The sequence below is a fragment of the Aliiroseovarius marinus genome (assembly GCF_004360145.1).
Classification (GTDB): domain Bacteria; phylum Pseudomonadota; class Alphaproteobacteria; order Rhodobacterales; family Rhodobacteraceae; genus Aliiroseovarius; species Aliiroseovarius marinus.
In genome coordinates this window covers 229,521-451,586 of the sequence record NZ_SAIT01000003.1, presented here as the reverse complement: position 1 = coordinate 451,586, position 222,066 = coordinate 229,521, and the positions used below count along the sequence as shown (strand labels likewise).

225 protein-coding genes and 4 tRNA genes (2 of these 229 running past the window's edge) are annotated in these 222,066 nt (G+C 59.6%); 129 read left to right on the top strand and 100 right to left on the bottom strand.

Features of this window, described 5'->3' with window-relative positions:
* Positions 1-718 carry the 5' portion of a 3-dehydrocarnitine:acetyl-CoA trimethylamine transferase BcoG gene (bcoG, locus tag EOL43_RS11920; RefSeq protein ID WP_133488814.1) on the bottom strand. It extends 194 nt beyond the left edge of the window, so only the first 718 of its 912 coding nucleotides appear in the window; the start codon lies at positions 716-718; the stop codon falls past the left edge of the window.
* Positions 719-851: 133 nt separating this feature from the next.
* On the opposite strand from bcoG, the gene EOL43_RS11915 reads away from it, so the two are divergent.
* Positions 852-1,775, top strand: a complete 924-nt coding sequence (locus EOL43_RS11915; protein ID WP_166636243.1) for a helix-turn-helix domain-containing protein — start codon at positions 852-854, stop codon at positions 1,773-1,775.
* Here EOL43_RS11915 and EOL43_RS11910 read toward each other — a convergent pair.
* Genes EOL43_RS11910 through EOL43_RS11895 form a run of 4 tightly spaced genes read right to left on the bottom strand, consistent with a single transcriptional unit; the run spans position 1,750 to position 5,799 of the window.
* Positions 1,750-2,406 carry an NnrU family protein gene (locus EOL43_RS11910; protein ID WP_133488810.1) on the bottom strand — a complete coding sequence of 219 codons (657 nt, stop codon included), beginning with the start codon at positions 2,404-2,406 and terminating at the stop codon, positions 1,750-1,752. The genes EOL43_RS11915 and EOL43_RS11910 overlap by 26 nt on opposite strands.
* Positions 2,407-2,450: 44 nt before the next feature.
* On the bottom strand, positions 2,451-3,413 hold the full coding sequence (locus EOL43_RS11905) for a glucokinase (protein ID WP_133488808.1): 963 nt from the start codon (positions 3,411-3,413) through the stop codon (positions 2,451-2,453).
* Positions 3,413-4,741 carry a GH1 family beta-glucosidase gene (locus EOL43_RS11900; RefSeq protein WP_133488806.1) on the bottom strand — a complete coding sequence of 443 codons (1,329 nt, stop codon included), beginning with the start codon at positions 4,739-4,741 and terminating at the stop codon, positions 3,413-3,415. Before EOL43_RS11900 ends, EOL43_RS11905 begins: the two co-directional genes overlap by 1 nt.
* Before the next feature lie 32 nt (positions 4,742-4,773).
* Complete coding sequence (locus EOL43_RS11895; RefSeq protein ID WP_133488804.1) at positions 4,774-5,799, bottom strand: substrate-binding domain-containing protein; 1,026 nt, start codon at positions 5,797-5,799, stop codon at positions 4,774-4,776.
* 262 nt (positions 5,800-6,061) lie between these two features.
* Here EOL43_RS11895 and EOL43_RS11890 point away from each other — a divergent pair, with 262 nt between their 5' ends.
* From EOL43_RS11890 to prfB, 6 genes are all read left to right on the top strand, one after another.
* Positions 6,062-7,414, top strand: coding sequence for an ABC transporter substrate-binding protein (locus tag EOL43_RS11890; protein WP_133488802.1), 1,353 nt, complete (start codon positions 6,062-6,064; stop codon positions 7,412-7,414).
* Between the two features lie 92 nt (positions 7,415-7,506).
* Positions 7,507-8,502, top strand: a complete 996-nt coding sequence (locus EOL43_RS11885) for a carbohydrate ABC transporter permease (protein ID WP_133488800.1) — start codon at positions 7,507-7,509, stop codon at positions 8,500-8,502.
* Positions 8,499-9,635 carry a carbohydrate ABC transporter permease gene (locus tag EOL43_RS11880; protein WP_205669548.1) on the top strand — a complete coding sequence of 379 codons (1,137 nt, stop codon included), beginning with the start codon at positions 8,499-8,501 and terminating at the stop codon, positions 9,633-9,635. Before EOL43_RS11885 ends, EOL43_RS11880 begins: the two co-directional genes overlap by 4 nt.
* Before the next feature lie 3 nt (positions 9,636-9,638).
* Positions 9,639-11,273, top strand: coding sequence for an alpha-amylase family glycosyl hydrolase (locus tag EOL43_RS11875; RefSeq protein ID WP_240686543.1), 1,635 nt, complete (start codon positions 9,639-9,641; stop codon positions 11,271-11,273).
* Positions 11,274-11,275: 2 nt separating this feature from the next.
* Entirely contained in the window at positions 11,276-12,385 is a 1,110-nt protein-coding gene (locus tag EOL43_RS11870; protein WP_133488795.1) for an ABC transporter ATP-binding protein, read from the top strand.
* A 160-nt stretch (positions 12,386-12,545) separates the two neighbouring features.
* A complete protein-coding gene (gene prfB / locus EOL43_RS11865) occupies positions 12,546-13,673 on the top strand; it encodes a peptide chain release factor 2 (protein WP_133488794.1) in 1,128 nt (375 codons plus the stop codon).
* 64 nt (positions 13,674-13,737) lie between these two features.
* On the opposite strand, the gene EOL43_RS11860 is transcribed toward prfB, so the two are convergent.
* A complete protein-coding gene (locus EOL43_RS11860) occupies positions 13,738-14,541 on the bottom strand; it encodes a lytic murein transglycosylase (RefSeq protein WP_133488792.1) in 804 nt (267 codons plus the stop codon).
* Between the two features lie 264 nt (positions 14,542-14,805).
* On the opposite strand from EOL43_RS11860, the gene EOL43_RS11855 reads away from it, so the two are divergent.
* A complete protein-coding gene (locus tag EOL43_RS11855) occupies positions 14,806-15,594 on the top strand; it encodes a DUF2189 domain-containing protein (RefSeq protein WP_133488790.1) in 789 nt (262 codons plus the stop codon).
* Positions 15,595-15,669: 75 nt separating this feature from the next.
* On the opposite strand, the gene EOL43_RS11850 is transcribed toward EOL43_RS11855, so the two are convergent.
* The 4 genes from EOL43_RS11850 to bcp all read right to left on the bottom strand — a co-directional run bounded on the left by EOL43_RS11850 (position 15,670) and on the right by bcp (position 19,133).
* Positions 15,670-16,200, bottom strand: coding sequence for a bactofilin family protein (locus EOL43_RS11850; RefSeq protein ID WP_133488788.1), 531 nt, complete (start codon positions 16,198-16,200; stop codon positions 15,670-15,672).
* Positions 16,190-17,509: a M23 family metallopeptidase gene (locus tag EOL43_RS11845; protein ID WP_133488885.1), complete on the bottom strand. Its 1,320-nt coding sequence runs from the start codon at positions 17,507-17,509 to the stop codon at positions 16,190-16,192. Before EOL43_RS11845 ends, EOL43_RS11850 begins: the two co-directional genes overlap by 11 nt.
* A 269-nt stretch (positions 17,510-17,778) precedes the next feature.
* A complete protein-coding gene (locus tag EOL43_RS11840) occupies positions 17,779-18,651 on the bottom strand; it encodes a ferritin-like domain-containing protein (protein WP_240686542.1) in 873 nt (290 codons plus the stop codon).
* 2 nt (positions 18,652-18,653) lie between these two features.
* Complete coding sequence (gene bcp / locus EOL43_RS11835) at positions 18,654-19,133, bottom strand: thioredoxin-dependent thiol peroxidase (protein WP_240686541.1); 480 nt, start codon at positions 19,131-19,133, stop codon at positions 18,654-18,656.
* 195 nt (positions 19,134-19,328) lie between these two features.
* Here bcp and EOL43_RS11830 point away from each other — a divergent pair, with 195 nt between their 5' ends.
* From EOL43_RS11830 to lpdA, 5 genes are all read left to right on the top strand, one after another.
* Entirely contained in the window at positions 19,329-23,030 is a 3,702-nt protein-coding gene (locus EOL43_RS11830; RefSeq protein WP_133488786.1) for an AsmA-like C-terminal region-containing protein, read from the top strand.
* A 36-nt stretch (positions 23,031-23,066) separates the two neighbouring features.
* Positions 23,067-24,128: a tRNA preQ1(34) S-adenosylmethionine ribosyltransferase-isomerase QueA gene (queA, locus tag EOL43_RS11825; RefSeq protein ID WP_133488784.1), complete on the top strand. Its 1,062-nt coding sequence runs from the start codon at positions 23,067-23,069 to the stop codon at positions 24,126-24,128.
* Positions 24,129-24,220: 92 nt separating this feature from the next.
* Positions 24,221-25,480, top strand: a complete 1,260-nt coding sequence (locus EOL43_RS11820; RefSeq protein WP_133488783.1) for an MFS transporter — start codon at positions 24,221-24,223, stop codon at positions 25,478-25,480.
* A 57-nt stretch (positions 25,481-25,537) separates the two neighbouring features.
* Complete coding sequence (locus EOL43_RS11815; protein ID WP_133488781.1) at positions 25,538-26,122, top strand: DUF924 family protein; 585 nt, start codon at positions 25,538-25,540, stop codon at positions 26,120-26,122.
* 111 nt (positions 26,123-26,233) lie between these two features.
* Complete coding sequence (gene lpdA / locus EOL43_RS11810) at positions 26,234-27,628, top strand: dihydrolipoyl dehydrogenase (RefSeq protein ID WP_133488779.1); 1,395 nt, start codon at positions 26,234-26,236, stop codon at positions 27,626-27,628.
* A 66-nt stretch (positions 27,629-27,694) separates the two neighbouring features.
* Here lpdA and EOL43_RS11805 read toward each other — a convergent pair whose 3' ends face one another.
* From EOL43_RS11805 to EOL43_RS11795, 3 genes are all read right to left on the bottom strand, one after another.
* Positions 27,695-28,126, bottom strand: coding sequence for an SRPBCC family protein (locus EOL43_RS11805; RefSeq protein WP_133488777.1), 432 nt, complete (start codon positions 28,124-28,126; stop codon positions 27,695-27,697).
* Positions 28,119-28,460 carry an ArsR/SmtB family transcription factor gene (locus EOL43_RS11800; RefSeq protein ID WP_133488775.1) on the bottom strand — a complete coding sequence of 114 codons (342 nt, stop codon included), beginning with the start codon at positions 28,458-28,460 and terminating at the stop codon, positions 28,119-28,121. The genes EOL43_RS11805 and EOL43_RS11800 overlap by 8 nt, the downstream gene beginning before the upstream one ends.
* Positions 28,461-28,580: 120 nt before the next feature.
* A complete protein-coding gene (locus EOL43_RS11795) occupies positions 28,581-28,934 on the bottom strand; it encodes a rhodanese-like domain-containing protein (protein WP_133488773.1) in 354 nt (117 codons plus the stop codon).
* A gap of 212 nt (positions 28,935-29,146) precedes the next feature.
* Here EOL43_RS11795 and uvrA point away from each other — a divergent pair, with 212 nt between their 5' ends.
* Both uvrA and EOL43_RS11785 read left to right on the top strand, forming a co-directional pair.
* Complete coding sequence (gene uvrA, locus EOL43_RS11790) at positions 29,147-31,993, top strand: excinuclease ABC subunit UvrA (RefSeq protein ID WP_133488771.1); 2,847 nt, start codon at positions 29,147-29,149, stop codon at positions 31,991-31,993.
* A gap of 114 nt (positions 31,994-32,107) precedes the next feature.
* Positions 32,108-32,944 carry a hypothetical protein gene (locus EOL43_RS11785; protein WP_133488769.1) on the top strand — a complete coding sequence of 279 codons (837 nt, stop codon included), beginning with the start codon at positions 32,108-32,110 and terminating at the stop codon, positions 32,942-32,944.
* 126 nt (positions 32,945-33,070) lie between these two features.
* Here EOL43_RS11785 and EOL43_RS11780 read toward each other — a convergent pair whose 3' ends face one another.
* Positions 33,071-34,087 (bottom strand): Fe(3+) ABC transporter substrate-binding protein, encoded by a 1,017-nt coding sequence (locus tag EOL43_RS11780; RefSeq protein WP_133488767.1) that lies wholly within the window; start codon positions 34,085-34,087, stop codon positions 33,071-33,073.
* Between the two features lie 95 nt (positions 34,088-34,182).
* Entirely contained in the window at positions 34,183-35,010 is an 828-nt protein-coding gene (mazG, locus tag EOL43_RS11775; protein WP_133488765.1) for a nucleoside triphosphate pyrophosphohydrolase, read from the bottom strand.
* Positions 35,011-35,060: 50 nt separating this feature from the next.
* On the opposite strand from mazG, the gene EOL43_RS11770 reads away from it, so the two are divergent.
* The 3 genes from EOL43_RS11770 (at position 35,061) to EOL43_RS11760 (ending at position 37,830) form a co-directional block, all read left to right on the top strand.
* Positions 35,061-36,224, top strand: coding sequence for a M20 aminoacylase family protein (locus tag EOL43_RS11770; protein ID WP_133488764.1), 1,164 nt, complete (start codon positions 35,061-35,063; stop codon positions 36,222-36,224).
* Between the two features lie 67 nt (positions 36,225-36,291).
* The gene (speB, locus tag EOL43_RS11765) at positions 36,292-37,254 is read left to right on the top strand and encodes an agmatinase (RefSeq protein ID WP_133488762.1); all 963 of its coding nucleotides are present in this window, start codon (positions 36,292-36,294) and stop codon (positions 37,252-37,254) included.
* Between the two features lie 147 nt (positions 37,255-37,401).
* Positions 37,402-37,830, top strand: coding sequence for a DUF1499 domain-containing protein (locus tag EOL43_RS11760; RefSeq protein WP_133488760.1), 429 nt, complete (start codon positions 37,402-37,404; stop codon positions 37,828-37,830).
* Here EOL43_RS11760 and EOL43_RS11755 read toward each other — a convergent pair.
* On the bottom strand, positions 37,762-38,058 hold the full coding sequence (locus EOL43_RS11755; RefSeq protein ID WP_133488758.1) for a hypothetical protein: 297 nt from the start codon (positions 38,056-38,058) through the stop codon (positions 37,762-37,764). The two genes, EOL43_RS11760 and EOL43_RS11755, sit on opposite strands and share 69 nt — an antisense overlap.
* 62 nt (positions 38,059-38,120) lie before the next feature.
* Between EOL43_RS11755 and prfA the strand changes: the two genes are divergently transcribed.
* From prfA to EOL43_RS11740, 3 genes are all read left to right on the top strand, one after another.
* Positions 38,121-39,176, top strand: a complete 1,056-nt coding sequence (gene prfA, locus EOL43_RS11750) for a peptide chain release factor 1 (RefSeq protein ID WP_133488757.1) — start codon at positions 38,121-38,123, stop codon at positions 39,174-39,176.
* Positions 39,173-40,021: a peptide chain release factor N(5)-glutamine methyltransferase gene (gene prmC / locus EOL43_RS11745; RefSeq protein ID WP_133488755.1), complete on the top strand. Its 849-nt coding sequence runs from the start codon at positions 39,173-39,175 to the stop codon at positions 40,019-40,021. The genes prfA and prmC overlap by 4 nt, the downstream gene beginning before the upstream one ends.
* A 244-nt stretch (positions 40,022-40,265) precedes the next feature.
* Complete coding sequence (locus tag EOL43_RS11740) at positions 40,266-40,850, top strand: DUF4167 domain-containing protein (RefSeq protein ID WP_133488753.1); 585 nt, start codon at positions 40,266-40,268, stop codon at positions 40,848-40,850.
* 66 nt (positions 40,851-40,916) lie between these two features.
* On the opposite strand, the gene gpt is transcribed toward EOL43_RS11740, so the two are convergent.
* Together gpt and fabI are read right to left on the bottom strand one after the other, a co-directional pair.
* Positions 40,917-41,438: a xanthine phosphoribosyltransferase gene (gpt, locus tag EOL43_RS11735; RefSeq protein WP_133488751.1), complete on the bottom strand. Its 522-nt coding sequence runs from the start codon at positions 41,436-41,438 to the stop codon at positions 40,917-40,919.
* Between the two features lie 11 nt (positions 41,439-41,449).
* Complete coding sequence (gene fabI, locus EOL43_RS11730) at positions 41,450-42,268, bottom strand: enoyl-ACP reductase FabI (protein WP_133488749.1); 819 nt, start codon at positions 42,266-42,268, stop codon at positions 41,450-41,452.
* A gap of 158 nt (positions 42,269-42,426) precedes the next feature.
* On the opposite strand from fabI, the gene pdxH reads away from it, so the two are divergent.
* The 5 genes from pdxH to EOL43_RS11705 all read left to right on the top strand — a co-directional run bounded on the left by pdxH (position 42,427) and on the right by EOL43_RS11705 (position 48,737).
* Positions 42,427-43,032 (top strand): pyridoxamine 5'-phosphate oxidase, encoded by a 606-nt coding sequence (gene pdxH / locus EOL43_RS11725; RefSeq protein WP_133488747.1) that lies wholly within the window; start codon positions 42,427-42,429, stop codon positions 43,030-43,032.
* A gap of 123 nt (positions 43,033-43,155) precedes the next feature.
* Complete coding sequence (locus tag EOL43_RS11720) at positions 43,156-43,692, top strand: cold-shock protein (protein WP_133488745.1); 537 nt, start codon at positions 43,156-43,158, stop codon at positions 43,690-43,692.
* The gene (locus EOL43_RS11715; RefSeq protein WP_240686540.1) at positions 43,689-44,186 is read left to right on the top strand and encodes a DUF192 domain-containing protein; all 498 of its coding nucleotides are present in this window, start codon (positions 43,689-43,691) and stop codon (positions 44,184-44,186) included. The genes EOL43_RS11720 and EOL43_RS11715 overlap by 4 nt, the downstream gene beginning before the upstream one ends.
* A 72-nt stretch (positions 44,187-44,258) precedes the next feature.
* A tRNA-Pro gene (locus tag EOL43_RS11710) sits at positions 44,259-44,335 on the top strand.
* Between the two features lie 694 nt (positions 44,336-45,029).
* Positions 45,030-48,737 (top strand): vitamin B12-dependent ribonucleotide reductase, encoded by a 3,708-nt coding sequence (locus tag EOL43_RS11705; protein WP_133488742.1) that lies wholly within the window; start codon positions 45,030-45,032, stop codon positions 48,735-48,737.
* A gap of 291 nt (positions 48,738-49,028) precedes the next feature.
* Here EOL43_RS11705 and ilvN read toward each other — a convergent pair whose 3' ends face one another.
* The 6 genes from ilvN to EOL43_RS11675 all read right to left on the bottom strand — a co-directional run bounded on the left by ilvN (position 49,029) and on the right by EOL43_RS11675 (position 54,513).
* Complete coding sequence (gene ilvN, locus EOL43_RS11700) at positions 49,029-49,589, bottom strand: acetolactate synthase small subunit (protein WP_133488740.1); 561 nt, start codon at positions 49,587-49,589, stop codon at positions 49,029-49,031.
* Between the two features lie 13 nt (positions 49,590-49,602).
* Entirely contained in the window at positions 49,603-51,357 is a 1,755-nt protein-coding gene (locus EOL43_RS11695; protein WP_133488738.1) for an acetolactate synthase 3 large subunit, read from the bottom strand.
* Positions 51,358-51,750: 393 nt separating this feature from the next.
* Positions 51,751-52,608, bottom strand: coding sequence for an arginyltransferase (locus tag EOL43_RS11690; RefSeq protein WP_133488736.1), 858 nt, complete (start codon positions 52,606-52,608; stop codon positions 51,751-51,753).
* Positions 52,609-52,708: 100 nt separating this feature from the next.
* Positions 52,709-53,194 (bottom strand): RDD family protein, encoded by a 486-nt coding sequence (locus tag EOL43_RS11685; protein WP_133488734.1) that lies wholly within the window; start codon positions 53,192-53,194, stop codon positions 52,709-52,711.
* A gap of 81 nt (positions 53,195-53,275) precedes the next feature.
* Positions 53,276-53,797, bottom strand: a complete 522-nt coding sequence (locus EOL43_RS11680; RefSeq protein ID WP_133488732.1) for a DUF2852 domain-containing protein — start codon at positions 53,795-53,797, stop codon at positions 53,276-53,278.
* Positions 53,798-53,982: 185 nt separating this feature from the next.
* Positions 53,983-54,513: a cytochrome b gene (locus tag EOL43_RS11675; RefSeq protein WP_205669547.1), complete on the bottom strand. Its 531-nt coding sequence runs from the start codon at positions 54,511-54,513 to the stop codon at positions 53,983-53,985.
* A 133-nt stretch (positions 54,514-54,646) separates the two neighbouring features.
* Here EOL43_RS11675 and EOL43_RS11670 point away from each other — a divergent pair, with 133 nt between their 5' ends.
* Complete coding sequence (locus EOL43_RS11670) at positions 54,647-55,126, top strand: MarR family winged helix-turn-helix transcriptional regulator (protein WP_133488729.1); 480 nt, start codon at positions 54,647-54,649, stop codon at positions 55,124-55,126.
* Positions 55,127-55,129: 3 nt separating this feature from the next.
* Here the strand turns inward: EOL43_RS11670 and EOL43_RS11665 are convergent, their stop codons facing one another.
* A complete protein-coding gene (locus EOL43_RS11665; protein ID WP_133488727.1) occupies positions 55,130-55,597 on the bottom strand; it encodes a YbaK/EbsC family protein in 468 nt (155 codons plus the stop codon).
* 108 nt (positions 55,598-55,705) lie between these two features.
* Between EOL43_RS11665 and EOL43_RS11660 the strand changes: the two genes are divergently transcribed.
* From EOL43_RS11660 to EOL43_RS11650, 3 genes are all read left to right on the top strand, one after another.
* Positions 55,706-58,501 (top strand): [protein-PII] uridylyltransferase family protein, encoded by a 2,796-nt coding sequence (locus EOL43_RS11660; RefSeq protein WP_133488725.1) that lies wholly within the window; start codon positions 55,706-55,708, stop codon positions 58,499-58,501.
* 18 nt (positions 58,502-58,519) lie between these two features.
* A complete protein-coding gene (locus tag EOL43_RS11655; RefSeq protein ID WP_133488723.1) occupies positions 58,520-58,792 on the top strand; it encodes a hypothetical protein in 273 nt (90 codons plus the stop codon).
* A gap of 157 nt (positions 58,793-58,949) precedes the next feature.
* Entirely contained in the window at positions 58,950-59,807 is an 858-nt protein-coding gene (locus EOL43_RS11650; protein WP_133488721.1) for a hypothetical protein, read from the top strand.
* A gap of 79 nt (positions 59,808-59,886) precedes the next feature.
* On the opposite strand, the gene EOL43_RS11645 is transcribed toward EOL43_RS11650, so the two are convergent.
* The 4 genes from EOL43_RS11645 to cobA all read right to left on the bottom strand — a co-directional run bounded on the left by EOL43_RS11645 (position 59,887) and on the right by cobA (position 64,686).
* Positions 59,887-61,161, bottom strand: coding sequence for a uracil-xanthine permease family protein (locus tag EOL43_RS11645; protein WP_240686539.1), 1,275 nt, complete (start codon positions 61,159-61,161; stop codon positions 59,887-59,889).
* A gap of 79 nt (positions 61,162-61,240) precedes the next feature.
* Positions 61,241-62,464 carry an MFS transporter gene (locus EOL43_RS11640; protein ID WP_133488877.1) on the bottom strand — a complete coding sequence of 408 codons (1,224 nt, stop codon included), beginning with the start codon at positions 62,462-62,464 and terminating at the stop codon, positions 61,241-61,243.
* A gap of 75 nt (positions 62,465-62,539) precedes the next feature.
* Positions 62,540-63,817 (bottom strand): cobyrinic acid a,c-diamide synthase CobB, encoded by a 1,278-nt coding sequence (locus EOL43_RS11635; RefSeq protein WP_133488718.1) that lies wholly within the window; start codon positions 63,815-63,817, stop codon positions 62,540-62,542.
* On the bottom strand, positions 63,817-64,686 hold the full coding sequence (gene cobA / locus EOL43_RS11630; RefSeq protein WP_133488716.1) for a uroporphyrinogen-III C-methyltransferase: 870 nt from the start codon (positions 64,684-64,686) through the stop codon (positions 63,817-63,819). Before cobA ends, EOL43_RS11635 begins: the two co-directional genes overlap by 1 nt.
* A gap of 97 nt (positions 64,687-64,783) precedes the next feature.
* On the opposite strand from cobA, the gene EOL43_RS11625 reads away from it, so the two are divergent.
* The 9 genes from EOL43_RS11625 (at position 64,784) to pgi (ending at position 73,533) form a co-directional block, all read left to right on the top strand.
* Positions 64,784-65,836 (top strand): cobalt-precorrin-5B (C(1))-methyltransferase, encoded by a 1,053-nt coding sequence (locus EOL43_RS11625; protein WP_133488714.1) that lies wholly within the window; start codon positions 64,784-64,786, stop codon positions 65,834-65,836.
* Positions 65,833-66,564, top strand: a complete 732-nt coding sequence (locus tag EOL43_RS11620; protein ID WP_133488712.1) for a cobalt-precorrin-6A reductase — start codon at positions 65,833-65,835, stop codon at positions 66,562-66,564. Before EOL43_RS11625 ends, EOL43_RS11620 begins: the two co-directional genes overlap by 4 nt.
* Positions 66,540-67,181 (top strand): DNA-3-methyladenine glycosylase family protein, encoded by a 642-nt coding sequence (locus tag EOL43_RS11615; protein WP_133488710.1) that lies wholly within the window; start codon positions 66,540-66,542, stop codon positions 67,179-67,181. The genes EOL43_RS11620 and EOL43_RS11615 overlap by 25 nt, the downstream gene beginning before the upstream one ends.
* Positions 67,178-67,861, top strand: coding sequence for an alpha/beta hydrolase (locus EOL43_RS11610; protein ID WP_133488708.1), 684 nt, complete (start codon positions 67,178-67,180; stop codon positions 67,859-67,861). The genes EOL43_RS11615 and EOL43_RS11610 overlap by 4 nt, the downstream gene beginning before the upstream one ends.
* 180 nt (positions 67,862-68,041) lie before the next feature.
* On the top strand, positions 68,042-68,626 hold the full coding sequence (locus tag EOL43_RS11605; RefSeq protein ID WP_133488706.1) for an HNH endonuclease: 585 nt from the start codon (positions 68,042-68,044) through the stop codon (positions 68,624-68,626).
* A 69-nt stretch (positions 68,627-68,695) separates the two neighbouring features.
* On the top strand, positions 68,696-69,646 hold the full coding sequence (gene speB, locus EOL43_RS11600) for an agmatinase (RefSeq protein WP_133488704.1): 951 nt from the start codon (positions 68,696-68,698) through the stop codon (positions 69,644-69,646).
* A 117-nt stretch (positions 69,647-69,763) separates the two neighbouring features.
* On the top strand, positions 69,764-71,218 hold the full coding sequence (zwf, locus tag EOL43_RS11595; protein ID WP_133488703.1) for a glucose-6-phosphate dehydrogenase: 1,455 nt from the start codon (positions 69,764-69,766) through the stop codon (positions 71,216-71,218).
* Positions 71,215-71,889, top strand: coding sequence for a 6-phosphogluconolactonase (pgl, locus tag EOL43_RS11590; protein WP_133488701.1), 675 nt, complete (start codon positions 71,215-71,217; stop codon positions 71,887-71,889). Before zwf ends, pgl begins: the two co-directional genes overlap by 4 nt.
* A gap of 33 nt (positions 71,890-71,922) precedes the next feature.
* Positions 71,923-73,533 carry a glucose-6-phosphate isomerase gene (gene pgi / locus EOL43_RS11585; protein WP_133488699.1) on the top strand — a complete coding sequence of 537 codons (1,611 nt, stop codon included), beginning with the start codon at positions 71,923-71,925 and terminating at the stop codon, positions 73,531-73,533.
* A 32-nt stretch (positions 73,534-73,565) separates the two neighbouring features.
* Here the strand turns inward: pgi and EOL43_RS11580 are convergent, their stop codons facing one another.
* On the bottom strand, positions 73,566-74,531 hold the full coding sequence (locus tag EOL43_RS11580; protein WP_133488697.1) for an alpha/beta fold hydrolase: 966 nt from the start codon (positions 74,529-74,531) through the stop codon (positions 73,566-73,568).
* Between the two features lie 29 nt (positions 74,532-74,560).
* On the bottom strand, positions 74,561-74,851 hold the full coding sequence (locus tag EOL43_RS11575) for an SCP2 sterol-binding domain-containing protein (RefSeq protein ID WP_133488695.1): 291 nt from the start codon (positions 74,849-74,851) through the stop codon (positions 74,561-74,563).
* Positions 74,852-75,042: 191 nt separating this feature from the next.
* Between EOL43_RS11575 and EOL43_RS11570 the strand changes: the two genes are divergently transcribed.
* From EOL43_RS11570 to EOL43_RS11550, 5 genes are all read left to right on the top strand, one after another.
* A complete protein-coding gene (locus tag EOL43_RS11570; protein ID WP_133488693.1) occupies positions 75,043-75,591 on the top strand; it encodes a tetratricopeptide repeat protein in 549 nt (182 codons plus the stop codon).
* 36 nt (positions 75,592-75,627) lie between these two features.
* Positions 75,628-78,399 (top strand): helicase-related protein, encoded by a 2,772-nt coding sequence (locus tag EOL43_RS11565; RefSeq protein WP_133488690.1) that lies wholly within the window; start codon positions 75,628-75,630, stop codon positions 78,397-78,399.
* A gap of 6 nt (positions 78,400-78,405) precedes the next feature.
* Positions 78,406-78,834 (top strand): RNA-binding S4 domain-containing protein, encoded by a 429-nt coding sequence (locus tag EOL43_RS11560; RefSeq protein WP_133488688.1) that lies wholly within the window; start codon positions 78,406-78,408, stop codon positions 78,832-78,834.
* A gap of 49 nt (positions 78,835-78,883) precedes the next feature.
* Complete coding sequence (gene fdxA, locus EOL43_RS11555) at positions 78,884-79,219, top strand: ferredoxin FdxA (RefSeq protein WP_133488685.1); 336 nt, start codon at positions 78,884-78,886, stop codon at positions 79,217-79,219.
* Positions 79,220-79,495: 276 nt separating this feature from the next.
* Positions 79,496-80,008, top strand: coding sequence for a CarD family transcriptional regulator (locus tag EOL43_RS11550; protein ID WP_133488683.1), 513 nt, complete (start codon positions 79,496-79,498; stop codon positions 80,006-80,008).
* A 52-nt stretch (positions 80,009-80,060) separates the two neighbouring features.
* Here the strand turns inward: EOL43_RS11550 and cobS are convergent, their stop codons facing one another.
* A complete protein-coding gene (gene cobS / locus EOL43_RS11545; RefSeq protein ID WP_133488681.1) occupies positions 80,061-80,837 on the bottom strand; it encodes an adenosylcobinamide-GDP ribazoletransferase in 777 nt (258 codons plus the stop codon).
* An 81-nt stretch (positions 80,838-80,918) separates the two neighbouring features.
* Between cobS and cobT the strand changes: the two genes are divergently transcribed.
* On the top strand, positions 80,919-81,938 hold the full coding sequence (cobT, locus tag EOL43_RS11540; RefSeq protein ID WP_133488679.1) for a nicotinate-nucleotide--dimethylbenzimidazole phosphoribosyltransferase: 1,020 nt from the start codon (positions 80,919-80,921) through the stop codon (positions 81,936-81,938).
* A 73-nt stretch (positions 81,939-82,011) separates the two neighbouring features.
* Here cobT and EOL43_RS11535 read toward each other — a convergent pair whose 3' ends face one another.
* Positions 82,012-84,789 (bottom strand): hypothetical protein, encoded by a 2,778-nt coding sequence (locus tag EOL43_RS11535; RefSeq protein WP_133488677.1) that lies wholly within the window; start codon positions 84,787-84,789, stop codon positions 82,012-82,014.
* 173 nt (positions 84,790-84,962) lie between these two features.
* On the opposite strand from EOL43_RS11535, the gene EOL43_RS11530 reads away from it, so the two are divergent.
* Positions 84,963-85,655 (top strand): SIMPL domain-containing protein, encoded by a 693-nt coding sequence (locus EOL43_RS11530; protein ID WP_166636242.1) that lies wholly within the window; start codon positions 84,963-84,965, stop codon positions 85,653-85,655.
* Positions 85,656-85,728: 73 nt separating this feature from the next.
* Here EOL43_RS11530 and EOL43_RS11525 read toward each other — a convergent pair whose 3' ends face one another.
* The gene (locus tag EOL43_RS11525; RefSeq protein WP_133488673.1) at positions 85,729-87,021 is read right to left on the bottom strand and encodes an O-acetylhomoserine aminocarboxypropyltransferase/cysteine synthase family protein; all 1,293 of its coding nucleotides are present in this window, start codon (positions 87,019-87,021) and stop codon (positions 85,729-85,731) included.
* Between the two features lie 180 nt (positions 87,022-87,201).
* Between EOL43_RS11525 and EOL43_RS11520 the strand changes: the two genes are divergently transcribed.
* Positions 87,202-87,615, top strand: coding sequence for a VOC family protein (locus EOL43_RS11520; RefSeq protein WP_133488671.1), 414 nt, complete (start codon positions 87,202-87,204; stop codon positions 87,613-87,615).
* A 41-nt stretch (positions 87,616-87,656) separates the two neighbouring features.
* On the opposite strand, the gene EOL43_RS11515 is transcribed toward EOL43_RS11520, so the two are convergent.
* Positions 87,657-88,064 (bottom strand): hypothetical protein, encoded by a 408-nt coding sequence (locus EOL43_RS11515; protein ID WP_133488669.1) that lies wholly within the window; start codon positions 88,062-88,064, stop codon positions 87,657-87,659.
* A 161-nt stretch (positions 88,065-88,225) separates the two neighbouring features.
* On the opposite strand from EOL43_RS11515, the gene EOL43_RS11510 reads away from it, so the two are divergent.
* A complete protein-coding gene (locus EOL43_RS11510) occupies positions 88,226-89,059 on the top strand; it encodes an arsenate reductase/protein-tyrosine-phosphatase family protein (RefSeq protein WP_133488666.1) in 834 nt (277 codons plus the stop codon).
* Here EOL43_RS11510 and EOL43_RS11505 read toward each other — a convergent pair whose 3' ends face one another.
* Complete coding sequence (locus EOL43_RS11505) at positions 89,060-90,076, bottom strand: hypothetical protein (protein WP_240686538.1); 1,017 nt, start codon at positions 90,074-90,076, stop codon at positions 89,060-89,062.
* Between the two features lie 113 nt (positions 90,077-90,189).
* Between EOL43_RS11505 and EOL43_RS11500 the strand changes: the two genes are divergently transcribed.
* A complete protein-coding gene (locus tag EOL43_RS11500; protein WP_240686537.1) occupies positions 90,190-90,603 on the top strand; it encodes a hypothetical protein in 414 nt (137 codons plus the stop codon).
* Positions 90,604-90,606: 3 nt separating this feature from the next.
* Here EOL43_RS11500 and EOL43_RS11495 read toward each other — a convergent pair whose 3' ends face one another.
* The 4 genes from EOL43_RS11495 to EOL43_RS11480 all read right to left on the bottom strand — a co-directional run bounded on the left by EOL43_RS11495 (position 90,607) and on the right by EOL43_RS11480 (position 93,240).
* Complete coding sequence (locus EOL43_RS11495) at positions 90,607-91,101, bottom strand: flavin reductase family protein (protein ID WP_133488664.1); 495 nt, start codon at positions 91,099-91,101, stop codon at positions 90,607-90,609.
* Positions 91,102-91,234: 133 nt separating this feature from the next.
* Positions 91,235-92,293: a YeeE/YedE family protein gene (locus EOL43_RS11490; protein WP_133488663.1), complete on the bottom strand. Its 1,059-nt coding sequence runs from the start codon at positions 92,291-92,293 to the stop codon at positions 91,235-91,237.
* A gap of 51 nt (positions 92,294-92,344) precedes the next feature.
* Complete coding sequence (locus EOL43_RS11485) at positions 92,345-92,716, bottom strand: ArsR/SmtB family transcription factor (protein ID WP_133488661.1); 372 nt, start codon at positions 92,714-92,716, stop codon at positions 92,345-92,347.
* Between the two features lie 140 nt (positions 92,717-92,856).
* Positions 92,857-93,240 (bottom strand): hypothetical protein, encoded by a 384-nt coding sequence (locus EOL43_RS11480; protein WP_338068776.1) that lies wholly within the window; start codon positions 93,238-93,240, stop codon positions 92,857-92,859.
* A gap of 106 nt (positions 93,241-93,346) precedes the next feature.
* On the opposite strand from EOL43_RS11480, the gene EOL43_RS11475 reads away from it, so the two are divergent.
* The 20 genes from EOL43_RS11475 (at position 93,347) to EOL43_RS11380 (ending at position 111,119) form a co-directional block, all read left to right on the top strand.
* Positions 93,347-94,084 (top strand): cytochrome c biogenesis CcdA family protein, encoded by a 738-nt coding sequence (locus EOL43_RS11475; protein WP_133488659.1) that lies wholly within the window; start codon positions 93,347-93,349, stop codon positions 94,082-94,084.
* A gap of 156 nt (positions 94,085-94,240) precedes the next feature.
* Positions 94,241-94,717, top strand: coding sequence for a sulfur oxidation c-type cytochrome SoxX (soxX, locus tag EOL43_RS11470; protein WP_133488657.1), 477 nt, complete (start codon positions 94,241-94,243; stop codon positions 94,715-94,717).
* Positions 94,718-94,757: 40 nt separating this feature from the next.
* Positions 94,758-95,174, top strand: a complete 417-nt coding sequence (gene soxY / locus EOL43_RS11465) for a thiosulfate oxidation carrier protein SoxY (protein ID WP_133488655.1) — start codon at positions 94,758-94,760, stop codon at positions 95,172-95,174.
* A 20-nt stretch (positions 95,175-95,194) separates the two neighbouring features.
* On the top strand, positions 95,195-95,524 hold the full coding sequence (gene soxZ, locus EOL43_RS11460; protein ID WP_133488653.1) for a thiosulfate oxidation carrier complex protein SoxZ: 330 nt from the start codon (positions 95,195-95,197) through the stop codon (positions 95,522-95,524).
* A 24-nt stretch (positions 95,525-95,548) separates the two neighbouring features.
* Positions 95,549-96,397 carry a sulfur oxidation c-type cytochrome SoxA gene (gene soxA / locus EOL43_RS11455; protein WP_133488651.1) on the top strand — a complete coding sequence of 283 codons (849 nt, stop codon included), beginning with the start codon at positions 95,549-95,551 and terminating at the stop codon, positions 96,395-96,397.
* Between the two features lie 110 nt (positions 96,398-96,507).
* Positions 96,508-98,205 carry a thiosulfohydrolase SoxB gene (soxB, locus tag EOL43_RS11450; RefSeq protein WP_133488649.1) on the top strand — a complete coding sequence of 566 codons (1,698 nt, stop codon included), beginning with the start codon at positions 96,508-96,510 and terminating at the stop codon, positions 98,203-98,205.
* An 82-nt stretch (positions 98,206-98,287) separates the two neighbouring features.
* Complete coding sequence (soxC, locus tag EOL43_RS11445) at positions 98,288-99,568, top strand: sulfite dehydrogenase (RefSeq protein WP_133488647.1); 1,281 nt, start codon at positions 98,288-98,290, stop codon at positions 99,566-99,568.
* The gene (locus EOL43_RS11440) at positions 99,552-100,637 is read left to right on the top strand and encodes a c-type cytochrome (protein WP_133488645.1); all 1,086 of its coding nucleotides are present in this window, start codon (positions 99,552-99,554) and stop codon (positions 100,635-100,637) included. The genes soxC and EOL43_RS11440 overlap by 17 nt, the downstream gene beginning before the upstream one ends.
* A 143-nt stretch (positions 100,638-100,780) precedes the next feature.
* The gene (locus tag EOL43_RS11435; protein ID WP_133488643.1) at positions 100,781-101,491 is read left to right on the top strand and encodes a c-type cytochrome; all 711 of its coding nucleotides are present in this window, start codon (positions 100,781-100,783) and stop codon (positions 101,489-101,491) included.
* 76 nt (positions 101,492-101,567) lie between these two features.
* Positions 101,568-102,842: an NAD(P)/FAD-dependent oxidoreductase gene (locus tag EOL43_RS11430; protein ID WP_133488641.1), complete on the top strand. Its 1,275-nt coding sequence runs from the start codon at positions 101,568-101,570 to the stop codon at positions 102,840-102,842.
* A gap of 118 nt (positions 102,843-102,960) precedes the next feature.
* Entirely contained in the window at positions 102,961-103,422 is a 462-nt protein-coding gene (locus EOL43_RS11425) for a DUF302 domain-containing protein (protein ID WP_133488639.1), read from the top strand.
* Between the two features lie 170 nt (positions 103,423-103,592).
* Positions 103,593-104,027 carry a YeeE/YedE family protein gene (locus EOL43_RS11420; RefSeq protein ID WP_133488637.1) on the top strand — a complete coding sequence of 145 codons (435 nt, stop codon included), beginning with the start codon at positions 103,593-103,595 and terminating at the stop codon, positions 104,025-104,027.
* A 12-nt stretch (positions 104,028-104,039) separates the two neighbouring features.
* Positions 104,040-104,483, top strand: a complete 444-nt coding sequence (locus EOL43_RS11415) for a DUF6691 family protein (RefSeq protein ID WP_133488635.1) — start codon at positions 104,040-104,042, stop codon at positions 104,481-104,483.
* A gap of 39 nt (positions 104,484-104,522) precedes the next feature.
* Complete coding sequence (locus EOL43_RS11410) at positions 104,523-105,410, top strand: MBL fold metallo-hydrolase (RefSeq protein WP_133488633.1); 888 nt, start codon at positions 104,523-104,525, stop codon at positions 105,408-105,410.
* Between the two features lie 9 nt (positions 105,411-105,419).
* On the top strand, positions 105,420-105,749 hold the full coding sequence (locus tag EOL43_RS11405) for a protein tyrosine phosphatase family protein (RefSeq protein ID WP_133488631.1): 330 nt from the start codon (positions 105,420-105,422) through the stop codon (positions 105,747-105,749).
* 47 nt (positions 105,750-105,796) lie between these two features.
* The gene (locus EOL43_RS11400) at positions 105,797-107,539 is read left to right on the top strand and encodes a SulP family inorganic anion transporter (protein WP_240686536.1); all 1,743 of its coding nucleotides are present in this window, start codon (positions 105,797-105,799) and stop codon (positions 107,537-107,539) included.
* Positions 107,540-107,647: 108 nt separating this feature from the next.
* The gene (locus EOL43_RS11395) at positions 107,648-108,415 is read left to right on the top strand and encodes an SDR family NAD(P)-dependent oxidoreductase (protein ID WP_133488629.1); all 768 of its coding nucleotides are present in this window, start codon (positions 107,648-107,650) and stop codon (positions 108,413-108,415) included.
* Between the two features lie 68 nt (positions 108,416-108,483).
* Entirely contained in the window at positions 108,484-109,491 is a 1,008-nt protein-coding gene (dusA, locus tag EOL43_RS11390) for a tRNA dihydrouridine(20/20a) synthase DusA (protein WP_133488627.1), read from the top strand.
* A 9-nt stretch (positions 109,492-109,500) separates the two neighbouring features.
* Complete coding sequence (locus EOL43_RS11385; RefSeq protein WP_133488625.1) at positions 109,501-110,325, top strand: sulfite exporter TauE/SafE family protein; 825 nt, start codon at positions 109,501-109,503, stop codon at positions 110,323-110,325.
* Positions 110,319-111,119 (top strand): hypothetical protein, encoded by an 801-nt coding sequence (locus EOL43_RS11380; RefSeq protein WP_133488623.1) that lies wholly within the window; start codon positions 110,319-110,321, stop codon positions 111,117-111,119. The genes EOL43_RS11385 and EOL43_RS11380 overlap by 7 nt, the downstream gene beginning before the upstream one ends.
* On the opposite strand, the gene EOL43_RS11375 is transcribed toward EOL43_RS11380, so the two are convergent.
* From EOL43_RS11375 to EOL43_RS11345, 8 genes are all read right to left on the bottom strand, one after another.
* Positions 111,106-111,594: an acyl-CoA thioesterase gene (locus tag EOL43_RS11375; protein WP_133488621.1), complete on the bottom strand. Its 489-nt coding sequence runs from the start codon at positions 111,592-111,594 to the stop codon at positions 111,106-111,108. The two genes, EOL43_RS11380 and EOL43_RS11375, sit on opposite strands and share 14 nt — an antisense overlap.
* Positions 111,595-111,628: 34 nt before the next feature.
* A tRNA-Gly gene (locus EOL43_RS11370) sits at positions 111,629-111,702 on the bottom strand.
* 52 nt (positions 111,703-111,754) lie between these two features.
* Positions 111,755-113,797 carry an ASKHA domain-containing protein gene (locus tag EOL43_RS11365; RefSeq protein ID WP_133488619.1) on the bottom strand — a complete coding sequence of 681 codons (2,043 nt, stop codon included), beginning with the start codon at positions 113,795-113,797 and terminating at the stop codon, positions 111,755-111,757.
* 114 nt (positions 113,798-113,911) lie between these two features.
* Complete coding sequence (locus EOL43_RS11360) at positions 113,912-115,081, bottom strand: CaiB/BaiF CoA transferase family protein (protein WP_133488617.1); 1,170 nt, start codon at positions 115,079-115,081, stop codon at positions 113,912-113,914.
* Between the two features lie 166 nt (positions 115,082-115,247).
* Positions 115,248-115,373: a hypothetical protein gene (locus EOL43_RS15580; protein ID WP_276320888.1), complete on the bottom strand. Its 126-nt coding sequence runs from the start codon at positions 115,371-115,373 to the stop codon at positions 115,248-115,250.
* A gap of 237 nt (positions 115,374-115,610) precedes the next feature.
* Positions 115,611-116,681 carry a methyltetrahydrofolate cobalamin methyltransferase gene (locus EOL43_RS11355; RefSeq protein WP_133488615.1) on the bottom strand — a complete coding sequence of 357 codons (1,071 nt, stop codon included), beginning with the start codon at positions 116,679-116,681 and terminating at the stop codon, positions 115,611-115,613.
* A gap of 6 nt (positions 116,682-116,687) precedes the next feature.
* The gene (locus EOL43_RS11350) at positions 116,688-117,626 is read right to left on the bottom strand and encodes a methylenetetrahydrofolate reductase (RefSeq protein ID WP_133488613.1); all 939 of its coding nucleotides are present in this window, start codon (positions 117,624-117,626) and stop codon (positions 116,688-116,690) included.
* Between the two features lie 26 nt (positions 117,627-117,652).
* Positions 117,653-117,949, bottom strand: a complete 297-nt coding sequence (locus tag EOL43_RS11345; protein WP_133488611.1) for a virulence factor — start codon at positions 117,947-117,949, stop codon at positions 117,653-117,655.
* Positions 117,950-118,242: 293 nt separating this feature from the next.
* On the opposite strand from EOL43_RS11345, the gene EOL43_RS11340 reads away from it, so the two are divergent.
* The 3 genes from EOL43_RS11340 (at position 118,243) to betB (ending at position 121,740) form a co-directional block, all read left to right on the top strand.
* Positions 118,243-119,355 (top strand): Ppx/GppA phosphatase family protein, encoded by a 1,113-nt coding sequence (locus EOL43_RS11340; protein ID WP_133488609.1) that lies wholly within the window; start codon positions 118,243-118,245, stop codon positions 119,353-119,355.
* Positions 119,355-120,116 (top strand): RlmE family RNA methyltransferase, encoded by a 762-nt coding sequence (locus EOL43_RS11335; protein WP_133488607.1) that lies wholly within the window; start codon positions 119,355-119,357, stop codon positions 120,114-120,116. Before EOL43_RS11340 ends, EOL43_RS11335 begins: the two co-directional genes overlap by 1 nt.
* Positions 120,117-120,285: 169 nt before the next feature.
* Positions 120,286-121,740, top strand: coding sequence for a betaine-aldehyde dehydrogenase (betB, locus tag EOL43_RS11330; RefSeq protein WP_133488605.1), 1,455 nt, complete (start codon positions 120,286-120,288; stop codon positions 121,738-121,740).
* A 60-nt stretch (positions 121,741-121,800) separates the two neighbouring features.
* On the opposite strand, the gene EOL43_RS11325 is transcribed toward betB, so the two are convergent.
* From EOL43_RS11325 to EOL43_RS11315, 3 genes are read right to left on the bottom strand one after another with little or no spacing between them, the layout of a single operon-like run.
* A complete protein-coding gene (locus tag EOL43_RS11325) occupies positions 121,801-123,012 on the bottom strand; it encodes a multidrug effflux MFS transporter (RefSeq protein ID WP_133488603.1) in 1,212 nt (403 codons plus the stop codon).
* 5 nt (positions 123,013-123,017) lie between these two features.
* Positions 123,018-123,686 (bottom strand): DsbA family oxidoreductase, encoded by a 669-nt coding sequence (locus tag EOL43_RS11320; protein WP_133488601.1) that lies wholly within the window; start codon positions 123,684-123,686, stop codon positions 123,018-123,020.
* A gap of 54 nt (positions 123,687-123,740) precedes the next feature.
* Positions 123,741-125,285, bottom strand: coding sequence for a class I adenylate-forming enzyme family protein (locus EOL43_RS11315; RefSeq protein WP_133488599.1), 1,545 nt, complete (start codon positions 125,283-125,285; stop codon positions 123,741-123,743).
* Between the two features lie 78 nt (positions 125,286-125,363).
* Between EOL43_RS11315 and EOL43_RS11310 the strand changes: the two genes are divergently transcribed.
* The gene (locus tag EOL43_RS11310; RefSeq protein ID WP_133488597.1) at positions 125,364-125,990 is read left to right on the top strand and encodes a helix-turn-helix domain-containing protein; all 627 of its coding nucleotides are present in this window, start codon (positions 125,364-125,366) and stop codon (positions 125,988-125,990) included.
* A 3-nt stretch (positions 125,991-125,993) separates the two neighbouring features.
* On the opposite strand, the gene arsB is transcribed toward EOL43_RS11310, so the two are convergent.
* Entirely contained in the window at positions 125,994-127,013 is a 1,020-nt protein-coding gene (gene arsB / locus EOL43_RS11305) for an ACR3 family arsenite efflux transporter (protein ID WP_133488595.1), read from the bottom strand.
* Positions 127,014-127,079: 66 nt separating this feature from the next.
* The gene (locus EOL43_RS11300; protein ID WP_420867515.1) at positions 127,080-128,888 is read right to left on the bottom strand and encodes an extracellular solute-binding protein; all 1,809 of its coding nucleotides are present in this window, start codon (positions 128,886-128,888) and stop codon (positions 127,080-127,082) included.
* A gap of 377 nt (positions 128,889-129,265) precedes the next feature.
* On the opposite strand from EOL43_RS11300, the gene EOL43_RS11295 reads away from it, so the two are divergent.
* On the top strand, positions 129,266-130,039 hold the full coding sequence (locus EOL43_RS11295; RefSeq protein ID WP_133488867.1) for a 3-hydroxybutyrate dehydrogenase: 774 nt from the start codon (positions 129,266-129,268) through the stop codon (positions 130,037-130,039).
* Between the two features lie 2 nt (positions 130,040-130,041).
* Complete coding sequence (locus EOL43_RS11290; RefSeq protein ID WP_133488591.1) at positions 130,042-131,094, top strand: patatin-like phospholipase family protein; 1,053 nt, start codon at positions 130,042-130,044, stop codon at positions 131,092-131,094.
* Here EOL43_RS11290 and EOL43_RS11285 read toward each other — a convergent pair.
* Positions 131,091-131,720: a LysE/ArgO family amino acid transporter gene (locus EOL43_RS11285; protein ID WP_133488589.1), complete on the bottom strand. Its 630-nt coding sequence runs from the start codon at positions 131,718-131,720 to the stop codon at positions 131,091-131,093. The two genes, EOL43_RS11290 and EOL43_RS11285, sit on opposite strands and share 4 nt — an antisense overlap.
* Positions 131,717-132,463, bottom strand: a complete 747-nt coding sequence (locus EOL43_RS11280) for a DUF502 domain-containing protein (RefSeq protein WP_133488588.1) — start codon at positions 132,461-132,463, stop codon at positions 131,717-131,719. The genes EOL43_RS11285 and EOL43_RS11280 overlap by 4 nt, the downstream gene beginning before the upstream one ends.
* Positions 132,464-132,675: 212 nt before the next feature.
* On the opposite strand from EOL43_RS11280, the gene ligA reads away from it, so the two are divergent.
* The 3 genes from ligA to EOL43_RS15575 all read left to right on the top strand — a co-directional run bounded on the left by ligA (position 132,676) and on the right by EOL43_RS15575 (position 137,150).
* Positions 132,676-134,805 (top strand): NAD-dependent DNA ligase LigA, encoded by a 2,130-nt coding sequence (gene ligA / locus EOL43_RS11275; protein WP_133488586.1) that lies wholly within the window; start codon positions 132,676-132,678, stop codon positions 134,803-134,805.
* Positions 134,805-136,895: an ATP-dependent DNA helicase RecG gene (gene recG, locus EOL43_RS11270; RefSeq protein ID WP_133488585.1), complete on the top strand. Its 2,091-nt coding sequence runs from the start codon at positions 134,805-134,807 to the stop codon at positions 136,893-136,895. Before ligA ends, recG begins: the two co-directional genes overlap by 1 nt.
* A gap of 132 nt (positions 136,896-137,027) precedes the next feature.
* Positions 137,028-137,150, top strand: a complete 123-nt coding sequence (locus EOL43_RS15575) for a hypothetical protein (protein WP_255464714.1) — start codon at positions 137,028-137,030, stop codon at positions 137,148-137,150.
* Positions 137,151-137,351: 201 nt separating this feature from the next.
* Here the strand turns inward: EOL43_RS15575 and EOL43_RS11265 are convergent, their stop codons facing one another.
* Positions 137,352-137,795 carry an iron-sulfur cluster assembly scaffold protein gene (locus tag EOL43_RS11265; protein WP_133488584.1) on the bottom strand — a complete coding sequence of 148 codons (444 nt, stop codon included), beginning with the start codon at positions 137,793-137,795 and terminating at the stop codon, positions 137,352-137,354.
* A 70-nt stretch (positions 137,796-137,865) separates the two neighbouring features.
* On the opposite strand from EOL43_RS11265, the gene hisI reads away from it, so the two are divergent.
* A complete protein-coding gene (gene hisI / locus EOL43_RS11260) occupies positions 137,866-138,225 on the top strand; it encodes a phosphoribosyl-AMP cyclohydrolase (protein ID WP_133488581.1) in 360 nt (119 codons plus the stop codon).
* A gap of 64 nt (positions 138,226-138,289) precedes the next feature.
* Here the strand turns inward: hisI and gluQRS are convergent, their stop codons facing one another.
* From gluQRS to gyrA, 5 genes are all read right to left on the bottom strand, one after another.
* Positions 138,290-139,153 (bottom strand): tRNA glutamyl-Q(34) synthetase GluQRS, encoded by an 864-nt coding sequence (gluQRS, locus tag EOL43_RS11255; RefSeq protein ID WP_133488579.1) that lies wholly within the window; start codon positions 139,151-139,153, stop codon positions 138,290-138,292.
* A 13-nt stretch (positions 139,154-139,166) separates the two neighbouring features.
* Positions 139,167-140,513, bottom strand: a complete 1,347-nt coding sequence (gene trmFO, locus EOL43_RS11250) for a methylenetetrahydrofolate--tRNA-(uracil(54)-C(5))-methyltransferase (FADH(2)-oxidizing) TrmFO (RefSeq protein ID WP_133488577.1) — start codon at positions 140,511-140,513, stop codon at positions 139,167-139,169.
* 368 nt (positions 140,514-140,881) lie between these two features.
* Positions 140,882-141,274 carry a VOC family protein gene (locus tag EOL43_RS11245; RefSeq protein WP_133488575.1) on the bottom strand — a complete coding sequence of 131 codons (393 nt, stop codon included), beginning with the start codon at positions 141,272-141,274 and terminating at the stop codon, positions 140,882-140,884.
* Positions 141,264-141,488 (bottom strand): hypothetical protein, encoded by a 225-nt coding sequence (locus EOL43_RS11240; protein WP_133488572.1) that lies wholly within the window; start codon positions 141,486-141,488, stop codon positions 141,264-141,266. Before EOL43_RS11240 ends, EOL43_RS11245 begins: the two co-directional genes overlap by 11 nt.
* Positions 141,485-144,211 carry a DNA gyrase subunit A gene (gene gyrA / locus EOL43_RS11235; RefSeq protein WP_205669546.1) on the bottom strand — a complete coding sequence of 909 codons (2,727 nt, stop codon included), beginning with the start codon at positions 144,209-144,211 and terminating at the stop codon, positions 141,485-141,487. The genes EOL43_RS11240 and gyrA overlap by 4 nt, the downstream gene beginning before the upstream one ends.
* 196 nt (positions 144,212-144,407) lie before the next feature.
* Between gyrA and ctaA the strand changes: the two genes are divergently transcribed.
* The 3 genes from ctaA to EOL43_RS11220 all read left to right on the top strand — a co-directional run bounded on the left by ctaA (position 144,408) and on the right by EOL43_RS11220 (position 147,930).
* Positions 144,408-145,556, top strand: a complete 1,149-nt coding sequence (ctaA, locus tag EOL43_RS11230) for a heme A synthase (RefSeq protein WP_133488571.1) — start codon at positions 144,408-144,410, stop codon at positions 145,554-145,556.
* Between the two features lie 2 nt (positions 145,557-145,558).
* Complete coding sequence (locus EOL43_RS11225) at positions 145,559-147,037, top strand: carboxypeptidase M32 (RefSeq protein WP_133488569.1); 1,479 nt, start codon at positions 145,559-145,561, stop codon at positions 147,035-147,037.
* A 314-nt stretch (positions 147,038-147,351) separates the two neighbouring features.
* Positions 147,352-147,930, top strand: a complete 579-nt coding sequence (locus EOL43_RS11220) for a transglutaminase-like cysteine peptidase (protein WP_166636241.1) — start codon at positions 147,352-147,354, stop codon at positions 147,928-147,930.
* Positions 147,931-148,026: 96 nt separating this feature from the next.
* Here the strand turns inward: EOL43_RS11220 and EOL43_RS11215 are convergent, their stop codons facing one another.
* From EOL43_RS11215 to EOL43_RS11205, 3 genes are all read right to left on the bottom strand, one after another.
* The gene (locus EOL43_RS11215) at positions 148,027-148,647 is read right to left on the bottom strand and encodes a hypothetical protein (RefSeq protein WP_133488565.1); all 621 of its coding nucleotides are present in this window, start codon (positions 148,645-148,647) and stop codon (positions 148,027-148,029) included.
* A gap of 272 nt (positions 148,648-148,919) precedes the next feature.
* A complete protein-coding gene (locus tag EOL43_RS11210) occupies positions 148,920-149,156 on the bottom strand; it encodes a hypothetical protein (RefSeq protein WP_133488563.1) in 237 nt (78 codons plus the stop codon).
* Between the two features lie 7 nt (positions 149,157-149,163).
* Positions 149,164-149,817: an alpha/beta hydrolase gene (locus EOL43_RS11205; protein WP_133488561.1), complete on the bottom strand. Its 654-nt coding sequence runs from the start codon at positions 149,815-149,817 to the stop codon at positions 149,164-149,166.
* 187 nt (positions 149,818-150,004) lie between these two features.
* Here EOL43_RS11205 and iscR point away from each other — a divergent pair, with 187 nt between their 5' ends.
* The 8 genes from iscR (at position 150,005) to EOL43_RS11165 (ending at position 157,587) form a co-directional block, all read left to right on the top strand.
* Positions 150,005-150,466 (top strand): Fe-S cluster assembly transcriptional regulator IscR, encoded by a 462-nt coding sequence (gene iscR / locus EOL43_RS11200; RefSeq protein WP_133488559.1) that lies wholly within the window; start codon positions 150,005-150,007, stop codon positions 150,464-150,466.
* A 69-nt stretch (positions 150,467-150,535) separates the two neighbouring features.
* The gene (locus tag EOL43_RS11195; RefSeq protein ID WP_133488557.1) at positions 150,536-151,579 is read left to right on the top strand and encodes a cysteine desulfurase family protein; all 1,044 of its coding nucleotides are present in this window, start codon (positions 150,536-150,538) and stop codon (positions 151,577-151,579) included.
* A 27-nt stretch (positions 151,580-151,606) separates the two neighbouring features.
* Entirely contained in the window at positions 151,607-153,130 is a 1,524-nt protein-coding gene (gene sufB / locus EOL43_RS11190; protein ID WP_133488555.1) for a Fe-S cluster assembly protein SufB, read from the top strand.
* 60 nt (positions 153,131-153,190) lie between these two features.
* Positions 153,191-153,949 (top strand): Fe-S cluster assembly ATPase SufC, encoded by a 759-nt coding sequence (gene sufC / locus EOL43_RS11185; protein ID WP_133488553.1) that lies wholly within the window; start codon positions 153,191-153,193, stop codon positions 153,947-153,949.
* Entirely contained in the window at positions 153,946-155,235 is a 1,290-nt protein-coding gene (gene sufD / locus EOL43_RS11180) for a Fe-S cluster assembly protein SufD (protein ID WP_133488551.1), read from the top strand. The genes sufC and sufD overlap by 4 nt, the downstream gene beginning before the upstream one ends.
* A gap of 16 nt (positions 155,236-155,251) precedes the next feature.
* The gene (locus tag EOL43_RS11175) at positions 155,252-155,758 is read left to right on the top strand and encodes a YIP1 family protein (RefSeq protein ID WP_133488549.1); all 507 of its coding nucleotides are present in this window, start codon (positions 155,252-155,254) and stop codon (positions 155,756-155,758) included.
* A complete protein-coding gene (locus tag EOL43_RS11170) occupies positions 155,758-156,354 on the top strand; it encodes a YIP1 family protein (RefSeq protein ID WP_133488547.1) in 597 nt (198 codons plus the stop codon). The genes EOL43_RS11175 and EOL43_RS11170 overlap by 1 nt, the downstream gene beginning before the upstream one ends.
* Positions 156,355-156,366: 12 nt before the next feature.
* Complete coding sequence (locus EOL43_RS11165) at positions 156,367-157,587, top strand: cysteine desulfurase (protein WP_133488545.1); 1,221 nt, start codon at positions 156,367-156,369, stop codon at positions 157,585-157,587.
* 102 nt (positions 157,588-157,689) lie between these two features.
* On the opposite strand, the gene EOL43_RS15375 is transcribed toward EOL43_RS11165, so the two are convergent.
* The 9 genes from EOL43_RS15375 to guaA form a co-directional block, all read right to left on the bottom strand.
* Entirely contained in the window at positions 157,690-158,076 is a 387-nt protein-coding gene (locus tag EOL43_RS15375; RefSeq protein ID WP_166636240.1) for a hypothetical protein, read from the bottom strand.
* A 5-nt stretch (positions 158,077-158,081) separates the two neighbouring features.
* Positions 158,082-158,699 carry a TetR/AcrR family transcriptional regulator gene (locus EOL43_RS11160; RefSeq protein WP_133488863.1) on the bottom strand — a complete coding sequence of 206 codons (618 nt, stop codon included), beginning with the start codon at positions 158,697-158,699 and terminating at the stop codon, positions 158,082-158,084.
* Entirely contained in the window at positions 158,692-159,573 is an 882-nt protein-coding gene (ppk2, locus tag EOL43_RS11155) for a polyphosphate kinase 2 (protein WP_133488543.1), read from the bottom strand. Before ppk2 ends, EOL43_RS11160 begins: the two co-directional genes overlap by 8 nt.
* Before the next feature lie 57 nt (positions 159,574-159,630).
* A complete protein-coding gene (metA, locus tag EOL43_RS11150; protein ID WP_133488541.1) occupies positions 159,631-160,569 on the bottom strand; it encodes a homoserine O-acetyltransferase MetA in 939 nt (312 codons plus the stop codon).
* 46 nt (positions 160,570-160,615) lie between these two features.
* Positions 160,616-161,476: an ATPase gene (locus tag EOL43_RS11145; RefSeq protein WP_133488539.1), complete on the bottom strand. Its 861-nt coding sequence runs from the start codon at positions 161,474-161,476 to the stop codon at positions 160,616-160,618.
* Positions 161,477-161,599: 123 nt separating this feature from the next.
* Positions 161,600-162,628: a transporter gene (locus EOL43_RS11140; protein ID WP_133488537.1), complete on the bottom strand. Its 1,029-nt coding sequence runs from the start codon at positions 162,626-162,628 to the stop codon at positions 161,600-161,602.
* A gap of 195 nt (positions 162,629-162,823) precedes the next feature.
* Positions 162,824-163,696, bottom strand: a complete 873-nt coding sequence (locus EOL43_RS11135) for a DMT family transporter (protein ID WP_420867514.1) — start codon at positions 163,694-163,696, stop codon at positions 162,824-162,826.
* Positions 163,693-163,986 (bottom strand): putative quinol monooxygenase, encoded by a 294-nt coding sequence (locus EOL43_RS11130; RefSeq protein ID WP_133488535.1) that lies wholly within the window; start codon positions 163,984-163,986, stop codon positions 163,693-163,695. The genes EOL43_RS11135 and EOL43_RS11130 overlap by 4 nt, the downstream gene beginning before the upstream one ends.
* A 233-nt stretch (positions 163,987-164,219) precedes the next feature.
* Entirely contained in the window at positions 164,220-165,782 is a 1,563-nt protein-coding gene (gene guaA / locus EOL43_RS11125; protein ID WP_133488533.1) for a glutamine-hydrolyzing GMP synthase, read from the bottom strand.
* Between the two features lie 184 nt (positions 165,783-165,966).
* Between guaA and EOL43_RS11120 the strand changes: the two genes are divergently transcribed.
* Positions 165,967-166,668 (top strand): MgtC/SapB family protein, encoded by a 702-nt coding sequence (locus EOL43_RS11120; protein WP_133488531.1) that lies wholly within the window; start codon positions 165,967-165,969, stop codon positions 166,666-166,668.
* Positions 166,669-166,718: 50 nt separating this feature from the next.
* Here the strand turns inward: EOL43_RS11120 and EOL43_RS11115 are convergent, their stop codons facing one another.
* A complete protein-coding gene (locus EOL43_RS11115; RefSeq protein WP_133488529.1) occupies positions 166,719-167,420 on the bottom strand; it encodes an outer membrane protein in 702 nt (233 codons plus the stop codon).
* 319 nt (positions 167,421-167,739) lie between these two features.
* Between EOL43_RS11115 and EOL43_RS11110 the strand changes: the two genes are divergently transcribed.
* Positions 167,740-169,278: a trimethylamine methyltransferase family protein gene (locus EOL43_RS11110; protein WP_133488527.1), complete on the top strand. Its 1,539-nt coding sequence runs from the start codon at positions 167,740-167,742 to the stop codon at positions 169,276-169,278.
* An 83-nt stretch (positions 169,279-169,361) separates the two neighbouring features.
* Here the strand turns inward: EOL43_RS11110 and EOL43_RS11105 are convergent, their stop codons facing one another.
* Complete coding sequence (locus tag EOL43_RS11105) at positions 169,362-169,655, bottom strand: DUF6477 family protein (RefSeq protein WP_133488525.1); 294 nt, start codon at positions 169,653-169,655, stop codon at positions 169,362-169,364.
* A 247-nt stretch (positions 169,656-169,902) separates the two neighbouring features.
* On the opposite strand from EOL43_RS11105, the gene EOL43_RS11100 reads away from it, so the two are divergent.
* Entirely contained in the window at positions 169,903-170,988 is a 1,086-nt protein-coding gene (locus EOL43_RS11100; protein ID WP_133488523.1) for a DUF6456 domain-containing protein, read from the top strand.
* A 7-nt stretch (positions 170,989-170,995) separates the two neighbouring features.
* Here the strand turns inward: EOL43_RS11100 and EOL43_RS11095 are convergent, their stop codons facing one another.
* A complete protein-coding gene (locus tag EOL43_RS11095) occupies positions 170,996-171,250 on the bottom strand; it encodes a hypothetical protein (protein WP_166636239.1) in 255 nt (84 codons plus the stop codon).
* Positions 171,251-171,545: 295 nt separating this feature from the next.
* Here EOL43_RS11095 and EOL43_RS11090 point away from each other — a divergent pair, with 295 nt between their 5' ends.
* From EOL43_RS11090 to EOL43_RS11055, 8 genes are all read left to right on the top strand, one after another.
* On the top strand, positions 171,546-172,589 hold the full coding sequence (locus EOL43_RS11090) for an ATP-binding protein (RefSeq protein WP_133488519.1): 1,044 nt from the start codon (positions 171,546-171,548) through the stop codon (positions 172,587-172,589).
* A gap of 172 nt (positions 172,590-172,761) precedes the next feature.
* The gene (locus tag EOL43_RS11085; protein WP_133488517.1) at positions 172,762-173,814 is read left to right on the top strand and encodes a substrate-binding domain-containing protein; all 1,053 of its coding nucleotides are present in this window, start codon (positions 172,762-172,764) and stop codon (positions 173,812-173,814) included.
* A gap of 94 nt (positions 173,815-173,908) precedes the next feature.
* Entirely contained in the window at positions 173,909-175,375 is a 1,467-nt protein-coding gene (gene pstC, locus EOL43_RS11080) for a phosphate ABC transporter permease subunit PstC (RefSeq protein ID WP_133488515.1), read from the top strand.
* Positions 175,372-176,736 (top strand): phosphate ABC transporter permease PstA, encoded by a 1,365-nt coding sequence (gene pstA / locus EOL43_RS11075; RefSeq protein ID WP_133488513.1) that lies wholly within the window; start codon positions 175,372-175,374, stop codon positions 176,734-176,736. The genes pstC and pstA overlap by 4 nt, the downstream gene beginning before the upstream one ends.
* A 14-nt stretch (positions 176,737-176,750) precedes the next feature.
* Positions 176,751-177,548, top strand: coding sequence for a phosphate ABC transporter ATP-binding protein PstB (gene pstB, locus EOL43_RS11070; protein ID WP_133488511.1), 798 nt, complete (start codon positions 176,751-176,753; stop codon positions 177,546-177,548).
* A gap of 29 nt (positions 177,549-177,577) precedes the next feature.
* Positions 177,578-178,309, top strand: a complete 732-nt coding sequence (gene phoU, locus EOL43_RS11065) for a phosphate signaling complex protein PhoU (RefSeq protein WP_133488509.1) — start codon at positions 177,578-177,580, stop codon at positions 178,307-178,309.
* Positions 178,306-178,995, top strand: coding sequence for a phosphate regulon transcriptional regulator PhoB (gene phoB, locus EOL43_RS11060; protein ID WP_133488507.1), 690 nt, complete (start codon positions 178,306-178,308; stop codon positions 178,993-178,995). The genes phoU and phoB overlap by 4 nt, the downstream gene beginning before the upstream one ends.
* A gap of 350 nt (positions 178,996-179,345) precedes the next feature.
* Positions 179,346-179,969, top strand: coding sequence for a hypothetical protein (locus EOL43_RS11055; RefSeq protein WP_133488505.1), 624 nt, complete (start codon positions 179,346-179,348; stop codon positions 179,967-179,969).
* A gap of 85 nt (positions 179,970-180,054) precedes the next feature.
* Here the strand turns inward: EOL43_RS11055 and EOL43_RS11050 are convergent.
* A tRNA-Ser gene (locus tag EOL43_RS11050) sits at positions 180,055-180,144 on the bottom strand.
* A gap of 167 nt (positions 180,145-180,311) precedes the next feature.
* Between EOL43_RS11050 and EOL43_RS11045 the strand changes: the two genes are divergently transcribed.
* Both EOL43_RS11045 and EOL43_RS11040 read left to right on the top strand, forming a co-directional pair.
* Positions 180,312-181,133: a DUF2059 domain-containing protein gene (locus EOL43_RS11045; RefSeq protein WP_133488503.1), complete on the top strand. Its 822-nt coding sequence runs from the start codon at positions 180,312-180,314 to the stop codon at positions 181,131-181,133.
* Positions 181,130-181,996 carry a hypothetical protein gene (locus EOL43_RS11040; protein WP_133488501.1) on the top strand — a complete coding sequence of 289 codons (867 nt, stop codon included), beginning with the start codon at positions 181,130-181,132 and terminating at the stop codon, positions 181,994-181,996. The genes EOL43_RS11045 and EOL43_RS11040 overlap by 4 nt, the downstream gene beginning before the upstream one ends.
* 3 nt (positions 181,997-181,999) lie before the next feature.
* On the opposite strand, the gene EOL43_RS11035 is transcribed toward EOL43_RS11040, so the two are convergent.
* Positions 182,000-184,159 (bottom strand): tetratricopeptide repeat-containing sulfotransferase family protein, encoded by a 2,160-nt coding sequence (locus EOL43_RS11035; RefSeq protein WP_133488499.1) that lies wholly within the window; start codon positions 184,157-184,159, stop codon positions 182,000-182,002.
* A gap of 301 nt (positions 184,160-184,460) precedes the next feature.
* On the opposite strand from EOL43_RS11035, the gene EOL43_RS11030 reads away from it, so the two are divergent.
* From EOL43_RS11030 to EOL43_RS11000, 7 genes are all read left to right on the top strand, one after another.
* Positions 184,461-185,108, top strand: coding sequence for a 50S ribosomal protein L21 (locus EOL43_RS11030; RefSeq protein ID WP_133488860.1), 648 nt, complete (start codon positions 184,461-184,463; stop codon positions 185,106-185,108).
* Between the two features lie 21 nt (positions 185,109-185,129).
* Positions 185,130-185,399 carry a 50S ribosomal protein L27 gene (gene rpmA / locus EOL43_RS11025; RefSeq protein WP_133488497.1) on the top strand — a complete coding sequence of 90 codons (270 nt, stop codon included), beginning with the start codon at positions 185,130-185,132 and terminating at the stop codon, positions 185,397-185,399.
* Between the two features lie 199 nt (positions 185,400-185,598).
* Entirely contained in the window at positions 185,599-186,138 is a 540-nt protein-coding gene (locus EOL43_RS11020) for a GNAT family N-acetyltransferase (RefSeq protein WP_133488495.1), read from the top strand.
* A 9-nt stretch (positions 186,139-186,147) separates the two neighbouring features.
* A complete protein-coding gene (locus EOL43_RS11015; RefSeq protein ID WP_133488492.1) occupies positions 186,148-186,702 on the top strand; it encodes a GNAT family N-acetyltransferase in 555 nt (184 codons plus the stop codon).
* 85 nt (positions 186,703-186,787) lie between these two features.
* On the top strand, positions 186,788-187,822 hold the full coding sequence (obgE, locus tag EOL43_RS11010) for a GTPase ObgE (protein WP_133488490.1): 1,035 nt from the start codon (positions 186,788-186,790) through the stop codon (positions 187,820-187,822).
* Positions 187,810-188,916, top strand: coding sequence for a glutamate 5-kinase (gene proB / locus EOL43_RS11005; protein WP_133488488.1), 1,107 nt, complete (start codon positions 187,810-187,812; stop codon positions 188,914-188,916). The genes obgE and proB overlap by 13 nt, the downstream gene beginning before the upstream one ends.
* A 40-nt stretch (positions 188,917-188,956) precedes the next feature.
* Complete coding sequence (locus tag EOL43_RS11000) at positions 188,957-190,204, top strand: glutamate-5-semialdehyde dehydrogenase (RefSeq protein ID WP_133488486.1); 1,248 nt, start codon at positions 188,957-188,959, stop codon at positions 190,202-190,204.
* A gap of 33 nt (positions 190,205-190,237) precedes the next feature.
* Here EOL43_RS11000 and EOL43_RS10995 read toward each other — a convergent pair whose 3' ends face one another.
* Positions 190,238-190,837, bottom strand: a complete 600-nt coding sequence (locus EOL43_RS10995) for a histidine phosphotransferase family protein (RefSeq protein ID WP_133488484.1) — start codon at positions 190,835-190,837, stop codon at positions 190,238-190,240.
* Positions 190,838-190,864: 27 nt separating this feature from the next.
* Between EOL43_RS10995 and EOL43_RS10990 the strand changes: the two genes are divergently transcribed.
* From EOL43_RS10990 to olsA, 3 genes are all read left to right on the top strand, one after another.
* The gene (locus EOL43_RS10990) at positions 190,865-191,053 is read left to right on the top strand and encodes a DUF3553 domain-containing protein (protein WP_133488482.1); all 189 of its coding nucleotides are present in this window, start codon (positions 190,865-190,867) and stop codon (positions 191,051-191,053) included.
* A gap of 73 nt (positions 191,054-191,126) precedes the next feature.
* Complete coding sequence (olsB, locus tag EOL43_RS10985) at positions 191,127-191,903, top strand: L-ornithine N(alpha)-acyltransferase (RefSeq protein ID WP_420867513.1); 777 nt, start codon at positions 191,127-191,129, stop codon at positions 191,901-191,903.
* On the top strand, positions 191,900-192,733 hold the full coding sequence (olsA, locus tag EOL43_RS10980; RefSeq protein ID WP_133488478.1) for a lyso-ornithine lipid O-acyltransferase: 834 nt from the start codon (positions 191,900-191,902) through the stop codon (positions 192,731-192,733). The genes olsB and olsA overlap by 4 nt, the downstream gene beginning before the upstream one ends.
* On the opposite strand, the gene EOL43_RS10975 is transcribed toward olsA, so the two are convergent.
* Positions 192,730-193,359, bottom strand: coding sequence for a thiamine phosphate synthase (locus EOL43_RS10975; protein ID WP_133488476.1), 630 nt, complete (start codon positions 193,357-193,359; stop codon positions 192,730-192,732). The two genes, olsA and EOL43_RS10975, sit on opposite strands and share 4 nt — an antisense overlap.
* Positions 193,360-193,428: 69 nt before the next feature.
* On the bottom strand, positions 193,429-193,758 hold the full coding sequence (locus EOL43_RS10970) for a TfoX/Sxy family protein (RefSeq protein ID WP_133488474.1): 330 nt from the start codon (positions 193,756-193,758) through the stop codon (positions 193,429-193,431).
* A gap of 73 nt (positions 193,759-193,831) precedes the next feature.
* Between EOL43_RS10970 and EOL43_RS10965 the strand changes: the two genes are divergently transcribed.
* Positions 193,832-194,581, top strand: a complete 750-nt coding sequence (locus tag EOL43_RS10965; RefSeq protein WP_133488472.1) for an RNA methyltransferase — start codon at positions 193,832-193,834, stop codon at positions 194,579-194,581.
* On the opposite strand, the gene EOL43_RS10960 is transcribed toward EOL43_RS10965, so the two are convergent.
* Together EOL43_RS10960 and EOL43_RS10955 are read right to left on the bottom strand one after the other, a co-directional pair.
* Positions 194,578-195,078: a disulfide bond formation protein B gene (locus EOL43_RS10960; RefSeq protein ID WP_133488470.1), complete on the bottom strand. Its 501-nt coding sequence runs from the start codon at positions 195,076-195,078 to the stop codon at positions 194,578-194,580. The two genes, EOL43_RS10965 and EOL43_RS10960, sit on opposite strands and share 4 nt — an antisense overlap.
* Positions 195,075-195,653, bottom strand: a complete 579-nt coding sequence (locus EOL43_RS10955) for a YqaA family protein (RefSeq protein ID WP_133488468.1) — start codon at positions 195,651-195,653, stop codon at positions 195,075-195,077. The genes EOL43_RS10960 and EOL43_RS10955 overlap by 4 nt, the downstream gene beginning before the upstream one ends.
* A gap of 135 nt (positions 195,654-195,788) precedes the next feature.
* On the opposite strand from EOL43_RS10955, the gene ypfJ reads away from it, so the two are divergent.
* From ypfJ to EOL43_RS10920, 7 genes are all read left to right on the top strand, one after another.
* Positions 195,789-196,631, top strand: a complete 843-nt coding sequence (gene ypfJ / locus EOL43_RS10950; RefSeq protein WP_133488465.1) for a KPN_02809 family neutral zinc metallopeptidase — start codon at positions 195,789-195,791, stop codon at positions 196,629-196,631.
* Between the two features lie 272 nt (positions 196,632-196,903).
* Positions 196,904-197,941 (top strand): TRAP transporter substrate-binding protein, encoded by a 1,038-nt coding sequence (locus EOL43_RS10945; RefSeq protein WP_133488463.1) that lies wholly within the window; start codon positions 196,904-196,906, stop codon positions 197,939-197,941.
* Positions 197,942-198,045: 104 nt separating this feature from the next.
* The gene (locus EOL43_RS10940) at positions 198,046-198,630 is read left to right on the top strand and encodes a TRAP transporter small permease (RefSeq protein ID WP_133488461.1); all 585 of its coding nucleotides are present in this window, start codon (positions 198,046-198,048) and stop codon (positions 198,628-198,630) included.
* Positions 198,627-199,979 (top strand): TRAP transporter large permease, encoded by a 1,353-nt coding sequence (locus EOL43_RS10935; RefSeq protein WP_133488459.1) that lies wholly within the window; start codon positions 198,627-198,629, stop codon positions 199,977-199,979. The genes EOL43_RS10940 and EOL43_RS10935 overlap by 4 nt, the downstream gene beginning before the upstream one ends.
* A 78-nt stretch (positions 199,980-200,057) precedes the next feature.
* A tRNA-Leu gene (locus EOL43_RS10930) sits at positions 200,058-200,143 on the top strand.
* Positions 200,144-200,196: 53 nt separating this feature from the next.
* Positions 200,197-201,327 (top strand): cystathionine gamma-lyase, encoded by a 1,131-nt coding sequence (locus EOL43_RS10925; RefSeq protein ID WP_133488457.1) that lies wholly within the window; start codon positions 200,197-200,199, stop codon positions 201,325-201,327.
* A 440-nt stretch (positions 201,328-201,767) separates the two neighbouring features.
* Positions 201,768-202,427: a Hint domain-containing protein gene (locus EOL43_RS10920; protein WP_166636238.1), complete on the top strand. Its 660-nt coding sequence runs from the start codon at positions 201,768-201,770 to the stop codon at positions 202,425-202,427.
* On the opposite strand, the gene EOL43_RS10915 is transcribed toward EOL43_RS10920, so the two are convergent.
* The 8 genes from EOL43_RS10915 to EOL43_RS10880 form a co-directional block, all read right to left on the bottom strand.
* Entirely contained in the window at positions 202,408-203,010 is a 603-nt protein-coding gene (locus tag EOL43_RS10915) for a nucleotidyltransferase family protein (protein WP_133488453.1), read from the bottom strand. The two genes, EOL43_RS10920 and EOL43_RS10915, sit on opposite strands and share 20 nt — an antisense overlap.
* 3 nt (positions 203,011-203,013) lie before the next feature.
* Complete coding sequence (locus EOL43_RS10910) at positions 203,014-204,369, bottom strand: branched-chain amino acid ABC transporter permease (RefSeq protein ID WP_133488451.1); 1,356 nt, start codon at positions 204,367-204,369, stop codon at positions 203,014-203,016.
* The gene (locus tag EOL43_RS10905; RefSeq protein ID WP_133488449.1) at positions 204,366-205,376 is read right to left on the bottom strand and encodes a branched-chain amino acid ABC transporter permease; all 1,011 of its coding nucleotides are present in this window, start codon (positions 205,374-205,376) and stop codon (positions 204,366-204,368) included. The genes EOL43_RS10910 and EOL43_RS10905 overlap by 4 nt, the downstream gene beginning before the upstream one ends.
* 2 nt (positions 205,377-205,378) lie before the next feature.
* On the bottom strand, positions 205,379-206,206 hold the full coding sequence (locus EOL43_RS10900) for an ABC transporter ATP-binding protein (protein WP_133488447.1): 828 nt from the start codon (positions 206,204-206,206) through the stop codon (positions 205,379-205,381).
* Entirely contained in the window at positions 206,203-206,985 is a 783-nt protein-coding gene (locus tag EOL43_RS10895) for an ABC transporter ATP-binding protein (RefSeq protein ID WP_133488445.1), read from the bottom strand. The genes EOL43_RS10900 and EOL43_RS10895 overlap by 4 nt, the downstream gene beginning before the upstream one ends.
* Before the next feature lie 89 nt (positions 206,986-207,074).
* Positions 207,075-208,265, bottom strand: a complete 1,191-nt coding sequence (locus EOL43_RS10890) for an ABC transporter substrate-binding protein (RefSeq protein WP_133488442.1) — start codon at positions 208,263-208,265, stop codon at positions 207,075-207,077.
* Between the two features lie 101 nt (positions 208,266-208,366).
* Positions 208,367-208,879: a GNAT family N-acetyltransferase gene (locus EOL43_RS10885; RefSeq protein WP_133488440.1), complete on the bottom strand. Its 513-nt coding sequence runs from the start codon at positions 208,877-208,879 to the stop codon at positions 208,367-208,369.
* Positions 208,876-209,862, bottom strand: coding sequence for a GlxA family transcriptional regulator (locus EOL43_RS10880; protein ID WP_133488439.1), 987 nt, complete (start codon positions 209,860-209,862; stop codon positions 208,876-208,878). The genes EOL43_RS10885 and EOL43_RS10880 overlap by 4 nt, the downstream gene beginning before the upstream one ends.
* 237 nt (positions 209,863-210,099) lie before the next feature.
* Between EOL43_RS10880 and EOL43_RS10875 the strand changes: the two genes are divergently transcribed.
* A complete protein-coding gene (locus EOL43_RS10875; protein WP_133488437.1) occupies positions 210,100-211,473 on the top strand; it encodes a class II 3-deoxy-7-phosphoheptulonate synthase in 1,374 nt (457 codons plus the stop codon).
* A 103-nt stretch (positions 211,474-211,576) separates the two neighbouring features.
* Here EOL43_RS10875 and EOL43_RS10870 read toward each other — a convergent pair whose 3' ends face one another.
* Positions 211,577-212,395, bottom strand: coding sequence for a PAS domain-containing protein (locus EOL43_RS10870; RefSeq protein WP_133488434.1), 819 nt, complete (start codon positions 212,393-212,395; stop codon positions 211,577-211,579).
* A 160-nt stretch (positions 212,396-212,555) separates the two neighbouring features.
* Here EOL43_RS10870 and EOL43_RS10865 point away from each other — a divergent pair, with 160 nt between their 5' ends.
* From EOL43_RS10865 to EOL43_RS10855, 3 genes are read left to right on the top strand one after another with little or no spacing between them, the layout of a single operon-like run.
* Positions 212,556-213,449 carry a YicC/YloC family endoribonuclease gene (locus EOL43_RS10865; protein WP_133488432.1) on the top strand — a complete coding sequence of 298 codons (894 nt, stop codon included), beginning with the start codon at positions 212,556-212,558 and terminating at the stop codon, positions 213,447-213,449.
* 4 nt (positions 213,450-213,453) lie between these two features.
* Positions 213,454-214,107 (top strand): guanylate kinase, encoded by a 654-nt coding sequence (gmk, locus tag EOL43_RS10860; protein WP_133488430.1) that lies wholly within the window; start codon positions 213,454-213,456, stop codon positions 214,105-214,107.
* Positions 214,104-214,637, top strand: coding sequence for a gamma carbonic anhydrase family protein (locus EOL43_RS10855; protein WP_133488428.1), 534 nt, complete (start codon positions 214,104-214,106; stop codon positions 214,635-214,637). Before gmk ends, EOL43_RS10855 begins: the two co-directional genes overlap by 4 nt.
* Before the next feature lie 53 nt (positions 214,638-214,690).
* Here the strand turns inward: EOL43_RS10855 and EOL43_RS10850 are convergent, their stop codons facing one another.
* Together EOL43_RS10850 and EOL43_RS10845 are read right to left on the bottom strand one after the other, a co-directional pair.
* Complete coding sequence (locus EOL43_RS10850) at positions 214,691-215,017, bottom strand: DUF6086 family protein (protein WP_133488426.1); 327 nt, start codon at positions 215,015-215,017, stop codon at positions 214,691-214,693.
* Between the two features lie 194 nt (positions 215,018-215,211).
* Complete coding sequence (locus EOL43_RS10845) at positions 215,212-215,757, bottom strand: peroxiredoxin (protein WP_133488424.1); 546 nt, start codon at positions 215,755-215,757, stop codon at positions 215,212-215,214.
* Between the two features lie 231 nt (positions 215,758-215,988).
* On the opposite strand from EOL43_RS10845, the gene lipA reads away from it, so the two are divergent.
* On the top strand, positions 215,989-216,939 hold the full coding sequence (gene lipA, locus EOL43_RS10840; protein WP_133488422.1) for a lipoyl synthase: 951 nt from the start codon (positions 215,989-215,991) through the stop codon (positions 216,937-216,939).
* Positions 216,940-216,944: 5 nt separating this feature from the next.
* Here lipA and EOL43_RS15370 read toward each other — a convergent pair whose 3' ends face one another.
* Both EOL43_RS15370 and hpt read right to left on the bottom strand, forming a co-directional pair.
* The gene (locus tag EOL43_RS15370) at positions 216,945-217,121 is read right to left on the bottom strand and encodes a hypothetical protein (RefSeq protein WP_166636237.1); all 177 of its coding nucleotides are present in this window, start codon (positions 217,119-217,121) and stop codon (positions 216,945-216,947) included.
* A 3-nt stretch (positions 217,122-217,124) separates the two neighbouring features.
* Positions 217,125-217,682 carry a hypoxanthine phosphoribosyltransferase gene (hpt, locus tag EOL43_RS10835; protein ID WP_133488420.1) on the bottom strand — a complete coding sequence of 186 codons (558 nt, stop codon included), beginning with the start codon at positions 217,680-217,682 and terminating at the stop codon, positions 217,125-217,127.
* Positions 217,683-217,751: 69 nt separating this feature from the next.
* Between hpt and EOL43_RS10830 the strand changes: the two genes are divergently transcribed.
* Positions 217,752-218,201 (top strand): type II toxin-antitoxin system RatA family toxin, encoded by a 450-nt coding sequence (locus tag EOL43_RS10830; protein ID WP_133488418.1) that lies wholly within the window; start codon positions 217,752-217,754, stop codon positions 218,199-218,201.
* Here the strand turns inward: EOL43_RS10830 and EOL43_RS10825 are convergent, their stop codons facing one another.
* Genes EOL43_RS10825 through EOL43_RS15365 form a run of 4 tightly spaced genes read right to left on the bottom strand, consistent with a single transcriptional unit; the run spans position 218,202 to position 221,213 of the window.
* The gene (locus tag EOL43_RS10825) at positions 218,202-218,564 is read right to left on the bottom strand and encodes a DUF1304 domain-containing protein (protein WP_133488416.1); all 363 of its coding nucleotides are present in this window, start codon (positions 218,562-218,564) and stop codon (positions 218,202-218,204) included.
* Between the two features lie 3 nt (positions 218,565-218,567).
* The gene (locus tag EOL43_RS10820) at positions 218,568-219,506 is read right to left on the bottom strand and encodes a site-specific tyrosine recombinase XerD (RefSeq protein WP_133488414.1); all 939 of its coding nucleotides are present in this window, start codon (positions 219,504-219,506) and stop codon (positions 218,568-218,570) included.
* Positions 219,503-221,086: a hypothetical protein gene (locus EOL43_RS10815; RefSeq protein WP_133488412.1), complete on the bottom strand. Its 1,584-nt coding sequence runs from the start codon at positions 221,084-221,086 to the stop codon at positions 219,503-219,505. The genes EOL43_RS10820 and EOL43_RS10815 overlap by 4 nt, the downstream gene beginning before the upstream one ends.
* Positions 221,076-221,213, bottom strand: a complete 138-nt coding sequence (locus EOL43_RS15365) for a hypothetical protein (protein ID WP_166636227.1) — start codon at positions 221,211-221,213, stop codon at positions 221,076-221,078. Before EOL43_RS15365 ends, EOL43_RS10815 begins: the two co-directional genes overlap by 11 nt.
* Positions 221,214-221,329: 116 nt before the next feature.
* On the opposite strand from EOL43_RS15365, the gene EOL43_RS10810 reads away from it, so the two are divergent.
* Positions 221,330-221,881, top strand: coding sequence for a shikimate kinase (locus EOL43_RS10810; RefSeq protein WP_240686535.1), 552 nt, complete (start codon positions 221,330-221,332; stop codon positions 221,879-221,881).
* Positions 221,878-222,066 carry the 5' portion of a 3-dehydroquinate synthase gene (aroB, locus tag EOL43_RS10805; RefSeq protein ID WP_133488408.1) on the top strand. Its footprint extends 921 nt past the window's final position, so only the first 189 of its 1,110 coding nucleotides appear in the window; it begins with the start codon at positions 221,878-221,880; the stop codon falls past the right edge of the window. The genes EOL43_RS10810 and aroB overlap by 4 nt, the downstream gene beginning before the upstream one ends.

Here is a 222,066-nt window from a genome sequence, read left to right as displayed (position 1 = left end):
CCGCATAGGCCATCTGGTTGCGCCCCAGCGAAAAGGCCGAGAAGGTCCAATCGTCTGGCACGTTGTTCACCATCGCCATGAAGGTGTTCAGGTCATCCGGTGCGCCCCACGGAACGCCCATGCAGAGCTGCACAAGGGCGTTGGGCTCCAATATGCCTTCCTTCACCAGTTCCTTGGCGAACCAAAGATGGCCGGTGTCGAAGGCTTCGATTTCCGGCTTCACGCCCAGATCGGTCATCATCTGGCCCATTGCGCGCAGCATGCCGGGCGTGTTGGTCATCACGTAATCCGCTTCTGCGAAGTTCATCGTGCCGCAATCCAGCGTGCAGATCTCGGGCAGGCATTCGGCCACATGGGCCACGCGTTCTTCGGCGCCAACCATGTCGGTGGCCGCGGCGTTCACGGGGAAGGGCGCATCAGAGGAACCAAAAACGATGTCCCCCCCCATGCCCGCGGTGAGGTTCAGGACCACGTCGACGTCTGCGTCGCGAATGCGGTCCGTGACCTCCCGATACAATTTCAGATCGCGCGAAGGGGTGCCGGTTTCGGGGTCGCGCACGTGGCAGTGGACAACGGCGGCGCCCGCTTTTGCCGCCTCGATCGCGCTGTCCGCGATCTCTTTCGGGCTGCGCGGTACATGGGGCGAACGATCTTGGGTCGAGCCCGAGCCGGTCACGGCGCAGGTGATGAAAACGTCTCGGTTCATGGCAAGCGGCATCTTGGTCCCTCCTGATGCGGAATTTCACCTGTTCATCACAGGGGGAATTGACGGATGTTTCTGTGCGGAATTAGATACAAGTATGCAGATTTGGTCAAAATCCGACTCCAGGACGCGAGAAATTGTGTTTCTCTTGTTCGACAGGTTCTCGAACCTCGCGCTCGCCAACCTGTTGGAGCCGCTACGCGCAACCAACACGTTGTTGGGGCGCGAGGCGTATCGCTGGCGCATTGTCACACCGGATGACGACGTGGCACATACCTCAAGCGGGTTGCCGATCATGCCCACCGCGCGGCTGGCGGACATTGACAAGGGGGACGTGGTTTATGCCGTGGCCAGTTATGACCATGTTCGCCACGCAACTGCGCAAACACGCAAGGTTCTACGCGGATTGGCGGGGCGATTCTCATCTGTGGCAGGGGTGGATGCCGGGTGCTGGTTGTTAGGGGCAGCAGGGCTGCTGGATGGGTATCGTGCAACCATTCACTTTGATCTGCAGGACGCCTTTGCCGAACAGTTCACCGACATCGAAGTCGAGCGGGCGCGATGGTTGCAGGATCGTGACCGGATCACCTGCAGCGGGGGTATGGCGGCGTATGAGCTAACTTGCGAATTGATCGGGCAGGATCACGGTGCTGCAATTTTGCTAGAGATCAACCAGATGTTCATGTCCGAGAACGCCACCGCGCCGCAGATTGTCGCGCGAGCGCGTTCGGATCGCCGTGTGGATACATGCTTGCGTGCAATGGAAGCCAATATAGAGGTCCCGCTGACCATTCCTGCATTGGCGCGACTGTCGGGCTGTCGGCAGCGAGATCTCGAGGCACGTTTCGAACGCCACTTCGGGGCATCTCCCCGCAAGGTCTATCGTCGCCTGCGTCTGAACGCGGCGCGGCGGATGTTGGAAGCGGGCGGATTGTCGGTCGCGGAAGTATCGCTTCGATCAGGGTACGCGGATGCCAGCGCCTTCGCACGGGCATTCCGTCAAGAGTTCGGTTTGACGCCTTTGGCGGTTGCACGAGGTGAATTGGTCAGGGCAGGGGTATCACGCCGATGATTGCGCTGTGGACATGCAAGAGCAGAAGAAAAATGGCGATGCCAATGCAGACGCGTATCAGGCCGGTTCTTGTGATTGCGATGTCTCGCTGCGTGTGTGAAAGGTGCTGCCAGGTCTCGAGGCCCAGAAGTCTCTGGTTCCGCTTGTCGATGATGCGCTTTCCAAGGAAAGAGAAGCTGGCAAACAGGCCGAACAGGATCACATGTGCCAGGTTGCCATTGGGGATCAGGTGACCCAAGGCCCAAAGTAACAGGGCGACCAACAGCGGGTGGCGTGTCCACCCGACGATTCCGGCGGCGAGCGGGTTAAATGTGTGGTTGTTGCGGCCTCCGAAAGACAGCGGGTTAGGGCGTGCGATGGCAAGTGCCGCGATAGTGACAGACACAGCCATCGCTAATAGCGTCACGTGGTTCTGCCACGGCGCCCATGGCCACAGCTCGACAATCGGGGCGCGATTTGCCGCGTAGATCACGAAGCTGAGCGCCGCAATGGACAGCGCTGAATAGCTCAGCGTGAAGCCAAGCGCGCCCAGCTGCGCGACGACCTTCGCCTTGTTCGCGGGCCGCACGGGGATCGAATGCGTCAGGAAAAACACAAGGATCGCAAGGGTATAGATGACCCAATCCAGCATGATTGCCTCCGCAACCGATCAGAATTTCTGCATTTGCCGTCGGGCTAATGCGTATTGCGGTACTCTTCCAGGAAACTGGCGCATCCGGTCAATGCGGCATAGTCGTCTGTGACCAGACGGATGGGGAACTGATCCAGAAACGGACCAAACCGCCCTTTGTCGTACCACGCGGCCTCGAAGCCCGTCTGAGCCAGCCACGGCGAAATCGCACGGGACATGCCGCCCACCAGATAGATGCCGCCAAAGGGCAGGGTGGTCAGGGCCAGATCGCCCAGAACGGTGCCAAGGATGCAGCTGAACAGGTTGATCGCCTCTTTCGCCATATCGTCACCAGCTTCAGCATCGGCAAAAACCTGTGTGGATGTCGCGCCGACTGGTTGGCCTGCACGATGGCAGAACCAGTCGTGGCAATGCCCAAGCCCGCGCCCGGATAGGGCGTCTTCGATTGCGGCGTGGTCGAAACGGCTGCGCAGATACTCTGCGAAGGCAAATTGATCCGCGGTGCCGACGGGCAAGGTGGCATGGCCACTTTCTGCGGGCGGTACAAGCCGTCCGCCCTTGGTGTGATAGGCCACGGCCGAATTGAACCCGGTGCCAATGCCGACCACCAGATGCGCAGCTTCGGGGCTGGCTCTTTGGCCTGTCCGGATAGCCTCGACATTGGCGGGGTCCAGCGCCCCAACCGCATGGGCCTGAGCCTGAAGATCGTTCAGCACATGCGCATCCGGTGCGCCGGTCGCTTGCGTCAAGGATGCACAATCAATCGCCCAGTCCAAATTGGTCAGGCGTCCCTCTCCGTCACGCACCGGTCCGGCGATGGCGACGGCGGCTTGCTCGACCATCACCATGTCATGACTTTGGCGGTAGGCCGACAGGATGTCTGTTAGGCTCTTGTGGTCTGCATTGGCGAATTTACGAATGCTGTCCGGCAGAACCTGCCCGTCGCGCGCGATGGCAACGCGGGTGTTGGTGCCGCCGACATCCGCGACGATCGAGTGGTGGGGCATCAGCTGTTCAAAGCCTCTTTGATAGCGCTAAACGATGCCTTCGGATAACGGTTTAGCGACGTCCAGTCCACATGTATCAGGCCAAATCGTGGCGCATATCCCAACGCCCATTCGTAATTGTCCAGAAGCGACCATGTGAAATAACCCTTCACTGGCACGCCTTGCGACACGGCGTTCTGGACCTGCTCAAGATGCGCGGCCAAATAGGCGATGCGGTCTGGATCGGATAGGGGATCGCCCGTCAGTTCGGACAGTCCGGCCATGCCGTTCTCGGTCACATAGATCGGCAGATCACCTGTGTAGTCCCGCTGAATCATGGTCAGGAAATGGGACAAACCCTCGGGGTAGATTTCCCAGTTCATGGCGGTCTTGGGCAAGGGGCCTTCGACCTCGACCGTGGCGGGCCACGGGGCACCGGCGGGGGCCGCATCATAAAGCTTGCGGGTGTAGTAGTTCAGGCCAATCCAGTCGATGGGCTGGGTGATCGTGTCGAAATCGTCTTGCCACCCATCCGGCAAATGCGCGCCAAGGCCATCGAGCACCTCGTCCGGGTAGCAGCCCTTGGTGAGGCCCGAGATGAAGAACCGGTTATAGATCGCGTCCTGTACCTGTGCCGCGTGACGTGCCGTTTCCGTTTCCTGCGCCGGGGCGGCGAGCTCCATATTGCAGACCGCGCCGAGGTTGGTCATGCCCAGCCCGCGCATGACCTGCGTCGCGCGCCCGTGGGCCAGCAACACGTGGTGCATGGCGCGGGCCGTGGCGCGGATATCGCGCAGGCCCGGCGCATGCGCCCCTTCGAAATGCGATAGCCATGCCACGCACCACGGTTCGTTAATGGGGGCGGCCGACCAGACTCGATCCCCGATGCGGGACATGATGACCTCGGTATAGTCGGCGAACCAACTGGCGATGTCGCGGTTGCGCCAGCCGCCCAGATCGGACAGGGGCGAGGGAAGTTCCCAGTGATAAAGGGTCGCGGCCGGTTTAATCCCGCGTTCCAGTAGCCCGTCAACAAGGCGGTCATAGAAATCCAAGCCTTGCGCATTCGGCGTTCCGCGCCCTTCGGGCAGGACCCGCGCCCAACTGGTCGAGAAGCGGTAGACGTCAAAGCCCGCGTCTTTCAGCAGGTCCAAGTCCTCGTCCATCCGATTCAGGTGATCGCAGGCGATGGATCCGTTTTCGGCGCCGGCGACATTGCCGGGGGTGGCTGCGAAATCATCCCAGTGGGTGCGCCCGGCCCCCCCTTGGGCGTGGCCTTCGATCTGATAGGCCGAGGTCGCGGCCCCGAACAGAAAATCAGACGGAAAATCAGAGCGATGTGGCAGCATCAATCTTGTTCCTTCAGGTTTGTTTTTTGTTGTTAGTCGCGGCGGGCGGGACCCGTAGACATGCCCAGCGTCAGTTCGGCTTCAAGCAACAGCTCGGTTGGGCTGTCTTTTCCGTTGATGATGTCGATCAGCATCTGAGCGGCACGCCGCCCAGCCTCGCGAACCGACGACCGGGTGGCGGTATAGACGGGGATGTCCGAGCCATTGCGGAAATAGCTAAGGTCATCGTCATAGGTGATCAAAGACACGTCCCGGCCCAGGGTCAGGCCCAATTCCTCGATCCCGCGGCGCACCCCGATGGCCATGATCATCGAGCTGACAAGGATGGCCGTTGGACGATCCGGGCGGGCCAGAAGGGTTCGAGTCAGGTCGTGGCCCTGCGCCTCGGTCATTTCGCCGGAGAACATCAAGGACGGGTCAGGGGTGACGCCGCGTGCTGCCAACGCCGCTTCATATCCGGCGCGACGGCGGGCCGCGAAGTCCATATGCTCGAGCCCGTTCAGAAGCGCGATGCGTCTATGACCCAGATCCAGCAACAGCTCGGTCGCGCGCTGGAAGGCGCGGGTGTTATTCACGTCCACCCACGCATATGGCGCCGTCGCGTTCGAGCTGCGCCCATGCACCACATAAGGCAGGCCAAGGTCGTTCAGGAAGGGGATACGCTGGTCGTTCAGGCTGGGCGCGTGGATGATCAACCCATCCACATTCCGCTTGGTGGCGAAGCTGCGATAGGCCTGTTCCTCGTCATCATCCGACACCACGGACATCAGCATATCATAGCCATTGCGCGAATAGACCTCGCCAGCACCCGCCGTGAAATCCGCGAAAATCGGGTTCACCATCTCGTGCTTCGCGCTGATCGGAATCACATGCCCGATGGCCATGGCGCGGCCCGTGGCGAGCGCACGGGCGCGGGTGTTCGGGGCGTATCCATGGGCGCGGGCAGCGGCGGCGACCTTCTTGCGTGTGGCCTCGGATACCTCGGGATAGCCGTTCAAAGCACGGCTGACCGTGGTCGGCGAAAGTCCGAGCAGATCAGAGAGTTCCTTGAGCGTCATGTGTGTCGAATCCAAAGCGGTTTGAGGGCGAGTTCTGGTCGGTGATGGTAAGTGTTAACGTCTACGCTATGCGCGATAGCCTTGCTATGTAAAGGTTAAAGTGTAAAAAATGATGGCGCTAACATTGCTGTTGACAGGAATCGCTTTAACGGCGACTGTGAGGCATTCAAAGCGCTTTGGGAAGTTCGGAGATCCGCAAGGCGCAGCCGGTTTTTCCGGCCTAATCATCATCGGGCTCGATGAAATGTCGTGGGAGGACATTATGAAGAACGTGTTTTACGCAAGCGCTGCCGCGCTCGCCTTGTCGGCTGGCGCAGGATTTGCCGACGGGCATCTGAAGTTTGCTCCGGGGGACGGAGCGTTTACCTGGGATAGCTTTGAGGCGCTGAAGTCGATGGATCTGTCGGGCGAGACGATCACCATCCTTGGTCCGTGGCTTGGGCCGGACAAAGAGCTGGTGGAAAGCGTGATTGCCTATTTCGAAGCTGCCACCGGGGCGGATGTGCAGTATTCCGGCTCGGACAGCTTTGAGCAGCAAATCGTGATTGATACCGAGGCTGGCAGCGCGCCTAGCATTGCGGTGTTCCCGCAGCCGGGGCTTGCCGCAGATTTGGCCTCGAAAGGCTATTTTTCAGCCTTGCCAGACGGCACGGCGGATTGGGTGCGTGACAACTATGCGGCCGGTCAAAGCTGGGTGGATCTGGGCACCTATGCCGGGAAAGACGGCAATCCCGCCCATTATGGCTTCTTCTACAAAGTCGATCTGAAGTCGCTGGTGTGGTACGTGCCCGAGAACTTCGAGGATGCGGGCTATGACGTGCCGCAGTCGATGGAAGAGCTGAAGGCGCTGACCGATCAGATCGTGGACGATGGAGGTGTGCCATGGTGCATCGGTCTGGGATCTGGCGGCGCGACCGGCTGGCCTGCAACCGACTGGGTCGAGGACATGATGCTACGCACCCAGTCGCCTGCGGATTACGACGCTTGGGTCGCCAACGAACTGAAATTCGACGACCCCAAAGTGGTTGCCGCGATCGAGGAATTTGGCGCGTTTGCCCGCAATGACGCTTACGTATCTGGCGGGGCTGGGGCAGTGGCCACCACCGACTTCCGCGACAGCCCGCAGGGCATGTTCGCCTCGCCGCCGCAGTGCTACATGCACCGTCAGGCCAGCTTCATTCCCAGCTTCTTCCCGGAAGGTACCGAAGTGGGCGTGGACGCTGATTTCTTCTACTTCCCGGCCTACGAGGGCAAGGATCTGGGTAAGCCTGTCTTGGGCGCCGGTACATTGTGGGCGATCACCTCTGACAGCAAAGGCGCGCAGGCCTTCATGGAGTTCCTGAAGTCCCCCATCGCGCACGAAGTCTGGATGGCGCAGACCGGGTTCCTAACCCCGCATAAGGGTGTGAACACCGGCGTTTATACAGACCCGACCGTGGCCAAGATGAACGACATCCTGCTGAATGCTGACACATTCCGCTTCGACGGATCGGATCTGATGCCGGGTGCGGTTGGCGCAGGCGTCTTCTGGACCGGCATGGTAGACTATGCTGGCGGCAAAGACGCGGCAGAAGTTGCGGCCTCTATCCAGTCCACCTGGGACTCGATCAAGTAATCTGGACCTAAGCAACTCACCCCCGGCGACACCGTCGCCGGGGCGTATCATCCACACCGAAGGGCCAGCGCTTCGGTTGGAAAGGGGGAGACATGCAACAAGCACTCTTCGCGCTGTCGACAATCATCATCGGTGTATTTGGCTGCGTCGCCTATTTCTACTTCTCAAATCTTCTCCTTGACCGGATGTGTCCGGCAAAAGGACCCAATGCCGGGCGTAACATCAATCGGGCGAATGCCATCCGCCCTTGGCTGTTCGTGTTCCCAGCGCTTGCCATCCTGTCGATCTACCTGCTGTATCCGGTGTTCTCGACGGCCTATCTGTCACTGCATGACAGTGGAGGAGACTTCATCGGTGTCGGCAACTACACATGGCTGGCTCAGGACGAAAAGTTTCGCGAGAGCCTTGTGAACAACCTGATGTGGCTGCTTGTCGTGCCTGCTGCGTCGACCTTCTTTGGTCTAGTAGCCGCCGGACTGACGGACCGCATCAAATGGGGGCAGCTTGCGCAAAGCCTTGTCTTCATGCCGATGGCCATCAGCTTTGTCGGTGCTGCGGTGATCTGGAAGTTCATCTATGACTATCGCGGCGACAATCAGGGCGAGCAGATCGGTCTTCTGAACGCGCTGGTTCAGGCGTTCGGCGGCGATCCGCAGGCGTGGATCACGCTGCCCTTCTGGAACAATTTCTTCCTGATGGCGATCCTGATCTGGATCCAGACGGGCTTTGCCATGGTGATCCTGTCCGCCGCCCTGAAGGGCATTAGTGAAGAAACGATCGAGGCCGCCTATCTGGACGGCGCAAGCCCGCTTCAGGTCTTCTTCAAGATCAAGATCCCGCAGATCTGGGGCACAATCGCGGTCGTCTGGACGACGATCACCGTGACCGTCCTGAAGGTCTTCGACATTGTTTTCGCCATGACCAACGGCCAATGGGGCACGCAGGTTCTGGCCAATCTCATGTATGACTGGATGTTCCGCGGATCCCCAGATTTCGGGCGCGGCTCGGCCATCGTGGTGGTGATCATGCTTCTGGTCACGCCGGTCATGGTCTGGAACATCTACAACGCACATAAGGAGTCACGCTGATGGATATGGCAGGAGGCAAATCCCGCCTGACATGGGCGGTCAACCTGTCGGCAGCCCTTTTGGTGCTGCTGTGGATCATCCCGACGGTCGGGCTTTTGATCAGCTCGTTCCGGGATCGGGACGCGATTTCGACTTCGGGCTGGTGGACCGCCTTGTCCGCGTCGGAAAAGAACGTGATCGAGCGCGCCTTGGCGCCCGGTGAAGCCAAGCCCGAGGGAGATCTTTGGGTTATCGAAGGGCAGGTACTGGAAGGGCAGGGCGTGACCGTCACGGCCTTCGGCATTACCTCGAAAGAGCCCGTGGCCTTTACCCCCGGCGACACGGCCACCCATGCGCGTGGGCACAAGATTACCGTGCAGTCGGATGGCCGCTATCGCATCGAATACGCAGAAGAACCCAGTGGAAGTCGCGGGCAACGTCTGTTCGTGCGGGCCGAGACGCCTCCGGGCTTTACTTTGGACAACTACCGCGAGGTGCTGTTCGCCGAAGGTATGGGGCGCTCGCTGCTGAACACGCTGACTGTGACCATCCCCGCCACGATCATTCCGGTGCTCGTCGCCGCCTTCGCTGCCTACGCGCTGGCGTGGATGGAGATGCCGGGCCGTGCCCTTCTGGTCGCTGCCGTGGTTGGCCTGCTGGTCGTGCCGCTTCAGGTCGCCTTTATCCCGCTTCTAAAGCTGCATATCGGGATTGGGCTGGGCAAAGGCTATCTGGGGATATGGCTTGCGCATACCGGGTTCGGATTACCTTTGGCGGTCTTCCTTCTGCGTAACTACATGGTCGGCCTGCCCGGCGAGATCATCGAAAGCGCTCGTGTCGACGGCGCCACTGATTTCCAGATCTTCCGCCGCATCATCCTGCCGCTGTCCTTCCCGGCGCTGGCATCCTTCGCGATCTTCCAGTTCCTGTGGGTCTGGAACGACCTGCTGGTCGCCAAAGTGTTCCTTGGCACTGGCGAGGATCAGGTCGTTATGACCGGCCGCATCGTGGACCTTCTGGGCTCGCGCGGTGGCGATTGGGAGATCCTGGCGGCTTCGGCCTTTGTCTCGATCGCGGTGCCGATCTTCGTTTTCTTCTCACTCCAACGCTATCTCGTGCGCGGCCTTCTGGCCGGATCAGTCAAAGGGGGCTGACACATGAACGCAACCGTTTCTCAACAGGATATGAGACACCTGACCAAGGACCCCGATTGGTGGCGTGGCGCGGTGATCTATCAGGTCTATCCGCGTAGCTATCAAGACGATAATGGCGATGGCATTGGCGACCTGGCCGGCATCACCCGCCGCCTGCCGCATATCGCCTCGCTTGGTGTGGATGCGCTTTGGATCTCGCCCTTCTTCACGTCTCCGATGAAGGATTTCGGCTATGACGTGTCAGATTATTGCGACGTGGACCCGATGTTCGGCACGCTGTCCGAGTTTGATCAACTGATCAGCGCGGCACACGGGCTGGGGCTGAAGGTGATGATCGATTTGGTGCTCAGTCACACCTCGGATCAGCACGCGTGGTTTCAAGAAAGCCGTCAGGATCGCGAAAACGAAAAGGCCAACTGGTATGTTTGGGCCGAGCCTAAACCGGATGGCACACCGCCCACCAACTGGTTGTCGATCTTTGGTGGCCCGGCGTGGCAGTGGGATGGAAAGCGCCAGCAGTATTATCTGCACAACTTCCTGACCTCGCAGCCTGATCTGAACTTCCACGAACCTCAGGTGCAAGAGGCGCTGCTGGACGTGGCCCGGTTCTGGCTTGAACGTGGTGTGGATGGTTTCCGACTGGACACGATCAACTTTTACACCCACGACGCCCAGCTGCGTGATAACCCGCCGCTGGCACCCGAAGATCGCAACAGCACCATCGCGCCCGCGGTGAACCCCTATAACCATCAGGAACATCTCTACGACAAGAACCGGCCCGAGACGCTAGACTTCCTGCGCAAACTGCGCGCGGTGATGGAGCCTTATGGGGCCGCTGCGGTTGGCGAAGTCGGTGACGCCCAACGCGGGCTCGAGATCATGGGCGAGTACACACGCGGCGATGGTCTGGTGCAAATGTGCTATGCATTCGAGCTGTTGTCCGGGGATCAACCCGATGCCGCCCGCGTGGCCGAGGTGATGCATAAAGTGGCTGAGGTCGCGCCGGACGGGTGGGCCTGTTGGGCCTATTCGAACCATGACGTCGCCCGCCACGCAACACGTTGGGACTTGTCCGAACAGGCGCAACGCCTGTTCGTGACCCTTCTGATGTCCCTGCGTGGATCAGCCTGCATCTATCAAGGCGAAGAGTTGGGTCTGGCCGAGGCCGATGTCGCCTTCGAAGACCTGCAAGACCCCTACGGCATTGAATTCTGGCCTGAATTCAAAGGCCGCGACGGGTGCCGTACGCCGATGGTGTGGTCAGCCAAGGCCCCGCAAGGTGGCTTCTCGTCCAATGCCGATACATGGCTGCCTGTGGCTGCTGATCACCTGCCTATGGCGGTCGATCAGGCCGAGGCCAGCAATGACGCGCTGATTCATCACTATCGCGATGTCATCGCGCTTCGCCGTGCCCATCCGGCGCTCGCCAAGGGCGAGATGCTGGATCTTGAGGCTGATGGACCGCTTTTGCAGTTCGAACGTCTGCACGGGAATGAACGGATTCTATGCCAGTTCAATCTTGGCAATGCGCCGATCACGACGGACCGTCCCAGTGGGGGTTGGCAGGTGCTGATCGGGGACAACACTGGCGACATCCCGGCATGGGGTGCGCTGATCATGAAGAAAGAAGAGGTGTAGCCATGGCCGATCTGAAGCTGACAGATGTTGTCAAAAGCTATGGCAATGTGAACGTCCTGAACGACATTGATCTGGACATCAAAACCGGCGAGCTGATCGTCTTTGTCGGGCCTTCGGGCTGCGGGAAATCCACGCTTCTGCGCATGATCGCGGGGCTTGAGAAGATCACGGATGGCACGTTGGAGATCGACGGGCAGGTGGTGAACGACGTCCCCCCCAGCCAACGCGGCATCGCGATGGTGTTCCAGTCCTATGCGCTCTATCCGCATATGACGGTGCGCGACAACATGGCCTTTGCGTTGAACATCGCCAAGAAACCCAAGGCCGAGATTGACGCCGCAGTGGATCGTGCCGCCAAGGCGTTGCAGTTGGAGCCCTATCTGGACCGCCTGCCCAAAGCGCTGTCCGGCGGGCAGCGCCAGCGGGTGGCGATTGGCCGCGCGATTGTACGCGACCCCAAGGTTTATCTGTTTGACGAACCGCTCTCGAACCTCGACGCCGCGCTTCGGGTCGCGACCCGGATCGAGATTGCGCAGTTGAAAGAGGCGATGCCCGACAGCACCATGATCTATGTGACCCACGATCAGGTCGAAGCGATGACGCTGGCGGATCGCATCGTGGTTCTGGCCAACAAGGGGATCGCGCAGGTCGGCAGTCCTCTGGAACTGTATGAACGCCCCCGGACCGAGTTCGTGGCGCAATTCATAGGCTCGCCCGCGATGAACCTCTTGCCGGGCAAAATCACCGCAACCGGCGCGAAAACCGAGGTCACGTTGGACGCGGGCGGTGTCGCCACGACCGAAATCGCCACGACCGAGGCCGACATGGGCCGCGTGGTCAATCTGGGCGTCCGTCCCGAAGATTTCGTGATCGCCGATGGTGACGCGATCTTCGAAGGCGAGGTCGAGATTGTCGAAGCACTGGGCGAAGTCTCGCTTCTGTATCTCCCGGCGAAAATGTCCGTGGGCGAGGGGGCGGACAGCGCCAACCAAACCCATCTGATTGCCAAGCTCCCTGGCATCCATGACCAGTTGAAGGGGCAACGCGTGCGCCTGACCGCGGACCCGTCGAAACTGCAGATTTTCGCGGACGGCATCACCATGCGGACCTGAGGGCTGGCCGTCCTCTCCCAAACCACTCACATGGCCAAGGGGCCGTAGGGGTACGACCTCTGCGGCCCTTTCTATTGGGGGCAGGGCATCCATCCGCGCTTGCCCATCCGTGCCCCTGTTGATATTGCGGGGGACGAGATTTCGGACAGGGAACGAACCCATGCGGGCAGAGGCTCAGAACAACGTTGATGCAATCGAAAAATCGCTGGCGCTTTTGCGGCAGCGGATCGGTTGGGACACGGCGGAACATCGGTTGGAGGAATTCAACGCGATGACTGAAGACCCGGACCTGTGGAACGATCCCGACCGCGCGCAGAAACTGATGCGCGAACGTCAGTCGCTGCTGGATAGCGTGAACAGCTATAAATCCATGGCGCAGGACCTTCAGGACAATATTGACCTGATCGAACTGGGCGAAATGGAAGAAGATGACGAGGTTGTCTCGGACGCTGAATCCTCGTTGAAGGCTTTGGTCAAGAAAGCCGCCGCCGCCGAGCTGGAAGCGCTGCTGGACGGCGAGGCTGACAGCAACGACACCTTCCTTGAAATCAACTCGGGCGCGGGCGGCACGGAAAGCTGTGACTGGGCCTCGATGCTGGCACGGATGTATGTCCGCTGGGCCGAAAAGCATGGCTACAAGGTCGAGCTTCAGTCGGAAAGCGCGGGCGAAGAGGCGGGCATTAAATCCGCCGCCTACAAGATTTCTGGCCACAACGCCTATGGCTGGCTGAAGTCGGAAAGCGGCGTGCACCGGCTGGTGCGGATTTCGCCCTATGACTCGGCGGCCAAGCGCCACACCTCGTTCAGCTCGGTCTGGGTCTATCCCGTGGTCGACGACAATATCGAGATCGAGGTGAACCCCTCGGACATTCGCATCGACACGTATCGTTCGTCCGGTGCGGGTGGTCAGCACGTGAACACGACGGACTCGGCTGTGCGGATTACCCACATCCCGACGGGGATCGTCACGACCAGTTCGGAAAAATCGCAGCACCAGAACCGTGACATCGCCATGAAAGCGCTGAAATCGCGCCTCTATCAGATGGAGCTGGATCGCCGGAACGCCGCGATCAACGAGGCGCATGAAAACAAAGGCGACGCGGGCTGGGGCAACCAGATCCGTTCGTACGTGCTGCAGCCCTATCAGATGGTGAAAGACCTGCGCACGGGGCACGAGACGTCGGACACCAAGGGTGTTCTGGACGGCGATCTGGATGCGTTCATGGCGTCAGTTCTGGCACAAGACGTGGCCGGTAAATCTCGGTCCGAGGCGAACGCAGACGACTAAGCCCGCACTGAGCGACACAGCAAGCCCCGGTCAGACCCACTGGCCGGGGCTTTTTCATGGCCGCTTATCTGTCGATATTCGCTGCCATGATCGCGATGGCTTGCTGATAAACCGTCGCCGCGTTCCATTCCTTGATCACGCGGAAATTTGGTTGGCCCTCTTGATAGCCTTTGCCCCGTTTCCAGCCCTTCTTGCGCAGGAAATTTGCCGTGGTCGCCATCGCATCGGCCAGATTGTACAGATCCACGCGCCCGTCGCCCGAGGCATCGACCCCGTATTTATAGGCATTGCCGGGCAGGAATTGGGTATGGCCAAGTTCGCCGTGTTTGGCGCCAAGCGTCGCGCCGGTGATCGTGCCCTGATCCACCAGTTTCAGCGCGCCAATTGCGTGGGGCTTGAAGAAATCAGACCGGCGGCAGTCGTACGCCAATGTGGTAATCGCCGAGACGACTGGCGTGTCGCCCATGAAGCCGCCGAACCCGGTCTCCATCCCATGAATTGCCAGCAATACGCCCGCCGGCACGCCATAGCGTTTCTCGAGCGACTGATAGAATTGCGGGTTCTTCGCCAACCGCTTGCGCCCTTGCGCTTCGATCGTGGCCGCGCCCCTGATCTGCATGAACTTGGCAAGCGTGTAGCGGAAGGACTTCTGGTTGCGGTCGGCATTGATCGTGGTCTGTGAATAGCGTGCCGCCGCCAAGGCCTGCAGCCCACGCTTGCCAACCCCCGACCGCTGCGCCTGCTTGGCAAAGTCGGATTTCCACGCGTCAAACCCCGCGGAGGTGTTGCCGCATTTGGCGGCCATCGCCGCGCCCGAGGTCAGGCAAAGGAGGCCTCCAACAGCGATGAGTTTTTTCAGAAATGGCATGTCATAATCCCTGTCACACACACATCGGACGCGCAGCCATAGGCAAGCCGAGGGCGCCGATTGAACCTATTGCACGAAAGCGCGTTCGCTCTATCCGGGTCAAGCCTTTGTTCTTTCGCTTGGACGATCCCGGGCCTTTTTATCGCTGTCATCAGGGTGTTGGGCGGAAAGATTAACGCATTCAGAAACTTGACGGATGCAAATTCACCCGCAACACTCGGTCTGCGCGCGAAAACAAAAATAAGATACGTGCAGGGAGGAAAAATGTCTGACGCAACCACTTTGGAGGCCTCGTCGCCACCAAGTATTCAATCCATTTCCATTTCGGATGTGCTGTCAGCCTTCAAATCAGGATTTCAGGATTTCAAAGCCGCGCCAGCCTTCGGGCTGTTTTTCGCACTGTTTTTTGTGCTGGGCGGCATTGTTCTGTTTCTCGAATTCAAGGTGATGGATCAAAGCTATTGGATCATTCCAGTCGCCTTTGGCTTCCCGTTTCTAGCCCCGTTTCTGGCCGTCGGCCTGTACGAGGTCAGCCGCCGTCTGGAAACCGGCGCCCCGCTTGATTGGGCGCAAATCCTGGGTGTGGTGTTTAACCAAAAAGACCGGCAGTTCCCGTCCATCGCAATGGTTCTGATCATGGGCTTTCTGTTCTGGATCTTCGTGGCGCATATCGTGTTCATGCTGTTCATGGGGCTGCAGCCTATGACAAATATCACGTCGAACTGGCAGGATGCGCTGCTGAACACCAACGGGATCACCATGCTGGCTGTGGGCACCGTTGTTGGCGGCATCATGGCCTTTGTGGCCTTTGCCCTGACTGTGAGCAGCCTACCGATGCTCTTGGATCGCGAGATGGATTTCATCTCGGCCATGATCTATTCGTTCCAATCCGTGGTGCAGAACTTTGTTCCAATGGTTTTCTGGGGCGCTCTGGTCACGGTGTTGATGGTGCTGGCGATGGTACCACTGTTCTTTGGCCTGTTCATCGTGCTGCCCGTATTGGGTCACGCAACCTGGCATTTGTACAAGAAGGTCATGTCCTTCGAAGACTAACACAACACAGCCCTAGAATAGCAAAGGCCGCCCATCAGGCGGCCTTTTTTTGGAACAGTCCGGGATTTCCCAGGCTTAGGCTTTTTCAGCAGCTGCCGCAGGGGCAGGGGCAGCAGCAGGCTGAATCTTCTTCGCACCACCCGACAGCGGATCGTCCTGACGCTGTACCGAGCCTTCAAAATGCGCACCGCTTTCGATGGCGATGGTTTTGTGAATGATGTCACCCTCGACGCGTGCCGTGGCGGTCAGGCGGACTTTCAGGCCCCGCAGGCGGCCAACGATGCGGCCGTTGATCACAACGTCGTCGCCAACCACTTCGCCGCGTACGGTGGCGCCTTCGCCAACGGTCAGCTGGTGGGCGCGGATGTCACCTTCCACGGTGCCTTCAACGATGATGTCGCCGGTCGACTTGATGTCACCCTTGATGACAATGTCAGACGACAGGGTCGATGCGGGCGGCTTGGCTTTCGGGGCCGAAGACGGCACGGGCGGTGTCGATGCCTTGGGCGGGATCGCCGGCTTGTCAGCGGCAGGAGCCGCTGCGGGTTTGGTGTCCTTGTCGCCAGCCTTGGGGCCGGGCTCGTTGATCTTGCTTTTAGAAAACATCGCGTGCTGCCTTGATATAGATCATGGGGTTGATCGGACGTCCGCCCACGCGCACTTCATAGTGAAGATGCGGCCCGGTCGAGCGTCCGCTGTTTCCAATATCACCAATTCGATCCCCGCGCGAGACCCTTTGTCCTTTCTGCACATTCATGCGCGACAAATGGGCGTAACGGGTTTCGATGCCGAACTCGTGTTGGATCTTGATAAGCCGGCCATAGCCCGAAGACCAACCGGCGTGAATGACGACCCCATCCGCCGGTGCATAGACCGGGGTGCCGATGGGGGCGGCGAAATCTGTGCCATTGTGCATGCGGCCCCAGCGGGTGCCAAAGCCCGAGGTGAAGCGGAAGTTTGACTTCACAGGCATGCCAAAGGGCATTTTCTGGGCAGCGATACGATAGAGGTTCATACGATCCAGTTCACCCAGAATGCGGTTGGCGCGTTCGGTGTCAGGATCGGGGGCCCCGCCGCTGGTGGACAGGATCAGCGGGGTGAGCGGGCCGCCCTGACCGGAATAGCCTCGGCGGATCTGGCCCAGAATGTTGTCGACGGACATGCCGGACTTGGCAAACATTTTGTCCAGCGGTTCGAGCGAAATCGATACTGCATCTTCCAGCTGGCGGAAGATCTGGTCGTTAAGCTCTTCTTTAAGGCGCGCCTCGTACATCATGTCTTGGGCGAATTTCTCGGCCTCGGCGGCGCTGGCGGCGACCTTGTCGCGCTCGGCGGCGGTGCGGGCCAGTTCTTCCGTCATGAAGGTCAGCGTGGCGTTGCTGGCGACGGCGGTCGCGCCCGGGGCGGCATTGTCGGCGTTTTCACGTGCTTCTGCGAGCACCTGTTCCAAGCTACCCTTCGCTTGATCACGTTCGCCGATGGTGCGGCGCAGGGTCGACTGAATGACGCCGATTCCAGTTTCCAACTCGCGGCGGCGTTCTTCGGACGCCAGAAGCTCGCTTTGCATTTCCGAGATTTGCGACAGCGCCAGATTGAAGCGTTCTTGCGCCGCAATCGCTTCCGAGGTGCGGGCGTCGCGTTCTTCGGACAAGGTTTGCACGCGCTGTTCGTAAAGCTGTTTGTCCCGCTGTGCCTGATCGCGCAGGTTGCCCGACCCAATCGAATCCATCAGCAGAACAGCGGTGGCGATGATCGACCAGGCAAAGAAGGCGGCAGACCCGGTCCAACCGAGGGCTTGGGTCAGCGGCGACAGCCGGATGAATCGCGTGCCTTCCTCGGATCGCAGGAACAGGCGCTGCTCGGGAAAAACCCGCTCGAGCAGATGATTGGTCTTCGCGATCAGATGGTTATGCAATGCGCAATCCCCAGTGTCTTCCTTACGTCCCCTGTCCGCGGCGAATGGGTGCTCTTGAAGGCGAGCCGTCAGACCCGTGGTGCTTAGCGTGGTGCCTGCGTTCACGCAAGAAAATTTGGGAAATTCATCGGCTTGCCACGCTGAAACGGGCAATTTTCTGCCGATTTTAAGTAAACAGGGCAGGGAACTCCCGGTCTGGAAATCCTGCCCTGTCAGATTTGGCGCCAAGACGAGGGTTTTGGCTCTACTTACGCGGGATTTTGTGCGGGCTACCGCGGTGTCCCGCGCGGGCGGTCCGGCGTTTCCTCGGCCAGTGGCCAATAGAAGTCCGGTGGTAGGCCAGCTTCTGCCCGTTTCTCTTCATTGAAGGGCGGTTTGAGCGCCCCGTGGAAATAGGTGCGCACCAACTCGTGGAACGTCTCTTTCGGGTCCAGCTCGTGTCGCCCGCAAAGGAAATGGAACCATTTCGAGCCATAGGCCACGTGCCCGACCTCTTCGGCATAAATCACTTCGAGTGCGGCGACCGTGTCGTCCAACCCAGCCTTCTTGAAAATGTCGATCATGCCGGGGGTCACATCCAATCCGCGCGCTTCCAGCACCATGGGAACCACTGCCAAGCGACCCAGAATGTCTGTGGCCGTATCCTCGGCTGCCTTCCACATGCCCGCATGGGCGGCCAGCGCGCCATAGTGGCTGTCCAGCGCCTCAAGGCAATCGCTTACCAGATTGAAATGCTTGGCTTCTTCTTCAGCGGCTTTCACCCAGTCATCATAGAACCCCAAGGGCATCGGAGTATCAGTAAACCGCGCGATGATGTCCCAATGCAGGTCGACCGCGTTCAATTCGATATGCGCGACGGCATGGAGAAGCGCGATTTGACCTTGGCGCGATCCGGGGCGACGTCGCGGCACGTCGCGGGGATCTTTCAGCTCGGGCTTTTCGGGGCGCGCCGGGAAGTCCGGCGGCGTTGCGTCGCCAATCACCGCAGCCCGATCTTGCAGGGGAGAGGTGATCTGCCCGGCCTCGCGCGCGGCGAACCATTCCGCCGCATAGCGTCGCGCCAAGGCGGTCTTTTCGCGGCCATCTGCGGTGCGCAGCACCTCGTCCGCCATTTGCGCCAAGGGTTTGGAAAGACCCGTCATGCTTAACCTACCAGTTCGCGGGCGGCGTCCAGCACAGCTTGGGCGTGCTCTTTCACCTTCACCTTCTCCCACACCTGCGCGATGCGCCCATCTGCGCCGATCAGGAAGGTGGTGCGGGTGATGCCCATATAAGTGCGGCCATAGTTCTTTTTCTCGCCCCACGTGCCGTAGCGTTCGCAGACGTCGCCTTCGGCATCGGACAAAAGCGGAATGCCAAGCGCGTGTTTCGTGCGGAAGTTTTCGTGCTTCTTCAGGCTGTCTTTCGACACACCCAAGACATGCACGCCAAGTGCCTGAAACTCGGGCAGAAGGGCGGTGAAATCCAGCGCTTCGGTGGTGCAGCCGGGGGTGTTGTCCTTGGGATAGAAGAATAGAACCACGGGCGCGCCCGCGAGGTCAGACAGAGAAATGGGCGCGCCGCCATCCTGCGGAAGCGTGAAATCCGGCGCGATGTCGCCAACTGCGGGCATGGTCTGGGTCATGTTTCTAGCGTTCCTTCCGTTGAGCCGTTAGAGCCTTATCAGGTTCTGCGCCAGCACGAGGTGTTTTGCGGTGTTGCACCGGCCGAAGCGAGAAAAATCGGGTACTTACCCCTATTCAAGCCTTTCGCCGCCGCGTTGTTTTGGGCAGAATGATGGAAAATACAGGGGGCTGCAAGAGCCGGTCCGACAGGCAAAATGACCAGTGAAAAAACGCCAGAAGATGACCTGACTGGCGTGCCCCCGGAAGGTGGTGCGCCGAAGGCGGCGTCACAGGGGGCTGATACGCCCGAGGATCTGTCGGTTGAGCAGGCCGAGGCTGCGGTGCTGGCCGCCAGCGCGCGCAGGTTGCCGCTGCGTGGGTTGATTGAGCAGGCATTGTTGCACGTGCGGCGGCCGCTCGGAGCCAGAAACCTCGCCAAGCCTGCGCCCAAAGAGCCTGCCGTCGCCAAGAAAACGCACCAAGGCCTTCAGCCCTCGAAGGGCGACGCGCCAAAGGCGGCGCCGCTTGATGTCGTCCCGTCCCGTGTGGCCCCCGGGGAAAGCGCGGCGGCGCAGGTCTCAGCCCCGTCCGCATCGGACCGCAGGTCATCGCGCAAACTCAAACGCCGTATGGGCGTCTGGACGATCATGATGTTCGTGGCCGTGGCCCTGTTCTTGGCGCTGGTGTCCATGTCGGCCACGGGCCGGGTCATTGCGATGCCGGATTGGGTGGCGCGGACAGTTGAAGAGCGGTTGAACGACCAATCCAGTGCGGTGACCCTGTCGCTTGCGCGGATTGAGTTAGGGGTTTCCGGAAACGGTCGGCCCCGGTTGCGTTTGGTGGATCTGGGCGTGCGCGACGAGACGGGGTTAGAGATTGGGCGCCTGAATGCGGTCGAAGGCTCGGTTTTTGTCCTGCCCGTGCTGTCAGGCCGATTGGAGCCCGCAACGCTTGAGCTATCCGGGGCGCAAATCACGGTGCGGCGGCAAGCGGACGGTGCCTTTGCGCTTAGTTTCGGGCAGGGGGTCGGGGCAAGCGGCGACTTCGCAAGCCTTCTGGATGGCATTGATCAGGTCTTTGCAGACGGCGTGTTGTCCCACACGGATGAAATCCGCGCCGACTCTCTGACCATCACGCTGGAAGACGCACGCACTGGGCGGATCTGGCAGGTGACCGACGGGGCGTTGGTCATCACCCAAGATGCCGAGCATGTCAGCATGTCCGTGTCTTTCGACGTCTTCAATCAGACCGAAACACTGGCCGAGACCGTGCTGGAGTTCCGAAGCGCGAAGACTTCTTCGGCGGCTGAGTTTACCGCGCGGTTCAAGAACGCGCTGTCGGCAGATATCGCCGCGCAAACGCCGCTTCTCACCTTCCTTGGGGTCGTGGACGCACCGATCTCGGGCGAATTGTTGACGGTGGTGGATGACGAGGGGGCGATCTCGGATCTGGCGGGGTTCTTGGAGTTTGGCGCGGGTGCGATTTCCCCGAACGGGGGCGCCAAGCCCGCGCGATTCAACGGTGGCCGGGTCTACATCGACTATGACCCGGAACGCGAGCGCATGGACTTCTCGGAAATGTCGCTGTCGTCGGATTGGGTGCAAGCCAGCGCGGAAGGACACGCCTATCTGCGTGGCTGGACAGGCGGCTGGCCGACCGAGATGATCGGGCAGGTCCAACTGTCCGAGGCCAAGCTAAATCCGTCAGAGCTGTTCGAAGAGGCCGTGCTTGTGGGCCAAGGCGGGGCGGATTTCCGTCTGCGACTTGATCCGTTCGAGGTAGAGATCGGGCAGGCCTATGTCACCCATGAAGATCGCCACATTGCGGGATCAGGGCGGATCGCGGTCGATGGCGGGGCGTGGTCCTTGGGCTTTGATAGCCGGGCCGAGAAAGTCACCCCGGATCAGGTGGTCGCCTTGTGGCCCGAGGCGCGCAGTGCGCGGGTCAGGACATGGATCCGCGACAATGTCTCGGGCGGGCAGTTCCATGATGTCGCCATTGCGTGGCGCAAACGAGGCGACGCGCCCGCGCATCTGAACCTCTCGGCGTCCTATCAGGATATGTCGATCCGGGCGGTGAAAAACATGCAGCCCATCGAGTACGCGGATGGGCGTCTGGTGATCGAGGGCCGCCGCCTGTCCGTTGTGGCGGATCGGGGTGTTGTCCGCCCGCGCAGCCCAGATGGGCGTATTGCTGGGGTTCTGGATGTTAGCGGGACGACGTTTGTCATTCCGAAGATGGGTAAACCGCGCCCGGCAGATGCGGATCCCAACCTTCCCGTGCGCCCCGTTCCGGCCGAGGTCGATCTGTCCGTCTCGGGACCCGTGACGGCGGCGCTTCACCTTTTGAATTCGAAGCCGTTCCAAGTGTTCCGGACAAGCGATGGCAAGATGGGGCCGGACATGGCCACAGGGCGCGCGACGGTGCGCGGGCGGGTCGACGTTCAGATGCAGCCCCAGGCGCCCCGTAGTGCCATAACCTATGATTTGAGCGCTGATCTTCGAAATGTCGAAAGCACCAAGATCGTTCCGGGCCACGCGCTGAAACTGCCCAACGCGACGATGCGCTTTGATGAGGCCGGGTTAAGCCTTAGAGGGCAGGGCACCCTGTCAGGGCTGCCGTTATCTGGCCTTTGGGAGCTGCCGTTCGAGGCTGGTAAAGCTACGGGCCCCTCGACCGTTACGGGGCGTTTCCCTTTGAACACTCAGATGCTTGAGGTCTTCAAGGTCGGCCTGCCCGAGGGCACAGTGCGCGGTGAAGGGCGCGGCGACTACAAGATTGTTTTGAACAAGGATGCTCCGCCCCGGTTGACGCTTGAGGGCGACTTGAAAGGCGTGGCTTTGTCCATTCCGCCCCTAGGCTGGTCCAAGCCCAAAGAGGCAGATGGGCAGATCACACTAACCGCTGACCTTGGCGCGGTACCGCAAATTGATCAGCTGGCGCTTACGACATCAGGGCTTTCTGCTGCAGGGCGGATCAACCTGCATCCGGAAGGTGGGTTTGACACGGCCGTCTTTGACCGGGTCAAGCTGGGCGGATGGCTGGATGCTCAGGTGACGCTGACCGGGCGCGGCGACGGGGTGCCGGTTGCCGTGACCGTCAATGGCGGCACGATTGACCTGCGCGGCGCAACGGTGGGCGCGAACCGGGGAAGCGGCGGATCCCAAGGCGACACCCCTATCAATCTGAAGCTGGACCGACTGACGATCGCGGAAGGTATTGTGCTGACGCCGTTTGAAGCCGAACTAACCAGCGGGGCCACCGGCCTGTCAGGGCGGTTCGAGGGGCGTGTCTCGGGTAAGCCGGTTATTCGGGGTGTTACGGCCCCCCAACCAAACGGCACAGCATTCCGTATCAAGGCGCGCAATGCAGGGCGGGTCATGCGCGAAGCGGGCCTGTTCAAATCCGCAAAAGGCGGCAAGATGGAGCTGATCCTGACGCCCGCTGGTGGGAAGGGCGTTTACGAAGGTAGCCTGACCATCACCGACAATATCGACGTCCACGACGCGCCTGCCATGGCCGAGCTTCTGTCCGCGATCTCGGTGATCGGATTGTTGCAGCAATTGGGGGGGCAGGGCATCCCGTTCACCGATGTAAACGCGCGCTTCCGTCTGGATCCCGAGAAGGTGACGATCTACGAAAGCTCGGCCTCGGGGCATTCGATGGGGATTTCGATGGATGGCTATTATTATCTCGGCTCCGAGCGGATGCAGATGCAAGGGGTGATTTCGCCCTTCTATGCGGTGAACTCGGCCGGGCGTATTTTTGCCCGCAAGGGGGAAGGGCTTGTCGGGTTCAATTATCAACTGGGTGGCACGGCGTCCGCGCCCGACGTCTCGGTCAATCCGCTGTCGGTGTTCACACCGGGCTTTTTCCGTGACATTTTCCGCCGTGACCCGCCACCGCGTCCCGAATGATTGACCTTTGCGCGGATCAGACCTATGTGCGCGGCCATGAAACTGAGTGATTTTGACTTTGAACTGCCGGAAGAGCTGATCGCGACACGCCCCGTGCGTCCGCGCACCGCGAGCCGCCTGTTGGTGGCGACACCGGACAGCCTAACCGACGCCCATGTGGGTGACCTGACCGAGTGGTTGCGCCCGGGGGATCGGTTGATCCTGAACGACACCAAGGTGATCCCGGGCCGTCTGTTCGGCACACGCACCCGTCCGGGGCAAGCGCCCGGCGAAGGCGTTGCCAATATCGAAGTCACGCTTCTGTCGCCGGATGGGCAGGGTCAATGGCACGCCATGGCGAAGCCACTGCGAAAGTTGAAAGAGGGCGACGTGATCGCGTTCTCGGACGCGCTGAGCGCCGAGTTCTTGGGGCGCGACGACGATCAGGCTGTACTGCGATTCAATCTAGAAGGTGACGCGTTTGACGTGGCGATTGCCGAGGCAGGCAAGATGCCCTTGCCGCCCTATATTGCCGCCAAACGCGCGGCGGACGAGCAAGACAATGAAGACTACCAGACCGTCTTTGCCCGCAACACCGGAGCCGTCGCTGCGCCCACGGCGTCGCTGCATTTTGATGAGGATTTGCTGACGAAGATCGAAGCGATGGGCGTGGGGCTTACCCATGTTACGCTTCATGTGGGGGCAGGCACTTTCCTGCCGGTGAAGGTCGATGACGTCTCGAAACACAAGATGCACGCCGAATGGGGCGAGGTCAGCCAAAACGCGGCAGACGAAATCAACGCGACCCTTGTGGCAGGTGGGCGCGTGATTCCGGTTGGCACCACCGCGTTGCGCCTGATCGAAAGCGCAGCGGTGAAGAAGGGGCAGATCGCGCTTTGGACCGGCGAGACCGATATTTTCATTACCCCGGGCTTCGATTTCTCAATCGCCGCCGGGCTGATGACCAACTTCCACCTGCCGAAATCGACGCTGATGATGCTGGTGTCTGCGATGATGGGGACCGAGCGGATGCGCGATGTGTATGCCCATGCGATCGCTGAGAAATACCGCTTCTTTTCTTACGGCGACAGCTCGCTTCTGCTGCCCAAGGGGGCGTAGAGGCCGGAACGCGACCCCGTAAGGTCGCGAAAAAGCGTTTTCCGGACAGCGCCTTCGGCTACACTGAACCTCTCGGACTGGCGGAGGGTTTCATGCTTCAGGTTCTGGCAAGCTCTTGGGCGCTGTTGTTGGGCGTCATGCTTTTGATGGTTGGCAACGGTGTGCAGGGCACGCTGTTGGGTATTCGTGGTGGGCTTGAGGGCTTTTCAACCTTCGAGCTGTCGCTTGTCATGTCCGGTTATTTTGCTGGCTTCCTGTTCGGATCGCGCATGGCGCCGACCATGATCCGCCGTGTCGGCCATGTTCGGGTCTTCGCGGCGCTGGGATCCTTCATCTCGGCCGTTCTGATCCTGTACCCGGCAATGAACGATCCGATTGCCTGGACGCTTCTACGCGTCGTGGTCGGGTTCTGCTTCTCGGGCGTGTATGTCACCGCCGAAAGCTGGCTAAACAACGCGGCTGATAACGCGAACCGCGGCAAAGCCCTGTCGCTTTATATGTTTGTGCAGATGGTCGGGATTATCGCGGCGCAAGGCCTGTTGGTACTTGGGGATCCGCAGGATTTCATCCTGTTCATCATTCCCTCGGTGCTGGTGTCGATTGCCTTCGCGCCGATCCTTTTGTCCGTGAACCCAACGCCGGCCTTTGAAACCACCAAAGGTCTTAGCCTGCGCGAGCTTTACACGATCTCTCCGCTGGGCTGTGTGGGTTTCTTCATTCTTGGCGGCGTGTTCGCGGCGCAGTTCGGCATGGCCTCGGTCTTTGGGCAGCAAGCTGGGCTGAGCGTCGCGCAGATCTCGGGCTTTGTGTCGACCTTCTATATAGGCGGGCTGGTGCTGCAGTATCCAATCGGCTGGATCTCGGATCGGATGGATCGCCGTTTCCTGATCCTCATCGTCACGGCAGTGGCCGCCGGGGCAGGGTTCCTACCGGTGTTTTTGTCGTCAAACTACACCGTACTTCTGGCTGCGGCTTTCCTGATGGGCGGTATGACCAACCCGCTTTACGCGCTGCTTCTGGCTTATGTGAACGACTTCCTAGAGCCCGACGATATGCCGGCCGCCTCGGCCGGTCTGATCTTCATCAACGGGATTGGCGCCATCGCAGGCCCGATCATCTCGGGTTGGGTGATGGGAGTCGTGGGGCCCAGCGGCTTCTGGTCTTATATGGCCGTCCTGCTTCTGGCGCTTCTGGCTTATGGCCTGTGGCGCTCGACCCAGCGGTCGGCACCTGCGCCGGAAGATACCGGTGCATTCGTGACCATGGCGCCTGCTGCCTCCCCCGTGGCAGTCGACATGGCGCAGGAATTCTGGGCGGAAGAGGCAGAAGCAAGCGACGAAGACGAGAGCTGATCGCAGGGCTTGCAGAGTTCTCCCGGCCCGTTAGGGTTAACAGTACGGGAGGACTGCATGGCCACTGCACAGAACATCATTCGTTTCTGGGTCGACGATACCGGGCCCGAGGGCTGGTATAACGGCACGGAAGAACTGGATAACGCCATCCGCGACAGATTCCTGCCCAGTTGGGAGGCTGCGCGCACCGGGGCGCTGGACCACTGGCAAGACACAGCTGAGGGCGCGTTGGGCTTTCTGATCCTGACCGACCAGTTCCCGCGGAATATGTTTCGCGGCGATGCGCGGTCCTTTGCGACGGACGCAGTAGCGCTTTCATGCGCCGAGCGCGCAATCGATAATGGGCTTGATTTGCAGATCGATCTGCCGACCCGACAATTCTTTTATATGCCCTTCATGCACAGCGAAGAGATGGCAATGCAGGAGCGTTGCATCGAATTGATGCAAGACCGCATGTCTGATCCGCGCGGCGAGGGGGATACGCTTCACGCCCGTGTGCATCGCGAGATCATTCACCGTTTTGGCCGTTTTCCCTATCGAAATCAGGCGCTTGGGCGTGTCAGTAGCGCCGAGGAGGATGAATTTATCCGCGATGGCGGCTATGGCCATATCTTGCACGAGCTACAAGATGAACAAGAATAGACGCGCATTTCCCGGGTTTCGCTGAGCGAATAGCAGGGTTTCGCTGAGGTAATTGATCCGTTGAACGAAATAGTTTAATGCCAAACTATCTTGAAAAAGGAGGAGCCACCGATGGCAGGACAGAGTTATGATACGATCGTGATCGGCGCAGGGCCGGGCGGTTATGTTGCAGCCATTCGGGCCGCTCAACTAGGCCAGAAGGTGGCCATCATCGAACGCGAGCATCTGGGCGGTATCTGCCTGAACTGGGGCTGTATCCCCACCAAAGCGCTTCTGCGCTCGGCCGAAGTTTTCCACCTGATGCACCGCGCCAAGGAATTTGGCCTGTCCGCTGGCAACATCGATTATGATCTGCCCGCCATCGTGAAGCGCTCGCGCGGCGTGGCGGCGCAGCTGTCGGGCGGCATTGGCCACCTGATGAAGAAGAATAAAGTCACCGTGGTGATGGGCGAGGCAACGATCCCCGCCAAGGGCAAGGTCTCGGTCAAGACCGAGAAAGGCACCGAAGAGCTGACCGCCAAGAACATCGTTCTGGCTACCGGCGCCCGTGCCCGCGAACTGCCCGGGCTGGAAGCTGACGGCGATCTGGTCTGGACCTACAAGCACGCTTTGAACCCGCCGCGCATGCCGAAGAAGCTTCTGGTCATCGGTTCCGGTGCAATCGGGATCGAATTTGCAAGCTTCTTCAACACCTTGGGCGCAGACACCACCGTGGTCGAAGTGATGGACCGCGTGCTGCCTGTGGAAGACGCCGAGATCTCGGCCTTCGCCAAGAAGTCCTTCGTCAAGCAAGGCATGAAGATCATGGAGAAAGCCATGGTCAAGCAGCTGGACCGCGCCAAAGGCAAAGTCACCGCCCATATCGAAGTTGGCGGCAAGGTCGAGAAGCAAGAGTTCGACACCGTCATTTCCGCCGTTGGCATCGTCGGCAATGTGGAAGGTCTGGGTCTGGAAGCGCTCGGCGTGAAGATCGACCGCACCCACGTTGTGACCGACGCGCATTGCCGGACTGGCGTGGATGGTCTTTATGCGATCGGTGACATCGCCGGTGCGCCGTGGCTTGCCCACAAAGCCAGCCATGAAGGCGTGATGGTGGCCGAGCTGATCGCCGGTCTGCACGCTCACCCGGTGAAACCGGAAAGCATTCCGGGCTGTACCTATTGTCACCCGCAGGTCGCCTCGGTCGGCCTGTCGGAAGCCAAGGCGAAAGAGCAGGGTTATGACATCAAGGTCGGTCGCTTCCCGTTCATCGGCAACGGTAAGGCCATTGCCATGGGCGACCCTGAGGGCATGATCAAAACCGTGTTCGACGCGAAAACCGGCGAGCTGCTGGGCGCCCATATGGTTGGCCCGGAAGTGACCGAGATGATCCAGGGATACGTGGTCGGCAAGACGCTGGAAACCACCGAGGAAGAGTTGATGCATACGGTCTTCCCGCACCCGACAATCTCGGAAAGCATGCACGAGGCTGTGTTGGACGCTTACGACCGTGTCATCCACATGTAAGCTGCTGTGAATTAATAAGAAAAGGCCGGGTCAATCGCCCGGCCTTTTTTTGCATTTTCCGATGGATCACGCCGCGACTTCAAGCCCGGCAAGTGCGTCCAGAATGCGACTCCAGCCTCCGTTATGATCGTCGCGGCTTTGCTCAGTTGGAAAGCGAACATGGCGCAGGGTCAGGTCGGTGCCGCCGTCTTTCGGCGCGAAGTCGAGCGTGACGACCGAATCCTCTTGGCTGTTTTGTGAGACCCACGTGAAAGCCAGTTGGTTGGGGCGGTCGATCACGCGATACGCGCCCGTATGGGGCAGGTCGCCTGCCTCGGGCACACGCATCATGATCAGGAATTGACCGCCCACCTTCGGGTCGACCTTGGCTTCGGGAATGGTCACGCCCGGGCCGGGCACCATGAATTTCGCCAACATATTCGGGTCCAGCCAAGCGTCAAAAACGCGCTCGGGTGGGTGCGGGATGTGGCGGGTGATTTCAAGGGAAAGCTCAGTCATTGTCGTCCTCCTTCAGGGCAGCTTCAAGGGCGTCCAGGCGCAGCGCCCAGATCGACCGGAGTTCGTTAAACCATTGATCGACAAGTGAAAGTGGGCCCATCTGAACCTCGATCAGATGTTCGCGCCATTCGGTGCGGCGCGTCACCAGCCCTGCGGCTTCCAGCACTTTGATGTGCTTCGAGACCGCGTTCAGACTGATGTCAAAACGCGCGGCGATATCCGTAATCCGAAGCGGTCCTTCCTGTGCGAGCAGTGTCAGGATGGATCGGCGTTTAGGGTCTGATGTCGCCTTCAAAACCGTGGACAGATGGTCCGTATCATTTCGTTCAACCATATGGATGAATAACATGGTGCGACTGGTCAGTCAACCATTGGGGTGAATGAGTGCTGGGCAAAGAAAAACCGCGCTTGGCAAAACCAGCGCGGTTCTCATTTCGTTAAAGGGAAGGGTGTCTTAGCGGGTGATTTCTCCACCGGCTTGATGCCAGTGACCCAAGCCCCCGATGTTATATACCTCGTCAAAGCCCAGACGTTTCAACACCTGCGCGCCTTGCGCTGAACGTGCTCCGGATGCGCAGTACAGCGCCACGGGTTTCGAGGTGTCGATGTCTTTGTTGAAGTCCGGCCCTTTCGGGTCGCACTGAAACGGCATCACGGACAGGGGCACCACCACGGCGCCCTTGGCTTTGCCGGTCATCTGCACTTCGCCATGGTCGCGTACGTCGATCAGGTTGATCTCGCCTGCAAGGACTTTCGCGACCGCCTCGCGGGGATCCATTTTCGCCCCGCCCATCATGAAACCAAACATGTCATGCTCCTATTTCGCTTGCGCGTCTTGAGAAGGGATATAGAGGACAGCGCGCGCAGATCAACTCTTTCACGGATTAAATATTCAATAATATGAATGTTAAGTCAATCCCGTCAGTGGCTGTCAGCTTGTTCCTGTAATGTTCTAACTTTTCGATTGTCTCGCCGCGGCCTTTGCCCTAACCGTTAGGGAAGTGTGAATTGGGGGTCAGAATGGCCGAGTTGAAAGAAATCCAGGTCCGCGGCGCGCGCGAGCATAATCTGAAGTCGATTGACGTGGATATCCCGCGCGACAAGCTGGTGGTGATCACCGGTCTTTCGGGCTCGGGCAAGTCGTCCTTGGCGTTTGACACGATCTATGCGGAAGGGCAGCGGCGTTACGTGGAAAGCCTCTCGGCCTATGCGCGCCAGTTCCTTGATATGATGGAGAAACCCGATGTGGATCACATCGCGGGTCTGTCTCCGGCCATTTCGATTGAACAGAAAACCACGTCCAAAAACCCGCGTTCGACCGTTGGTACGGTGACTGAGATCTACGACTATTTGCGCTTGCTGTTTGCGCGCGCAGGGACGCCGTATTCGCCGGCTACTGGTCTGCCCATTGAAGCGCAGCAGGTGCAGGATATGGTGGACCGCGTGATGCAGATGGAAGAGGGCACACGCGCCTATCTGCTCGCCCCTATCGTGCGCGACCGGAAGGGCGAATATCGCAAGGAATTTCAAGAGCTTCAGAAGAAGGGCTTCCAGCGCGTCAAAGTGAATGGCGAGATGTATGAGCTGGACCAGCCGCCGACGCTCGATAAAAAATACCGCCACAATATCGACGTCGTCGTAGACCGTGTGGTGGTGCGCGAAGGGATGGAGCAACGTCTGGCCGATAGTTTCCGCACCGCGCTGGATCTGGCGGATGGGATTGCCCATTTCGAGACCGCTCCGCGTGAAGGCGACCCTGAGGTCATCACCTTCTCGGAAAACTTCGCCTGCCCGGAAAGCGGTTTCACCATTCCCGAGATCGAGCCACGCCTGTTTTCCTTCAACGCCCCCTTCGGGGCCTGTCCGGAGTGCGACGGGCTGGGCAAAGAGTTGTTCTTTGATGAACGGCTCGTGGTGCCGGACGCGACACTGAAAGTCTATGACGGGGCGCTTGCCCCGTGGCGCAAAGGCAAGTCGCCCTATTTCCTGCAAACGATTGAATCGATTGCGAAACATTACGAGTTCGACAAGAACACGCCGTGGAAAGACCTGCCTGCCCATGTGCAGCAGGTGTTCCTCTATGGCTCGGGTGAAGAAGAGATCAAGTTCCGGTTCGACGAGGGTGGTCGCGTTTACGAGGTCACGCGCAGTTTCGAAGGCGTTATCCCCAATATGGAGCGCCGCTATCGCGAGACAGATTCGAACTGGATCCGCGAGGAGTTCGAACGCTATCAGAACAACCGCCCATGTGGCGCCTGTGGTGGCTATCGCCTGCGGGACGAGGCATTGGCGGTGAAAATCGGCTCGGGTGACAAGCTGCTCCATGTGGGGCAGGTGGTCGAGATGTCGATCCGCGAGGCCTTGGCCTGGGTCGAAGACGCCCCGAACCATCTAAGCGCCCAGAAGAACGAGATCGCACGTGCGATCCTGAAGGAAATCCGCGAACGTCTGGGGTTCCTGAACAATGTGGGTCTGGAGTATCTGACGCTCAGCCGCAATTCGGGCACGCTGTCGGGCGGCGAAAGCCAACGGATCCGCTTGGCCAGCCAGATCGGCTCGGGCCTGACGGGCGTGCTTTATGTGTTGGACGAGCCGTCCATTGGATTGCACCAACGCGACAATGACCGACTGCTGACTACGCTGAAAAACCTGCGCGATCAGGGCAATACGGTGATCGTGGTGGAGCATGACGAGGAAGCGATCCGCGAGGCAGATTTTGTTTTGGATATCGGTCCTGGCGCCGGGGTGCATGGGGGCGAAATCATTGCCCAAGGCACGCCCGCGGATATTGCCGAGAATGAGAATTCGATTACGGGTCAGTATCTTACGGGCGTACGCGAGATTGCCGTGCCGAAGACGCGGCGAAAGGGGAATGGCAAGAAGATCACCGTGAAGAAGGCCACGGGGAACAACCTGAAGAACGTGACCGCCGACTTCCCGCTGGGCAAATTTGTCTGCGTGACCGGCGTGTCAGGCGGCGGCAAATCCACGCTAACCATCGAGACGCTGTTCAAAACCGCCTCGATGCGCTTGAACGGGGCGCGCCAGACGCCCGCGCCCTGTGAGACCATCAAGGGGCTGGAGCATCTGGACAAGGTGATCGACATCGACCAGCGCCCCATTGGGCGTACGCCGCGCTCGAACCCCGCGACCTATACCGGTGCCTTCACGCCTATTCGTGAGTGGTTCGCCGGGCTGCCCGAGGCCAAGACCCGCGGCTACAAGCCGGGCCGGTTCAGCTTCAACGTGAAGGGTGGGCGGTGCGAGGCCTGTCAGGGCGACGGTGTCATCAAGATCGAAATGCACTTCCTGCCCGACGTCTATGTCACCTGCGAGACCTGTCAGGGCAAACGCTATAACCGCGAAACGCTTGAAGTTACCTTCAAGGGCAAGTCCATCGCCGATGTTCTGGATATGACTGTCGAGGACGCGCAGGAGTTCTTCCAGGCGGTGCCCTCGATCCGAGACAAGATGGATGCGCTGATGCGTGTGGGGTTGGGCTATATCAAGGTGGGCCAGCAGGCGACGACCTTGTCAGGGGGCGAAGCGCAGCGCGTGAAGCTGTCCAAAGAGCTGTCGAAACGCTCGACCGGACGGACGCTCTATATCCTCGACGAGCCCACCACCGGCCTGCATTTCGAGGACGTGCGCAAACTGCTTGAGGTGCTGCATGAGCTGGTGGATCAGGGCAACACGGTCGTGGTGATCGAACACAATCTGGACGTCGTGAAAACAGCGGACCACATCATCGATATCGGTCCAGAAGGCGGTGATGGCGGGGGTACGGTGGTGGCCAAAGGCACGCCCGAGCAAGTGGCGAAGGTCGCCGAAAGTCACACCGGGCACTATCTGAAGGATATGCTGTAAGGGGCTGAGGGTTTCTGCGAAATCCGTGTCGGAGGTGAAGTCTTGCGGGCAAAGCTGTTTGGAGAGGTCCACCTGCACCTAGGTGCGCACCGGACTGGGTCGACCACATTCCAGATGATGCTGGGTGAGAATAGTGCCGCGATTCTGGCGCAGGGTGTCCGCGTCGGTTTTGCCGGGCGGGGCGACATTCCAAACGGAAACCTCGACTTGCGCGTGCGCCATCAAGCCTTTGCGAAAGGCAAAGCAAGGGTCAAGCAGCACATCGCAGAGATCCGGTCAGAGCTCGCCCCATTTGTGAAAGCAGAGGGCAGCAAGCACGCCATCATTTCTGATGAGAACATGCTGGGGGGGATGGCGCCGTTTGAGCTGGGCGCGTTTTATCCAGATGTGCCTTTGCGGATGGAGATTATACGTAAGGCCTTGTTTCCAAATGCAATTGGAAATTTGCTTCTGATGGTCCGACCTTATGACACTCTATTTGAATCCGCTTTTCGAAAACGGGCCGAAAGATTTGCGCTGCCAGCGTTTCCAGAGGTCGCGCCGGTGCAAACCAGATTTGAAGGGGGCTGGCCAAAGGTTGTTGATCAGATCCTGAACACTTTGAAGCCGAAACGCTTGTTCGTTGTCACCTACGGTCGCGATCGTGATGATCTGGCGTTGTTAAAGCAGCTGTGTCCGACGCTGGACGTCACGGGCATGAAGCGCCCTGAAACTTGGGTAAACAGCAGCTTTACCGACAATGCGTTATTTGAATGCCAACGGCAGATACATGCGGGCGAAGAGCTGACGCAAGAGGCGTCCTGGGCGATCCGAGACGCGTTTGCAGAGGGTCAGGCAGAACAGCCTTTTGCCAAGTTCGCGCCAAAGCAGGCCGCCATGTTGAAGGATCGGTATCAGGCTGATCTTGCTACACTGCGCAATCACGCAGGCATCACGTTCTTAGAATTCTGAAGCAGTGATCCCAGACCTCAGGTCGTCTGGGTCTACGCAGGTTTGTCTGCAAAGGCTGGTCGATGGCTCGACGAAAAAGGCCCGGCGATGGCCGGGCCTGATCTGCTACGTGAAGCGTGTTAGCCGTTAGCCGTCGAAGTCGACCTGTTGCACCAGCTTCAGGGCCTCGGCGCGATTGCCGGCCACGTCCATCAGGTTCACGCCGTCTGCGGTGAACTCACCCCAGCTGGTCACCACCGCATCTGCCTGCGTTCCCGGCGCGATCGGGTATTCATAGTTCTGCGAGGCATAGATTTCCTGCGCTTTCGGCGAGGACAGGAATTCCATCAGTTTGATGGCGTTGTCCTTGTTCGGCGCGTGCTTGGCCAACGCCATGCCCGACAGGTTCACGTGAGTGCCCGAGCCTTCGAAGACCGGGAAGATGACGTTTACGCTGTCGGCCCATTCTTTCTGCTCTTCATCGGCCAGCATCTTGCCCATGTAGTAGGTGTTGCCGATCGAGATGTCGCATTCGCCCGCCCAGATCGCTTTGACCTGCGCACGGTCGTTGCCCTGCGGCTTGCGGGCGAGGTTGGCTTTCACGCCTTCCAGCCATGCAGTGGTCGCGGCCGTGTCATGGTGGGTCAGGTGGGCCGAGACCAGCCCCAGCGTATAGCTGTGGGTGCCCGAACGGGTGCAGATGCGGCCCTTCCATTTCGGGTCGGCAAGGTCCTCATAGGTGGTAACTTCGCCCTCGGCCACGCGGTCTTTCGAGGCATAAACGATCCGTGCGCGCGAGGTCAGGCCGAACCACTGGTCGCCCGGGTCGCGGTACGCCGCGGGGATGTTGGCTTCCAGAACGTCCGACTGCACGGGCTGGGTCAGGTCCGCTTCGACCACGCCTGCCAGACGCGAGATGTCGACCGTCATGATCAGGTCAGCGGGGCTGCGTTTGCCTTCGGCCTGCAGGCGTTCAACAACGCCTTTTTTCAGGAAGGCCACGTTCACCGTGATGCCGGTGTCTTCCTGGAACGCGTCCATCAGGGGTTGGATCAGCTCGGGCTGACGGAAAGAATAAACATTCACCTCGTCAGCGCTTGCGGCGGCGGGGGTAAGGGCTGTGGCGCCAACAAGGGCCATGGCAAGCGTGCGAACAGATTTCATCGCGCGGATCTCCTTCGGTTTCGATGGGGCGCTTAAACCCGAGTCTTTCTTTCGGGTCAATACCTGATTAAAATAATCGGGGAAAATGTCGCAGGTTACTCTGCAGCGCGTTCGGCGGCTTTTTCGGCCTCCCACAACGCGTCCATTTCTTCCAGATTGGATTGCTCAGGTGTCTTTCCCGCGGTGGCCAGCCGGCGCTCGATTCCTTTAAAGCGCCGTTCGAACTTGGCATTGGCGTGGCGCAGCGCTTCCTCAGGCTCGACATCCAGATGCCGGGCAAGGTTGGCGACGACGAACAGCAGATCGCCGATTTCTTCGCGCAGCTCGTCTTGTCCCAACGTATCGCGGGCCTCGGCCACTTCGCGCGCTTCTTCGGTGATCTTGTCCAGAACCATGCTGATCTCGGGCCAATCGAAGCCGACACGCGCGGCGCGTTTTTGCAGCTTTACCGCGCGCAGCAGGGCGGGCAGGCCAATGGCGACCCCATCCAAGACGCCTTGCTGGGCTTTCGCCGCACGTTCGGCGGCCTTGATGGTCTCCCAGTCGCGGGTTTGCTGTTCGGCTGACTTGTCGCGGTTTTCGTCCCCAAACACGTGGGGGTGCCGCGCCACCATCTTGTCAGACATCGTGTCGGCCACGTCGTCAAAGCTGAACAGGCCCTTTTCCTCGGCCATTTGCGCGTGGAAAACGGATTGGAACAGCAGATCGCCCAACTCACCCTTCAATTCGTCCCAAGCCTCGCGCTCGATCGCGTCGGCGACCTCGTAGGCTTCCTCGATCGTGTAGGGTGCGATTGTGCGGAACTCCTGCTCGATATCCCACGGACAGCCCGTTTCGGGATCGCGCAGTCGGCGCATGATCTCGCGCAGGCGGTCCATGCCGCCATTTGGGTCGTGCACAAGCTGGTCGGACGTTTTGGTCATTGCATTTGCCCCGTATTCAGGAAACCTTCGACCCAATTCAGGAGGGCCCGATGGCTGTTATCAACCGTATCGCTGATTTTGACGAAGATATGAAGGGCTGGCGCCGTCATCTGCACCAGAACCCCGAGTTTGGGTTGGAGTGTCACCAGACGGCGGCGTTTGTCTGCGACCGCCTGCGGGAATTCGGCGTGGATGAGATCCACCCGCAAATCGGCGTCTCGGGCGTGGTGGCGATTATCAACGGGCAGGGGGATGGGCCGACCATCGGGCTGCGCGCCGATATGGATGCTTTGCCGATGGAGGAGCTGACAGGGCTCGACTATGCCTCGCAGAATGAGGGGCTGATGCATGCCTGCGGCCATGACGGGCACACCACGATGTTACTGGGGGCGGCCCGCTATCTCTCCGAGACGCGGAATTTCCGGGGGCGGGTCGCTCTGATTTTCCAGCCCGCCGAAGAGAATTTCGGGGGCGCCAAGTATATGTGCGACGAAGGCATGATGACGCGTTTCGACATTGCCGAGGTCTACGCGCTGCACACCATGCCGGGGATCGAGCTGGGTCATTTCGTCACCACGCCCGGCCCGATGATGGCGGCGGTGGACACGCTGCGTGTGACGGTTACCGGGGTGGGCGGCCACGGTGCCTATCCGCATGAATGCGTGGACCCGATCCCGGCGATGGTCGCGATGGTGCAGGCGCTGCAAACCATCGTCAGCCGGAACCTGCGTCCGCTCGATGAGCTTGTGGTCTCGGTCACGGAAATCCACGCGGGCACGGCCGATAACGTCATCCCAGAAAGCGGCTGGTTTGGGGCGACGATCCGTTCGTTCACGCCTGAGGTGCGTAAGATGGTTGAAACCCGGATTCGCGAGATTTTGGAGGGGCACGCCGCCAGTTTCGGTGTCTCGGTCGATATCGACTATGAATTGGGCTACCCGCCGATGATCAACACTGCGCCAGAGGTGGCGAAGGCGGCCGATGCCGCGCGTGAGATTTCGGGGGCAGACCGCGTCGACGATGCCTCGGGGCGCGAAATGGGGGCCGAGGATTTTGCCTACATGCTGGAAGAACGCCCCGGCGCTTATCTGTTCCTGGGGCAGGGCGAGGGGCCGGGGGTGCATCACCCGAAGTTTGACTTCAATGACGAGGTCGCAGCCTATGGATCCAGCTTTTTCGCCCGTCTGGTCGAGCGGTTAAATCCTGTCGCATAAAATATGATCAAATTGCTGGCGTCGTGCGGTAACCTGTGCTAGGGATCCTCCAAACAAGGAGGTCATAATGGCATTGGAAGACGCCGCCGAACAGGTGGATACCGCGATCACACGCGAAGGATTTAAAGGGCTTTCCTTTGAAAACACCTTTGGGGGTGTGCGATCCTTCCTGCGTCGCACCTACACCAAGGACCTGTCGGATGTAGACATCGCCGTTACGGGGATTCCATTTGATCAAGCGGTAACAAACCGCCCCGGAACCCGCCTTGGCCCACGCGCCATTCGCGATGCGTCGAGCCTTCAATCGCCTGATCCGGCCTATGGCTGGGGCTTCGATGTCTTGTCAGAATTTGCGGTCGCGGATTACGGCGATCTGGCCTTTGACTACGCCCGTATCGACCAGTTTCCGGCGGTTCTTGAGGCGCATATCACCTCGATCCTCGACCAAGACGCGGCGTGTCTGACGCTGGGCGGCGATCATTACATCACCTTCCCGATCCTGCGGGCGCATGTGAAGAAGCATGGGCCGCTCAGCCTGTTGCAGTTTGATGCGCACACGGACACGTGGCCGGATGACGACATGAGCCGCGTGGATCACGGCACCATGTTCTATAAGGCGGTGAAAGAGGGTTTGATTGATCCCAGCCGTTCGGTTCAGGTGGGGATCCGCACGACCAACGAAGACACGCTGGGTGTAAACATCATCGACGCGCGCGAGGTGCATGAAACCGGCCCCGCCGCCGTGGTCAAAAAGATCAAGTCCATTCTGGGTGACAACAAGACCTATTTGACCTTCGACATCGACGGTCTAGACCCGGCCTTTGCGCCCGGAACGGGGACGCCCGTGTGGGGCGGTCTGACGTCGGGCCAAGCCTCGATCATCCTGCGCGATCTGGCTGGGATCAACGTGGTGGGCGGCGATGTGGTCGAGGTGTCCCCTCCGTTTGACACGACCGGCGCCACCGCAATTGCCGGCGCGCATATCGCGATGGAGATCTTGAACCTCTGGGCCTACAACAAGCGCAAATAGGTTTTCTTTCAATAGAATAGCATACAGCGCCCGGATCGGTTTACCCCGTTTCGGGCGCGTCCTGCTTGACGCCATGTCATTCTGATCCGGGGGCTGTTTCGGCGCGTATCCGACCTATATCTGGCCGACATCGCCCAAGGAGCTCCCGTGAAACTGATCCTGATCATCGCCGCCGTACCCGTGGCTCTTGCCGCAGCCCTCGCACTCTATGCGCGGCTTTCCCCGATTGATGCAGACAGGTTCGCCTCGACGCCCGGACCAGATCAGGCGGGCATCCACACGCTGCCTGGCGGGGTCAAATACGTGCTGCCCCTGTCCGATCTGCCCAAGGATGCGATGTCCAAGCTGCTAGATGTCGTGCGTCAAACCCCACGCACATCCGAAGTCGCAACGGAATACGGCAACAGCTTTGTCACCCGCTCGCGTGGCTTTGGTTTTCCCGATATCACGCGGATCTGGTTGGAGGATGACAACCTGCACATCCACGCACATCTGGTGATTGGGAAATCAGATCTTGGGGTCAATCGTGACCGGGTCGGGCAATGGAACGAAGCGCTGCGGGGTTCCCTGCGCTGACACGCACCCTTTACCCGTTTCGCGCCACATGGGGACGTTCAGGCTCATCTCGCAGCGGGCCATGAAGGCGCGCCCATCGACGAACAGGCAGATCGACTGGCCCAGTTCGACCCGGCCACCCGTGCTGTCGGTGCAATAGCAATCAATCACCTTGCCGCCGGGCCCGGTCACATCGGCCTGAGCCGGGGTGGCCAGTACCGCAAGAAGAAACACGAAACGATACGTCATGGGCGCAGTCTAGCACGCCCGCGCCCCTTGACCAAACTCCCGTAATCATAGACACCATCCCCATGGTTCCTATGGAAAAACTCAACGCGATCACCGAGCGCTTTCAGTATCTCGAAGCCCGTATGGCCGAGGGCCTATCGGGCGATGAAATAGCAGCGCTTGGACGCGAATATGCCGAGCTGAAGCCGGTGGTGGATGAAATCGCAAGCTATCAGCAGCTTCTCGATGACATCGCCGAGGCCGAGCTGATGATGGACGATCCCGACATGCGGGAATTGGCCGAGGAAGAGCTGCCCGCCCTGCGCGAACGCCTGCCCGAGATGGAGCAATCCATGCGGCTGGCGCTGTTGCCGAAGGACGCAGCCGATGCGCGCCCGGCCATGATCGAAATCCGCCCCGGTACGGGCGGGGACGAGGCGGCCTTGTTCGCAGGCGACCTTCTGCGGATGTACCAACGCTATGCAGAATCGCGCGGCTGGAGCTTTGATATCGTTGAACAAAGCCTATCCGAGCTTGGGGGGATCAAAGAGGTCACCGTCCACGTGAAGGGCGAGGGTGTGTTCGCGCGGTTGAAGTATGAAAGTGGCGTGCACCGCGTGCAGCGCGTACCGGAAACCGAAAGTGGTGGTCGGATCCATACCTCGGCCGCGACGGTCGCCGTGCTGCCGGAAGCCGAGGACGTGGACATTCAGATCGAGCCCGGTGATCTGCGGATCGACACGATGCGGGCGTCTGGGTCGGGCGGTCAGCACGTGAACACGACGGATTCGGCTGTGCGCATTACCCACCTGCCTACAGGCATCATGGTGGTCAGTTCCGAGAAATCACAGCACCGCAACCGCGAGATCGCGATGCAGGTTCTGAAGACGCGGCTTTACGATCTGGAACGCCAGCGGGTCGATAGCGAACGCGCGGCGGATCGGAAGTCTCAGGTCGGATCGGGCGACCGCTCGGAGCGGATCCGGACTTATAACTTCCCGCAGGGCCGCATGACCGACCACCGCATCAACCTGACGCTTTACAAGCTGGATCAGATTATGGGCGGCGATCTGGACGAGATCGTGGACGCGCTGACCGCTGAAGCCCAAGCCGCGCAGCTGGCGGATCTGGACGCGTGACGACCGGGGCTGTGCTGCTGGCTGGGGCCGTCGCGCGGTTGCGCGAGGCCGGGATCGATGATCCGGCGCGGGATGCACGCGTTCTGTTGGGTTTTGCGCTGGGGGTGGAGCGCAGCCGCCTGACCTTGGTGATGCATGATGACGTAACGCCCGATCAGGCAGATGCGTTCGAGCGGGCCATCGAGGCCCGCCTCAAACGCCAGCCCGTCGCGCAAATCGTCGGACAGCGCGCGTTTTACGGGCGGGATTTTATTGTGACCCCCGACGTGCTGGATCCCCGCCCGGATACCGAGCTTTTGGTTGATCTTGCCCTGTCGGCGCCATTTGAAACGGTTTTTGATCTTGGTACAGGTTCGGGCTGTATCCTGTTGTCTTTGCTGGCGGAACGTTCCGCAGCCATAGGGCAGGGGGTGGACCTATCCGAAAAGGCGCTGGACGTTGCCCGACGAAATGCCAGGAAGCTTGGCGTACAGGATCGTGTCACGTTTTATGAAGGCAGCTGGTTCGCCCCTCTTGAGGCCACAACGCGCTTTGACCTGATTGTCTCGAACCCGCCCTATATCACGCAGGATGAAATGGCTGAGCTATCGCCCGAGGTCCGCACGTGGGAGCCGCATATGGCGCTGACCCCCGGTGGAGACGGTCTGGACGCTTATCGGGTCATTACCCAAGCCGCGCCGGACCATCTGGCCATGGATGGGCGGTTGCTGCTTGAAATCGGACATCTGCAAGGTGACGCCGTGTCCGCGCTTTGTCGCTCTGCCGGGTTTTCGGATGTTACGGTCCATCAGGATCTGGCAGGGAAAGATCGCGTCGTGGCGGCCTCGGGGTTTCAATGGGCGTAACCTTCAGTCTGGGTCCTAAACCCCGATAATTGACGCAAAATGCCGCCAAATCGGGCAAATAATCCATATAAGGCTTGTGTTTTTCCGGGGCACATGGTTGTTAGAGGTATCAGCGCCGCAGTCCACTTGGACCGCCGCTGGGAACAAGCCCTAAAAATCGGATCATCCGGCTGCCACGCAGCCCTTGACCGAGACAACAGCGCGGCGATGGCCGCAAGACTGTGCTGAGACCGGATACTTACTTATGAGATCGTCGAAATCACGTTCGCGCAACAAGTCGAACCGCAACCGGAATAACCCGGGGAACATCATCAACCGTGTGTATGATAGCTCGGGCCCGGAAGGTAAGGTGCGCGGGACGCCGCAGCAGATTATCGACAAATACAACCAGCTGACACGCGATGCATTCCTGTCGAACGACCGTGTGGCCGGTGAGAATTTCCAGCAGCACGCCGAACACTACACCCGCCTTCTGGGCGAAGCGCAGCGTGAAATCGAGGCGCGTCGTCAGCAGGCCGACCAGCAGAATCGTGAACGCCAGCAACGCGAAAAAGACGCCCGTGCCGAACGTGCCGAGGCTCAGGCCAATGCAGCCGCCGAACAGCCCGTGCCGGGCGAGGGCGCGCAGCCTGATCTGGCCGACGCACCGCAGCCTGATATTGCCGGCGATGATGACAACGGTCTGGTCGAGACGCCTGAAAGCAAACCGCGCCGCCAGCCGACCCGCGCCCGCAAGCCGCGCAAGCCGGCCCGTAAAGAAGAGGCTTCGGCGGCAGACGCTAAACCTGCGCCTGAGGTAACAGATCCGTCGGGCGAAGCTGCCGAGTAATACGCCATCTAACTGGCCATAAAAAAAACCGGCTTGGCCGGGGTTTTTTGTTTCTATCAGAAGGGCTTAGTCCGTTCCGCGATAGGGCTCTACATACTGCAGCGCCATGTCCCACGGGAAGAAAATCCACGTGTCTTGGCTGACTTCCGTGATGAACGTGTCCACCTGCGGGCGGCCTTTGGGCTTGGCGTAAACGGTTGCGAAATGTGCCTTTGGGTACATCTCGCGCACCAGCTCCAACGTTTTTCCGCTGTCGACCAGATCGTCGATGATCAACACGCCTTCACCGTCGCCCATAAGTTCGGGGTCGGGGGATTTCAGGACCTGCGCATCGCGCTGCTGATCGGCTTTGCCGCCACCCGCGTGATAGGATTTGACGCTGATCGTATCCACGGTGCGGATGTCCAGCTCGCGGCTGACGATCATCGCGGGGGCCATGCCGCCACGGGTGATCGCAACGACAGCGCGCCAAGCACCATCATCCGGACCTTGACCGTCCAGACGCCACGCCAGCGCACGGCTGTCGCGGTGGATCTGATCCCAGCTGATATGAAAACCTTTTTCGTGCGGCAAACGGTGATCGCTCATGGGGTCGCTCCTTACTTGCGGCCGGTGGTCACGTCGATGTCGGGGGCATCGACGGCCTTCATGCCGACCACGTGATAGCCCGCATCGACATGGTGGGTTTCGCCGGTCACACCCGCGCCCAGATCCGACAACAGATACAGGGCCGAGTTGCCCACGTCGTTGATCGATACGTTGCGGCGCAGGGGCGAGTTCAGCTCGTTCCATTTCAGGATATAGCGGAAATCACCGATGCCCGAGGCAGCCAACGTCTTGATCGGACCTGCGGAAATCGAGTTCACGCGGATGCCGTCCTTGCCCAGATCCTCGGCCAGATAGCGTACCGAGGCCTCCAGCGCGGCTTTGGCCACGCCCATGACGTTGTAGTGCGGCATCACCTGCTCGGCACCGTAGTACGTCAGGGTAATCATCGAGCCACCATCGGTCATCAGATCGGCCGCGCGGCGCGCAACAGCGGTGAAGCTGTAAACCGAGATGTCCATGGTCATGCGGAAGTTTTCCGGGCTGGTGTCGACATAGCGACCGCGAAGTTCGTTTTTGTCCGAGAAACCAATGGCATGGACGATGAAGTCCAACTTGCCCCATTTCTCTTCCAAGGCGGCAAATAGCGCGTCAATCGATGCCTGATCTGCCACGTCGCATTCCAGAACAATGTCCGACCCAAGTTGGTCAGCCAGCGGTGCGACCCGCTTTTTCAGGGCCTCACCCTGATAGGAAAAGGCAAGCTCGGCGCCAGCGTCGGAACAGGCCTTCGCAATTCCCCATGCAATGGATTTATCATTCGCGAGACCCATGATCAGGCCGCGCTTCCCCTTCATCAATTCGGTCGACATAAATATTCCTCGTCCCGAGATACTGCGTTAAGACCGTTTAGGCGATTGACGGTACGTCTTCAAGTCCGGCATGGCGCTATGTGCTTGTGAAATGGCGGGATTTGGCCAAGGTATCTTGTGGGTTCGTGCGAAGATGAACCGAGTGAGAGGGAATGCAAATGTCTGAACGTGACGGAATTTTTGCGGGCGATGATCCGTTTGTCATTGCGCGAAACTGGCTGGCTGAAGCTGAGAAGAGCGAGGTGAATGATCCAAATGCAATCGCTCTGTCGACCGTCGATGCGGATGGTTTGCCGAATGCGCGCATGGTGCTGTTGAAAGACATCGAGGATGATGCGTTCGTTTTCTATACGAATTACGGCTCGGTCAAAGCGCAGGAAATCGAACAGAGCGGGAAGGCTGCCTTCGTCATGCATTGGAAAAGCCTGAGGCGCCAAATTCGCGTTCGTGGAACCGTGACGCGGGAAGAAGGGGTGCAGGCGGACAATTACTTTGCGTCGCGTTCCCTGAAAAGCAAACTGGGGGCGTGGGCGTCCAAGCAAAGCCAGCCGTTGTCGTCGCGCGCCAGCTTGATGGCCAAGGTGGCAAAGGTGACGGCGCAGCATGGGCCGACGCCGCAGCGACCAGAGTTCTGGGGGGGATACCGCATCCAGCCGAGTGAAATCGAGTTTTGGGCAGATGGTGCATTCCGTTTGCACGATCGCTTTCGTTGGTCGCTGTCAGGGCAGGATCAAAACTGGAAGGTTGAGCGCCTGAATCCCTGAAAATATTGCTGCTTTTTGGCTCTACCTATCCAAAAATACAGGGCCGGAGGGCTTGCGTCGTCCGTGCAAACGCCCCAATAGTAAACATGGGGACGAAATGTGCTAGAGGTTGATATGTCGCAGATGGGTGACGCCCAAGCGCCTGAGGTGGTGCAAGGGCAGGTCAAATGGTTCGATCCGAACAAGGGGTTCGGGTTTGTGGTTGCGAATGAAGGTGGGGCAGATATTCTGTTACATGCCAATGTGTTACGCAATTTTGGCCAAAGCTCTGTCGCCGACGGATCTAGCATCGAAATCACCGTTCAGGCCACGGATCGTGGCTTTCAAGCCATCAGCGTCTTGTCGATTGCGCCCCCGGAAGGGGACAGCGTTCATCAGCTGGAAGAGATTGTGGAAGGGCTGGTCGATCCCGACAGCATCGGCGATATGGAGCCTGCCCGTGTAAAATGGTTCGACAAGGCCAAAGGTTTTGGGTTTGCCAATGCTTTCGGCAGCTCTGAAGACATTTTTGTGCATATCGAAGTCCTGCGCCGCTCGGGACTTGCGGACCTGCAACCGGGCGAGGCGATCAGCATTCGCGCGGCCGATGGTAAGCGCGGCAAAATGGCGGTGTCCGTGCATGCGTGGGATGCTGCTGTCGACGACGGATCCGCTTCTTGACCCTTTCCTTCTTGCGCGCGGCCGTGATTGCGTGTTGCGCAGGTGTCGGCGCAACAGGGGCTCTGGCTTCGGATTGCCAGCTTGATCGCATCTCGATCCGCGGTGAGTGGGGGCAGGCGTCCTTCACGATCGAGGTCGCCGACGACCCTAATGAACGGGCGCAAGGGTTGATGTTTCGCGAAACCATGCCCACGACCCACGGCATGCTCTTTCTGTTCGAGGCACCGCAGCAGGTCGGTTTCTGGATGAAGAACACGCTCCTCCCGCTCGACATGCTGTTCATTCGCCCCGATGGATCAGTTTCCCGCATTCATGAAAACGCGATCCCTCATGATACAACCCTGATCGACGGTGGGCCGGGCGTTAGCGCTGTGCTGGAAATAAATGGCGGGCTGGCTGCGCGATTTGGCATCGGTGAGGATAGCGAACTGCAGCACCCGGCTTTTGATCAGGACGTGGCAGTCTGGCCATGTGACGCGCCCGTTTCGGATTAATCGACCAACATTGCATTTTGTCGGGATTTCTCTCTTTTCATTGCTGATGCACATCGGTAAGGAGGGGGCGTTCGGGACGTAGCGCAGCCTGGTAGCGCACCTGTTTTGGGTACAGGGGGTCGCAAGTTCGAATCTTGCCGTCCCGACCACTCTTCTTGAAAAGAGTTCGTCGTTTGAGATCTCCGCATGGCGGAGGATGCCACTATATATGGTGGCCTCGCGGCGATTGGATCCCCGCAACACACCCTCAATCCGCTAACCAAGATGCCCTCAACTGAGTCGGATTTCGGCGGTTGCAGGCATCCAGTACGCGCAGATTCGCGGCGCGATTTGCGAAACAGAACAATGCTGTAATGCAGCATCGAAGAGCGCTCATTTTTTACGCTATGGCTTGTGGTGATACATGTCACTTCAAGCAACATATTGTGTTCGGTACGTAAGCGGGCCAATTTGCTAGTAAAATAAGGATACACGCAAAGGTAGTATTAACCGAGAATCAATCAGGTGCCATTCCGGTGGGCGAACGACCACCTGCGTCAACAGAAAAGAGTTGGGGATATCTTTGAATTTGTCGTTGACGGTATAGGGCGGTCTACGCCAGATTGTGGGGGCTAGTCGAAAGGGCCACAATATATAGTGGCTCGCGGTTGGTAGGGTGAAAACAGGGGACCATGCTTCGATTTTGAAGTCTCAAGGGTGCGACACTTTGAAAGTGTGCGGCGCTCGGCGGTATTCTTGTGTCCTATCCGCAGCCACTTCGACTAGCACGAATTTGATGGAAAAGGGCAGATCTCTTGCGCTGACGGGCCGCAGGGGACGACTAAAGGGACTGGACAGGGCACAATGAAGATTGAACGCAAATTCACAAAATCGGGGCAGGGCGCGTATTCCGAGCTGGAGTTTACCACCACGGCATCAGAAATTCGCAACCCGGATGGCACCATCGTCTTCAAACTGGACGAATGCGAAGTCCCCACGAGCTGGAGCCAAGTGGCCTCGGATGTGATTGCGCAGAAATACTTCCGTAAGGCGGGGGTCCCCGCTGTCCTGAAGAAGGTGAAGGAAAAAGGCGTTCCCGAATTCCTGTGGCGCTCGGTCCCCGATGAAAAGGCCATGGCAGATCTGCCCGAAGAGGAACGCTTCGGCGGCGAAACGTCGGCCAAGCAGGTGTTTGACCGTCTGGCAGGCGCGTGGGCCTATTGGGGTTGGAAGGGTGGTTACTTCACCACCGAAGAAGACGCCCGTGCCTATTTCGACGAAATGCGCCACATGCTGGCCAGCCAGCGTGCCGCGCCCAACTCGCCCCAGTGGTTCAATACAGGCTTGCACTGGGCTTATGGCATCGATGGTCCGGCACAGGGCCACTATTATGTCGACCACAAGACCCGCAAACTGACCCGTTCCAAGTCGTCCTATGAGCATCCGCAGCCGCATGCCTGCTTCATCCAGTCGATCGGTGATGATCTGGTGGGCGATGGCGGCATCATGGACCTGTGGGTCCGCGAGGCACGTCTGTTCAAATACGGTTCCGGCACCGGCACCAACTTCTCGTCCCTACGTGCGGCCGATGAACCGCTGTCGGGTGGTGGCAAATCCTCGGGCCTGATGGGCTTTTTGAAAATCGGTGACCGCGCTGCTGGCGCGATCAAGTCGGGTGGCACCACCCGCCGTGCGGCCAAGATGGTGATCGTCGATGCCGACCACCCGGATATCGAGGAATACATCAACTGGAAGGTTAAGGAAGAGCAGAAGGTGGCCTCGCTTGTCGCTGGCTCGAAGATGCACGAACAGCATCTGAACCATATCTTCGCCGCCATCCGCGCATGGGACGGCAAGGAAGAAGATGCTTATGATCCGAAGACCAACGAGACGCTGAAGGACGCGGTGCGCGCAGCGAAAAAGGTTGCAATTCCCGAGGCTTACGTCAAGCGCGTACTGGATTACGCCAAGCAGGGCTTTGGCTCGATCGAGTTCCCGACCTATGACACCGACTGGGATTCAGAGGCTTACGCCACCGTCTCCGGCCAGAACTCGAACAACTCGGTCCGCGTGACCGACAGCTTCCTGAAAGCTGTTGAGGCCGACGCCGATTGGGAGCTTATCCGCCGCACCGATGGCACCGTCGCCAAGACCATCAAGGCGCGTGATCTGTGGGAGCAGATCGGCCACGCCGCATGGTCCTGCGCTGATCCCGGTATCCAGTATCACGACACGGTCAACGCGTGGCACACATGCCCGGAAGACGGCCAGATCCGCGGCTCGAACCCTTGTTCGGAATACATGTTCTTGGACGACACCGCGTGTAACCTGGCCTCGATGAACCTGCTGACCTTCCTGAAGGATGGTCAATTCCAGGCCGAAGATTACATGCACGCCACGCGCCTGTGGACCATCACGCTGGAAATCTCGGTCATGATGGCGCAGTTCCCGTCGAAAGAGATCGCGGAATTGTCTTATGTTTTCCGCACCTTGGGTCTGGGCTATGCCAACATCGGCGGCCTGCTGATGAACATGGGCTATGGCTATGACAGTGACGAGGGCCGTGCGCTCTGTGGCGCGCTGACCGCGATCATGACCGGTGTGGCCTATGCGACCTCGGCGGAAATCGCGGGCGAGCTGGGCGCCTTTGAAGGCTATGAGCGCAACAAGGACCACATGCTGCGCGTCATCCAGAACCACCGCAACGCAGCTTACGGCGCCAGCGAAGGTTATCAGGATTTGGCTGTGAAACCGGTTCCGCTGGACCTGAAAAACTGCCCCGATGCCAAGTTGGTCGATCTGGCCATGGGCGCGTGGGACGAAGCCTATGCGCTGGGTGAAAAGCATGGCTATCGCAACGCGCAGGTGTCCGTGATCGCGCCGACGGGCACCATCGGTCTGGTGATGGATTGTGACACGACCGGGATCGAGCCGGACTTTGCGCTGGTGAAGTTCAAGAAGCTGGCCGGTGGCGGCTACTTCAAGATCATCAACCGTTCGGTGCCTGCCGCGCTTGAAAAGCTGGGTTATGACAGCGCACAGATCGAAGAGATCATCGCCTATGCGGTCGGTCACGGCACCATGGGCAACGCACCTGCGATCAACCATACCACGCTGATCGGCCACGGCTTTGGTCAGAACGAGATCGAGAAGATCGAGGCGGCCTTGCCATCGGCCTTCGACATCCGCTTTGTCTTCAACCAGTGGACGCTGGGCGAAGAGTTCTGCACCAACGTTCTGGGCATCCCGGCGGACAAGCTGAACGATCCCGAGTTCAACCTGCTGCGTCATCTGGGCTTCACCCGAAAGGACATCGAAGCCGCGAACGACCACGTTCTGGGCACGATGACGCTTGAAGGCGCGCCGTTCCTGAAGGAAGAGCATTACAACGTCTTCGATTGCGCCAACCCGTGCGGCAAAAAAGGCAAGCGTTTCCTGAGTGTTGACAGCCACATCCACATGATGGCCGCGGCGCAGTCGTTCATCTCGGGTGCGATCTCGAAAACGATCAACATGCCGAATGACGCCACCATCGAGGACTGCCAGAAGGCGTACGAACTCAGCTGGTCGCTAGGTGTGAAGGCCAATGCGCTGTATCGTGATGGCTCGAAGCTGAGCCAGCCTTTGGCGGCGGCTCTGGTCGAGGATGACGAGGAAGCAGAAGAAATTCTGGCTTCGGGCTCGACCCACGAGAAAGCCGTGACGCTGGCCGAGAAGATCATCGAGAAGGTGGTGATCAAAGAAGTGGCGCGCGGCCGCGAGAAGCTGCCCGAGCGCCGCAAGGGCTATACGCAGAAAGCCATCGTCGGCGGCCACAAGGTCTATCTGCGCACCGGCGAATACGAAGACGGCAATCTGGGCGAGATCTTCATCGACATGCACAAGGAAGGCGCTGGCTTCCGTGCGATGATGAACAACTTCGCCATCGCCGTGTCGGTCGGCCTGCAATACGGCGTGCCGCTGGAAGAGTTCGTGGACGCCTTCACCTTCACCAAGTTCGAACCGGCGGGCATGGTACAGGGCAACGACTCGATCAAGAACGCGACGTCGATCCTGGATTACATCTTCCGCGAACTGGCCGTGTCCTATCTGGACCGCACCGATCTGGCACATGTGAAACCGCAAGGGGCCACGTTCGACGATCTGGGCCGAGGCGAGGAAGAGGGCGTATCCAACGTACAGGAGCCGTCCGAGACCGCCGCCACTAAGTCCTTGGAAGTGCTGAAACAAATCAGCTCGACCGGCTATCTGCGTAAGCGTCTGCCGCAAGAACTGGTGGTGCTGCAGGGCGGAGCCGAAGCGGGCGGGACGGTTCTGACCGGAACTGATCCGGTGGCGACGTTGAACACTCTGGTGCCGGAAACGGCGGGTGGCGACACCGCTGTGGTCGAGATGTCGGTGACCGAGACCTCGGTCTCGACCGGAACCGTGAACACCATTGATGCACGCACCAAGGCCAAGATGCAGGGCTACGAAGGCGATCCCTGTGGCGAGTGCGGAAACTACACGCTGGTGCGCAACGGTACCTGCATGAAGTGCAACACCTGCGGCTCGACCACGGGCTGTAGCTAACGGTTTCGTTCGGGCCGCCGTGTCCCAAGTGGCGGCCCGGGCAAGGTTAGGGTGGGTACGGGGGATGCCCGCCATCCTAACATGGGGCAGGTGCGCTTGCCCCCGACACAGGTAGGGCCGCAGGCAACTAAACCGAGCGGTACAAATGATGAGCCCTATCAGTGAAACTGGGGTGCCCGCCGGGCACCCCGTTTTTCTTTTCGGACGCAGGATTGTGGGCGTAGGCGCAAGGCCAATAAAAAACGCCCAGTTGCAGCGGCAACCGGGCGTCTGTTTTTTCTGAGCGCTGGTTTATACGCCGCGGGGCAGGGCGGCGACACCCGTACGGGCGACTTCGCACAGGCCCAGCGGGCGCATCAGCTCGGCAAAAGCGTCAATCTTCTCGGTCGTGCCGGTGATCTCGAACACGAAGCTGTCCAGCGTGCTGTCCACGACGTTGGCGCGGAAGATGTCAGCCAGACGCAGCGCCTCGACGCGTTTGTCGCCCGCGCCTTCGACTTTCAGCAGCGCCAGTTCACGCTCGACCGCAGGGCCTTCAACCGTCAGGTCATGCACTTCGTGCACGGGAACGATACGGCCCAGCTGTGCCTTGATCTGCTCGATCACGGCGGGGGTGCCGGTGGTCACGATGGTGATGCGCGACAGGTGACCTTCGTGGTCAACCTCGGCCACGGTTAGGCTTTCGATGTTGTATCCACGGCCCGAGAACAGACCGATCACACGTGCCAGAACACCCGCTTCGTTGTCCACCACGCAGGCCAGCGTGTGGCGTTCAATGATGTCCGAGTTCGGGTCGCGAAGGTCATAGGCCGACTTGCGGGAAGAGCCTTTTTTGATTTTTAGTGCAGACATTTAGAGGCCCTCCTTAAACCAGTGTTGCGCCAGCGGCACCGATGACGCCCTGCGTCTCGGCTTCGCCCATCAGCATGTCGTTATGCGGTGCGCCCGACGGGATCATCGGGAAGCAGTTGGCGTGTTTCTCGACCAGAACGTCCAGAATGAACGGGCCGTCATAGTCCAGCATTTCCTGAATGGCGTCGTCCAGCTCGGCCGGGTCAGATACCTGACGGCCTTTACAGCCGAATGCCTCGGCCAGCTTTACGAAGTCCGGCAGGCTTTCCGACCAGCTGTGCGAATAACGCTCGCCGTGCAGCAGCTCTTGCCACTGGCGCACCATGCCCAGACGTTCGTTGTTCAGAATGAACTGCTTGATCGGCGCACGGAACTGAACGGCGGTGCCCATTTCTTGCATGTTCATCAGCCACGAGGCATCGCCCGCCACGTTGATGACGCAGGCGTCCGGATGCGCAATCTGCGCGCCCAGCGAGGCCGGCAGGCCATAACCCATCGTGCCCAGACCACCCGAGGTCAGCCAGCGGTTCGGATCCTCGAAGCCCATGAACTGCGCGGCCCACATCTGGTGTTGGCCCACTTCGGTGGCCACATAGCGGTCTTTGTCCTTGGTCAGCGCCTCAAGACGTTCCAGCGCGTATTGCGGTTGGATCACGTCGTCGGTGTTGCGATAGGACAGGCAGCGACGCTCTTTCCACTCGGCAATCTGCTGGGTCCATTTGTCCAGACCGTCTTTGTTGGTCTTGCGTCCGCGCGCTTTCCAGACCTTCAACAGGTCTTCCAGAACGTGGCCTACATCGCCAACGATCGGCAGGTCCACGTGCACAACCTTGTTGATCGAGCTGGGATCAATGTCGATATGCGCCTTTTTCGAGTTCGGGCTGAATGCGTCAAGGCGGCCAGTGATCCGGTCGTCGAAACGTGCGCCAACGCAGATCATCAGGTCACAGTCATGCATGGCCATGTTGGCTTCATACAGGCCGTGCATACCCAGCATGCCCAGCCACTGTTCGCCCGACGCCGGGTAGGCGCCCAGACCCATCAGGGTCGAGGTGATCGGGAAGCCAGTTGCGTCCACCAGCTCACGCAGAAGCTGGCTGGCCGCGGGGCCCGAGTTGATTACGCCGCCACCGGTATAGAAGATCGGGCGCTCGGCGGTTTCCATCAGCTCGGCCAGCTCGGTGATAGCGTCGATGTCACCACGCATCTGCGGCTGATAGTGGCCGGTTTCGGTCTTGGCGGGCGGCGTGTAGTCGCCGGTGGCGAATTGTACGTCCTTCGGAATGTCGATCAGCGTCGGACCGGGACGGCCCGAGGTCGCCACATGGAACGCCTGATGGATCGTTTCCGACAGCTTGTCAGTCTCTTTCACCAGCCAGTTATGCTTGGTGCAGGGGCGGGTGATGCCCACAGTGTCGGCTTCCTGGAACCCATCGGTGCCGATCATGAAGGTCGGAACCTGGCCGGTCAGAACAACCAGAGGGATCGAATCCAGCAGCGCATCGGTCAAACCAGTAACCGCGTTTGTCGCGCCGGGACCGGAGGTTACCAGAACAACGCCGGGCTTGCCGGTCGCGCGGGCGTAACCCTCGGCGGCGTGCACGGCGCCCTGTTCGTGGCGCACAAGGATGTGACGAATGTCGTTCTGCTGAAAGATCTCGTCATAAATCGGTAGGACAGCGCCCCCGGGATAGCCAAAGACTGTGTCCACACCCTGATCCTTCAGGGCTTGAACTACCATTTTCGCTCCGGTCATCTGACGTGTCATCTTCTTCTCCGTTCCACGTGCGCTTCTCACAAAAAAGCCCCCGATCATCTCGGGGGCGCATGGGGTTCCAATATGGTTCCGTTACCGGCCCATGCGCCAATTTCCAACAAGTACTAGGACGCTGCGCATTGCAGTATTTCCCGTGTTCTTGCCCAAGGGGATCCTTGAAGGCTTCTTCAATATGTGCGCGGGACATTATGAGGGGTGGAGGGGAGCGTCAACAGCGAAAGCGCGTAGAAAATGTCGCGGAGGCGAATTTTTTGTAATATTCGGTCTTTTTGGGGTGGGCTGGGCGCAATTTGTGGAAATTTAGGCCGCGTGAGTTTGAGTTTTGGCCGTTTTTGCCGCGGGAAGCCGTGCAGTTGCAGCAAATCACAGGGCTTTCATACCCAATCAGGCGTCGCGATGCACCTTGCTGGGGGTGTCCGGCAGGGTGATGCTGGCGACCTGTTCCGCGATGGGATCGGTGGACAGGGGGTGCAGCTCGGCCGAGTAATCCTCGTCCGTGATCAGCGGGGTCCAATGGTTGTCGCGGTAGATCTCGATGGACGAGAACGTGGCCTTGTAATCCATCTTCGGGCTGCCCGGCACCCAATAGCCTAGATAGACATAGGGCAGGCCCGCCTCGCGGGCGATCTCGATATGATCGAGGATCATATAGGTGCCAAGGGATTTGCGGTGCCAGTCGGGATCGTAGAAGGAATAGACCATCGACAGTCCGTCTTCCAGAACATCGGTCAGACAGACCGCGCGCAGCGGGCCTGTGGCGTCATCGCCCGGATGCTGATCCGGGCCACGCTCGGCATATTCAATGACGCGGCTTTTGATCGGGGTTTCCTCGATCATCGCGGCAAACTCGAACACATCCATGTCGGCCATGCCGCCCTCGGCGTGGCGCGTATCCAGATAGCGGCGGAACAGCTCGTACTGGTCTTCGCTGGCCCACGGCGCACGGGCGCGGCGTTCAAGGATCGCGTTGCGCTTTGAGGTACGGCGCTGGCTTTTGCTGGGCTTGAAGTCGGCCACGCGGATCCGTGCAGACAAACAGGCCGAGCATTCAGCGCAGGACGGACGGTAGAGGACGTTTTGCGAGCGACGGAACCCTTGCTTGGACAAGGTGTCGTTCAGTGTCTCCGCATGCTCACCCTGAAGGGCCGTGAACAGCTTGCGCTCCATGCGCCCATCCAGATAGGGGCATTCCTGCGGAGCAGTCACATAGAACTGAGGGGCAAGCGGAAGTGTGTGGCGCATGGTCTCTCGTAATCATGTCAAATCGGAACGAGCCTAACGCGACCATGCGGTTGCGGGCAAGCCCCCGTAATCTGTCAGGGTAAACGAGGGCTTTGTTTGCTTAGCGACGCTCGGCGGCGCGGTTGATCGCCGCGGTGCCCAGCACCATGTCGCCAAGACCCTGACCACGTGCTGTGGTGAACATCATTACGATCGAGATCATCTGCAGGACAGCGGTCGACATCGACAGGTAATAGCCCAGCGTGTGCAGGGCTGCTGTCTGGCGATCAAAGCGCTGCCCGTCATGGCGGCGCAGCTCGATCGCAGTCAGGCGCATGCCAAGGGTTGCGGATTTATTGGTCAGGGCGGTGGTGCGATAGACAAAGCCAACCGCCAGATACACCAGACCCCACAGGAAAAAGCCGATACCGAAGGTCAGCAACCCGATGACAAAGCAGATGGCGACGATCAGAGCCACGTCAATGACCCACGCCAGCAGGCGCTTTAGCGTCACGTCCTGATAGAACTCGGCCTGAGTGTCCGGGTCCGGCAATCCCCAAAGGCCTGCGCCGTTGGAGTTGCTGCGAGGATCATAAGAATGGGTCATGTCAGTAGGTGCATCTTTCTTGGGTCATGCAGAACCCGGCCCCTTGGGAAGGGCCGGGGGGAAGGCGAACTCTTGCCTGTTTTACTTCTTTTTGCGCTTGGGTTCATCCAGGATTTCGACATCCTCGGCCACGTCCTCGACGTCTTCGTCGATGTCATGCTCGTCGATATGCGAATTGCGAGCAGCCTCGGCGCGTTCTTCCATGAACTGGTCGAACTCAGACTTGTCCTTCGCGGCGCGCAGACGCTCAAGGAAGGCTTCAAAGGCTTCCTGTTCGCTCATCAGGCGGCGCAGCGTGTCGGCCTTGTAGGCGTCAAACGCGGTGTTGCCCGAGCTTGCGAACCCGTGGCGGTGCGACATGTGACGGTCCTGCCAAGTCTGACTTTCGTGGTGACGGCGGTGGGAACAGGATTTCGAAAACATGCGTTTGCTCCAGATCATATATGCAAGAAGGGCAAGGCCGACCGGCCAGAAAAGGATGAAGCTGACGACCATGGTGGCGATCCAAGCGCCTTTACCACGTGCATCCAGCCACGCCTCGGCGCGAGAGAACCAGCCACGGGGGGTGGTTTCGTAGTGGGTCGTGTGGGCGGCGGTGTTCATTAGGGTCTCCATCGTGCTGACTATGTGTTGAATGTGAATGCCTTTCACATGACTAAGATGTGGGAGTTTCTGGGGTGGGTTCAAGGATAAATGTGAAAGTATTTTACATTATTTTATTAGGGCGCTGAATATAAACGGAAAAAGCCGCCATCTCTGGCGGCTTTTCGTGGGGGTTTTGGGGGTGTTTAGCTGCGCGAACCGAACCACATGCGGCTGATTAGCCCGTCTTTCAGCTTGAATTGGTGATACGCCCAACCCGCGATATGCGCCAAAATGGTCAGGGCCAGAAGCTTCGAGATAACCCCATGCACTGCGCGTGGGGCGAGGTGGTCAAAGCTCTCGGGCAGGGGCGTGTCTGCGCCGAAGAACACGATGTCGGGCAGGCCGGCGCCGATCGAGATGCCGATGCCGCTGGCGACCATTAGGAATATCAGAATGTAGAGCACCCAATGCGCCGCGGTGCCCGCGAGGTTCAGGATCCCGCTTCCGGTATCGGCTTTCGGCGGATGCGTGCTGCGCAGGCGGGTGATAAGCCGCACGATCATCAAAACACCGACGATGATGCCAATCGACATATGGCCGCGCAGGCTGAACATTTTGTCCGGGTGATCATTGGGCAGGGCGGCTAGAACATTCGAGCCCATGACCAGGGCGATGATGATCATCAGGGCAACAAGCCAGTGGATGGCGACAAGGAGGGGGTGATAGCGTTTCATGGCTTTTCTCATTCGCTGGATACTGATGTTACGATACTTGCAATTGCAAATATAGCAAGCGGAAAGTTGCAATTGCAAATGTTGTCACCTATGTTGTGGCCAAATGCCGAGATAAATCTGCCGAGATGTGACCATGAACAAACCAGACTCTGTACACCCAACCCTGTGCGATCAAGCGCATCAGACGCGTACAACCAGCGCTGGGTGGATGTTGCAGCGCTTGGCCTGCATGACCGAAACCCGGATGCAGGCGCGGCTGAAGGCCCACGGGCTGAAGATGGACCACTTCATTGTGCTGATGGCTCTGACCGAAAAGGAAGGTGCCAGCCAGACCGAGATCGGCGAGGGGCTGCGGATCGCGGGTTATACGGTGTCGCGTGCGTTGGATGCGTTGGAGGCGCAGGGATTGGTTGCGCGCAGGCAGGACGAACAGTCCAAGCGGACGCATCGTGTGTATCTGACAGACGAGGGCCGCGCGCTGATGCCCTCGATCTTTGACATTATTGGTGAGCAGAACAAAGAGATGCTGAGCCAGCTCTCGCCCGATGATCAGCGCGAGTTCCTGCGGTTGCTCACACTTTTGACCCAGGCTGCCGGTTCGGGCTGCGGTTGAGGCTCATGTGAAATCGTCCGGCTGCGCCCCACAAATACGGATGAGATCGCCGGGTGCGGCAGGGAAGACATGCCGTGGCGTACCGGCGGCGGCCCAAACTTCGTCAAACTCCAACAGACGTGCGTCATAGAAGGCGCGGACCGGATTGGTCAGCCCGACCGGAGACACGCCGCCAATGGCAAACCCGGTCTCGGCGCGGATCAGTTTGGCGTCCGCCTTGCCCAAAGGTTCGCCCGCCAACGCCGAAGCCTTTTCGAAATCCACCTGATTGCCCCCGGCGGTTAAAAACAGCACCACATGGCCCGAGGTCTCGCCGCGAAAGATGATCGACTTGGCAATCTGGTCGATCTCGCAGCCACATGCTCGGGCAGCATCTGCGGCGGTCCGGGTGCCGTCTGACATTTCGATCACGTCGGTGGCAATGCCAGCGCCTTCCAAGGCGGCTTTGACCCGTTTCAGGCTTTTGGACATGGTGGCTCCTGTCGTTGACGTTTCGCCTGACCCTATCCAGTCAAGTCTAATGGTCGCAAGCTGCTTTCCCTTGTTGACCCGCCCCGCCGCCCGGCGCAATTTGCGCGTATGAGCCAGAATACCTTCGCCGCCCGCATCACCCGCACTTCCATCGCTTACGAGGCCGAGCCTGCCGCCGACATTGACGCGCTGTTCGCGGATCTGACGCCAGAGCTGCGTGAGGTGCTTTCGGGGACGGCAGGCTGTTCGCCCTATCTGAAAGGGCTGATGGAAAAGCAGGCCGACTGGCTGCGTGAGGCGCTGAGCATCGCGCCGGAAGACGCGATCACGGCCGCGATGCAGGACATGAACCGCGACAGCGACAGCGCCTTGCGCAAATCGCTGCGGATTGCCAAGCAACGCATCGCGCTTCTGACCGGGCTGGCTGATCTGGCCGGGGTCTATCAGCTAGAACAGGTCACCGGTGCGCTGACCGATCTGGCGGATTTCGCCACCCACACGGCTATGACCTTCCAGGTGGGCCACGAAATCCGGCGCGGCAAGCTGCCCGGCATGACCGAAGATGACGTCGAGACCGCAGGCGGCATGGTCGCGCTGGCGATGGGGAAGATGGGTGCACACGAGCTGAACTACAGCTCGGACGTGGACCTGATCATGCTGTTTGACGACAGCCGGTTCGAGGGCGCCGATTTCCACGAGGCCCGCGCCAGCCATGTCCGCGCCACCCGCAAGATGAGCACCATGCTGTCCGAGTTGACGGAAGACGGCTATGTCTTCCGTACCGATCTGCGCCTGCGCCCGGACCCGTCTGTCACGCCGGTCTGTGTCTCGATGGAGGCGGCGGAACGCTATTACGAAAGCCTTGGCCGCACATGGGAACGTGCCGCCCACATCAAGGCGCGCCCGTGTGGCGGCGATATCGCAGCGGGCGAGGCGTATCTGACCCGCCTGCGCCCGTTTATTTGGCGCAAGCACTTGGATTTCGCGGCCATTCAAGACGCGCATGACATGCGCCTGCGCATTCGCGAGCACAAAGGTCTGCATGGCGATATCACGCTGCCCGGCCATGATATGAAGCTGGGGCGCGGCGGCATTCGCGAGATCGAGTTCTTCACCCAGACCCGCCAGATCATCGCAGGTGGGCGCGATGAAGGGCTGCGGATGCGGGGCACTGTGCCCGGTTTGGCGGCCTTGGCCGCGAAGGGCTGGATCCCCACGGATGTGGCCGAAATTCTGACCCGCCACTATCGCTTTCACCGCGAGGTCGAGCACCGCGTGCAGATGTTCCGCGACGCGCAGACCCACAACCTGCCCAAAACCGAGGACGAGTTCGACCGCCTGGCCCGCATGATGGGGGAAGGCGATACAGAGGCACTGAAGACCCGCATCCATGATGCGTTGGCCGAGGTGCATGACGTGACCGAAGGCTTTTTTGCACCAGACGGCTCTACCGCCGACACCCGCGAGCTGTCCGAATCCGAGGCCGAGATCGTCGCGCGTTGGGAAACCTATCCCTGCCTGCGTTCGGCCCGCGCGGTCGAGATTTTCAACCGTCTGAAACCCGATCTGCTGGCGCGCTTGGCGGACGCACCCCGACCGCATGACGCTTTGATCCAGTTTGACGGGTTCCTGAAACGGCTCCCTGCTGGGGTGCAGCTCTTTTCGTTGTTCGAAGCGAACCCGACGCTGGTTGATCTGATTGTCGACATTGCCGCGACGGCCCCCGCGTTGGCGGCCTATCTGGGCCACAATGCGCAGGTGTTGGACGCGGTGATTGGTGGCGGTTTCTTCGAACCGTGGCCGGGAGGGGATGCCCTTGAGGCCGAGCTGACCGCGCGGCTGGCGAAGGCGCCCGATTATGAGGCCAAGCTGGACGGTGCGCGGCGCTGGATGAAGGAGTGGCACTTCCGCATTGGCGTGCATTTTCTGCGCGGCCTGATCCATGCGCGCGAGGCTGGGGCGCAATATACCGACTTGGCCGACGCGGTGATCCGCGGGCTCTGGCCCGTGGTGGTCGACAATTTCACCCTGAAGCACGGCACGCCGCCGGGGGCTGGTGCCGCGATCATCGGTATGGGATCTTTGGGGGCGCGGTCGCTGTCCGCGACCTCGGATCTGGATCTGATCATCATCTATGACCCCGAAGGCGAGGATATGTCCGATGGGCGCCGTCCCTTGGCAACCCGGCCCTACTATGCCCGGCTGACACAGGCCTTCCTGACCGCGCTGTCTGCCCCAATGGCAGAAGGGCGGCTCTATGAGGTCGACATGCGCTTGCGCCCTTCAGGGCGGCAGGGGGCGGTTGCGACCTCGATCGAAAGCTTCAAAGCCTATCAGCGGGACGAGGCGTGGACATGGGAGCACCTCGCCTTGACCCGCGCGCGGGTGGTGACAGGGCCTGAGGGGTTGACCAATGACTATGACGCCGCGCGGGCCGAGGTTTTGGCCTTTGAGCGCGACCCAGCAAAGGTGATCCATGACGTGCTCGAGATGCGCAATCGCATCGCCGACGCAAAGCAATCGGGCGGCGCATTGGATGCTAAACTGGGCGAGGGGCATCTTCAGGATGTTGAGCTTGTGGCACAGGCCGCAGCCCTTCTGTCCGCCGACACGCCCCGCGAACCGGACCGCCAGATCGCGCAAGGTGTCGCCATTGGGTGGTTTTCTGACGCGCAAGGGCGCGATATGGCCCAATCTCACGACCTAATGTGGCGCCTGCAGGCTGCGTCCAAACTGTTGTCCGATGGTCCTTTGGACCTTGAAGCTTTGGGGCAGGGCGGTCAGGATCTGCTACTACGCGAGACCGGGGCGGAAAGTGAGGCTGCCCTGATCAAGGATCTAGAGGAGAAGGCGCGGGCCGCGGCCCTTGCCATTGACGAGGTGCTGGCAAACCCACCAGGGTAATGCACGCCGGAGGGAAGTATGACTGATCTTATGACAGCAATCGATCCGCGGGGCCTGATCCGTGACAGCTATGTGATCGAAGGGATCACGCCCGGCGAATGCCGCTCGATCTTTCTGGATTGGGCGTTGTTTGACGATCACGAGATGACGCAAGAAAAACGCATCGAAGCCTTGCTGGATCACTATGGGGAAGCGGCGCCAGAGCATCCTATGACGCATGTGTTGCGCGATGCCTTGGTGAAAGCCGATACGCCCAAACGCCGTGGTGGTCGCTCGGGGCGCGTCGGGTAAGCACTCAAATCCATGCGGCGTTATCAGTTTGGTAATGCTCATCTGAGATGCTGCATGCATTATGTTACGCAGAAATGCTTTACTCGTTTCTTTCTTTTGCTGTCTTTGGGGCACCGAAGCGCAGGCGAAGGACACGCGGATCTGCAATGACGTCTCGGTGCTGCAAAAAGCGAATGCGCAGGTGCAGGCAGAAGGTCAGCTGGCAGATCCTGGGGCCACACGGGGCGTGGTCACGTCGCTTTCACAACGGCTGAAACGGGTTCGTGCCTATAACTTACCGGCAGGGGTGACCAGCAAATCGGATGCGCTGGGTAAGGTGTCGACCGCGTTGGATCAGGTCGTTGCACGTCCCGAAGCAGAGGCATTGTTCCTTGCGAACCTATTGTCACTCCGCACCGATCTCGAGCTGATCACGGTCATATTCGGATGCGATTACATCGTCTCGACCGGGGGTGGACCTGACACCAAACCGCTTGCGATCCGGCATATTCCCGCTGCCGGGCAGGAGGAAGAGGGCGGCGTCGGCTCCGCCAGAAATCCGATTGTGTTGGGCGGCGGTTCGCTGGGCTTTCTCGCTGTCGTGGCAGCAATCTTGGCCCGGCTTGGGTTTCGCGGTCGCGCCAAGCGAGAGGTCTGCAATACACCTGTGTTGGTCAGCATCGAGAAGGGATGCACGAAGACACGGATCGTCGACATCAATCGGAACGGCATGAAGATCGAAGCCGCCCCGATCCATATGCAGGATGATTGTGTGGATCTCTATTTCTGTGGTCATCGTCGCCGTGGAAAGATCAGATGGAAGAACGAGTATTTTGCAGGGATCCTGTTTCAAAAACGCATTCCACAGGCTGCGGTGGCAGATGTCATCGAGAAAAGCCAATCCTCTATGGAAAACAGCGGTTTAGAGAGGAATGCACCGCCCTGCTATCACGATGATTGTCACCGAAGCTGCAGCAAGCATTGCGCCAGTGCGATGTCCGAGCGTATGGAGAAAGAGCAAGACCTGACCGACTAGGCGCAATAGCGTCAGCGCATATCTTGTGTCCAAAGAAAAACGCGCCCGTTTCCGGGCGCGCTGTATTTCAGAAAGCGGTTTACGCTTCGATGTGTTCTGCCTCCTTAGGCAGGATCAGGTTCAGGATCACGCCCGCAACACCGGCAAGACCAATACCAGCCAAAGTGAAACCGCCGCCGAATGGGATCGACAGACCGCCAATGCCGATCACCAGCACAGTCGAGACGATCACCATGTTGCGGCTATTGGTCAGTGCATCCGCACCAATCCGCGCCAGTACGGTCAGGCCTACTACAGTGACCATGCCGAACATCAGGATCATGATGCCACCCATGACGGGCATCGGAATGGTCCCCAGCGCACCCGAGACCTTGCCCACGAAGGCCAACCCAATCGCGAAGATCGCGGCCCACGTCATCACGGCCGGGTTGAAGGCACGGGTCAGAGTGACGGCGCCGGTCACCTCGGAATAGGTGGTGTTAGGCGGGCCGCCGACCAGACCAGCGAACACTGTCGCCAGACCGTCACCCAGCATGGTGTTCTGGATGCCCGGCTCTTTCAGATAGTCTTTCTTGGTGACCGAGCTGATGGCCATGACGTCTCCGAAGTGCTCAATTGCAGGTGCAATGGCGACGGGCAGAATGAACAGGATCGCGGCCATGTTGAACTCGGGCGCCACGAAGCCGGGAACGGCGAACCACGCCGCGTCTTGGAAGCTTTGGAAGCTCACAAGGCTTTCACCGGTGATGGCGCCAAGGACCAGCGCGGCAAGGTAGCCCGCGATGACACCGAAGATAATCGGAACCACCTTCACCATGCCGCGACCGCGGATTGCGATCAGCATGGTGGTGCCCAGCGACACGGCAGCCAAGATCAGTGCGTAGGATTTCGGCATGATCTGCGTGTCACCTGCAAGGCCCGTTGCCATGTTGATGGCCACCGGTGCCAGCGCCAGACCGATTACCATAATCACCGGTCCAACCACGACGGGCGGCAGATAGCGATGCAGCCAGTCCGAGCCCCAAATGCGGATAGCAAAGCTGATCACCACATAGAACAGGCCCGCGGCGGCAAGGCCGCCCAAGGTGGACGGAATGCCCCAAGTCTGTACGCCATAGATGATCGGCGCGATGAAGGCGAAGCTGGACGCCAGAAACACCGGCACTTTGCCCCGTGTGACGATCTGGAAGATCAACGTGCCGACGCCAGCGGTGAACAGCGCCACGCTGGGATCCAGCCCGGTCAACAGGGGCACCAGCACAAGCGCCCCGAAGGCGACGAACAGCATTTGTGCCCCCACAAGTGCCTGTCCGGGCCCGAATTTATAGTCGGTCTGAGTGATGTCGCGACTCATTTCCATGTCCCTTATTCAGAATTTTCCGCTGTTTACCGATTCCCCGCGGAAGCGACAGCCGAAAAAGGGACTGGAGGGATCAGGCGTCCTCGGCTGGACGCATCATCAGCCAGATGAGCGAAGCGCCGGCCAGCGCAAGGAAGGGCACCATGGCGATGTTCACGGCACTCCACCCCTCGACGGCGCTGCCACCCGAGCAGTTCATCAACCCACCCGAGGCCAGCGAGGCCACCGTCACACAGCCAAACACGATCATGTCATTCATGCCTTGAACGCGGCCGCGTTCCTCGGGCGCGTGGGCCCCCGCCAACATCGACGTGGCACCAATGAAGCCAAAGTTCCAACCCACGCCCAGCAGGATCAGGGCGATGAAGAAGTTCTCAAGCTCGACCCCTTGCAGGGCGACGAGGCCCGCAAGACCCAGAATGGCCAGACCAGCGGCGATGACCAAACGTGTGCCGAAGCGCGCAATCAGGTGGCCCGTGAAGAAGCTGGGCACGAACATCGCAAGTACGTGGGCCGTCACGACATTGCCCGCCATATCGGTTTCAAATCCGCAGCCTACAACCGCCAGCGGGGTCGAGGTCATGACAAGGTTCATCAACGCGTAAGAGACCATGCCGCAGATGATCGCGACGGCAATCACTGGATCGCGCAGAAGCTCCATCCGGGTACGACCCTTGGGGGCGTCTTCGTGCGGTTTCTCGGGTTTGGGAATGTCCAGCCCCAGAAACAGAAGCGATCCCAGCAGGTTAATCGCGATGATGGTCAGGTATGCGCCAAGGAAAGGCACCACCATTGCGTCATTGGTCAGGTTGAACAGCTGCGGTCCGATAATGGCCGAGGCCAGACCGCCCGCCATTACATAGGAGATAGCTTTAGGCCGGAACGCGGCCGAGGACGTGTCGGTCGCTGCAAAGCGATAGAAGCCCTGTGCGGACTGGTAGAGCCCCATAAAGAACGAGCCGATCAGGAAAATCGTGAAGTCAGACTGCATCAGGCCATAGGCGCTGATCGCGGCCCCGACCGTGCCGCCCAGTGTGCCCAGCCAGAACCCAACCCGCCGGCCGAAGGTCTGCATGACCCACGCGACAGGGTTGGCGAAGATCATGGATCCGCCCACCATCAAGGAAATCGGCAAGGTCGCCCAACAGGGGTTCGATGCCAGCGACTGACCGGCCAGACCCGCCATGGTGAAGATCATCGGCATCTGCGCGCCCAAAATGGCCTGCGCCAGCACAAGGATGGTCACATTCCGCTTGGCGCGGGCGTCGTCGGCAGGTGTCAGGGTCGCATCGGTCATGCGCATATGCGTATCCATGCATGCGGGCTTTGACCAGAGCGAAATTGTACCCTTTTGTGTGGGCGGATGTCGCAGTTAGGCCCGGTCTATTAGATGCGCGAAGCTGCCCGAGACGTGGCCCTCGATCAGTCCCATTGGGGCCAGAGCACGCTCCTCGGCATCTGTGGCGTCGAACAGCGGCGCACCTTCAGCCAGAAGCGTGGTGGCATAGTGGAACTCGTGCGCGTTCCATTGCCCGGCGAATGGACCTTCTGCGGCGTGCAATGCCCGATATCCAAGATGCAGCTTGCGCTGTGCAAAGCTGGTCTCCAGCCCCAGAAGCCCCAGCATCTCGTGGCGTTCACCGGACTTATCCGTGATCGCGCGGCCAAGGGTCATATAGCCGCCGCACTCGCCATAGATCGGGCAAGTGGCGGTTTGCATCCCCTGTTTGAAGGTCTCTGCCGCAGCCAGTTTTCCTGCGTGAAGCTCAGGGTATCCGCCGGGCAGAAAGATGAAATCGGCGTCCGGGGCGGGGGCCTGATCCGCCAGCGGCGAGAAGGGCAGAACCTCGGCCCCGGCGGCGCGCCAGTCGGACAGAATATGCGGATAGGCAAAGGCAAAGGCCTTGTCCGAGGCGACCGCGATCCGTTGGCCGGGAGGCGTCAGACGGGTGGCTGCGCCCGGCGCGTCTGCCGCGTATCCAGCCAGAGCAACTAGCGCATCAAGGTCAATCGCGGCCTCGACCACATCTGCGACACGGTCCAGATAGGCCTGCAGATCGGGATGCTCCTCGGCCTGAACCAACCCCAAATGGCGCGAGGGGTGCTCCAGACCTGACTGACGGTACACGGCCCCCAGCACCGGGATCAGGCTGTCTTGCAAGCTGGCGCGCAGCATGGCTTCGTGCCGTGGGCTGCCCACATGGTTCAGGATGACGCCCGCGACGCGCACGTCGGGATCGTGTTGGGCAAAGCCGTTCACCAGCGGCGCGACCGAATGGGCCAGACGGGCGCAATCGACCACCAGAACAACAGGAAGCCCGAATGTGCGGGCCAGATCTGCGGTTGCGCCGCGCCCTTCCGGTGGCGCGCCGTCAAACAAGCCCATCGCGCCTTCGATTAGCAAAAGCTCGGCGCCAGAACGTGCCAGATCGTGCAGCCGCGCCGGACCCATCGCCCATGCGTCCAGATTGGGGCACTCGCGCCCACAGGCGGCGGCGTGAAAGCGAGGGTCGATATAGTCTGGGCCGGATTTCGCGCCGCTGACATCGACGCCACGCCGCGACAGAGCGCGCAGAAGGCCCAAGGTCAGGGTCGTTTTGCCGCTGCCGGACGAGGGCGCGGACAGAATCAATCCGGTCGGTGCGGACATCAGCGATCCTCGGCCGGGCGGCCACGCCCCAGCGGATCGGTATTGCGCGGTTCCAGACCGGCCGCCAGCGCCTGCCAGTCCAAGGCCTGCCGCATCAGAACCGCAAGGCCCACGCAGATGATGGCGGGTGCGCCGATACCTTCGCGTGCAGCGTCCTCGACACAGGTGCCAAGGGTGGTTTCCAACACGCGCTGGTCAGGCGTCGTCGCGTTCGAGGTAATGGCGACAGGTTCATCTTCCCCGCGACCGGCAGAAATCAGCTCGGACCGGATGCGGTCCAGATGCTTCATGCCCATGTAAATCACGATGACTTGCGAGCCACGCGCGATGGCGGGCCAATCCAAGGAACCGGTGGCATTGCCCGACTGGTCATGACCGGTGACGAAGGTCACGGATTGGTTCACATCGCGGTGCGTGACCGGGATGCCTGCATAAGCCAGCCCGCCGATCCCAGCCGAGATGCCAGGGATGATGCGGATCGGTACGCCATGCTGCACAAGCGTCTGGCCTTCCTCGCCGCCACGCCCAAACACAAATGGGTCGCCACCCTTCAGGCGCAGCACGCGTTTTCCGTCCCGCGCCAGATCCACCAGTTTCAACGAGATGTCGCGCTGCTTGGCCGACGGCTTGCCGCCGCGCTTGCCAGCATAGATCACCTCGGCCTCGGGACGTGCCCAGTTGAGGATTTCAGGCGAGACAAGCGCGTCATGCACGATCACATCCGCCTGCATCAGTGCATTCACGGCGTGAATCGTCAAAAGGCCGGGATCCCCGGGGCCTGCACCGCACAGCCAGACCCAGCCGGGTTCCAGCGTGGGCCAGTTATGGCCGGGCAAAACAGGGGCGGTATAGGTGTGCGAGTCAGTCATGCGCCCCTTATGCACCCGTTGGGCGCGCTCGAAAAGCGTAACTGCGACCTCACAGAACGGATTGGCGGCGCGGATTTGCGTGCGTATAGTCGTTAGGATGGAAAAGATTGACCCTCAGAAACTGCGCCGTGGCTGGACCACGGGCGCCTGTGCCACGGCCGCGGTGAAGGCCGCGTTGGATGCGCTGTGGGGGAAGGGGGCGCCTGCGCGCGTGACGATCACCTTGCCGCGTGGGGAAACCCCGGATTTCCTGATCTACGACCTGATCACCGGCGATAACTGGGCGGAAGCGGCGATCGTGAAGGATGCAGGCGACGACCCGGACGTGACCCACGGTGCGGTGATCCGGGCGCGTGTCGCGCCTGCGAAACCGGGACAGGGTGTGTTCTTTGTTGCCGGAGAAGGGGTCGGAACCGTGACAAAACCCGGTCTGCCGATTCCTGTTGGGCAACCTGCAATCAACCCGGTGCCACGCCAGATGATCAAAGGCGTCGTGCACGAGGCTGCTGTAGGCTATGACCAAGCCGCGGATGTGATCGTCACCATCTCGGTCGAGGATGGGGCGGCGCTTGCCGAGAAGACGTGGAACCCGCGGCTTGGCATCAAGGGCGGGCTGTCCATTCTGGGCACCACCGGCATTGTGCGCCCGTTTTCCTGCGCGGCGTGGATCGCCTCTATCCATCGGGGCATTGATGTGGCGCGCGCTGAGGGGCTGACCCATGTGGCGGGCTGCACGGGGGCGACCTCGGAAAAGGTGGTGCAGGGGCTGATGGGCCTGTCTGACGGGGCGATGATCGACATGGGAGATTTCGCGGGCGGGATGCTGAAATATTTGGCGCGGAACCCGATTGACAGGGTGACCATAGGCGGCGGCATTGGCAAGCTGACCAAGCTGGCGCAAGGTGCGCGGGATTTGCATTCGGGCCGCAGTCAGGTGGACTTTGATATGTTGTCCGAGTGGCTGGAGGATCCCGAAATTGCAGACATGAATACCGCCCTACAAGCTTATGAAAAACATGGGGAAAAGATGTCTTCGCTGGTCGCCGAAAAAGCGCAATCGCAAGCCATCGAGATCCTGCGTGGTGCGCCGATTTCCGTGGACATCGTCGTAATTGACCGAAAGGGCGAGATCATCGCGCAAGCCCTGTGAAGATCCTGCTGCTGGCCGGAACGGGCGAGGCTCGCGCCTTGGCAAAGCTCTTGGCGGATCACGGGCAGGATGTGCTGGCCTCCTTGGCCGGGGTGACGCGTGTACCAGCGACCTATCCCGTTCCGACACGCGTCGGTGGCTTTGGTGGTGCGGCTGCACAACGGGACTTTGTGATCACAAATGGATTTAATGCCGTCGTTGACGCTACGCACCCGTTCGCGGCGCAGATTTCTGAACGCAGCTTCCAAATATGCAAAGTATTATCAGTGCCTTATCTTCGGCTGTTGAGGCCAGAATGGCGCGCGGAAACCGGCGACGACTGGCATCTGATCGACCATCCCGAGGCGGCGTCAGAGCACATCCCGACTGACGCGCGGGTGCTTCTGGCGACCGGGGCGGCCTCGGTCGCGGACTGGGCCGAACTGGCCGAGGGACGGACGCTGTTTTGCCGCCGCGTGGATGCGACGGACGATCCTTTTCCCTATGATGGGGACTGGATTGTCGGGCGTCCGCCATTCTCGCTGGAAGAAGAGTTGGACACGCTGCGCAGTCACGGCATCACACATGTGGTCAGCAAAAATGCGGGCGGGCCGACCAGTGCCAAGCTATTGGCGGCACGGCAGTTGGGCTTGCCCGTCGTGATGCTTAACCGCCCCGCCTTGCCTGATTGCGATCGTGTGGAAACCCCGGAAGAGGCGCTGGCATGGCTGACGGCCCTGAAACACTGATCCTCGGGCAGGACTGCCTGCAACGCGAGGCCGCCGCGCTGTGCCGGATCGAGCCGCGGTTCCGGCCCGTTTGGGATCATCTGGACGAGATCCCTCTGCGCCTGCGCCCGGACGGATTTTCTGCTTTGCTGTTTGCCATCGTGGGACAGCAGGTCTCGACCGCATCAGCAGCGGCGATTTGGGCGCGCCTGCAGGAGGCTGGGTTTGACGACACAGCCAATGTCGCCCTTGCCGGCGATCAGGATTTGGCAAATGTGGGCTTGTCGCGTCCGAAAATCCGCTATGTGAAGGCCTTGGCCGAAGCCGCGATTGATTATCCGGCGCTACACCACTTGCCGTCCGATCAGGTGATCAACACGCTGACCGCCGTTCCAGGGATCGGGATTTGGACGGCCGAGATCTATGCGCTGTTCGCATTGGCCCGTGCGGATGTGTTCCCGGCCGGCGATCTGGCCCTGCAGGAAGCCGCGAAACGGCTGTTTGACCTGCCCGAGCGGCCCAAAGAAAAGGCAATGCGCGCGATGGCGCGGGGCTGGTCCCCCAACAGGGGCGTTGCGGCGCGGTTGCTCTGGGCCTATTACCGCATGGAAACAGAACGCGAAGGGATAGGCGAATGACCCGCATCTTGGAAAGCAAACGGCGCGAAGCGGCCTCGGGCACCACGAAATCGGTGGTGGTGTTTTTGCACGGCTATGGCGCGGATGGCGCCGACCTGCTGGGGCTGGCCGATCCCCTGTCGCAGCACATGCCCGACACGACCTTCATCGCCCCTGACGCGCCCGAGAAATGCCTGGGCAATCCGATGGGATACCAGTGGTTCCCGATCCCGTGGCTGGACGGTTCGTCGGAAGAAGACAGCATGCGCGGCGTAGAGATGGCCGAAGGCGATATCAATGCCTTCCTTGATCAGGTGCTGGAAGATGAAGGCATCGAACCCTCGCAACTGATCGTGTTCGGCTTCTCGCAAGGCACCATGATGTCCCTGCGTGTGCTGCCCCGTCGGGATGAGCCGATTGCCGGTCTGGTCGCGTTCTCGGGCCGGATGCTGGAGCCGGATCAGTTCGCAGAAAACGTGGTGTCGAAGCTGCCCATTCTGCTGGTGCATGGCGATCAAGACGACATGGTGCCTCCGGGCCATTTCAGCGAAAGCGGTGAAGTGCTGCAGGCTGCTGGGTTCGAAACCTATGGCTTCATCATGAAGGGCACCGGGCATGGGATCGCGATGGACGGTCTGTCGGTTGCGCTGAGCTTCATGCTGGACAAGCTGGGGATGGCCCCGGCCGAGGCTGCCAACTGATCACGTCTGGCGCACCGCTTGTCACATCCCTGAGATAATCCGATGTTATCCCGTTGATGACCCCATATGTTGGGGTTGTCAGGTTGTCTTATCAATATATAGTCAACCTATAAGCATGGGGCGGGTGTCCCGCCCCGACAACCGATTGAGGATGTATTACGGGCGAGGATTGGATGCGTCATGGACGGAGACTTCAGAACTGACTTTGTACGCGAAGGCGGGGGCGTCAAACAGCGCGCTGCCTTGGTGCTTAACGCGGATTTCAGGCCCTTGTCCTATTATCCGCTGTCTCTGTGGCCCTGGCAGGAGGCCGTGAAGGCGGCGGTGCTGGATCGGGTCAATATATTGGCCGAGTATGACGAGGTGGTTAGAAGCCCGTCGCTTGAGCTGAAGATCCCCTCGGTCGTGGTTCTGAAAGACTATGTGAAACCTCAAAAGCGCGTGGCCTTCACGCGCTTTAATTTGTTCTTGAGGGACGAATTCTGCTGCCAGTACTGTGGGGCGAAAGGGGATTTGACCTTTGACCACGTGGTGCCGCGGGCTGCCGGCGGTGTGACCAGTTGGGAAAACGTGGTGGCCGCCTGTCAGCGGTGTAACTTGAAAAAAGGCTCGAAACCCTTGCGGCATTCGGGGCTGACTTTGCGCAAGCCCGCGCGCCAGCCCACGGCAGAAGAGCTGCGCAATGTCGGGCGCAAGTTTCCGCCGGGCCATTTGCACGACAGTTGGATGGATTTTCTGTACTGGGATACGGAACTCGACGCCTGATCTGTCGGATTTCGCATGACGGCGTGGATGTGACTCGCTAGCGTCCTCTTGCACAACAGAGAGGTCGCCATGTCAGATCCGTTTTTCACCCCCGTTTCAGGCTTTGACCTGCCGCGTTTTGCGGGCGTGCCGACTTTCATGCGGCTGCCTTATGTGGATTTTGACCATCCGCGATTCTCGGATGTGCAGGTCGGTCTGATTGGTGCGCCCTGGGATGGCGGCACCACCAACCGACCCGGCCCGCGCCACGGCCCGCGTCAGCTGCGCGACATGTCCACCATGATCCGGGCGCAGAACGGTGCGACCGGCGTGCGCCCGTTCGAGGTAATGAACTGCGCGGATCTGGGCGACGTAGCCCCGAATCCTGCAGACGTAATGGATAGTTTGAAACGGATGGAGGCGTTCTATACCCGCGTCCACGCCGCTGGCATCCGTCCGCTGACCGGAGGGGGCGACCACCTGTGCACCCTTCCGATTCTGCGCGCACTGGCCAAGGATGGGCCGGTTGGGATGGTGCATTTCGACAGCCACACCGACCTGTTCCACTCGTATTTCGACGGGACGATGTACACCCACGGCACGCCGTTTCGCCGCGCGGTCGAAGAGGGGCTTTTGGACCCTAAACGTGTAGTCATGATCGGCATTCGCGGCACCGCTTATGACAGTGAGGATCGCGACTTTGCCGACAGTGTGGGCATCCGCGTGATTCCCATCGAAGAGTTCCACGCCCGCGGGGTGGATGACGTGATGACCGAGGCGCGCGAGATCGTCGGGCAGGGTGCCACCTATGTCAGCTATGACATTGATTTCGTTGATCCCGCCTTCGCACCCGGTACCGGCACGCCCGAGGTCGGTGGGCCGAACTCCTATCAAGCGCTTCAGGTCGTGCGCGCCTTGCAGGGGTTGAACATTATCGGCGCTGATCTGGTCGAAGTCTCGCCGCCGTTCGATCCCAGCGGAGCGACTGCTTACTTGGGCGCATCGATCATGTTCGAGCTTCTATGTGTGATGGCGGGCTGATCCGCCATCCTGACCGACTTTGCTTGTGACGCGCCATAAGGATGCTAGACTTATGCGAACGAAGCGGTTAGAAGGCCGTGAGTGAAATAGTTAGCGCTAACATAACTGGAGTTCCTGATGGTCTCGCGTGTTATTCCGGTCGATCCTTTTGATCTGGTCATTTTTGGTGGGACGGGTGATCTGTCGCGTCGCAAAATCCTGCCCGGTCTGTACCGGCGCTTCCGTGATGGTCAGATGCCTGAGGGCGCGCGCATCATCGGTGCTGCGCGCAGTGATCTGGACGACGAGGGCTTCCGCGATTTCGTGGAGGATGCCGTGCGTAGCTTCGTGTCCAAGCGCAAATGTGATCCCGACACGCTGGCCGCGTTCCGCGAGTCGCTATTCTATGTGCAAGTGGACGCCACGGGCGATGACGGCTGGGCAGAGCTGAAAGCCAAAAGCAAGTTGGACCGGGTGCAGGCCTTCTATTTCTCGGTCGGGCCGAGCTTGTTTGGGCCGATTGCCAAACGCCTGCATACCAAGGGGATCGCGGGGCCCGAGGCCCGGATCGTGGTCGAGAAGCCCTTTGGCCACGACATCGAAACCGCCCGCGCGCTCAATGCCACGCTGGCCGAGCACTTCGACGAAAGCCAGATTTACCGCATCGACCACTATCTTGGAAAAGAGACGGTGCAGAACCTGATGGCACTGCGCTTTGGCAACATGCTGTTCGAGCCGCTTTGGAACGCGCAATACGTGGACCACATCCAGATCACCGTGGCCGAGACCGTCGGCGTCGAAGGGCGGGGCGGGTATTATGACAAGTCGGGCGCGATGCGCGACATGGTGCAGAACCACCTGATGCAGCTTCTGTGTCTGACCGCGATGGAGCCGCCGTCCAAGTTCGATTCGGACGCGGTGCGGGATGAGAAGTTGAAGATCATCCGTGCTTTGGATCCTGTCGCACCGGAAGACATGGTGCGCGGTCAATACGCGGCAGATGACGAGGTTGCGTCCTATCTGACGGATGCGGAAGCCGACGCCAGTGACACGGAAAGCTTCATTGCGATGAAGCTGCACATCTCGAACTGGCGCTGGAACGGGACGCCGTTTTACCTGCGCACAGGCAAACGCCTGAAGGCGCGGATGTCCGAAATTGTGGTGCGGTTCAAAGAACCGCCGCACTCGATTTTCGAGGCCGATACCGGGCAGTCCGCGAACGAGTTGTCGATCCGTCTGCAGCCCAACGAAGGCATGGACCTGAAGGTCACAATCAAGGAACCGGGGCCGGGTGGCATGCGCTTGATCGATGTGCCTTTGGATATGACTTTTGCCGAGGCATTGGGGGAAGAAATCGCTGATTCTCCAGATGCTTACGAACGTCTGATCATGGATGTGATCCGTGGCAACCAGACGCTGTTCATGCGCGGGGACGAGGTCGAGGCCGCTTGGGCCTGGACCGATCCGATCATCGAAGATTGGGAAGGCCGCCGAGACAAGCCGATCAGTTATGACCCGTTCTCGACCGGGCCGGAGGAGGCGCTTATGCTGCTTCACAAAGATGGCCGTCGCTGGAGGGAGATTCGCGAATGAACCTGATTGAGTATGCGGATCGCGATATGATCATGTTGGACCTAGCCGATGTGCTGGCGTCCGAACTGACCCAAATGCTGGACCATGAAGAGCGCGCATCGCTTGCCGTGCCGGGCGGAACGACGCCCGGGCCGGTATTTGACGCACTCAGCGCGGTGGATCTGGATTGGGAGCGGGTCGACGTGTTGCTGACGGACGAACGCTGGGTGCCGGAAAGCAGCCCGCGCTCGAACACAGCACTTCTGCGATCGCGCCTGCTGGTAGGGCACGCTGCCAAGGCCAATCTGGTGCCGCTCTATGCCGACAATCCTCGCCCGGAAGAGGCCTTGCCCGATCTGTCGCGTGGGATCGAGGCGCTCACGCCGATTTCGGTCGTGCTATTGGGGATGGGCGAAGACATGCACACCGCCAGCCTGTTTCCGGGCGCGGATCATCTGGACGAAGCCTTATCACGCCACGCGCCACCCTTGTTGCCCATGCGTGCACCCGGTGCGGATGAGCCACGGGTGACGTTGACAGCGCCCATTCTGAACGGGGCGATGTCAAAGCATTTGCTGATCCTTGGCGACGCCAAACGGGCCGCCTTGGATAAGGCGATGGCCGAGAAACACGCCCGCCTTGCGCCAGTTAAGGCCGTGATGTCGGATATGACCGTTCATTGGGCAGAGTAAACGCGGGCGAATGCCACGCCCCTGGGGAAGAATATGAGTATTGATACGCTGATTGCCCATCGTGGCACATTGACAGAAACGCCTTTGTCAGACCTGTTCGACGCCGACCCAAACCGGGCGGCGCGTTATTGCTCTCAGGCTGCAGGATTGTATTTCGATTGGTCGAAGACAGGGCTGGATGATCAGGCTGTGGATCTGCTTTTGTCCTTTGCAGACAGGGCAGGAGTGGCGGCCCGGCGCGATCAGATGTTTCAGGGCGACAAGATCAATTTAACCGAGGACCGCGCGGTGCTGCATACAGCCCTGCGCGCGGGACCCGAGGCTGAAGTCATCGTGGATGGCGAAGACGTCATGCCCGGTGTCCGCGACACGCTTGCACGGATGCGGGATTTCGCAACGCGCCTGCGTTCGGGCCAGATCCGCGCGCCGGGGGGCGGGCGGTTCCGGGATGTGGTGAATATCGGCATTGGTGGCTCGGACCTTGGTCCCGCGATGGCCGCGCAGGCGCTATCGCCCTATCACGATGGGCCGCGGGTGCATTTCGTCTCGAACGTGGACGGGGCGCAGATCGCAGATGTCTTGCGCGGACTGGACCCTGCCGAAACGCTGATCATGGTGGCCTCGAAAACCTTCACCACCATCGAGACCATGACCAACGCCGCCACGGCGCGAGACTGGCTGCTGCGGGATGTCCCTGCGGATGCGGTTGGTTTACATTTTACCGCGCTGTCTTCAAATCTGGAAAAAACGGCCGAGTGGGGCATCGCAGACGAGCGTGTCTTTGGGTTCGAGGACTGGGTTGGCGGGCGTTATTCCATGTGGGGACCGATTGGACTGTCTCTGATGATCGCCATTGGCGCCGACAGGTTCGATCAGATGCTGTCCGGCGCGCGTGCGATGGACCAGCATTTCCAAGCTGCCGAAGGCCGTGCGAACATGCCGCTGATGCTGGCCTTGGTCGGGTTCTGGCATCGTCAGGTCTGCGGCCATGCAACCCGCGCCGTGCTGCCATACGAGCAACGTCTGGCGCGTCTGCCCGCGTATTTGCAGCAGCTCGAGATGGAGAGCAACGGCAAGCGCGTGGCGCTGGACGGGACCGCGCTGGACCTGCCGTCAGGCCCCGTGGTCTGGGGCGAGCCGGGCACCAATGGCCAGCACGCGTTCTATCAACTGATCCATCAGGGGACTGACATCATCCCGTGCGAGTTCATGGTTGGGGCAGAGGGGCACGAGCCTGATTTGGCGCACCAGCATCAGCTGCTGGTCGCCAACTGTCTGGCGCAGTCGCAGGCCTTGATGACAGGCCGCAGCCTGTCCGAGGCGCGAGCGTTGATGCAGGCGAAAGGCTTTGAAGGGGACGAGCTGGAGCGTCAGGCCTCCCACCGCGTGTTCCCCGGAAACCGCCCTTCGACTACGTTGCTCTATCCCAAGCTGACGCCAGAGGTTCTGGGGGCGATCGTCGCGCTCTATGAACACCGTGTGTTCGTGGAAGGGGTGCTGCTTGGCATCAACTCGTTCGACCAGTGGGGCGTCGAGCTGGGCAAAGAACTGGCCGTCGCCTTGGCGCCAGTTCTAAGCGGAGATGCACCCGTGGATGCGCTGGATGGATCTACGCGTGCTCTGATTGAGAGGTTAGGTGAGTAGCGTCTAATAAGTCTATGGAAAGCATGCGCTAATTAGGCTGCGCTTGCGTTCCCATTGGTATGCGCGAGCAGGTGGATCGCGTCGTAGACTTGCGCCCGGATCGGCTCGGCCTCCATCAGCACTTCGTGCTCGCAGCCGTGCATCAGGTCTAGCCGACCGCCACGCCACCGTCCCATCAAGTCGTGGATCGGGTCCGCCTCCACAATGCGCTCTTGCGTGCCAAGGAAGGTCACGGTTTGCATGCTGGGCGCGGGCAGTTTCATCAGCGCGGTGGTTTCGCGCAGGGCCGCATAGAGCCAACCTGCGGTCGGGCCACCCAAGGTCAGTTCAGGACGAGCGCTGGCTTGCAGTTGCATCAGCGCGTACATCTCGGGATCGGTGGTCAGCATGTTGTCTTCAAACGGCTGAATATCGACATAGGTCTTGCGCGCGGTGCCGGGGGTCAGCATCAGTTTCCACGGGGTCTGATGCAGTGCCCAAGACACGCCCCAGGCGATGGGACGCAGGGCCGAGGCAATGGTGATCCCCCACATAGGGGCCGAGAAGCAGGCGCCTTTGACGTCCAGCCCCTCGTGCAGCGACCGCAATCCAATGCAGCCGCCCATGGAATGTCCCACAAGCACGAAGGGGCGGGGCAGGTCCAGCTCTTCGGCCAGCGCCATCATCGCGGCCACATCCAACTGGTATTCTGAAAAATGCCCGACATGGCCCAGAAGACGATCCTGGTCGGCGCGATCCGACAGGCCTTGCCCGCGCCAATCGACGCTCAGCGTAGCGAAACCGCGCTCCGCCAGTTCGGCGGCAATCAGGCCATATTTCTCGATATATTCGGTGCGGCCGGGGAACAGCAGCACTGTACCCACCGGGCTAGCAGTCGGGGCGGCAGGCCAAAATCCAAGCCGGATCCGCACACCATCAGATGTCTCACGCCAAAAGGCCCGCCCTTCGGCGGGTCCTTGTGCAATGTCGTCAAACAAAGGGGCGTCAGAGGTGCTCATTCCGCAGATCCTTGCCGAATTTCAGAGGTTTAGGCCAGAACAGCGCCAAGCTGCATGGCAAGCCCCATGTTGCCGTCCACAGCCAGTTTACCTGTCATGAAGGCGGTGGTTGGGTTCAGATCGCCCGACAGCATGTCCTGAAACACGTCGGCATCTGCGGTCAGGGTCACGTCAGCGTCATCGTCGCCTGCGCGTACACCGTCAGCGTCGATGATGATACCACCTTCGCCATTGATCACAAACTTGGCGGTGCCGCCGTCAAATCCGCCGCCGACTTTATCGCTCAGTGCGGCCACTGCCGTGTTGATTACGTCGCTCAATTCTCGTCCTCCAAAAAAAGCCCTAAGGGCATGGGTGTCCCGAGCATGCTAGATCAAAGTTTCCGCGCACGTAAACCTGTTTTCGTGCAGTCGACGCAAGGGAACGTGCAGTTTCCACCAATGATGCTCGCAATACACACGCGAATGTGCCTGTTCTCAGTGGGTTTTGCACGCTACCATTCCCTATGCGCATGTTTTCGCTGATCTTGCTTCTCACGCTATTCGTCGGGATCATCCCGCCGAGCGCAGCGGTTGCGCAAGATCGCGAAGAACAGCTGGATACCCTGTTTTCACAGCTTCAAACCGCCGATGACAGCAATTGGCAAGCGCTGGAAAACGAGATCTGGGAGCTGTGGTCGCGCTCGGGGTCTGACTCGATGGATCTGCTGTTGCAGCGTGGACAAAGCGCGATTCAAGCAGGAGACCTCGATGGCGCCATCGCCCATCTGAGCGCGCTGACAGACCATGCGCCCGAGTTTGCCGAGGGCTGGAACGCTCGCGCGACGGCTTTCTACATGTCCGGTGAGCTCGGCCTGTCCCTGAATGACATCGCGCAAACCCTGTCACTGGAACCACGCCATTTCGGGGCACTGACCGGGCTGGGCTTGATCCTGGAAGAATTTGGAAATGACGCCCGTGCGCTTGAAGCTTACCGCCACGCCCTTGCTATACATCCGCACAGTGACGACATAAAAGGCGCCGTAGCCCGTTTGGAACAGAAACGGGAAAAGGATATTTGACCGCCCGCGCCGGGCGGCGCTTTGAAAGGGCAGAGCATGGTTTCCGACAGCGCGCGAAGTGGCCAACGGATCACTGCCGTTCTGGGTCCAACCAACACCGGCAAAACGCATTATGCGCTTGAACGCATGCTGGGCTATCGCACCGGTGTGATTGGGCTGCCGCTGCGCCTTTTAGCGCGCGAGGTCTATGACAAGCTGGTCAGCCTGCGTGGCCCCAATGCGGTGGCGCTTGTCACGGGCGAGGAACGCATCGTGCCTGACCGCGCCCAATATTGGGTCGCTACGGTCGAAGCCATGCCGCTGGGTCTGGGCGCGGATTTCGTCGCCATTGATGAAATCCAGCTCTGCACGGATGCCGAGCGCGGGCATGTCTTCACCGACCGCCTGCTGCATATGCGCGGCACGCAGGAAACCCTGTTCATGGGGTCCGACACCATGCGGCCTGTGATTGCGGGGCTGATCCCCGACGTCCAGTTCCTGCGCCGCGAGCGATTCTCGGAGCTGATCCACGCGGGCTCGAAAAAGCTCAGCCGGATGCCGGGACGATCGGCCATTGTGGGGTTCTCGGTCGATAACCTCTATGCGATTGCGGAACTGATGCGCCGTCAGAAAGGGGGCGTGGCCGTGGTGATGGGGGCGCTGTCCCCGCGGACGCGCAATGCACAGGTCGAAATGTACCAGAATGGCGACGTGGACTATCTGGTGGCCACCGACGCCATTGGTATGGGGCTGAACCTGGATATCGACCACGTGGCGTTCTCGGCGCTGACCAAGTTCGACGGCCACCGGATGCGGCCGCTTCTGCCCAGCGAACTGGCACAGATCGCGGGCCGGGCAGGGCGGCACATGAACCACGGATCATTCGGGGTAACCGGCGAGGCGCCGCTTTTGTCGGACGAGGTCGCGGATGCGATCTGTTCCCACCAATTCGCGCCCGACAAGAAGATTTTCTGGCGCAACCGCGATCTGGCCTTCGGGTCCGTGCCCGCGCTGATCCGGTCACTTGAGGCGCCGACCAGCAATGATTGGCTGACCCGTGGGCGCGATGCAGATGACGTTATGGCGCTGAAACTCTTGGCCAAAGACGCCGAAGTGACGGCGCGCGCCAGCGACGGGCGCTCGGTCTCTCTGCTCTGGGAGCTCTGCCAGCTTCCCGATTTCCGGGGCATTAGTCACGGCGAGCACGCAGGTCTGATCACCCAGCTTTTCAACGACATCCACCAACATGGCCGGGTCAAACGCGACTGGTTTGCACGGCAGGTCAAGCGCATTGACCGTACCGACGGTGACATTGACGCGCTGTCCAAACGGCTCGCCTATATCCGCACATGGACCTATGTGGCGCAACGCCGCGACTGGTTGGACGATGTTACCCATTGGCGTGGCGAGACTCGTGCTGTAGAAGATCGCCTGTCGGATGCGTTACACGAGCGTCTGACCCAAAGATTTGTTGATCGGCGCACCAGCGTTTTGCTGCGCCGGTTGAAGCAGAAGGAGAGCCTTGTGGCTGACGTGAACGATAAAGGTGAAGTGACGGTAGAGGGCCAGTTTGTTGGCCGATTGGAGGGGTTCCGGTTCAGCCAGGACGCCGCCCAGACACCGGAAGAAGCCAAAACCCTGCGGGCGGCCAGCCTGAAGGCCTTGGCGCCGGAATTTCACCTGCGCGCCGACCGTTTTTATAACGCGCCCGACACCGAGATGGACTTCACCGAACAAGGTGGCCTGATGTGGGGCGAGCTTGCCGTGGGCAAGCTGGTCAAGGGCGATGACGTGGCCAAGCCGCGCGTGCAGGCCTTTGTCGATGACGAAGCCGGGGTGGATGTAGCCGAGAAGGTGACCCGCCGTCTGCAGCACTTCATCGACCGCAAGGTTCAGGCGCTGTTCGAGCCGCTGGCAGCGATCGAGAAAGACGAGACCCTGACCGGCATGGCCCGTGGCTTTGGTTTCCGCATGATCGAAAACTTGGGCATCATTCCGCGTGATCAGGTTGCGGGCGAGGTGAAGGATCTGGACCAAGACGCCCGCGGCGCGCTGCGCAAGCACGGTGTGCGCTTTGGTCAGTTCACCATCTTCATGCCGCTTCTCTTGAAGCCTGCGCCGACTCGTTTGCGTCTGGTGCTGGACAGCCTGTGGAAAGGTCTGGCCGAATTCCCCGAAAGCCCGCCCCCCGGTCTGGTGACGATCCCTGTGGTCGAAGGCGTGGACCACTCGGCCTATCTGCTGTCGGGCTATCGCCCTGCAGGGGCCCGTGCGATCCGCATCGACATGCTGGAACGTCTGGCTGATCAGCTGCGCGTGGAAGACAGCCGTGGCGGCTTTGAAGCCAAGGCCGACATGCTGTCGATTACCGGCATGACGCTGGAGCAGTTCGCCGACCTGATGCAGGGTCTGGGCTATAAGGCCGAGAAGGGCGAGCGCGAGAAGGTGAAAGCTATGGTCGAGGGCGCGGAAGCGCCCGCCGAGGCTCCTGCTGCTGAGGAAGCACCTGCTGAAGCTGCGGCTGACGCTGCTGAAGCACCCGCCGAGGACGCCGGTCCCGAAATGGAGACCTTCTTTACCTTCACATGGGGCGGCTTTGGTCGCGCCCGTCAGGGTGGCAAACCGCGTGGTGAACGCGGGCAGGGCAAACCCGGCGGCAAACCGCGTGGGGATCGCGCGGGTGGTAAGCCCAAACGCGGTAAGGGCCCGAACAAAGGCCCGCGCGACATGAAGCCGAAAAGCTATCAGTCCGGACCGAAGAAGGAAAAAGCCATCGACCCGGACAACCCGTTTGCTGCGGCCCTGATGGGTCTGAAAGACAAGGGCTAAGCCGCGATGGCGGATGCACAGGGGAAGGGCGGTACACCGCCCGCCCCAACAGCTTCAAAAATGCGCGTGGACAAGTGGTTGTGGCACGCGCGTTTTTTCAAGACCCGCGGGCTGGCCACCAAACTGGTCACAGCCGGTCACGTGCGGGTCAATGGCGACAAGATCGCAAAAGCCTCACATGGAATCACTTCGGGCGATGTTCTGACCTTTCCGCAGGCCAAACAGGTGCGTGTGATCCGAGTTCAGGCGCTGTCCACCCGTCGCGGCCCGGCGCCTGAGGCCCAAGCGCTCTACGAAGACCTTGATCCGCCGGCAGATCGGACGGACAATGTTCCGCAATCCCAAGCCTCTGCCTTGAAAACGGTCGGGAAGGGCCGTCCGACTAAGAAAGATCGTCGCATCTTGGATCAAACCCGCAGGACTATGCTTGATTGATCCCGCGCGCTGTCCTAAGTGAGGCCGAGACCAAATTGAAGGTGCCACAATGACCTATGTCGTCCAAGACAACTGCATCGCCTGCAAATACACCGATTGCGTGGAAGTTTGCCCCGTAGACTGTTTCTATGAAGGTGAAAACATGCTGGTCATCCATCCGGACGAATGCATCGACTGTGGTGTGTGTGAACCGGAATGCCCGGCAGATGCCATCCGCGCCGATACCGAGCCGGGAACGGAGAAATGGGTCGAGTTCAACCGCAAGTACTCGGAACTGTGGCCGGTCATCATCGAGCGTAAAGATCCGCTGCCGGAAGCTGAAGAGCGTGATGGCGAAGAGGGCAAGCTCGAGAAATATTTCTCGGAAGCACCAGCTGAGCAGTAAGGTCTGTCTGCCGTAAGGTGGGCAACATCTGCACCTGCGGGCAGAGTTTGACCGATCGGTCAGGCTTCTGCATTGCAGCGCTTTTCTATACCTGATTTTTATGGTATACTTACCGCAAATCTTGGGTCGATCATGACGCCCTGTACCTGAGGCAGGGCGTTTTATTTCGGTGAGTCGTGACATTTTGCTGGCGGGCTAACGGCGCCGCCACCCATTTTTGTCTGACCCCGCCAACCATGACACCCGACTGTAACAACAACGCGAAGGATCGCATACATGAGCAAGAAGAAACTGGATTTCCGCCCGAACGAATACGTTGTCTATCCCGCTCACGGCGTCGGACAGATCGTGTCGATCGAAGAGCAGGAAATTGCCGGGATCGAGCTTGAGCTGTTCGTCATCTCGTTTGAGAAAGACAAGATGACGCTGCGGGTGCCCACCAACAAAGCCACCGAAGTTGGCATGCGCGGGCTGTCCAGCCCGGACGAGATTTCCAAAGCCATGACCACTCTGAAAGGCAAGGCCCGTGTAAAACGCGCCATGTGGTCGCGCCGGGCGCAGGAATATGAACAGAAGATCAACTCGGGCGATCTGATTGCCATTGCCGAGGTCGTGCGCGACCTGCACCGCACCGATGATCAGCGCGAGCAGAGCTATTCCGAGCGTCAGCTGTATGAAGCAGCACTTGAGCGTCTTACCCGCGAAGTTGCTGCCGTGGGTGGTGGTGACGAACTGGCCGCACAGAAAAAGGTCTCGGACGTTCTGATGTCGCGCGCGGCTGCTGCGTAAGTCAGCCTCTAGTCTTGCAAAAAGCCGTCTGCCCCAAGGTAGGCGGCTTTTTCTATGCGATCAGGCTGACCATGACGGCCAGTCCGATGATCTCGCTGACCTGTTGCGAAGCGCCCAGCACGTCGCCGGTTTGCCCGCCGATCTTGCTGTTCGCCACGGCAGCCAAGGCGAGCGATCCAAGGCCGATGTAAGCCAAAACCGGGAACAGCGCATGTGGCATCAGGATCAGCACCAGCAGCGCGGTCACGCCACAGGCGATCCAAGCCGTGCGCGCGGGCGGGCGTCCCACTTGGCTGGCCAGTCCCGCGCCGCGCGCGTTGGGAAGGGCAGCCATCAAAAGCACCATGGGAAGGCGGCTGCTGACGCCAATGACCACCAGCGCCGTCAGTGCGCCGGAGGCGGTCAGCACAGCGGCAAGGGCCGTCGCACGCAATCCTAGCGACAGCACCAGCGCGATCACCCCATAGGCGCCAATTCGGCTGTCCTTCATGATCTCGAGCCGCCGCGCGCGCGCGTACCCGCCCCAGAAGCCGTCGGCGACATCGGCCAGACCATCCTCGTGCAGGGCGCCGGTGACCATGATTTGCCCCAGAAGCGCCAGACAGGCCGCAAAGAGAGGCGGAAGACCGACAGTTACGGCACCAACACCCAAACCCCAACCGATCAGGGCAGGGACAATCCCTGCCAAAGGCCACGCCCACGCCGACCGCGCGGCCCGCTGGGTTGCCAGCGTCGTGTCCACTCGTATCGGTAGACGGGTCAAAAGCCCAATCGCCGCTGGGATATCCGCGGGATGCAGGATCGCCGTCGATCTGTCGTGTTTCGTCATATTTGGTCTTTTGCAGTCTGGTTGCAGTTCAATCCCATCGGTAAAGAGGGTGAGGAAATGAATCAATCAAGGAGTCTCGCCATGTCGCAACAGCCATTCTCGACCCTGGCCGAGTTCAAGGCGCTGCTTGAGGCGGCGAACGGCCCGGATACAGCGGCGATCCAAGCGGCAGAAGAGCGGAACGGCCAGCTGACCAAACCTCCGGGAGCCTTGGGCCGGTTGGAAGAGCTTGCGATCTGGGTGGCAGGCTGGCAGGGCAATGGACGTCCCGAGCTGAACGCGCCTCAGGTTGTGGTCTTTGCGGGCAATCACGGTGTGACCGCGCAAGGCGTGTCGGCTTTCCCGGCGGAAGTGACCGAGCAGATGGTTCTGAACTTCCAGCATGGCGGGGCGGCGATCAACCAGCTGTCCAAAGCAGCGGGCGCGCAGATGGACGTCCATGCGTTGGAGCTGGACCGCCCGACCGGCGATTTCACCCAAGGCCCAGCGATGAGCGAGGACGAGGTCGTCGCGGCCCTTCTGGTCGGCTGGAACGCAGTGAACGATGGCACCGACCTTCTGGTCACTGGCGAGATGGGGATCGGCAACACGACATCCGCCGCTGCCCTGTTCCTGGCGCTTTATGGTGGCGAGGCCGAGGATTGGGTCGGTCGCGGCACTGGGGTAGACGATGACGGTTTGGCGCTGAAAGCTCGCGTGATCCGCGAGGGTCTGGCCGCCAATGCTTCGGCTGCTGGCAACGGGCTAGAGGCGTTGCGCTGTCTGGGTGGCCGCGAAGTAGCCGCGATGGCTGGCGCTATGGCGCGCGCGCGTGTGATCGGCGTTCCGGTTATTCTTGACGGCTTCATCTCGTCCGCCGCTGCGGCATGTCTGCATGAAAGCGTTCCGGGTGCTCTGGATCACGCAGTTGCGGGCCACGTCTCGGCCGAGCTGGCACATGCCAACGCCTTGGAACGCATTGGCAAAGAGCCTCTTCTGTCATTGGGTATGCGACTTGGAGAAGGTTCGGGCGCTGGGGTTGCGATCAGCATCTTGAAAGCCGCCATCGCGTGCCATTCGGGCATGGCGACATTTGCCGAGGCTGGCGTGTCAGACGGCTAACAGCCTTTTAAAAACAGAAGCGATTGGGCCGAAGCGATGCCGCGCTTCGGCCCTTCTTTTTGGTCTGATCACATCACCCGAAGGGCAGAATATCCAGCGTTACCGTCCGGCCACCTTTTTGATAGATCAGCTTGGTGGTCGAGATCGAGACCACCTTGCCCCCGTCCAACCGGCTGCCCACGCCAACCTTTACGTAGCGCCCCGAGGGCATTCGGACCAAGGCACGCCGCGACGACGCCGGGCCGTAAATCCCGATCAGGCTGACTTTGCGCAGGTTGATGGCGTTCTTGATGGTGGCCTGTTTGGCCACTGAAGCGCGTGTGGGGATCGTCGGTCCCGTGGTTTGCGGCGCTGCTGCGACCGCGACGCTGCCATCCGATGCGTTTCCATTCGGGCGGGCCTTCGCCACGATGCGCGAGAAGTTCGAAGGGCGTGCTTTGGGTGACGTCGAGCGGGACACGGCCAGTGCGGTCGGCGCAATGCCTGCAGCGGCAGCGTTTTCACCTGACAGGGCTGCGGCAATAGCATCTGCCTGCGCTTGTGCTTGAGCCTGCGCTGCTGCTGTGACCGCTTCAGGGCGGCTACGCGGGCGCAATTGCGCAAGCTCAGTGCGTGTGCGGCCTCCTAGCAGCAGGCGTTCATTTCCTTCCGTAATCCCATCGGGGCGCGCGCGGGGGCGGATCTTCGGAGCGGCGTCGACCGCTTCGGTCGTGTCGTCTGTGGTGTCTTCCGCTGTACCGTCGTCTGCAGCGGTCTGGCTTTGCTCGGGCCGTGGGGCCGGGGCGGGGATGACAACCGGGCGGCCTGCGATGACCACCGCACCTTCCGGCGTCAACGTGCCCTCGGGCGTGGCTTCAACAAAGCCACGTTCATCCAGATTGAACACGGTTCCAAGCGGCGGCGGCGGGTTGGTATTCGGAAGCGGGCCGCCCATCTGGTCCGCCCGGAGCGGGGTCAAAGCAACCGCATCATGACCCACCGTTTGCGGGTCAATCGATGCCACATAGAGGTCATCAATCCGGCCCGTCGTCGCGTCGTTCAGCGGCTCGGGCGCGCGCTGCCAAATCCCGGTGGCCGCATAGCGCGCCTGCGCGGCTTCTTCGGACAGAGGCTCGGGGAATTGGCTACCCAGCGCCTCGTCCCCCTCGACAAGCGAGGGGTCGATCAGATTGCTGTCCGCCCCGAAAAGCTCGTCTTCGTCAGCGTCCGACTGCGCGGTGGCGATGGCTGCTTCAAACTGGTCAATTTGGCTGGAGTCGCGCGTCGTTTCTGTGTCCGACAGAAACAGCATCGACCAGAGGATCAGAATGCCCAGGAAGATCAGAAGGCCAAGAATGAGGTACAGCGCCAGGAATCGGGGCTTGCCGCCGACCTGCTGCGTTTTGCGGGCGCCAAAAATGGTGAGCGCCTCGGCCTCGCGGGTCCAACTGCCTGTCTCGCCGGATGATGGGGCGTCTTCGTCAGTGATCGGCGGCGGCGCCACGGCGGTAACTTGCGGTTCGGCTGCCGATGCCGGTTTGTTGCGCCCTTTGCGCAATAACTGGCCACTCAATTGGGACAAGGCCTTCGCGCGACCGGGTTTCTGATCGGGCTCTGCCGAAGGGCTGCTATGCGTGGGCGCGGACGGAATTTTGCTGGTCGCTTGGCGCCCCACGGCGCTGGCGCGTTCGGCCGCGGCGGTCAGCCCCGCAGCCCCTTTGCGCGCCGCTTTGGTCAGGCCCTCTTTGCCACGCTCTGCGGTGGCTTTCGCCTTTTCCGTTTTGGACGGTTTCGGGTCCGTCTCGAACGCAACAGGCGCGGTCACAGGTACGTGGACCGTTGATGGCGGGGCGGGCGGAATGGCGGGCTTGTTGGTCTCGGGAGCGGGCTCGGAGGCTGTTAGGCCAAGGGACAACCGCGGCTCAGCCGGAAGGGGATCAGCCTCAGGAGGCGCTTTAGCCGGCGCTTCCGGGGCGACCTCAGCCTCGGCGTCGGCGGTCCGGGTAGAGGAAAAGCCGATAACGGGCGCCTCGGGCTCTGCCGGTTCAGGCGCTGGCGCTTTGGGGGCGACCGGATCGGCGACGGGTTTGTCCACCGCATCGCGCTTGGATTTTTTCTTCTTTTTGGCAGGGCGTGGCGTCGGCGCGTCTTCCACGTCTCCCACCGGCACGTCTGGCGTCGGCGGGAAGGGGGCAAGCTCGGGAATGTCGCTGGCCGTGGGGGAAGCAGGCGGTTCCGGTTCGGCCTGCTCAGCGGCTGGCGGTGGTGTCGGATCTTCGAGTGTAAGAGGAGCTTTCTCGTCCTCGGCAGCGTCCATCTCGATCGACACCGGCTCGGTATCCAGAAGCTTGGGAACCGGGCGCTTTTCACGATCCAGAACTGTTGTACTGCCTTCCAAAGATCCGAAAAACACCTCGCCCGAGAATGCACCTTTGGGACGTGCCACGAACCCCAGCGGGTTCATTGCGTGGTCTTGCGCAAAGCCTAAAGCCTCGTCCAGCGTGTCGCGGGCGACAACGGCCACATGGACCATCGCCTCTTCGCTGTCGTCAGGTTGCCAGTCAAAAACCAGATCCTCGACCGGATATGGGGTTAGTCCGTCCAGCCCCTCGCGAATGCGGGCTTCGCGCGTAATGTCATCAGGGCCGGGGGCGGTCATCGAGGTGAAGAGGATCTGCGTTCCGGGCACGATCAGCTTGGTGGCGAACACACCCGAGCCAAGCGTCGTGGCGGTGTCGCGCATCGCCGTTAAAGCCGCGCTGAGGTCAGGATCGTCCAGGGCAACCTTGCCGACAAGCTGCCAGCCGTCCTTGCCGCGATGGACAAGACCGATCCCATCGGGATTAAGATCAAGCGCAAAGCTTGGTTTCATGCAGCCCTTGTCCCCTCGAAAATACCTGAAGTCAGGCATACCTTTTGCGGCCTTACAACCGCCGAATACGTGATTGAAACTACAGCAGGAATTTGCTCATGGAAAGGGGGCGTGCGGTCGCGCCCTTGCCAGTGGCGAAAGACAGCGCAATCTGTTGGGAAAAGGAGCTTAAGATGCGGAAACTTTTATCCATTATCGCGATTTCCATTGCCGCAGCGGGTGTGGGCTATGCCGAGACCACAGCAGTCCCACAGCTGACCGTTACTGGACAGGGCGTGGCGCAGGTTGTGCCCGATATGGCGCGGGTCAGTCTGGGCGTCAGCGAGCGGTCGGACGATGCAGGGCAGGCACTAGATGCCGTCGCCGGGTCCATCGCGCGCATGCTGACCAAACTGTCTGAGGCCGGGGTTGCTGAGCGCGACATCCAAAGCACGCAAGTGAACTTGTCGCCGCAATATGACTATAACCGCAAGAACAACGGCGCACCGGTTCTGGTGGGTTTCGTGGCCAGCTCGACCCTATCGGTGAAGGTGCAGGATCTGTCGACACTTGGGGCGATCATGACGGCCGTGACCTCGGTCGGCGCGAACGAAATCCATGGCTTGCAGTTTGACGTGAAGGACCGTGTAGGCGCTGAAGACAGTGCGCGCGCACTGGCCGTGAAGGACGCGATGCGCCGTGCCACGGTGCTGGCTGAAGCTGCGGGGCTGAAGCTCGGATCCGTTTTGATGATGCAGGAAGGCGGCGCCGCGCCCGGCCGTCCGGTCATGATGTCGCGCGAGATGGCCTCGGCCGATATGCCGATAGCCGCCGGTGAAATGGGCATCAACTCCAGCGTGACGATGGTGTTTGAGCTGGTTGAGTAATCAGCTCTAAGGCGCTGAAATAAAAAGACCCCCGCCGATCTGGCGGGGGTCTTCGCTTTAGATGTCGCGCGATTTACGCCGTCGCAGCCGCCAGCGCCTGATCCAGATCGGCGATGATGTCAGCAGCATCTTCCGTCCCGATCGAGATGCGGACCACGTTGGGGGCTGCGCCCGCCGCGACCTGCTGTTCTTCGCTCAGCTGACGGTGCGTGGTCGAGGCCGAGTGGATGATCAGCGAGCGTGTGTCGCCCAGGTTGGCCACGTGGCTGAACAGTTTCAGGTTGTTGACCAGCTTCACACAGGCCTCGTAGCCGCCTTTCACGCCCACGGTGAACAGCGCGCCCGGACCTTTGGGGGCAATTGCCTTGGCACGGTCGTGATAGGGCGACGAGGGCAGGCCGGCATAGCTGACGCTTTCGATGCGGTCGTCGGCCTCCAGCCACTCGGCAACCTTTTGGGCGTTTTCGACGTGCTTCTGCATACGCAGCGACAGCGTCTCGATCCCCATCAGCGTGTAATGCGCGCCTTGCGGGTTCATGGTCATGCCGAGATCACGCAGACCAATGGCGATGCCGTGGAACGTATAGGCCATCGGGCCAAGCGCCGCGCCGAAGGTCAGGCCGTGGTAGGCCGGTTCCGGCTGGCTGAAGGACGGGAACTTGTCGGACGCCATCCAGTCGAATTTTCCCGAATCCACAACACAGCCGCCGGTCACGGTGCCGTTGCCGGTCAGGTATTTTGTGGTCGAGTGCACGACGATGGTCGCGCCCATCTCGATCGGGCGCACCAGATAAGGCGTGGCCGAGGTGTTGTCGACGATCAGCGGCACGCCAGCCTTGTCTGCAATCGCAGCCATGGCCGGGATGTCAGTGGGGACACCAGCGGGGTTCGCGATGCTTTCGCAGAACACGGCGCGGGTGTTGTCGTCGATGGCAGCTTCCACAGCGGCCGGATCGTCGAAATCCACCAGCTTGGCTTCCCAGCCGAAGCGTTTGAAGGTTTGGGTGAACTGCGTGACGGTACCACCATACAGTTTGTTCGACGCCACAATGTTCAGGCCCGGGCCCATCAGCGGGAACAGCGCCATGATTTGCGCCGCGTGACCGGACGAGCAGCAGAAGCCGCCCGCGCCGCCTTCCAGCGCCACGATCCGATTGGCCAGCGCGCCAACGGTCGGGTTGGTCAGGCGCGAATAGATATAGCCGACCTCTTCCAGGTTAAACAGACGCGCCGCGTGGTCTGCGTCTTGGAAGACGTATGCGGTGGTCTGGTAGATCGGCACCTGACGGGCGCCAGTGGCGGGATCAGGTTCGGTGCCTGCGTGGATTTGCAGCGTGTCAAAGCCCTGTGGGCGTTCGTCGGACATGGTTCTCTCCCTCATTCTTGGTCGCGGGAAGGCTAGGGCATTGCGGCGTAGGCTTCAACGACCAAGCGGTCTGGTTTGCGCAGTATTTTCCGATCAAGAAAGCTGGTCGCGCAGCATCTTCGGGCTGGTCCAATTTCCCAAAATTCGTAAGCTGCGCAAAACACTGTTCCGGAGGCCCGCATGCTGACGCCCTTTCACCTTGCCATCAACGTCACCGATCTTGACGAAACCCGCGCGTTTTACGGCGGTGTTCTGGGCTGCATCGAGGGCCGGTCGACCGACGCATGGGTCGATTTCAGCTTCTTCGGACACCAGTTGAGCTTCCATTTGGGTGAACCCTTCACCACCGCCAACACCGGCAAAGTCGGCGCGCATATGGTCGCCATGCCCCATTTCGGCGTCGTGCTGCCCTATGACGACTGGCGCGCGCTGGCGGATCGGCTTGAGGCTGCGGGCACCGACTGGGACATCGCCCCCACGGTGCGGTTCGAAGGCGAACCCGGCGAACAATGGACGATGTTCTTTCGCGATCCCTCGGGCAACCCGATCGAGGTGAAGGGGTTTCGGGATATGGAGGGGGTGTTTGCGGGGTAGATGGCGCTGATCGCGTGTTGGGTGGCAGACAAGTATTACCGTTATTCTTCAGCAGGCTGGTGCGGCGAAACTGATATTGAAACGCCGCATCCAACGATCCTCCCCTCAACCCCGACCGAACTGGTCCAACTGATTTCAGTGAGTTGCAAAGAGCCAGTGAACTCGAGTGAAAACACAATCCCTTTGTGACCATCGCCGAAGTTGGACAACTCGATCAGGTCGACGGCCTGAAACTCGATGTCAACGGTGGCGTGCTTTTCTGTCAAGAAATAGCCGTCCCTATCAACGGAATCTGTGGTGTTCCACGCGTGCAGGCGGATTGAGCTTGCCGCATTCTGCATCAGCCGAATATCCAAGACTTCCGCATCGTGGAATTTTGGTTCCCGCCCAAACCATTCTATTGCTGAGCTGCCGCCGGGTATTTGGGAGAGTAGGCTTTTCTCAATCATATCGTGTTCTTAAACATCTATCACGGCGCATTACTTCTAAAGAAGAAGCTGAGTGAAGCCTACAAAGAATGCTGCGTGTGTTCGAGCTCAAATAAGGCTGAGGCACAAGTTGCGCTGAAATCTGATTGCTTCACATTTGGAGATTCGGTAATTCATGAAATATGGAAATAGAAATCTCGAATCGACTTGCCACCCTTGGCCACCCGCTGCGCCTCAAGATCTTTCGGCTGCTCATGCGCCGGTATCCGGATCAGCTTTCGGCAGGAGAGATCTGTGACGTTCTGGGGATCAAACCCAGCACGGCCTCGAACTATCTGTCTGCGCTGATGGGGGCGGGGCTGATCGGACAGACGCGGGCCGGGAACTCGCTTCTTTACGCCATCAACATGTCCACGTGTGGCGAGACGTTCGATTTCCTGTTGAATGACTGCTGCCGGGGGCGTCCCGAGCTGTGCCAGCCTGCCAATCTGATCTCACCTGAAGGAGATACCGAGATGCCAGATCAGAAATACAATGTCCTGTTCATCTGTTCGGGTAATTCCGCCCGCTCGATCTTTGCCGAAGCCCTTCTGCGGGATTTGGCCGGGGATCGTTTCAATGCCTATTCAGCAGGCACCAAGCCGAAATCAGAGCTGAACGCCTTTGCCGTCGACGTGCTGCGCCAAAAAGGGCACGACGTTGCGCCCTTGCAATCCAAGAATATCAGCGCGTTTCAAACCGACGAAGCGCCCAAGATGGATTTCGTCTTTACAGTCTGTAATCAAGCTGCAAACGAAGAATGCCCCAGCTGGCAGGGTCAACCGATCAGCGGCCATTGGGGCCTGCCGGACCCGGTGAAAGCCAGCGGCACGGATGCCGAGATCAGTCTGGCTTTCCAAGGCACTTATGGCGCGCTGCGCAATCGCATCACCGCGTTTTCCGCATTGCCGGTCGCGGCACTGGATCGTGTGTCGTTGCAGAAGGCGGTGGATGACATCGCCAAGCTGGACGTGTGATCACCGCATCCAGAACCCTTCACGCTTGATCGTATTGCGGATGGTCATTTCCTTGCGGGGCAGGTTGTCCCTGTCAAACAGCGCCCGCACCTTCTGGCCGCGTCCCTGAAAGATCATCCGTTTCATGGGGTCGTATTCCTTCAGAACCTTTTTGATCTTGTTGGGGGCGGTGGCGGCCTCGATCACCTCAATGGCTTTGTCGCTCTCGCGGGCATAGGCCAAAGGCAGGATGCGCCAGTGGCAGCTAACATCGCCGTCCAGTCCGTCCAGTTCCGGCCCCGGGCGGCCTCCGCCAAAGCTTGAGATCACAAGGGGCAGGGCGATTTGGTCGAGCCACGGATAGAGCGTCTGGCAGACCAGTTCTTCGGGGCCATCATGGTGGATGGCGACGGCGTAGTCTTTGAAACGGCGGCCAAATTCGCGCGGGCAGGGGCCGAAGAACCAGCCGGCGTTGAAATACATGTAGCGCTGCCAGTATTCGTCCGGCTGACTCAGGTCCAAGGACGCCTCGAAATCCAGCCCGAATTTGTCGTAGAGCGATTTCCACGTCTGGGTATAGCCCGGTCCGTAAAGTTCGATCGTCGGCCACGTATTCTCGCGTTTCATCGAGGCCGAGGGGCGCGTGTAGGGGATCGGCAGTTCGGACAATTTGCCGGTGATCACCGTATCCGTGTCAAAGAACAGGAAGGGCTCGCCTTCAGGCAAGGCCAGCAGCGCTTCGATTTTGTTGCCATTGGGATAGTGGCGGCCAAATTGCTGGGCCTCGAAGGGTACGATTTCGGCCCCCAGCATTTCCAACGTCTCGCGGATATGCGGCTTTAGGCGGGGGTCATCCAGCCACAGGTCTCCGGGCTGCGGTTCGGCGACCAGAAGACGCCCCTGAAAGTCCGGGTCGCTGTGGCGCAGGCTGGCGGCAAACAGGATCGCCTCGTACGCCAGACGGCCATCCTGCGCGACGATGACAACACTGGGTGCCGTCGTGGTGGGCATCTCTGCCGGTTCCGAGGTTTTTGTCATCACTGCTTTGCCCGCGCTGTTCTTTCGGGCAGTATAGTCAGGAATGAAACGAGTCTGGAAGAGCGCAGGCGGGATTGCAGGCGTGTCTCGGGCGATATTTAAAGGACGAGTTGATGCGTAAATTTCTTGCGATGACAGCGCTTTGTGTCGGGGCTGCCGCCCCCGTAGCCGCGCAGAACTTCACCACAGCCGCCGAAGTGCGCCCGATCTTGAATGCCACGCAGGCGAATTGGGTGGCCGTGCGCGAGTTCAACGGGCAGGACCTTGTGTATTTCACCCATCTTCTGGCGTGGCGCTGCGGACTTGAGGCCATTCATTTCAGCGTAAATGGTGGAGAGGAAACGCAATTCGAGGCCGAGCCCTGTTACGAGGACGAGCCGACGCCCAACGGGCTGAAGGTCACCGATATTCTGCCCTATCAGCAGTTCGCGCTTCAATCGGTCGAAACCGTCGAGGTCCGCATTGTTTATGATGACGGGGCCGAGACCGTGGCAAAGTTTGACCGCGCCCAGATCCAAATTCCGTAAGGCTTAGCTGTTTGGTGTGAAGCGCCCGAAATGCCCTGCCTGGAATGCCAGCGGGGCGCCGGGGTCCAGCGTGACACGCAGGACCTCTCCGATCATGATCGAATGATCGCCGCCGGGGTGGACTGTGTGGGTTGCGCATTCGAACCGAGCCAAGCAGTCCTCGAACAGCGGCACGTCATGCGCGCCGTGGATCAGGTCGATGGGCGAGAAATCCGCGCCGTTCATGGCGAAGTGACGCGCAAGCTCGGTCTGGTCTTCTTTCAAGACGTGAATGGCGAAGTGAGAGGCCGCGACAAACGCGTCGTGGCGTTCGGACACATGGGCAGGGCACCACAAGATCAGGGGCGGGTCCAACGAGACCGAGGTGAAGCTGTTCACGGTCATCGCGATCGGGCCGGTGTCCGACGCGGCGGTCACAACGGTCACACCCGTCGCAAACTGCCCCAAGGCCTGACGGAATTCACCCGCGTGGTCCGGGCTGGGGGTGAAGCTGCTCATCGGCAATCCGTCCTGTGTTCGCGCATCGGGGCAGGGGGCTGGCGGCCAGAGATACCCTGCGGTTCGGCGCGGACACTAACCCGAGTGAAACAGGGTGGAAAGGGCGAAAAGCGACGTTTGTGGGTGTGAAAGCTCACTCGGCCACGGCAAAACCTTGGATCAACTGGCGCAGGCCAAGCCAAGCGCCAGCGATGATCGCCAGAAACGTCACAGGTGCCCCATAGTACAGGATCGAGAACGCTGAAAGCCCTTGCCCGATCGAGCAACCAAAGCCGATCACGGCCCCGAAGCCCATGATCACCGCGCCACCAATTTGACGCTTCAGCTCGCGCGGGTCTTCGCAGGCTTCCCAGCGGAAATGGCCCTTGAAGAGGCTGCCGATGAAGGCACCCGCCAGCACGCCAACGACGGACCCGACACCGAAGTTCAGGTTGTTGCCCGACGAGGTCATCAGATAGATCATCATGTCGCCCAACGGCGCCGAGTAGGTGTGGCTTTCCACCGGGATGGCCGAAAACCCGTTCTCGAGAATCCATGCCGTGCCGCCCCAGCCAATGACGACCGCAATGCCGGCGATAACGGACCAGAAAAGCTCGAGCTTGGCGTGGCGTAGTTCGGGATTTGCAAGCATCACGAGCAACAAGACCAGACCGGCGCCAATTCCAACCGAGGCTGCCGACAACCCGCCGACACGTTCAACGGCGAAAGCAAGCGAGGGCAGGGCGGTTTCATCAACCGGGTTTTCAGGGAAGATCGACACGCGCAGACCAGAAAGAGGTCCCGAGATGGCCACATAGGCCGACAGGCCCATCACCAGCACGATGACGAAGGACCGAAGATCTCCGCCCCCCAGACGCGCCAAAGCGCCGAAGCCGCAGTTTCCGGACAAAGCCATGCCATAGCCAAACAGAAGACCGCCAATGATCGAGGCCATCGGGTTCCAGCCGATCCGCAGATAGGTCGCTTCAGCTGCGGGTAGATGGCCAGTAGCGATCAGAAGGTGGCTGCCAATCATCGCGACACCAATGGCCACGCCCCACATGCGCATGCGCAAGCCCGAGCGCGCATAAAGTGCGTCCTCAATGGCGCCCAATGTGCAGAAACGGCCCAGACGGGCGGCAAGCCCCAGCAGGATGCCGCCGATCAATCCAACGATTGCGGCAAGTGATGCGTCGCTGATCCAGTCGTACATGGAACCTCACAATTCCAGTTGGCGTTGGACAGGCTTGCGAAGGGGTGGCTGTTATTCAGCCGCTTTAGGAAGTTCCGAAGCCGGTGGTGTGTCGATCGAGCAGAACAGCTCGTAGATCACTTCCAAGATACGCCGCGGACGATCATCTGTCAGCGAGTAATAGATCGTTTTGCCCTCGCGACGCGGCGTCACAAGACCTTCAAGACGCAGACGGGCCAGCTGTTGCGACACGGCGGCCTGACGGGCGTGTAGCAGTTTTTCCAGCTCGGTCACGGATTTTTCGCCCGTTACCAGATGGCACAGGATCATCAAGCGCCCCTCGTGGCTGATCGCCTTGAGAAGGGTCGATGCATCGCATGCGCTGGTCATCATTTTGTCCAGCTCTTCGTTTGACATGTCTTCCTTGATGACGGGCAGTGCCATGTGAACAGGTCCTTGTGGTCCATTACTGTTACTGGCCCCCTCATAATAGGAGGCAGGTTCATTTGCAATCGTTGTAACAGTCAGATGAACAAGACGTGTTCTGACTGCAATACCATTGAAACAAAGGCGTTCAGCGCGATTTAGCTGCCGCTTTGTTCCGCCGGTGGCGTCACGTAATCCGTGTTCTCAAGCAGCATTTGCTCCAAGAGACCCCAGAAGAAATCCTCGCCCGGATAGCCCTGAAGGCGGGCAAGCTCCTTGCCGTCTTCGATCAGCAGGAAAGTGGGCGTGAAGACCACCGGACGTGCTGGCATCACCCCCAGCGCGTCGGGGCCATCCGATCGTTTCAGGTCGTGCAATTTCACTTTGCGAAGCGGTGCATATTTGCCTTCCGAGGTTTTCGGATAGATGTCGCCAAGCTCGCTTTCCCATTTGGCGCACCACGCGCAGCCGGGCTCTTCGACCATGATCAGTTCGGCGGCCTGTGCGGCAAAACCAAACCCAATCAGGGCAGTAGAGAGCAAACTTAATGTAACTTTCCGCATCACGGAGCCCACTTCTTGACAATAGGTTGACCTTCGTTTCATCCAATAGATAAATTGAATATGTTCTAATTTCAAGGAAGCCCTGATGCTGGATATATCCTTTGCCGGAGCGGCGCTTGCGGGGCTTCTGTCGTTCTTTTCGCCCTGTATCCTGCCGATGGTGCCGTTCTACCTGTGTTATATGGCTGGACTGTCGATGACCGAGCTGACGGGCGAGGGCAAGATCAATCCAGGTGCACAACGCAGGCTGGTCATCGCGGCCATTGCGTTTGCCTTCGGGGTCACGTCGATCTTCATGCTTCTAGGGCTGGGGGCCACGGCGCTGGGGTCGGCGTTCGCACAGTATCAACAGGAACTCAGCTATCTGGGCGCGGCAATTCTGGTTCTGTTCGGGCTCCATTTTCTGGGCATCATGCGAATCCCCTTTCTGTATCGCGAAGCCCGGCTGGAGGGGCCGACGCAGCCAAGCTCGATCCTTGGGGCTTACCTGATGGGGCTGGCCTTTGGCTTTGGCTGGACGCCTTGTGTCGGGCCTGCGCTGGCCTCGATCCTGATGATTGCCAGCGGGATGGGCGACCTTCTGCGCGGCACGCTGTTGCTGGCTGTCTACGGTCTGGCAATGACGCTGCCCTTCGTTCTGGCGGCCATGTTTGCGCGTCCGTTTCTGGCGTGGGTTGGCCGGAATCGGAAGTATTTGCCGTGGGTAGAAAGGGTCATGGGCGCGATGCTGATCCTTTTCGCGATCTTGATCGTGTCGGGGCAGGTGAACCGGATCGGGCAATGGCTGCTCGAGACATTCCCGGCGCTAGGAAATGTCGGATAAGCCGCTTATCTGACGGGTTAACGCGATTTTGAGAAATATCCCATCTGATCGAACCTATCTGGGCGCAATTTAATAATAATTCAAATAACGGAATTTGATGTTGCGAAACTTGCTTCACCTGCGTAGTTTGGCCGCACAACGGTTATGGGAGGAAACATGAAGCGGACAACGATCTCGCTTTGCACCCTGCTTATCGCAGGGCTGGGAGCGGCAAACGCCGAGACGGTGGCACCCACCGCCGTCGCATTTGAAGAAGGGGCAGTGGCCCAATCGCTTACGGGCGTTGCAGGGGATCCTGCGGCCGGCGCCACGGTGGTTTCGACGAAATCGCAGGGCAACTGCGTGGCTTGTCACGAAATCACAGACCTGGCGGACGTTCCGTTCCACGGCGAAGTTGGCCCCATGCTGGATGGCGCTGGCGACCGCTGGAGCGAAGCTGAACTGCGCGGCATCCTTGTGGACGCGAAAATGACCTTTGATGAATCGGTCATGCCCTCGTTCTACAAGACCGAAGGCTTCATTCGCCTTGGTAAGGCCTACACCGGCAAAGCCCATGAAGGGGATGTCGAACCTCTGCTGACGGCTCAGCAGATCGAAGATGTTGTTGCCTATCTGATGACGCTCAAAGACTGAGCGGGTCGGGGCAACGAAGTACACTCACAGGAGACTAGAGATGAAATTCACTCGACGTGATGCTCTGGCACTTGGGCTCGGCGCGACCGCCGTGGCCATGCTGCCGATGCGCGCACTGGCTGCTGCAGACGAGGCCGTCGCGGCCTTCACTGGTGGCGCTGAAGCCGGCGAAGGCGGGATCACCCTGACCGCGCCGGAAATTGCTGAAAACGGCAACACTGTTCCGATCTCGGTCGACGCCCCTGGCGCCGTATCGATCCTTGTTCTGGCTGCTGGCAACCCGACCCCGGGTGTCGCTCAGTTCAACTTCGGTGAGGCTGCTGGTTCGCAGGCTGCTTCGACCCGCATTCGTCTGGCTGGCACGCAAGACGTTGTTGCTGTTGCCAAAATGGCAGATGGCAGCTTCGTAAAAGCGTCGTCGACCGTAAAAGTCACCATCGGCGGCTGCGGCGGCTAATAGAGTAGGAGACCAGAGATATGGCAAAAGGTGCAAAACCCCGCGTAAAGGTCCCCAAGACGGCTGCTGCCGGCGACGTTGTGACCATCAAGACCCTGATCAGCCACAAGATGGAATCGGGTCAGCGCAAGGATAAAGAGGGCAACCTCATCCCGCGTTCGATCATCAATCGCTTCACCTGCGAGTTCAACGGCAAGTCGGTCATCGACGTGACGCTGGAGCCCGCAATCTCGACCAACCCTTACGTCGAATTTGACGCCAAGGTCGATGAAGCCGGTGATTTCAAATTCACTTGGTACGATGACGACGGGTCTGTCTATGACACGACCAAGTCGATCGCTATCGGCTGAGGAATGCGCAGGGAGGAGAACATAATGAAAAAAGGCATCGCAGCACTTGTAGCTGCCTCGACCATCTTCGGGGCAGCCGCCGCAACAGCCGATGAAAGCGCTGAACTCACCATCAATGGCGAGATCGATATTGTCACCAAAACCGCCGCGCCAGCGCATCTGTCGGATGTGTTGGACGAGGTTATGTCTGGCTGGCGTTTCCGCTCGGACCAGACACAGGAAATGCAGATGGACGACTTTGATAACCCCGGCATGCTGGGCGTCGAAGCGGGCATCGAGATCTGGAACACCGTGGACGGCTCGAAAGGCAAATCCTGTGCGGATTGTCACGGTGAGCCCGAGGAAATGGCAGGCGTGAAAGCCGTCTATCCGAAGTGGAATGATCAGGCCGAAACGGTCCATACCCTTCAGATGGCCGTGAACAACTGCCGTGAAAACGCCATGGGTGCCGAGCCGTGGAAGTATGATGCTTCTGACGCGATCAATATCGAAGCTCTGTTGGCTTCGGTGTCGCGCGGCATGCCGGTGAATGTGGCCATCGACGGTCCGGCGGAAGCCATGTGGGAACTGGGCAAAGAGCTTTATTATACCCGCACTGGTCAGCTGGAGCTGAGCTGCGCCAACTGTCACGAAGACAACTATGGCAACATGATCCGTGCCGACCACCTGTCGCAGGGTCAGATCAACGGTTTCCCAACCTACCGTTTGAAAAATGCCAAGCTGAACGGGGTGCATTCGCGCTTCAAAGGCTGTGTCCGTGACACGCGTGCCCACACCTATAGCCCGGGTTCGGAAGAGTTCATCGCTCTGGAACTGTACGTCGCTTCGCGCGGCAACGGTCTGTCGGTCGAAGGCCCGTCGGTTCGCAACTAAATCACAGACCCCGCCCGGCGCGTATCGGGCGGGGTTTTCTTTACTCGAACACATTCAAACCCCGGCATAAGTGAGGCGTGCAGGGGGATGAAAATCAAGGATAACCGCTCATGATTTCTCGCCGCGACTTTCTTCAGGTCTCGATGGCTGCGTCTGCGCTCTATGGCGCGTCGGGCTTTGGCAACTGGGCCAAGCTGGCTGCTCAGCAGGCTCTGACACAGGACGACCTTCTGAAGTTTGATACGTTTGGCAATGTCAGCCTGATCCACATCACTGATATTCACGCCCAGCTGAAACCGATCTATTTCCGCGAGCCCGAGATCAATCTGGGTGTCGGCGCGGCCAACGGCCAGATGCCGCACGTGACCGGCGCGGATTTCCGTAAGGCTTACGGGATCGAGGACGGCTCGCCCAATGCGTATGCCCTGACCTATAACGACTTTACCTCGCTGGCGCAGGCCTACGGCAAGGTGGGCGGCATGGACCGCGTCGCGACTGTTGTGAACGCCATTCGCGCCGAGCGCCCCGACGCGCTGCTGCTGGACGGTGGAGACACCTGGCACGGTTCGTACACCTGCTATCAGACCGAAGGGCAGGACGTGGTCAACGTGATGAACGCGCTGAAGCCTGATGCGATGACCTTCCACTGGGAATTCACGCTGGGCACGGAGCGCGTTGAAGGGATCGTTGGCAATTTGCCCTTCGCCGCTCTCGGCCAGAACATTTTTGACGCCGAGTGGGACGAACCCGCCGAGCTGTTCAAGCCCTACAAATTCTTCGAGCGCGGTGGCGTGAAGGTGGCCGTGATCGGTCAGGCTTTCCCCTATATGCCCATCGCGAACCCGCGCTGGATGTTCCCGGAATACTCCTTCGGCATCCGTGACGAAAACATGCAGGCTATGGTCGACGAAGTCCGCGCTGCTGGCGCTGAACTGGTCGTCGTCCTGTCGCATAACGGGTTCGACGTGGACAAGAAAATGGCCGGTCGCGTCAAAGGCATCGACGTGATCCTGTCGGGCCACACCCACGACGCGCTGCCCGAACCGGTACAGGTCGAGCAGACCTTCATCATTGCGTCGGGATCGAATTCGAAATTTGTCAGCCGCGTCGATCTGGACGTGCGCGACGGCAAGATGATGGGCATTCGCCACAAGCTGATCCCGATCTTTGCTGACGTCATCACGCCGGACGCCACCGTGACCAAGCTGATCGACGAGCAGCGCGCGCCCTATAAGGCCGAGCTGGAAGAGGTGATCGGCCACACCGACACGCTTCTGTATCGTCGCGGCAACTTCAACGGATCGTGGGATGACCTGATCTGCGACGCGCTGATTAACGAGCGTGAAGCCGATATCGCCATGTCGCCCGGCGTCCGCTGGGGCCCGTCGATCCTGCCCGGTCAGGCGATCACCCGCGAAGACATCTGGAATGTGACCTCGATGTCGTATGGCGAGGCGTATCGCACTGAAATGACAGGTGAATTCATCCACACGATCCTTGAGGATGTAGGCGACAACCTGTTCAACCCGGATCCCTATTATCAGCAGGGCGGTGACATGGTGCGCATCGGTGGCATGGGCTATCGCATCGACGTGTCGAAGCCGCAGGGCGAACGCATCACCGACATGACCCTTCTGAAAACCGGCGAGAAGATCGATCCGTCTAAGACCTATGTGGTCGCGGGCTGGGCCTCGGTCAACGAAGGGACGGAAGGTCCGCAGATCTGGGATGTGGTCGAAAACCACATCAAGAAACAAGGCACCATCAAACTGGACCCGAACAACTCGGTCCAGGTGGTGGGTGCATAAGTCATTGAACACCCGCCGTCAGGCCAAAAGAGCAGGGCGGCGGGACACTTTTAGCCAAACAGCCAAATAGGAGGTTTGACATATGTCGACTGAAACCAAAGGCACCGGGACCTCGCGTCGCGGTTTCCTGAAAGGGGCCGCCGCTACGGGCGCCGCCCTGGGCGCTGCCGGTGCTGCCCGCGCCGAAGGCGATCCGCTGATCACCGAAGTACAGGAATGGGCATCCGGTCTGGGCGAAGGCGTCGACGCCACGCCTTACGGTATGCCGATCGAATTCGAGGGCGACGTGATCCGTCGCAATGTGGAATGGCTGACCGCCGACACGATTTCCTCAATCAACTTCACACCGATCCACGCGCTGGACGGCACGATTACCCCACAGGGCTGTGCGTTTGAACGCCACCACTCGGGCGCGATCACGCTGAAGAAAGAAGACTACCGTCTGATGATCAACGGTCTGGTCGATACGCCGCTGGTGTTCACCTATGAAGACCTCGAGCGGTTCCCGCGTGCGCAACAGACCTTCTTCTTGGAATGTGCGGCCAACACCGGCATGGAATGGGCGGGCTCGCAGCTGAACGGCGCGCAGTACACCCATGGCATGATCCACAACATGGAATACACCGGCGTTTCGCTGCGAACTCTTCTGGAAGAGGCTGGTCTGGACGCCGCTGGCGACCTGAAGGACAAATGGGTTTACGTCGAAGGTGCGGATGCGTCGTCGAACGGTCGCTCGATCCCGATGGAGAAGGCTCTGGATGACTGCATGGTCGCCTTCAAAGCCAACGGCGAAGCCCTGCGGATGGAGCATGGCTATCCGGTCCGTCTGGTTGTGCCCGGTTGGGAAGGCAACATGTGGGTTAAATGGTTGCGTCGCATCGAAGTGATGGACAAGCCAGTTGAAAGCCGCGAAGAGACCTCGAAATACACGGACACGCTTGAAGACGGCACAAGCCGCAAGTGGACCTGGGCGATGGACGCGAAATCCGTTGTCACCAGCCCCAGCCCGCAGATGCCGATCAAACACGGCAAAGGCCCGCTGGTCATCACGGGTCTGGCCTGGTCGGGCCGCGGTGCAATCACTGCCGTCGACGTGTCGCTGGATGGCGGCGTGACCTGGCAAGAGGCGCGTCTGGCCGAGCCGGGCAAACCGATGGCGCTGACCCGCTTCTATCTGGACATCAACTGGGATGGATCCGAGATGTTCGTTCAGTCGCGTGCGATGGACGACACTGGCTATGTTCAGCCCACCAAGGCGCAGCTGCGCGAGGTACGCGGCTTGAACTCGATCTATCACAACAACTGCATCCAGACGTGGCACGTCAACGCAAACGGGGAGGCAAACAATGTCGAAGTTTCCTAAATTCCTGATGGCAGCGTCTGTTGCCGCTTTGACCGCCGCCCCCGCGATGGCTGAAAAGCTGGGCCTTGGCCGCGCTGCGACCGAGGCAGAAATCGCCGCGTGGAACTTGGACGTATTCCCCGACGGATCGAACCTGCCTGCGGGTAAGGGCGATGTCTGGACCGGTGAAGAAGTCTTCGCGGAAGCGTGCGCCGTCTGTCACGGTGAATTCGCCGAGGGCGCGGGCAACTGGCCGAAACTGGCCGGTGGCGCGGACACGCTGGACCATGAAGATCCGCTGAAGACGGTTGGTTCCTACTGGCCCTACCTGTCGACCACGTTCGACTATGTGCGCCGCTCAATGCCGTTTGGCGCTGCGGGCACGCTGTCGGATGACGATGTCTATGCGATCGTGGCTTATATCCTCTACTCGAACGACTTGGTCGACGACGATTTCGTCCTGTCGAAAGAGACCTTCCTGGATGTGGAACTGCCGAACGCTGAGGGCTTTATTGTCGATGATCGTGCGGACACCGAATACGGCACATTCACCAACCGCTGCATGAGCGATTGTAAACCGGGCGCGGTCGAGATTACCACCACCGTGGTCTTCCCGGGCGATCCGAACTCGGGCACGGATGCGACGCCGATCAGTCAGGCTGTGATGGGGACGGCTGCTGCCGCTGCCGCGCCAGCCGAAGCTGAAGTCACCGAGGCCGCAGCTGAAGCGCCTGCCGCCGAAGAAGCCGCGCCTGCGATGGCGCTGGATGCCGAACTGGTCGCCAAAGGCGAGAAGGTCTTCAAGAAATGTAAGGCCTGCCACAAGGTTGGCGACAAAGCCAAGAACGGTACCGGACCGATCCTGAATGGTGTCTATGGTCGCGCCGCGGGTACGGTTGACGGGTTCAAGTACTCGAAACCGATGCTGGCCGCTGCTGAAGGTGGTCTGGTTTGGGACGAGGCTGAACTGTCCGGCTATCTGGCTAACCCGCGCAAATACATGAAGGGCACCAAAATGTCCTTTGCGGGTCTGAAGAAGGACAAGGACATCGCTGCGATCCTGGAATTCCTGAAGTCGCACAGCCAGTAAGCTTACCACTCACGTAGCTAAAAAGCGGGCGCTGCAGATAATGCGGCGCCCGTTTTGTTATTGCGCAACATAATTTCCGCTTATGCATGCATTTGTATATGATTATTATTGAGTGGATGAGGCTTGCCGTTTAAAGTGTCCGCATGAACTGGATTAGAAACGCTGCGACTGGGCTTGCGGTTGCGATATGCGCCGCAACGCCTTCTTTTTCCAATGAAATCGGCAATGCCGAAGAAGGTGAAAAACTCTGGAAAGAATGCAAGTCTTGCCATGCGGTTGGCGAAGGCGCCAAGAACCGTGTAGGGCCCCATCTGAATGGAATTTTCGGTCGTCGGGCAGGATCGGAAGAGGGGTTCAAATACTCCAACGGTCTGGCACGCATGGGTAAAGACGGCCTGATTTGGGAATTTGATCTTCTTGATCGTTATATCGAGAACCCCAAGGCATTCGCGTCCGATACACGGATGTCCTATCGTGGCTTGAAAGACGAACAAAAGCGGGCGGACCTGCTGGCATTCCTGCGTCGCTATTCGGATAATCCAGGCGATATCCCGGAAGCTGCCCCCACCGTAGCGGGCACCGACCACGAAGTTGATCCGGCCATTTTGGCCATTCAGGGCGACCCGGAATATGGCGAATACCTGTCGTCGGAATGCACATCCTGTCACCAGTTGACCGGCGACAATGACGGCATTCCCGGCATCATCGGTTGGCCTGCCGAGGATTTCGTGATCGCCATGCATGCTTACAAGGACAAGTTCCGCCCGCATCCAGTCATGCAGATGATGGCCGGGCGCTTGTCCAATGACGAGATTGCGGCTTTGGCAGCTTACTTTGAAGTTGTAGAGCCGTAATATACTATACATAGATTGCACTCAATCTATGGCACGCGAAGGTTGTGCGCTCACACAGCCAATCAGGGAGGAAAATATGAAGATTAACAGACGTTTGTTCATGGGTGGTGCGGCCGCCGGTGCTGCAGCGACAACACTGACTGCGCCGATGGTGCATGCGGCTGGCCACGGCAAGCCGAAGGTTGTTGTCGTTGGTGGCGGCGCAGGTGGTGCGACCGCAGCGCGTTACATCGCAAAGGACTCGAAAGGCGAAATCGAGGTCACTTTGGTAGAACCCAGCCGCAGCTATTACACCTGCTTCTTCTCGAACCTGTATATGGCGGGCTTCCGCGAGCTGGGCTCGATTGCGCATAGCTATGGCAAACTGGCATCGGAATACGGCATCAACGTCGTGCATGACTGGGCCGTTGGCATCGACCGCGAGGCACGCACTGTGTCGCTGGCTGGTGGCGCCACGCTGAACTATGACCGTTTGATCCTGTCGCCGGGTATCGACTTTGTTGATGGTGCGGTTGAGGGCTGGGATGTCACCCATCAGAACGCCATGCCGCACGCCTATAAGGCAGGTTCGCAGTCCGAGCTGCTGAAAGCGCAGGTTGAAGCCATGCCGGAAGGCGGTACTTTCGCCATGGTCGCGCCGCCCAACCCGTTCCGCTGCCCTCCTGGGCCGTATGAACGGATCTCGATGATCGCGAACATCCTGTCGAAGAAGAACCCGACCGCAAAGATCATCATCGCGGACCCGAAAGAGAAGTTCTCGAAGATGGCGCTGTTCCAGGATGGTTGGTCGCGTCACTATGATGGCATGATTGATTGGATCGGCGGCGATTTTGGTGGCGGCAATGTCTCGGTCAATCCGCATGACATGACGGTGACCATCGACGGCGAAGAGACCAAGGTTGACGTCTGTAACGTCATCCCGGCGATGAAAGCGGGCAAGATCTGTGACATGGCAGGCATCACCGAGGGGAACTGGGCCCCGGTCAACCCGCACACGATGCAAAGCCGCGTGGACGAAAACATCCACGTGCTGGGCGATGCCTCGTCGCAGGGTGACATGCCGAAGTCGGGCTTTGCGGCCAACAGTCAGGCAAAAGTGGCCGCGATGGCCGTACGCTCGGCGCTGACCGGGTCGAAACTGTTCCCAGCCAAGTTCACCAACACATGCTGGTCGCTGATCAGTGATGAGGACGGCGTGAAAGTGGGCGCGAGCTATGAGGCTACGGACGAGAAGATCGCCAAGGTCGACGGCTTCATCAGCGCTGTGGGCGAAGACGCGGAATTGCGTCAGGCCACGTACGAGGAAAGCGTCGGCTGGTATGCCGGGATTACCTCGGACATGTTTGGCTGATGTTCTTGCCAATATTCGCATGAGCGAATATGTTGTGATCAACGCGGGGTCCGGTTGTCCGGGCCCCGTTTTTGTAAGGGGCTTCGCGCGAACGGCCCTCAATTTAGGAGGAATACACATGCGCAAGATTCTTGGAAAACTTCTGGTCGCCACTGCGGCCATTTCCGCCCCGGCTTTTGCGGACGGTCACGGTAAGCAGATGAGCGATCACGCCGTCACCTATGCGTTTAATGGCGACTTCGGCGATGCGACCTTCGCGGTTGAAACGGCCATCGTGGGGCAGGGGCTGGTGATCGACTATGTCAGCCACACCGGCGACATGCTGGAACGCACCAAGGGCGATGTGGGCTCGGACGTAACGATCTTTGAGGCCGCGGACATCTTCCTGTTCTGCTCGGCCAAAATCAGCCGCGAAGTGATGGAGGCAGACGCCGCCAACATCTCGTTCTGCCCCTACAGCATTTTCGTGACCGACACGAATGGCGAGGTGCGCATCGGGTATCGCACCTATCCAGAAGGCGAAATGCAGAAAGTCCAAGCGCTTCTGGATGGAATCGTACAGGAAGCAATCGCCGAATAACGTCGATTTGGCTTGAAAACCAAGGCCCCGCGTGTCGCAATGACGCGCGGGGCTTTTGCTTGACGCAAGGTTGAGAGAAAAAACATTCAAAAAAGTGAATGTAACTCTTGTCCTGCCCGAATGAGCGCCCTAAGTTTAACACGCGAACAGAAATCCTGGTGAGGCATGACATGATCGAAACTGAATTCACACCGCTGGCTGCATCGCTCGGAGGCGCCTTGATCGGCTTGGCCTCGGTGCTTCTGATGTGGGTGCGCGGCAACATCCTGGGGGCGACCGGCATTCTGACCGGTTTCATGCAACCCAGCAGCTCGGCCGACTGGGCGTGGCGTGCGGCCATCCTGGCGGGCATGGTCACCGGCCCGCTTGTCTACCTGTTCATCGCTGGCGAGTTTCCCGCGATCCAAGTGCCCGTCAGCACGCTGTCCATGATCATCGGCGGCGTCATTGTCGGGATCGGCGTGACTTACGGGTCGGGCTGTACCTCGGGTCACGGTGTCTGCGGCATGTCGCGCCTGTCTCCGCGTAGCTTCGTCGCCACGCTTAGCTTTATGGCCGGGATCACCGTCATGGTGTTCGTCACCCGCCACATCTTTGGTCTGTAAGGAGGGACCGATATGCACTTGGTAGTCATCTATGCGATCGGCCTGATCTTTGGCCTTGGTATTTCGATCTCGGGCATGGCCAATCCGGCCAAAGTCCTGAACTTCTTTGACTTCGCAGGCATATGGGACCCAAGCCTGATCTTCGTGATGGGCGCGGCCATTCTGGTCACGGCGCCGGGCTATTTTCTGGTTCTGAAGCGCCCGAAGCCGGTTTTCGGCAATGGGTTCACCCTGCCGGGCACCAAGCTGATTGATCGCCGTCTGATCGGTGGATCTTTCACCTTCGGTCTGGGCTGGGGGCTGGCTGGCTTCTGCCCCGGTGCCTCGCTTCCCGTGATCTCGACCGGCAACCCGGACGTGTTGATTTTCACGGCCTCATTCATCGTGGGCATCTTTATCGCCCGCCTCATGATCCAGCGCAGCGCGCAACAGCGTGATGCCGCAACAGCAAGCTAACTCCGGATCCCAATCCGGGCCCCAAGGAAAGGACATGTCATGACTGACTATCCCGTAAACACTGACCTGATCCCTGAAGTGAAAGCCTTCTTCGAGCCGGATTCGAACACGATTTCCTATGTGGTCAAAGATCCGACCTCGGACGCCTGTGCGGTGATCGACAGCGTCATGGACATCGACTACGCCGCTGGCCGGATTTCCTATGAGCATGCGGATGAGATCATCGACTATATCCAGTCCGAAGGGCTGAAGCTGGAATGGCTGATCGAAACCCATGTCCACGCTGACCACCTGTCGGCTGCGCCCTATATCCAGCAAAAGCTGGGTGGCAAGATCGGTATTGGCAGCCAGATCACTGTTGTGCAGGACGTGTTCGGTAAGGTCTTCAATGAAGGCACCGAATTCCAGCGGGACGGCAGCCAGTTCGACGCGTTGTTCGAGGATGGCGACACCTACAAGATCGGCAATATGGACGTGTTTGCCATGCATACGCCGGGCCACACGCCCGCCTGTATGGTGCATGTGGTCGGCAATGCCGGGTTTGTGGGCGACACGCTGTTCATGCCCGACGGCGGCTCGGCTCGTGCTGATTTCCCGGGTGGGGATGCGGGTGTTCTTTATGACTCGATCCAGAAGGTTCTGGCGCTGCCCGACGAAACCCGTCTATTCATGTGCCACGACTACGGCCCCAATGGCCGTGACATTCAGTGGGAGACCACCGTGGCAGACGAAAAAGAGCACAACATTCACGTTGGTGCCGGGAAGACTCGCGAAGAATTCGTGAAGTTCCGCACCGAGCGGGATGCGCAACTGGATATGCCGCGCCTGATCATTCCTTCGCTTCAGGTCAACATGCGTGCGGGCGAAATGCCCCCCGCAGATGAGGACGGAAAAACCTTCCTGAAGGTTCCCGTAAACGCGCTTTAAGAGGTTCAAATGCAAACCAAGAAACTGGATGACGCCATCACGGTGGCCTATCAGATTGCGGTCGAGGATGTGCAAGCCATCCGCGATCAGGGGTTCACCGTCCTGATGTGCAACCGCCCGGATGGCGAGGATCCGGGGCAGCCGCTTTGGGAAGACGTGAAGTCTGCCGCCGAGGCAGTGGGCCTGAAGACTGCGTTCTTGCCGGTCAGTTCGCGTGAGGACGCGATTGCCATGAAAGAGCCGTTCCAAGCTGCGATGGAGGCTGCGGACGGGCCGGTCTTTGCATATTGCCGCACTGGCACACGGTGCGAGATTTTGTGGACACTCGCAAACAGCTGATCCGGGGTGGCGCAAGCCAACCCCTCTGAAATAAACGGAAATTTGCCATGAATGCGATCAAGGCTATGGCAGCGCGCGGCGCTGCCCTGGGACAATTCGTGCCTGTGTTAGACTGGGGGCGCCGCTATGATCAGGGGGCGTTCTCGGCCGATTTGCTGGCGGCGGTGATCGTCACGATCATGCTGATCCCGCAGTCCTTGGCCTATGCGCTTCTGGCCGGTCTTCCCGCCGAGATGGGGCTTTACGCGTCGATCCTTCCCTTGGTCGCCTATGCAATTTTCGGGACGTCGCGCGCCTTGGCCGTCGGGCCGGTCGCGGTGGTCAGCTTGATGACGGCGGCCGCCGTTGGCAATCTCGATCTGCCCAGCCAAGCCGACTATATCGCTGCGGCCATCACCTTGGCCTTCCTGTCGGGCCTGATCCTGCTGGTGATGGGTGTGTTCCGCTTGGGTTTTCTGGCGAACTTCCTCAGCCACCCGGTGATCGCTGGCTTCATCACGGCCTCGGGCCTGCTGATCGCCACCAGCCAGCTGAAGCACATTCTGGGGATCGAAGCGCATGGCCATTCCCTGATCGACTTGTTCGGTTCGCTCATCGCACATATCGGCCAGACCAATCTGATCACGCTGGTGATCGGCGCAGCCTCGGTCGCGTTCCTGTTCTGGGTCCGCAAAGGGTTGAAACCGTTTCTGATGTCCTTGGGGCTTGGAAACCAGCTGGCAGACAGTCTAGCCAAAGCGGGGCCGGTGGCTGCTGTCGTCGCGACCACGCTGGTCAGCTGGGGATTTGATCTACAGTCCAAGGGGGTCGCCATCGTGGGCGACGTGCCGCAAGGCCTGCCGCCCCTGACCATGCCCAGCTTTGATGCGGATCTTTGGACCAGCCTGCTTGGCTCGGCGCTGCTGATCTCGATCATCGGGTTCGTTGAATCGATCTCGGTCGCGCAGACACTGGCCGCGAAAAAACGCCAGCGCATCGTGCCGGATCAAGAGCTTGTGGGCCTTGGCGCGTCGAACATTGCGGCAGCCATGTCGGGCGGTTATCCGGTGACCGGGGGCTTTGCGCGTTCGGTGGTGAATTTCGATGCCGGGGCTGAAACCCCTGCCGCCGGAGCGTTCACCGCCATCGGCATCCTGCTGGCCGCCATGTTCTTGACCCCGCTTCTGTATTTCCTGCCCAAAGCCACGCTGGCCGCGACCATCATCGTGGCTGTGCTGGGGCTGGTTGATTTCCACATCCTGAAAGCGACGTGGCGCTATCACCGCGCGGACTTCACCGCGGTTCTGGCGACGATCCTGCTGACCTTGGGTTTCGGTGTCGAGATCGGAGTGTCTGCCGGTGTGGTTCTGTCGATCGTGCTCTATCTTTACAAGACTTCACGCCCGCATATTGCCGAGGTCGGTCTGGTCCCGGGCACCCAGCACTTTCGCAACATCGACCGGCACAACGTGATGACACACCCGGAACTGGTGACCCTGCGGCTGGACGAAAACCTCTATTTCGCCAATGCACGTTATATCGAGGATTACCTTCTGGCGCGCACCGGTCGAGGAGGTCTGAAACACGTGGTTCTGATGTGCTCGGCTGTGAACGAGATCGACCTGTCCGCCCTTGAAACGCTCGAGGAACTGGACCGGCAGCTCTCTGACAGCGGCATCACGCTCAGCCTGTCCGAAGTCAAAGGCCCCGTCATGGATCGCCTGCAGCGCACCGATTTCTTGGATCACCTGTCCGGTGATGTCTATCTGACGCAATACGCGGCGATGCGCGCGTTGGGGCCAGTGAACTAGACGGTGAACTAGGGGCGACGCTGCGTCATCTGGGGCAGGGTGACCGGATTTATTGAACGCTTGTGCAATTCTTGCTAGGGCCGACCCAACAGTTACGGAGGGTTCCCCATGCAGATTACTGAGAACACCGTTGTCACCGTCTCGGGCGGGGCATCTGGTCTGGGCGGCGCAGTCGCCGAAGCGTTCGCCGCCGCAGGTGCCAAAGTTGGCATTTTCGACCTGAATGAAGAGGCCGGACAGGCCATGGCTGAAAAGCTGGGCGGTGCGTTCGCCAAGGTGGACGTGTCGGATGCCGCATCGGTTGCCGAGGGCTTCAAGACGCTGCGTGCGGCGTTGGGTCAAGAGCGTGTGATGGTGAACTGCGCGGGCATCGCACCCGCCGCCAAGACCCAATCGAAGGGCGAACCGCATGACGCAGGCCTCTATGCCAAGGTCATCGGTGTGAACATGATCGGCACCTTCAACTGTGCCAGCCAAGCCGCAGCGGGCATGGCGATGGCCGACCCGGTGACCGATGATGGCGAGCGTGGCGTAATCGTCAACACCGCCTCGATCGCAGCCATGGACGGCCAGATCGGCCAGCTGGCCTATGCGTCCTCGAAGGGCGGCGTAGTGGGCATGACCCTGCCTATGGCGCGCGACCTGATGCGCGACGGCATCCGCGTGATGGCCATCGCACCGGGCATCTTCAAAACCCCGATGGTCGCTGGCCTGCCGCAAGAGGTTCAGGATAGCCTTGGCGCTCAGGTGCCGTTCCCGTCGCGCCTTGGCGACCCGGCCGAGTTCGCTGGCATGGTACGCCACATCGTCGAGAACTCGTTCCTGAACGGCGAAGTGATCCGTCTGGACGGCGCCGTGCGCATGGCACCGCGCTAAACCCAATTGGCCGGGGGCGGGCGACCGCCCTCTGGCATCCCGCGCGCGGATCGCCTATGTAGCGCGCGATGACTACGCAATCGACCATACGCCACGCTGCCCGCCTGTCCGTCGCCCCGATGATGGACTGGTCCGACCGCCATTGCCGGTATTTCCACCGGCTGATGAGCCGCCATGCGCTGCTATACACCGAAATGGTTACCGCGCCTGCTTTGGTGCGTGGCGGGGCGCTGCATCTTCTCGACTACAATGCCGAAGAACACCCTGTGGCTGTGCAGCTTGGCGGGTCGGACCCGAAAGAGCTTGCGGCGGCTACGAAGCTGTGTGTTGAACGTGGCTATGACGAGGTGAACCTGAACGTGGGCTGTCCCTCGGACCGGGTGCAGTCGGGCACGTTTGGCGCTGTTCTGATGCGCGATCCGGGATTGGTGGCGGACTGTATGGCCGCGATGAAGGATGCGGCGCAAGGTATTGAAGTTACGGTGAAATGCCGTATCGGTGTGGATGATCAAGAGCCGGAAGAGGTGCTGCCGGACTTCCTTGAAAAGGTTGCTGCCGCGGGTGTGAACCGCTTCACCATCCATGCGCGCAAGGCGTGGCTGCAGGGGCTCAGCCCGAAGGAGAACCGGGACATTCCCCCATTGGACTATCCACTGGTCCACCGCATGAAAGAGGCCTTCCCGCATCTGCACCTGTCGATCAACGGGGGCATCACAACGCTGGATGAAACCCGCGCGCATCTGGAGGTCATGGACGGCGTGATGATCGGACGCGCGGCGTATCACGACCCGGCGACCGTGCTGCTGGACGCTGATCAACAGATCTTTGGCGACACCACACCCGGACGTTCGGCGCATGAGGTGGTCGAGGCGATGTATCCCTATATAGAAGCGCGCTTGGCCGAAGGTCTCCGCCTGCATTCGATCACCCGCCACATGCTGGGCATCTTCACGGGCCGTCCGGGCGCGCGGAAATGGCGGCGTATCCTGTCAGAAGGCGCGCCGAAACCGGGGGCAGGGGTTGCGTTGGTCGCCGAAGCGCTGTCATCTGTGCCTGAACACGTCCCCGCTGATTAGGGCCACCCGATGCCAGAACTGTCCATCCTTCTACCCATGACCGCGCTTTTGGCCGCGATCGGGGCCTTCGCGGGCGTCTTGGCTGGGCTTTTGGGAGTTGGCGGTGGGATCGTGCTGGTGCCAGCGTTTTTCTATGCGTTCTCAGCACTTGGATACGGCTCGGACCAGTTGATGCAAATCTGTCTGGCGACCTCTTTGGCGACGATCATCGTGACGTCGATCCGCTCGGTCCTGTCGCACAACAAAAAGGGTGCGGTGGATTGGGAGATCCTGAAAGGCTGGGCGCCGGGGATTGCCGCAGGCGCGCTGATCGGCGTGATCATTGCCTCGGGCCTGAAATCCATTGTTTTGCAGGCGATTTTTGGCATTCTCGGCCTGTGTATCGGTGCGTATCTGGGGCTTGGCAAAGCCCATTGGCGGCTGGCCGAGGATATGCCTAAAGGCCCAAAAGTGGCCATGCTCGCGCCCGTTCTGGGTTTCCTGTCGGTCCTGATGGGGATCGGAGGCGGCAGCTTCGGTGTCCCCCTGATGACCTTGCATGGACGGCCCATTCACCGGGCTGTGGCAACTGCCGCGGGATTTGGCGTGCTGATCGCCGTGCCCTCGGTTCTCGGGTTCCTGTTTGTCCAGATCGACCCAGCGGGACGGCCCCCTTGGACCATCGGCGCCGTGAACATGCCGGCCTTCGTCTTGATCGTGTCGATGACCCTGTTCACCGCACCCTTGGGCGTAAAGCTGGCTCATGCAATGGATCCGAAGCCACTTAAGCGCGTTTTTGCCGTGTTCCTGACACTCGTTGCGTTGAACATGCTGCGGAAGGCTTTGGGATGGTAGATGCCCTGCGCTCGGCGTTTGACCAGAACGGCTGGGTCAAGTTTGACTACGACGACGCCGTCGCCGCGTGGGTGGATCACGTCACACCGCTGGCGCGTGAAACGCGCAATGATCCCGACCAGATCGCAAAATGGCTGCGCGCCAATGGCACATGGTTTGTCGGTGTAAACGCCATCGATAATGATGGGCAGGGACGTGTCGGGGATGGGCCTGCGCTGACCGGCCAACTGCGTGATTTTATCGAGGCCCGCTTTGGCTGGCACGAACTGGACCGGGCGCAGGTGTCGATCACCTATCCCGGCTACCCTCAGAAAGACCCGCACGAGACCGATGCCGGGTTTCGCTATCGCCGCGACCGCGATGCTGCGCACTTGGACGGGTTAAAGCCCGAGCTGCCGGGCGGCGGGCGCTGTGTGGACGAGGCGCATGCCTATGTCGTCGGCATCCCCCTAAACCACACGGATGACCGCGCCAGCCTGTTGGTTTTGTGGGAGGGCAGCCATCTGATCATGCGGAAAGCGATGCAAGAGGTGTTTGCGGACGTGCCCGCCGAGAAAATGCGCCGGCATGACGTCACCCAAGCCTATCAGACGGCGCGGCGCGAGGTGTTCGAGACCTGTCCGCGCATCACGGTTCATGCCCTACCGGGCGAGGCCTATCTGTTGGATCGTTTCACGCTGCATGGGGTCGCCCCGTGGCAGGATGGGGCAGAGGCCCCAGCCGAGGGCCGAATGATCGCCTATTTCCGTCCGGATCTGCCCGGCGGCGTGTCCGACTGGCTTACCCGGCCTTAGTGGCGCCATCTGCCGTCAATGCGGCAATCACCGCGGGGCTGAGCGGGCGTTTGGTCTTGCCGTCTTGTTCCAGCGTAACAATCACGGTTTCGCCCGAGCAGCGCAATTCGCCCTCGACCCAGACTCCATACTCCAGCACGAACGAGCTGTTGCGGAAACTGGTACAGCGCGCCGTGACGACGAAGGTTTCGCCCAGAAACATCGGCTTGAAATAGCGGGCCGCGTTGGTGGCCAGCACGACCTGCGGATCGTCTTTCGAGTTATAGCTGGTGATTGCGTGGGCGTGGAAATAGGGGATGCGCAGATCCTCGAACCAGCGCAGATAGACGATGTTGTTCACATGGTTCAATGCGTCCAGCTCGTGAAAACGCACGCGGTCCGCTTGTCCGAAATTCCAACCCGCAGGCACGCCCGCGCGTTGCAACTGCTGTGCTGTCAACGGAGTGACAAGCGGAAGGTCTGTGTGGACGAACATGGACACCTCGACGGGGAGCGCTGGGGGGAAGGCTTGGAGCGGGTGAAGGGAATCGAACCCTCGTCGTCAGCTTGGGAAGCTGCTGCTCTACCATTGAGCTACACCCGCCTTACCCCTTGAGCTAAGCCAAGGGGCAGGGAATTTCAAGCGCTTATCGGATTTAGCCCCGGCGACGACGGCGACGGCGGCCGCTGCCTTCTTCGTCTCCGCCACCCGTGTTGAAGCTGGGCTCGGGCAGGTCGACGACCGAGCGCAGGATCGGGAAGGGATCGGCCGAGTTCGGCATGGCCGAGGCGTTGACGAAATGCTCTTGAAACTTCTCTTCCACAGCGGTTTCGATCTTGGTGATCTTGCGCACCGTGTCCTCGATCTCGGCCCGCGCGGCGCGGTTCAGCAGCGCGATGCGCGCGCCAGTGCCTGCCGCGTTGCCCGCCGAGGTCACCTTGTCCAGCTCGCAATCCGGGATCATGCCCAGCACCATCGCGTGCTTGGCCGAGATATGCGCGCCAAACGCGCCCGCCAGCACCACGCGATCCACTTTGTCGACGCCACGTTTGTCCATCAACAAGCGCGCACCGGAATAAAGCGCGGCCTTGGCCATCTGGATGGCGCGGACGTCGCCATTGGTGACGGTGATCGGCTTCTGATCCTCGTCCCCGTCCCACAGGCGATAGGCATTGGTGCGGCCATCTGCAATGCAGCGCGCGGTGCCGGTTTGTTCGGCCGAACCGATCAGCCCGCCGGCATCCACAAGACCAGCCAGACGCATTTCGGCGATCACCTCGATAATGCCGGAACCGCAGATGCCGGTCACGCCGGTGACGGCAGTTGCGGCGGCAAACCCGTCTTCATCGGACCAGATGTCGGACCCGATGACACGGAAGCGGGGCTCTTTGGTGACAGGGTTGATTTCGACGCGTTCGATGGCACCAGGGGCCGCGCGTTGGCCCGCGCTGATCTGCGCGCCTTCGAAAGCGGGACCGGTGGGCGAGGAACAGGCCAGCACGCCGTCTTTGTCGCCTAGCAGGATTTCCGCGTTGGTGCCTACGTCGACGACCAGTACGAGGTCGTCGGACTTGTCAGGTGCTTCCGACAGCGCAACAGCAGCCGCATCTGCTCCCACATGGCCCGCGATGCAGGGCAGCATGTAGAGACGCGCAAGCGGGTGGATGGTCAGATCCACATCGGTGGCCCGCAGCCGCAGCGCATCCGAGGTCGCCAGCGCGAAGGGCGCTTGACCCAGCTCGAACGGGTCTATGCCAAGGAACAGGTGGTGCATGACTGGGTTACACACCACGACCACATCCATAATCAGGTGCTTGTCGATCTCGGCATCTGCGGCGATCTGGGTGAAAAGCGCATTCATCCCCTCGCGCACCGCATCGGTCATTTCCTGCGCGCCATTCGCGTTCATCATCGAATAGCTGACGCGGCTCATCAGATCTTCGCCAAAGCGGATTTGCGGGTTCATCAGGCCGGACGAGGCAACAACCTCGCCGGTTGACATGTCACAGAGATGCGCGGCGATGGTGGTCGATCCAAGGTCCACAGCCATGCCATAGACGCTGCCTTCGTGATAACCGGGCCAGACATGCATGACGCGGGGCGGGTTTTCTTCGTCGCCCAGATGGACAGCCACGGTGACCTTCCATTCCCCCTTACGCAGGCAAGGTTGCAGCGAAGACAGGATGTGAAGATCAGCGCGGACGCCCTTGATTTCCCACTGTTCCTCAAGAGCCGTGACGAGGCGTTCCAGATCGCCCGAAGGCTCGTGCATGTCGGGTTCCTCGACCTCGACATAGTAAAGCTTCACGACCGGATCGAGCGTGATGTCTCGCGCCTCGGCCCGTTTGCGGACCACCTGTTTGTGGACTTGGCTTTCTGGCGGCACGTCAACCACCACGTCGCCCTGCACCGTGGCCTGACAGCCCAAACGGCGACCCTTGGGCAGGCCGCGGATGTCGTCATAGCGCTGCTCGACCTTGTTCCATTCCGACAGGGCGTCGTCTTCGACGGTGACGCCGTGTTTGGGGAACTCGCCAAAGCTGGGGGTCACCTGACATTTCGAACAGATGCCACGTCCGCCACAGACCGAGTCCAGATCCACGCCCAATTGGCGGGCAGCGGTCAGAATAGGGGTGCCAACCGGGAATCTACCCCGTTTGCCGGAGGGGGTGAAGATGACCAAAGGATCCTGAGACATTGCGCGCGTCTTTCCTGTTGATTTTCCATCAATTTAAGGAACGTACGGGCACGCGCAATGCCTGCTTGCGGCATAAATAGTCTGGAAACGCCGTTTTTTGTCTGTGCGGGCGGGTCAGGCCTCTTGTTCGGTTAACCAATCCAGAATTGCGGCGCGATCTCCGTCCAAAAACGGCGCTGCGCCGGGGTCCTGAGTGTCGTCCAGGCTGCTCATCTTGATCGGGTTTCCGGCGGCGACGAAGGGCTTGCCGCCATCTGGGGCGGGCAGGTGTTTAACCATGTTGCGCGCCAGAATTTGCGGGTCTTGCATGGCTTCCGCGACGTTTTGGATGGGGCCGCAGGGGATGCCTTCGGCAGTGAGAAGCTCGAGCCAATGCGCGCGTGATTTCCCAAGGGTTACGGTCTCGATCCGGCGGCGCAGAAGCTGCACATTTTGACAGCGGGCGAGGTTGTTGGCGAACTCAGGCCGGGTCGTCCATTTCGGTTTGCCAAGCACGTTGCACAGCTTTCCGAACAGCACGTCGTTGCCGCAGGCGATGACCATCAGCCCATCTGCCGTATGATATGTCTCGAACGGGGCGATAGACGGATGACGGGCACCGGAGGGCTCGGGCGGCATGCCGGTTTCGCCGGTGATGGCAATCGCGTGTTCGATGATCGCCAACTGGCTGTCTAGCATCGCCACATCGACCTTCTGCCCCTTACCGGTCTTTTCGCGTTGATAGAGCGCGGCCAGAAGTCCGTGGCCTAGAAACATGCCGGCAACAATGTCGCCGACCGAGGCCCCAACCCGTACAGGTTCGCGGTTCTTCTCACCCGTAATCGACATGACGCCACCGCGTGCCTGCACGACCATGTCGTAGGCTGGTTTCAGGGCGTCGGGCCCCGTGTGCCCAAAGCCCGACACCGCGCCATAGATCAGATGCGGGTGGCGTTCGGACAGGGTGTCATAGCCATAGCCCAGCCGCTCCATCACGCCGGGGCGGTAGTTCTCCATCACCACATCGACCTGCGCCAGAAGCCGTTCGAAGACGGCACGATCCGCCTCGTCCTTCAGGTTCAGGGCGATCGACTGCTTGTCACGGTTGATGGTGGCAAAATAGGCGCTGTGTCCGTCGCGAAATGGCGGGAAGTGCCGCGTGTCATCGCCAATACCAGGCTGCTCGACCTTAATCACCTTCGCCCCCAGATCCGACAGGATCATCGAGCAATAGGGGCCTGCCAGCACGTGGGTCAGGTCCAGAATTGTGATCCCTTCAAGCGGAGGGCGTTGGGATGTCGACACGATCAATGTCCTTCTGTTTGCGGCTATAGTAGGTGGGTTGTACTCGCGTTATGGTGGTTTCTTCGCGGTGAATCAAACCATCTGGCACTACCTTGGCACGTGTCCTGTAACACCCGCGCAAAAAAAAGCCCGCGACGTGCGCGGGCTTTGACTGGCGAGGTCAACCTTACATGGGGTTGCCCATTTTGTCATACATAGGCTCGGCTTCTACGACGGGAGCGGGCTCTGGCTCGGTCGCGCAGGCCGCAAGGGTGGTCATCGCAATCAGAAGAAGTGTTGCAGTAACTTTCATGGATAAAACTCCGATGTTTTTGATCGAAAACGAGTGTTTAAAAGCCCCGATATCCCCGGATTTATGTGGTCGAAGGGACGGAACCGCGAACACGTCTGATGATAGGCAAGTTGATCGACGACGCAAGCCGAGGCGTGTCAAACACCGGTTTTTCGATGATTTTTCGGGTTTTACATATACGTAAAGTAGAAGGCCCGCCAAACTTGCGGGCCTTTCATGTGTTTGTACAACTTTGCCTTAGCCGCGACGGCGACGGCCACCGCGGCGGCCACCAGCACCACCGGCTTCGCCAGCAGGCTTGTTGAAGGCAATCCAGTTGGCGCCACCTTCGTCGTTGTTGGTCAGGAAGTTGGCGGCGCGGATGGCCTCCATTTCCTTACCGGCACGCGGCTTGGTCGAGCCCAGGTTGAAGATCTGGCAGATGGTTTCGTCATCCATGTCGTCCGGGATGATGATGCCCTTGGCTTCGATCTCGGCGCGTTTCTCAGCGAATTTCTTCGGACCCAACGGGATTGCGACAGGGTTCATGATCGCCGAGGTCATACCAGTGGCCATGGCCATCGGCAGGAAGGCGTTGTTGATGCCGTGACGGTTCGGCAGACCGAACGAGATGTTCGACGCGCCACAGGTGGTGTTCACGCCCAGCTCGTCGCGCAGACGGCGGTTCAGTTCGAAGACCTGAAGGCCGGCAGTGCCCATGGCGCCGATCGGCATCACCAGCGGGTCAACCACGATGTCATGGGCGGGGATGCCATAGTCAGCCGCGCGTTCCACGATTTTCTTGGCCACGGCGAAGCGGACTTCCGGGTCTTCCGAAATGCCGGTGTCGTCGTTCGAGATCGCAACAACCGGCACGTTGTATTTCTTGACCAGCGGCAGAACCATTTCCAGACGCTCTTCTTCGCCGGTGACCGAGTTCAGAAGCGGGCGGCCATTGGCGGCTTCCAGACCTGCTTCCAGCGCGCCGGGAACCGACGAGTCGATGCAGAGCGGGCAGTCGGTGACGGCTTGCACGGTTTCGACCAGTTTGCGCATCAGGTCAGGCTCGACAAAGTTGTTGTCGGCGTAGCGCGGGTCTTCGGCCATTTTGTTCGAGAACACAGCGCCCGAGTTGATGTCCAGAATGGTCGCGCCAGCAGCAACTTGTGCCAGAGCGTCGGCCTCAACGCGGCTGAAATCGTCGCGCTCCAGCTCTTCGTTCAGGATTTTGCGGCCAGTCGGGTTGATGCGCTCGCCGATCACCGAGAACGGTTGGTCAAAGCCGATGATCGAGGTCTTGGTTGCGCTTTCGACGATGGTACGGGTCATTCTTGATTATCCTTTGGTCGCGTTGACGGGGGCGGTGTTGTCTCCGCCGTGCTCGATGGCCCAGTTGGCGTTGGTCTTGATCCCGCCTAGCGGGAAGAAGTGCACTTGGGTGATGTTGAAGTCGGGGTTGGCGGCTTTGTGCAGTGCCAGATCGTTCAGAACCTCGGTCGGCTCGTGCGGCAGAAGCAGCTTCGACACGTCCTTGGCACGCTTTTGCAGCACTTTCAGGGACGGGCCCACGCCACATGCAATGGCGAACTTGATCATGGTCTGCAGCTTGGCGGGACCCGCGATGCCGATGTGGATCGGCAGGTTCATGCCACGCTCGGCTAGTTCGTTGGCCCATTGGATGACCGGCTCGGCCTCGAAGCAGAACTGGGTGGCCAAGGCCATCTCGGCGTCGGTGCGCTTCGAGAATTCCTGTTTCCAATCCAGCGCCGCATAGGTGTTGGCACGACCGCCATTGGGGTCGATGTCCAGGTTCGGCTCGGGGTGACCGGCAACGTGCAGGTTGGTAAAGCCCGCCTGATCAAACAGGCCGGTTTCCAGAAGCTGCATCGAGCTGTCGAAATCGCCATGCGGCTGAGCAACGCCACCGGCCAGGATCAGGCCCTGCTTGACGTCAGCTTCGCCCTGATACTGGGCAATCCAGTCGGCCAGAGTGGCTTTGTCTTTGATGATACGCGCCGGGAAATGCGGCATCGCGTCGAAGCCTTCTTCCTTTAGGCGTTTTGCGGTGGCGACCATGTCCTCGATCGGCGTGCCTTCGATATGGGCGATATAGACGCGCGTACCTTCGGGCAGAAGATCACGGAAGTCTTCGACCTTGCCAGCCGTGCGCGGCATGACTTCAATCGAATAGCCCTTCAGGAAGGCCTGAAGTTCGGGGGATGCAGCATTCGCCTGACCTTCGGTCGGCTTCTTGCGGAAGTTCAACAGCGCCATGGCTGCCTCCTTGATAGAGGACGGGATCAGGCCCATCCGTCGTTGCCAATCAGAGCGCGCAAACGCTCGTTGTCATATTCCGCATCCAAGCGCGCAGCCTCGGCCGTCGCGATTTCTTGCGGGTCACCTTCGACAGAAAAGGGGTCCGCCTTGCGCCATTCCGCCAGATAGGCGTCGCTGTCTTTCGCGTTCACCTTCATGGCAGCCCGGTCAATGGCCTGTTCGAACCGCTCGGGCAGGGGGGCTTTCGTCCCACGGCGCCCTTTGCCCACGATCACCTGGGCGGGGATGTCCCTCCAATAAACGATGGTGACGTCTGGCATTGCGATTCTCCCTTTTCTTCGTCCTCTATTCGTAGTCTCGCTAACCCCTGACCTTGTGTCGATTTTCGACACGCCGCGTTTCAACAGCGACTTAACAGGCTTCACGGGGGTCGCGTTCATACGATCCGCGCCAAAGGAATACGCAAAACGACCGGCACAAGCCATGCCATGCGCCGTGAAAACCATTCATGTTGATTATGACATGAGAGCGTTACATTTGCCGTCTGCAGGGATTGCCAGCACCGGCCATGCACCCTATCTTGAAGGTAACTTGAAAATGGAGGGCGTGACCTATGACGCCCAAGCGTCCCAAAGGTGCGGGCGCGTTCCCGAAAGCGGTCGATACCCCCGCGCCATCTCCCGTGGATCCGGCCAGCCTCTATGCTGCTCTGGACCTCGGAACAAATAGTTGTCGCATGCTGATTGCCCAGCCTAAGGGCAGTCAGTTTCATGTCGTGGACAGCTTCTCGAAATCCGTGCAATTGGGCCGGGGGCTTGAAGCCTCGGGGCGGCTGAGCCGCTCGTCCATGTCGCGCACCATTCAGGCGCTGCGGATTTGCCGCAAGAAGCTGATCAAGCATGATGTAAAGCGGATGCGCCTTGTCGCGACCGAGGCGTGCCGCCGTGCGACCAACGGCAAGGCCTTCATGGCCAATATCCGGCGCGAAACCGGGTTGGATCTGGAAATCATCAAGCCCGAGGAAGAAGCGCGTCTGGCCGTGGTGTCCTGTGCGCCGCTTGTGTCCACCAAGACCGAGCAGCTTTTGGTGGTGGATATCGGCGGCGGCTCGACCGAGCTTGTCTGGATCGACCTGTCGAAAGTCCCGCCGTTGGACCGCGCGCAATCTATCATGCGGATGGGGCGTGGGTTTTCGGGCGGTGTCGGCGATTTTCCGGCGGCCAGCGTGGTCGACTGGATTTCTGTCCCGCTTGGCGTCGCAACATTGCGCGAGATGTTTGACGATGTGGAAGATGACGCGGGCCGTTATGCCCTGATGTCGGTTCATTTCGAAGAGCAGCTGGCCGATTTCAGCCCCTTCTATCACGAACCTCCGCGCGAAGGGTTCCAGATCATCGGCACCTCGGGCACGGTGACGACCGTCGCTGTGACCCATCTGGGTCTACGCCGCTATGACCGCACCCGCGTGGACGGGCTGCGGATGACGTCCGAACAGATCGAGCGTGTCATTCAGGGCTATCTGGCGATGGGGCCAAAGGGACGGCGCGTGAACTCGCATATCGGGCGGGACCGGCAATCGCTGATCATGTCTGGATCTGCAATTTTACAGGCGCTTCTGCGCGTCTGGCCGACTGATCGCTTGTCAGTTGCGGATCGTGGCCTTAGAGAAGGCATCCTTTATTCTCAAATGTCCTCGGACGGCGTGTTGGAAGGCGGACCTTTCTGATGTCTCAAGACGGTGGTAATTCCGGCGGCTCCCAAGGGGGCGGCAACAAGTATTCAAAGCGCACGCGCAAAAGCTCGGGCCGGGGACAGCGGGACCTGACCGTGAAGGTGAAAACCGCGCGAGGGCGGCGCAGTTCGTCGACGCGCTGGTTACAGCGTCAGCTCAATGATCCCTATGTGCAGCGCGCGCAGGCCGAAGGCTATCGCGGACGTGCGGCCTATAAGATTATGGAATTGGATGATAAATTCCGGTTCCTCGTGAATGGCGCACGCGTGGTGGACCTTGGCTGTGCACCGGGGGGCTGGGCGCAAGTCGCCGTGCCGCGTATCAATGCACTTGGTGAGAAATCCGGCAAACGTATCGGCACCTATCTGGGCGTCGACCTGCAAGAGGTCGAACCGCTTGCGGGTGCCCGGTTCGAACAGCTGGACTTCATGGAAGATGACGCGGATCAAGTGGTACGGGATTGGCTCGGCGGCAAAGCCGACGTGGTGATGTCCGACATGGCGGCCGCAAGCTCGGGCCATAAACAGACCGACCACCTGCGCATCATCTCTCTGTGCGAAGCTGCAGCCTATTTCGCCTTCGACGTGCTGGACGAAGGCGGCACTTTCGTTGCCAAGGTGCTGGCAGGTGGGGCTGAAGGTGAGCTTCAGAAACTGTTGAAGACCAAGTTCAACAAGGTGATGAACGTCAAACCACCTTCCAGCCGCTCTGACAGCTCGGAAAAATTCGTGGTCGCGATGGGCTTTAAGGGCTGATCTGTCCGTAATTTACAGGGGTGAGCGAAAACTGTGCGTTACGTCAACGGCGCGCGCTGCCCTTACTCTGTCGCCTTTTGAATAGCAGCCGGACGTCACATCTGACACAACCGGATCAAACTGAACTGACGTCCCGCCAAAGTGTCGGGAAAAACTGGAAAGGTGCAACATGCGCGCACAACCTCAAGCCAGCCATTTCATCAACGGCGCCTATGTCGAAGACACCGCAGGCGCTGAGATCGACGTGGTCTTCCCCGCGACGGGCGAAGTCATTGCGAAACTGCATTCTGCAACGCCCGCGATCATCGAGCAGGCCATCACCTCGTCGCTGGCCGCCCAGAAGGACTGGGCCGCAATGACCGGGACCGAGCGGGGTCGTATCCTGCGTCGCGCTGCTGATATCATGCGTGAACGCAACCACGATCTGTCGGTTCTGGAAACGCTGGACACCGGCAAGCCTTATCAGGAAACCAGCGTTGCGGACGCCACCTCGGGCGCGGATGCGCTGGAGTATTTCGGCGGTCTGGCTGGGTCGCTGACCGGCGAACACATCCAGATGCCAGACGGCGATTTCGTCTATACCCGCCGCGAAGCGCTTGGCGTTTGCGTGGGTATCGGTGCGTGGAACTATCCGACCCAGATCGCCTGCTGGAAGGCCGCGCCTGCGCTGGCTTGCGGCAACAGCTCGATCTTCAAACCGTCCGAAACCACGCCGCTGTCCGCGCTGAAAGTGGCCGAGATCCTGATCGAAGCGGGTGCACCTGCGGGAATTTTCAACGTCATTCAGGGTTACGGCGATGTGGGCGCTACGCTTGTTACCGACGATCGTGTGGCAAAGGTTTCGCTGACCGGATCGGTGCCGACAGGCCGCAAGGTTTATGCCGCCGCCGCCGCAGGTCTGAAACATGTCACGATGGAGTTGGGTGGCAAGTCGCCCATGATCGTCTTTGACGATGCCAACGTGGACAACGCCGTGTCGGGCGCCATTTTGGGCAACTTCTATTCGTCGGGTCAGGTCTGCTCGAACGGAACACGCGTGTTTGTGCAGAAAGGTATCAAGGAAGCCTTCCTGAAACGCCTTGCCGAGCGTCTGGACGGCGCCGTGATTGGCGACCCGCTGGACCCGGAAACCTCGTTCGGCCCGATGGTCAGCGAAGGACAGCTGAACATCGTGATGAATTACATCGAGAAGGGCAAGGAAGAGGGCGCGCGTCTGGCCTATGGCGGTACGCGGATCGAGGGCGACGGCTTCTATCTGCAGCCCACCGTCTTTGCCGATGTGACCGATGACATGACCATCGCCCGCGAGGAAATCTTTGGACCCGTCATGTCGGTGCTGGATTTCGAAGACGAGGACGAGGTTATGGCCCGCGCCAATGACACCGAGTTCGGTCTGGCCGCTGGCGTGTTCACCAACGACCTGACCCGCGCACACCGCGTAGTCGCTGGGTTCGAAGCGGGCACCTGCTATATCAACACCTATAACGACGCACCGGTTGAAGCGCCGTTCGGGGGCTCGAAGGCCTCGGGTGTGGGGCGCGAGAACTCGAAAGCGGCGATCGAGCATTATTCCGAGCTGAAGACGGTCTATGTCCGCCTCAGCGATCTGGAAGCACCGTTCTAAGCCGCTGCTATCAAATCAGAAAAGCCGCCCCGCCAATTGGCTTGGGCGGCTTTTTTAGTTTTAGTGGTCGTTCTTGCGATCAAACTGCATCAGCGCCAGCGCAAGGCCCGAACAGATCGTGACACCGGTCATCAGGGGCAGGGGCGTGCCGTTGAAAGCCAACCCAATGGGCGCGGCAATCGCCATTGCCGCCACGGTCGGAAGCGCGCCGATGATCGCGCTCGCGGTTCCGGCGACATGGCCAAGCGGTTGGATCGCCAGCGCGTTCAGGTTGCCAAAGCTCAGCCCGTTCAGGAAGAACAGGGTGGTGGCCCAGAGGCAGAAGATGGCCAGCGCGCTATGCCCTTGCGGCTCGTACATGCACCAGAAGGTCAGGGTCAGACCTGCCAGAACCGTCTGCGTGGCAAAGCCCGCTTGCGCCAAGCGGCGCATCCCAATCCGCATCACCAGCCGCGCGTTCAAAAGGCCGGAGGCCGCCGAAAACACCGTGATCAGCGCGAAATAGACCGGCCATTTCGTACCCGCCCCAAGCACGTCGACAAAGATCTGCTGGGCAGAACTGATGAAGGCGATCAACTGGGCAAAGGCAAATGTAATCACGCCCATATAGAGCAGCGTGACCCGGCTTTTCATAACGATTACAAAGGCTTCCAGTGTCGGTCTGGGGGATAGTGGGCGGCGGCGTTCAGGTGCCAGCGTTTCGGGTTGGCGCAGAAGGAACCAGGTCAGAATGGCGATGGCCACCACGATATATGTGGTGAACATGTGCCGCCAGCCAAAGCCCAGAACGATCCATTGGCCGATCAGGGGAGCAACGGCCGGGACGAGGACAAAGAAGGTGAAGGCCATCGAGTTGACGCGCGCCATCTGGCGCCCTTCGTAAAGGTCTCGGGTCATCGCCATAGCACAGGTGCGCGGGCCAGCGGCGCCCAGACCTTGGATGAAACGCCAGAACAGAAGCGCCTCAAGCGATTGCGCCCAGAGGGCCGCGAAGGCTGCGAACATGTACAACAACATGCCCAGCGCCAGCGAACAACGTCGTCCGATCGCGTCAGACAAGGGGCCAAAGATCAACTGCCCAGCACCCGCGCCAATCACGAATGAGCTGATCAAAAGCTGCGCGCGGTTGACGTCGTCTGGCACCAGTAGGGAGGCGATCTCGGGCAGCGCGGGCAGGATCGAGTCGATCGAGAACGCCACCATCGAAAACAGAGCTGCCATCAACAGCACGTATTCCCGCAAGCGCAATGGCTCGACTGGAGGGTTGGCCATCAGCCTCACTGAATGGGCGTCCCACTTTGAACATCGGCAGCGTCCAGTTGCGCCATGATGTCGTCAATCACTTGCTGCCATAGTTTGATCGGTTGCGCCCCGGGCACCACGTGCTGGTTTGCGATTAGGAAGGTCGGGACCGAGTTCACCCCTTTATGGCGTGCATCCATGTCGCGGGCCAGAAGGTCGCTTGCATCCGCTGACGACGCCAGTAGACGGGCGACCATCTCGCCATCCATTCCGGCGCTGGCGGCGATGTCGCATAGGACTTCATTGTCGCCAAGATCACGTCCTTCGACGAAATAGGCGCGGAACAGGCGGTCGACCACCGCGTTTTGTTTGCCCTCAAGACCCGCCCAATGGATTACGCGATGCGCGTTCATCGTGTTTGGCGTGCGCTTGATGGCTTCCAGATTGATCTCGACCCCAGAAGCGGCGGCTTCTTCGATCACTGGCATATAGGCTTTCACGGCCTTTTCCTGACCACCAAACTTGGTTTCCAGATAGGTGCGTCGATCCATGCCTTCGGGCGGCATTTCCGGGTTCAGCTGGAAGGGATGCCACTGCACCTGAAACGGGTGATCAGGGCGGCTTTCCAATGCAAAATCTAATCTCGCTTTTCCGATGTAGCACCATGGGCAGATCGGATCAGAGAAAATGTCCAGACGGATCATATGATACTCCTATAGCGGTTAGCTCTATCTGGGATTGATAGGTTTGGGAAGAGGTCAGGTGATATCTTTGTCGGTCTGGTCAACCAACAGGCGTAAAGTGGCGCGCGACAGCTTGTTATTTGTGGATCGCGGCAGGCTGTCGACCGGCCGGAACAGGCGCGGGCATTTGTAATGGGCCAAAAGGGCATGGGCATGTCGGGACAGCTCGTCGTCAGAAAGGGGGGCTTCGGTGGGGATATAGAAACACCCGATCACAGATGCATCCGCCTTCACGGAAACTTCAACGCAAGCAGCCTCGCTGATGCCGGGATGCTGGGCCATGACGGCTTCGACCTCGATCGGCGAGACGCGATAGCCGCCCGCGTTCATGATGTCGTCCGAGCGGCCTTCATAGGTGAAGGCGCCAGTTTCGGACATCGAGGCGCTGTCACCGGTCAGGAACCAGTCGCCCTGAAACTTCGCGGCAGTAGCCTCGGGCGCGTTCAGGTATTCCAGCATCAATCCGGGGTCTCTGCGGTGGATGGCAAGGGTACCTGCGGTGCCCAAGGGAACCGGTGCGCCGTCTGCGCCTAGGACGGCCAAGTGCCGCCCCGCCTGCCCAAAGCCCAGCGCGCCGTCCGGCGAGGGCCGTGCGGGCGATCCCGAGATGAAGGTGGAGCATTCAGACATGCCAAAGGCTTCGTGAATGGGGGTGTCTGACTGCTCCTCCCACCGGGCGCGGGTGACATCGGGCAGTTTCTCGCCCGCCGACAGTCCATGGCGCAGGTTGGGAAGCGCAGGCAGGTCGTTTTTCAGCATTTGGCGATACACACCGGGGGCGGCGGCGAAGATTGTGACGTTCTTGCGGCTGAGCAGCGTGGACAGGTCGTCCGGCGTACTGCCTGCCGCCGGGATCAGCGCGGTGGCGCCGACGGACCACGGATCCATCAGCCCAGTTCCCAGCGTATAAGTCCAGTTAAACGCGCCGGCATGCATCACGCGGTCACCTTCGGTGATCCCGTACCAGCCATCCCACATCATCTGTCGCGCCCAGATCGCGCGGTGGGCATGCAGCACGGCGCGCGCTTGGCCCGAGGTGCCCGAGGTGAAGATGATATAGGCGGGGCGCTCGGGGCTGCCTTGGTGATAGGGGGCCGGGGGCAGGTCGGCGAAACTATGCAGGGTCTCTGTATCGATAACCTTGCAGGGCGCAGGCGCGGGTAGGGCGATGCCGGGATCTGCGATGATCAGCGCTGGTGAGACCAGATCGGCCATGCGCGTGATCTCGGATTGGGTCAGCTGAGACGAGCTGGGGATCGGCACCAGCCCTGCGGCGATGGCGCCCAGAAAGCCCAGCGGGAAGTCGACCGTATTGCCAAGGCGCAGCAGCACGCGATCTCCGGGCTGAAGCCCATGGTTCAGAAGACCCGTCGCAACACCGCGCACAGCGCGTTCCAGCTGAGCATAGGTCCATGTCGCGGCACCTTCAGTCCCCGCCGAGACGATCCTCAACGCCACCTTGTCGCCTAGTCGATCCGCGTGTTGCAGCACGTATTCCGCCATGTTGAAGGGCGTTGGGGCGGGGGCAAGCGGGGAGGAGGGCGTGAGTTCCGAGATCATCGTTCTGATTTGCCAAGGGATGGCCACGGATGCAAGCCACGTGGTTGCATCAGCGCAGATTGTCTGTATGGAAGGGGTATGACCAAAGCCGACCAACCCAGCCTGATCAAGCTTGCCCGCGAAACCGGGGAAGACTTGCCCGACCCCAATCCGTTGAACTTGGGCGAACGTGTGCGCGAGCTGCGCAAGTCGCGCGGCTGGACGTTAGAGCAAGCGGCGGGGCAGGCGGGCCTTGCACGCTCGACTCTGTCGAAGATCGAGAACGGTCAGATGTCGCCCACCTATGAGGCGCTGAAAAAGCTGGCAGTGGGGCTTGAGATTTCGGTGCCACAGCTGTTCACCGCGCCGAAATCGGCGCAGGTGTCGGGCCGGATGGCGGTGACAAAATCGGGCGAGGGGGCGTCGCACCCCACCACCACCTACGAGCACGAGATGCTGGCGGGGGCGTTGACGAAGAAGGCCATGCTACCTTATCGCGCCCGTGTCCGCGCCCGGTCTTTTGATGAGTTTGACGGCTGGGTCCGTCATGACGGCGAGGAGTTCCTCTATGTCCTGACCGGCGCGATCCACCTGATCACCGAGTTCTACGAGCCGGTCGAGATGCGGCGTGGTGACAGCGCCTATTACGATGCCTCGATGGGGCACAACGTGATTTCGGTCAGCGAAGAGGATGCGATGATCCTGTGGGTGACCTCGCTGACCTAAGGGTTAGCTGCTTGGGAACCAATGGCGGGTGCGGTTGGCGATTGCCACCAGCGACAGCATGACGGGTACTTCGACCAACACACCGACCACCGTGGCCAAAGCCGCGCCCGAGTTCAGGCCGAAGAGCGAGATTGCCACGGCCACCGCCAGTTCAAAGAAATTTGACGTGCCGATCATGCAGGCGGGTGCCGCGATGTTATGCGGCAGCTTCATTGCCTTCGCGGCGCCATAGGCGATGGCGAAGATCCCATAGGTCTGGATTAGCAGCGGCACGGCGATCAGCACGATGGCCAGCGGTTTCGCCAGAATGGTCTGCGCTTGAAAACCAAACAGCAGAACGACGGTCGCCAGCAGGCCCACCACGGACCACGGCTTCAGACGGGCAAGGAAAGCGTCCAGTGCGGCGGGGCCTGCTTTGATCAAGCGCGCGCGGGTCACGATGCCAGCCGCGAGCGGCAGAACAACATACAGGATGACGGACAGCAGCAGCGTCTCCCACGGGACAGTGACGTCCGAGATGCCCAGAAGGAAGGCGGCAATGGGGGCGAAGGCGAAGATCATGATCACGTCATTCACGCTGACCTGCACCAGTGTATAGGCCGGATCGCCCTTGGTCAGTTGGCTCCAGACAAAGACCATCGCCGTGCAGGGCGCCACGCCCAACAGGATCATGCCCGCGATATATTCATTGGCGGTTTCAGGCTCGACCAGACCGGCAAAGATCACCCGGAAGAACAGCCAGCCAAGGGCTGCCATGGTGAAGGGTTTGATCAGCCAGTTGATCACCAGCGTCAGCACCAGCCCCTTGGGGCGGCGACCGATATCCTTGATCGACGCGAAATCGACCTGCACCATCATCGGATAGATCATCACCCAGATCAGCACGGCGACCACAAGGTTCACCTTGGAAATCTCAAGCGCTGCGATGGTTTGGAAAAGGCTGGGCATCAAGTTGCCCAGTAATACGCCCGCAATGATGCACAAGGCGACCCAGACGGACAGAAAGCGTTCGAAAATACCCATGAGACCTCCGGGCGGCAGATGATCGCGTTGCGCGATGCCTAGCCGCCGCCCGAAGTCAGTTCAAGCTTAATCCTCGTACCACCAGATTTCTGGCTGGAAGCCCAGATAGTCGCCATACATCGGGATGCGCTCGGGGAAGTGCAGTTCCTTGGCGTGGGCGACATGCGACAGTTCGCTATAGCCCAGCGGAATGACGAAACGGCTGGCGGTCAGGACGCGGTCCAAGGCCTTTACGGCGGCGCGGAAGCCGTCCTGATCCTCGGCCGTCAGCATGGCGTCGATCAGCGCGTCGATGGCCGGGTTTTTCACACCCATCCAGTTGCGTGAGCCTTCGGTGTCGGCGCTCTCGCCACCCCAGTAAAGCTTCTGTTCATTGCCCGGAGACAGCGACAGACCGCGCCAGTAATAGGCCATGTCAAAATCAAACGCGGTGGTGCGTTCTTTATACTGCGCACTATCGACCGAGGTGATCGTCGGCGTAATGCCCAATCGCGACAGCGCGGCCGAGAATATCTCGATCTCTTGCCGGTTTTCATCGGCACCGGACTTCAGAAGGATCTCGAAGGTGAAGGGATCGCCTGCTGCGTTCTTCATCACGCCATCTTGCACGGTCCAGCCCGCTTCTTCCATCAGGCCCATCGCGGCGCGGATGCCCGCGCGGTTGCGTTCGGAGCCGTCCGACACAGGCAGGCTGTAGCCCTCGATCGCGCCGGGGGGGATGTTACCCGCCAGCCCATCCAGCAGCGCACGCACCTGGCCTTGGGCCTCTTCACCGGGGGCCATGCCCAGAACCGAGTTGTGGAAATAGGACTGGATGCGGCGTTTCGTGTTGCCGTGGATCGTCTGGTTGATGAATTCGAAGTTGAACGCATGGATCATGGCATCCCGTACGCGGATGTCTTGGAACGCCGGGCGGCGGGTGTTCATCACATAGCCCTTGATGCCGGTCGGGCGCTGATGCGGGATGTCGGACAGAACGATGTCGCCCGATTCAACTGCCGGGAAGTTGAACTGCGTGGCCCATTTATGCGCGTTGGTTTCGCGGTGGGTGTTGGCTTCGCCGGCCTTGAAGGCTTCAAACGTCACGCCGCCATCGCCGTAATAGTCAAAGCGGATTTCATCCAGATTGGCCTGACCTTTCATAAAGGGCACGTCCTTGCCCCAGTAATTGGGGTTCCGTTTCAGGGTCAGATAGCGACCGGGCTCGAAATCGCCAATCATGTAAGGCCCCGAGGTGATGGGCAGAACGTCCACGCCGGACTCGTCAAAATTCGCGGCCTCCCACTGGGCTTTCTGCAAGATCGGGCGCATGCCCAAGATCAGGGGTAATTCGCGGTCTTCGGTGTTGAAGGTGAACTTGATCGAGCGCGGGCCAGTTTGCTCCATCGTTTCAATCTTGTTCCACGCCCCGTGATAGCGCGGGTGCCCCTTGGTGCCCAGCGTCTCGTAGGACCACATCACGTCGTCCACGGTGACGGGGGTGCCGTCCGAGAACGCGGCCTCTTCGCGCAGCGTGAACTCGACCCAAGTGCGGGCGTCGTCGGTCTCGATGGTCTCGGCCAGCAGGCCATAAAGCGTGAAGGGCTCGTCATAGCTGCGGCCCATCAGGCTTTCGGCCAGCATGAAACGCAACTGCCACGGCGTGCTGCCTTTGCGGATGTAGGGATGCAGGCTGTCAAAGCTGCCAGCCTCGGCGAACACGATGCGGCCCCCTTTGGGCGCGTCGGGGTTTACATGGGGCAGGGCGGTGAAATCAGCGGGCAGGGCGGGGTCGCCATACATCGCGATGCCATGCTGCGGTTCGGCTTGTGCGGCCAGCACCGTCGACAGCGTCACAACGCCTGTTGCGATCATCCCGCGAAGCTTCTGGGTCATATTAGTTCTCATTGCGAAACAATCCTTCACGTCCCTGATTTATCTGGGGAAACACTAGAGGTGGAAATCCGCCTTTTCAAACTTTTAGCTTGGATAAAGGCGCCTAACCGCTTATAAAGAATGCACTGCTCGATAGGTTTCTTGCCTGTATGAAACCTGCCTCAATAACTTTACGCCCGCCTTGTGCGGGCGTTTTTTTTATGGCGAATCCGGGATGACGTGATCGCGCAAAGCGCGTTGTGAACCCGATGAAGAATCGGGTGATTCCAAAGGTAACTTTCCCCGCGTGAAAGCACTGGTGCCTTGGAATCCTTGCGTTATGCTGCACCGCAACAGATTTATGCTTGTGGATAAGGAGCCCCAATATGGCCATCACCATGTCACTGGAAGGCAAAACAGCCGTCATCACCGGATCGAACTCGGGCATCGGCCTTGGGGTCGCCAAGGAACTGGCGCGTGCCGGTGCAGATGTTGTGCTGAACTCGTTCACCGATTCGCCTGAAGACCACGCCATTGCCGCTGAGATCGCCCAAGAATTCGGCGTAACCGCGCGCTATATTCAGGCGGACATGTCCGACGCCGAGGCTTGCCGCGCCCTGATCGACAAGGCCGGGCGCTGCGATATCCTGGTGAACAACGCCGGCATTCAGCACGTTGCCCCGGTCGAGGACTTCTCCATCGACAAGTGGAACGCGATCATCGCGATCAATCTCAGCTCAGCCTTCCACACCACTGCTGCTGCCGTGCCAATGATGCGCGCCAATGGCTGGGGCCGGGTAATCAACATCGCCTCGGCGCATGGTCTGACCGCGTCACCCTATAAATCCGCCTATATCGCCGCGAAGCACGGCGTGGTCGGGCTGACCAAGACTGTGGCGCTGGAAACCGCCGAGGATCCGATCACGGCAAACGCGATCTGCCCCGGCTATGTGCTGACCCCGCTGGTCGAAAGCCAGATCCCGGATCAGATGAAAACCCACGGCATGGACCGCGATCAGGTGGTGCGCGAGGTGATGCTGGCCCGTCAGCCGTCCAAGGATTTCGCTACCGTCGAGCAGATGGGCGGCACTGCCACCTTCCTGTGCTCGGACGCTGCAGCGCAGATCACCGGCACGACGATCTCGGTCGATGGTGGCTGGACGGCTCTGTAAACATGGCCTCGCCCAAGCGGATCAATCTGGCCCTGCAGGGTGGAGGCGCGCATGGTGCCTTCACGTGGGGCGTGCTGGATTGCCTTCTGGAAGATGAAGGGATCGAGATCGCCGCAATCTCGGGCACGTCGGCGGGGGCCTTGAACGGCGCTGCCGTAAAGGCGGGGTTGGTCGCGGATGGCAAAGGCAATGACCGCGACGCGGCACGGGCGTCTCTGGATGCGCTGTGGCATCGTCTGGCGGGGGTCAATGACCTGCGCCTGACCACATGGTTTGCCCAGTTCGCCCCGCACAGTGACCTGATCAGCCAAGCGTTGGAAGCGACGCCGGTTTTCGCGTGGGCCGACATGGCCAGCCGCGTGGTCAGCCCTTACGCCTATGGTCCGTTTTATGCGAACCCGCTGAAATCGGTGGTGGAGGCGTTCGACTTCGAACAGGTCTGCGCCGATACCGGTCCCAAGCTGCATGTCTCGGCCACCAATGTGCGGACCGGTAAGATCCGAGTGTTTCAGGGCGACGAGATCTCGACCGAGGCGATCCTTGCGTCGGCTTGCCTGCCAACGCTGTTCCAAGCGGTCGAGTTGGAGGATCCAAAAACAGGCACGGTCGAGGCCTATTGGGATGGCGGTTATACCGGCAACCCGGCGCTGTTTCCGCTGTTTGACCGCGCGCTGCCTGCCGATGTGGTCGTGGTGAATATCAACCCACTGTTCCGGCCGGACGTGCCCACCACCGGGCAGGACATCCAGAACCGCATCAACGAGATTAGCTTTAACTCGTCGCTTCTGCGCGAGTTGCGGGCGATCAGCTTTGTAAAACGCCTGATTGCCGAGGGGCAGATGTCCTCGGACCAGATGCGGGACGTGCTGGTGCATATGATTGCGGATGACGCCTTGATGCGGGACCTGTCCATCGCGACCAAACTGATCCCAACCGCCGTGATGTTGTCACGGTTGAAAGAAGCCGGGCGTCAGGCCGCCAAAGCTTTCCTTGCCGCGCATCGCAGCGACCTGAACACCTGCAGCACCGTCGATCTGGAAGAGATGTTTGGTTAGTGCAGCGTGCCGTTCAGGACGCCTAGCAATAGCTTCGCCGCAATGGCCCACATCACCACACCAATGATCACGTCGAGAACCCGCCACGAGGCGGGTTTTTGCATGACGGGGGCCAAGAACCGTGCGCCGTAGCCCAGCGAAAAGAAAAACACGAAGCTAGAGATCACTGCGCCCGCACCAAAGGTGATCCGGGTGGGCCAGTCGGGATACGACGTCGAGATCGCACCGATCAGGCCCAGCGTGTCCAGATAGACATGGGGGTTGGCCCAGGTGAAAGCCGCCGCGATTGCCAGAGTGGCCCACAGTCCACGCGATTTGCCTGCGATCTCCATCGCGTAGTTGCCTTTCCACGCTGCCGTGAAGCGCATCAACCCGTAGACGATCAGAAAAGCGGCCCCGGCCAGTGCCATGATAGTGGGTAGGGACGGCATCGCCTCGACCAAAGCGCCAAATCCGGCGATGCCTGCGGCAATCAAGAACGCGTCCGACGCCGCACAGAACAGGCACAGCCCAAAAACATGCTGCTTCATCAATCCTTGCCGCAGCACAAATGCGTTCTGCGCTCCAATCGCAAGGATCAGGGAAAACCCGGTGGCAAATCCGGTCAGGGCAGGCGCGATGCTCATGCGTCGTCGGCTTCCGCCGTCGGTTGGCTTGGATCTTTCGCGTTCGGATAGACCAGCCCGGCCGAGATCACCAGCTTCGCTGCATCTTCGACCGTCATGTCCAATTCGATCACCGAATGGCGTGGGACGAACAGCAAGAAGCCCGAGGTCGGGTTCGGCGTCGTCGGCAGAAAGACCGAGATGATGTCCTCGGCCACCGGAATGCGCATGTCGACCTCGCCTTTGGCTTTGGTCGAGATAAAGGCAATCGCCCAGATCCCTTTGCGGGGGTATTCTACCAAACAGGCCTTGTCGAACTTGGTGTCGGTCGACTGGCTGAACACGGTTTCGGCGATCTGCTTCAGACCGTTGTAAAGCGAGCGTACGACCGGCATGCGGTCCACGATCCCTTCGCCCCAGGACAGGAATGATCGACCAATCAGACCCTTGGTGATCCAGCCCACCAGTACGGTGAAAATCAGGAACACCACCACGCCAAGACCACGCACGTTGACGCGGACATCCTCGCCAAACAGCATCTTGAACCAAGTGCTGTCGCCAAACAGCCAGTCAATCAGGGCATCCGGTTGATAGGCGGCGGGTACAAACGGCAGAACCCAGCTGTCGATCCAGCCCACGAAGGTCCAAATCAGCCAGATGGTGATGGCAATGGGAACCACGACCACAAGGCCCGCAAGGAAGTTGTTGCGCAGGCCGGTAAAGGGGCGCCACTTGCGCCTGTGATGGTCGTCCTGATCGTGCATGAAGGTGGGTTCCCGTATCTTCTTGCGCGAAACTTATGTGCTCGGGGTGAAATCGGCAATAGCCGTAACGTCAATTTGCTCTGTTCAGTATCTTGTGAAGCCGGGATTTTCAGGGGCTTAGGCGTGCGCTGCGCGGGTTGGGGGTGGACGCGCTGTGACGGAACCGCATATCACTTTCCTAAGTGACCCATTCAGAAAGTAGCCGACCCCCGATGACCGCGCCCAGCCCGATCGCCGTAAATGACCTGACCGAAGCCCAGGCGAAAGACGAACTTGCCCGGTTGGCCGCGCTTCTGGCCGCTGCCAATCTGGCCTATCACGGCAAGGACGCGCCCGAGATCTCGGACGCGGAATACGATGCCGCAAAACGCCGAAATGCCGAGATCGAGGCGCGTTTTCCGCAGCTGAAACACGCCGACAGCGCCTCGGATCAGGTGGGGACCGCGCCCTCGGACGGATTCGGCAAAATCGCGCATGAGGTTCGGATGCTGTCCTTGGGCAACGCGTTCAGCGACGAGGATGTTTCGGAGTTCGAGGGGCGCATCCGTTCGTTTCTTGGGCTTTCTGCCGATGCGCCGCTGGCTTTGACCGCAGAGCCGAAGATTGACGGGCTGTCGCTGTCGATCCGCTATGTGCATGGAAAGCTGGTCCATGCCGTGACCCGTGGGGACGGATCGGTGGGCGAGAACGTCACGGAAAATGCACTTACAATCAAAGATATACCGCAGGTTCTTGAAGGTGCTCCCGAGGTGCTGGAGGTGCGGGGCGAAGTCTATATGTCCCACGAGGATTTCGCGGACCTGAACGCCCGCTACACGGCGCGCGGCGGTAAGAGTTTCGCAAACCCGCGCAACGCGGCTGCAGGCTCATTGCGCCAGTTGGATGCCTCGATCACCGCGGATCGTCCGCTGCGTTTCTTTGCCTATGCATGGGGCGCGCTGTCGGCGCCGTTGGCCGAAACCCAAATGGGTGCGGTCGAACGTCTGGCAGCACTTGGGTTCCAGACCAACCCGCTGACCCAGAAATTTACCGATCTTCAAGACCTTCTGGCCCATTATCGCAGCATCGAAGCACAGCGCGCCACGCTGGGCTATGACATTGACGGAGTGGTCTATAAGGTGGACGATCTGGCGCTTCAGGCGCGACTTGGCTTCCGTTCGACCACGCCGCGATGGGCGATTGCGCACAAGTTCCCGGCGGAAAAGGCGTGGACGCGGTTGGAAGCCATCGATATTCAGGTCGGACGCACCGGCGCGCTGTCTCCGGTCGCGCGGCTGCATCCGGTGACTGTGGGCGGGGTCGTTGTGTCCAACGCCACGCTGCACAACGAGGACTATATTGCCGGGCGCGACAATACCGGGGCCGAGATCCGGGGCGGCAAGGACATTCGCGTCGGTGACTGGGTCGAAGTTTACCGCGCCGGGGACGTGATCCCCAAGATCTCGGACGTGGATCTGTCGAAACGGCCCGAGGGTGCAGCGGTCTTTGAATTTCCTGATGCCTGCCCGGAATGTGGATCAGATGCGATCCGGGACGAGGGCGATGCGGTGCGTCGCTGCACAGGCGGCATCATCTGTCCCGCGCAGGCCGTTGAAAAACTGAAGCATTTCGTCTCGCGCGGGGCGTTTGACATTGACGGTTTGGGGGCCAAACAGGTCGAGATGTTCTATCACGACGAATTCCTGCCAATCCGCGAACCCGCTGATATTTTCACGCTGAGATCCCGCGATGCGGGGCAATTGGCGCGGCTGAAAAACCGCGATGGTTGGGGCGAGAAAAGCGCCGAAAACCTGTTTCAAGCGATTGAAGAACGTCGCGCAATACCTTTGAATAAAGTGATTTTTGCGCTTGGTATTCGCCACGTTGGCGAAAGCGCGGGAAACCTTCTAGCGCGCCATTATGGCACGTGGGAGGCGTTCGAGACCGCTGTGACCGCCGCCACGCCAGGCACGCCGGAATGGGACGATCTGGTGTCTATCGACGGTGTCGGCGCTGTGATGGCCGGGTCGCTGGTCGCGGCCTTCGCGCAGGACCGTGAACGGGCCTCGATCGACCGCTTGGTGGCGGAATTGGACGTGCAACCCGTCGAAGCGCCGAAAACCGAAGGCAGCCCCGTCGCGGGCAAGGTTGTCGTCTTCACCGGCACGCTCGAAAAGATGACCCGGGCAGAGGCCAAGGCTCGCGCGGAATCTCTGGGCGCGAAGGTCTCGGGTTCGGTCTCGGGCAAGACGGATTTGCTGGTAGCCGGTCCGGGCGCGGGATCGAAGGCCAAGAAAGCCGCCGATCTGGGTGTTGAAACCATCGATGAGGACGGCTGGCTTGAGCTGATCGGAGACGCCTGATGTCCACCCGGCCCGAAATCCTGTTCCCTCTGTTCGCCAAGCTGGAAACGCTGGGTGGGATCGGGCCGAAGACTGCCAAGTCTCTGGAAACGCTTGGGATAACTCTGCCGCGCGACCTGCTGTTCTGGCTGCCCCATGCAGGGATCGACCGTAAATTCCGCGCCTCGGTCACCGAGGTTCAGCCGGGCGACATGGCCACGGTCGAGGTTGAAGTCGGTCCGCATCGCCCCGGACGGTCGAAGAATGCGCCCTATCGGGTCGAGGTCTCGGACCCTCTTACGACGTTTGAGCTGGTGTTTTTCCACGCCAATACACGCTGGCTTGAGCAGCAGCTACCAGTGGGTGCGAAACGTGTGATCTCGGGCAAGGTTGAGCACTTCGACGGGCGTGCGCAGATCGTGCATCCAGATTTCATCCTGCCGCCGGGCGAGGTCGGGCTGATCCCTGATTTCGAACCGGTTTATCGCCTGACTGCGGGTGTCACTGGCAAAACAGTGATCAAGGGCGTGGGCGATATTCTGACCCGTCTGCCGATGCTGCAGGAATGGGTCGATCCCGCCTTGAAAGAGCGCGAGCACTGGCCGGACTGGCACGAGGCGTTACGCGCGGCCCATACACCCGAAGGCCCGGACGATCTGTCTCCGCAATCCCCTGCGCGGCGTCGGCTGGCCTATGACGAGTTCTTCGCGCATCAACTGACGCTCGCATTGGCCCGCGCGACCGTGCGGCGCGGCAAAGGGCGGGTCAGCATCGGCACCGGCGCGCTGCGCGACAAAGTACTGGCTGCGCTGCCCTATACCCCCACCGGCGCTCAATCCCGCGCGGTCGAGGAGATCGCCGCCGACATGGCGGCCGGTACCCGGATGAATCGTTTGCTGCAAGGCGATGTGGGCGCAGGCAAGACGCTGGTCGCGCTGTTGTCGTTGCTGATCGCTGTCGAAGCGGGCGGGCAGGGCGTGATGATGGCCCCCACAGAAATCCTGGCCCGTCAGCACTTGGAAGGGTTGCGCCCACTGGCCGAGGAAGCCGGTGTCGTGGTTGAGATCCTGACGGGGCGTGACAAGGGCGCGGAACGGCGGCGCAAGCTTGAGGCGCTCAAGGCTGGTGATATCCACATTCTGGTCGGCACCCACGCGGTGTTCCAAAAAGATGTGGAGTTTCAGGACCTTCGTCTTGCCGTCGTGGATGAACAACACCGGTTCGGTGTGGCCCAACGGATGGAGTTGGGTGCGAAAGGCACGGCGTCGGATGTGCTGGTGATGACCGCCACGCCGATCCCGCGCAGCTTGGCGCTGGCGCAGTATGGCGACATGGATGTCTCGGTGCTGGACGAGAAACCTCCAGGCCGCAAACCCATCAAAACGGTGCTGATCAACACTGGTCGGCTTGAGGAAGTGGTTGAACGGCTGCGCAGCGCGATTGCCGAAGGTGCGCAGGCCTATTGGGTGTGCCCGCTGGTCGAGGAAAGCGAGGTCATGGACATGACCGCGGCCGAGGAACGGTTCAAACATCTGCGTGCCGCCTTGGGTGAAGGTGTCGTCGGTATGGTGCACGGTCAGATGGCAGTCACCGAGAAAGACGCCGCGATGGCGGATTTCGTGGCTGGTAAGACCAAGCTGCTGGTGGCCACCACAGTCATTGAGGTGGGCGTGGACGTGCCCAATGCCTCGATCATGGTGATTGAACGGGCGGAGCATTTTGGACTGGCGCAGCTGCACCAGTTGCGCGGACGCGTTGGGCGCGGGCAGGCGGCCTCGACCTGTTTGTTGATGTATCAAGCGCCGCTGACCGAGGGCGGTGAGAAACGTCTGTCGGTGATGCGAGACACCGAAGACGGGTTCGTAATTTCCGAGGCAGATCTGGAAATGCGCGGGGCGGGGGATGTGCTGGGCACGGCGCAATCCGGCCTGCCGCGCTTCTGGGTCGCGGATTTGGAACATCAAGCGGGACTGATGGCCGTGGCGCAAAAAGACGCGCGTTTGTTGCTTCAGCAGGACCCGGATCTGAGTTCGCCGCGGGGGCACGCTGCCCGTGTTCTTCTGTGGCTCATGCGACAGGACGAAGCGATCCGTTTGATTTCAGTGGGTTAGCGCTTTTGTTCTCAAAAGTTCACAAATGTTCTTAAAAAGTTCTTTACAGAACGGTCTTCGATATGCGAACAAAATAGCAACACGGATGCAGTGACACACACTGCCCAGAAGACAGAGAGCAGGAGTAACCCCATGTTGAACGATGTCAAAATCGCATTGTCCCGGTCCTCGACCACGATTGTCTCGGACACGCTTGGGGCGATTTCCTTGCTTGTGCTGCTTTTGGGTGCGTTGCATCTGCCCGGGATGATCTGATCCCAACCAGTTTCTGCCTGCGGATGGTCTGATCCAGCATCATGTCCCAACGAAGCCTTCTGTCCCGAAGCCTTCACGATGCCTTCGACGGAGTACCGCCCGTCACCTGCCTGTCGGAATGTTTGCCTCTTCCCGACGCTATTTGGATGACCTGAACCGCATCACTTCCGCCGCCTCCCTGCCAGGAGCGCGGCGTTTTTTTTATGCGTTGGCTTTGGCGTTGTCGAAGGCCTCGATGGCGGCATTGAAGGCCAACAGGATCGAGGCGTGGCGGTTTTTAAACTCACGCGCGGGCTGCAGCACTTCATAGCCATCGAAGGGGGCCGTGGGGACGGGGCCAGCGTCTTTCAGCATCGCCGCGAGTTCGTCGCGGCCACGTTCCAAAGTGGGGCGATCCAATCCGATGATGACTTTTCCAAGGATCGACGCGGACGCCTGGCCTAGGGCGCAGGCTTTAACGTTTTGCGAGTAGTCCGAAATGTGATCCCCGTCGAGTGTCAGCGCTGCTGTCACGGTCGATCCACACAGCGGCGAGCGGGTTTTGGCCTCGCCCTGTGGCGCCTCCAACGGGGCCTGATGCGGGATCGCGGCTGCCAAGGACAGGATCTGCTTGGAATAAAGCTTGATCAGGTCAGTATCGCTCATGTCCGGGCCTTTCGTCGGGCGTTCTTACGCTCTACATAGAAGCGCAGTACCGGAAAGAAAAGGACAGGCCATGACATTTGATGTGAGCCAGCTGAAGTTTGACGACAAGGGCCTGATCCCGGCCATCGCGCAAGATGAAGAAACCGGTGAGGTTTTGATGATGGCGTGGATGAACCGTGAGGCGGTCGAGAAGACGCTCGAGACGCGCCGCGTCACCTATTGGTCGCGCTCGCGCCAGTCGTTCTGGATCAAGGGCGAGACCTCGGGCCATGTGCAAGAACTGGTAGATTTCCGGTTTGATTGCGACAAGGATTGTCTTCTGGTGCTGATCCGCCAGACGGGTGCCGCGTGCCACACCAATCGCCGGACGTGTTTCTATACCGCCGTGCGAGATGGGGAAGAGGTCGAGCTGATGGCGCCGATGGCGTAATGTCACGCCGGGGGTTTTGCACCCCCGGACCCCCGCAGGATATTTTTGGCAAGAAAATGTGGGTTTACAGGCCCACCATGCGACGGATGTCGTCGGGAGTTTTACCTTCCGCACGGTAAGTCGCGATGGCGCGGGCGTCGTCCCGTTTGGCGAGGCGCTTGCCGCCTTCATCGCGGATTAGGCGATGGTGGTGATAGATTGGTGTGGGTAGCCCCAAGAGGCGTTGCAGCAGCACGTGGATGTGTGTGGCGGGCTGGATGTCTTTGCCGCGCACCACATGGGAGATGCCTTGAGCGGCGTCGTCCAGAACAACGGACAGGTGGTAGGAGCCAAGGAAATCGCGGCGCGAGAGGACGATGTCTCCGACCCCATCCACCATATTTAGGGCAGGGGTGCAGAGGGTCTCGTCTTTTACCGACGATTGCTCGGTGTAGCAGAATTCGGACTGGTCGACTGCGTCGAGCGCCTTTTGCATGTCCAAGCGAAGGGCTTGGTGCTCGGGGAAGGCCGTGCGGCGGTCGGTCTTTGTGCGGCAAGTCCCCGGGTAGATTAATCCGTCAGGGCCATAGGCGGGTTCAGCGCCTTCTTGAGGGGCGCTGGCAGCGAAGGCGATATCGCGACGGGTGCAGGTGCAGGGGTAGAGTAAGCCACGGTCCCAGAGGATGTGGAGCGCTTTCTCGTAGTCTGACAGCCGGTCCGACTGGCGCATGGGCGTGTCGTCCCACGTGATGCCGAGCCATTTCAGATCGTCATAGATCTGCTCTTCCCAGTTTGGGCGGGAACGGGTACGATCGATATCTTCGATCCGCAGCAGGAATTGGCCCCCAACAGAACGCGCCATGTCATGTGCCAGTAACGCAGAATAAGCGTGGCCAAGATGCAGTGGGCCAGTGGGGCTGGGCGCAAATCTGGTTATGAAGTCAGTCATTTGCGCGCAGCCGTCATGAGAAGTTCGTCAGCCAATCCGACCATTCCACTTTGGCGCGGTCGGTATAGGCTTTGTAGCGATCCTTTCGCCCGCGACGTCCGCCTTTCAGCCCGTCAACCGGCCGGAAGAGGCCGAAATTCACGTTCATCGGCTGGAAGGTTTTCGCTTCAGCCCCGCCGGTGATGTGGTGGATAAGTGCGCCCATCGCGGTGTCTTGCGGTACGGTGGGTAGGTCGAGCCCCAGAATTTCCGCAGCAGCCAGACGGCCAGCCAGCAGCCCCATGGCGGCGCTTTCCACATAGCCCTCAACCCCTGTCACCTGACCCGCGAAACGCAGGTTCGGGCGAGATTTCAGGCGCATCTGGTTGTCCAGAAGCGTGGGCGAGTTCATGAAGGTGTTACGGTGGATGCCACCCAGACGCGCGAAAGAGGCGTCCTCTAGGCCGGGGATCATCTTGAACACCTCAGCCTGCGCGCCGTATTTCATCTTGGTCTGGAAGCCCACGATGTTGAACAGCGTGCCAAGTGCGTTGTCGCGGCGCAGCTGCACAACGGCATAGGGCTTGTTTTCAGGGTCATGGGCGTTGGTTAAACCCACCGGCTTCATTGGACCAAAGCGCAGGGTTTCGCGACCACGTTCGGCCATCACCTCGATCGGCAGGCAGCCGTCGAAATAGGTGGCGGTTTCGCCCTCGTGGAACTCAGTCTTTTCAGCGGCGAGAAGTGCGTCGATGAAAGCCTCGTACTGCTCCTTGGTCATTGGGCAATTCAGATAGGCTTTGCGCTCTTCCTCGGTCTCGCCCTTGTCATAGCGCGACTGGGCCCAGGCCACGTCCATATTGATCGTGTCGGCATAGACGATGGGGGCGATGGCGTCGAAAAAGGCCAGACGTTCAGCGCCGGTTTCGCGGGCGATTGCCTCGCCAAGCGCGGGCGAGGTCAGGGGGCCGGTTGCGAAAATCCAGTTGCCGTCTGTCGGCAGCTCCGAGATCTCGCCATATTCCACGCGGATGTTGTCGCGGCCGCGCAGCTTTTCGGTGACGGTAGCGCTGAACGCTTCGCGGTCCACGGCAAGCGCGCCGCCAGCGGGCAGGCGGTGCTGATCGGCGGTGGTCATGATCAACCCGTCCGCCTGGCGCATCTCCCAATGCAAAAGGCCCACGGCGTTCTGTTCGTCATCATCCGAGCGGAAGGAGTTCGAGCACACCATCTCGGCGAAATCGCCGGTTTGGTGGGCGAAGGTTTCCACCTGTGGGCGCATTTCGTGCAAAACCACGTCTACACCCATATGCGAGGCCTGCCAGGCCGCTTCCGATCCGGCCATTCCGCCGCCGACGATATGCAAAGTCTTGTCTGTCATGACCCGCAGATAGGGCATCATCCGGAAAAAGAAAAGCCCGCCATGGGGAATGGCAGGCTTTTCCGGGTGAGGGAAAATTCACCCGTGCCCCGGTAATCGGGGACGCCCTTCCTGATCTTTGGGGTGGGGTGGACCAGAAAGGATTTGCTGTAGAAAAAACAGATCAATTCAAATTGCCGTCAGGCAATAGGAAGTCTGGTAACTCGTCAAATAAGAAGTTGTTCTTTGATCCTAGTGAGCGCGTTAGGGTTGAAGTCAATATATGGGCAATTGAGGCAAAAATATGAAGATGCGTGGCGAGACTGTGTGAAAAACACACTTCTAGGCAGATTTTCCGCGCCTAGATTCAGCCAAAGACCGTGCGGAAATCAGGGGGTGTTTGGTTGCATCAGGTCCCACGGATTGCCGTGAAGGTCTTCAAAGACGACAACCTTTCCATAGGGTTCTGTGCGCGGCGGCTCGCGGAAGGTCACACCGAAGCGCTGCATCCGGGCAAACATCCCGTCGAAGTCATCGGTGAATAGGAAGTGACCGACCCGTCCGCCCGCCTGATGCCCGATGGTGACGGCTTGTTCGCCAATGGCCTTTGCAATCAGAAAGGCCGTTTCGGCCTTGGGGTGAGGCGCCATACGCACCCACCGCTTGCCTCCGCCCATTTCGGTGTCTTCAAGCAGCACAAACCCAAGCGCGGACTGGAACCATGTAATGGCCTTGTCGTAGTCGTTGGTCAGAAAGGTGACGAGGGCGAGGCTATTTTGCATTCCGAGCTTCTAGTGCAGCGGCAATGCGTTCTTGTGCCTCGGCTTGGCGGATTGAAAGCTCAATCAGCTTTTCCTGCCCCTGCCGAAGCTCGTCGGTTTTCGCGACATGTTCGGACAGATAGCGGCGGTAGGCATTCTGTTGATAGCGGGACAGGGCGACCATCGCGATGATGATCGCTCCTCCGAATATGAACAGCGTGAGCGAATAGCTCATTCTTCGGCGCCGCTATCTTCATCGTCTTCCGACGATTCGACGATCCGCGCGACCGACACGACCTCTTCGCCTTTGCCGGTGTTGAAGACCTTTACGCCGCCAGCGCCACGCGATCGGAAGCTGATGCCGTCTACGGGGCAGCGGATCGACTGGCCTTTCGAGGTTGCCAGCATGATCTGGTCAGCGATCTCGATCGGGAAGCACGCAACGATGTCGCCGCCCTTCATCGCGGCTACACCTTGGCCACCACGGCCGCTGACGCGGTAATCGTGGCTGGACGTCAGGTTGCCGATGCCGGTTTTGTTGATCGTGACCAGCAGGTCATTGGCAGCTAGCATCTCTTGATACCGCTCTTCGCTCAGATCGCTGGACACGTCTTCGCCCGAGTCTTCGTCAGCATCACTGCCAAACTCGCCACGGAAGCGCTTGATGAAGGCACCGCGTTCGTCCGGGGTCGCATCGAAGTGACGGATGACCGAGGCCGAGACGACCTCGTCCCCGTCATTCACCAGCTTGATGCCGCGCACACCGGTAGAGGACCGCGAGTTGAACACGCGCACATCCGTGACGGGGAAGCGAATGGCGCGACCACCCGAGGTCACCAGCATCACGTCGTCATTCTCGTCACAGATGCGGGCATTGATCAGGCGGGTGCCCTCGTCGTCACCTTCGAACTTCATCGCAATCTTGCCGTTCGACTTCACATTGGTGAAGTCAGACAGGCGGTTGCGCCGGACCGAGCCCTTCGACGTGGCAAACACGATCTGCAGATCGTCCCATTCTTTCTCGTCCCGATCGACGGGCAGAATGGCGGCGATCGACACACCGGTTGGGATCGGCAGGATGTTCACCAGTGGTTTGCCCTTGGCGGTGCGGCCACCTTGGGGCAGACGCCAGGTCTTCAGCTTGTAGGCCATGCCGTCATCTGTGAAGAACAAAAGCTGCGTGTGGGTGTTGGCCACGAAGAGGGTCGTGATGACGTCTTCGTCCTTGGTCTGCATCCCCGACAGACCTTTGCCGCCACGCTTCTGCGCGCGGAAATCGGCCAGCGGCGTGCGCTTGGCCCAGCCCGAGGCGGTGATGGTCACGACCATATCCTCGCGCTCGATCAGGTCTTCGTCGTCCATGTCGCCGGACCAGTCCACGATCTGAGTGCGCCGCGGCACGGCGTAAGCGTCTTTCACCTCATTCAGCTCGTCCGAGATGATCGACATGATCCGCTCGCGCGAGCGCAGGATGTCCAGATAGTCGCGGATCTTTGCAGCGAGCTCTTGAAGTTCGTCCGTGACCTCTTTCACGCCCATTGCGGTCAGACGTTGCAGGCGCAGCTCCAGAATGGCGCGGGCTTGCGTTTCGGACAGGTTATAGGTCCCGTCGTCGTTCATCTTATGGGTCGGATCGTCGATCAGCTGGATGTATTCCGCGATGTCAGCGGCGGGCCAGCGACGGGCCATCAGGCGCGCGCGGGCGTCTGCGGGATCAGCCGAGGCGCGGATCGTTGCAACCACTTCGTCCACGTTCGACACCGCCACAGCCAGACCACACAGGATATGGCTGCGCTCGCGTGCTTTGCGCAGTTCAAACGCGGTGCGACGCGTAACAACTTCTTCGCGGAAGGTGATGAAATGGCTCAGGAAATCGCGCAAAGTCAGCTGTTCAGGACGACCGCCGTTAAGGGCCAGCATATTGCAGCCGAAGCTGGTTTGCATCGGCGTATAGCGGAACAGTTGGTTCAGCACGACTTCGGGCGTCGCGTCGCGCTTCAGCTCGACCACCACGCGGACACCGATCCGGTCGCTTTCATCCTGAACAGACGAAATTCCCTCGATCTTCTTCTCGCGCACAAGCTCAGCGATCTTTTCGATCATCGAGGCCTTGTTCACCTGATAGGGGATCTCGTCCAGCACGATGGCATAGCGGTCCTTGCGGATCTCTTCCACGCGGGTCTTGGCGCGAGTGATGACGCTGCCACGACCCTCCAAATAGGCTTTGCGGGCACCAGAACGACCCAGCATGACACCACCGGTCGGGAAGTCGGGGCCGGGGATGTATTCCATCAGCCCTTCGGATGTCAGGTCCGGATCCTCGATCAATGCCAGCGTGCCGTCGATCACTTCGCCCAGGTTGTGTGGTGGAATGTTCGTGGCCATACCCACCGCAATACCACCTGCGCCGTTGACCAGCATGTTGGGGAAACGGGCGGGCAGGACGGTCGGCTCAAGGTCCTTGCCGTCATAGTTGTCGGTGAAGTTGACCGTGTCTTTTTCAATGTCTGCCAGCAGCGAGGCCGCAGGCTTGTCCATCCGCACTTCGGTGTAGCGCATAGCCGCCGGGTTATCCCCGTCCATCGAGCCGAAGTTGCCCTGACCGTCCAGAAGCGGCAGTGACATGGAGAACGGCTGTGCCATACGCACGAGCGCGTCATAGATCGCACTGTCACCATGCGGGTGGTACTTACCCATCGTGTCGCCCACTGGGCGGGCGGACTTGCGATAGGGTTTGTCGTGGCTATTGCCAGTCTCGTACATCGCATAGAGGATGCGGCGGTGCACCGGCTTTAGGCCGTCGCGCAGATCCGGGATGGCCCGGCTCACGATCACGCTCATCGCGTAATCGAGATACGAACTTTTCATTTCCTCTTCGATGGAAATCTGGGGGCCGTCATAGACGGGGCGCTCGGGCAAATCGTCCATGTTTTCCGGGGTATCAGGGGTATCTGTCACGTTGTCCGCCGTTTTGGTGCGTTTCACACTATATATAGGTCAGGCCACCTTAACAGAACGCTCGATCTGGGGGCAACCAAAAGGGGCCATTTGAAGCGATCTGCGGGCGATTTTTTGCGGGAATTCCCGCGCTTTGGCCCCTTGGCATTCCGGGCGGCTAAGGCCATTATCGCGCAAACGCGAAACGGAGAGCCAGATGTCCAAGCCCCGCAGCATTTTCGAGGAAGTCAGCGACACCAAAGACGAGGTGCGCGACACCCCCAAGACCGGCGCGATTGAACGCGGATCGGGCGGTGGTGGCGCACGTGGGGCCATCCGGCTGTGGCTGATGCTGCTCTTTGCTTTGGTGGCCATCATGGTCGTCGTAGGCGGTCTGACGCGCCTGACTGATTCTGGCCTGTCGATTACTGAATGGGCGCCGATCACCGGAGCGATGCCGCCGATGGATCAAGCCGCGTGGGAGGCTGAGTTCGCCAAATATCAGCAGATCCCCGAATTCAAGCTGCAAAACAGCCATATGGATCTTGAAGCCTTCAAGACCATCTATTGGTGGGAATGGGGCCATCGCCAGCTGGGCCGCTTCATCGGTTTGGTCTGGGCCATTGGCTTCTTCGGCTTTCTGGCCGCCCGCAAGATCCCCAATGGATGGACAGGGCGGTTGCTACTTCTGGGCGCGCTTGGCGGGCTACAGGGCGCTATTGGCTGGTGGATGGTGTCCTCGGGCCTGACGGGGGATCGTGTCGACGTCGCCTCGTATCGCTTGGCAACCCATCTGGGGCTGGCCTTCGTGATCTTGGGCTTCATTGCGTGGTACATCCTGCTTTTGGGCCGGAAAGAGGCCAACCTGATGGCGGCGCGCCGCCTGCGCGAGCGCAAGCTGTTTGGTATGGGCACGGGGCTGTTGCATCTGGCATTCCTGCAGATCCTGCTGGGCGCATTGGTCGCGGGGATCGACGCAGGCCGTTCGTTTGTGGATTGGCCGTGGATGGCCGATCAGTTCTTCCCGCCAGATGCCTTCGACATCACGCCGCTGTGGCGCAACTTCTTTGAGAACGCAGGCCTTGTGCAATTCATGCACCGTATGGTGGGTTATCTGCTTGTGATCTTCGCCATTGTTGTCTGGCGCATCTCGCGCAAGTCGGGCAATCAGATGGTCCGTACGGGCTTTACTTTGGCCTGTCTGATGGTTGGTGCGCAGGCCGTACTGGGCATCGCAACCGTCCTGCAAGCCTCCCCTCTGCATGTGGCCATCACCCACCAAATCGGCGCGATGCTGGTGTGGGTTCTGGTCCTGAACGCCCGCTTCCTTGCGGGCTATCCCACCGAACAAAGCCTTCGGAGCTGATCATGAGCGCATTTGACGATCTGATGGAATTTGCCCGCGATACGCAGGCTTTGGGCGAAGTAGCAGGCCGTTTGGGCTGGGATCAGGAAACCGTAATGCCCGAGGGCGGCGCACCGCAGCGGGCCGAGGAAATGGCCGCGATGGAGAAGATCCTCCATGCCCGCCGCAACGATCCGCGCATTGGCGACTGGCTGGAGGCCATCGACGAAAGCGCGTTGGATGATGCAGGCCGCGCCCAGATCCGTGAAATCCGTCGTGCACGCGACCGCGCTGCGAAAGTGCCTGTGGCGCTGGCGGCAGAACTGGCCCGTGTCACGTCGGCTGCGCAGGGCAAATGGGCCGAGGCGCGCGCCGCGAATGATTTCGCGGCTTTCCAGCCGGTTCTGGAAGAGGTCGTGAAGCTGCGTCGCGAGGAAGCCAGTGCTCTGGCCGATGGCGGAGACCTTTACGACGCGCTGTTGGATGATTACGAGCCGGGCATTACCGGGGGTGACATCCAGACGCTGTTTGACGCGATGCGCCCACGTTTGGTGACCCTGCGCGACAAGGCGCTTGGCGCGGCCAACCAGCCTGAAATTCTTGTAGGCAATTGGGCCGAGAAGAAACAGCTGAAGCTCTCGACCAAGCTGGCGAAAAGCTTTGGCTATGATCTTAAGCATGGGCGGATCGACAAGGCGGTACACCCGTTCAGCTCGGGCTCGGGCTTGGATGTGCGGATCACTACACGAACCTCGGAAGGGGATCCGTTCAACTGCTTCTATTCCACGATTCACGAGGTCGGGCACGCCTGTTACGAACAGAACATCGACACCGCCTATTTGCTGACGCCAATCGGGCGCGGCGCGTCGATGGGCGTGCATGAAAGCCAATCGCGTATCTATGAAAACCAACTGGGCCGCTCGCGTGCCTTCACCGGCTGGCTGTTTGACCAGATGGAGAAACGCTTTGGAAAGACGCCGGCCAGCGATGCGGACGCGTTCTATAGGATGGTAAACCGGCTTCAGAAGGGCTTTATCCGCACTGAAGCGGACGAGGTTCAGTACAACCTGCACATCATGCTGCGCTTCGATCTGGAGCGTCGCCTGATCGGCGGCCAGCTGGACGTGGCGGATCTGGAGACCGCGTGGAACGAACGCTTCGCGGCGGATTTCGGGTACGCGGTCGACAAGGCGTCAAACGGCGTGTTGCAGGACGTACATTGGTCCGTGGGTCTGTTCGGGTATTTCCCGACCTACGCGCTTGGCAACATCTATGCGGGGTGCCTCTATGACGCCCTGCAAAGCGACGTGCCTGAGCTGGACAAACAGCTGGGGCAGGGGGATTCGTCCGCGGCCACAACATGGTTGTCAGACAAACTGCAACGCTATGGCAGCCTGCGGACACCGCGCGAAACGATCGAACATGCGACGGGCAAGCCTGTCTCGGTCGAGCCATTACTGGCGTATTTGGAAGACAAGTTCGACGGTATCTACTTCCGCTAACATCCTATCGCTTTTGGGGAAATTGCTTCTCCTGCACCCCGTTCACGCGCTTTATCTTGCGGCCATGCCTGAGTGTGGTCGGCGGATTTATGCGCGCTTAAGGCGTGTGCGTTTGGTCTGAATCGCAAAAATGATGCAGTAAGACCTTACGTAGGACTGTTTTTGGCCACTTTTCCCGGCCAGGCTGCTGTCTTGCAGGGGGGACAGCAAGGTTGCTGCTGCCAAGGGTACGATTTGTAAATGTTTGTGCCTTAAAGCTGGCAACCTATGGAGGTTGAAGAATGGCCGAGAGCTCGTGTCTCGACAAGATAGGTATGTCTGGTCGCACTACCCTACGCGCAATTGCCCTTGCTGCTTTGGCAAGCTTCACTGCGCCCGCAAATGTATTTGCAAGCGGATCTGATTTTCTGACATCGCGCGGGTTGGGAACGGCCCCTCCCGGCGCGCAACGCTTGTGTTCCACCTATAGCTGGGCCTGCGCGCGCGGATCATCCAGCGCTGTGGTCACCCAAGGGCAGATGCAGGTTGTTCGCGCAGTAAACTCGCAGATCAATCGATCAACCCGTGCCATTGAAGATCGCCAACAATATGGCGAGGCGGAGCGTTGGGCGATGCCCACCAGCCGGGGGGGCGATTGCGAAGACTACGCGTTGGCCAAGAAACGGGCGTTGATTGGCAAGGGCATTGATCCCCAGAGATTGCTGATCGCCACCGTTTTGGATCGCAGCCGACGTCCACATGCTGTGCTTATCGTCCGCACGGATGAAGGGGACATGGTGCTGGACAATGTCACCAATTCGATCCGGAACTGGCGCGACACGCGCTATGTTTTCTTGCGGATGCAGGATCCCAATCGCCCGTCGCGTTGGGTGAATGTCATCGCAGGTGGCTAAGCCCCAGTGAAACTCGGACCGGTTTGCGGGTTTGCAGATCAGTCAGGTGAAAAGGCGCGCCATGGGCGCGCCCTTCTTTTTCAGGCTGATGCGCAATCAGTTGTCGCACCCATCCGGAACTCTGACACGGGTCTGCGTTTTAAGGGGATCGCTCGATCCACCTCCGCCGGTGCAGCCACGCGGATCTGGATTGTCACCGGGACCGTCTCCATCACCTGTCGGATCAGGATTGTCTCCAGGGCCGTCCCCGTCCCCTGTCGGATCAGGATTGTCGCCAGGGCCCCCGGGATCAGGATTGTCTCCGCCGCCCGGACCATCACCGCCACCGGGGCCATCCCCGCCACCGCCACCGGGCTTCTTAGGTCCGTCGCCGGGACCAGGACCAGGTGTCGGAAGGACGTCAACAGTGTCGCCATCCTTGTCGCGATGCGAAGGTCGTGTAACGACCGTTGCAGTCGGCAGCGCGTTCAACGCGTCGGCAAATGCCGGGCATTGTTCCGTGACGCCAGCCAAAACGGTAAGGAATTCATCCTGACGTTGGATATACCGTAGCATCTGCGTGGTTACGATTTTGCACTCGCAAAGCCTTGCTGGTTCCAGCGAAAGCTTCGCCGTCATCAAGTTACAGGATTTTTGAGCTTGCGCGATCTGTGCGGATCCCCCCCAGACCGCACCGGCCATTACAAGCGCGGCCAGCGCTGTCTTACGTGTAAGCATTTTCACCCCTCTTAAAGTTCTGCTTCACAAATTCTTTGGTCGAAAAAGACACTAACTTGAGTCAAATAATGTTCAGTTTGACACAGATTTTGGGGGATTGCCACAATTGAGTTCTAAATGCGACGGAATTGCGGCCAAGTTGCCTTGGGTAAAGTGAAAAATATTCTAAAATAGAGGTATAGATGATCTGTTGAAGGGGAAATATTGGCTGGATTCTCTACCGGAGATGAGAGTTATGACTCCCAGGTTTTGGCCTTTTGAACCCGGTCGATTCACTCAGATTTCGCGACGTCCAGTGTCTCTTTTTCCAGTAGCTGCCGAAGGGTTTCACGACCGCGCGCCTCTGCCCGGCGGATACGGACGGCGGTCATGAACGCCTCTTCCAGCGTGGTGGAAGACGCACCGATGGTTTTCTTCACTTCATCCACCAATGCGTCATTTCCGGTCATCCGTGCGGCATCAAGAACTTCCTGAGCCAGCTTGTCGGCGACTTGTTCCAGCAGGTCCATGATGGCCTCAGCGCGTGGTCTCGGTCAGGCGACGGCGGACATATTCGTCCACATGGGTGATCATCGTGTCCATATGGTCGTCTTCAAAGAAGTGACCCGAGCCCTGAATTTCCTCATGGGTGATGCTGATGCCCTTCTGCTCGTGCAGTTTGTTGACCAGCGTATGGGTGTCCGCCGGCGGCGCCACGCGGTCGGCGGTGCCGTTGATGATCAGGCCCGAGCTGGGGCAGGGCGCCAGGAAGCTGAAGTCATACATGTTTGCGGGCGGGCTGACCGAAACAAAGCCGGTGATTTCCGGACGGCGCATCAGAAGCTGCATGCCGATCCATGCCCCGAACGAGAACCCGGCAACCCAGCAATGCTTGGCGTTTTGGTTCATCGATTGCAGGTAGTCCAGTGCCGAGGCCGCATCCGACAGCTCGCCCACGCCTTGGTCGTATTCGCCCTGGCTGCGGCCTACGCCACGGAAGTTAAAGCGCAGCACGTTGAAGCCCATGTTGTGGAAGGCGTAGTGCAGATTATAGACGACCTTGTTGTTCATCGTGCCTCCGAATTGCGGATGCGGGTGCAGGATGATGGCGATGGGGGCGTCTTTTTCTTTCTGAGCGTGATAGCGGCCTTCAAGTCGGCCTTCGGGGCCTGCAAAAATCACTTCGGGCATCTGGTCTGGGCCTCTTTTCGTTTGTCTGGGGTCGCTCGCGGCCGGGAAACCGGTTTTCTTGACGCTGGCTGACCCGCACCATAATACGGAGTTGGTGATCCGGACGCGGCGCGGCCGCATACTCACCAGTCCTAAGTGACCTAGTGGTCAGGGCCGAAAAGGTCAATGTTTTTGCAGGGGGAACGGTATGAAGCTGTCCACAAAAGGCCGATATGCAATGGTTGCGCTGGCGGATCTGGCAATGCAGGACGAAGGCGCGCTTCTGTCGTTGACCGATCTGGCCAAACGGCAGGACATTTCGCTTCCCTATCTCGAACAGCTTTTCGTGAAGTTGCGTCGCGCCGGACTGGTCGACAGCGTCCGTGGGCCGGGCGGTGGCTACAAGCTGGCGCGCTCGGCGTCTGACATTCGAGTGTCCGAGGTACTGGAAGCGGTGGATGAAACCGTATCAGCCATGCATAAAGGCGCAGGCGCGTCCGGCGCGTCGTCGGGATCGCGCGCGCAATCCATGACCAACCGGTTGTGGGAAGGTCTGTCTGCCCATGTCTATGTGTTCCTGCACCAGACCCGCCTGTCGGATGTGGTGAAGAACGAACTGACCCCATGCCCCGCTGTCCCCACGCTGTTTTCGGTGGTGGACGAGGACTAGGCCGCTTCGCGGCGATTTTAGGCCTTCGGCGAGGATATTTATGGCAAGAAAATGCGAAGGAGTGCGCCGGTGAGCCGCGTGTATCTGGATTGGAACGCCACGACGCCTTTGCGGGCCGAGGCCAAGGTCGCGATGATCGAGGCGATGGAGCTTGTGGGCAACCCGTCCTCGGTCCATGCCGAGGGCCGCGCGGCGAAAGGCTTGATCGAACGGGCGCGTAAGGATATTGCGGCTGCGCTGGGGGCTGAGGGGGCGGATATCATCTTTACGTCCTCGGCGACCGAGGCTGCGGCGCTGGCTTTGGCCGGGCGGGGGCTGTCCTGTGCGGGCATTGAACATGACGCCGTGCGATCGTGGTGTGTGGAGGAGCTGGAGATTGACGCGCAGGGCGCTGTGAGTGTTCCGGACCCTGCACGCAGCACGTTGCAGCTGGCAAATTCCGAGACCGGGGTGATCCAATCCTTGCCGGAAGGCGTAGTCATGACAGATGCCACGCAGGCGTTCGGCAAGATCCCTTTTGCCTTCAACTGGTGCGGGGCGGACATGGCGATCGTGTCGGCCCATAAGCTTGGCGGCCCCAAAGGCGTTGGCGCGTTGATCGTAAAGCGCGGTACCGACATCGAGGCGCGGATCAAAGGGGGCGGGCAGGAAATGGGGCGCCGCTCGGGGACCGAGAACGTCATCGGGATCGCTGGGTTTGCCGCTGCGGCCACCGCCGCTCAGAAAGATTTAGAGGCCGGAACATGGTCGAAGGTCGAGAAACTTAGAAAGATTCTAGAAAACACCATTGCGGAATCGGCGAATAAGACTATTTTTGTCGGGAAAGACGCGAACAGGCTTCCCAACACCTCGTGTTTCGTCACTCCGGGCTGGAAAGGTGAGACGCAGGTGATGGTGATGGACCTGGCCGGATTTGCGGTTTCCGCGGGCTCGGCCTGTTCATCGGGGAAGGTAAAAACCAGCGCTGCTTTGGCGGCAATGGGATTTGACCGGGATCATGCGGGATGCGCTTTGCGCGTCTCGCTTGGCCCCACGACGAGTGAGGATGAAGTCCGGGCCTTTGCACAGGCTTGGCTTCGCGAACATGAGAAATTCCGCGCGCGGGGACGCTGATCCCTCGTCGGATTGAAAGGATAAAAAGTGGCCGGTTTGGACGAGCTGAACGTCAAGGAAGGCGTTGAAGAAGAGACCGTGGAAGCGGTGAAATCCCTTGCCGGGACTTATAAATACGGCTGGGAAACCGAGATCGAGATGGAATACGCCCCCAAAGGCGTGAACCCCGATATCGTCCGGCTGATTTCCGAGAAAAACGACGAACCCGAATGGATGACCGAATGGCGTCTGGAAGCGTTCGCACGGTGGGAAAAGCTGGATGAACCCAGCTGGGCGCTGCTGAACTATCCGGAAATCGATTTTCAGGACCAGTATTACTACGCCCGTCCGAAATCGATGGAAGAGAAGCCCAAGTCGCTAGACGAGGTCGACCCCAAGCTGCTGGCCACCTATGAAAAGCTGGGCATTCCGCTGAAAGAGCAGATGATCCTGGCGGGCGTCGAAGGCGCCGAGGATATGCCCGCCGAAGGCCGCAAGGTCGCTGTGGACGCGGTGTTTGACTCGGTGTCCGTGGGTACGACTTTTCAGGCCGAGTTGAAGAAAGCTGGCGTCATCTTCTGCTCGATCTCGGAAGCGATCAAAGAGCATCCCGAGCTGGTGAAGAAGTATCTTGGTTCGGTGGTTCCGGTCTCGGACAACTATTATGCGACGCTGAACTCGGCCGTGTTCTCGGATGGGTCGTTCGTCTACATCCCGCCCAACACCCGCTGCCCGATGGAGCTGTCGACCTATTTCCGCATCAACGCGGAGAACACCGGCCAGTTCGAGCGCACTTTGATCATCGCCGATAAAGGGAGCTATGTCAGCTACTTGGAGGGCTGTACCGCGCCGCAACGCGATACCGCGCAGCTGCATGCTGCTGTGGTTGAGATCATCATCGAAGAAGACGCCGAGGTAAAATACTCGACCGTTCAGAACTGGTTCCCCGGCGATGAAGAAGGCAAGGGCGGCATCTACAACTTCGTGACCAAGCGCGCGGATTGCCGTGGCGATCGTTCGAAAGTAATGTGGACGCAGGTCGAGACCGGTTCGGCTGTAACCTGGAAATACCCGTCCTGCATCCTGCGCGGCGCCGAAAGCCAGGGCGAGTTCTACTCGATCGCGATCACCAACAACTATCAGCAGGCCGATACTGGCACGAAGATGGTGCATCTGGGCCGTGATACCAAGTCGCGCATCGTGTCCAAGGGGATCTCGGCGGGCAAGGCTCAGAACACCTATCGTGGTCTGGTGTCGATGCACCCGAAAGCCAAGAACTCGCGCAACTATACGCAGTGCGACAGCTTGCTGATCGGTGATAAATGCGGGGCGCACACGGTTCCCTATATCGAGGTGAAGAACAACTCTTCCCGGGTTGAGCACGAGGCGACCACATCCAAGGTGGACGAAGAACAGATGTTCTATTGCCGCCAGCGGGGCATGGACGAAGAAGAGGCCGTGGCCCTGATCGTCAACGGCTTCGCCAAAGAGGTGCTGCAAGCCCTGCCGATGGAATTTGCGATGGAAGCCCAACAGCTTGTGGCGATCTCGCTTGAAGGGTCTGTGGGCTAACCCCCGGCCAATGATATTTGACCGCCACGATGTTGGCGATGGTCTTGAAGGACGATAAAGATGCTGAAAATCAATAACCTGCACGTCAAACTTGAAGAAGAGGATAAGCAGATCCTCAAGGGCGTGGATCTCGAAGTGCCAGCTGGCAAAGTGCACGCAATCATGGGGCCGAACGGCTCTGGCAAGTCGACCTTGTCTTATGTGCTGTCGGGCCGTGACGGCTATGAAGTAACCGCGGGTGACGCGACGCTGGACGGCGAAGAGCTTCTGGATATGGAACCGGAAGAGCGCGCTGCCGCTGGCCTGTTCCTGGCCTTCCAATACCCGGTCGAAATCCCCGGCGTGGGCAACATGACCTTCCTGCGTACCGCCGTGAACGCACAGCGCAAAGCGCGCGGGGAAGAGGAAATGTCGGCCGCTGACTTCCTGAAATTCATCCGCGCCAAGGCGAAAGATCTGAAGATCGACGCCGACATGCTGAAACGCCCCGTGAATGTGGGCTTCTCGGGCGGGGAAAAGAAACGTAACGAGATTCTGCAGATGGCGATGCTGGAGCCCAAGATGTGCATCTTGGACGAAACAGACTCGGGTCTGGATGTGGACGCGATGAAGCTGGTGTCGGAAGGCGTGAACGCGCTGCGTGACGAAGGCCGTGCCTTCCTTGTGATCACCCACTATCAGCGTTTGCTGGACCACATCAAACCGGACGTGGTGCACATCATGGCCGCTGGCCGCATCGTGAAATCGGGCGGTCCCGAGCTGGCGCTGGAAGTTGAAAACAACGGCTATGCCGACATTCTGGCGGAGATCGACGCATGAGCACCGCTGTGAAAACACAGGCAGCTCTGATCAGCGCAGATGCGCGCCCGGCCTCGGGGGCATGGGCGGCGGATGCGCGCGCAGATGCGGCCAACCGTCTGGCGGCTATGGGTCTGCCCACGCGCCGTGACGAATACTGGAAATGGACCCGTCCTGATAGCCTGATCAGCGCCTCGGCGGACAGTGCAGTTGTTCTGGACTACGAAGGCGAAGAGCCGCTCTTTAACGACGTTGATCGTCTGAAAGTCGTCTTTGTCGATGGCGTATTTGATGCCGATGAATCCGACGCGCTGGAAGGTGAGGGGCTCGAGATCGAGCGCCTTGCGGATGCAGCGGCCAAGGATATTCACTGGGCCAAGGACCTCTATGGCGTACTGGAAGCCCGCGGGCAGTCCCCTGTCGTGCGCCCGTTGGCGGTGCATAATACGGCGATGGCCACTGATGGTGTGGTAATCCGAGTGACTGGTGCGGTCAGCCGTCCGGTCAGCCTGATTTATCGCCACGAAGACGCGGGTTCGGACGCGATCCTGCACAGCGTCATTCGGCTGGAAGAAGGCGCCAAGCTGACGCTTCTGGAAAACGGTCCGGCCGCTGCACGGTTCTCGAACGTGCTTGAGGTGGATATCGCCAAAGGTGCCGAGTTCCATCACGTGCGTGCCCAAGGGCGCGACCACGAGCGTCAGGCGATTACGCACATGTTCTCGCAGGTCGATGAAGAGGCTGTGTTCAAAAGCTTCACCATGACCGTGAACGGCAAGCTGACGCGCAATGAATGCGTGATCGACATTGTGGGTGACAACGCTGTCGCGCATGTCGCTGGCGCGGTGCTGGGTGATGGTGCCGCGGGCGAGTTCCATCATGACGACACGGTTTTCGTGACCCATGATGCGGTGGCGTGCGAAAGCCGACAGGTGTTCAAGAAAGTGCTGAAGAACGGCGCCAAAGGCGTGTTCCAAGGCAAGATTCTTGTGAAGCCTGACGCGCAGAAGACCGATGGCTATCAGAAATCTCAGTCGCTGCTGCTGGATGACGACGCAAGCTTCCAAGCCAAGCCCGAGCTCGAGATCTATGCCGATGACGTGGCGTGTTCACACGGCTCGACCTCGGGGGCGATCGACGAAGAGGCTCTGTTCTATCTGCGCTCGCGCGGTGTTCCGACGCCGATTGCGACCGACCTTCTGGTGCTGGCCTTCCTGGCTGACGCCATTGAAGAGATCGAAGATGAAGACATCGCTGCCGAAGTCACCGAGCGTCTGGACGCTTGGCTGGCGCGACGCCGCGACTGATCTGAAGGTGCGTTAGGTGTCGGTCCTACAAGATATGGTAAGCGCCTATCGCAGCCCACGCGCGGTGTTTCGCCGCCGCGTGGGGGATGGCACCCCGCGTGAAGACCGGGCGCTGGCGGTCTTGATGTTCGCCTGCGCGCTCGTCTTTGCCGCCCAGATGCCGCGCTTGGCACGTCAGGCGCATGAAACCGGTGAAGAGTTGAACATGCTGTTGGGGGCGACCCTACTCGGATGGCTCTTCATCATGCCCTTGGTGCTCTATGCTTTGGGAACGATCAGCCACGTGATTGCACGGATTGTTGGCGGTAAGGGCAGCCCTTATACCGCGCGCTTTGCGCTGTTTTGGGCGCTGCTTTGTGCGACCCCCGTATGGTTGCTCTGGGGACTTGTGGCAGGCTTTATCGGCCCAGGTGTCCAATTGTCGCTGGTGGGTCTTCTGGCCCTTGTGGTGTTCCTTCTGTTCTGGTCTATCAATCTGCGTGAGGCCGAACGTGGCCCGGTCGAGACAAACAAGGCAGAGTGATGCAGTTCACCCCCGGATATCTGTTTGGAATGGCGCTTCAGACCGTGCCCGAGCCGCGCAAGGTGGCGCGTGACCTGTTTGACTTGGGCCTGAGCCGCGAAACCCTGTGGACCGCGCTGTTGTTGATGGTCGTTCTGGCCACGGGCCTTAGCGTCATCGCGGATATCCTGTTCCCGATTGATGCCCAACTGATGGGGCCGCTTTTGTCGAACCCGGCCACCTTGGGTCTGGTCGAAGGCGTGGTGATGTTTGGCCTTGCCATGGCAATCCATGTGATTGGCCGGCTGATGGGCGGGCAGGGCACTTTAGAGAACGCCATCATGACGGTTGTCTGGATGGAGTTCGTTTTTCTGGGGCTTCAGGTTGTCACCGTGATCCTAACGCTGATCGCGCCGGCCATGGCTGCGCTGTTGATGTTCGCCTCGGTCTTCTTCTTCTTCTGGGTGCTGACCCATTTCACGGTCGAAAACCATGGGTTTCAGTCGGCGGGGCTGGTCTTTACCTCGATCTTGATTTTCATGGTGCTGGCTGTGTTTGCCCTGTCCTTCATCCTGGTGCTTCTTGGGGTCGAACCCATCGAATTGCCCGCACAATGATCGGAGCCGTTCATGTATGATATCCACAAGATCCGCAGTGAATTTCCGATCCTCGCGCGTGAGGTGAATGGCAAGCCATTGACCTATCTGGACAACGGGGCGTCGGCACAGAAGCCGCAGGTGGTGATTGATGCGATCACGCGGGGCTATGCGGTAGAGTACTCGAATGTTCACCGCGGGCTGCACTACCTGTCGAACCTGTCGACCGAACGCTACGAAGCCGTGCGTGGTATCGTTGCGAAATTCCTGAATGCAGGGTCTGAGGATGAGATCGTGTTTAACTCGGGCACGACCGAGGGCATCAATCTGGTATCCTACGCGTGGGCCGCGCCGCGGATGCAGGCGGGCGACGAGATCATTCTGTCGACGATGGAGCATCACGCCAACATCGTCCCTTGGCATTTCCTGCGCGAACGTCAGGGTGTGGTTCTGAAATGGATCGATCCGGAGCTGGACGGATCACTGGATCCGCAAAAAGTGCTGGATGCGATCACGGATCGGACCAAGCTGATTGCGATCACCCAGTGCTCGAATGTGTTGGGCACCGTGGTGGATGTAAAAACGATTTGCGCGGGCGCGCGTGACAAAGGCGTTCCGGTGCTGGTCGATGGTTCGCAGGGCGCGGTGCATATGCCTGTCGATGTGCAGGATATCGGGTGTGATTTTTACGCGATCACTGGGCACAAGCTCTATGGCCCGTCGGGGTCCGGCGCGATCTATATCCGAGCGGATCGTCAGGCCGAGATGCAGCCGTTTTTTGGCGGCGGCGACATGATCAACGAGGTCACGAAAGACGCCGTGACCTATGCCAAACCACCGTTGAAATTCGAGGCCGGTACGCCTGGGATCGTACAGACCATCGGCATGGGCGCAGCCCTGGAATATCTGATGGATCTGGGTATGGAGAATGTCGCAGCGCATGAGGCATCACTGGCCGCCTATGCTGCCGAGCGTTTTGCGGGGCTGAACTGGGTGAACGTGCAGGGGCACGCGCCGGGCAAGGCGGCGATCTTCTCGCTGACCATGGACGGCGCCGCGCATGCACATGATATCTCGACCATTCTGGACAAGAAGGGCATTGCCGTGCGGGCCGGGCATCACTGCGCGAAGCCCCTGATGGAGCATCTGGGTGTCGCGGCGACCGCGCGCGCGTCCTTTGGACTGTATAACACCAAGGACGAAGTGGACACGCTGATCGACGGGTTGGAGCTGTGCCACAAACTGTTGGCTTAAGCTGCCGATGGCTCACGGTGTGAGCCTGTAGGGGGGCGTTGCCCCCGTCTGAGGCCTGAAGCCCTCAGACTCCCCCAAGGTATTTTGGGCAAGAGGAAGAAGCTAGGTGCAGTTCTTCATTGAAGAGAGCCTGTACAATAGCGCTTTGTCCAGTTTGCGCTCACGGACATCGACGCACGCTTTATTGGTCACTTCCTGCGCTTTCACCAAGCTCCGGGTTCCGATTTGGACGTCTTGCCCAGCGGGTGTCTGAACTGTGAACCAGTAGGAAGGCGGTTTGGACTCTGATGGCATCTGGAAGGAAAAGACCACGGGCATGAGTTCGTAATGCAGGTGATGAGAGTCGGTGTGTCTGAGGGTCACCTTGCCAATGAAGAGATAGATCACACCGCCCACTGAAAATGAGAGCGCGAGAACGAGTGCTATCGCGATCTTCTCATGGTGGAGTGCCCAGACATAGAGTGTTTTGCGAAGATCTTTAATGGGCACGCCGATTACTCGTCCGCCTTGATCAGACCCAGCCCGCGCAGATAGATGCCAATTCCGCTTTCCAGAAGTTCTTCGGGCGGAAAGGGGCTTTTCTGGCCGGGGCTGCCGCGGCCGAACAGCTCGACCACGCCGTGGCTCATGGCCCAGATATGGGCGCTGACCATGCGAGAGGGCGGGCGTTTGTCTGCGGGCATGTTCTCGGTCAGTTTGCCGGCGGCTTTTTCCAGCACGCCCATCGCGCGGGATGAGACCATGGCAAGTTCCGGAGAGCGATTGACCGAGATCCCGCTTTCGAACATCGAGATATAGTGACCCGGATATTTGCGGGCGAAGGCCAGATAGGCACGGCCTGTGGCCTCGAAGCTGGCAAGCGCCGAGGGTTGACCCTTGTCATAGGCGTATTCCATGAGGTCCGCGAAGATCTCATAGCCCTGGCGGGCCGCTTCGGCGATCAGGTCCTCGCGGCCGGCAAAATGGCGATAGACGGCCGCAGGCGTGACGCCCGCCTGTTTTGCGGCCTCGGACAGGGTGAAACCTGTGGGGCCTTTTTCCTCGATCAGGGCGAGGGCCGCGTCGACCAATGCCTGACGCAGGTTGCCGTGGTGATAGCCGCGCTTAGGCATGGTCACCATCAGTCCAGAGGTCTGGCCCGCCGCAGATCTGATCATCTGGAGCGCTGGCGATATTGCTGTCTTTCCCTGCGTAGTCAATGCCTTGCAGGACGGCCTTCAGGGCTGCAAGGCGCGCGCGTTTCTTGTCGTCCGAGCGGATGACGGTCCACGGGGTTCTGGCGCGGTGGCTGCGGTCGAAGGTTTCCTTGATCGCGGTCGAATAGGCGTCCCAGCGGTTCAAGCCTTCAACGTCAATCCAGCTGAGCTTCCATTGTTTCAAGGGGTCTTTTTCGCGGGACAGGAAGCGGCGCAGTTGCTCGGCGCGTCCGACGTTCAGCCAGATTTTGACGAAGTGAATACCCTCGTCGACCAGCATGTCCTCGAATTCGGGCAGTTGGCGGAAGAAGGCCTCGCGTTGGGTGTCTTTGCAGAAGTCAAAGACCTTCTCGACGACGCCGCGATTATACCAGCTGCGGTCGAACAGAACGATCTCACCTTCGGTGGGCAAGTGTTTGACATAGCGCTGAAAATACCATTCGCCTGCCTCGCGGTCCGAAGGTTTGGACAGCGCCACGACCCGTGCGACCCGTGGGTTCAGGTTCTCGCGGAAGCGCTTGATCGTACCGCCTTTGCCAGCCGCGTCGCGGCCTTCAAACACCACGACCACGCGTTTACCCGTCGCCTTCACATCGGCCTGCAACTTCACCAGTTCCAGCTGAAGCGCCTCAAGCTCGTCCTCGTAGACTTTCTTGTCGATCGGCGTCTCATAGGGATAGCTGTCAGACAGAATGTCCTTCTTTGATCCATTCTTGATGGCGTCACGGACCGCGTCAGGGGCGGTCGTGCGAAAGAACTCGGAAATGGCGCCGTCAAAGGGCAATGACATAGGCAAACTCCTGATTTCACACCAATATGGGGGCCGAAGAGGCGTTTGGCAATCAGCTTAGACGCGACGGTCTTTCACGGCCTGACCGATCTGATTGATGTCATAGGGCGTGGTCAGATACATTTCCGAGATCCAGTTTTGGTACAGAAGATGGGCGTGGCTGCGCCAGCGGTTCTCGGGCGGCTGCGTGGGATCGTCGTCCGGGTAATAGTTCATCGGCACGTTGATCGGCGCGCCCTTAGCCACGTCGCGGTCGTATTCGCCCTTCAGGGTCAGGTCGTCATACTCGAAATGATTGAAGATATAGAGCGCACGGTGGGCCTTGTCTTCGATCAGGCAGGGGCCTGTATCGTCTGAGCCAAGCAGGGTGCGTAGGCCGGTGGCGGCGTCGACCTCGTCTTGCTTCATCTCGGTCCAACGGCTGACAGGAACCACGCAACTATCAGAAAAACCGCGCAAATACGGGGACGAAGGCTGAAGATTTCGCTGGGGGAAGCAGCCAAATGCCTTTGCGTCGAGCAGGTGCTTTTTTACACCGTGGAAGTAATAGATCATGGCCATGCCACCCCAGCAAACGCCGAAGGTGGAATGCACGTTGGTCTGGGTCCAATCGAGGATCTGGGTCAGCTCATCCCAATAGGTGACCTCTTCAAAGGGCAGGTGCTCGATCGGGGCGCCGGTGATGATGAGACCGTCGAATTTCTGGTCCTTCACCTCGTCCCAAGGCTGATAGAACGCGCCGATATGAGCCTCGCTGGTGTTTTTCGAGGTGTGCTCGGACGGGCGTAGAAGCGTCAGTTCGATCTGAAGCGGATGTGATCCGATCAGGCGGGCAAACTGGGTCTCGGTCTCGATCTTCTTGGGCATCAGGTTCAGAAGGGCGATCCGCATCGGGCGGATGTCCTGCTTGGCGGCCTGATCCTCGGGCATGACCATCACGCCTTCGTCCTTCAGCACGTCTACTGCTGGCAGGGTCGAGGGGATCTTGATGGGCATGGAACCGGTCCTTTTTCGTTCGTTAAGGGGTATAGATGGGGTGCGATCAGCGCGCGTCAATGGCGGCCGAGATCATGCGGTCGAAGTCTTGCGGCGTTTTGATCTGCGCAACTTCGTGGGCGCAAAGCGACACGCCGTAGCGCGCCATATGCTCGTAGAGCGGCTGACGGTGGTTCAGCGCCTGCGCATAGGTCCAACGGATGAAGGCATCTGGATCAACGTCATCTTCTTTCACGTTGAATTCGTTTAGATATTCATTCCAGACGCGCGCTAAAAATTCGGGCTGATAGGCCATCGGCTTGGGCGCGCGGTCAAAACGTTCGATCAGTTTTTGCGTATGTGCCTCGTCCCCGCGCAGCCAAACCAGAAGGCAATGCTTGCTGAGTTCGGACAGAAGGGCGTCGTGCTCGCCTAGGGCGGCGTCGATCCATTCACAGATCGAGCCTCCGCTGTCGCAGATGAAATGCGGATAGCCATAGATGCGCTCGGCGCGATCAATGAAGGACGCGGTGTCCATCAGGGCCGAGATCTCGGCCGTTTTGAACTGATCTTGCCTGCGGCGATATTCGTCAATCGGTAAGCCGCCTTTATCCACGTCACCGGGTTTGCCCAAATATGTCGCTACGGGCGTCAGGTTTTCGAAACTGATCTTCGACGTGATCCGGATTGAATCCGACATCAGAAGCTCGCGCAGGAAGGGGACCTTCATCGCCTCGGCTTTGAAATTGTCTGCGATGTGCTCGCCCATGTAACGGGTGCCAATGCGGTAATCGATCGAATAGTGAAACCAGTCGCCCTGATCGCGCAGCAGGTTGGACAGGTATGTCTTGCCAAGTCCTGACATGCCAAAGAAAAGCACCCGCTTATGCGTTGCTGACTGCCAGTCCGCTGAGGATTGATAAAGCATGCCTGTCACCTTGTGTTTCGGCCCTTTGGTAAATGGCTGACGCAATGGGGTCAAATGCTTCTGTTACAAAAGAAAACGCCCCACCAATTGGCGGGGCGTGTCCGTGAGTGGTCTTCTGTTAGATCAGAAGGAAATTCCGACGCTCACGCCCGCGGACAGCGCGCTGCCCTCGAACGGGACACCAAGCACCGATTTCTCGCTGAACTTGGTATAGCGCACGCCACCCGAGACCTTGATGTCACCGGTGGTGTATGAGGCGCCAATGCCAACCGAGGTGGCCGAACCAGCGGGGGCAAGGAAGGTGGTGCCGGTATCTGCACCATCGCTATAGCCCACGGTCAGGGCGACCGACCAGTTGTCATTCAGCTTGCGACCGATACCCAACTCATAGCTAGTGACGTCATCGACGAAGTTCACCCAGTTTACGGTGCCAAAGCCGCTGGTGGTGTCCAGCGAAATGCCATCATATTTGGCGTGGCGGATCGAGCCGAACAGCAGCGTGTTTTGCGCAATGCCTGTCTGGAAATCCAGATTGAAGGCTTCGGGCATGGACACGGTGCCAGTTGCCGCGCTGGGGCCAAATGCGACGTGGGTGCCTGTCAGTTCGTGATCAACGCCAGTGAAATAGGTCAGGGCGACACGCAGCGCGATCTCGGGCTTTTCATAAGCGACGCCGGCGACGCCACCCAGCTCGCTTCCGCTTTCAGCCATCAAAAGACCGCTGCTGGTCAGGATTTCACCCGACAGTTTTTGCGAAAATGCACCACCGTGAACCGAGAAACCATTGCCCAGTTCGTAGCGCAGGATACCAGTGATCTGACGGCTGTCGATAAACGCATAGCCGCCTGCTGCCGGGCCGTCGATATACTGGATGTCCGCGCCATAGGGCTGATCCCAGATCAAGGCGAAGCTTAGGTTGTCGTTGAACTGGTGCTTATAACCAAACGCGAGGGTCGAGAACGGAACAGCGGATTGGGTCGTGCCTGTTACGTCGCTGGTGATGTCGGGGTCGACGTGGGCGAAGCTGAACTGGAAGTAGTTGCCTTCTTCGAACAGTACGCCGATGTCCTGGCCCGAGCGGTCAATGCCAGCCTGTGCTGCCGTCGCCGCGGCGGTCAATGCTGCCGCGATCGTTAGGGTTTGCTTTTTCATGTCTCCTCCCTGGGACTTATCTGCAAGAGCCGTCTCCTCCGGGGCGGCAATATTGGGAAAACGTATTTGCAGCCTACTTATTCGGTCAATCTTTACCTCAGGTCATGTGACGTCAGGTCGTAAATTGGCGAAATAGCGATGTGGAATTGACACGGTTTGTTAAGATTTACCGTGCATTTCCATACGTTTGATGAGTTACGTAGCGCGCTTGGATTCCGATATGCGGATGCTGACAATGTTGGCTGCGATGATGATCAGACCGCCGACGATCAGCGCGAACCCGATCGGTTCGTCATAGAATATCGCGCCTGCCAGCGCGATCAGGGGGAGGCGCGTGAAGTCGATCGGGATGACCACCGAGGCCGGCGCAAGCGACAAAGCCTGCGTCAGGCAGGTATGGGCCAGCAAACCTGCGCAGCCGATGATGACGAGCCACAGGATGCTCCAGCCTTGTGGGGTGGCAATGGAACCGTCAATGCCTGCGCAGATCAAACCAAGCCCCAATTGCATGCTGGTCAGCCAGAACAGGATCGACAGGGTAGACTGGGTGCGGGTCAACTTTCGGGTGAAGACGGCCGTCAATGCAAAGCAGATGGCGGATGCCGCCGCCGACATTGTGCCCGTTGATGCCGATGGTTCGGACAGCGCTGATGCGGTGATGATCAGGATCCCGACAAAGCCGCTGGCAACGCAGAGGAGCTGCGGCATCGTTAGGCGTTCCCCCAGCAGCATTGGGGCCAGAAATACGACCCAAAGCGGCGATGTGAACTCCAACGCGAAGACTTGCGCTAATGGGATCAGGGTCAGCGCGTAGAACCACAGGTTTTGCCCCGCGAAATGCGCCAGATTGCGGGTGAAATGCAGGCCGAGGTTCTGGCGCGAGACCATGTGCCAGCGTCGCGAAACGGTCAGGACGGCCAGCATGATGCTCAACCCGACTGCAGACCGGTACATCATCAATTCGAACGTATCGAGCTGCAGGCTGACCGCCCGTCCGGCCATTGCCATGACAGAAAACGAGCCAATGGCTCCGGTCATCCAGATGGCGGCGCGGGCGGTTGGGGTCACGCAGGGACCTCGGTCACGGTGTAGTGGCGTGGAATACCCGCAGTAATGGTCGCCCAGTCCGAGGATTTCATACGTGCCTGATGCGCGTCGAAGGCGGCGCGATCCGTAAAACGTTCCGAGACATTGAAACGTCCGGGATGGCAGCGGTCTTCGACCACCAGAAAGGACAGACAGCCCGGTTCGGCGCGGGTCAGTTCGATATGGGCGGGCAAAGCGGCGCGGATGGCCTCGCGCCGATCCTCGGGAACGTCGATATGGCCGGTCAAAACGATATGGGGTGCCTGTGTCATGCCCCAAGGGCTAGCAAGCGGCGGTCGCCTTGGCGAGAGAAAAAGAAAACGCCGCCCAATTGGACGGCGTTTTGATGTGATTGGGGTGCTAGCCCTCGGCCGGGGCCTCGGGCGTTCGGTGCTGAAATCGATTCACTGGATCTATTTCCGACCTTCCAACCTTCAGGCAAAGCCTTCAGGTGTTCGCATCTAAAATTAGTCCACTGGACTAATTTTCCCCTTCGGGTCGGTGCTCACTCCCATTCAATGGTCCCCGGAGGCTTCGAGGTGATGTCGTATGTACAACGGTTGATGCCCTTCACCTCGTTGATGATCCGTGTGGCGGTTTCACCAAGGAATTCGTGGGTGAACGGATAGTAATCCGCCGTCATCCCGTCGACCGAGGTCACCGCGCGCAGCGCACAGGCGTAGTCATAAGTACGTCCGTCACCCATCACACCGACGGTGCGTACGGGCAGGATGGCCACGAAGGCCTGCCAGATTTCGTCATACAGACCGTGTTTGCGGATCTGATCAATATAAACCGCGTCGGCTTCGCGCAGGATGTCCAGCTTCTCGCGGGTGATTTCGCCCGGGCAGCGGATCGCCAGACCCGGACCAGGGAAGGGGTGACGGCCGATAAAGCTTGCAGGAAGGCCAAGTTCATGACCCAGCGCACGCACTTCGTCTTTGAACAGCTCGCGCAGCGGCTCGACCAGTTTCAGGCCCATCTTTTCAGGCAGGCCGCCCACATTGTGGTGCGATTTGATGGTGACCGAGGGGCCGCCCGAGAAGGACACCGACTCGATCACATCCGGATAGAGCGTGCCCTGAGCCAGGAATTCAGCGCCTTCGATGGTGTCGGCGTGTTTCTGGAACACGTCGATGAACAGCTTGCCGATGATCTTGCGTTTGGTTTCCGGGTCGGACTGGCCTTCCAGCTCGCCCAAGAACAGGTCGCTTTCATCTGCGTGGATCAGCGGCAGGTTATAATGCTCGCGGAACATCGAGACGACTTCCTGCGCTTCGTTTTTGCGCAGCAGGCCGTGGTCAACGAAGACACAGGTCAGCTGATCGCCAATCGCTTCGTGGATCAACACAGCAGCAACGGACGAGTCGACGCCGCCCGACAGGCCACAGATCACTTTTTTGTCGCCTACCTGTTCGCGGATCTTGCGGATCATCTCTTCACGATAGGCACCCATGGTCCAGTCGCCCGCAAAGCCCGCAATCTTCACGAAGTTTTCGTACAGTGTGGCGCCGTTCGGGGTGTGGTGCACTTCGGGGTGGAACTGCACCGCATAGAAATGACGGTCCATGTCGGCGGTGATGGCGTAAGGCGCGTTGGGCGAGGTGCCGTAGACCTCGAAGCCCGGAGCGATCTCGCTCACGTGGTCACCGTGGCTCATCCAGACCTGCTCGTCACCTTCCAAGAACCAGCCGCGCAGAAGGTCAATATGCTCGCCTTGCGGGGTCACGTAGGCGCGCCCGAACTCGGCCGTGCCGTGGCCGCTTTCGACCTTGCCGCCCAGTTGGGTCATCATCACCTGCTGGCCATAGCAGATGCCCAGAATGGGCAGGCCCATCTCGAACAGCTCTTGCGGGGCGCGCGGGCTACCCTCGCGGGTGACGCTGTCGGGGCCACCAGACAGGATCACCGCTTTCGGGCCCATCTCGCGGATGAACTCGGCGGTCACGTTCTGGTAGGGGTGGATTTCACAATAGACATTCAGCTCGCGCAGGCGGCGCGCAATCAGCTGCGTCACCTGGCTTCCGAAGTCGATGATAAGAAGGCGGTCATGGCTCTGATCTGTCATGTTGACCGATTAGGGCAGGGGGCGGGTTTGCGCAAGCCCCAAGCCGGTCAAGACGGAACAAATCCGACATGGTTGGAGCGGCGAACTGTCGCCTTGGCACCATTGCGGCGTCAAAACGGTCGCTTTTGCCCAATCATGCAGAGCGCTCAGGACCGACACTCACCCAAAAAAAGAGGTAACGCGCATGACACCAGAAGCCATTACATTGGACGTGGCCGCTATCAATCTGACAGCGGCAGTGATTTTCGGAGCTTTGGTCGGGTCCGAGCGGCAGGTGCGTCAGCGCATGGCCGGCCTAAGGACCAACGCGTTGGTATCGCTGGGCGCGGCAGGATTCGTCGTTTTTGCAGCCCTGTTTCCGCATGAGGTCAGCCCGACCCGCGTGGCGGCCCAAGTCGTCTCGGGCATTGGCTTTCTGGGGGCTGGCATCATTTTCCGCCACGGTTTCACGGTGCACGGGCTGAATACCGCCGCGACACTGTGGTGTTCGGCGGCCATCGGCGTCATGGCCGGAGTGGGCGCCATCGGGTTTGCCGCGCTGATGTGCGGCCTGATCATTTTCGTGAACCTTGGTCTACGCCCCTTGGTAAAGTTCCTGAAGCGAAAAACACGCGCAGGGCAGCCGCTTTTGTTGGAATTCCGTCTGTGGATTTCTTGCCGTGCGAAGCATGAAAACAAGGTGCGTTCGACCATCGTGCACAAGCTTGCTTTGCCGGGGCTGGCGCTGGTGTCAATCGACGCGACGGACAGCGGCGAGGACAGTACGCTTGAGGTTTTGGTTAATGTGGAAGACAACAGCGACAGCCTGATCAAAACGGCGGTCGCGCCGTTGATGCTGGATCCGAACATTCGGTCTCTGTCATGGGAAGCCGCCAATGACGACTAAGGGGCGTGCCATGGCCCACGTCTGTGCGGGCCATGGACGAGTGTGTTAACTTAGAAGTGGAAGTTGACGCCGAAACGGGCCGTAACGAATGCGCCTTCGCCGTCATAACGCTCTGACCCACCGTTGGTGCCAAAGTCCAGCGTTCCCAAGTCTATATAGTTCGCCTCGCCGAAGACCGACATGTTCGAACTAACCATGTGCTCAACACCAACGCCTGCGGTGTAGCCGAAGTTGGTCTCGGTGACACCTTGCTGGGCGCTGTTGTAAATCCCGCCCACGTAGCGCGCGGCGGCAAGACCTGCGGTCCCATAGAAAAGCGTGTCGCCGTTCCCAGTGATCGCACCATACCGACCGCGGAGGGTGACAAGCCCTTCGATGTCGATGTTACATTCACCGGATCCGCACCCCCACATGTCACCCCAAGTTCCGACAGGAGCTATCCCGTCAATCCCTGTGGATACACCAATGTCGAAGCCGTAAACCGTGTTTCCATTCTGATAGTTACGGCCATAGTGCAGCCCGACCATTGCGCCGTCTACGTCGATATTGGGTCCATCCTGATCCAAGGCGCTGACACCCTGGTCGTACATGCCAGAGCCATAGCCCAAGCTCAGGCCCCCATACGAGCCGGACCAATCGGTCGCTGCTGCGGCAGGGGCAGAGTCCGCTGCTGGTTCGGTCATGGAACCCGCCAAAGCCGGCGTGAAGCTGACCGCAGCAATAAGGGCGGCGATAGAGAGTTTGGTTTTCATGTGATCCCTCGATTGAAAATTAGATAACAGCAATGCAGCACTCGCTAATTGCTTCACATAAATTACCTAAGGGAAGGGCGCGCAAGGAAAAGTTAACGAAAGATTAACGCAATAGAGTCCATGTGGTGTTGAGGAAACATTGCCCAGCTGTGTGCTGAGCCAGGGGTCAGCCAACGGCGGTGAAAAACTGACGCCGCAACAGGTAAAAAACGTCAAATCTGTCGGAATGTCGTTTTTGCCCCTGCATGGCCGTTTGGGGACAGCTTTACGCGCCGGGCTGACCTATCAAAGATGCAACAAGTCAATTTGGAGGTTTCCCATGGCCGAGGCTCGAACACGCCGCCGTGGTGGCGGAGGTGCCGCCCGTCGCGCTGAACGCACTGCTGTCAAAATCGAATGTGCAAAGTTCATCACGCGCAACATCCCGAATCTCGAGATCCTCAATGAAGAGGCGATGGAGATCATTGAATACAACGCGGAAACCGTGCTGGAAGAGATCGGCGTAAACTTCGTCGAGAACCCCGCCGCGCTTGAGCGTTGGAAAGAAGCCGGCGCAGATGTGGATGGCGAACGCGTGCGCATCCCGCGCGGTCTGGCCCGCGAGCTGTGCAAGACGGCTCCATCGAGCTTCACCCAGCACGCCCGTAACCCTGAACGGAACGTGGAAATTGGCGGCAAGAACATGGTTCTGGCCCCGGTCTATGGCCCGCCCTTCGTGCGTGACGCCGATGGTGGTCGCCGCTATGCCACGATCGAAGATTTCCGCAACTTCGTGCGTCTGGGCTATATGTCCAAATGGCTGCACCACTCGGGCGGGACGGTGTGTGAGCCGACCGATGTGCCGGTGAACAAACGTCACCTGGACATGCTGCATGCCCACATGACCCTGTCGGACAAGCCCTTCATGGGTTCGGTCACCGCGCCAGAACGTGCGCAGGACAGTGTCGACATGTGTGGCATCCTGTTTGGCAAGGAGTTCGTTCAGCAAAACACTGTGATGACCTCGCTCATCAACATCAACTCGCCGATGCAGTTCGATGATGTGATGATGGGTGCGCTGGAAGTGTTTGCTGCCAACAACCAAGCCTCGATCATTTCGCCCTTCATCGTGGGTGGCGCGATGGCTCCGGTATCGGTTGCCGGCACGCTGACACAGGTTCTGGCCGAGGTTCTGGCCGGTGTGGCCTACAGCCAGCTGATCCGTAAGGGCGCGCCGGTGATTGCAGGCACGTTCGTTAGCTCGATCGACATGAACTCGGGCGCGCCGACCTTTGGCACCCCGGAAGCAGCCAACGTCACCTATGGCGCGGGCCAGCTGTTCCGCCGTCTGGGCCTGCCGTACCGTTCGGCCGGATCGTTCAACGGCTCGAAACTGCCTGACGCGCAAGCGGCTTACGAGACCGCAAACAGCCTGAACACTGGTCTTCTGTCCGGCGTGAACTTCATGCTGCACTCTGCCGGTTGGTTGGAAGGCGGTCTGGTGGCCTCGTTCGAGAAGTTCGTGATGGACGCCGACCAGTTGGGCGTGCTGCACGGCATCGCTAAAGGTGTCGAAGTGGACGTGAATGGCCAGGCCATGGACGCGATCCGCGAAGTGGGCCCGGGAGGTCACTACTTGGGCTGCGATCACACCCAGAAGAACTTCAAATCGGCCTTCTGGCGCTCGGAGCTGCTGGATTACAAACCCTTCGAAACCTGGGAAGAGGAAGGCGCACGCGATACGCAGGCGCTGGCCACCGAGAAGGTCAAGAAGATGCTGGCAGACTATCAGGAACCGGCACTGGATCCGGGGATTGCAGAGGGTCTGAAAGACTATATCGCCGAGAAGAAAGCATCGATGCCGGACGCGTTTACCTAAACGCAGTAGCGTTCAGATTGATTAACAATCCGGAAAGGGGGCTTAACGGCCCCCTTTCTTTTTTGGACGTCAAGGATGAACGCTTATGCTTGATTAAAGCTGCGCGGCAGAAGTTGAAGCTCGGCCAGAAGGGCGATCAGAACCTCGACATGACGGGCGCAGGAATAAGACGCGTCACCGGATTTGCGCGTGTCTTCCATTTGTGCTTCTGCAATCAAAAGACCATCAACTGCCTGTGCTGGAGAGGGCGTTGAATTCGTTTTCATGAGCTTTTTCAAATCTTTGTCACGATCATACTCGCTGAGACCAAAGCGGGCTGCGCGCACCAAAAGACGGGGGCGGCGCAGGGATTTCAGCATGTCGGTGGTCGATGTCATAAGAGCCTCGCTGTTGTGATTCAGCGATATGATGACTCAACCTAAAGGGGTGTTGCGTGTCCGAAACCTGCCGTACGCCAGCGTTAATAGTTGTTATCATTTCAGAAACTAGTGTTGAGATGTGATGGCAAGGTTAACGAACCAGTAACCATAAATCGATAGGTCTGTTCGGCTCGATAACAACCGGTGGTTGCGTGGTCGAGAGGTTCGCTACGTGCCACGGTGTTACAATCTGGAAGGGGCGTAGATGCACAACTCAATCGGGACCGAGATCAACTGCAAATCCATTATGAACTGGTTGCCCAACGAGGTTCACACCTATCTGAAACATACTGAAGAAGGCGAATCCATCCGTGCGATCGCACGAGGAATGGGTGTCCATGCTTCAACCGTTCTTCGGCAGGTGCGCAAGACCGAAGCCCGCCGCGACGATCCGCTGGTGGATTCGCTGCTGACACGTCTGGGGGACGAAATGCGCGATGGATCAGAGCAAGAAGTGACGTATTCGTTCGACACCGCTGCGGATGACCCCATGACCCCGCATCTAACCCGCGTGCTTCGCGCTTTGCTGGCGCCAAGCACCAGTCTGGTTGTTGGTGAAGGTGTGGAAACGGCAGTGGTCTTGAAAACCAGTCCGGATGGGGATCCGGCAGCTGTCGCCAAGGCCCCAATCAAGGTGGTCGAGCTGATGGCGCTGCTGGAATGGATTACCGGCGATGTCAAAGGACGCGTCGTGCGCTATCAGATCACGCAGGCGGGGCGTCAGGCACTAAACAAGCTGCTGGCACAACAGGAAACGCTTGCGACGGGCTTTGCGGAAAGCCAGGCAGGGTTCTTGGCAGGAAGCAGCGCGGTTCATCCCTCTAAACCGCGCACACCACGCAAGAAGCCTCGTGCGGCCGGGGCCGAGACGCCCGTCAGAGTGTTGGCGCGAAAACGCGGGAAGGATAAACCCTATCTTGGAACAGATCTTGTGCTGGCAGCCGAGCGTCTAAACCGGGATTTCGCTCTTGGACAGTTCGAGCATTCAGAAGCGCAGGGGGGCTGGGCGGTCTGGATGCGGGACGCGGACGGTGCCAAATATCCCGCAGGCCACAGTTCAGATCGCAAGCTTGATGCGCGTCACCGTTTCACCGCTGCCATCAAAGCCATCGGGCCCGAACTGGCAGAACTGGCTGTCGCGGTCTGCTGTCACGAGAAAGGGATGGAATGTGTGGAACGTGAGCTGTCGATGCCCGCGCGCTCGGGCAAATACATGCTGCGGATCGCGCTGAAATATCTGGCGCGCCACTACGATAGCCAGCCCGGTGAAGATCATGAACTGATTTACTGAGAAGCGTTTAGGCCGATGGTGCGGTGGAAACGATTTGAATGTCGATGTCTGGACAGGACTCGGTGATGTCGTCGACGATGATTTGCGGATCCGGTAGGTCAGGCACCAGCACAAGGTATCGGCCGGTAAAACCCGCACGCGCAAGCCTTTGGCTGATTTCCAAGCAATCCAAGGAGCCGTATACGAACGTCGAGATCACAACATCAGGGGCGATTTCAGCAAGTTGCGCATCGTCCAGTTGTTCGAAATCGTTGCAGGACATAAGCATCTCCTGCTCGGATGATTTATCCAAGCACGCCAGTTCCTTGGCCGGGCCCAGCAATAGGATCTTCGATTTTGGCTGCACGACCTGCCTTCTATATTATGCGGCTTGTTGGCTTTTGGTCCTCTTAGTCCGGGAGAGTGCCGAGGGGAAGCAAATATCACCACATAGAACAACAAAAAGGTAGCGCATCAACTATAGGGAGATTGAAAACATTTATTGACCCAGATCGGGCGAGCAGTCATGTCTTGCGGGATTGCAGAACGGATGATCTGGCGAAAAGGCAGGACAGAATATGGTCGCGCACAGCATGCTGGATGCTTTGCCAATCCCGGCGATTTTTATCGGTGAAGACAGTCGCATTCGGCGTTCGAACGCGCAGGCGCGGGCGTTGCTGAACATGCAAATCGACGGGCGCCACTACGTAACCGCATTGCGCCAGCCATCGCTTCTGGAGCAGATCGAGAGGACCATGGCCGACGGCTTGGATGGTCAGGTCAACTTCATCCACACGGAAGCTGGACGCGAGGTCGTCTATGAGGTGCACCTTGGGCGGGTCGTCACCGAGGACAGGCAGGAAAATGGTGTGCTTCTATCCTTCATGGATGTCAAATCGCATGAAGAAGCTGGCCAGATGCGGTCGGATTTTGTGGCGAATGTCAGTCACGAGTTGCGCACTCCGCTGACAGCGCTCACCGGATTTATCGAAACCCTGCGCGGTCCTGCGCGTGACGACCCTGACGCACGGGATCGGTTCCTTGGCATCATGGAAACCGAGGGTAAGCGCATGAACCGCTTGGTCGCCGATCTTCTGTCGCTGAGCAGGGTCGAGGATATGGCGCGTATTCGCCCATCGGACAGCGTGGACCTTTGTGCGGTGCTAAACTCCATCCGCAACGCCTTGTCTCAAACGGCCGAAGCGCGGGGTGTCACTGTATCGCTCCACTCGCAGCTTGAACCGCCAGTTTTGGTTGCGGGCGATCTGGACCAACTGGCGCAGGTCTTCACCAACCTGATTGAGAACGCGATCAAATATGGTCGGCAAGGCGGGAGCGTAACGGTCTCTGTCTCGCGGATCCCGATGCTTCCTGCCTTTAAGGGGCCAGCAATTCGCGTGTCCGTGAAAGATGATGGGCCGGGCATTCCAGAACATCACCTTTCGCGCCTGACCGAGCGATTCTACCGCGTCGACAACCACCGTTCGCGCGAGCTGGGTGGGACCGGGTTGGGTTTGGCGATTGTGAAACACATCATAAACCGCCACCGCGGGCGTTTGCGGATCGAAAGCCACGTGGGGCAGGGCAGCACGTTCTCGGTCCTGTTGCGCGACGATCTTTGACTTTGTGACACGCGCTCCAGACCAGATTTTTCGGTCGTTTATAAGTTTTTCCAGCATTATTTGACGATTGTCACACAGCTGTTACAAAACATTCACAAAAGCTTTGATCAGCGGCTTTAGGACGGCGCCAAGACGTCCAAGGGGCGTCACAATGATTAAATAGGAGTTATCCATGTCCTTCGTGAAACTGTCCGCCTCTGCTCTGGCGATTGCTGCCGTTTCCGCCACCGCTGCTACCGCCCGTGATCAGGTGCAGGTCGCTGGGTCCTCGACCGTATTGCCCTACGCGTCGATCGTTGCTGAAGCTTTCGGCGAGAACTTCGACTTCCCGACGCCCGTTGTAGAATCGGGCGGCTCGTCGGCTGGTCTGAAGCGCTTCTGTGAAGGTGTCGGCGAAAACACCATCGACATTGCCAACGCATCGCGCGCGATCAAGGACAAAGAAATCAAAGCCTGTGCAGAAGCTGGCGTGACCGACATCGTCGAAGTCCGCATCGGCTATGACGGCATCGTATTTGCCTCGCAGATCGACGGCCCGGACTTCTCGGCGTTCGAACCGGCAGACATCTACAACGCTTTGGGCGCTCAGGTGATGGTTGACGGCAAGCTGGTCGACAACGCTTACAACCAGTGGGCCGAGTTCAACGCCGCCCTGCCGGCCGTTGACATCGCGGCCTTTATTCCCGGCACCAAGCACGGCACCCGCGAAGTGTTCGAAGTGAAGGTGATGGAAGCTGGCTGTAAAGCCACCGGCGCTTACGACGCATTCCTGGCCATTGCTGAAGGCGACGACGACAAGGCCAAGGGCAAAGCCGCTGCCAAGATGTGCTACAAAGTGCGCACCGACGGCAAATCGGTTGATATCGACGGCGACTATACCGAAACGCTGGCCTCGATCGACGCAAACAAAGACGGCATCGGCATCTTCGGTCTGGCCTTCTACGAAAACAACACCGACACGCTGAACGTGGCGACCATGTCGGGCGTCGTACCCTCGACCGAGACCATCGCAACCGGAGAATACCCCGTCTCGCGTCCGCTGTACTTCTACATCAAGAAAGCCCACATCGGCGTGATCCCCGGCCTGAAGGAATTTGCTGAATTCTTCGTGGCTGATGAAATTGCCGGCCCCGATGGTCCGCTGGCTGAATACGGTCTGGTTGCTGATCCGGAACTGGCTGCTACGCAGGCGTCGGTTGCTGCAGAAGCTGTTCTGACCAACTAAGCACCTTCGGTGGCGCAGGGCATACCGCCTTGCGCCACCACACCCTTTCCGCAGGTCGGGGCAAAGATCTGCATCTCTGCTGCATGAGCGTTCAATGTCTGCATTCTGGCTACTTATGATCATCCTGGCGCTGGCCGCTGTGGGGTTCATACTGGGACGAAGCCGTGCCATATCCTCGGTTCAAGGGGATCGGCGACAGCTTCACTCTCTTCCAAATTACTACGGTTTCAACGTTGCGATGCTGGCCTTTGTGCCGGCTGTACTGGTCTTGGGGGCGTGGGTGATCATCCAGCCCATGATGATCAGTTCGCAGGTCTCGACCCACATCCCCGCAGCGCTTTATGAAGACGCCGGTCAGTTAAACCTGATCATGAGCGACGTGAAGCGCGTGGCCGAGGGGCTGGACGTCGCCATCGCACAAGGCGTGATGAGTGCCGATGAGGTGAGCCAGCTAGACACCGAGACGACAGATGTCCGCGCTATGCTGGGCAATGTCGGCGTGGCCCTTGGCAGCGATGTGGACCCCTCGGTCCTGAAAGCCGCCCAAGAGATGCGCGCGAAGACGACCAGCGGCAACCTGTTCATGACCATCGTGGTGTTGATTGTGGCTTCCGCCGGGTTTGTCGCGGCCATGCTGAAGACACAAGGCGAATTCCGCGCCCGTAACGCGGTTGAAAGCGGTGTGAAGGCATTGCTGATTGCGGCTGCCTCCATTGCGATCCTGACCACCATCGGCATCGTGTTGTCGCTGATCTTCAACACCATCACCTTCTTCGGGATGTTCCCCGCAAGCGACTTCCTGTTCGGCCTGACATGGTCGCCGGAAGGCCGTGGCGGGTCCGAGCATCTGGGCATTCTGCCGCTTCTCTGGGGCACGATCTATATCTCGATCGTCGCACTGCTGGTGGCGGTTCCCATCGGCTTGTTTGCCGCCGTCTACCTGTCAGAATATGCCAGCCGCGCCACCCGCGCGTTCGCCAAGCCGCTCTTGGAGGTTCTGGCCGGGATCCCGACCATTGTTTACGGTCTGTTTGCCTTGACCGTGGTCGGCCCGCTGCTGGTGAACTTTTTCGGTGCAGACGGCCTTGGCTGGATGCAAGGCGCACGCTCGGTCATGACGGCCGGTCTGGTGATGGGCATCATGCTGATCCCCTTCGTGTCCTCTCTGTCGGATGACATCATCAACGCGGTGCCGCAGGCGATGCGCGATGGCTCTTACGGGCTGGGTGCGACGCAATCGGAAACTGTGAAACAGGTGGTTCTGCCCGCAGCCCTTCCGGGCATCGTGGGCGCGATCCTTCTGGCCGCCTCGCGCGCCATCGGGGAAACCATGATCGTAGTGATGGGGGCAGGGGCCGCGGCCCGTCTGGACCTGAACCCGTTCGAGGCCATGACGACCGTGACCGCCAAGATCGTCAGCCAGCTGACCGGCGACAGTGACTTTGCCAGCCCCGAAGCCCTTGTGGCCTTCGCCCTTGGCATGACCCTGTTCCTTCTGACCTTAGGTCTGAACGTCCTCGCGCTGTACATCGTGCGCAAATATCGGGAGCAATACGAATGAGCGACGCAAGCCTTCAAAGCGGCCCCGATATGGGCACGCCTTCCGCCAAAAGCTCGATCCTTCAACTCGATCAGCGCACCAAGAAACGCAATGCTGCCGAGGCTCGCTTTCGCGCCTATGGTATCGCAGCCATCGCCGTAGGTCTGGTGTTCCTTGTGGTTCTGATCAGCTCTATCATCTTCAAAGGTGTGGGCGCGTTTCAGCAAAGCTTCATCACGCTGGAAGTGGAACTGCTGGAAAGCAAGCTGGACAAATCCGGCGAGCGCGACATCGAGAAGATCAAGAAAGTCACGACCTTTGGGTACAACCCGCTGATCGAAAACGCGCTGAAAGCCGCGATGGAAGAGGCGGGCGTCGAGAACCCCTTCACCAAGGGCAAGGATCTGCGCAAGATGCTGTCCTCGGGTGCGGCTGCTGACCTGCGCCGCTTCGTGATCGCGAACCCGGATCGGATCGGCGACACCGTACAGTTCCGCCTGCTGGCCTCGTCCCGCGTGGACGGCTATCTGAAAGGCCGCGTGACCCGCGAAAGCCTTGCCCGCGACAAGAACCTGACCCCGGTGCATCTGGATGTGGTGGATCAATTGAAAGACGCGGGCGTTGTCGCGAAAAGCTTCAACCTTGGTTTCATCACCGGCGCGGACGCCTCCGAAAGCCGCCCCGAGCAAGCCGGGATTGGTGTCTCGATGCTGGGCAGCTTTTACATGATGCTGGTGGTTCTGGCCTGTGCGCTGCCTATTGGGGTTGCGGCGTCCATCTATCTTGAGGAATTCGCGCCGCAAAACTGGATCACTGACCTGATCGAGGTGAACATCTCGAACCTGGCCGCTGTGCCGTCCATCGTGTTCGGTATTCTGGGTCTGGCCGTGTTCATTCAATTCGCGCATCTGCCGCAATCGGCCCCGCTGGTCGGTGGTCTGGTGCTGACCCTGATGACACTGCCGACGATCATTATTTCGACCCGTGCCTCGTTGAAATCGGTGCCGCCATCGATCCGCGAAGCGGCTTTGGGCATTGGCGCCTCGAAGATGCAGACCGTGTTCCACCACGTGCTACCGCTGGCCATGCCGGGCATCTTGACCGGAACCATCATTGGTCTGGCGCAGGCACTGGGTGAAACCGCACCGCTGCTTCTGATCGGGATGGTGGGCTATATCGCCTCGAACTATCCCGGCGGGATCATCGAAGGCTTCATGTCGCCAAACTCGGCTATGCCGGCCCAGATCTATGAATGGGCAAAACGCGCCGACCCCGCTTACTATGAGCGTGCATGGGGCGGTATCATCATCCTTCTGGTGTTCCTGATGACCATGAACATCATCGCAATCATTCTGCGCCGCCGTTTCGAGCGCCGCTGGTAACAAGGGCCGCAGACATGAACGTTATGACGAAAACCGAAAGGGCTCTTGAGATGAAAGATATGAAAATCTCGGCCAAGAATGTGCAGGTCCACTACGGTGATACGCACGCGATCAAAGACGTCTCGGTCGAGATCGAAGACAAGACGGTCACCGCTTTCATCGGCCCGTCGGGCTGTGGCAAGTCGACCTTCTTGCGGTGCCTGAACCGGATGAATGACACGATCGATATCTGCCGGGTCGAAGGCGACATCCTGCTGGATGGCGAAGACATCTATGACAAGCGCGTTGACCCGGTGCAGCTGCGCGCCAAGGTAGGGATGGTGTTCCAAAAACCCAACCCGTTCCCCAAGTCGATCTATGACAACATCGCCTATGGCCCGCGTATCCATGGTCTGGCCCGCAACAAGGCCGAACTGGACGAGATTGTCGAGAAATCCCTGCGTCGTGGCGCCATCTGGGACGAGGTAAAAGACCGCCTGCACGCCCCGGGCACCGGCCTGTCAGGTGGTCAGCAACAGCGCCTGTGCATCGCCCGCGCCGTGGCGACTGAACCGGAAGTTCTGCTGATGGACGAGCCCTGCTCGGCCCTTGACCCCATCGCGACCGCTCAGGTCGAGGAACTGATTGATGAGCTGCGCCAAAGCTATTCGGTGGTGATCGTGACCCACTCGATGCAGCAGGCCGCACGCGTCAGCCAAAAAACCGCCTTCTTCCACCTTGGAAATCTGGTGGAATACGACGACACGACCAAGATCTTCACCAACCCCGAAGATCCGCGCACCGAAAGCTATATCACCGGCCGTATCGGCTAAGGTTGGCCCCTCGGGGCAGGAGAAAAGACATGATTGATCAACATATTGCATCCGCTTTCGACCGCGATCTGGAAGAAATTCAAGCCCACCTGATGAAGATGGGCGGGATGGTCGAGGACTCGATCCGTGAAGGCGCGAAATCACTGAAGCGCCGCGACGAAGAACTGGCCGAGGAAGTCCGCCGTGCCGACCGCAAAATCGACGCGCTCGACATGCTTATTCAGGAAGAATGCGCGCGTTTGATTGCGCTGCGTCAGCCGATTGCCTCGGATCTGCGGACTGTTCTGACGGTGATGAAAGTCGCCGCCAACTTGGAGCGTATCGGGGACTATGCCAAGAACATGGCCAAACGGACCACGGTTCTGGTGCATATGCAGCCCATCGACGGTGCCTCGGGCGCGATCAAGCGGATGGCCAGTGAAGTACGCCAGATGCTGACCGACGCGCTGGACGCTTATATTCGCCGCGACGAAGAACTGGCCCAAGACGTGCGTCACCGCGATCTGGAAGTGGACCAGATGTACAATGCGCTGTTCCGCGAATTCCTGACCTTCATGATGGAAGATCCGCGCAACATCTCGTCCTGCATGCACCTGCATTTTATCGCCAAGAACATCGAACGTATGGGCGACCATGTGACCTCGATCGCGGATCAGGTGATCTATCTGGTCAGCGGCGAACTGCCGGACGAGGCACGTCCGAAAGGCAACTCGGCCAATTACGAGATGCCGGAGGACGGTGACGACGAGGTCGAGGCATGAGCACCGACAAACCCTGCGTTCTGCTGGTCGAAGACGAACCGGCACAACGCGAAATTCTGCGCTACAACCTGACGTCCGAAGGCTATGACGTCACGCTGGCCGAAAACGGCGATGACGCGCTGATCTTGGTGGACGAGGTGATGCCCGACCTGATCCTGCTGGATTGGATGCTGCCCGGCGTCTCGGGGATCGAGATTTGCCGTCAGGTGAAAAGCCGCAAAGAAACGCGTGCCATTCCAGTGATCATGCTGTCGGCGCGGTCTGAAGAAGTGGACCGCGTGCGCGGCTTGGAAACCGGCGCGGATGACTATGTGGTCAAACCCTATTCCGTGGGCGAGCTGATGGCCCGCATCCGCACCCAGCTGCGCCGGACCCGTCCGGTGTCCGTCGGGCAGAAGCTGGAATATGCCGACATTGTCCTGGACGGCGAAAGCCACCGCGTGACGCGGGCAGGGGAGCCGGTCAAACTTGGTCCGACTGAATTCCGCCTGCTGACCACATTGATGGAAAAACCCGGACGTGTCTGGAGCCGCGAGCAGCTTCTGGATCGCGTCTGGGGCCGCGATGTCTATGTGGACACGCGCACCGTGGATGTCCATGTAGGGCGCCTGCGCAAGGCCTTGTGCCGCAACGGGGGCGACGATCCTTTGCGTACGGTTCGAGGTACCGGTTACTCACTGGGCTGAGCATCTAGTTCGGCCCCAATACATTTGCATCAACGCTTCATGGCCACTCTGAAACACTTCAGAGTGGCGTTTTTTCTGTGTGCGTCTTTGGTGGAAGAATAGAGTTTGAAAACAATATTCTAGCCCGACAGCAGGCGTTTGCACGCCCCCGGTTTATTCGCGCGATAGATGTGCAGCGCACACTACGCGTAGAAATTCGCGCGAAGTTTAGCTATCCTTTTAGATGGGGATTTAAATGGGTATGCGATGCTAGGGGATGTCGAAGAGCGTTCGCGTTTTGAATTACAGTATCTGAAACACGCCAGATTTGGGCGCAGAACACTCCGCGCAGTGGTCGGGATGGTGCGGGGATGACTGAGCACGCGTTCAAATCCTGGGCCTCGTACGAGCTTGCGCCACCAGAAGATGTTTTCAATAGCGATGCATGGCTTGTGAGAAAATGCATCGACATCGTTCAAAACGCAGACATTCAAAGCTGGGAAGACGCCAAGGCCTATGGGCGCCACAGTTCTCATTTCTGCGCGACACTGGTCGTCAGGTCCGCACTTGGGGTGTCAGCGGCCCTTAAGGGGCTGCAATCTCCGGACGCGCAGGACGTTACTACACGAGCCCGCTATGCCGAAAGGCTTCGTGTTGCATCCACGGCCTTCGGGCAAGCCAAAGAGCGCATGTTGGCGTTTGCTGCCATGGCAGAAGCAAACCGTTCAACATTGGGTGCTCCGGTAAAACAGGGATCTGGATCCACCGCCAAGCTTGAAAATGGACGCTGTGCAGCGAAGGAGCTTGCCAGAGCGCGGAAAGATCTGGCGGACAGTTTGGTGGAGCGCGTGCAGAAAGACGCCAATGCGATTTGGAAGCAAAACCCGACATTAAGCAAACGGGCGATGGCGGATTATTTGGCGCGCATGGGGAAAGGGCAGGGCCTTTCTGCGGGGACCATTCGTCAGCGGATTAAGCAGCCGAATGACACGTAAATCACTCTGCCAACTTGGATGGGTTAGCGGGTGGAGTGTCAGGTAAATCTGCTGGTTGGCCTTTACCCTTCTAAGTAAGGGTAAGTGGCGGAGAGACAGGGATTCGAACCCTGGGTGGGCTTGCACCCACAACGGTTTTCGAGACCGCCCCGTTCGACCACTCCGGCACCTCTCCGCGGGGGTCTGTGGAGGGGGAAATAATTGGACCGCGCGGCATGTGCAACCACTTTTTTCACCTATTTTCAAAATGCTGGGGAAAACGTGATCGGCAACAACTTGGCAAGGGGAGTGCCCGGCGCTAGTCTTGTGGCGATAACACAGTTGGATAGCACATATAACCTCATGATAGTAAACAGAATTATAAGTTTTGCAGCGGCCGTTCTGGTGACCGCGTCGGGCGCTTTTGCGAGTGACGAAGATCAAATCCGGTCCTTTCTGAAGATCACAGGGTTCGATGTCGCGATTGAATCGATCCAGCTGGGCGCGATGGCAGGGCCGGGGATGACCGGGGAAGACCCCGAAGTCTTTGGTCGCCAATGGCAGGAATTGGCCCGCGAGGTGTTCGAGCCTGACGCGATGGTCGAAGACGCCATCGAAATGCTGGCCGCGGTATTGCCACAGGACGTGCTGGATCACGGCATGGCGTTCTACGAAAGCCCGCTTGGGCAACGGTTGGTCGAGGTCGAAAACGAAAGCCACATGACGGATGACGCGGTGAAATACACCGAAGGCGCCGAGATCGTGGCGGACCTTTTGGAAGCTGGGGATCTGCGCGTACAGCTTTACAAGGCGATGGGGGATGCGATTGGCTCGACCGATGTTGCGATCCGCTCGTTGATCGAAATTCAGGTGCGCTATTTGATGGCCGCGATGGCGGCTGGCGCAAGTGATCTGGAGTTGGACGAGGATGATCTGCGCGGCATCCTGCAAAGCCAGTCGGACCAGATGCGCGAAGGGATCGAGGAGAATTCTCTGATCGCGAACGCCTATGCCTATCGCGCCATTGGCGAGGCGGACCTCATCGACTATCTGGCCGCGCTGCAAGACCCGCGCATGGGACAGGTCTATGAGATCCTGAATGCGGTCCAGTTTGAAATCATGGCAAACCGCTATGAAACGATGGCCAGCCGTCTGGACGAACTGGCGCCCGAGACCGAGTTGTGATCTGGCTTCCTCAAACCCTGCGCCGCTTTGGTGCGCTGCTGTCGGTCATCTGTGCCATCAGCGTGGGTGTCGCGATGGCGTCGGACCAATCCCAACGCACGGCCGCCCAACAGTTCGAAGAGCTTTGGACCCTTCTTGGCATGCCCGAGATGGTCTCGATCCTGCATGACGAAGGGCTTTCGATGGCGCTGGCCTCGGACATGGACCTTCTGGGGCACGAAGGCGGCCCGCGCTGGGAAGGCGCGCTTCAGGCGATCTATGACGAGCAAACCCTGCAGGGAGAGCTGCACGCGCAGTTTGAACAGCAACTGGCGCCGGATTTGGTCTCGGCCCTGTGCACCTTCTACGAAAACGCCGAAATGCAGGACATCATCCAGCACGAGATCGCTGCCCGCCGCGCCTTTCTGGATCTGGAGTTCGAACAGCTCGCTCGTGAGCGGTGGTTGCAGGGGGACATGTCGGACAATCTGGACGACACGATCCGGCACTATGTTGATCTGAATGACCTGATCGAACTGAACGTCATGGGCGCGCTGAATTCGAACTATGCCTTCCTGAACACGCTTAATCAAAGCTTGCCGGATGTAATGGGGCAGATGAGCGAGCAGGACATCCTGACCCATGTGTGGTCGCAAGAGGCGGACATCCGAACCGATACCACCGAATGGATCTTTGCCTATCTGCACACGGCCTATGCGCCCATCGATCACACTGCGCTGGAACGCTATGTGGCGTTTTCGGAAACACCTGAAGGGAAAGCGCTGAACCACGCGCTGTTTGCCGCCTTTGATGCGGTCTATCTGCGCTTGTCTGCGGATCTAGGTCGGGTCGTCGGCACCATGTCCCGCGAGGAAGAGCTTTAAGATCTAGCGGTTTCCATCTTCGATCTTCGCCAGCCCATCCAACAGTTCGGTCAGGTGTTCGGCATAGGGTTCCCACTTGCCGACCGAGCTTTTGTAAAGCGGTTGGCGGACCTGCGCGACGGACAGGGTTTTCACATCGCGTTTGGTCTTGTGGAAGTCCAAACAAGCGTCTTCCCACTCCAGATCACAGAACTCCAGAAGTTTGCGGATCTCGGTTTCTGGATCGTCGACCAGAGCCTCGTACGAGATCTCGTAAATCCGATCCGGGGCCAGTTCCCGCCAGAGGTCAAGATATTCCGTGTATAGGCGATAGGTCTGGACCAGTGCAGCCTGCGAATAGCTGTAGCGGTGCAGTCCAGGCACAAAGCGGTTCTTGAAGATCGACCATAGATTGTCCCGCGGGTCGCGCCGCAGCGCGACGATCTTGGCCTTCGGCATGGCCAGCCAGACCAAAGGCGCGATCTGATAGGTCGAGATCGTTTTGTCTGTGATGCGATCCGCGTCAGGCAGGCGAGTGTCGATGGCGTCCTGATAGGCACGGCCAAGCGCGTCGAACTGCGCGTCCGTCATATCCCCAATATGCCCGCCCGCTTGGGCGACCTTGGCGACCTGTTCAAAGCCCAGCGGGTGAAAAATGCCCAGCTCGTCCCCGCCGGTGACGGTGGAGTGGCTGGCCAAGATCTGCTCGACCAGCGTGGTGCCGGAACGGGGCAGGCCGGTGATGAAGATCGTGCTGTTCTGATCATACCCGCAGCGTCCAATACGTGCCGTGTCAAACCCCGTCAGGAATGCTTTGAAGCGATCGAAGTCGCCTTGTTCCTTGCTCATGTCATGAGGGTGCAGGCGGGTCATCACCTCGTTCGCGCGCGACAGATAGGTCCAGACGGCTTCGGCATTCTTGTGATCTTCCATCACCTTCACCAAGCCATAGCCGAGATCGACGCGGGCTTCGTCGGGCAGATCGGGGCGGTCCCATAGGGCCTTCATCTCGTCGATCAGCGGATCATCCTGTGGCAGTTTTCGCCCCTGTGCGATCATCCGATAGACCGAACCCGACCGGACGCCCCGCGCGATGGCGTCGCGCAGCACCGTTTCGGCTGCCTCAAAGTCCCCGGCTTGTTGAAGCAGGTTCGCTGCCATCGTCACGACACGCAGGTGGTTCGGATCGGTCTTAAGCGCCTTCTCGATCGCGTCGCGCGAGGCGTCCAGATTGCCCAGCAGCTTTTCGGCCATGGCCCGCAGCGCCAGCATTTCACCCGTGGGCGCGGATGTTGCGGCCAATGCGTCCAGATCTTCAAGTGTTCCAGCAGCGTCTTCCAAGGTCAGGCGTGCTTTTGCGCGGGTGAAGAGCCCGGCTGGGTTTCCGGGCGCCTTCTTTAGAAGGGCGTCCAGAACGTCCACCGCCTCGCGCGGGGCATTGATATCGGTGTAGAGCACCCCAAGATTGCCAAGGACAATCGGGTTGTCGGGAATGATCCGTCGGGCGTGTTCCAAGACCTTGCGGGCCTCGGTGCGGCGTGCGTGCTTGACAAGGAACTGCCCGTACTGCGCCAGTGCCTCGCCATAGTCGGGATCTTTGGCCAGCGCGGTTTTAAAGGCGTGTTCGGCTTTGTCAGCCTGACCCAAGGCGGCCAGCGCGACGCCGTGCACCATCGAGACAGCCTCGTTCGTACCACGGGCCAGAAGCGCGCGGGCTTGTTCCTCGGCCTCATTCGCGCGGCCTGCGTTCAGAAGGTCAGTTAGTGCGTCGATCTCGGCCTTCGTAGCGGTCTTGCTGACGCGCTTGGTGCTGGCGCCGGAGCCTTTCAATACGGTGGTCAATCTTTTCAGTTCAGCAGGCGGCAGCTTGGCCTTCTTCAACTGCTTGGCCACCATGGTGCGGGACGAAGGATCAAGGGTCAGGGCAAGATTGACATAAGCCCTCCAGACCGTGACCTCGGCCGGGGCAAGTCGCGCGGCATCGCCATATGCTTTCAGCGCGGCGTCCGTGTGGCCCAATTGTTGGTGGATCTGGCCGATCTGAAAGGGAACTTCGGCCCGACCAGGTGCCATGGTGCGCAGCTGCGCCAGCACTTTCAGCGCTTCATCCGGCTTGCCTGACCGCGCAAGAGTACCTGCTTTTTGAAACAGGGCAGGGATCTGATTTGAGTTCAAAGGCAGCATGTCGGATCCATTCAGGCTGGAACATCTTTAGGCTCTTGGCTAATATGCCCTGCACAGACCTGCAAGAGCCAGCCAAAGCGCTTGAAAATAAGCGTCCTAACGCGGCTTAAAAGTCTTGACTTTCAACCTGATCCACCCGATAAGCCGCCATTCCTGCCGGGGTTTTCCTGTGCGGGGGTTGAAAACTATGTCCAAAACGCAAGTGGCGGGCGCGCAGTTCGAGGCAATGGAAGGGATGGGCCCTTCGACAAACACCGGATAAACCCGGGGCCATAGGACGCGGATTATGAAGGAAGATCAAATGTTTGCGGTTCTGAAAACCGGCGGCAAGCAGTATAAGGTCCAGGCTGGCGACGTTCTGCGCGTTGAAAAGCTGGCGGCCGATGCTGGCGAGACAGTCCAGTTCAACGAGATTCTGATGGTCGGTTCGACTGTTGGTGCCCCCACCGTAGAAGGTGCTGGTGTACAGGCAGAAGTCATTGACCAGATCAAAGGCGAAAAAGTCATTCACTTCGTGAAGCGTCGCCGTAAGCACAGCTCGAAGCGCACCAAGGGTCACCGTCAGCAACTGACGCTGCTCCGCGTGACTGACATCCTGGAAAAGGGTGCCGACAAGTCGGGCGTGAAAGCTGCCATCGGTGCAGGTTCGGTTTCGGGTGCTGCTGTTGCAGCTGCTGCGAAGCCTGCCAAGAAAGCCCCGGCAAAGAAAGCAGCTCCGAAGAAAGCCGCCAAGGCAGAAGCACCCGCCGGTGCTGACGATCTGAAAAAGCTGTCGGGCGTAGGCCCCGCGCTTGAAAAGAAACTGCTGGAAGCTGGCATCACCACCTTTGCTCAGATCGCCGCTTGGGGCGAAGCTGATATCGCTGAGTTCGACGAGAAACTGTCGTTCAAAGGCCGTATCGAGCGTGAAGGCTGGGTAGAGCAGGCCAAAGAACTGGCCAAAGGCTAACAAGAGCTAAGGAGAGATAGCATGGCACATAAAAAAGCAGGCGGTTCATCCCGTAACGGCCGCGACTCAGCCGGTCGTCGCCTTGGTGTAAAGAAATATGGTGGTCAGGTTGTGATCCCGGGCAACATCATCGTGCGTCAGCGCGGTACCAAGATGTGGCCGGGTGAGAACGTGGGCATGGGCAAAGATCACACCATCTTTGCAACCAGCGAAGGCACCGTCAAATTCCACAAAGGCCTGAAAGGCCGCACCTTTATTTCGGTTCTCCCGGTGGCGGAGGCCGCAGAGTAAGCCGAAACCTAACGAGGTTGTGAAATTTCAGGGGCCGGCTGTGATAGCCGGCCCCTTTTCTTTTTGTTTTCAGTACTTACTTGCCTGTTCATCCAACGTTCATAAGAACGCCCTAAAAGCGCCGAAAACGCAGGTTATGCGTTGGTCTTCACGGGAAGAACGGGCGGTGCATTCAGTGCTTTTCAGAGGAGGGAAAGCCATGAAGCATGTAGATATCAGAACCCAGCCGATCATTCAGGCGGAGCGTTTTGTGCTGCGCCCGGTGCGGCCCTCGGATCTTGGGGCATTGGTCCTGTCTGTGTCGGACAAACGGGTGGCTGAGGCCACGCGCTCGATCCCGCATCCCTTGCCGCCCGGCGTGACCGAGGCGTTTATTGACCGCGCCATGGCCGAGGACCGGAACGAGGATGTCTGGGTTATGGACAGTCTGAACGAGGATCAGGATGACGTTCTGGGCGTGATTACGCTGAACGCGCTGGATCGCGGGCAGAGCCAGCTTGGCTATTGGGTGTCGCCGGGGTTCTGGAACTCGGGTATCGCGTCCGAGGCTGTCTGTGCGCTGATCGAGGCGAACCCCCAGGCCAATAGCACCATCTTTGCGGAAGTCTTCCAAGACAACCCGGCCTCGGCCCGTGTGCTGACACATGCAGGGTTCGAATATATTGGCGACGCGGAAAGCCATTCGGTGGCGCGCGGGGCCAATGTGCCAACCTGGACCTACATCAGGAAGATGGCGTAACACATTGCCATGGAAAAGAATATCCAGATCAGGACGGAACGGTTTGCGCTCCGCCCCCTGACGCCGGATGACGGCGATCAGGTCGTCGCGCTTCTTGACGATATTGAGGTGGCGCGCTGGCTGACGGTTGTGCCGCATCCCTATACGCGGGCGGATTTCGACGGATTTCTGAACTATCTCGCCACCACCAATCCGTTGGGTGGGCTGGCGATTGATGAGGGTGGAGAGGTTCTGGGCGTCGTCGGCCTTGACCCGACTTTGGGGTATTGGCTGGGGCGCAAGCATCACGGTCGAGGCGTCATGCGGGAAGCGGCGAGCGCTTTAATTTCGCATGTGTTTGCGACCACGGATCTGGACCAAATCGGTTCGGGCCACTTCCCCGGCAACCATGCGTCGCGCGCAGTATTGACGGGGCTGGGGTTCCGAAACACCGGGAAGATCGAAAACGCGCATTGCGTCTCGCGCGATTGCGATGAGGTGCTGATCAAGCTCAGCCTGTCGCGTGCGGATTGGGAGGCGCGCGCGCAATCGCCTGATTTCCCACTTTCGCGACCAGAAAGCTGATCCAATTGCCCTTGCTGCAGGCTCTGGACTTGAGCCTCGGCCAATTTCCCTCTATCGCCTGTGACATAACAGAAAGGCGCGCGTTATGAAGTTTCTCGATCTAGCAAAGGTCTATATCCGGTCCGGTTCGGGCGGGTCTGGCTGCGTGTCGTTCCGGCGCGAGAAATATATCGAATATGGCGGGCCGGATGGCGGCGACGGCGGGCGCGGTGGCGACGTTGTGGTCGAGGTGGTTGACGGCCTGAACACGCTGATCGACTTCCGCTATCAACAGCACTTCTTCGCGGGCAATGGCCGCCCCGGCATGGGCAAGCAACGCACCGGCGCGGATGGCGAAGACATCGTCCTGCGCGTTCCTGTGGGTACCGAGATTCTTGATGAGGACGAGGAAACCGTCATTGCTGACCTGACCGAGGTTGGCCAGCGGATTGTCATCGCCAAGGGCGGCAATGGTGGTTTCGGCAACCTGCATTTCACCAGTTCGACCAACCGTGCGCCGCGTCGCGCCAATCCCGGTCTGGCCGGTGTTGAACGCACGATCTGGCTACGTCTGAAGCTGATCGCGGATGTAGGCCTTTTGGGTCTTCCCAATGCGGGAAAATCGACCTTCCTTGCCGCGACTTCGAACGCGCGGCCGAAAATTGCGGACTATCCGTTTACCACGCTGCACCCGAACTTGGGTGTTGTCGGCGTCGACGGGGCCGAGTTTGTGGTCGCGGACATTCCGGGCCTGATTGAAGGCGCGTCCGAGGGCAGGGGGCTGGGCGATTTGTTCCTTGGTCACGTCGAACGCTGCGCGGTGCTCCTGCATCTGGTCGACGGCACTACCGAGGACGTGGTCGCCGACTGGCAGACCATCATTACCGAGATCGAAAACTATGGCGACATTCTGGGCGATAAGCCGCGCGTGACTGTCCTGAACAAGATCGACGCGCTGGATGACGATGAACGGGCCGAGAAACTGGCCGCGTTGGAAGAAGCCGTCGGTGGTCCGGTGATGTTGATGTCGGGCGTGGCCCAACAAGGTACCACGGATGTTCTGCGCGCGCTGCGCACCGAAATCTCGGAAGATCGCATTCGGCAGAAGCCGCAAGAGGAAGAAGAGACGTGGCAGCCCTAAGCACGGCAAAACGTGTCGTCGTCAAAATCGGCTCGGCACTGTTGGTGGATGCAGAAACCGGTGCGCTAAAAGCGAATTGGCTTGGCTCGCTCTGTGCGGACGTGGCCGCTCTGAAAGCGCGTGGCGCGGATGTGGTGCTGGTCTCGTCGGGCTCGATCGCACTGGGTCGGGGCGTGTTGGGACTGCCGATGGGCGCACTGTCGTTGGAACAATCTCAGGCGGCTGCGGCTGTAGGTCAGATCCGTTTGGCGCGTGCCTATGAAGAGGCTTTGGCCCCGCTGGGCGCCACCACCGCTCAGGTGCTCGTGACGCTTGAAGACAGCGCCGATCGCCGTCGCTATCTGAATTCGCGGGCGACTCTGGAAACGCTTCTGTCGCTGGGCGTGGTGCCGATCGTAAACGAAAACGACACGGTTGCGACTGACGAAATTCGCTTTGGCGACAATGACCGTCTGGCCGCGCAAGTGGCTGTGACCATTGGCGCGGACCATCTGGTGCTGCTCTCGGACGTGGATGGGTTTTATTCCGGCAACCCTAAGGACGACCTGACTGCCACGCGCTTTGACGTGATCGACCAGATCACCCCGCAGATCGAGGCGATGGCGGGTGACGCCGGCACCGGCCTGTCAAAGGGCGGGATGAAGACCAAGGTCATGGCCGCGAAGACTGCGACCGGGGCCGGGTGCGATATGACGATCACCGAAGGGTCGCGGATGAACCCGCTGAACTCTCTGATCGAAGGGGCTGCGGCGACGCTGTTCACCGCACGCACCACGCCGAAAGCCGCGCGCAAGCATTGGATCGCGTCGATGAAACCTCAGGGCGTGCTGGTGCTGGATGACGGCGCCGTGCAGGCGCTCCGATCCGGTAAGTCGTTGTTGGCTGCGGGTGTCACGGATGTCATTGGCGCCTTCATGCGGGGCGATCCCGTTGACATTCAGGGCGCGGATGGCACCCATTTGGGCGCGGGGCTGGCGGGCTATACAGCAGACGAGGCACGCGCCATCAAGGGCCAGCGCTCCGACCAGATCGAGCGCATTCTGGGTCACCCGGGCCGCGCGGCTCTGATCCATCGGGACGATATGTCCCTTTAAAGACAATAAGCTACAAGACGACCTTAATGGAGAAAGCAAGATGAGCGACGACATCAAAACCATGATGACCGACATTGGCACCCGCGCCCGCGCGGCCGCACGTGACCTTGCTTTCGCCCCAGCCGAGGCCAAGGAAAAGGCCTTGATGGCCGCGGCCGATGCCTGCTGGGCACGTCGGGATGACATTATCGCCGCCAACAAAAAAGACATGGAGTTTGGCCGGGGCAAAGGTCTGTCGGACGCGATGATGGACCGTTTGATGCTGGATGAAGACCGCATCAAAGGTATGTGCGACGGGCTGCGTGCTGTGGCCGCGCAGGATGATCCGGTGGGCGAGGTGATGGAAGAATGGGACCGTCCCACGGGCCTGAACATTCGCCGCGTGCGTACCCCGTTGGGTGTAATTGGTGTGATCTACGAAAGCCGCCCCAACGTGACCGCAGATGCGGGCGCCTTGTGCCTGAAGGCCGGGAACGCGGTGATCCTGCGGGGCGGCTCGGAAAGCTTCCACTCGGCAGGGCTGATCCATGAATGCTTGCAAGACGGACTGCGCGCCGCCGGTCTGCCCGAGGACGCCATTCAACTGATCCCGACCCGTGATCGCGCCGCAGTTAGCGAGATGCTGACGATGACCGACTATGTAGACGTGATCGTCCCGCGGGGCGGCAAAGGGCTTGTGGGGCTGGTCCAGCGCGAGGCGCGCGTGCCGGTCTTTGCCCATCTGGAAGGGATCGTGCACATCTATATCGACAAGGATGCGGATGCCGAGAAGACCCGTAAGGTCGTAATGAACGCCAAGACGCGCCGGACCGGTATCTGTGGCTCGGCCGAGTGTCTGCTGATCCACCGCGATTCACTGGGCCTGGGGCAGGCGGTGATCGACGATCTGATGGCCGCCGGGGTTGAGGTGCGCGTGAGCGATGGCCTGACCGGCAGTGTTCCCGCTACTGAAGACGACTGGGGCCACGAGTATCTGGACAGCATCATCGCCGCCAAGCTTGTCGATGACGTGGACGGCGCGATTGATCACATCAACCGCTATTCCTCGTCCCACACGGATGCGATCATGACGGAAGATGATGCGACGGCGGAGCATTTCTTCACTCGTCTGGACAGCGCGATCCTGATGCGCAATGCATCGACCCAATTTGCCGATGGCGGCGAGTTTGGCATGGGGGCCGAGATCGGGATTGCCACTGGCAAGATGCACGCGCGTGGCCCGGTGGGTTCTAAGCAGCTGACATCGTTCAAGTATTTGGTCGTCGGCGACGGCACCACGCGCGCCTAAATTAAAAGCCGCCCTCAGGGGCGGCTTTTTCGTTCAGAAGGTCAGAGCGATGCTCTGGTCAGCGATCTGGACCATAGCTGTTCGGTCTTGCCGTTGCAGCTCTGGCCGGATCAGCGCGAAATGGACATGGGCAGGCGGCACCTCGAGATCGGGTTTGGCTTCGGACAGCAGGCCCCACAGATCGGGATTGATGTTCAAACGTTCGCCTTGCGCCGACATCTGCCAGCGCTCATCAGTGCGTGTGACAGTCAGCTGACCGCCCCAGGGCATCGCACTTTCAAAGCATTGCAACGCAAGGAAAGCCAGTTTCACTTCGGTTCGGGGAAGATCGCCCGCAGGCTGCCAGTCGATCTTGATCTTGCGCCCATCGACGCCGGGGGCCAGCACAGCGCGAATTTCTTTTTCAGACAGCGATTGGCCGTCAGCCGCAGCGCCGAACGCTACGCGGAAAAAGCGGATCCGCAGGTTGGCATTGGTCACGCTCTCTGCAATCAGCGCCATTTCCGGGCTGTCGCCCATGCCGGACAGTTGCAACAGCTCTACCCCATTGCCGATTGCGCCCAAAGGGCTGATAAGGTCATGGCAGATGCGGGATCCGATCAACGCGGTCAGGTCGCGGTCTTGTTTGGTCATGTTTGAAGCCTGATAGGGAAGAATGTCATGGGATTGGGATCACTTCTTGAACCGGGAATGCTGGTGCGCCACCCCGAGAAACCCGATTGGGGGCTGGGGCAGGTGCAATCCAATATCGGTGGGCGCGTCACGGTAAACTTCGAGCACGCCGGAAAGAAGGTGATCATGATTGAACATGTTGACTTGATGCCTGTATTTACGCCTCCTGAACGCTAAGGTGCCGCGCGGATGCCCATTGCGCGTCCGGTGTCTGAGCCATATGAGCTGAACAAGGTTATCAAATGGTTAATTGCCAATGACTGCGCCCGAATTTGAACTGAGACTTGCCCAGAGTGACGCAGATCTGATCGCAGCACAACGGCTGCGTTACGATGTCTTCGTGCGCGAGCTGGGCGGGGACGGGCCTTTGGTGGACCACGAGAACGGGTTGGAACGTGATGCGTTTGATCCGTTCTATGATCATTTGATCCTGTTTGACCACGCGCGCGAAGGTTCCCCTGCGGTTGGGGTCTATCGCTTGCTGCGGGGCGAGAAACTGAACACGCCCGACGGGCCAGACCATTTTTACTCCGAGGACGAGTATGACCTCAGCATCCTGAAGAATTCGGGCCGTAAGTTGTTGGAATTAGGTCGGTCTTGCCTGCATCCGGACTATCGCGGCGGAGCTGCGATGATGCATCTATGGGGCGGATTGGCCCGCTATGTGGAAGAGCACGGGATCGAAATTCTGTTCGGCGTAGCCTCGTTCCACGGGACGGATGTTGACGCGCTGAAGGCGCCTTTGTCCCTGCTGCATCACCGTCACCTTGCGCCCGAAGCCATTCGGGTGCGCGCCCAGCCAAACGTGTATCAATCGATGGATCTGATGCCGGAAAGCGAGATCGATCGCCCGGCAGCCATGCGTGCGGTTCCGGCGCTGATCAAAGGCTATCTGCGGCTTGGCGGGTTCGTGGGAGAAGGTGCGTTTGTCGATCATGTCTTCAACACCACCGATGTCTGTCTGATCATCGATATGTCGCTGGTCAATGACCGTTCGCGCGCCATCTATGCGGGGGGCAAAACATGAATGCAACGTGGCAGGGCGGGCACGAGCCGCACGCGTTTCACCCCTCGAAATTAGAGTATCTGCGCATTGTTCGGCGCGGATTGCCGCTTGGCATTCTGGTTTTCGGCGGGTTGATCTTGCTGCTGCTGGTACGACTGTTCGAGCGACCGATTTTTGGCACGCAGAGGCCCATCACGCCGCACATCACACAGTTTGTCTGCCGCAACGCCTTTAGGATCCTTGGGATACACTTCGCAACAAACGGAACACCGATGAAGCAAAAAGGTGCTGTGGTCGCCAATCACGCGGGATGGCTGGATATCTTTTCGCTCAATGCCCGCAAACGGGTGTATTTCGTGTCGAAATCCGAGGTCGCGGGCTGGCCGGGCATTGGCTGGCTGGCGCGCGCGACGGGGACGGTGTTCATCAACCGCGACCGGAAAGAGGCGCAATCCCAGATCGAGGTCTTCCGCACCCGTCTAATGGCCGGGCACAAGCTGCTCTTTTTCCCGGAAGGCACATCCTCGGACAGCCAGCGGGTTCTGCCCTTCAAGTCAACGCTCTTCGCCGCCTTCTTCACGCCGGATTTGCGGGATTTCATGTGGGTGCAGCCCGTCACGATCCGATATTTCGCCCCGGAAGGACATGATCCGCGGTTCTATGGGTGGTGGGGTGACATGGAGTTTGGCCCGCATTTGCTCCAGACCTTGGCTGTGAGGCGCCAAGGGCGGGTCGAGCTAGTCTATCACGCGCCAGTTAAGGTCTCGGACTTCAAGGGTCGAAAAGAACTGGCCGCCCATTGCGAGGCGGCCATTCGGGAAGGTCTTGGCGATCTGAACGTCGAACGTTAACCGTCCATTGCCGCCAGCAGGCGACCCAACGTGGCCGCGGGATCCTCGGTGCGCCAAATTTCCTCGCCAATGGCGAAGAAGTCGGTGACGGGGGTGAGGGCGCGGATCGTGTCTTCGTCCAGCGCGCCTTCGGCGACCACGGGCACCTCGATCATCTGGCTCCACCATGCAAACAGATCATGTTCCGCGCGGGTACCATCGCCAAGGGGCGTCGATCCGGCCGGGCCAAAGCTGACGTAATCCGCGCCAACTTCGCCTGCGTTCATGCCGTCATGGCGCGAGGCGGCACAATAGGCGCCCACAATGGCGTCGGCACCCAAATCATCGCGGGTTTTGCGAACGCGGCGTGCGCCGTCGCCCAGATGCACACCGTCCAGCCCCAGACGCTCGACCAGCAGCGCGTGTTCTGCGATCACGATCGGGACATCGCGGGCATGGGCGACTTCGCGGCAGGCATCGGCGGCGCGCATGATGCGGTCTTCATCCGTGGTGGCCAGCGACAGGCGCAGGCAGGCGGTGTCATAGGTATCCAGCACTTTGGCCAGTTCGGTCGGGAAACGCGACAGCTCGATCTCGGGCGGGGTCACCAGATACAGCTGGGGGCGGTCCTGTTCAGTGTCGGCCATCTGCGCGATCCTTCTTCTTCTTTCTGACAGGCTTCATAGCCGGGTTTGTCGCTATTGCAAGCGTAGGCGTTACTTTGCGGGCAGAGAGGACACGAAATCCACGGCCAGACGCAGTAATTCCGCGCGGGTGTCGTCATCTGCCATCGCCTCTTCACCGGCATCAATGAACCCGCCCATCGGACGTCCTGTGAAATCCATCTTGCGCGCGCCGGGCAAGACGAGTGCTGCTGCCTCGTGTTCTTTTCCGACCCGGTACATGGCGCCGTCTTTATGCACGCCACACAGCATGTTGCCGTTCAGCATGAAGGCAATGCCGCCGAACATTTTCTTTTCCACCAGATCGGGCCGTTCGCCTAGATCGTCTTTCAGGATTTCATAAAGACCGCTGTCATAAGCCATGGGAAAGCTCCTGCTTGCCGAATGATCCTGCTCAGCGTATCACGCGCCCGAGCAAATGAAAGAGACTGCCGCAATGGATACCCCCGAGACCCAACTGGGACCTCAGCCTGAAATCGTTCTGGTCCGCCCTCAGATGGGGGAAAACATTGGTGCCGCCGCGCGCGCAATGCTGAATTTCGGGTTGGAGCGGATGCGGATCATCAACCCGCGCGACGGGTGGCCGAACCAATCCGCCGTGGCGATGGCCTCGGGCGCGGGGCGTGTTCTGGATGCGGCGAGTGTTTATGACACGCTGGCCGAGGGGATTGGCGATTGCGATTATGTCTATGCGACGACCGCGCGGTCACGTGATCTGGCCAAACCGGTGCTGAGCCCCGAGCGCGCGATGGAAGAAGCCCGTCAGATGCGTCTGCAGGGCAAGAAAGTGGCCGTGCTGTTCGGTCCGGAACGCACAGGGCTGGAAAATGACGAGGTCGCGCGGGCGAATGCCCTGATCTCGGTCCCGGTAAACCCGGAATTTGCCTCGTTGAACCTCGCGCAATGTGTGCTGCTGACCGCCTATGAATATCGCCGCCAGACCCATGAGACCGCGCATCACGTGATGGAATGGGCCAGCAGCGAACCGGCCAGTGCGATCGAGGTCGAGAAACTGGCCGAGCACTATGAAAAACGCTTGGACGAAGCCGGGTATTTCTATCCCGAGACCAAGGCCGAGGTGATGAAGATTACCCAGCGCAATATGTGGAGCCGCCTGAACCTCAGCCGTCTGGACGTGCAGATGTTCCACGGCATCCTGCGTCAGCTTCTGCGCAACAAGGACTAGTCTGCGCGGCGGGCTGCTACGATCCACAACGCCATGAAGACCAGCGAGCCAATGGCGTTGAAGTTGGCCATGGTGATGTCCAATGCCTCGATCGGGATCATGTCGGACAGGCGCCACGGGATCTCGTCGCAGCGGATCAGGGGGGCGGCTTGGATCTGCGCCAGCAGGTCGTCGACCGACAGGTTGCCCACACCTCCGCCTGTGCAGGACGACGGACCCTCCCACAACTTCCGCTCAACACCCGAGTGGTAGATGCCAAGGCCAGCGGACACGGCCATGGTCAACGCGCCCACCCAGCGCAGAAGGCGCATCTTGGTGGCCAGTGCGGCACCGCCCAGTGCAATCGCAATCGCATGGGGCCAGCGCTGCCACAGACACATTTTACAGGGCGCATACCCCAAGGACTGAAAGACAAATGCGCCGGCCAAGATGCTGGCCGAGGCCAGAGCGGCCGCGATGATAAGAGTTTTGGTCGGGAGGCGATCAAGCAAGTTCATAGGAATTTCACCACATAGAATCCGCCGACAAGAAGCAGGCAGAATAGAGTGAACATCAGGCCCAGCCTGCGTTCGATGAAGTCACGGATCGGGGCGCCGAATTTCCACAGCAAAGCTGCCACGATGAAGAACCGAAGCCCGCGGGCGATTAAGCTGGCCACCATGAAGACGCCGAAGTTCAGCCCGGTTGCCCCTGACAGAATGGTGATCACCTTGTAAGGGAAGGGGGTGACGCCCGCGATCAGGACAGCCCAGGCGCCCCATTCGTTATAGCGCGTCGCAAACTCGTCGAAATAGGCGTCCTTGCCGTAGAATTCCAACACGGGGCGCCCGACGGTTTCGAACATGCCCCAGCCGATGTAATAGCCGAACATACCACCCAGAACCGAGGCGACCAGAGCAACACCTGCGATCACAAAGGCACGCGAGGGGCGGGCGATAATCATGGGAATCATCAGGACATCCGGCGGGATCGGAAAGACCGAGCTTTCCAGAAAGGCGACCACGGCCAGCGCCCAAAGCGCGTGCGGCGTGTTGGCCAGCCCCATTGTCCAGTCATAAAGCCGTTTAATCATGCTCGTGCCCTCTATACGTGTCCCTGACGAAACATGCGCGTGGCCCAAGGTCAAGTGAGCTATTCTTGAAGTCAGCAAATAGAGCGGTAAACTGACTGTGGTTGCGTAGGTGGTGAATGGTAGGAGAGTTCCGGTATGAAATGGCAAGGTCGGCGGGGAAGCCGAAATATCGAAGATCGCAGACGGGCAGGCGGCGGTAAAGCGCAGGTCGGCGGGCTTGGCCTTCTGGCTATTCTGGCGATTGGCTACTTCATGGGCGTTGATGTCACGCCGTTGTTGCAAGGCGGCGGTGTTGCTGGCGGAAACGGCGGTGGCGAGATCACCGAAGCCGATCGGCAAGCTGGCGAGTTCGTCTCGGTGACACTGGCAGATACGGAAGAGGTTTGGGCCGATCTGTTTCGCACGCAGGTGGGCGACACATATGCCCCCGTTACGCTCGTGCTTTACAAAGGTGTCACCCAAAGCCCGTGCGGCGGCGCATCGGGCGCGACTGGCCCATTCTATTGCCCCGCAGACCGTAAGGTCTATCTGGACACGGCGTTCTTCACCACCATGTCACGCAAGCTGGGTGCCAGCGGAGATTTCGCGGCTGCCTATGTGGTTGCCCACGAGGTTGCCCATCACGTCCAGAACGAACTTGGCATTCTGATGCAGGCCAATCGGATTCGTCAGCAGGTCAGTCAGGAAGAAAGCAACGCGGTCTCGGTTCGGATCGAGCTTCAAGCCGACTGTTTTTCCGGCATCTGGGCGCGCGAGGCACAGGCGCGGTTTGGGTCACTGGAACGCGGAGATATTGCTGAAGCGATGAATGCTGCGCGTCAGATTGGTGACGACACGCTGCAACGCAATGCAGGGCGCGTTCCCATGCCGCATACATTCACCCACGGCACCTCGGAACAGCGCCAACGCTGGTTTGCGCGGGGGTTAGAGAGCGGTGACATGCGTGCCTGCGATACGTTTTCGACGCGCAATCTATGATTCCCCGTCGGTTTGTTTTACGAACCGACGGGCGCGCGGATGACTGGGAAACAAAGGCCTAGCTGCGGCAAACCGTAGAAATACCCTGCTTTCAGATATAATGTTGCGAACGCAACGAAAATTCAGTACATAAATTTCAGCGACAGGATCAACAAAGCCGACCGGATGGTCGAAAAAGCTTGCACGAGTCAGCCGAGCCTGTTTGTATTGTCGTCAATTGCCGGGGCAGGTGCCTTGGCAGCTGTAACACACTCGCGTTGGGAGGAAGCGAAATGAAACTTACCATGAAAGCCACCTTGGCCGGTGCCTTCGCACTTGGACTGAGTGCAACCGCCAGCTTTGCACAGGACGTCACGCTGCGCTGCCAGCACTTCCTGCCGCCGAAGGGCTCGACCCCGCTCTATTTCATGGCGCCCTGGGCCGAGAAGATCGAGAAAGACTCGGGTGGCCGCATCAAGGTTGAACTCTATCCGGCAATGCAGCTGGGCGGTAAACCGCAGGCGCTGTACGACCAAATCCGTGACGGCGTAATTGACTGTGGTTGGGCGCTGCCCGCATACACCCCGGGCCGTTTCCCGGAAGCTGAAGCCTTTGAATTGCCCTTCATGACCTCGCGCAACGCCGCTGCGTCGTCGAAGGCCGCTTGGGAGTTTTCGGAGAAGTACCTGATGGAGCGTATGGGCGACGTTAAGTTGCTGGCAGTCCACGTACACGGCCCGGGCGTTATCCACAAAAAAGGCGAGCCTGTCATGGCTCTGGCCGACTTCGATGGTCTGAAACTGCGCGGTCCGTCGCGTCAGGCAAACACCCTGTTTGAAACGCTGGGCGCTACGCCCGTTGGTATGCCTCTGCCGACCTTCCCGGAAAGCCTGTCGAAAGGCGTTGTTGAGGGTGGCGTAATCCCGTGGGAAATCGTACCGCCGCTGAAAGTGCATGAACTGGCAGACAGCCACACCGAGATCCCCGGTGACCGTTCGCTGTACAACACTTTCTTCATCTGGGCGATGAACAAAGACACCTATGCCGGTCTGCCGGATGACCTGAAAGCCGTCATCGACGCGAACTCGGGTCTGGAAGCTTCGGCTTGGGCAGGTGCGTCGTTCGACAAAGGTGACGTGATCGGCCGCGAGATTGTAGCTGGCACCGACAACAAAATTCACGAGCTGGACCCCGCTCTGGTGGCAGAAATCCGCGCCATGGGTGACAAGCAAGTTGAAGCTTGGGCCGCTGACATGACCTCGAAGGGTCTGGACGGCGCAGGTATGGTAGCCCTGGCAAAAGAGCTGGTCGCGAAGTACTCGGACCAGTGATCTGGTGACACACACAGCTCCGGGCGGCCTGATGGGCTGCCCGGAGTTTTTCTTTCAAGCAGTGGCATATTGGCCTGTGCTGAACGGTTAGAAGGGGGAAGGTCGTGGCAATCGCGAAATCTGCCGAGCTCCGGGTGGGGCGTATCATGGAATTCCTAAGTCGCTGGATGGCGTATTCGGGGGGTGCCGTTCTGGTCGGCATCGCAATGACCACAGTGGTTTCGATCATCGGGCGGGCGTTGTCGGGCTATGGTCTGTCGCCGGTCAAAGGCGACTTTGAGATTGTCGAGATGGGCTGCGCCGTCGCCGTCTTCGCCTTCATGCCGTGGTGTCAGTACAAACGCGGCCACGTGACCGTAGATATCTTCATCACGCGCCTGCCTGAGCGCATCCAAGCGCTTTTGGGCTTCATCGGCGACGTATTCCTGACCGGGGCGGCTTTCATCATCCTGTGGCGTCTGTGGCTGGGCTTTGGCGAAAAATTCCCCTTCGGTTCGGACGCGTTCCGCAGCGTGCTTGGTATGGGTTCGAAGCCTTTCTTCGCCGAAAGCACGTATGAGCTGGAGGTTCCCCTGTGGATCCCCTTCGGCCTGTGCCTGATCGGCGCGGCGTTCTTCCTCGTGGTCGCCATCTATACCACATGGCGGTCGTTCAATTGGGTGCTTGACGGCAAGGAGCAACACGTATGACCGGTATCGAACTTGCAATTGTCGCCTTTGCGCTGATGCTTTTGGCGATTTTCCTGCGCCTGCCGATTGGTCTGGCGATGGGTCTGACCGGCTTTTTCGGCATCTGGTACATGATGGGCCGCCCCTCGGTCACACTGAGCCAGCTAAAGACGCTCTCGTATGACACATTCTCCAGCTATTCCTTGTCGATCGTGCCGCTGTTCCTCTTGATGGGGCAGTTTGCAACCAAGTCTGGCATGTCAGGCGCGCTGTTTAACGCGGCCTCGGACTGGCTGGGTCACCGCAAAGGTGGTGTGGCGATGGCGGCCGTTGGCGCCTGTGCGGGCTTTGGCGCGGTCTGCGGCTCGTCGTTGGCAACCGCCTCGACCATGGGGCAGGTGGCTTTGCCTGAGATGCGTAAGCGTGGCTATTCCGATGCGCTGTCGACCGGTGTTCTGGCGGCTGGTGGTACGCTGGGCATCCTGATCCCGCCCTCGGTTATTCTGGTGATCTACGCGATCCTGACCGAGCAAAACATCGTGAAGATGTTCATCGCGGCGCTGGTGCCGGGCATTCTGGCGGCGCTTGGCTATATGCTGACCGTGGCGGTCATGGTGCGCATCAACCCGGACAGCGCGACCACGGCGGAACGTGTCCCCTATGCCGAGCGCTTCAAGACGCTTCTGTCGATCTGGCCGGTGGTCGTGATCTTCGGCCTTGTCATGGGCGGCATCGCCGGTGACTGGAACTGGTCGAAAGTGGGCGTGCAGGCGCTGTTCACCCCGACCGAAGGCGCGGCTGTTGGTGCTGTTGCCACGGGTCTTTACGGGGTGATGACCGGCGGTCTGACTTGGAAAGGCTTCTTGGACAGCGTTCTGGCCACCGCGCAATCCACCGCGATGATCTTCTTCATCGTGCTTGGCGCGCAGATCTTCAACTCGTTCCTCGCCTTCACCCAAGCGCCGCAAATGCTGGCGGACTGGGTATCGAGCCAAGGCTACGCACCGCTTCTGGTCCTGACTATGATGCTGATCGCCTATCTGGTCTTCGGCTGTGTCATGGACAGCCTGTCAATGATCCTGCTGACCATCCCGATCTTCTATCCGATCATCGAGGTTCTGGACTTCGGCCTGACCCCGGAAGAGGCCGGCATCTGGTTCGGTATCCTTGCCCTGATCGTGGTTGAGGTCGGCCTGATCACCCCGCCAGTTGGGATGAACCTGTTCATCATCAACTCGATGGCCCGCGACATCCCGATGAGCGCGACCTATCGCGGCGTGGCACCCTTTGTGCTGTCCGACCTGATCCGCGTGGTCGTTCTGGTGGCTTTCCCGGGGATCACGTTGTGGCTGGTCGGGGTCTTGTTCTGACGGCGAAAAAATAGCACGGGGCAGGGGCGGAAATGCCGTTGACCTTGCCCCGTGGCTTGGATATCCAAACCGAACAGTGCCCAAGTGGCGGAATGGTAGACGCAGGGGATTCAAAATCCCCCGCCTTCACGGGCGTGTGGGTTCGAGTCCCACCTTGGGCACCACTTTCCCGCCGAATTCGTGATACATGACTGCCGGTGGCTGACCGGAGCATGCTATGCGCAAAACACCCAAAGATCTCAATCCGTTGGCCCGCGCGGCCGAGCTGTTGCATCACCGCGGGCAAGGGCTGTCCAAGGGCGACCCAATCGCGCTTCCGATCACCACAAGCTCGATGTTTCATCTGCCCGGCGATCCGGCAGATACGCCCGGCTATGGCCGCGTGGACAATCCCACATGGGAGGCGCTGGAAGAGGCGTTGGCGATCTTGGAAGACGCGCCCTGCGTCGCGCTTCCGTCGGGGATGGCTGCGATCTCGGCGGCGTTGTTTGCCTCACTGGGGGCGGGCAAGCGCCTGTTGGTGCCCTCGGACGGGTATTACGTCACCCGGGTGCTGTCGTCCGAATTTCTGGCCACGTTTGGCGTAGAGGTCACCGAGCGCCCAACAGCTCAGTTTTCTGAGGGCGGAATTGCCGGGTTTGACGTGGTCTTTATCGAGACACCCTCGAACCCCGGTCTCGACCTTTGTGATCTGCAAGCGATCTGTGCCGAGGTGCGCGCGGCTGGCGGGATCAGCATTGTCGACAACACCACACTGACGCCATTTGGGCAGCGCCCACTGGATCTTGGCGCAGATGTTGTCGTCGCCTCGGACACCAAGGCACCGGGTGGGCATTCGGACCTATTGATGGGCCATGTGGCCACCCGAGACGAGGCACTGTTGGAGCGGGTCAAGAATTGGCGGAAGATGTCCGGTGCGATCCCCTCGCCACACGCAGCATGGGCGCTCTATCGCGGGCTTGAGACGCTGGAACTGCGCTTTACCCGTATGTGCGACACCGCCGAGGTGATTGCCCCTGTTCTGGCTGCTCATCCCGCCATTCAGGCGACGCGTTTCCCGGGACTTCCAACCGATCCATCCCACAATTTGGCAACTACACAGATGGCCCGTTATGGCTTCCTGATCGGCATAAATCTGGGTTCTGAAGAGCGTGCTGAACGCTTTATCACGCAATGCCACTATCTGCGCCCCGCGACTTCTTTCGGGGGCGTCCACAGCTCGGCCGAGCGGCGTGCGCGCTGGGGGGATGATGTCCCTAATGGATATGTAAGACTGTCCATCGGCTGCGAACCACCCGAGGTGCTGTTGAAGGATCTGACCGATTCCCTTGATCAGCTTGACGTCTAGACGGTCCTGCCTTCTTTGCGCCGTATTTCACTTAAATTGGGCGTATCTCTCTACCGTAGATCAGCGACGCCAGTGACCGATCTATACATGCGCGTGGTAAGATCGTGGAAGGTGAACACGTTTGTGTAGAACTTCCCGCATTTTAGAAACAATCGGCAGTTGTGTATTGCGGTTGCGCAAGGTTGGTTGCACCTCGGATCTCTAATATTTAACACAAAAACAAGGACTTGTGTCAGGTCGCGTAGGCCCAACGCGCCTTCCCGGAGCTTGTCGCGCGTGGCGTAAACGCAAGAATCCGGTTTCTTTGTCGTTATTTCACACTTTAGGCACGTTCTTCCGGTAAATTCCCCTTAATGAAAGCTGGAAAAACAGCTACCCAACCATCAATACGAGTTGTGGCGAACACTTTGGTACTTCGTGATTTCAGAATTGAGGACGACTTGAGCGTATCGTGGCCGGGGGTGCCGGCTGTCCGGAATGACACGTCCGTTTCGACGCAAAATGAATCGCGTCGTGCGACCCTGAGCGGGGCGCTGTCAGGCATTTCTGCCAACACGATGGTCGAAACGGCACGCGGGGCAGTGCCCGCACGGGCGCTTCAGGCCGGAGATCAAGTGCGTACGCTGAAAGGGCGGTTTGCCCCCATTCGCTGGTTGGGCCACTCGGCCATGTCCAAGTCCCGAAACACCGCGCCGATCCGCTTCCCCGAGCTTTCGGATGGCCAGTCCGGCGCGTTGCTGACACCGGGAACACTGGTTCTGGTCGACCACCCGTTCTGTGAAATGCTGACAGGCGAAGCGCAGGTTGTCTGCGCGGCTGACATGCTGGCCGAACTCGGTCAGGCAAAGGCGGATGCGACGGTGTCGCCCATGATGGTGCACATTCTTCTCGATAAGACCGAAATGATCCGCTGTGGCGACTATTGGGTGGAAAGCCTGATCCCCGAGATCGATCTGATCCGCCGTGATGCGCCAGACGCCGCTGAAGAAATTCTGGACGCATGTCCCAGATTGCGTAGTCGCCAGGGGATCGCCTCGTATTTGCGGGACCATCTGGTGATTGATCGGCGCGAGGCGAGCGTTATTTTCTCGGGCGCGTAAGTACGCCTTCTTCCCAAACTGTCCAATCTTCCGGGGTGTCCAGATCCCGCACAGCGTTCTGGCCGGGCAGGGGATGCAGGTCGACGGGTTCTGACTTCAGCAGATCACGCGCTCCAATATCCCCTGACAAAGCCTCGAGTTGCGGGCGGTAGCGCGCGGGAAAGATTACCGGGTGGCCCGGTTTCCCCGCCTCGGTCGCCGCCCGAAGGATCGTTTCTCCGTCAAAACGGGTCAGCAGGGCGCGCAGATCGTCCGCAGTCACATCCGGCAGGTCAGACAGCAAGATCATAATGCCTGCGATATCCTCAGGGAGCACGCGTATGGCGGTTGAAATGCTGTCGCCCATGCCCTGTGCCGTACCGGAGACCTGCACGGGGATGGCAGAGGTTTTGGCGACTAGCCCGGCCTTCTGCGGCTCATTCGGGACGGCGACATAGGGCACAGACCCGGCAGCAAGAATTGTGTGGATGCGGTTTTCTAAAAGGCGCTCCCCGCTTGGAAGCTGCCTCAGAAGCTTGTCTTGTCCCATGCGGCGGGACTGACCGGCGGCCAACAGCACAATCGCGATATTGGCCGCCGTCATGGTTTACTTCTCGGGGATCAGGCCGCGCGGGCTGAACCGCAGCACCAAAAGCAAAACGATCCCCATCGAGAACAGGCGCATATAGGCTGCCGAATTGATCAGGTGATCCTTGAGGGCAGAGCCGTCAGCCATCGAGGAGGTGATCACTGCCATCAACCATTGGCCCAGCGGTTCCACCTGAACCCAGAGGTACCAGATCAGGAAGGCGCCAAGGACAGACCCAAAGTTGTTGCCCGAGCCACCCACGATGACCATCACCCAGATGAGGAAGGTAAAACGCAGCGGCTGATAGGTGCCCGGAATGAATTGCCCATCCAGCGTGGTCATCATGGCGCCCGCCAGACCGCACAGGGCCGATCCCAAGACGAAGATTTGCAGGTGCCGTTTGGTGACATCCTTGCCCATCGCCTGAGCCGCAACCTCGTTATCCCGGATCGCACGCATCATGCGGCCCCAGGGCGAGTTCAGAGACAGCTGCGCCAGAATGATCAGGGCCACTAGAACGACGGTGAACAGCGCCGAGTAGGACAGTTTCACGGCAAGCGTCGAGGCGGTGGTGGTATCAAGTCCCAGACTGTCTGCACGGGCCACGAAATCAGCGCTTTGTTGCAGGTCGATCTCGTAGGGCACCGGGCGGGGCAGGCCGATTACGTTCTTCACACCACGGGACAGCCAGTCTTCGTTCTTGATGACGGCAATGACAATTTCCGAGATCCCAAGGGTCGCAATCGCCAGATAGTCCGACCGTAGCCCCAAAGCAGTCTTGCCGACGACCCACGCAGCGCCAGCAGCCAACAGACCGCCCACTGGCCACGCCAGAACAGTCATATAGCCATGTGCCTTGTAGTTGTCGGGACCGCCGGGGTTCAGACCGCCCAGAAACCCGGTTTGCGCGGGGTTGATCGCCTCGACCCCGGCAACGCCCGCGTCGAAGATATAGCGGTAGACAAAGAAGCCCACAATCAGCGTGCCCAGAACGGCCAGGGTGCGGCTGCGGCCAGCCGCCATGCGCGTGTGCAGCAGGACAGCGGCGATAACCGTGGCCGCGCCGACCAAAAGGCCAAAGACGATGCCGATGCCGCCTTGGCTCCACGCGCCATGCGTGACCGGCATCGAGATCAGCACCGTTGCCAGACCACCAAGGGCCACGAAGCCCATGATCCCCACGTTAAACAGGCCCGCATAGCCCCATTGCAGGTTCACGCCCAAAGCCATGATCGCGGAAATCAGCGCCATGTTCAGAATGGCAAGGGACGAGTTCCAGCTACCGCTGAACACCCAGAACGAGGTGGACCCTTCAAGAATGAACAGCAGCGCCACCACAAAAAACAGAACAGGAGTACGAAGTGACTGGCTCATACCGATTGCCCCTTGAATAGACCCGTAGGTTTGATCAGCAACACGACGATCAGGATCACAAAGCTGACCGCGAATTTATAGTCAGTCGACATCAACTGAACGAGGCCCGATGGCTCAAGGCTTTCGGGCAGCAGATAGACCGCGACTTTCTTCCAGGCATAGGTGATCGTGACCTCAGAGAACGCAATGACAAACCCGCCCGCGATGGCGCCCAGAGGGTTGCCCAGACCACCCACGATGGCCGAGGCGAAAATCGGCAGCAGAAGCTGGAAATAGGTGAAGGGTTTGAAGGTCTTATCAAGCCCATAGAGCGTGCCCGCGATGGTGATCAGGGCAGCCACGATGATCCATGTGATCATCACCACGCGCTCGGGGTTGATGCCTGACAGCAGCGCCAGATCCTCGTTGTCCGAGAATGCCCGCATCGATTTGCCCGTACGCGTGCGGTTCAGGAACCAGAACAGCACGGCCACGACGATGATCGCGGTCACGATGGTGATACCCTGCGAGGTTTTGAAGGCCAGACCTTCGTTCAGCCCCGTGGCGTTCTTAAAGTCCCGTGCGCGGATGATGAAGCGCTCGCCGTCGGCAAAGCGTTGATCACCCGGCCCAATGATGAAACGCACAACGCCGTTCATGATGAACATCACACCCATCGAGGCCATGACGAACACGATCGGCTTCGCTTTCACACGGCGGTAAAAGCGGTACACCGTCCGGTCCGTTAGGATTAGCAGCATGGCCGTGACCACGATGCCAAAGGGCAGGGCCAAAAGCGCGGTTGGCAACGGGTGGATGGAGATGCCCATCGACTGGAACCACCAAGTGAACAGTATCGTCACCATCGCCCCGAAGGCCATCGTGTCGCCATGAGCGAAGTTCGAGAAGCGCAGAATGCCGTAGATCAGCGTCACCCCCAACGCGCCAAGCGCCAGCTGGCTGCCATAGGCGATCGCGGGGATCAGTACAAAGTTGGAAAGCGCGACAAGCGCGTTCAGAAAGTCCATTCTTAGCCTCCCAAGAACGATTGGCGGACTTCTGGGTCGGCCAGAAGGTCTTTGCCCGATCCAGTATGCGCGTTGCTGCCCTGTACAAGGACATAGCCTTTGTCAGCGATCTCAAGCGCTTGGCGGGCGTTCTGTTCCACCATCAGGATCGAAATCCCGGTTCGCGCGACCTCGATAATGCGGTCGAACAGTTCGTCCATCACGATGGGGCTGACGCCTGCGGTGGGTTCGTCCAGCATCAGGACAGTCGGCTTGGTCATCAGCGCGCGGCCTACGGCCACCTGCTGACGCTGACCGCCCGACAACTCGCCCGCGGGCTGGTTGCGTTTGTCGCGCAGGATCGGGAACAGTTCATAGACCTGCTCGATGGTGTCCTGAATGTCATCCTCGCGGATGAAACCGCCCATCTCGAGGTTCTCTTCCACCGTCATCGAGGTGAAGATGTTGTGGGTTTGGGGTACAAACCCCATGCCCTTGCGCACCCGCGCCTGAGGAGACAGGTCGGTGATGTCCTCGCCACCCAGACGGACCGAGCCCTGGCGCAGGTTCAGCATCCCGAACACGGCTTTCATACCAGTGGATTTACCCGCGCCGTTGGGGCCGACGATTACTGCGATCTCGCCCTTGTCGACAGCGATGGTGCAGTCATGCAGGATGTCGGGGCCGGACTTGCCGTAGCCACCGGTCATGCTGTCTCCGATCAGGAAGGCCTCTTGCGTATGCATTTCATGGCCGGTTCCCGTGGCCGAAACCAGCGTCCCTGATCCCTTTGGGTTGACGATAGAGGCATCTTTGTTGCCACGATCATCCTGATATGGATTCCCGCTCATGCGCCCACTTTGTCCTTATTTTTCAAGCCGGTGCCCAGATAGGCCTCGATCACTTGTTCATTGGCCTTGATCTCGGCCAGCGTGCCTTCAGCCAGCACTTTGCCTTCCGCCATACAGATCACGGGGTCACAGATCTTCTCGATGAAATCCATGTCGTGTTCGATGACGACGAAAGTATAGCCGCGCTCTTCGTTCAGGCGTTTGATCGCATCGGCGATGGTGTAAAGCAGCGTACGGTTCACACCGGCGCCTACCTCGTCCAGAAAGACGATCTTGGCGTCCACCATCATGGTGCGGCCCAATTCCAGCAGCTTCTTCTGCCCGCCCGAAATCTCGCCCGCGCGCAGGTCTGCAATGTGCGAGATCGTCAGGAACTCCAGCACCTCGTCCGCCTTGGCTTTCAGCGCGCGCTCTTCATCTGCAATCCGCTTACGCCCAAACCACGTGTCCCACAGCCGTTCGCCGGATTGCCCGCCCGGGACCATCATCAGGTTCTCGCGGCAGGTCATCGAGCCGAATTCGTGCGCGATCTGGAAAGTGCGCAGAAGGCCCTTGTGGAACAGTTCGTGCGGGGGGAGGCCGGTGATGTCTTCGCCCGCCATGGTGATCCGACCCGAGGTCGGCTTCAACACGCCCGCGATGACGTTAAACAGCGTCGTTTTGCCCGCGCCGTTGGGGCCGATCAGTCCGGTGATGGACTTATTCTGGATGGTCAGGGTTGCCCCATCGACGGCACGAAAGCCGCCAAAATGCTTGTGGACATCCTCGATGACGATCATTTGAATTCTCCTGCCACTTTAAGTTTATGGCGTAACTTACGGAAACAGCCCGGAAAACTCCGGGCTGCTTCGTGATTATGTAGGTCGGTTTAGTGGAAGCCGACTTCTTTGAACTCGCCACCTTCGATGACGACTTCACGGTAGCTACCACCGCTTTCACCGGCACCGATCAGCTCGACGTCCGAACCACCGACATAGTCGATGTCGCCGCCGTTCGACAGGATTTCCAGCGCTTTGGCCAGTTCACCCGGTCCGATCGGCTCGCCCGGGGCGTTGGCGACTTCCAGAATGGCCTTCGAAACCGAAGCACCGTCCGTGGCGCCTGCTTTGTGCATGCCCAGCAGCAGAATAGCAGCCGAGTCGTAGCCTTCTTTGGCGTAGACCGAACCACCGTCAATACCCGCAGCTGCCAGCATCTCTTCCAGTTTCACAGCGCCGTCGTTCTGCGATGCAGGGTGCTGGCCGAAGCTGCCGTCCAGATCCGAGCCGAACTTGGCGGTCAGAGCGTCGGTAACCATGCCGTCGGGCAGTACGAACGTGTCAAACGCACCGCTGTCCAGTGCGCCTTGGATCACGCCTGCACCACCTTGGTCTGCATAGCCTGCAACAACCAGTGCATCACCACCGGCCGATGCCAGCGCGCCAACTTCAGCCGAATAGTCGGCTTTGCCGTCTTCGTGGGCGGCGTTGATGGTGACCGCGCCACCAGCAGCTTCGTAGGCCGCGGCGAAGCTGTCAGCCAGGCCTTTGCCGTAGTCGTTGTTGGTATAGGTCACGGCAACCGAATTGATGCCTTTGCCCATGATGATGTCCGCCATCAGTTCACCCTGACGGGCGTCCGAGGGGGCCAGACGGAAGAACAGGCCGTTGTCTTCCAGCGTCGACAGGGCGGGCGAGGTGGCCGAGGGCGACACCTGGGCGATACCGTTCGGCATCGACACGCCGGTCAGAACAGCGCCGGTTGCGCCCGAGCACATGGCGCCAACGATGCCGGCAACGCCCTCACCGGTCACCAGACGTTCAGCCGCAGCGGTTGCAGCTGCCGAATCGACACAGGTCGAGTCTGCGCGCACCGGCATGACAGCCTTGCCGCCCATGAACTTGCCGCTGTCGCTGATTTCTTTGATCGCGGCTTCAGCACCACCAGCAATCGGCGGAGCCAGAGATTCCAGAGGGCCGGTGAAGGCCAGAAGAACGCCGATTTTGACGGCATGATCGTCAGCAAACGCAGCGCCGCAGGTCAAAGCGGAGGCTGCTGTTGCGAGCAGAAGTTTTTTCATTTTGTGTACTCCCAATTGGAAAATTCCGGTCTCGACCCTAGGCGCGGACATCGGAAAAGAAAAGGCCGAAGCAGGCGATTTGCTTAAAAAAACGCCAGTGTTTACGGGCCGTCAGGATCCGGTCGCAGCAAGGTGTAATAGTCGCTATCGAACCATTCTCCATTGATCTGGATTGTGGCGCGCGCGGAATGCGTCAGCTTGAAACCTAAATGCGCCAATAGGTGCGCTGAGGCCGAATTTCTGGGGTCGATATCTGCGGTGATTTCAAGCTGGGCAGGGTACTTATCCCACGTTGCGTCGATGATCGCGCGAAGCGCCTCGCGGGCCAATCCCTGTCGCCAATGGTCGGGGTGCAGGATGTAGCCTAACTCGGCCAGACGCCAAAGTCCTGCTTTGCCGATCACTACGCCGTCGCGTTCGACCACGAACTCCAGTCCAGTCTCACGATGGGACCACAGCATGCCGTCCAGCGTTTTTTGGGTTTCCTCAAGCGTTTCGTGGGCTGGGTGGCTCCAAAACCGCATCGCCTGAGTGTTCGAGAATATGTGATGCAGTGCCTCGAGGTCATGCGCCTGCGGAGGTCGCAAGACAAGCCGTTCGGTCCTTAGGATCACGCAGGTTTAGCCCCACGGCTGCCGCGTTCACGATAAGGCGTGGTGTCATAGTGCGACCGGTAGCATTTCGAGAAATGCGAAGGGCTGGAGAAGCCACAGGACAGGGCCACGTTGATCACGCTCATATCGGTCTGCATCAGCAAATTACGCGCTTTCTGTAGGCGTAACTCCATGTAATAGCGCTTGGGCGAGCGGTTTAGATAGCGACGGAACAGACGCTCCAGCTGACGCGTGGACATGCCAACTTCACTGGCTAGAACGGAAGGCGAGATCGGCTCTTCGATGTTGGCTTCCATTTTGCGGATCACATCGGAAAGCTTCGGGTGCCGGACGCCGATGCGGGTGGGCACGGACAGGCGCTGGCTGTCGCTTTCGGTCCGGATCGTCGTGTAAATCTGTTGATCGGCCACCACGTTCGCGACGTCCTCGCCCTGATCTTCGGCAATGACCTTCAGGATCAAGTCAATCGCAGCGGTGCCGCCAGCCGCCGTCATGATCTTGCCATCAACTACGAAAACACGTTTGGTCAGTTCGACCTCGTCAAACTCTTCGGTGAAGCTGTCATGGTTTTCCCAGTGGATCGTGGCACGCTTGTCGTTTAGTAGCCCGGCCTTTGCCAGAATATGCGCGGCGGTACAAAGCCCTGCGATACGCACCCCGCGACGGGCCTCGCGCCGCAACCAGTTCAGCAGTTTGGTGCTGCATTTACTTTGTACATCGACGCCAGAGACAAGAACCAGAGTGTCATCTCGACGGAGTTCCTCAAGCGGGCCATCCGCGACAAAGCTTGGCCCAGCGGACGAGGCCACTTGGCCGCCGTCCTCTGACAGGATCACCCAGTCATACAGCTTCGTTCCGCTGGCACGGTTGGCGATCCTTAGGGCATCAACAGCGCCTGCGAAACTTAGAAGGGTGAATCCGTCAACAAGAACGAATACAAACCGGCGCGCGGATTGATCATTCATCTCTGACAGTTTGGCCATCCGACTCACCCTTTTCTTCATGGGTTCTATAAAGGTAGCGACAAATTCAGCAGGTTTAGAGGCCCGCAGCAAGTCGCTTTTTTACCAATCATAGCTTAGCAATGCTAATGCGACAAACGATGGGAATTTTCCGTCACAATCCTGTTTCACAACTCTGTTTGCACGTTAACGCCGGACAGGATAGAAGGGGCGTCGCCCCATATCGCGGGCGAAGACAGACAGTTTACGGAGAAAATCATGACGGAGTGGGACAAGTCGACCTGGCGCAACAAGCCAAGGGTACAGATGCCAGACTATACCGATCCGGCCGCACTGGCCGAGGTCGAGGCGCAACTTGCAAAGTATCCGCCCTTGGTTTTTGCCGGCGAGGCCATGCGCCTGCGCGAAGAATTGGGCCGCGCGTCGCGTGGTGAAGCGTTCCTGCTGCAAGGCGGGGACTGCGCTGAAAGCTTTGCCGATTTCTCGGCCGATGGCATTCGCGACACGTTCAAAGTGATGCTGCAGATGGCGATGGTCCTGACCTTCGGCGCCAAGGTGCCGGTGGTCAAAGTAGGCCGCATGGCCGGTCAGTTCGCCAAACCGCGCTCGGCCCCGACCGAGACCGTGGATGGCGTCGAGCTGCCCAGCTACCGCGGTGACATCATCAACGAGCTGGACTTCACTGCAGATGCCCGCATCCCGGATCCGCAGAAGATGCTGCAGGCCTATACGCAATCGGCGGCGACGCTGAACCTGCTGCGCGCGTTCTCGACCGGTGGTTTGGCGGATGTGCATCAGGTGCACAAATGGACGCTGGACTTCACGGCCTCGGGTGAGGCCGAAAAGTACCGCGCGATGGCCGAGCGTATTCAGGACAGCCTGGATTTCATGCAATCGGCTGGCGTGACCGCCGACCGTATGCACACGCTGCAGACCGTGGATTTCTACACCTCGCATGAAAGCCTGCTTCTGGAGTATGAAGAGGCGCTGACCCGTCTGGATGCCACCACCGGCAAGACCGTTGCGGGTTCTGGCCACATGCTGTGGATCGGCGACCGCACCCGTCAGCCCGACGGTGCGCATGTTGAATTCCTGCGGGGCGTGATCAACCCGATCGGCCTGAAATGTGGTCCGACCACCACCGCGGAAGATCTGAAGATCCTGCTTGAGAAGCTAAACCCGGAAAACGAAGCGGGCCGCCTGACTCTGATCGCGCGCTTCGGTGCTGGTAAAGTTGGTGAACACCTGCCGCGTCTGATCAAGACCGTGCAGGAAGAGGGCGCCAACGTCGTTTGGTCCTGTGATCCGATGCATGGCAACACAATCAAGTCGGCGTCGGGCTATAAAACCCGTCCGTTCGACAGCGTGCTGAAGGAAGTGCAAGAGTTCTTCGCCGTCCACAAAGCTGAAGGCTCGGTCCCCGGTGGCGTGCATTTCGAGATGACCGGCTCGGACGTGACCGAGTGCACCGGTGGCGTGCGTGCCGTGACCGACGAAGATCTGTCGGATCGTTATCACACCGCCTGCGACCCGCGCCTGAACGCCAGCCAGTCGCTGGAACTAGCCTTCCTGGTCGCCGAAGAGCTGTCGGCCCGTCGCAACGGGGATGCCTTGGCTGCGAAAGCCAGCTAAGCGTCAGCGTAGATCGAAAAAGTAAACGCCCCGGCAATGTCGCCGGGGCGTTTTTTTGCCTGAAGCAGTGCAGAACGCCCCTTGCTCCCACGTACAGGCAAAATCAGTCAGAGGTCACAAGTTTCAAATGTGCCCGCTTTCCGGTGACAGACTGCCGGTCCAGTTCCATTCGCAGATCGAAGTGGCGCTGAGCCTCGGCAAAGCTGCGAAAGGTGTCGTCGCCGCCCGGGATGGGCTCGCGATAGACATGCCCGAGATGCAATCCGGGGCTGGTGCCCAAGCGCAGATCCAGCGTTTCTTGCGCGCGCGTTGCGGCGTTTTTACCCTCGTCATAGGCAGTCTGAGAACGCGTCATTGATGCGGTCGCCTCGGCTTTCACGATGATGGCGGTGGTTTCCACTGAGCGGATCGAGAACCGATGTGGCCCGCGCTTCAGGTCGCCATCAACTTGCAACGCGCCCAGCACACGCGTGATTTCGCCGTCTTCATCACGCAGCGGCAACATCACCATCTGCGCCTCGACAGGCTTACGAAAGGCGCCGGGTTGGGTGGTCAAGGAAAGGGTGACTTGCGCGGGCATATCAAACAGCGCCTCTAGCGCGCGGTGCAGCTCTTTTCGGGCGTCGGCCTCGAAAAGGACCGAGATCGGCATGCCGCGGGTTTCCATGTCCATAATGTCATTCAGATGCTGCCCGGCCAGCCGAATACGGGCCAGCCCCGGAGCGATCTTTTCAAGAATGAAGGCTTCGTGCAGGGCACCCGCCATGCCACGAGGATCAACCTCTTGCCGGGTGGGGCACAGGCGCCCGTTGCGAAGGGCATGCCAATAGGCTTCGACCTGTGCAATCGCCGGATAGGATTTGGACTGCCGGGCCGACAGCAGCGAGACAACATTCCCGTTACGCAAATACTCGATCTTCATCTCTTTGTTCCCGACAGTGTGGTCCCGTTTTGGATCCGCCTGATCCTTGTTCTCACGGTGACCGTTTGTTAACGAATACGTAGGTAATGCTTACCGATGTCTTAATATGTCACATTCTGATCGAATTTGGCGGAAAATCTTATCAAATGGTTAACCACCCATGATCTACTCGATGACCGGATACGCCAGCGCCACTGGCGAACTCAACGGATTTACCTGGGTTTGGGACCTCAGATCGGTAAATGCGCGGGGGCTGGATATCCGCCTTCGGCTGCCTGACGGGCTGGACGGGGTCGAGGAGACACTGCGCAAGGCGCTGAAGCAAAAGATCGCGCGTGGGAACGTCTCGGTCACCTTACGCGTCTCGCATCCGGATGACGACGGGCAATACGCGGTAAACCCGGAAAGGCTGGGGCAGGCGATCTCGCACCTGCTGGCCATCTCGACCGAGGCCGAGATGCGCGGGCTGGCGGTGACACCGGTTTCCCCGGCCGATATTGCGCAGCTGCGTGGTGTGATCGAGGTACGTGCCGCAGATGCCGACAGCCGCGCGCCGCTGATCGACGCCTTGAAAAAGCAGATCCCCAGTTTGGTCGACGCCTTCGTGGCCGCGCGTCAGGACGAAGGGCAGGCGCTGTCCGAAATACTGTCAGGGCAGGTGGATCAGGTGGAGGTGCTGGTCGGGCAGGCGGAAGCGTTGCTGGACGAACGCTCCCAAGCGCAAGCCGACGCGCTGCGCACAGCACTGGCCCGCGTCATGGACGCGGTTGAAGGCGCGGATGAGGACCGCGTGGCACAGGAACTGGCGCTGATTGCCGTGAAAACCGATGTGCGCGAGGAACTGGACCGGTTGCGCGCCCATATCACCGTTGCGCGATCACACCTGACCGCTGGGGACCCCGCTGGTCGCAAGCTCGACTTCCTGATGCAGGAGTTTAACCGCGAGGCCAACACCTTGTGTTCCAAGGCACAATTTAACGAACTGACCCGTGTAGGGCTTGACCTGAAGCATGTGATTGATCAGATGCGCGAGCAAGTTCAGAACGTGGAGTGACCCCATGAGTACCCCGGAAAACCGTCGCGGCCTTCTTATCATCCTGTCCTCGCCATCCGGCGCGGGGAAATCGACGCTGGCCAAGCGGCTGATGGAATGGGATCCGACGCTCAGCTTCTCGGTCTCGGCCACGACGCGTGCGCCCCGTGACGGCGAAGTGGACGGCAAGGATTACCACTTCGTTGACGAAGCCAAGTTCAAGGACATGGTGATCAAGGGCGAGATGCTGGAACACGCCCACGTCTTCGGGAACTTCTACGGTTCGCCCGCCGCGCCCGTCCGTGAGGCAATTGAAAGCGGCAAGGACGTGCTGTTTGACGTGGACTGGCAGGGCGAGGTGCAGATCCGCAACTCGTCCATGGCGTCACATTCCCTGTCGATCTTCATCCTGCCGCCCTCGATCACAGAACTGCGGTCCCGTCTGGTGGGTCGCGGTCAGGACAGCGATGAGGTGATCCAGAAACGGATGCAGAAAAGCTGGGACGAGATCAGCCACTGGGGTAGCTATGACTATGTGCTGGTGAATGACGACCTTGAGGCGACGGCGCAAAAGCTGATCACCATCGTCGAAGCCACCCGCCAGCGCCGAAACCAGCAGCCCAGCCTGCTGGACCACGTGCGCAAGCTGCAAGCCGAGTTTGAGGAGGGAGACGCATGATCTATGAACTGGACGGGATCGCGCCCGAGATTGCCGAAGACGCCTTTATCGCGCCGGATGCCAACCTGATCGGCAAGGTGCAGATCGATTCGAAAGCCTCGGTCTGGTTCGGCTCGACCCTGCGCGGCGATAACGAGCTGATCCACGTGGGCGCAGGCTCGAACGTGCAAGAGAACTGCGTCTTTCACACCGATATGGGCTTTCCGCTGACCATCGGTGAAAACGTCACCGTGGGCCATAAAGTGCTGCTGCACGGCTGTACCATCGGCGACGGCAGCCTGATTGGCATGAACGCCACCGTGATGAACGGTGCTGTGATCGGCAAAAACTGCCTGATCGGGGCAGGGGCCTTGGTGACGGAAGGCAAAGTGATCCCCGACGGATCGATGGTTCTGGGCGCACCGGGGAAAGTGGTGCGCGAGTTGGATGCGGCGGCGATCAAGGGGCTCGAAGCCTCGGCTCTGGGGTATCAGGCGAATGCGGCACGGTTCTTGAAGGGGCTGAAGCCGGTTGGCAGCGATTGCTGCTAGAACAGCTTCTATAGGTGGTTCTCAAGCTTTGCTGATCTTGCAGCTAGTCTGCACTAGATTGGCATTTTAGCAGAGTGTTCTTTAATTCGCCTTGAATCTAAAGACACAGGAATATCCATGCGAGAGCACAAAACACACGTTACAAGATAGTGTCCCTCAGCAAGCGTCAGTACAATCTGATGATCCTGCCTCTCATACTTTGAAACAAACACTCTCATCAATCCGGCATCGATGTGAACTTCGTCTGCTATTATCTTGGACAATCCCGACGGCACGCCCAAAAAACTCTCGAGACTCCGCGTCATATCCAAGTATAGCCTTGCGGTGGAGTTTCCGGGATTCCACACGGTTTTTTCACCATCAATAAAGAAAATGCTCATTCATTTCTCCAACCGCAGGCTTCTTCGACTTAATGACGTAATCGTTCCAGCTAGAACATGCAAAAAAACTGCGAACTCCTGCTTGAAATGACTGAAATGGCCAGCAAAACAAAATTCGTCCCAAGCCACTTAATAATCACCGCATAAAAAAAGGCCGCTGAAATCAGCGGCCTTTCTAAATCCAAAGCAATCGCTTACGCCACAGCTTCTTTGGCCTCTTTCAGCCATGCCAGTACGGTTTCCGGCGCGCTTTCGCCATAGGGGTCTTCGCCGTGGTTGTCGCAGCGGCCCGGCTCTTCGAACCATGCTTCTACAACACCGTCGTTGATGACGGCAGCATAGCGCCACGAGCGGGCGCCGAAGCCCAGGTTGTCTTTCTGAACCAGCATACCCATCAGGCGGGTGAACTCGCCCGAACCATCGGGGATGACTTTGACGTTTTCCAGCTCTTGGTTGCGCGCCCAAGCGTTCATGACGAAGCTGTCGTTGACCGACATGCAGTAGATCTCGTCGATGCCTTCCGCGGCGAAATCGGCAAAGCCGTTTTCATAGCCGGGCAGCTGATAGGTCGAGCAGGTCGGGGTGAACGCGCCGGGCAGCGAGAACAGAACAACGCGCTTGCCTTTGAAGTAATCGTCCGAGGTCATGTCCTGCCAGCGGAACGGGTTCGGGCCTTCGATGCTTTCATCACGAACGCGGGTGCGGAAGGTGATGTTGGGGACGGTAACGCCTGCTTTCATTGGGAAAATCCTTTACTGTCTAAGCGCGTGGCTGGGAATCGCTTCGCGCGTTGATGGAAGGATTAGAACGATTCCAAATGGTGCTCAACGGGGTTTTTCTGCACCGCGTCATTTTGGGTCGTTCCGGCGTTTGGCTATGCGCCCACTGCATATCTGGAAAACAAGCTTTGAAGGTGACTTGGGGGCACGGGGCGCTTATATAGGTCAGAACTACTGGCCCGGAGGAAAGCCATGCGTGATCTGAAAATCCCTGAAAGCCGCCACCCTGAAAAGGCGCATCGCAAGGATAACGCTCAGCCCAAGAAACCCAGCTGGATCCGTGTGAAGGCGCCCGGCGGCAAGGGCTATGCCGAGACGCATAAGATCATGCGCGAGAACAATCTGGTCACCGTCTGTGAAGAGGCAGGTTGCCCCAATGCAGGCGAGTGCTGGAGCCAAGGCCACGCCACCATGATGATCATGGGCGAGATCTGTACCCGTGGCTGCACCTTCTGCAACGTCGCCACCGGCAAGCCGGATGATCTGGACGCGTTCGAACCGGGCCGTGTGGCACATGCGGTGAAGAAACTGGGTCTGAACCACGTTGTCATCACCTCGGTGGACCGGGATGACCTGAAAGACGGTGGGGCAGAGCATTTTGCCCAGACGATCCGTGCCGTCCGTCACCAGTCGCCCGATACGACGATCGAGATCCTGACGCCGGACTTCCTGAAATGTGACGACAGCGTGCTGGAAACCGTCGTTGAAGCGCGTCCTGACGTGTTCAACCACAACCTCGAAACCGTTCCGGGCCTGTACCCTGAAGTACGCCCCGGCGCGCGTTATTTCCACTCGCTTCGTCTGCTCCAGCGCGTGAAAGAACTGGACCCCTCGATGTTTACCAAATCCGGCATCATGGTCGGGCTGGGCGAGGATCGTCAGGCGGTCATGCAGATCATGGATGATATGCGCGCCGCGGACATCGATTTCCTGACCATCGGGCAGTATCTGCAGCCCACGCCGAAGCACCACGCGGTCGAGCGCTTTGTGCACCCGGACGAGTTCAAGGATTACGAAACGGCGGCTTACGGTAAGGGCTTCCTGATGGTGTCCGCCACCCCGCTGACACGCTCGTCCTATCACGCAGGTGATGACTTCGCGCAGCTGCGCAAGGCGCGTGAAGAAAGTCTTGCAAAAGCCTGATATGATTAAGACTTAGGCCTTCTGATGCGCTCGATTTCCATCCAGTCGGGCGCACCAATGAAGTATTCATACGCGAACAACGCCAGACAGATCGCAATCACGACAAGGCCAAGCACCACCCGTTTGGCCGAGGGCGGGTTACGCGCCCATTTTGACATCCTGAGAAGCCAAAGCGGGTTCATTGCTCAGCTCTCGCCGTCTTGGGTATCCAAGAAGCGCACCTTGCCGATATGGGGCAGGTTGCGATTGCGTTGCGCAAAGTCGATGCCATAGCCGACGACGAATTCATCCGGGATCTCGAACCCGGTCCAGTCGGCTTTCACATCGACCTCGCGTCGGGACGGCTTGTCCAGAAGGGCGATGGTGCGCAGCTTGCGCGGGCCCTTGGCATGCAACAGCTTGATCACGTGTTGCAGAGTAAAGCCTGTGTCGACGATATCCTCGACCACCAGCACATCGCGTCCGGCAATCTCGCCGCGCAAGTCCTTGAGAATACGGACTTCCCGGCTGCTTTCGGTCGAGTTTCCGTAAGAGGACGCTTCCAGGAAATCGACCTCGACGGGCAGGTCCAGTTCGCGCACCACATCCGCGATGAACACGAACGATCCCCTCAGTAACCCGACGACAACCAGTTTGTCGGTACCATCAAACTCGTCGTGGATTTCTTTTGCCAGTTCTTCCACCCGTGCCGCGATTTGCTTGGCCGAGATGAGCGTATCAATGACATATGGTCGCTGAACCATTGCTTCCCCCTTGATTCTCGCCTGCATTCCTAAGACATGTGCGTCTGACAGAGAAGGAAAAAGCCCAATATGCCGACTCATGGCGAAAAACGCGTGATGCCCTATACGGCCAGCCAGATGTACGATCTTGTGGCGGATGTTGGTCGCTATCCCGAGTTTTTGCCGTGGAATTCAGCCGCGCGGGTCCGTCGGGTGGTGCCGCTGGACGATGGCCGTCAGTTGATGGAAGCGGATCTTGTTATCAGCTTCAAGGTGTTCCGCGAACGCTTTACCAGCCGCGTGACCTTGGATCAGGCAGGGCAGCGGATTGATACGGAATATCTCGATGGGCCGTTCAAATACCTGAAATCCTTCTGGATCTTCAAAGACCACCCGCAGGGCTGCGAAGTCGAGTTCTTTGTGGATTTCGAGTTCAAAAGCCCGATGCTTCAAAAGGTGATCGGCCTTGTCTTCAACGAGGCGATGCACCGGATCGTGGCGGCATTCGAAAAGCGCGCGAAGGCGCTCTACGCCAGCTGATCAGCTGATCAGAAGCACCCCGATGGTGATCAGGGCGGGCAGGGCTTGCACCTGAAAGATCTTCTTAGATGCGGTCGCCGCCCCGAAAATGCCCGCGACGGCAACGCAGGCCAAAAAGAACAGCGCGACATTCTGCGCCCAAGCGGAATCTGAAATCAGGCGTGACCAGATCAGGCCAGCGGCCAGAAAGCCGTTATAGAGCCCCTGATTGGCAGCCATGGCTTTGGTCGGTGCGAACAGATCACTCGGAAAGCTGCGAAAGATCTTCGGGCCGCGGCTTTCCCATGCGAACATCTCGAACCACAGGATATAGAGATGAAGCGCGGCGATCAGCAGGATCAGAACGGTTACCAGAACACTCATGACCTAGTCCTTTTCGGCAAGCGGATGGTGGGTGAAGACCAGCTCGCGCAGGCGTTCTTCCAGAACATGCGTGTAGATTTCGGTGGTGGCAAGATCGGCGTGGCCAAGTAGGGCCTGTATTGACCTGAGGTCAGCGCCATGGGCCAGCAGATGTGTTGCAAAAGCGTGGCGCAACCGGTGGGGCGTGACGTCGCCGGGTGACACGCCTGCAGCTACGGCAATGTCCTTGATGATCGCATAGAACCGGTGTCGCGTCAGATGGCCAGAGGCGCCCGTGGAGGGGAACAGGAAGGGCGAGGGCTTTGCGCCTTTCTCGATCCGCGCGGTGTCTTCGGCAGTGTCGCGATACTCCAGCCAGTCAGACAGCGCGGCGCGGGCCTCGGACGACAGCGGCACCAGCCGGTCCTTGTCGCCTTTGCCGCGGATCAGAAGAAGCTGGGGATCGCCGCGCGTAGCGGAAACGGGCAGGGACACAAGTTCACTGACGCGCATCCCGGTGGCATAGAGCAGCTCCATCAAACAGATATTGCGCAGCCGGTCTGCATCCGTGCGTCCCACGGCGCGGGTGGCGCCCAAAAGCGCCTCTACCTGCTCTTCCGACAGGGTTTTCGGCAGCGATTTCATCTGCCCCGGCCCGCGAATTTTCAGGGCTGGATTGTCCGTGCGCCAGCCTTCTTCATAGGCAAAGCGAAACAATTGCTTGATCGAAGACAGCCTGCGCGCACGGGTCGAGGCCGCCAAACCCTGCACGTCGCAATCGACCAGATAGGCTTCGATATCTGCGCGTGACAGGTCATCAAACCGCTTGGATTTGTCCTCGATGAACTCGGTAAAGGCCTTCAGGTCGCGCCCATAGGCCAGCCGTGTGTTTTCAGATGCGCCAAGTTCGGCCGCCTGCGCATCCAGAAAGGCCGAGATCCAGCGCGCGTGGTCGGGGGTCATCCGCGCCTCTCGAGGATCAGAACCTCTAGCGCGGCTTGGCGCGCAATCCGCTCCAGACCGATCTGGCGGAAGAAGGCCAGCGCATCCGCGATCTCGTCCAGGTTGCCGTGTGTTCCGTTCTCATAAAGCGTAATGGCGCGCAGGATGGCTTCGCCCATCCGGTTGCTCTCCATCAGAGATTTCAAGCGCACCGGTACGTCTTGCGCGTTCATGCCTTCCACTACCGCCCGCGATGTTGCGTTGTAGCCCGAGGCGTCCTCTGTGTTGCCCAAAGCAATCGCCGTCAACAGGGCTTCTTTCCCGGTACTGCGCGTTGGCCACGCAGCCGCGAATTCTTCGCTTTTGGACGACAAAAGCCCCAAAGACAGAGCCACGTCTCGTGCGTCCGGGTGTTGCGGAATCTGTGACATCAGCCGCTCACCAAACAGGCGTGCGAAGGGGACTTCCAGCGCCGCGTCCTCGATCTGCGGCCAGAGGGTGGTCAAGGATGCGCTTAGCGCGGCTTCATTGCCGCTACTCAGGCTCTGTTCAAGCCGGCGCACGCTCTGCATCCGGTCCCAAATTCCGCCCGAGGCCGCAGGACGGCGTTCAGTATAAAGCCCCAGCAGTTGGTTCGGCGTGGCAGCCCCCACACGGGCCAGACGCTCGGCTGCTTCAGCACGCGCTTTCCAGCCGATATTGGCGCGCAAATCGGCCTGCGCGAAGGCCAGCGGCAGGTTTCCGGTCGGGATATGCTCGCCAATTGCTTCGAACATGCGGAAGGTCAGGGGGGTCAGATCATGCGGGCGCCGCAAGGGAGGCTCGCCTTCAAACAATTCAGGATCCAGAAAACGCGCCAGCAGCGCGTCCTCGAAATCCGAAATGTACCCCAGAGCGCGTCCAGTTTCGAGCGTCAGGACTGCTGCGTCCCATTCGCCAGACCGGGCCAAGCAGAAGACACGCGCGGTGAAGGTCGGGCTGAGGTCAGGAGAGTTCGTCAGGATCTCGCAAAACCGATCCTCGGTGCCAAGAAGCAGTGCAGTGTCAAAGCCGCGACGGAACACGCGCGGATTACTGGTTCCGGCCCGGTTTAACAGTGCCTCAGCCTGATCCAAGGCGCCGATGGACAACAGCCGATCGACCCGTGCCATGAACAGGCGATCATCGCCGGTGCGCGCGCCTTTGGGTGGATTGAGCTCGGCCAGAAGAAGCGTGTTCAGCAGGTCCTGCATCGCTGGATACAGGTACAAAGGCATGTCCGTGATGCGCCGCGCCAGATCATCCGGGCGGGAACTGCCCCACAAATCGCGCGAAAACCCTGTGGTCGCGCTGGACAACAATCCAACGGCGTCCAGCACCGGGGTTTCCAGAAGGCTCATCGTGACTTGGGCAACCGATGCGCCTGTCGTCACGTCTGGTTCATTTGGGTCAGGGGGCAATACCGCGCTGTCGATGGATGGGGGCGGCAGGGCGACACTGTCAGACAGCCAACCGATTGCCGACAAGGGCGCGCCTTGCGTCACCTGCGCCTGCACCGGTCCCCCGGTCAGGGCCAAAACCGCGCCTATAATCGCGGCTTTGCAGGGACCATTAACCGCCATTCAACGTCACTGTGGTACTTTGCGGCGCGCTGGGGGGCGACATATCGCCCAGATAGGCATAGCCCGACAGCCCAATCACGCCCAGAATCGCCAAAAAGAACAAAAGCTTGATCAAGCGGATCAGCATAGAGGATCACCTATTTTTCTGCCTCGGTCTTCGTTTTGCTGATTTTATATATGGTATTTTCCGCAAGATCACGCCATTCAGGAAAGAAATCTGAATTTGGGCAAGTGGGCGCCGCTTTGGCATTCAAATTAAAGAAATCCATCGTCATGGTGGGCATGATGGGGGCGGGGAAAACCGCCGTCGGACAGGCGCTGGCCGCCCGTCTGGATGTTCCGTTTCTGGACAGCGATGAAGAGATTGTGCGCGCGGCCAATATGTCGATCGCCGAGATCTTCGAGCGCGACGGAGAGGCCTTTTTCCGCGACCGCGAAACTGAAGTGATCGGGCGTCTTCTGGACGGACCGCGTGCCATCCTGTCGACCGGCGGCGGGGCCTTCATGGCCGAACGCAACCGCACCATGATCAGCGACCGGGGCGTCTCGCTTCTGCTGCGTGCGGATCTGGAGCTACTGTGGAACCGGGTGAAGCATAAGGACACGCGCCCGCTGCTACGTACACCTGACCCAAAGGCCACGCTGACCGAAATTTACAACGCCCGCGTGCCGGTTTACGAGCTGGCAGATGTGGCTGTGGATGCCCATCCTGACTATACCATCGCGCAGATGACCGAGGCGGTGATCGAGGTTCTGAAGACCCGCCCGGATGTGCTTGAGGAGATCCCCGAATGACCACCGTTCACGTCCCCTTAGATGATCGCGCCTATGACGTCCGCATCGCGCCGGGATTGATCGCACGTGCCGGGGCCGAAATCTCACCCTTGCTGCCGCGCCCGAAGGTCTGGATCGTGACGGAGGAAACGGTTGCAGGTCTGCATCTGGACGCTCTGAAAGCTGGGCTCTCGGCCGAGGGGATT

Excerpts from the sequence above, each read along its gene's own strand:
- EOL43_RS10845 (WP_133488424.1), bottom strand. The coding sequence starts at position 215,757 with ATGAAAGCAGGCGTTACCGTCCCCAACATCACCTTCCGCACCCGCGTT.
- EOL43_RS11380 (WP_133488623.1), top strand. The coding sequence starts at position 110,319 with ATGGTAGATGCCCTGCGCTCGGCGTTTGACCAGAACGGCTGGGTCAAG.
- lpdA (WP_133488779.1), top strand. The coding sequence starts at position 26,234 with ATGGCAGGACAGAGTTATGATACGATCGTGATCGGCGCAGGGCCGGGC.
- EOL43_RS11160 (WP_133488863.1), bottom strand. The coding sequence starts at position 158,699 with ATGCCTAAGCGCGGCTATCACCACGGCAACCTGCGTCAGGCATTGGTC.
- EOL43_RS11605 (WP_133488706.1), top strand. The coding sequence starts at position 68,042 with ATGGACGGAGACTTCAGAACTGACTTTGTACGCGAAGGCGGGGGCGTC.
- EOL43_RS10875 (WP_133488437.1), top strand. The coding sequence starts at position 210,100 with ATGACGGAGTGGGACAAGTCGACCTGGCGCAACAAGCCAAGGGTACAG.
- metA (WP_133488541.1), bottom strand. The coding sequence starts at position 160,569 with ATGCCCATCAAGATCCCCTCGACCCTGCCAGCAGTAGACGTGCTGAAG.
- obgE (WP_133488490.1), top strand. The coding sequence starts at position 186,788 with ATGAAGTTTCTCGATCTAGCAAAGGTCTATATCCGGTCCGGTTCGGGC.
- EOL43_RS11435 (WP_133488643.1), top strand. The coding sequence starts at position 100,781 with ATGAACTGGATTAGAAACGCTGCGACTGGGCTTGCGGTTGCGATATGC.
- prfB (WP_133488794.1), top strand. The coding sequence starts at position 12,546 with ATGCGGGCAGAGGCTCAGAACAACGTTGATGCAATCGAAAAATCGCTG.
- EOL43_RS11495 (WP_133488664.1), bottom strand. The coding sequence starts at position 91,101 with ATGAGCAGCTTCACCCCCAGCCCGGACCACGCGGGTGAATTCCGTCAG.
- EOL43_RS11850 (WP_133488788.1), bottom strand. The coding sequence starts at position 16,200 with ATGTTTTCTAAAAGCAAGATCAACGAGCCCGGCCCCAAGGCTGGCGAC.
- EOL43_RS11325 (WP_133488603.1), bottom strand. The coding sequence starts at position 123,012 with ATGGCCAACCCTCCAGTCGAGCCATTGCGCTTGCGGGAATACGTGCTG.
- EOL43_RS11675 (WP_205669547.1), bottom strand. The coding sequence starts at position 54,513 with ATGAAACGCTATCACCCCCTCCTTGTCGCCATCCACTGGCTTGTTGCC.
- EOL43_RS15370 (WP_166636237.1), bottom strand. The coding sequence starts at position 217,121 with ATGAACCCGCTTTGGCTTCTCAGGATGTCAAAATGGGCGCGTAACCCG.
- EOL43_RS11340 (WP_133488609.1), top strand. The coding sequence starts at position 118,243 with ATGACGCCCAAGCGTCCCAAAGGTGCGGGCGCGTTCCCGAAAGCGGTC.
- EOL43_RS11705 (WP_133488742.1), top strand. The coding sequence starts at position 45,030 with ATGAAGATTGAACGCAAATTCACAAAATCGGGGCAGGGCGCGTATTCC.
- EOL43_RS11695 (WP_133488738.1), bottom strand. The coding sequence starts at position 51,357 with ATGACACGTCAGATGACCGGAGCGAAAATGGTAGTTCAAGCCCTGAAG.
- EOL43_RS11425 (WP_133488639.1), top strand. The coding sequence starts at position 102,961 with ATGCGCAAGATTCTTGGAAAACTTCTGGTCGCCACTGCGGCCATTTCC.
- zwf (WP_133488703.1), top strand. The coding sequence starts at position 69,764 with ATGGTCTCGCGTGTTATTCCGGTCGATCCTTTTGATCTGGTCATTTTT.
- EOL43_RS11355 (WP_133488615.1), bottom strand. The coding sequence starts at position 116,681 with ATGACCCGTACCATCGTCGAAAGCGCAACCAAGACCTCGATCATCGGC.
- EOL43_RS11645 (WP_240686539.1), bottom strand. The coding sequence starts at position 61,161 with ATGAGTCGCGACATCACTCAGACCGACTATAAATTCGGGCCCGGACAG.
- EOL43_RS11145 (WP_133488539.1), bottom strand. The coding sequence starts at position 161,476 with ATGCTTTATCAATCCTCAGCGGACTGGCAGTCAGCAACGCATAAGCGG.
- EOL43_RS11205 (WP_133488561.1), bottom strand. The coding sequence starts at position 149,817 with ATGCCCGAAGTGATTTTTGCAGGCCCCGAAGGCCGACTTGAAGGCCGC.
- EOL43_RS11140 (WP_133488537.1), bottom strand. The coding sequence starts at position 162,628 with ATGAAAAAGCAAACCCTAACGATCGCGGCAGCATTGACCGCCGCGGCG.
- EOL43_RS11510 (WP_133488666.1), top strand. The coding sequence starts at position 88,226 with ATGGAAATAGAAATCTCGAATCGACTTGCCACCCTTGGCCACCCGCTG.
- EOL43_RS11245 (WP_133488575.1), bottom strand. The coding sequence starts at position 141,274 with ATGCAAAATAGCCTCGCCCTCGTCACCTTTCTGACCAACGACTACGAC.
- hisI (WP_133488581.1), top strand. The coding sequence starts at position 137,866 with ATGACATTTGATGTGAGCCAGCTGAAGTTTGACGACAAGGGCCTGATC.
- EOL43_RS11475 (WP_133488659.1), top strand. The coding sequence starts at position 93,347 with ATGCTGGATATATCCTTTGCCGGAGCGGCGCTTGCGGGGCTTCTGTCG.
- speB (WP_133488704.1), top strand. The coding sequence starts at position 68,696 with ATGTCAGATCCGTTTTTCACCCCCGTTTCAGGCTTTGACCTGCCGCGT.
- EOL43_RS11550 (WP_133488683.1), top strand. The coding sequence starts at position 79,496 with ATGAGCAAGAAGAAACTGGATTTCCGCCCGAACGAATACGTTGTCTAT.
- fabI (WP_133488749.1), bottom strand. The coding sequence starts at position 42,268 with ATGTCGACCGAATTGATGAAGGGGAAGCGCGGCCTGATCATGGGTCTC.
- hpt (WP_133488420.1), bottom strand. The coding sequence starts at position 217,682 with ATGGTTCAGCGACCATATGTCATTGATACGCTCATCTCGGCCAAGCAA.
- EOL43_RS11910 (WP_133488810.1), bottom strand. The coding sequence starts at position 2,406 with ATGCTGGATTGGGTCATCTATACCCTTGCGATCCTTGTGTTTTTCCTG.
- EOL43_RS11335 (WP_133488607.1), top strand. The coding sequence starts at position 119,355 with ATGTCTCAAGACGGTGGTAATTCCGGCGGCTCCCAAGGGGGCGGCAAC.
- EOL43_RS11000 (WP_133488486.1), top strand. The coding sequence starts at position 188,957 with ATGAGCGACGACATCAAAACCATGATGACCGACATTGGCACCCGCGCC.
- EOL43_RS11045 (WP_133488503.1), top strand. The coding sequence starts at position 180,312 with ATGATAGTAAACAGAATTATAAGTTTTGCAGCGGCCGTTCTGGTGACC.
- soxY (WP_133488655.1), top strand. The coding sequence starts at position 94,758 with ATGAAATTCACTCGACGTGATGCTCTGGCACTTGGGCTCGGCGCGACC.
- olsA (WP_133488478.1), top strand. The coding sequence starts at position 191,900 with ATGAATGCAACGTGGCAGGGCGGGCACGAGCCGCACGCGTTTCACCCC.
- EOL43_RS11395 (WP_133488629.1), top strand. The coding sequence starts at position 107,648 with ATGCAGATTACTGAGAACACCGTTGTCACCGTCTCGGGCGGGGCATCT.
- EOL43_RS11520 (WP_133488671.1), top strand. The coding sequence starts at position 87,202 with ATGCTGACGCCCTTTCACCTTGCCATCAACGTCACCGATCTTGACGAA.
- iscR (WP_133488559.1), top strand. The coding sequence starts at position 150,005 with ATGAAGCTGTCCACAAAAGGCCGATATGCAATGGTTGCGCTGGCGGAT.
- betB (WP_133488605.1), top strand. The coding sequence starts at position 120,286 with ATGCGCGCACAACCTCAAGCCAGCCATTTCATCAACGGCGCCTATGTC.
- gpt (WP_133488751.1), bottom strand. The coding sequence starts at position 41,438 with ATGAGCGATCACCGTTTGCCGCACGAAAAAGGTTTTCATATCAGCTGG.
- EOL43_RS11240 (WP_133488572.1), bottom strand. The coding sequence starts at position 141,488 with ATGAGCTATTCGCTCACGCTGTTCATATTCGGAGGAGCGATCATCATC.
- EOL43_RS10910 (WP_133488451.1), bottom strand. The coding sequence starts at position 204,369 with ATGAGCCAGTCACTTCGTACTCCTGTTCTGTTTTTTGTGGTGGCGCTG.
- prfA (WP_133488757.1), top strand. The coding sequence starts at position 38,121 with ATGGTTCCTATGGAAAAACTCAACGCGATCACCGAGCGCTTTCAGTAT.
- EOL43_RS11055 (WP_133488505.1), top strand. The coding sequence starts at position 179,346 with ATGACTGAGCACGCGTTCAAATCCTGGGCCTCGTACGAGCTTGCGCCA.
- EOL43_RS11720 (WP_133488745.1), top strand. The coding sequence starts at position 43,156 with ATGGGTGACGCCCAAGCGCCTGAGGTGGTGCAAGGGCAGGTCAAATGG.
- EOL43_RS11020 (WP_133488495.1), top strand. The coding sequence starts at position 185,599 with ATGAAGCATGTAGATATCAGAACCCAGCCGATCATTCAGGCGGAGCGT.
- EOL43_RS11670 (WP_133488729.1), top strand. The coding sequence starts at position 54,647 with ATGAACAAACCAGACTCTGTACACCCAACCCTGTGCGATCAAGCGCAT.
- EOL43_RS10825 (WP_133488416.1), bottom strand. The coding sequence starts at position 218,564 with ATGAGTGTTCTGGTAACCGTTCTGATCCTGCTGATCGCCGCGCTTCAT.
- EOL43_RS11165 (WP_133488545.1), top strand. The coding sequence starts at position 156,367 with ATGTATGATATCCACAAGATCCGCAGTGAATTTCCGATCCTCGCGCGT.
- ypfJ (WP_133488465.1), top strand. The coding sequence starts at position 195,789 with ATGAAATGGCAAGGTCGGCGGGGAAGCCGAAATATCGAAGATCGCAGA.
- EOL43_RS11410 (WP_133488633.1), top strand. The coding sequence starts at position 104,523 with ATGACTGACTATCCCGTAAACACTGACCTGATCCCTGAAGTGAAAGCC.
- EOL43_RS11860 (WP_133488792.1), bottom strand. The coding sequence starts at position 14,541 with ATGCCATTTCTGAAAAAACTCATCGCTGTTGGAGGCCTCCTTTGCCTG.
- gmk (WP_133488430.1), top strand. The coding sequence starts at position 213,454 with ATGAGTACCCCGGAAAACCGTCGCGGCCTTCTTATCATCCTGTCCTCG.
- EOL43_RS11085 (WP_133488517.1), top strand. The coding sequence starts at position 172,762 with ATGTCCTTCGTGAAACTGTCCGCCTCTGCTCTGGCGATTGCTGCCGTT.
- EOL43_RS11820 (WP_133488783.1), top strand. The coding sequence starts at position 24,221 with ATGCTTCAGGTTCTGGCAAGCTCTTGGGCGCTGTTGTTGGGCGTCATG.
- EOL43_RS10945 (WP_133488463.1), top strand. The coding sequence starts at position 196,904 with ATGAAACTTACCATGAAAGCCACCTTGGCCGGTGCCTTCGCACTTGGA.
- EOL43_RS10960 (WP_133488470.1), bottom strand. The coding sequence starts at position 195,078 with ATGAACTTGCTTGATCGCCTCCCGACCAAAACTCTTATCATCGCGGCC.
- EOL43_RS11265 (WP_133488584.1), bottom strand. The coding sequence starts at position 137,795 with ATGAGCGATACTGACCTGATCAAGCTTTATTCCAAGCAGATCCTGTCC.
- EOL43_RS11895 (WP_133488804.1), bottom strand. The coding sequence starts at position 5,799 with ATGACGCTCAAGGAACTCTCTGATCTGCTCGGACTTTCGCCGACCACG.
- EOL43_RS10820 (WP_133488414.1), bottom strand. The coding sequence starts at position 219,506 with ATGACCCCCGACCACGCGCGCTGGATCTCGGCCTTTCTGGATGCGCAG.
- EOL43_RS10975 (WP_133488476.1), bottom strand. The coding sequence starts at position 193,359 with ATGGCCGACACTGAACAGGACCGCCCCCAGCTGTATCTGGTGACCCCG.
- fdxA (WP_133488685.1), top strand. The coding sequence starts at position 78,884 with ATGACCTATGTCGTCCAAGACAACTGCATCGCCTGCAAATACACCGAT.
- uvrA (WP_133488771.1), top strand. The coding sequence starts at position 29,147 with ATGGCCGAGTTGAAAGAAATCCAGGTCCGCGGCGCGCGCGAGCATAAT.
- phoU (WP_133488509.1), top strand. The coding sequence starts at position 177,578 with ATGATTGATCAACATATTGCATCCGCTTTCGACCGCGATCTGGAAGAA.
- EOL43_RS11225 (WP_133488569.1), top strand. The coding sequence starts at position 145,559 with ATGAGCGCATTTGACGATCTGATGGAATTTGCCCGCGATACGCAGGCT.
- dusA (WP_133488627.1), top strand. The coding sequence starts at position 108,484 with ATGACTACGCAATCGACCATACGCCACGCTGCCCGCCTGTCCGTCGCC.
- EOL43_RS10880 (WP_133488439.1), bottom strand. The coding sequence starts at position 209,862 with ATGGCCAAACTGTCAGAGATGAATGATCAATCCGCGCGCCGGTTTGTA.
- pdxH (WP_133488747.1), top strand. The coding sequence starts at position 42,427 with ATGTCTGAACGTGACGGAATTTTTGCGGGCGATGATCCGTTTGTCATT.
- EOL43_RS11345 (WP_133488611.1), bottom strand. The coding sequence starts at position 117,949 with ATGCCAGACGTCACCATCGTTTATTGGAGGGACATCCCCGCCCAGGTG.
- EOL43_RS11565 (WP_133488690.1), top strand. The coding sequence starts at position 75,628 with ATGGTTTCCGACAGCGCGCGAAGTGGCCAACGGATCACTGCCGTTCTG.
- EOL43_RS11890 (WP_133488802.1), top strand. The coding sequence starts at position 6,062 with ATGAAGAACGTGTTTTACGCAAGCGCTGCCGCGCTCGCCTTGTCGGCT.
- EOL43_RS11665 (WP_133488727.1), bottom strand. The coding sequence starts at position 55,597 with ATGTCCAAAAGCCTGAAACGGGTCAAAGCCGCCTTGGAAGGCGCTGGC.
- EOL43_RS11795 (WP_133488773.1), bottom strand. The coding sequence starts at position 28,934 with ATGTTTGGTTTCATGATGGGCGGGGCGAAAATGGATCCCCGCGAGGCG.
- EOL43_RS11505 (WP_240686538.1), bottom strand. The coding sequence starts at position 90,076 with ATGACAAAAACCTCGGAACCGGCAGAGATGCCCACCACGACGGCACCC.
- EOL43_RS10990 (WP_133488482.1), top strand. The coding sequence starts at position 190,865 with ATGGGATTGGGATCACTTCTTGAACCGGGAATGCTGGTGCGCCACCCC.
- EOL43_RS11035 (WP_133488499.1), bottom strand. The coding sequence starts at position 184,159 with ATGCTGCCTTTGAACTCAAATCAGATCCCTGCCCTGTTTCAAAAAGCA.
- EOL43_RS11030 (WP_133488860.1), top strand. The coding sequence starts at position 184,461 with ATGTTTGCGGTTCTGAAAACCGGCGGCAAGCAGTATAAGGTCCAGGCT.
- EOL43_RS10865 (WP_133488432.1), top strand. The coding sequence starts at position 212,556 with ATGATCTACTCGATGACCGGATACGCCAGCGCCACTGGCGAACTCAAC.
- EOL43_RS10925 (WP_133488457.1), top strand. The coding sequence starts at position 200,197 with ATGCGCAAAACACCCAAAGATCTCAATCCGTTGGCCCGCGCGGCCGAG.
- EOL43_RS11805 (WP_133488777.1), bottom strand. The coding sequence starts at position 28,126 with ATGACTGAGCTTTCCCTTGAAATCACCCGCCACATCCCGCACCCACCC.
- EOL43_RS10855 (WP_133488428.1), top strand. The coding sequence starts at position 214,104 with ATGATCTATGAACTGGACGGGATCGCGCCCGAGATTGCCGAAGACGCC.
- EOL43_RS11655 (WP_133488723.1), top strand. The coding sequence starts at position 58,520 with ATGACTGATCTTATGACAGCAATCGATCCGCGGGGCCTGATCCGTGAC.
- rpmA (WP_133488497.1), top strand. The coding sequence starts at position 185,130 with ATGGCACATAAAAAAGCAGGCGGTTCATCCCGTAACGGCCGCGACTCA.
- sufC (WP_133488553.1), top strand. The coding sequence starts at position 153,191 with ATGCTGAAAATCAATAACCTGCACGTCAAACTTGAAGAAGAGGATAAG.
- cobT (WP_133488679.1), top strand. The coding sequence starts at position 80,919 with ATGTCGCAACAGCCATTCTCGACCCTGGCCGAGTTCAAGGCGCTGCTT.
- EOL43_RS11300 (WP_420867515.1), bottom strand. The coding sequence starts at position 128,888 with ATGACCCAGAAGCTTCGCGGGATGATCGCAACAGGCGTTGTGACGCTG.
- EOL43_RS11885 (WP_133488800.1), top strand. The coding sequence starts at position 7,507 with ATGCAACAAGCACTCTTCGCGCTGTCGACAATCATCATCGGTGTATTT.
- EOL43_RS11170 (WP_133488547.1), top strand. The coding sequence starts at position 155,758 with ATGCAGTTCACCCCCGGATATCTGTTTGGAATGGCGCTTCAGACCGTG.
- EOL43_RS11350 (WP_133488613.1), bottom strand. The coding sequence starts at position 117,626 with ATGGCGCTGTTGAACTTCCGCAAGAAGCCGACCGAAGGTCAGGCGAAT.
- EOL43_RS11430 (WP_133488641.1), top strand. The coding sequence starts at position 101,568 with ATGAAGATTAACAGACGTTTGTTCATGGGTGGTGCGGCCGCCGGTGCT.
- EOL43_RS11385 (WP_133488625.1), top strand. The coding sequence starts at position 109,501 with ATGCCAGAACTGTCCATCCTTCTACCCATGACCGCGCTTTTGGCCGCG.
- EOL43_RS11900 (WP_133488806.1), bottom strand. The coding sequence starts at position 4,741 with ATGCTGCCACATCGCTCTGATTTTCCGTCTGATTTTCTGTTCGGGGCC.
- EOL43_RS11285 (WP_133488589.1), bottom strand. The coding sequence starts at position 131,720 with ATGAGCATCGCGCCTGCCCTGACCGGATTTGCCACCGGGTTTTCCCTG.
- EOL43_RS11640 (WP_133488877.1), bottom strand. The coding sequence starts at position 62,464 with ATGACCGATGCGACCCTGACACCTGCCGACGACGCCCGCGCCAAGCGG.
- sufD (WP_133488551.1), top strand. The coding sequence starts at position 153,946 with ATGAGCACCGCTGTGAAAACACAGGCAGCTCTGATCAGCGCAGATGCG.
- pstA (WP_133488513.1), top strand. The coding sequence starts at position 175,372 with ATGAGCGACGCAAGCCTTCAAAGCGGCCCCGATATGGGCACGCCTTCC.
- recG (WP_133488585.1), top strand. The coding sequence starts at position 134,805 with ATGTCCACCCGGCCCGAAATCCTGTTCCCTCTGTTCGCCAAGCTGGAA.
- EOL43_RS11290 (WP_133488591.1), top strand. The coding sequence starts at position 130,042 with ATGGCCTCGCCCAAGCGGATCAATCTGGCCCTGCAGGGTGGAGGCGCG.
- EOL43_RS11780 (WP_133488767.1), bottom strand. The coding sequence starts at position 34,087 with ATGAAATCTGTTCGCACGCTTGCCATGGCCCTTGTTGGCGCCACAGCC.
- pgi (WP_133488699.1), top strand. The coding sequence starts at position 71,923 with ATGAGTATTGATACGCTGATTGCCCATCGTGGCACATTGACAGAAACG.
- guaA (WP_133488533.1), bottom strand. The coding sequence starts at position 165,782 with ATGACAGATCAGAGCCATGACCGCCTTCTTATCATCGACTTCGGAAGC.
- pstB (WP_133488511.1), top strand. The coding sequence starts at position 176,751 with ATGAACGTTATGACGAAAACCGAAAGGGCTCTTGAGATGAAAGATATG.
- soxC (WP_133488647.1), top strand. The coding sequence starts at position 98,288 with ATGTCGACTGAAACCAAAGGCACCGGGACCTCGCGTCGCGGTTTCCTG.
- EOL43_RS11490 (WP_133488663.1), bottom strand. The coding sequence starts at position 92,293 with ATGTACGACTGGATCAGCGACGCATCACTTGCCGCAATCGTTGGATTG.
- phoB (WP_133488507.1), top strand. The coding sequence starts at position 178,306 with ATGAGCACCGACAAACCCTGCGTTCTGCTGGTCGAAGACGAACCGGCA.
- speB (WP_133488762.1), top strand. The coding sequence starts at position 36,292 with ATGGCATTGGAAGACGCCGCCGAACAGGTGGATACCGCGATCACACGC.
- EOL43_RS11440 (WP_133488645.1), top strand. The coding sequence starts at position 99,552 with ATGTCGAAGTTTCCTAAATTCCTGATGGCAGCGTCTGTTGCCGCTTTG.
- EOL43_RS11625 (WP_133488714.1), top strand. The coding sequence starts at position 64,784 with ATGGAAAAGATTGACCCTCAGAAACTGCGCCGTGGCTGGACCACGGGC.
- EOL43_RS10915 (WP_133488453.1), bottom strand. The coding sequence starts at position 203,010 with ATGACGGCGGCCAATATCGCGATTGTGCTGTTGGCCGCCGGTCAGTCC.
- EOL43_RS11515 (WP_133488669.1), bottom strand. The coding sequence starts at position 88,064 with ATGATTGAGAAAAGCCTACTCTCCCAAATACCCGGCGGCAGCTCAGCA.
- ligA (WP_133488586.1), top strand. The coding sequence starts at position 132,676 with ATGACCGCGCCCAGCCCGATCGCCGTAAATGACCTGACCGAAGCCCAG.
- EOL43_RS10995 (WP_133488484.1), bottom strand. The coding sequence starts at position 190,837 with ATGACCAAACAAGACCGCGACCTGACCGCGTTGATCGGATCCCGCATC.
- EOL43_RS11870 (WP_133488795.1), top strand. The coding sequence starts at position 11,276 with ATGGCCGATCTGAAGCTGACAGATGTTGTCAAAAGCTATGGCAATGTG.
- EOL43_RS11610 (WP_133488708.1), top strand. The coding sequence starts at position 67,178 with ATGACCCGCATCTTGGAAAGCAAACGGCGCGAAGCGGCCTCGGGCACC.
- EOL43_RS11375 (WP_133488621.1), bottom strand. The coding sequence starts at position 111,594 with ATGTTCGTCCACACAGACCTTCCGCTTGTCACTCCGTTGACAGCACAG.
- EOL43_RS11840 (WP_240686542.1), bottom strand. The coding sequence starts at position 18,651 with ATGACGGGTCTTTCCAAACCCTTGGCGCAAATGGCGGACGAGGTGCTG.
- EOL43_RS11090 (WP_133488519.1), top strand. The coding sequence starts at position 171,546 with ATGGTCGCGCACAGCATGCTGGATGCTTTGCCAATCCCGGCGATTTTT.
- EOL43_RS15575 (WP_255464714.1), top strand. The coding sequence starts at position 137,028 with ATGTTGAACGATGTCAAAATCGCATTGTCCCGGTCCTCGACCACGATT.
- EOL43_RS15365 (WP_166636227.1), bottom strand. The coding sequence starts at position 221,213 with ATGCTGATCCGCTTGATCAAGCTTTTGTTCTTTTTGGCGATTCTGGGC.
- EOL43_RS10935 (WP_133488459.1), top strand. The coding sequence starts at position 198,627 with ATGACCGGTATCGAACTTGCAATTGTCGCCTTTGCGCTGATGCTTTTG.
- mazG (WP_133488765.1), bottom strand. The coding sequence starts at position 35,010 with ATGACCAAAACGTCCGACCAGCTTGTGCACGACCCAAATGGCGGCATG.
- EOL43_RS11660 (WP_133488725.1), top strand. The coding sequence starts at position 55,706 with ATGAGCCAGAATACCTTCGCCGCCCGCATCACCCGCACTTCCATCGCT.
- EOL43_RS10815 (WP_133488412.1), bottom strand. The coding sequence starts at position 221,086 with ATGGCGGTTAATGGTCCCTGCAAAGCCGCGATTATAGGCGCGGTTTTG.
- EOL43_RS11770 (WP_133488764.1), top strand. The coding sequence starts at position 35,061 with ATGGCTGTTATCAACCGTATCGCTGATTTTGACGAAGATATGAAGGGC.
- EOL43_RS10900 (WP_133488447.1), bottom strand. The coding sequence starts at position 206,206 with ATGAGCGGGAATCCATATCAGGATGATCGTGGCAACAAAGATGCCTCT.
- EOL43_RS11280 (WP_133488588.1), bottom strand. The coding sequence starts at position 132,463 with ATGCACGATCAGGACGACCATCACAGGCGCAAGTGGCGCCCCTTTACC.
- EOL43_RS11785 (WP_133488769.1), top strand. The coding sequence starts at position 32,108 with ATGATGCTGGGTGAGAATAGTGCCGCGATTCTGGCGCAGGGTGTCCGC.
- EOL43_RS10965 (WP_133488472.1), top strand. The coding sequence starts at position 193,832 with ATGGATACCCCCGAGACCCAACTGGGACCTCAGCCTGAAATCGTTCTG.
- EOL43_RS11015 (WP_133488492.1), top strand. The coding sequence starts at position 186,148 with ATGGAAAAGAATATCCAGATCAGGACGGAACGGTTTGCGCTCCGCCCC.
- bcp (WP_240686541.1), bottom strand. The coding sequence starts at position 19,133 with ATGACCCAGACCATGCCCGCAGTTGGCGACATCGCGCCGGATTTCACG.
- EOL43_RS15580 (WP_276320888.1), bottom strand. The coding sequence starts at position 115,373 with ATGAAAGTTACTGCAACACTTCTTCTGATTGCGATGACCACCCTTGCG.
- EOL43_RS10890 (WP_133488442.1), bottom strand. The coding sequence starts at position 208,265 with ATGAAAAAACTTCTGCTCGCAACAGCAGCCTCCGCTTTGACCTGCGGC.
- EOL43_RS11105 (WP_133488525.1), bottom strand. The coding sequence starts at position 169,655 with ATGACATCGACCACCGACATGCTGAAATCCCTGCGCCGCCCCCGTCTT.
- EOL43_RS11580 (WP_133488697.1), bottom strand. The coding sequence starts at position 74,531 with ATGAGCACCTCTGACGCCCCTTTGTTTGACGACATTGCACAAGGACCC.
- EOL43_RS11400 (WP_240686536.1), top strand. The coding sequence starts at position 105,797 with ATGAATGCGATCAAGGCTATGGCAGCGCGCGGCGCTGCCCTGGGACAA.
- EOL43_RS10905 (WP_133488449.1), bottom strand. The coding sequence starts at position 205,376 with ATGGACTTTCTGAACGCGCTTGTCGCGCTTTCCAACTTTGTACTGATC.
- EOL43_RS10895 (WP_133488445.1), bottom strand. The coding sequence starts at position 206,985 with ATGATCGTCATCGAGGATGTCCACAAGCATTTTGGCGGCTTTCGTGCC.
- EOL43_RS11295 (WP_133488867.1), top strand. The coding sequence starts at position 129,266 with ATGTCACTGGAAGGCAAAACAGCCGTCATCACCGGATCGAACTCGGGC.
- EOL43_RS11110 (WP_133488527.1), top strand. The coding sequence starts at position 167,740 with ATGGCCGAGGCTCGAACACGCCGCCGTGGTGGCGGAGGTGCCGCCCGT.
- EOL43_RS11635 (WP_133488718.1), bottom strand. The coding sequence starts at position 63,817 with ATGTCCGCACCGACCGGATTGATTCTGTCCGCGCCCTCGTCCGGCAGC.
- EOL43_RS11100 (WP_133488523.1), top strand. The coding sequence starts at position 169,903 with ATGCACAACTCAATCGGGACCGAGATCAACTGCAAATCCATTATGAAC.
- pgl (WP_133488701.1), top strand. The coding sequence starts at position 71,215 with ATGAACCTGATTGAGTATGCGGATCGCGATATGATCATGTTGGACCTA.
- lipA (WP_133488422.1), top strand. The coding sequence starts at position 215,989 with ATGCGTGATCTGAAAATCCCTGAAAGCCGCCACCCTGAAAAGGCGCAT.
- soxX (WP_133488657.1), top strand. The coding sequence starts at position 94,241 with ATGAAGCGGACAACGATCTCGCTTTGCACCCTGCTTATCGCAGGGCTG.
- EOL43_RS10955 (WP_133488468.1), bottom strand. The coding sequence starts at position 195,653 with ATGATTAAACGGCTTTATGACTGGACAATGGGGCTGGCCAACACGCCG.
- ctaA (WP_133488571.1), top strand. The coding sequence starts at position 144,408 with ATGTCCAAGCCCCGCAGCATTTTCGAGGAAGTCAGCGACACCAAAGAC.
- EOL43_RS11095 (WP_166636239.1), bottom strand. The coding sequence starts at position 171,250 with ATGTCCTGCAACGATTTCGAACAACTGGACGATGCGCAACTTGCTGAA.
- EOL43_RS11420 (WP_133488637.1), top strand. The coding sequence starts at position 103,593 with ATGATCGAAACTGAATTCACACCGCTGGCTGCATCGCTCGGAGGCGCC.
- EOL43_RS10970 (WP_133488474.1), bottom strand. The coding sequence starts at position 193,758 with ATGGCTTATGACAGCGGTCTTTATGAAATCCTGAAAGACGATCTAGGC.
- trmFO (WP_133488577.1), bottom strand. The coding sequence starts at position 140,513 with ATGACAGACAAGACTTTGCATATCGTCGGCGGCGGAATGGCCGGATCG.
- EOL43_RS11535 (WP_133488677.1), bottom strand. The coding sequence starts at position 84,789 with ATGAAACCAAGCTTTGCGCTTGATCTTAATCCCGATGGGATCGGTCTT.
- EOL43_RS11855 (WP_133488790.1), top strand. The coding sequence starts at position 14,806 with ATGTCTGACGCAACCACTTTGGAGGCCTCGTCGCCACCAAGTATTCAA.
- EOL43_RS10870 (WP_133488434.1), bottom strand. The coding sequence starts at position 212,395 with ATGAAGATCGAGTATTTGCGTAACGGGAATGTTGTCTCGCTGCTGTCG.
- cobS (WP_133488681.1), bottom strand. The coding sequence starts at position 80,837 with ATGACGAAACACGACAGATCGACGGCGATCCTGCATCCCGCGGATATC.
- EOL43_RS11905 (WP_133488808.1), bottom strand. The coding sequence starts at position 3,413 with ATGCCCCACCACTCGATCGTCGCGGATGTCGGCGGCACCAACACCCGC.
- EOL43_RS11120 (WP_133488531.1), top strand. The coding sequence starts at position 165,967 with ATGACACCAGAAGCCATTACATTGGACGTGGCCGCTATCAATCTGACA.
- EOL43_RS11315 (WP_133488599.1), bottom strand. The coding sequence starts at position 125,285 with ATGATCTCGGAACTCACGCCCTCCTCCCCGCTTGCCCCCGCCCCAACG.
- EOL43_RS11755 (WP_133488758.1), bottom strand. The coding sequence starts at position 38,058 with ATGACGTATCGTTTCGTGTTTCTTCTTGCGGTACTGGCCACCCCGGCT.
- EOL43_RS10850 (WP_133488426.1), bottom strand. The coding sequence starts at position 215,017 with ATGAGCATTTTCTTTATTGATGGTGAAAAAACCGTGTGGAATCCCGGA.
- EOL43_RS11365 (WP_133488619.1), bottom strand. The coding sequence starts at position 113,797 with ATGTCTCAGGATCCTTTGGTCATCTTCACCCCCTCCGGCAAACGGGGT.
- EOL43_RS11570 (WP_133488693.1), top strand. The coding sequence starts at position 75,043 with ATGTTTTCGCTGATCTTGCTTCTCACGCTATTCGTCGGGATCATCCCG.
- EOL43_RS11530 (WP_166636242.1), top strand. The coding sequence starts at position 84,963 with ATGCGGAAACTTTTATCCATTATCGCGATTTCCATTGCCGCAGCGGGT.
- soxZ (WP_133488653.1), top strand. The coding sequence starts at position 95,195 with ATGGCAAAAGGTGCAAAACCCCGCGTAAAGGTCCCCAAGACGGCTGCT.
- EOL43_RS11525 (WP_133488673.1), bottom strand. The coding sequence starts at position 87,021 with ATGTCCGACGAACGCCCACAGGGCTTTGACACGCTGCAAATCCACGCA.
- soxB (WP_133488649.1), top strand. The coding sequence starts at position 96,508 with ATGATTTCTCGCCGCGACTTTCTTCAGGTCTCGATGGCTGCGTCTGCG.
- EOL43_RS11690 (WP_133488736.1), bottom strand. The coding sequence starts at position 52,608 with ATGCGCCACACACTTCCGCTTGCCCCTCAGTTCTATGTGACTGCTCCG.
- EOL43_RS11210 (WP_133488563.1), bottom strand. The coding sequence starts at position 149,156 with ATGGACCTGCTGGAACAAGTCGCCGACAAGCTGGCTCAGGAAGTTCTT.
- EOL43_RS10830 (WP_133488418.1), top strand. The coding sequence starts at position 217,752 with ATGCCGACTCATGGCGAAAAACGCGTGATGCCCTATACGGCCAGCCAG.
- EOL43_RS11115 (WP_133488529.1), bottom strand. The coding sequence starts at position 167,420 with ATGAAAACCAAACTCTCTATCGCCGCCCTTATTGCTGCGGTCAGCTTC.
- cobA (WP_133488716.1), bottom strand. The coding sequence starts at position 64,686 with ATGACTGACTCGCACACCTATACCGCCCCTGTTTTGCCCGGCCATAAC.
- EOL43_RS11130 (WP_133488535.1), bottom strand. The coding sequence starts at position 163,986 with ATGACACAGGCACCCCATATCGTTTTGACCGGCCATATCGACGTTCCC.
- EOL43_RS11415 (WP_133488635.1), top strand. The coding sequence starts at position 104,040 with ATGCACTTGGTAGTCATCTATGCGATCGGCCTGATCTTTGGCCTTGGT.
- pstC (WP_133488515.1), top strand. The coding sequence starts at position 173,909 with ATGTCTGCATTCTGGCTACTTATGATCATCCTGGCGCTGGCCGCTGTG.
- gluQRS (WP_133488579.1), bottom strand. The coding sequence starts at position 139,153 with ATGACTGACTTCATAACCAGATTTGCGCCCAGCCCCACTGGCCCACTG.
- EOL43_RS11560 (WP_133488688.1), top strand. The coding sequence starts at position 78,406 with ATGGCGGATGCACAGGGGAAGGGCGGTACACCGCCCGCCCCAACAGCT.
- EOL43_RS11830 (WP_133488786.1), top strand. The coding sequence starts at position 19,329 with ATGACCAGTGAAAAAACGCCAGAAGATGACCTGACTGGCGTGCCCCCG.
- queA (WP_133488784.1), top strand. The coding sequence starts at position 23,067 with ATGAAACTGAGTGATTTTGACTTTGAACTGCCGGAAGAGCTGATCGCG.
- EOL43_RS11215 (WP_133488565.1), bottom strand. The coding sequence starts at position 148,647 with ATGCTTACACGTAAGACAGCGCTGGCCGCGCTTGTAATGGCCGGTGCG.
- EOL43_RS11615 (WP_133488710.1), top strand. The coding sequence starts at position 66,540 with ATGGCTGACGGCCCTGAAACACTGATCCTCGGGCAGGACTGCCTGCAA.
- EOL43_RS11485 (WP_133488661.1), bottom strand. The coding sequence starts at position 92,716 with ATGGCACTGCCCGTCATCAAGGAAGACATGTCAAACGAAGAGCTGGAC.
- ppk2 (WP_133488543.1), bottom strand. The coding sequence starts at position 159,573 with ATGTCATTGCCCTTTGACGGCGCCATTTCCGAGTTCTTTCGCACGACC.
- EOL43_RS11815 (WP_133488781.1), top strand. The coding sequence starts at position 25,538 with ATGGCCACTGCACAGAACATCATTCGTTTCTGGGTCGACGATACCGGG.
- arsB (WP_133488595.1), bottom strand. The coding sequence starts at position 127,013 with ATGGGTATTTTCGAACGCTTTCTGTCCGTCTGGGTCGCCTTGTGCATC.
- EOL43_RS11800 (WP_133488775.1), bottom strand. The coding sequence starts at position 28,460 with ATGGTTGAACGAAATGATACGGACCATCTGTCCACGGTTTTGAAGGCG.
- EOL43_RS11320 (WP_133488601.1), bottom strand. The coding sequence starts at position 123,686 with ATGATCCGTCTGGACATTTTCTCTGATCCGATCTGCCCATGGTGCTAC.
- EOL43_RS11405 (WP_133488631.1), top strand. The coding sequence starts at position 105,420 with ATGCAAACCAAGAAACTGGATGACGCCATCACGGTGGCCTATCAGATT.
- soxA (WP_133488651.1), top strand. The coding sequence starts at position 95,549 with ATGAAAAAAGGCATCGCAGCACTTGTAGCTGCCTCGACCATCTTCGGG.
- EOL43_RS11220 (WP_166636241.1), top strand. The coding sequence starts at position 147,352 with ATGTCTGGTCGCACTACCCTACGCGCAATTGCCCTTGCTGCTTTGGCA.
- EOL43_RS11680 (WP_133488732.1), bottom strand. The coding sequence starts at position 53,797 with ATGAACACCGCCGCCCACACGACCCACTACGAAACCACCCCCCGTGGC.
- EOL43_RS11310 (WP_133488597.1), top strand. The coding sequence starts at position 125,364 with ATGACCAAAGCCGACCAACCCAGCCTGATCAAGCTTGCCCGCGAAACC.
- EOL43_RS11875 (WP_240686543.1), top strand. The coding sequence starts at position 9,639 with ATGAACGCAACCGTTTCTCAACAGGATATGAGACACCTGACCAAGGAC.
- ilvN (WP_133488740.1), bottom strand. The coding sequence starts at position 49,589 with ATGTCTGCACTAAAAATCAAAAAAGGCTCTTCCCGCAAGTCGGCCTAT.
- EOL43_RS11740 (WP_133488753.1), top strand. The coding sequence starts at position 40,266 with ATGAGATCGTCGAAATCACGTTCGCGCAACAAGTCGAACCGCAACCGG.
- EOL43_RS11500 (WP_240686537.1), top strand. The coding sequence starts at position 90,190 with ATGCGTAAATTTCTTGCGATGACAGCGCTTTGTGTCGGGGCTGCCGCC.
- EOL43_RS11685 (WP_133488734.1), bottom strand. The coding sequence starts at position 53,194 with ATGACCCATTCTTATGATCCTCGCAGCAACTCCAACGGCGCAGGCCTT.